The following is a 228349-nucleotide window of genomic DNA, read 5'->3' as shown; positions in this document are numbered from 1 at the left end:
CAGGGGGCTTGGCTTCCGGGGCTGCGATGGCGGGTGCGGGTGCGACGGTGATCGCGGGTATGACTGTGATCGCGGTGGCGGTGGCGGTGGTCATCTCGTGAACCTTTGTGAGGTTTCCCGTGGGGCGGGTGGGGCGGCGCCGACGCGCTCTGGGATGGGGTGTGGCTCCCGGGTGCCGGGGAGCCACACGTGTCACGTGCACTGATTGCCGGTATGCGGTGGTGAGATCAGGTGTCATGACTCTTATTCGGAGGCCTCCCTCACCCCGGATGGGTCAAAAGTGCCATGAGGCGCGCTTCGTTGGGCCCGCATGCCCGCACACGTCGTCACACGCGCCGTTCGCGGTGCCGCGGATGCGGGGCACTCATGGTCCGACGACAGTGTTGCCGAACGTCCCGGCGTCTTCGGCGCGGCCTCGCACACGCCCCTCCCCATCAGCCACCGGATCAGCCACCGGGCCAGTCACCGGATCAGTCACCGGATCTGTGGTCTGCGCCGCATCTCGTGGCGAATGTCCCTGCGCATGAGGGTGGGGGAGCAGGCGCGCGGACGAGGCCGTGGAGCGCTGACGCTGCAGTGCGAGGCTGTCGATGATCTGAGCCGTGAAGTCGTAGACGCCGAGCAATACTTCATCCTCGGAAATCACCAACCGAACGTAGCTGTGCAGGCCGCATCTCCCGCGACGCCTCGCCGAAGACGGCGATGAAGGCTGGTCCTCCCCCCGGTGCTCGGCACCATGCATCCCGGGTCATCGTTGATGTTTCACCCAATAATTTCGCGCAGGAGGGCAATCCGGGAGAAAGTCCGCAACGAATTACCCATGACGAACGACCGATAACGAACCACCTGTAACGAATGATCTATGGGGCATGGGGCGACCTCCCTCCCCTGTGGACGTCGGTCCAGTTTTCCCAGCGGCTGCGCCGACCGGCGTGGAGGGGAGCAGCCAGGCCAACGGAACGTCCTCCCGAAGGCGGCATTTCCTTCAGTCAGGGGTGAAGCACCGTGAAGGACTCGCGGCCTGTCCCCGTCTCGGGGCAACACCTTCCGCGGGGGGCTGCTTTACGGAGAGCCCGCGTGGACATGAAGCGGAGAGCCGATGACCGGTGCACGTGACGCGACCACTCTGATCGTCTTCGCCGAGGAGCCGGTGCCCGGTCGTGTCACGACCCGGCCGGCCCCGGCCCGCACCCACGGACCCGCGCTGCTGATCGGGGAGGACACGCCCCGGGTCACCGCCCCCTTGCCGGTCCCCGCGCTGCGCGCCGCCGCCTGGCGGGACTGCGACGCCTGGTTCTGCCCGGCCGTCGACGGGGCCTTCCGGGCGCCCGTCCTGGCCGATCCCGACCCCGAGCTACTGCGTGCCATGGATATGTCGATGAAGTCCACCGGCGCCCGGCAGCGGCCAAGGCTCATCGACGCGCACCTGACCGTGCGGGACCTGCCGACGCTGCGTGATGTCGACACCGCTGATGACGGGCCTGCCCTCGCAGCGGTGGCTCCCAACGGCCGCTGCGCGGCGGCTTTCCGGCGGATGACGAAGGCGGCGACCCGATGAGTACGGACGAGCAGGTGCCGGAAGAGCAGCCGGGTTTCCTCGCCGACCGGCACGAGGACCCGTACGGGCGGGCCTTGAGGGGCGGTAAGGGCCCGTTGTTCCTGCGCCGGGTGGACGGCGGCTACCTGTCGTCGGAGATGGACCGGTGGTGCGCCCGCGCCGACCACGCGGACATAAGCGTCCTGCGGCGTTGTCAGGGAGCGGTCCTCGACATCGGATGCGGACCAGGGCGCCTGGTCGCCGCACTGAATGCTCTCGGACACCTCGCGCTGGGCATCGACATCAGCCGCGCCGCGGTCCTGCGGGCCGAGGGCAACGGAGGTGCGGCCCTGTGCCGGTCCGTCTTCGAACGGCTCCCGGGTGAGGGTATGTGGCGGACCGCCCTGCTCATGGACGGCAATATCGGCATCGGCGGCGACCCTGCGGCCCTTCTCGCCCGGATCGGGGCCCTCGTCACTCCCCTGGGGAGCCTGCTGTTCGTGGAAGCGGCAGCGGACGACATCGACGAACGCCTGGAGGTGCGTTTCGAGGACGGCCAGGGCCACGCCGGAACCACGTTCCCCTGGGCACGGGTCGGGGTTCCCGCACTGCGCCGCAGCGCGGCCCTCGCCGGCTGGCTGCCGGGCGAACACTGGGCCGTCGGCGACCGCCACTTCGTCGAACTCCGGCGTTCCCGGCGACACCGGCCGGACCGCGGGGGAGATGCGGTGGTGAGCGAGGCGTAGGGCGCCGCCGCCGGCGCAGCCACGTGCGCCGAACGGTCGCCCCGCGTCAGCCGGTGAGGGGACGTCCGCTCGCGTGGCGGCGTTCACCAGCCCGTGAGCAGCAGGTGGTTGACGGCCAGAGCCAGCACCGCCTGGGCCGCCAGAGCGCAACGGTGTGCGCGGCGCGGCAGGAGCGCGCAGGCGGGCAGGAGCCAGACGGCGAAGGGCAGCCAGATCCGCTCGGTCTCCGCCTTGCTCATCCCGGACACATCGGCGAGGAGCATCATCAACAGCGCCGCCGCGACCAGGACGGACAGGGCGCCGCTCCCGCCAGGCGCCGTACTCCGGATCCGCTTCACCGCGGGCCCCACCTGCCAGGCCGCCCGCCGCAGGCCCGCGACACCGGCCAAGCCCACTGTCAGCACCTGGGCGGCCGGATTCGCCCAGAGGAAATAGCTGTACGGCCGCACCTTCGCCGCGCCCTGGTAGTACCGCTCGACGAGGGTGGTGTAGCCGTCCAGCCACCAGAAACCTGCCGCGGTGAAGGCCACCACCCACACCAGCACACCGAGGATCACGTAGGGCAGCGGCCGGACCGAGCGGGCGATCAGCAGCACCACGACGCCGAGCACCACGAACACGGTCAGGCCGTAGGAGAGGTACCAGGCCCAGCCGAGCAGCAGCCCGGCGCCCAGGGCCGCGATACGCGGCACTTTGGTGCTGCGGGTAGCGGCAAGGGCCAGCAGGGCGATGGCCCAGGACACGACGCCGGCGAAGTAGCCGTCGGCGCTCACGCCGATCCATACCGCCGCAGGGGCCAGGACCAGGAACGGGGCCGCGTGGCGCGCGAGTTGGTCACCGCACAGGGCCCGCAGCGCCACCATGACCGCCGCCGCGAACGATGTGCCGATGGTCAGGCACCAGACCGCCGCCCAGGCGCCGCCGTCCAGCCCGATGTGGTCCAGACCGACGAACGTCAGGAGGGCGCCCGGAGGATGGCCGGCCACGTGCGCCGGCCAGATCTGGGGGGAGCCGACAAGGATGTGGTGGGTGAAGTCCCGCAGGAAGGCAGGGACGTGCTGCACCCGGTCCACCGACTGCAGATACTCCAAGCTCGTCGTCAGCCGCTCGGCGACGCCGCGGCCCCAGCCGTCAACGAGGGCGAGTGACCAGGTCCACGCCATCGCGGCGCCCCACACCGCGGGTACCAGCGCCTGCCACGGCAGGCGGCGCGCGGTCGGCGGGCCGTAGACCACCACCAGGACGGCAACGCTCACTGCCGCCGGAGTGCCGGGACCGATGTGCGGCATCCACCAGGCGAACAAGGGTGGCCACCCCAGCCGCAGGATGCCTTCCGAGCCGTAGACGGTCTTGTTGAGGGTTCTCCCGACCACCACCGCGAGAACGAACAGCGCCACCGCGCCCGCCACCGCCCACAGATCACGACGGTATGCCCGCTTACGTGCACTCACAGTCACCGGGCCACCGTAGGTCACGGGCCGCCCCACAGGTGAACGTGCGCGTGGTGGTGGGCGGCTGCCACCGTCGGTTGCGGCTCTCGCGCGGGGTGTTGTGCAGCGGGCCGTCAGGGGAAACGGCCCGCCCTTCACCGGTTGTGTCAGAGGAGGCCGAGAATGCCGAGGCCCAGGAGACCGCCGCGACCGAACCCGTTGAGGTTCAAGCCGTATTCGCCGTCGCGGTGCTGTCCCTTGTGCTTGTGCTGGCAGGAGCAGTGACGGTCGCGGTGGTTGTCCCGCTGGGAGTGGTGCCGCTCGTTGCCCTTCTTGTCCCGGTGGTCGGACGCGGAGGCCGGCGCCTTGGGGGCAGCCTGGGCAACCCCGGCGAGCGGAACGACGGCGACGGCGGTGAGCGCTGTGACGGCCAGGCAGCGGCCGATGAGCATACGCATGCGGTTCTCCTGATCAGCAGGAATCGGAATCCGCATTGTGGCCGCGCGCCGCCACTTGACGTGCGTCGGCGGCATGCGCCCACCCCTTCGGGTCGGATGTTGCGCCGATCGCCGGAACGGAACCGCACCGGGGGCGGATCGATGGACTGCACCGGCGCCCGATGCCGGACACCACTTCGGCGAGGCACGCCTCTTGGGCATCCAACATGCGGAGCAGCGCGCCGATATGGGAGACGGGACCCGTGGCGGCCCATCCGTGAGCGCGCGGGCATCGCATACATGTCAGGAAGGCTGGTGTGGCGCGAGAGCGCCCACGGGCTGAGGGCGGTGCGCCGGAGCGTGAAGACGCTGGTCGGATCCCCACCAGGGCCTGTACGCCGACGAGGTCCTCGACCCGGCATACCGGCCCGGTCCTGACGTTGCGCCGGCCGCCCTGCCTCAAGCGGGGAATGCCTGGCACCAGTTGCTCGGGCTTGAGGCGATGGCGCGGCGGATGTTCGGGTTGTCCTGCCGCAGAGGCGGCGGCGGGACCGTCGCTGAACTCCGGCAGGGCGGGGCGGCCCGCTGCCACGGGACGATCACCGCTGCCCGAACGGCCAAAGAGAGCCGGGCCGACACACGATCGGGCGGACAAGCTCTACGGCGAAAGGGCTGATGCACGGGCGAGTCAGGTGGATCCGCCGCATTCCGTGCATACGGTTGTGCCGCGGTACTCACGCCGCTCGGACCACCTCGAAGGGACCGATGTGCAGGGCAGTGACCGCGGTGAGGATCCTCGCAACCCGACGCCCGCGCAGCGTCCGGAGGAGAAACCCACCGAGAGCACGGCGGCTCCCCGGACCGGCGCGGCGGGCGGGTCCGGCAGTCACGCAACCCGCCCGCCCACAAAGGCCGCCCCACCCCCCACGGACCACCGGCAGCGTCTCGCCGCCCTGCTGGGCAGCCCGCCACCGGGCCCTGCGCGCCCCGGATTCTGGCGCAGTCCGCTGCGGGGGCCGTGGCTGACCTCGGTGTTCGGGTCGATTCTTCTGGTCGGCGTCACGGTGCTGTTCGTGACCGGGCTGCTGTCCTACGCCGCCTACAACCCGGATCTGGCACCGGGCAACGACCAGACGCCGAACAAGGGGCTGCTGGGCTTCTACTTGTTCTCCTGGCCGACCAGCCCGTATTGGCTCTACCGCCTCACCCAAGGCGTCCATGTCACGCTCGGTGTGGTGCTGATCCCGGTCCTGCTGGCGAAGCTCTGGTCGGTCATCCCGAAGCTGTTCTCCTGGCCGCCGCTGCGCTCGCCGAGCCATGCGCTGGAACGGCTCTCCCTGCTGCTGCTCGTCGGCGGGGCGCTGTTCGAGTTCGTCACCGGCGTGCTGAACATCCAGCTGCACTACATCTTCCCCGGGTCGTTCTACACCCTCCACTTCTACGGTGCGTGGGTGTTCATCGGCGCCTTCGTCGTCCACGTGGCATTCCGGATCCCCACGATGGCAAGGGCCCTGCGCAGCCGCAGTTGGCGCACCGAGCTCCGCGTGCCGACCGCGCGGACGGAGCCGGAACCGCCAGACGCGACCGGGCTGGTGACGCCGGATCCGGCACCGCCCACCATGTCGCGGCGCGGCGCACTCGGCATGGTCGGCGCGGGTTCGCTGGCTCTGCTCGTCGTCACGGCCGGGCAGAGCATCGGTGGATCCCTCCGGAAGACAGCCCTGCTGGCCCCGCACGGACAACAGCCGCACACCGGCCCCAACGGATTCCAGATCAACAAGACCGCCGCGGACGTCGGCATCCGTGCGCAGGACATCGGGCCGCAATGGAGGCTCGTCGTACGAGGCGCAGGCCAGGAGAAGACCTTCACCCGCGAACAGGTCCTGGCACTGCCCCAACACACGGCCGCACTGCCCATTGCCTGCGTGGAAGGCTGGTCCACTGACGACCAACTCTGGACCGGCGTACGGCTGAGCGACCTTGCCGCGCTGGTCGGCCTGCGGCACAGCCCGCCGGGCGTCTTCGTCGAGTCCGCGCAACGCGGCGGCGCCTTCAGCTCGACGCACCTGCGGGACAACCAGGTCCGTGACCTCCGCTCGCTGCTTGCCGTGCGGGTCAACGGCGCCGTGCTCTCCATGGACCACGGCTACCCGGCGCGCGTCATCGTTCCGGCCAACCCCGGTGTGCACAACACGAAATGGGTCACCCGCCTCACCTTCGGAGGGCCACAGTGAACGCCAAGGGCAAGGGCGAGGGAAAGGCCAAAAGCGAGGGAAAGGCCAAGGCCAAGGGCATCCGATCCCGCTACGGGGCGTCCCCCCTCCACCTCTTCCTGGTGCTGTGCTCCTTCGCCCTGGCCGGATACGCCGGCGTGCGACTGCTCAAGGGCGACACGCTCGGCGTCGTCATCTGGTTCGTCGGCGCCGCCCTTCTGCACGACCTGGTTTTCCTCCCCCTCTACACCGCCACCGACCACGTACTCCCACGCGTCTTCGGCATCGCGGAACGACGCGCCCACCCGGTGACAGGCTGGATCAACTACCTCCGGGTCCCCGCCTTCGTGGCCCTCCTGCTGCTCCTCGTCTGGTACCCGCTCGTGCTGAACCGGGTCCCCGGCTTCACGTCGTACACCGCGCTGCCCGCAGGCGTGTTCTGGGCCCGCTGGCTGCTGATCACTGCGGGCCTCTTCGCAGCCTCCGCGCTGTGCCTGCTCGTCTCCATGTGGCGCACACGCTCCTCCACGCCACCCTCTTCTTGACCGCAACCCACCCTCACGTGCCTCTCGGGCGGCACCGAGGCGCCGAGGCACCGGGGCACAGGGGCACCGATCCCGCGGGAACACCTGCGCCTATGCCGACGCCTACGCCTACGCCTGCGCTGCCGTCACCGTGCGAACTTCTCCTTGGCCGCCGCGGTGACAGGGGTGAAGAAGTTGACGAGGTTGCCGTCGGGGTCGCGGAGGAGCAGTGACCGGTTGCCCCAGGGCATCGTGGTGGGCTCGGTGACGAAGTCGGTGACGAAACCGGTCAGGTCCTGGTGAACGCGGTCCACGTCATCGACGAGGAACTCGGTGATCACGCTGTGGTTGGCCGCCGGGCGGGCAGAGCCCGGGGCGAACAGCGGGACGGTGCGGGTGCCGGCGATCGCGAGGGTGGCGTGGCGGGTCGTGAGTTCGGCGAAGTCCTCAGTGGCCCACATCGCCTGCACCCCCGTGGCGCGCTCGTAGAACTCGACGAGGCGCGCGACGTCGCCGGTGATGATGCGGATCGAGACGAAGTCCATGCTGATCTCCTTGGTCGGTGCAGCCGCTGCACGCCGCAGCCGCCGCACGTCGCAGGTTAGGAGAAATAGGGGACAGAATCGGTCCTGTATTCGCCGTAGGCTGTGCACATGACCCGACCCACCGGCCGCGTGCTGACACTTCTGGAGCTGCTGCAGTCGGGCGGCACCCGTACGGTGGCCGAACTCGCCGACCGGCTCGGCGTTGAGGGGCGCACCGTGCGGCGGTATGTGGCCCACTTGATCGACCTTGACGTGCCCGTGGAGTCGGTGCGCGGCCGCTACGGCGGGTACCGGCTCGCTCCTGGGTACCGCCTGCCGCCGCTCATGCTCAGCGACGACGAGGCGTTGGCCGTGCTGCTCGGGTTGGTCGCCGGCCGCCGGTCCGGGTTGATGACGACCGGGCACGCGGCGAGCGAGACGGCCTCGGCCAAGATCCGGCGGGTGCTGCCCCGGCACGTCGCCCGCCGGCTCGACACCCTCCTGGAATCTCTCGCCTTCACGGATCAGCCCGGTGAGTTCGCGACCCCGGATGCCGGGGTTCTGCTCGCCATCGCCGATGCGGTACGCCACCGCCGACCGGTCTCGATCAGATACACCGACCGCAACGCCCGGCGCAGCGAACGCACACTGCACGCGTACGGGATCGTCGCGCACTCGGGCCGGTGGTACGTCACGGGCACGGACCCCGGGATCGGCGAGGACCGAACCTTCCGGCTCGATCGCATCGCGGACGCGAGGACCCTGCCCGGCTCCTTCGAAGCGCCCGTGGATCCCGATCCGGCACAGCGCGTGGTGGCAGGGTTCGCCACGGCTGAATACCGGCATCAGGTGACCTTGCGGATCCACGGGACCGTGGAGCAGATCCGCGCCCAACTCCCCGCCGCCGTCGCGCACGTGGAGGAATATCCACCCGCGGCGGGCCAGGACCGGGCGACGGAGCGCTGGCTGCGCGTCGAAGTACGCGCGGAGCGGCTCGACTGGTTGCCTCCGGTACTCGCCTCACTGGACCGGCCGTTCGTCATCGAGCGCCCCGATGAACTGCGCGCCCTCGTCATGGCGCATGCCGATCGCCTCGCGTCCTACGCCCGGCAAGCCTGACGGTGAGGAACCCTGTCGACCCGCAGGGTTGTGCACGCGGCCGGCTTGACCTTGACCCTACGTAAGGGTTGGAGCCTGGCCGCATGACGAACCACAGCACTTCCCCGGCTCGGCTCGCACCGCCGGTCGGAGAGTTCCAGGAGATCGACGGCCACCGTATTTTCGTGCATCGGTCGGGCAGCGGCGGGCCGGCCGTCGTGTTCCTGCCGGGCGCCGGCGCGGTCGGCCTGGACTATTTCGGTGTCCAGCAAGGGGTTTCGCAGTTCACCACCGCGGTGGTGTACGACCGCGGCGGCACGGGCCACAGCGACCCCCTCCCGTTGCCGCGCAGCGCCGCCGCGGTCGCCACGGAACTCCACGAGCTGCTGCGCTCCCAGAACATCGCCGCTCCGTACGTTCTGGTGCCGCACTCCCTCGGCGGCTTCTACGCGCACCGGTTCGCGCAGCTGTACCCGCAGGAGGTGGCCGGACTGGTCTGGTTGGACGCCTTCCACCGCGACTGGGACGACTTCATGCCTCCCGCGGCAGACCTGGCCGCGGTCGAGCAGATGGCACCGGATCGGGAGCAGCTGGAACGCATGCGTCCGGCCCTGCGGGAGTTGCACACCGAGTTGCTCGCGGACTATCCGGAACACCTGCGGCAGACGCTGATCGACGCCAAGGTGAGTGACGCATGGACCCGCGTGGGCATCGCCGAGCGCACCAAGTTGGCCGACCTCGCCACCGAACTGCGCGCCGGGCCGGGCATTCCCGACGTCCCGGTGGTTGCGCTCTCCGTGGTGGGCGTCGAACCGGGCCGGCAGGCGCTCACATCGGAGCGGACGGTGCGGGAGATGCATGACGGCAGGACGAGACTGGACGCGGCCCTGGTGAGCGCGGTCTCGCACGGCGAACAACGCATCCTGTCCGACACCGTGCACCACCGGCTCTGCTTCGACCGCCCCGATGCCGTGGTCCAGGCGATCCGCGACGTGGTCGACCGGGCAGCTCGCCCTTAGACTCGGCACCTTGACCTTGAACGAAGACCAGAGGCGAACGGTGCTCACGATCGGCCAACTCGCGGCGACCGCCGGCGTGACCGTGCGCACCGTCCGCCACTACCACCACGTCGGCCTGTTGTCCGAGCCCGAGCGCGATGCCTCCGGCTACCGCCGCTACGGCGCGCAAGCGGCGCTGGATCTGATCCGGATCAGGACCCTCGCCGATGCGGGGGTGCCGCTGGCCCGTATCGACGCCCTGCTGCACGCACAGCCGGCCGAGTTCGCCTCGGCCGTCACCGAGATCGACGCCGCATTGCAGCGCAAGATCGACCAACTCACCGAATACCGCCGCCGGATCACCGAATTGGCCGGCGGCGAACGGCTCGTCCTGCCCGCCGAGGTGGTCGCCATCCTTGACCGCATGCGCGGACTCGGGGTCAGCGAACGGCGGGTACGACTGGAGCGCGACGCGTGGATCCTGATGCAGGCACTGGATCCGGTCGCCATGCCGCGGCGGATCCGGGACAAGAACGCCGGATTCGACGACCCCGAGACGACGCGCCTGTATCTCGCCTGTGACCAGTCATGCGACTGGGATCCGCACGATCCACGCCTGGACCGGCTCATCGACGACCTGGACGCAAGGGAGATCCAAAACGAACGAGACGGCACCGGGCCCGTACACCTGGATCTCGTCGTCTCCCGGATCTCCGAGGCGTCACCGGCATGGCAACGCATCCTCGATGCCCTCGCCCACCGCGCCAAGAAGCGCCGAACAGCCGCGCCCGGCAGCTGAATCCGACACCCTGGTCACGTCCGGCACCCTGGTCTCGTGCGGCTTCCTGGTTACGTCCGGCAGCCGACACATCGGCCCGCCGTTCAAGAACTCTCACGCAGCACGCAGCACGCAGCACGCAGCACGCAGCACGCAGGCAAGGTTTCAGGAACTCTTCCGGAGGTTGGCATGCAGTGGTCGGCGGTCCTCGGGTACGGCACAGGCTACGGGCTGGCGCTCAGCGTGCTGTTCACCGTGGCGGTATTCGGTGGAGCAGCCATGAGCCGGGACTTCCTGCTGAACGACTATCCGCCCGCGATCCAGCACCGGTACGGCAAGCCCAAGAGTGCCCGTGGCCGCCGGGTGGCGGTGCTCTTCGGGGTGTTCGTCTGGGCCGTCTGCGGCCTTCCCCTGATGATCGCCGCGATGATCGGCCTCGACGGTGCGCTGGACGGCGGCCTGGCATTCCTGCCCGCGGCCGTCTGCGCGGCCCTCATCTTCGCCACGCTGACCGTCTGGGACCTGATCGTCTTCGACTGGATCATCTTCGCCGGGCTACGCCCCCGCCTGCTGGTCCTTCCCGGCACCGAGGGCATGGCGGAATACCGCGACCTGAGATTCCACCTCAGTGCCGCCCTCAAGGGCAGCCCACTGATCATCGTCGTGGGTCTGATCGCCGGAGGCATCGCTGCCCTGATCGCGTAGACGAGGTTCGCTGTCATTCAACCGAGGCGCCTGACAGCGAACCCGGTCGTTCAGGCTTCCGTGTCGGCGGCCTGGTCGCTCTTCGGCCCGATGTTTTTGATCCTGGCCGGAGTTCCCTCCGGGTCGAACGAGTGGTGGAAGGTGAAGGCGTGCGGTGTGGAGTCGTGCGCCTGGAGGTGTTCCAGCCTGGAAACCCCGTCCTGCCAGGTGGGTATCACGCCATCGGAGACCCACCAGAACACGTAATTCGGGTGCTCTGTCCTCTCGAACCAGTCGTAACGCCTGTTCAGCGCCTCTCGGTGCACACCGGTGTAGATGGCGTCGAAGGCGGGGCGCAGATCGGTCCAGAGTGAGAGGGTCGCGGCCAGGGCGGTGGTTTCCGCCGTTTGGCCCTTGCCGTACCAGGTCGGTACGACGAACTCTCCCCATGCACCCCAGTCCAAGTCGAAGTGTGTGCCCCGGCCGCCGTCTTCCGGTTCAGCATGAGCGAGGTACCCGGGGTGCTGGCTGATCTTCCGGTAGACGGTCTCTCCGATGTCGTAGAACTCGCGCGTCAGAGGTGTGGGATCGGCCAGAGGTGACTTCAGGACGCCGAATGTGTACAGAGCAAGATGGGGCATGCGTCTCTCCCTGGTTGGGGGGCCTGGTGCGGACCCGGTTCGGTGGCTTACGCATGGGGCGAGGCTTCGTGGGGCGTGACCAACTCATCCCGTCGAGGGTGGCTGCGCCTGAAGGACCCCCTGTGCGACCGTCCGCGATCGCCGAGGACCAGGTGAAGGTAACTGCCTCTGCGAGCCATGTCGAAGTTGCGCTTTCCCTGTCCAAGTGGCCTCGTGTACAGGCCCCTTGCGGGGGCTGGGGCGGTGGTTCTGCCTGCCGTCGTGGAACTCCGCATCGGCCGGGCAACTGCGGAGGAGCAGCATCGACAGCGCCGCTCAAGCGGGTGTGCCGGGGCGGGCGCCGGCGGCTTCGACTGGGTTGGATGACGCAGCGACCGGGTTCGCCGTCAAAGGACAACTGGCCCCTTGGCATGGATCACCCCAGCCGCCGTGTCGGTCACCTGCCGGGGCTGTCGGTCCGATGTCGGTGGACTGTCCGCGGGGTCTGGCACGTTTCCAGAGATCCTGCTGAGCCCATCCGGCAGGCGTGCGACACGCAAGGAGTCACCATGACCACTGACGTCACCATCATCGGCGCCGGACTCGGCGGCCTCACCCTGGCCCGCGTCCTGCACCTCCACGGCATCCCGGCCACCGTCCACGAGGCCGAGACCTCACCGACGGCTCGCGCACAGGGCGGCATGCTCGACATCCACGACTACAACGGCCAACTGGCTCTGCAGGCGGCGGGCCTGATCGACGAGTTCCGCAGCCTCGTCCTGGAGGGCCGCCAGGCGATGCGGATCCTCGACCGGGACGGGACCGTCCTGTTCGACCAACCTGACGACGGCACGGGTGGCCGCCCCGAGGTGCAGCGCGGCGAGCTGCGCCAGATCCTGCTCGACTCGCTCCCGGCCGGCACCGTCCGGTGGGGGCACAAGGTCAGCAGTACCCGTGCCCTCGGCGAGAGCCGCCACGAGGTGACGTTCACCGACGGCAGCACCGTCGGCACCAGCCTGCTGGTCGGTGCGGACGGCGCGTGGTCACGGGTCCGGCCACTGCTCTCCGCCGCCACCCCCGAGTACGCCGGCCGCTCCTACGTCGAGACCTACCTGTTCGACGGCGACGCCCGCCACCCTGCCGCCGCGAAGGCGGTCGGCGGCGGGTCGCTGCTCGCGCTCGCGCCGGGCAAGGGGATCCAGGCTCACCGGGAGAGGGGCGGCACCCTGCACACCTACGTGGCGCTCACCGAGCCGCAGGACTGGTTCGCCGCCATCGACTTCACCGATGCCGTCGCGGCCACCGCACGGATCGCGCGGGAATTCGACGGCTGGGCGCCGGAGCTCACCGCGCTGATCACCGATGGCGACACCCCTCCGGCCCTGCGCCCGCTCCACGCTCTTCCGGTCGGCCACCGCTGGGATCGGGTGCCGGGGGTGACCCTGCTCGGCGACGCCGCCCACCTCTCGGTCCCGAACGGCGAAGGCGCCAACCTGGCCATGTACGACGGCGCCGAACTCGGCAAGGCCATCGCCGAGCAGCCCGACGACATCGAGGCCGCGCTCACCGCGTACGAACAGGCCATGTTCCCCCGCGGCGCCGAGGCCGCCGCCGAAGGCATCCAGCTCAACGAGCTCCTCTTCAGCGACCACACACCCCACAGCCTGATCACCGCGTTCACCGAGGCCGAGCAGGCTTCATGAGCCGCGGGCGTTGAGAGACGGGAACTGAGCTCAGGCGCTTTCGGTCATGACATCGTCCAGCCAGTCGTACACGCGGGCGAAGGCCAGGCGTTGGGCGCCCGCCTGGCAGTGCGCGTCCGCGCCCAGTGCGCCGGTGAACTCCAGCAGCGTCTTGGGGCAGGTCAGGTGCTCGTGGAGCAGTTCGGGCTGGCCCTCGAAGAACACGTCGTCCGGGGCCGAGCAGACCAGGGTGGGGCAGGTGATCTTCTGGGCGATGCCGTCGCGCAGGTGGTAGTCGAGGAAGGTGGCGAAGAGCGCGCGCGGGGTGTCGGCCCCCATGACGTACATGCCCTGGTCGACGAGCCAGCGGATCTTGGGGCTGGCGGCCATGGCCGCCTCCACGGCGGCGTCGAGCTCGGGGTCGCGGTCGGCGCGCAGCCGCCGCTCGGCCTCGGCGCGGTCGAGGGACAGGAAGCCGGTGGCCATGTCGCCCAGGTCGTAGACGCCGTCGAGGGCGATGACGGCGGCGAGGCGGTGCTCGAAGGCCGCGGCGCGTGGCGCGAGCAGGCCGCCCATGCTGTTGCCCAGCAGGGCGATCCGGGCGGGGTCGACTTCGGGGCGGGTGAGGGCGTGGTCGAGGACGGGGCCGACTGCGTTCTCCCAGTCGGGACGGAACATCAGGCCGTGGTGGTGGCGGGTGCCCGGCTGGCCGGGGCCGTCGAAGGACAGGACGTGGTAGCCGCGCTCGACTGCCGCGGCGGCGCCGCCGAAGTGCATTTCCTCGGCCGTCCCGTCGAATCCGTTGAACATGACCACGGTCGGCCGGGCGGCGCCCGAGTCGTCGGCGCGGTACAGGTACCCCGGCAGCACGGTGTCCTCGTAGGGGATCTCCACCGGCTCGATGACCGGGGTGAACAGCGCGGCGGCCTGGCGGAAACACCTCACCGACGCGTCGTATGCGTGCAGGATGCGCGGGTCCGTGGCGTCGCCGTGCAGGAAGAACTCGGCGCTTCGGTAGTAGTTCGACGCCCGCAGGAAGGCGTCCCGGGCGCTGACGCGGTGCCCGCCGGCCAGGGCCGTACGTCCCTCGTCGGCCACCCGGTCGGCGGTGGCGAGCCACTCGTCGTGCCAGCTGTCGTAGTCGCCGGCGGTGATCCGCTGAGTGGTCACCACGACCTCTCCGAAGTCGGCGCCGCCGTAGGCGATGTGTCCGAAGGACCGCAGTGTCTCGAACCAGAACGAAGGGTTGTGCGGGAAGAACAGGGGCTCCATCGAAACTCCTAAAGCAGTTGGTGGCTGCGTTTAGTGGGACTGTAGGGCTGCGCAAACGGCAAACGCAAGTCGCGACTGCGTTAAAGTGGGGATCATGGAGAGGCAACGAGAGCCGGCCCGTCGGCCCGGTGGCCGGGCGGCACGCGTCCGCGCGGCAGTGCATCAGGCGGTCGCCGACCTGGCCGGCGATCGCGGATACGGGAACTTCACCGTCGGCGACGTCGCCGCCCGCGCGGGCGTGGCCGACACGAGCATCTACCGCCGTTGGGGAAACCTGGAAGCCCTCCTCTCGGACGTGGCCATCACCCGGCTCACCACGACCTCCCCCACCCCCGACACCGGCAGCCTGGAGGGTGATCTGCGTACCTACGCGGCCACCGCCGCCCGCGATGTCGCCGGGCCGGACGGGATGGCGATACTGCGCCTGGCCATCTCCCTGTCCAACTCCGGGCAGCCGGGCCTGGAGGCCCGCGACGCGTTTCTCGCCGAACGCACCCGCCAGCTACAGGCCATGCTCGACCGGGCCCGGGATCGAGGCGAACAGCCCCCGGACGTGCTCCAGGTGCTCGATCTCATCCTGTCCCCGATGTACATCCGCATCCTGTTCGGAACGGGCCCGCTCACTCCCGCCTACACCGACGAACTGGTCGACCGCCTGCTGTGCCTGCACACCGCCGCCGGAGGGGTGTGAGTTCTGCTCTTCGCGCGGACCGCCCCGGAACCCTCACAGGAGAACCCTCACAGCGCACCCGTCCTCCCGAATCACTCCTACGAACCGCTCCTACGGACCACGATTACGGACCCTGACTCCGTACGAACCGTTCCCACGGAACCCGACTACGGCTCGGTGACGTGTGCGGGGGCTCATGGCCGCGCGGGGTGCACCCTGGCCGTCCGCATCGACGCCCCCACGCCGGCGGGTAGGAGAAGGGCTCAGCCCGCGCGGATCGACGTGACCTCGTAGACGACGGCCGAGCTCATGGACGGTCCGCGGCAGGTCAGCCGGCACGGTGGCGTGCGGTGGGCCCGCACCTCGACGTCGATGGCCGTGGGACGCGGCGGGCGGCCGCTCAGGCGAATCCGCCAGCGGTCGCTGTCGCGGAAGGTGTCGACGACCGCGTAGTCATGCCGGCCGGCCGGGCCGAAGCGTCTGAGCACGCCTGCGACAGCGGCCTGCTGCGGCGGGAAGAGATCCGTGTATCCGCGCAGGCGGTCTGCGTGAATGCGGCCGGCCAGGTGCTCTTCGACCGCTGTGAGGGAGGATCCCGCGTCGAGGCCGCCGTAGTAGACGCCGTCGGGTGCGACGACGACGTTGGCGGCGAACCTGTCACCCCCCACGTGCGTGCACTCCCACACCAGGTCCGGCCAGCGCCCACTCAGGACACGTCCCACGGGCCGTCCGCGCACGGCGCAGCAGGTGTCGTGCTGGCCGTGAGTGCAGACGAGAACGACGGGCGGACGGCCGAGTTCCCCGGGGGCACCGAGGGCCCCGACGATCTGCGCCAGGTCCTCGTCACGGCTCCACGTGCCCCATTGCTGACGGTAGGCGCCGGAGCTCTCATAGCGCAGTACGGCCCAGCGTCCGGGGCCTTCGGGCCTGCTGCGTCCGTGCCGCCTGACCAGGAGCACTCGTGCCCGCACCGCCTGGGCGGCGGAGAACACGAGCGCTTTGGTGCCGGGCTCAAGATTGAGGCCGTCGAAGCCGTTGGGCGGCCAGCCGCCCCGGTACTCGATGAGGATCCAGACGGAGCCGTGCGGTGCTGTGCCCACGATCGAGTCGCCGCGTATCCGGGCGGCATCGGAGCAGAAGAAGCGTTCCGTCGACGTCACCGTGGCGCAGTCACTGTTCGGCGGGCACCAGTACGCCCGCGCGCAGCAGTCTCCCGACGAGTGCGACACCGAGCTCGCCGGCGGTGCGGGTCTCACTATCGAGCAGGCGGGCCACCGACGGCAGGTCGGTCTCGGGGAAGTCCAGCCAGCCCACGCGTGTGGTCAGTCGGGTGCCCTCCAGCCGCGCTTCCAGCGCCTCTCGGAGCCGCACCGGGGACTCAGGGCCGAGGCCGTCGACGGCCCTGAGCTGGGACAGCGGTCCCAGCGGCGCCGGGCGTCCCTGGCCGCGCCGGGTGCGGTGGAACAGCGGGGCGGAATCCGCTTCTGTGACGGCGGCGACGAGGCGTTCGCGGACGATGTCGATCTCGCCGGCCGGTCCGTCCACGCCCAAGGGCAGCGTGCGGCGCATCCGCGGATCGTCGCGCAGCGCCGCGAGTGCGGAGTGGGCGAGCTGTTCGGCCAGCGCGTAGCGCGTCCAGCTGTGGATTCCGAGCGTCAGGTGGATCGAGACGTCGCCCTGCGCCTGGGCGGCGTGCAGCCAGCCCCGCGGGAGGTAGAGGACATCGCCCGGTGCGAGCACGGCGTCGATGGAGGCCTTGCCCTTCGCCGCCTCGGCCACGGCGGAGCTGCGGTCGGTCCAGGGCTGATCGGGCAGCGGGTCCGGGTGGACGGGCTCGTGGACGCGCCAGTGCTTGGTGCCTTCGATCTGGACGACGAAGACATCGTGGACGTCGTAGTGGTCGTCGAAGCCGCGGTTCTGCGGCGGCGTGACGTAGGCGTTGGCCTGCACCGGATGGCCCAGCTCCGTGCTCAGCCTGGCGCTGAAGTCCGCGACCGGGGCCCACGTGCGCTGCAGAGCCTGCAGGACGAGCGTGGCGCCGTCGGCGAACGCTCGCGACAGAGCGGTGTCGTCGAGCTGGTCGGAGATGGTGGCGCCGACCCCGGCGGACGAGGTGAAGGACGTCTCGGGAAGTGTGGCGCCGTCCTTGGCCACGCGGAGAAACGGTGTACGCAGTCCGCGACGCGAGATCAGTTCGTCCACGGCGTCGGCGGAGAACAGGTCGGAGAAATCGCTCGCGCGGTGGGTGAGCAAAGCTGTCCGCGCCCAGACCGTGCGGGCGAACTCCTCCCGGCTCAGGCCGGTCAGGCGGGTCTCCAGAACCCCGGCGCTCGCTGCGGCGCCGGCGTCCTGAAGCTCGGTTCGGAGGGTACTCAATGGCGGTTGCCGGAACCGTCCGCGCCGCCGTCCGCCCCTCCGTCGTGGACGCCGGGTGTGCCGGCCGCGCCGCCGTCCGCGGGGCCTTCGGCGCCGCCGTCCGCGCCGCCGTCCGCCCCTCCGTCGTGGACGCCGGGTGTGCCGGCCGCGCCGCCGTCCGCGGGACCCTCGGCGCCGCCGTCCGCGCCGCCGTCGGCACCTCCGTCATGCGCGCCGGGCGTACCGGCCGCGCCGCCGTCCGCCGGGCCCTCGGCGCCGCCGTCCGCGCCGCCGTCGGCACCCCCGTCGTGGACGCCGGGTGTGCCGGCCGCGCCGCCGTCCGCGGGACCCTCTTGCGGGTTCGGATTCTGCTCGGGACGGGTCATCTTTCCTCCTGAGAATCGAACGGCTGGGACCGGGCTTCCGTAATGGCGCCTGATCGTCGAAGAGGGCGATCCCTTATGGGCACCGCCCACATCACCGTATCGCTGCGGGGCGAAAGCATCGATTCGAGAGGGATATCCGGCCGGGCTCCGGACCGCAGATACGCGGCTGTGGAGTACGGCTCGGAATTCGGAACCTGGCGTTGCCGAATAACGCATGCGGACCGCTAATCGCTGCGATTTCAGAGCCCCGTGGCATTCCCCGACAGGCTGTACAGCGAGGTGCGGACAGGCTGCACAGAGAGGTAGGGACAGGCTGTACACGCGCGGATACAGGTGAGGCGCGCGCCGCCCCCGCATTCCGGTGAAGCCGATGTGCCAAACGGTGAATCCCGTCCGGGGGAGGGAGCCATCGCCGGAGCCGTGCCCCGGCCGGCCCCGCAGTCCCTGCCCCAGGCCCCCCGCACCTGGCGATCACCGGCGCGATCGTCGCCGGCGCGCCCCGGCAGCAGAAGCCGCTGCGCGTGCCCGGTGCATGGTCCGATCAGGTGCGGGCCCGGCGGATGCTGGAGGAGGATGGAGAGGCGACGTCGGGCGGCAGCGGGGAGACCTCAGGGAGCCCTGGCCCCTCGGGCGGTGACGGCGGGCGGAAGGAGGCTTGGGATGTGCGCAGCCGAGCCTTCCCCGGCTGAGCCCGGCCCGCCGGATGGCGTGACGTCGGAGCCGGGGGGCCTGCTGGATGTGCTGAGGGTTGCCGCGGCCGTGCTGGACGGGGACGGCCGGATCGTGCTCTGGAGCCCCCAGGCCGAGGAACTGCTCGGCTATTCGGCGGAGGAGGCGTTGGGCCGGTACGCAGGCAGGCTCCTGGTGCACGAGGAGAACATGGAGCTGGTCATGCAGCTGTTTGCCCAGGTCATGTGGGGCGACGGAAGCTGGGCAGGCGTGTTTCCCGTACGGCACAAGGACGGCAGCACCCTCCAGGTGGAGTTCCGCAACATGCGGTTGCTGGACGAGCACGGGAACGTCTACGCCCTGGGGCTGGCGACCGCACAGACCACGCTCCGCAGAGTGGAACGTGATCTGGCGCTGACCACCCGGTTGGTCTCGCAGTCCCCGATCGGGCTGGCGCTCGTGGACACCGACCTGCGGTACGTGAGCGTCAATCCGGCGCTGGAGCGCATCAATGGGCTTCCCGCTGCCGAGCACCTCGGCCGGCATGTCCGTGAGGCGCTCCCCTATCTGGATGTCGAGGCCGTCGAGTCCGCGATGGAGCAGGTGCTGGCCACCGGCGTCCCCCTGGTGGACCAGGAGTCCGTCGGACGTACCCCCGCCGATCCGGACAGCGACCATGTCTGGTCGGTTTCCTATTACCGGCTGGAGGCGGGCAACGGAAAAGTATTGGGGGTGGCCGTATCCGTCGTGGACGTGACCGAGAGGCATCGCGCCACGGTGGAGGCCGCGCACGCCCGGCGGAGCCTGGCGCTGATCGCGGAAGCCTCCCTGCGGATCGGGACGACACTGGACCTCGATCAGACCGCGCGGGAGCTCACCGACATGACCGTGCCGGAGCTGGCCGACGTCGCGGCGGTGGTCGTGCTCGACGCCATATTGACCAGCTCCGCACCGGCTACCTCTCCCAGCGGTCCGACAATTTTCCGTGCGCTGGCCGTGTCCGCGGCGTCATCATCCCAAGCGGTCGCCGCTGCCGACCCACCGGGCGAACTCGCGCGTTACGACGCCGACCGTCTGCTCGCCCGGTGCGTGCAGACCGGTCGCTCCGTCGTCGTTCCCCACGTCCAGAGCAGCGACCTGCCGTATATCGCGGGCTGCGCTGAGGATGCCGACCTCCTGGCCCGCGCCGGACTTCACTCCTACCTGGCGGTGCCGCTGATCGTGGGCGGCAAGGTCCTTGGCGCCCTCGACCTCAAACGCACCGACAACCCGAATCCGTTCACCCACGACGACGAGGCGCTGGCCGTGGAGCTCGCGGCGCGGGCCGCCATCTGTATCGACAACGCCCGCTGGTACGAGAGCCAACGCCACACCGCTCTCACCCTCCAGCGCAGCCTCCTCCCCGAGAGTCCCGAGCCGCGGCCCGGACTGGAGCTCGCCTATCGCTACCAGCCCGCTTCCATCGCCGGGGAAATCGGGGGCGACTGGTTCGACGTCATCCCGCTCACCGACGACAAGACCGCCCTGGTCGTCGGCGACGTCATGGGCAGCGGTATCAACGCGGCGGCCACGATGGGTCAACTACGCACCGCAACGCGGGCGTTCGCCGAACTCGACCTGGACCCCGCCCAGGTGCTGCACCACCTCGACCGCCTCGCCGACCGCATGGGACAGCTCATCACCACCTGCATCTACGCCGTCTACGACCCCCGCGACGGCGTGTGCCGCATCTCCAACGCCGGGCACCTGCCGCCTGCCCTCCACCGCCCGGACCAGGACCCGGAACTGCTCGATCTGCCCGCGGGTTCCCCGCTCGGCGTCGGCGCCGGCCCCTTCCAGACCACCACGCTCGTCCTGCGCCCCGGCGACGAGCTGCTTCTCTACACCGACGGACTGGTCGAAACCCGCGAGCAATCCATCGACGAACGGCTGAACGCCCTTCTCGCCTTCCTCACCGGGCCTCAACGGTCCCTGGAGGAGACCTGCGACGTACTCCTGTACACGTTGCGCCATCCCTGGGAGCACGACGACGTGGCCCTTCTCATCCTCCGGGCCGGGGCAGCGGCCGGCGAGGCACCGGCGGACTGACTGTCCGGTCGCGCGGACCGTGCGGTCAGGGAGGAGGGCGTCGCCCCGCCTCACTCGGCGCGCGGGACGTAGTAGGGGCGGTTGTGGGCCGCGACCGGTGGCGACTGGTAGGTCCATGCCCCGGCTGCGGGGGTGTCGCCGATGAGGGTGGCCAGGTCGGTGCCGACCGCTGAGGTCCCGTCATGGATGCTCAGCCGCACCCGCTCGGCGGCGCCGTCGGCCAGGGAGAGGTACTGGTAGGGCTGGTACACGTTCAGCGGGCCGGCCAGTGGCCGGCCGGTCGGGTCGGTGCCGTAGCCGGTGATGGGGGTGTTGTTCACCGGAGTGCGGGGGAGCCCGGTCAGTGCGGCCTCGAACGAGAACAGGGCCGTCTCGCCGCGCTCGATTCCGTTCCCGGACCGGGCGGGCCCGGCCTGCTTGCAGGTGACCGACCAGAGGTCGCCGGGCGGCCCGTTGGGGGAGGGCAGGGTGGTCTCGAACCAGGCCGGGTACTTGGGCTCGCCGTACAGCGCGGTCCCGGCCTCGATGGCCAGGGGGTTGTCGCACAGCACATGGAGCCGGGCGATGCCGAGCAGTTTGGTCTGGTCGTAGCCGTGCGCGAACTCCTCGTACGACAGGCGTGCCAGACGGTCGGCGCTCGCGGTCGGGTGGGCGATGATGCTGAATTCGATCTCCTGGGTGATGCCGCCGCCGTTGGGGTACTGCGCGAAGTACAGCTGGTAGTTGAGGGTGACGCAGGCCCGGCCGCCGAAGTCGGCCGCGCTCAGGTCGGGGTGGCGCTTGGCCAGCATGCCGCGCACCGGGCCCGGGTCGACGAGGTAGTCGAGGCCGATGTTGTGCAGGGCCCCGTAGAGGAAGGGCAACTGGTACGGCGCGGCGACGGGCGGCAGCGAGAGAGGGCGGGTCATGAGGTGGAAGCCTCCTCGGGTGTGGCGGGCACGGCGGTAGGTCCGGGAACCGGCAGTGCGACCGCTCCGCGCCGTCCGGTCAGATCCCGGTGGATCTGCTCGGCGCTGCGCAGGGTGATCGCGGCCATGGTGAGGGTCGGGTTCGACGTGCCGAGGGAGGGCATGCTGCCGCAGCCCACGGCGTACAGGTTGGGGTGGTCCCAGCAGCGTTGCCAGGAGTCGACGACGGAGTCGGCGGAGTGTGCGCCCATCAGGTGAGTGCCCGCCCCGTGGCCGGCGCCGCGGTAGGCGTAGGACTGTCCTCCGTACGCGAACCATCCGGGCTGGGCGGGCCCCTGCTCATACCGGCTGTGGTCCTGCGCCCCCAGGAGGGCGAAGATCTGGTCGGATACGGCCTTGGCGGCGGCGATGCCCCGTTTCACGTGGTCGGACAGGTCGTAGGTGAGAACCGGACGCGGGTTGCCGAGCAGGTCGCGGTGGCGGGTGTCGAGAGTGACACGGTTGGCGGGATCGGCGCTCTGCTCCATCTCGAACTGCAGGGCGAACTGCCGTCCGATCCGGTCCCCGACGGCCTGCCGCAGAGCCTTTCCGAACAGTCCCCGGCCTGCGCCCGCGGCACCGGGCATGTCGCGATTCCCGTGGCGCAGCAGGGCGGCGACCTCGTCGTCGGGCGGACCGGCGGCCCAGCCCCAGCCCCAGTTTCCGATCTCGATCCGGAAGGGAGCACGGGCGGCGCGGGCCGGGCCGAAGCGAAATCCCTCCAGGCCGGAGGTCGATCCGGGCCCTCGGTAGGGCCCCGTCCGCTCGGGCATCAGGCCCCAGGTGAGCAGAACCGGGTGGTCCATCAGATTCCGGCCCACCTGACCGCTGGAGTTGCCCAAACCGGAGGCGAGCAGGAGCCGGGCATTCTCGATCGCGTGGGCGGCCAGCACCACGATGTCCGCATGTACCGTCCGCCGGGTGAGGGTGGCGGGACGGGCGGGATCGTCGTACTGCTGGTACTCGACGCCGGTGATCCGGCCGGTGGCGTCCGTGTGGAGCCGTCCGGCCACGGCGCGGGTGAGCAGGGTGACGGTCGGGCCCCAGCGTTCCTGGGTACGTCGCGGTGTGTATTTCGCCCCGGTGGGACAGAGCGGAATGCAGCTGGCGCTGCCTTCGCAGGCGGGCCCGTGTGCGTCGGTGGCCGTGCTGTTGCGCGCCTGAGGCGTCCCGACGACGCGCAGTTCGATCGGGTGCGGATGCGCGGGGTCCAGGACGTGGCGTCCGTCGAGTCTTTCGGCGAGCATCCTGTCCAGGTGGCTCGCGGGGGCGGGACGGTGCGGGAAGTCATAGCCGTCGGGAAAGGGGAGGCCGGCGTGGTCCCGTTGCTCGGCCAGGTCGCCGGCCACACCGAGCTCGTGTTCCGCGGCGCGGTAGTACGGTTCCAACTCGTCATAAGAGATAGGCCAGTTGCGGCCATAGCCGAGGTCTTCGGTGCGGAAGTCCTCCGGGTGCATGCGCGGGGTGAGGCCCGTCCAGGCGGTGCCCGTACCGCCGTTGACGCGTAGATAGCCGCTGGCGTAGGGCAGGGGGCCGTCCTGGGTCAGATACCCGTCGGCTCGGTACCCGCCGCCGGGAACGCCGCCGATATCCAGGACATCGGGTGAGGGGACCAAGGGGTTGGCGGCGATCGCCGAGCTGGGGACTTTCGCCGGCGCCGCCCGGAAGCGTTCCCCGTCCGAGGCCTGCCCGCCGTCCTGGTCGCCGTCACCCACGCCGGCCTCCAGGACAAGCACATGCCAGCCCCGTGCGCCCAGCTGCTGGGCCATCAGCGACCCCGCGATGCCCGCGCCGACCACGATCGCATCGACGTGCTCGCCGCTGGTCAACGCCGCCCTCCCGCCACAGCGGCGGGCGGCTGCGCCCAGGAGCCGTGACCGGGGCGTCCCACCCCGGGGGCATGGCCGCCGAAACTGCGCCACACCAGCCCCTGGGCATACGCGCGCGCCGCGATGCCGGGGGCAGGCCGGTCCGCTTGCCCCGGCGGGCCCGGCCACACGCCCAGGTACCACAGGTGGCATACCGGCCGCGCGAGGTCACGGAGCCCTGCGTCCTCGTCCAGCACGGCCTGAAGGTCGGCCGATACATCGGCCAGAGCGTCGACGAGCTTGCGATAAGACGGCGATCCGAGGCGCTGGAGCACGATCGCCCGGTAGGTTTCCGCCATTCCCGTGGCGGCGAGTTCCGTGGCGTCGAACCCCGTCAGCGCGACCGAGAGAGCGAGGAACCGCTCGGCTTCCCGCGCACGGCCGGGCGCGGCACCGCTGCCATCCGGGGCGTTCACTCGGCGTCCCGCTCTAAGAGCCTGTCCTTTTTTGTCCCTGGCACCAGCTGTATCCCCTTCTATGTAACGCTTGTTGACCGCATCGGGCTTATGCGCCGAGATCTCTACCTCCGCACCTTCCCGTTCATGCCTCGGTGTCCGGGCCGAGTGCGGGAACAGCCGTGCCCTGCGGGGACGGAGGGGAGGTGCGCCGGCGGTGCGCTCCGGCGGGCAGGCGCGTGCCGGAGCGCATGCCGAGGCCATTTCTGCGCCGCCGCGGCGGCGACGAGCCCGACGGGTGGCCTTCAGCAGACGCCCGCGTCCGGGAGCGGATGACGCTGTACCGGGCCACCGCCCTGTCCACGGTGGGTGACCGCCTCGACTCCATGCCCCGCGTGCCCACTGCGGCCTGGGCGCGCGGGTGTCGTCCCGGGTACGGGCGGGAAGCGCCGCTGAGGTGCTGCCCCCTGCGCCAACGATGGTGGGCCCCGGGGCGGCCTTCAGGACGCCGTGGTCTGGTGGGCGTCGTTTCCGGGAGCGGCGTAGGGGGAGTCGGGGGAGGGCCAGTCCAGGCACAGAACGGTGGCGTCGTCGCGCGGGTCGTGGTTCGAGAGCTCCAGGACGGTTTCGGTGAAGAGGCGTACGGCGTCGCGCGGGTGCCAGTCGCCGGTCTGCCGGATCAGGTCGCTCAGATCGGCTTCGGGACCGTGGGGCTCCAGCATGCCGTCGGTGAGCAGGATCAACCGGTCGCCCTGCCGCAGGTCGAGGCTCTGCAGCCGGTAGCCCGGGTTCGGGGTGACCCCGAACGGCAGGTCGACCTGGGGAGCGATCTCTTCGACCTGCCCCTCGCGCAGGCGCAGCGGCCAGACGTGGCCGGCGTTGACGAACGTGGTCCGGCCGGTGTCGAGACTGACGCGCAGCAGCTGACCGGTGGCCATGACCTGGCCACCGTGCCTGATGAGGGCCTCGCGTACCTGCTCCGATTGGTCCGTGAACGCTTGATGCGCGCGGTCCGCGTAGTCCGCGACGGCCTGGTGGGCGTCGTGGGCCTGGTCGAGAAGGCTGCCGCCGGCCCGGCGGGCATTGCGCAGGGCTCCCACCACCATGGTCGCCACCAGCGCGGCCTGTACGTCGTGCCCCATCGCGTCGGTGAGAGACAGGTGCAGGGCATGGCGGTCGAGGGTGTAGTCGAAGGTGTCCCCGCCGATGTCGGCAGCCGGCTCCATCGCTCCCGCGACGATGAACCGGCCGCTCTCGCAGGTGAAGGAGTCGGGGAGCAGACGGTGTTGGATCTCGGCGGCCAGTGACAGCCGTGTGGTGCGCCGGCCCCATTCGTACAGATCGGTGAAGCGCCGGTTGGTGATGACCACGTAGGCGAGCGCGTGTGCGGCCTCGACCATGCGTTGCATCGTCTGTCGGTCGGGGCGGGTGGGCAGTTTCAGCTCCAGCAGGCCGATCGCATCCCCGCGATCGGACACCGGCGCGATGACCTGGACCAGGCCCGGTCCGGCCGCTCCTGCCCGCTCTCCATCCGCCACGTGTACTTGCTGGGTGCGGACCACATGCTCGTACACCGTGCCGCGCAACCGGATCCGCCGCGGCTGCTCCGGCCCGCCCTCCGCAGGTGCCCCCGTGAGCCGTACGACGGCCTTGCCGCCGAGGTCCGTGACCAGAAAGGACACCTCGGTCGCGGCGAGCCTCTCCGCGAGCAGCCGGGCCAGCACGGAGACGGCCATCTCCGGGGGCGCCGACTCCACCGAGGTCAGCAACTCGCCCAACCAGGCCAGCTTGTCTGCCACGCGGCGCTCCTCCTCGGCGGCCTCGGCCGACCCGTCGACCGTCCCCGGCCGGGAACGCTCGGGACGGCACATCCCTCAGCGATCGGCGATATATGGTGCTGTGCGATATGTGGTGCTGTTTGCGAAGAATATCCTCTTAATGGCGATATTGGTCGCAGCGTGGCGGCCCCGAGTCGGCCGGGGCGGCGGACGAGTCGTCACGCCCTGCGCCCGGCCCCCGGCGACCGGGTGCGCGGGGCCGCCCGCCCTCGCGGTGCGCACCGTCTCGGCGCCGGCCGGTCAGGGCATCAGCCTCCCAGGAGCACCACCGCGAGGGTGCGCGGCCCGTGGACACCCTCCACCCGGTCGAGTTCGATATCGCTCGTTGCGGACGGGCCGGAGATCCAGGTCTGCGGGCTGGTCGGGTCGAGCCGCTCCAGGCCCTCGCCCACCGATCCGACGACCTGGTCCGCCGTCCGTACCACGCAGATGTGGTGGTCGGGGATGAGCGTGATCCGGCGCCGTCCCTGGCCGGGCCCGGCGTCGAGCACGATCGTGCCGCTTTCGGCGACGGCCACCGCACACCCCGTCACCACGCTGTCCACGGTGTCCAGCTCCTGTGTGGGGGACGCCGGGTCGTCCCGGACGATCTCCGCGGCGATGTCCGCCGTCCACGCGGTGGGCAGTCCGCCGGGTATCAGGACGCGCGCGGCGGCACGCGCCGTGAGCAGGTCGCCGATCAGCGCGGGCAGCGCCCGCTCGTCCGGGCAGCGGTGGACGAGCGCGCGGTAATCAGCCAGGTTCTCCGCGAGAAGATCCACGGTCTGCGCGGGGGTGCGGCGCCCGTGCACCCGCAGATAGTCGCGGGGCACGGCGACATCCTGCGGCTGCTCCTCCCTCGGCACATCGGACAGGGCGCGGCGCACCCGCCCCAGCACCGTTTCCCGGCTGCTCACTTCGTGTCTCCTTCCGGGCGGGTGCGGTGCCACCAGTCGCGGAAGGACTCGGCGGGCACCGCAGGGATGTCGCGGGTGTCCGTCCAGGCACGGCCGGGACCGGGGAGCCGCTTGGGGTGGAGGCGCCGGGTGCGGGCCGCGAGGCGCTGCCCGGCACCGAGAGCCGCGGGCCGGTCCAGGGCCCAGCGGGCGGCACGCATGGCCGCGCGTTCGGCGGCGTGGCCCTTGGCGGGCTTGAGGGTCCGCCGCTCACCGCGGATCGTCACCGCGCCGCCCTGTACGACGCGCTCGCGGAGGTGCACGAGGACCTCGGGGATGTCGATGGCCACCGGGCACACCTCGTAGCAGGCGCCGCACAGCGACGACGCGTAGGGCAAGGACGCGTCGAGCTCGGTGGCCGTACCCCGCAGCTGCGGGGTGAGGATGGCGCCGATCGGGCCGGGATAGGCGGAGCCGTACGCGTGGCCGCCCGCCCGCTCGTACACCGGGCAGACGTTGAGGCAGGCCGAGCAGCGGATGCAGCGCAGCGCCTGGCGGCCGACCTCGTCGGCGAGGGTGTCGGTGCGGCCGTTGTCGAGGAGGACGAGATGGAAGGTCTGCGGGCCGTCGTCGTCCGTCGTACCGGTCCAGGTGGAGGTGTACGGGTTCATCCGCTCCGCGGTGGACGACCGCGGCAGCGTCTGCAGGAAGACCTCCAGGTCCTGCCAGGTCGGGACCAGCTTCTCGATGCCGACGACGGATATCAGGGTCTCCGGCAGCGTCAGGCACATCCGGCCGTTGCCCTCGGACTCCACGACGACGAGGGTGCCGGTCTCGGCGACCACGAAGTTCGCGCCCGAGATACCCACCTTGGCCCGCAGGAACTTCTCCCGCAGGTGCAACCTGGCGGCCTCGGCCAGGGCGCGGGGGTCGTCCGTGAGGTCGGCCGGGGCCGTCCGCCCCCAATGCTTCATCTCGCGTCGGAAGATGTCCCGGATCTCGGTGCGATTGCGGTGGATGGCCGGGACGAGGATGTGCGAAGGGAGGTCGTTGCCGAGCTGCACGATGAGTTCGGCCAGGTCCGTTTCGTACGCGCGGATGCCGGCGCCTTCCAGTGCCTGGTTGAGACCGATCTCCTGCGTGGCCATCGACTTGACCTTGACGACCTCGCTCTCACCCGTCATCCGCACCAGCTCGGTGACGATGTGGTTGGCCTCGTCCGCGTCGGCCGCCCAGTGGACATGACCGCCGGCCGCCGTCACGGCCGCCTCGACCTGTTCGAGGTAGTGGTCGAGATGGCGCAGGGTGCGGTTCTTGATCGCGGCGCCCGCGTCCCGCAGCTGCGCCCAGTCGTCCAGCTCCGCGACCGCCTTGGCCCGCTTGTCGCGGATGGTGTGGGTCGCATGCCGCAGAGTGCCGCGGAGCGACGCGTCCTGCGTCGATTCCGCCGCCGCCTTCGGGAAGGCGGGCATGCCGAGATAGGTGCCGCTCATCGGTTGCCCATCAGGTAGGGGGAGTCTTCGGTGGCGGCCAGGATCTCCGCGATGTGGACCGGCCTGACGGGGGAGCCGCGCCGCGCGAGCGTGCCGCCGATGTGCAGAAGACAGGAATTGTCGACCGTGCAGACGGCCGAGGCCCCGGTCTCCTCGATGTGGCCGGCCTTGTCGGCGCCCATGGCGGCGGAGACGGCCGCGTTCTTCACCGCGAAGGTGCCGCCGAAGCCACAGCACTCCTCGGCTCCCGTCAGCTCTCGCAGTTCCAGGCCCGTGACCTGCGACAGCAGCGCCAGCGGACGCCTGCCGAGGCCGAGCATGCGCAGCCCGTGGCAGGTGGGGTGATAGGTGACGGTGTGCGGGAAGTACGCGCCGACGTCCGTCACACCGAGGACGTCCACCAGGAACTCGGTCAGTTCGTACGTCTTGGGGACGGCGCTCGCCGCCGCGGCCGCGAGCTCCGCTCCCCGTCCCTCGGCCCGTGCCTTCGCCCCGATGCGCGGATAGTTGTCACGGACCATGGCGGCACACGAACCGGACGGGGTGATGACGTAGTCGTGCTTCTCGAATGCCGCCGCGTACCGCCGCACCAGCGGCTCGGTCTCGTGCCGGTAGCCCGTGTTGAACTGGGGCTGACCGCAGCAGGTCTGGGCGGCAGGGAAGTCGACCTGCACGCCGAGCCGTTCCAGCAGCGTGACGACGGCCCGCCCGGTCCCGGGATACAGCGTGTCGTTCACACACGTCACGAAGAGCGCTACGCGCATGCCGCCTCCTGTGCCGTCCCGTTGGGCTGCGGGGCGGGCGAGAGCCGCGTGACGGCCCGGTCCCAGGCGGCGCGACCGCCGGCAGGCGCGAACCGCCGCAGCGGCACGGTACGGCCCAACAGGGCGCGCAGGTCGGCGAGTTCGCCGTGGACGGCGCCCGTGGCGCGGGCCTGGACGAGGACGTTGCCGAAGGCGGCCGCCTCGGTGGGGCCTGCGACGACCGGCAGACCGCAGGCATCCGCGGTGAGTTGGCACAGCAGCGCGTTGTGCGCGCCACCCCCCACGATGTGCACGGCGTCCACGTCCCGGCCCGACAGACGCTGCGCGTCCTCGACGGCTCGGCGGTGCGCGAGTGCCAGCGAGTCGAGGACGCAGCGGGTGACCTCGGCGGGGGAGTCCGGGACGGGCTGCCCCGTACGGCGGCAGGCGTCGGCGATGCGCTGCGGCATCCGTCCGGGCGCAAGGAACTCCGGATCTCCGGCGTCGACGACGCTGCGGAGCAGCGGCACGCGGGCCGCCCGGTCGATGAGGGAGCCGAGTTCCTGAGGGCGGCCCTCGGCCTGCCAGTCGCGCAGGCACTCCTGGAGCAGCCACAGGCCCATGACGTTGCGCAGATAGCGGACGGTGCCGTCGACCCCCAGCTCGTTGGTGAAGTTCGCCTGCCGGCTCTCCTCCGTCAGCACGGGGACGTCCAGTTCGAGACCCGCCAGGGACCAGGTGCCGGTGGCGATGTAGGCGAACCGCTCGTTCCGGGCGGGGACCGCCACCACTGCGGAGGCGGTGTCGTGGGAGCCGACCGTGGTCACGGGCACCGGCCCCGCGAGGCCGGTCCGTGCGAGGGCGTCGGGTAGCAGGCGGCCGGCCGGATCGCCCGGCCGGCGCAGCGGCGCGAACAGGTCGAGATCGATGCCGAGCGGCCCGGCGACGGACCGTGCCCAGTTGCCGGTCCGGGGATCGATCAGCTGCGTGGTGGAGGCGTTGGTGAGCTCTGTCCCGGCTTCGCCCGTCAGCCAGTACGCGATGAGGTCGGGGATCATCAGCAGCCGGTGCGCGGCGGCGAGCGCGGAGGTGCCCTGTGCCGCGGTGAGCTGGTAGATCGTGTTGAACGGCAGCTGCTGGAGGCCGGTGGCCGCATACAGCTCCTGGGGCGACAGCACCGCCGCGACCTTCTCCGCCATGCCCTCGGTGCGGGCGTCGCGGTAGTGAACCGGGGCTTCGAGCAGCGTGCCCGCCGCGTCGAGGAGCCCGTAGTCCACCGCCCAGGTGTCGATTCCGATGCTCGCCGGCGCGCGGCCCGCGCTGCGGCCGGCCGCGCGCAGGCCCTCCAGCACACCCCGGTGAAGCGCCTGAATGTCCCAGCGCAGGGTGCCGGCCGTGCGCATCGGCTGGTTGGGGAAGCGGTGGACCTCCTGCAGACGGAGCGTGCCGCCGTCCCGGTCGGATGCATGCCCGACCATCACACGGCCGCTGGACGCGCCGAGGTCGACGGCGGCGAAGGGGAGGGGTTCGGTGGGTGGCACGTCGGACCTCATGGATCGGAGGAGGGGGAGCGGAGCGGTACGGCCAGGGACCGTCGGGCTCCGCACCCTGCTGCTGGGTGATGCGGGCCGGTGGTGCGGGGAGGCGGGCCGGTCCTGCGCGGCCCGCCTCCCCGCTGTCTCAGCGCAGGAAAGCCGCCGCGACGCCCGCGTCCACGGGGATGTGCAGACCTGTGGTGTGGCTGAGGTCCCCGCCGGTGAGGGCGAACACCGCATTGGCCACATGCTCGGGCAGCACTTCCCGCTTGAGCAGCGTCCGCTGGGCGTAGAACTCGCCGAGCTTCTCCTCCTCCACCCCGTAGACGGCGGCCCGCTCCGCGCCCCAGCCCCCGGCGAAGATGCCGGAACCACGGACGACACCGTCGGGGTTGACGCCGTTGACCCGGACTCCGGACGGGCCCAACTCTGCTGCCAGCAGCCGCACTTGGTGCGCCTGGTCGGCCTTCGTGGCGGAGTACGCGATGTTGTTCGGCCCCGCGAACACGGCGTTCTTGGACGCGATGTAGACGATGTCGCCGCCGAAGCCCTGCTCCGCCATCACACGGGCGGCCTCACGGGACACGAGGAAGGAACCGCGGGCCATGATGTCGTGCTGGAGGTCCCAGTCCTTGGCCGTCGTCTCCAGCAGCGGCTTGGAGACCGAGATGCCGGCGTTGTTCACCACCAGGTCGACTCCGCCGAACGCCAGGACGGCCGCCGAGAACGCCGCGGCGATCTGCTCCTCCGACGTCACATCCACCGTGACCGCGACCGCCTTGTCCGGGCCTCCCAACTCCTCTGCCACAGCAGCGGCGTTGTCGCCGTTCAGGTCCGCCACCACCACACACGCACCCTCCGCCACAAGGCGGTGAGCGATCGCCTTGCCGATGCCGCTGCCCGCACCCGTGACCAGGGCGACGCGGCTCGCCAGCGCCCGTGGCTTCGGCATGCGCCGGAGCTTGGCCTCCTCCAGCGCCCAGTACTCGATGCGGAACTTCTCCGACTCCTCGATCGGCGCGTACGAGGACACGGCCTCGGCGCCGCGCATCACATTGATCGCGTTGAGGTAGAACTCGCCAGCGACCCGCGCCGTCTGCTTGTCCTTGCCGAAGCTGAACATGCCGACACCCGGGATGAGCACGATCGCCGGGTCGGCGCCGCGCATCTGCGGCGAGTCCGCGTCGGCGTGCCGCGCGTAGTAGGCGGCGTACTCCGCGCGGTACTCGGCGTGCAGCTCCTTGAGGCGGGCGGCCGCGGCGTCCAGTGGTGCGGAGGGCGGCAGGTCCAGCACCAGCGGACGGACCTTCGTCCGGAGAAAGTGGTCGGGGCAGGAGGTGCCGAGCGCGGCCAGTCGCGGGTGCTCGACCGACGCGAGGAAGTCGAGAACGGCCCCGGAGTCGTCGAAGTGCCCGACCTGGGGGCGGTCCTGCGAGGCGATACCCCTGATCAGCGGGGCCAGGGCGGCGGCGCGCTCCCTGCGCTCGGCCGCGCCGAGCCCCGCGTATCCCTCGATCACGGGACCGAAGGGCTCCGCCTTCCCGTGCTCGGCGAGGAACTCCTCCGCGGTGCGGATGATGTGCAGTGAGCGCCGCTCGCACTCCTCGGCGGTGGCACCCCACGCCGTGATGCCATGACCGCCCAGGATGCAGCCGATCGCCTGTGGGTTGGCCTCCTTCACGGCCGCGATGTCCAGGCCGAGCTGGAAGCCCGGACGCCGCCACGGCACCCACACCACGCTGTCGCCGAAGCACGCGGCGGTCAGCTTCTCGCCGTCCGCGGCGCAGGCCAGCGCGATCCCCGAGTCGGGGTGCAGATGGTCCACATGCGCGGCGTCCACGAGGCCGTGCATCGCCGTGTCGATGGACGGCGCCGCGCCTCCCCTGCCGTGCAGACAGAAGTCGAACGCGGCGACCATCTCGTCCTCGCGCTCCACCCCCGGGTACACGTCCTTGAGCGCGTGCAGCCGGTCGAGGCGCAGGGCGGCGAGCCCGTCGGCGGTGAGGGTCCCCAGGTCGCCGCCCGAGCCCTTGACCCACATCAGCTCGACATCGCCGCCGGTCACCGGGTCGGCCGCGGTGCCCTTCGCCGAGGTGTTGCCGCCCGCGTAGTTGGTGTTGCGCGGATCGGCGCCGAGACGGTGCGAGCGGGCCAGCAGGGCGGCGGCTTCGGGATGGGGTGCCATGGTGTTCTCAGTCCTTCTCAAAGTGGGTACGACAAGTGCCCCGGAGGGCGCGGGAACTGTGCGACCGGCCCGGTACGGGCCGCGGCCCGCTACCGGCCTTGCCCGGCCGTTCCGAACGGCAGGCCCTAAGCCCCCCAGCCGGCCTGCTGTCCGCCGATGCGCTCGGCGGCGATGCGCTCCGCCCAGCCGGAGGCGTGGTAGGCGGCGACGGGATCGGCGTTCAGGCCCAGTTCCTCACGCACCTCGCCCAGCATCGGCCGTACATCCGTGTTGTAGGCGTCCATCAGCACCGCGTTCGCGGCGAGGACGTCACCGGAACGCTGCGCGGCCGACAGGGCCTCGTCGTCGACGAGGAGCACCTTGGCCGTGGCCTCCTGGACATTCATCACCGAGCGGATGATCGCCGGGATCTTGGCCTCGATGTTGTGGCACTGGTCGAGCATGAACGCGATACCGGAGTCCGCGTCCAGGCCGCCGCCGCGCCGCACTTCGTCCATGATGCGGAACAGCTGGAACGGATCGGCTGCGCCGGCCATCAGGTCGTCGTCCGCGTAGAAGCGCGAGTTGAAGTCGAACGCGCCGAGCTTCCCCTCCCGCAGCAGGAGAGCGACGATGAACTCGATGTTGGTGCCCGGAGCGTGATGCCCGGTGTCCACGCACACCTGCGCCTTCTCGCCGAGCTTGAGGCAGTGTGCGTACGACGTGCCCCAGTCCGGCACATCGGTCGCGTAGAAGGCGGGCTCGAAGAACTTGTACTCCAGCACCATCCGCTGGTCGTCGCCGAGCCGCTCGTACACCGTCTGCAGCGCCTCGGCGAGTCGGTCCTGGCGGGCGCGGATGTCGTCCTGGCCGGGGTAGTTGGTGCCGTCGGAGAACCACAGCTTCAGGTCGCGGGACCCGGTGGCGTCCATGATGTCGACGCACTCCAGGAGGTGACCGGTGGCCTTGCGGCGCACGGCCGGATCCGGGTGGGTGACGCTGCCGAGCTTGTAGTCGTCGTCCTGGAAGACATTGGAGTTGATCGTCCCCAGCGTGAGGCCGCGGTCATCGGCGTACTTGGCGAGCGACTCGTATCCGGCGGCGCCCCCCTCGACCCGGTCCCACGGAATGTGCAGCGCCACGGTCGGCGCGGCGCCGGTGAACTCGTGGACCTTCGCCGCGTCGTCGAGCTTCTCCTGCGGGGTGCGGGGGACGCCGGCCTGGGCGAACACCTTGAAGCGCGTTCCCGAGTTTCCGTACGCCCAGGACGGCGTCTCGATCGCCTGGCGCTTCAGGACCGCCTTCGCGGTCGCTGTCCGCTCCTCGTGTGCTGTGGACCCGGTCATGTCTCTCCTGTGAACGATCGCTGTTCTGCGCGCGATGAAACGATTCAATACCCGACGCTAAACGGCTCGTGAGGCGTGTGTCAACGGAGCCGGCAGGCCTTGTTCAGGCCGCGGCCCGCTCGGCTTCGAGCTGGTCGAGGGGCTTTCCGGTGGTGTTCGGCATGAACAGACCGATCACGCCGCAGACCAGCAGGCAGCCGGTGAGGAACGCGGCGACCGTGGTGATGCCCGTACTGGCGAGGGTCGGCACGAAGAAGGACCAGATGCCGAGGAAGACCCGGGCGACGCCGAACGAGATGCCCTGGGCCGTGCCGCGCAGCATCGTGGGGAAGAGCTCCTGGCTGACGGTCTTGTAGAAGCCCTCACCCGCCATGGTCTGGCCGATGCCCCACAGGATGACGTTGAAGATGATCGTCGAGAGGGTGAAGGGCAGCACCAGGAAGAGCCCGTAAGCGGTGATCTGCATGACGGAACCGGTGATCCACATGGCCCTGCGGTACCGGTGGCCCCGGTCCGACAGCCGCATGAAGAGGGCGATCGTGCCCACGATGGCGAGCGCGAAGCCGGCGCAGGACAGCAGCACGCTGGTGGCCTGGGTGCCCGCGCCGAGGGTCTTGACCATGTACGGGGTGAAGATGCCGTTCGTGCCGGCGGCGAGGTTCCAGAACAGATAGATGCCGCCCGTGTAGAGCAGGGCCCGCAGGTTCGGGCCGCTGAGCAGGTCGCGGACCCTCGCCTTGGCCGCGTGGCCGGACCGCGCCGCCGACTTCCATACGGCGGACTCCGTCATGCCCCGGCGCAGCGCGTAGGTGACCAGCGCGACCACGAACAGATGGAGGAAGACGAGGCGGATGCCGAGCAGGCCGAGCCCGGACACCGCCCAGGCCAGCAGCAGCACGACGACCGGGCCGAGATTCCAGGTGACCTGGGTCAGGCCCATCAGCTTGCCGCGCGCCCGCGCCGGTGAGAACTCGCCGACCAGGGCGAGCGAGGTGGGGACGTCGGCGCCGACCGCGAGACCGACGAAGAAGGTGCCGATGAACAGCATGGTCGGGTTGACCGCGAGGGCTATGAGGAGGATGGCGGCGGCATAGATGAGCAGGTCGTACTGGTAGATCCGCTTCCGCCCCAGCTTGTCGCCGAGCCTGCCGCCGATGAAGGCGCCGATCGCGGCCCCCAGGGCGTTGGGCCCGATGGCGGTGAGGGTGCCGACGGCGTTGCTGGACAGGCCCATCTCGTCCTGGAACAGGGAGAGGCCGGAGCCGAGCGCGACGATCGAGCCGGCGTCGAGATAGGAGGCCATTCCGGCCAGCGCGGTCCACTTCCACTGCTGCTTGGTCACGGCGCCGCTGTCGGGGGCGTCCGCAGTGGCCTTCACGGTCTGCACGGGCGTCACGCGGGACTCCTTCGTGTGTGATTGAAACGACTCAAAGCTGACCCACGGATCGAGGGTCAGTCAAGACATCTGGCGGTAATTCTTTGATCGCCACGCTGCGCCCCCGGTGTCGGCGGGCGCAGCTGCCGGTGCGCGGTGAGCGGGTTCCGGTGGGGTTGACGGGCGATATGGGCGGGCGCGAAACTCCACGGGATCACGAATTGAATCCATTCAATCCACGGATCGATCCGCGGACAATCCACCACGGAGGAGAACCTCTTGCCACGCGTCTGTTTCCTGCTGAGGGTCCGCCGGGACCGCATCGAGGAGTACCGCACCCGGCATGCGCACGTCTGGCCGGAGATGCTCGATGCGCTCTCCGCGGCCAGGTGGCACAACTACTCGCTCTTTTTGCGCGAAGACGGACTCCTGGTCGGCTACTTGGAGACCGACGACTTCGCCGCCGCACAGGCGGCCATGGCGGCCACCGACGTCAACGCGCGCTGGCAGGCCGAGATGGCGGGCTTCTTCGAAGTGCTCGACGGACGCGGTCCCGATGAGGGGATGAGGCCGCTCACCGAGGTGTTCCACCTGGCCGGGCCCCCGCCCGCGCGGTGACCCGGAGGCCGTCGCGCACGCGGTGATCCGGCCCTGGCCCACGCGATGACGGCGAAGGGGGGAGCCGGTGACCGGCCTGCCGGGCCACCGGCCGAGCGCGGGCCTCGGCCTCAGCTCTCGCGCACCAGCGTGAACCTGTGGGTGCCGTGGGCGAGACCGGCGAGGGTCAGATAGCCGGCGTCGAGACGCACCCCGGAGGCCCTCGCCCTGCCGTCGCTCCAGAGCGTGCGGTCGCCGGCCCGCAATGCGACGCGGTGGCCGTCCGTGGGCAACGCAACGGACCCGCGCGTGCTCCGAGGAACCCGCACGGTCAGCGTGAACCTCCCGTCCTCACGGGCCCACTCGACGCCCAACCTGCCGTGCGGCGTGGGGAGTTCACCTTGCGCCCACTTCACCGAACCGGGATGCGGACGCACGGCCCAGGTGGCGTACCCGGGCGATGTCGGCTTCGCGCCGAGCAATTGGTGGGTGAGCGCGGGCAGGACGCCGGTGGACCAGCCGTGCGCCATGCTCGTGTAGCCGTCCTCGTGCAACGAGTCGTTCGGGCCGATGCCTTCCCACTGGGTGATGCCGGGGTCATGGCTGGCCATCCACCCGTAGGTGCGTTTGATCTGATCGATCGCCGAGTCGGCCAGACCGGTCTCGAAGCGCGCCACGAGCTCCGGGTAGGAGGTGAAGGCGTACACGCGCTGGGAGGCGCCTCCGAAGAGCGTGTCGTTGTCCATGAAGGCGTTGCCGTACCGGCGTTTGGTGGTCCTGTCGAGATGGGCCAGTGCCGACGCCGCGCGTTCCGCGTCGGCGATGCCCGAGGTGATGGCGAGGGCGTTGCCGTCCTGGGCGTGCCGGACCGCGCCGGTCGCCGAGTCGAGGAAGGCGCCCGCGGATTCGTCCCACAGGTGGGTGTTGACGGCCTGGGCGACCCTCTTGGCCCGGTCCTGCCAACGCCGGGCGTCCGCGCCATGCCCCAGGTGGTCCGCGATGCCGCCGCGTCGCCCAGGGCCTGCACGTAGGTGGCGTTGTCATAGGTGACCCGGCCCGTGCGGCCGAGGAACGCGTAATCGCCGTAGTCGGCAGTGCCGTTGAGGCCCTTGCTGAGCAGTCCCGCCTCGTCCGTCACGCTCGGGTACCAGGTGTCGAGCACCTTGACGAGCTGCGGGTGGTAGCGCGCGGCGTAGTCGCGGTCCCCCGTGTACAGCAGGTAGTCCCAGCTGCACGTCACCCACCACAGGGGGTAGTCGAACAGCGGAAGGGTGCAGTTGTTGATGGAGGCCGGCGGGATCCATCCGTTGTCTTGCTGGTGTTCGGCGAGATCGGCCAGGACGTTGCGTGCCGCCTCGGCCACCTCGTCATGGGTGAGGTACAGAGTGCGCCCCGACACCGCGACGTCGCCGACGTAGGGGTCGCGGTCCCGCTTGGGCCCGTCGTGCAGCACCAGCTTGCCGTCCAGCGAGGCGCTGAACGCGTCGCGGGGGTCCACGTCGTCCTTGCGGAAGGTGTCGACGACCAGTTCGTTCGTGTAGGACGCGCCGTACCAGTAGCGGTTCAACTCCTCGTCGGAGCAGAGGAACCAGCCCCGGTAGGAGTCCGGGGGGCCGACGTACGCCGTGAAGTCGAGCGCCACGGCGTCGATGGCGACGGTGCCGCACGGCTGTGCGGCCGGCGCGTCGGACGGCAGGGCGTCCAGAGTGATCTTGAGGTAGCGAAAGCCGTGCAGCCCGTCGGCGTAGACCTTGTCGCCGCCCGAGCCGTAGCCCTTCTGGTCCGTCCACGAGGCGCCGCCCGCCGGGACGGCGTACTGGTCGGTGCCCTGCCCGGCGCCGCCCGCCTGGTCGGCGCGGGTGAAGTCGGAGCGTTCGGTGAGGTGTTGCAGGGTTTCGGAGAAGGCGAGACGCACCCCGGGGCGGTTGTCGGACGCCCAGGCGAAGTCCACCTTCGGGTAGCCGACGACCACCTTGCCGAAGTCGAGCGTCACGCTGGGGGCCGCCACCGGGTCCACGGCCTCCGGCCAGACCTCGTTGATGCGGGTGAACACCCCTCGGCCGAGGTCCTGGACGGCGGTCACCGAGATGCGGACCCGGTTCGTGGAGACCGGCGCGTCGAAGCGGACGGCTCGCTGCACCGCGTGATTGCCCGTGACGGTGGCGACCGTCCGCCACGCCGCCCCGGCCCGGACGGCCACGGTGAACGCGGTGGGCACCCCGTCCGTGCTGGACACCACGGTTACGCCCGACAGTTCCCGCTCGTCGGGAGTGGTGAGGGTCAGCGTGTCGGGGAAGTCGTGTTCGGTGTCGTCGTTCCAGAGCGTGCCGAGGTCGCCGTCGACGGCATGCTTCGCCTCGTACGTGCGCGGCGAGCCGTCGTTCCCGGTGTTGCCCGGGTGCGTGGAGGACGCCTCGGCGGTGGACCCCTCCGGCCAGCGGGGCGCGGCGGGGGGCTGGTCCCGGCGCAGCACGGTGACCTTGCCGCCGGGCTTCAGGAGGGCGTCGGGCCGCTGCACGTCGCCGGCCGACCGGACGATACGCACCGGCCGCACCGTTCGTCCCGAGGGTCCTTGCACGTAGCGGTGCCAGGCCCCGGCAGCCGGCAGATCACCGCGCCCCGGCCGCTGCCGCCGGCCCGCCCGCCGCGAGCGGCAATCCGGCGGCCGCGGCCAACACCCCACCACTGACGCCCACGTGAAGCACCGTGCGCCTGTTGGGCCCCGGTGCTGCCTTCGCTTCATCCGTCACGTTCGCGTGCCTTCCTCTGTGCGCACCGTCCGGGCGCGCGGGTGAATCGATGGGGTCCGGGGCGTCAACCGGGGTGTTCAGACGGTCAGTTGGAGAACCGGTGGGTGCCGGAGCCCGCGGCGAAGACGGCGCATCCGTCCTCCATCCGGAGGAACTCCGACGTTCCGTGGTCGACCTGGTCGGCCTTGGCCGCGGGGATCCAGACCTCGGCGGTGGTGTTGGCGGGCACCGTGAGCGTGAGGCGGAACCCGTCCTCGTCCGCCTTCCAGCGGGTGGCGATCGGGCCGTGGACGGAGTCGTAGCGCCCTTGTGCCTCGGTGACCCCGCCGCCGGGGCGCGGCCGGACGAGGATCTTGCGGAAGCCCGGTGCGGCCGGCGCGATGCCCGCGATGTTCGCGTACATCCACGCGCCCACGGAGCCGTACGCGTAGTGGTTGAAGGAGTTCATCCCGGCGTCCTGGAAGCTGCCGTCGGGCTTGATGGAGTCCCAGCGTTCCCACATCGTCGTCGCGCCCTTGTCGATCTGGTAGCCCCAGCTGGGGAACGACCGCTGGACGAGCAGCCGGTACGCGACGTCGTTGTGGCCGGTCAGGGTGAGCACGGGCAGCAGGCGCGGGGTGCCGAGGAAGCCGGTCGACAGATGCCAGTCCTTGGCCTTGATGAGGGCGACGAGGCGGTCCGCCGCGGGGCCCCGGTCCGCGTCCGTGAGCAGGTCCATGGACAGGGCCAGCACATACGCGGTCTGCGTGTCGCCCTTCACCTTGCCGCCGCTGGAGGTGTACGCCGCGCGGAAGGCGTCACGCACGCTGTGGAAGAGCGAGGTGTACGGGGCCGGGTTCTTGCCGAGCGCCTCGGCGGCCCGCGCGACCAGGTCGGCGGCATGGGCGAAGTACGCCGTGGCGATGACGTCCTTGGGGGTCTCGTCCTGGATGTTGAGCCAGTCGCCGTAGCCGTCGGCCGGCCGCAGGAAGCCGCTGCTGTGCTTCTCCAGGTAGTCGAGCCACTTCACCATTGAGGGCCAGGACTGCTCCAGGACCCGGGTGTCGCCGTACGCCTGGTAGAGCGCCCAGGGCACGGTGACGCCGGCGTCGCCCCAGCCCGCCACGCCCTTGCCGACGGTGCCGACGAACGGCGCCACATCGGTGAACGCGCCGTCCTCGGCCTGACCGTCACGCAGGTCGTCGAGCCACTTGGTGAGGAAGCGCCCCGACTCCATGTTGTATGTGGCAGTCGGCGCGAAGACATTGATGTCGCCGGTCCAGCCCAGCCGCTCGTCGCGTGCGGGCGTGTCGGTGGGGATGGAGACGAAGTTGCCGCGCTGACCCCAGGTGATGTTGCGGTGCAGCTGGTCGATCATCGGCACGTTCGTCGAGAAGTCCATCGTGAAGGGGGCGTCGGTGTGGATGACCCGCCCCACGACGGCGTTCAGCGGCGGCTTCCCGGGGTAGCCCGTCACCTCGACATAGCGGAAGCCGTGGAAGGTGAACCGAGGCTCGTACGTCTCCTTGCCGCCGCCCTTGAGGGTGTAGGTGTCGGTGGCGCGGGCGGTGCGGAGGTTGGTCGTGTAGATCGTGCCGTCCGGGTTGAGGACCTCCGCGTGGCGCAGCCGCACGGCCGTCCCCGCCTTGCCCGTGACGGTGAGACGGACCGCGCCGACCATGTTCTGGCCGAGGTCGTAGACGAAGACCCCGGGTTTCGGCTCGGTCATCTTCCGGGCGGTCAGCTCACGTTCCACGCGAGTGGGGCCGCCGGCCTCGGCCACGAGAGCGGCGGCCACCTTGTCGACCCCTTCGGCCTTCGCCCAGGCGCCGTCGTCGAATCCCGGGCGCGTCCAGCCGTCGGTCTCCAGCCGGGCGTCATAGTCCTCGCCCCACATGATGTCGGCGCTCGTGACGGGGCCGTGCGCGGCCCGCCAATCGGTGCCGGACACGACGCGCTCGGTCGAGCCGTCGGTGTAGGTGACCTCCAACTGGGCGAGGAAAGCCGGTCGTTCGCCGTACTGATGGGGTCCGAACATGCCGACATTCCCCGCGTACCAGCCCGGGGCGAGGGTCACGCCGAGCGCGTTGGCCCCGGACCTGACCAGTTCCGTGACGTCGTACGTCTGGTACTGCACCCGCTTGCGGTAGTCCGTCCAGCCGGGCGCGAGCCGGTCCTCACCGACCCGCTCGCCGTTGAGCTGGGCCTCGTACAGGCCCAGGGCGGTGGAGTAGAGCCGCGCCCGTGCGACCGCCGTGCGCCGCAGACGGAATTCCTGACGCAGCTGCGCGCCGGGGCAGGAAAACGTTGTCACCTTGCCCCACGGTCCCGTGCCCCACTTCGCGACATCTTTCGCCTGCTTCCAGGAACTGTCGTCGAAACCGGCGGAACGCCAGTCCCCGCCGGGCTCCTTGTCGGCGGCCTTCCAGGTGGTGCCGGTGGCGAAGGAATGCACGCCGTCCGCGGTCGTCAGCTCCAGGACCCCGAGGAGGCCGGCCGGGCTGACCGTGGCATTCGTGGCGGATACGGCGATCACCGAGGCACCGGGGCGCAGCTGGGCGGTGACGTCGACCAGGATGGGGCGGCGCCAGTTCTCCGCCGGGCCGTCGGCATCGGCATGCGCGACCTGGGTGCCGTTCACGTAGGTGGTGCAGCCGTCGTCGGCCGTCACGACCAGGCGTGCCCGGGTCACCCCTTCGGGGATGTCGACGCGGCCGCGGAAGTAGCGGGTCCCCACCGGAGCCTCGGCGGCCGGGTCGCCCTCCGGGAACCAGATCCAGGAGGCGTCGTCCAGCGCCGGTGCGCCGACCAGGGCGGCGGGCGCGGCGATCCACTTGGCGGACCAGTCGGACGCGGCCGTCAGACCGGTCTCCCACCAGGAGGGCTCACTCCACGCGCCGGCCTTGCTCCGGGCGTCCCAGACGCGCACCGACCAGTAGTAGCGGGTACGGGACTTGAGCGCCGGCCCCGCGTACGGCACCAGAACGGAATCCGCGGACGCGACCTTGCCGCTGTCCCATACGTCGGGCTTCGCCAGGCGGCCCGCGGAGCTGGCGACGCGTATCTGATAGGCGCTCTGCGCCTGACCCGGCTCGTCGGATGTCAGAGGCCAACTCAGCCTGGGGCGCGGCACGTCGAGCCCCAGCGGGTGGCTCGTGTACTCCACGGTCGGTCCGGTCACGCGGACAGCTCTCGCGGCTGCCGCTCCTCCGGCGCCGGTTCCGGATGCCGGTGCGGCGTGTGCGGTGCCCGAGGTGGCGGAGGCGAGGGCCGTCCCCAGGGCGGCCGTGGCGGTCGTGCTGAGTATTCGTCGTCTGCTGATCACAGTCGGCTCCATACGACTCGACGATGAATCGATTCAGAAGTGGAAGTTAGGGTGACGAATGTGACCTGTCAAGGCTTCGTTGCAAGTCCGCGAACACTTCAAAAACCGCCAAGTCCGCGCCATTGACGCGACTATCGGTGCGGCACTAGTTTCCGTGGCGTCAACTTGAATCCTTTCATGGCCGGTTTGCTCCGCAGCGCGCGTTCGCGTTCCCCCTTCCTGGGTGGTGTCCGTGCGACGGCGCCCATGGGGAGAAGCGGGGGAGCCGCCCGGTGCAGCAGAGGGCTGCGCTCCGAGGCGCAGAAATTCCAGGTGGATGCCAGGTGGATGCCTGGTGGTACGGGGGCGTTCGGCTCGGAGCGGAGATGGCGTGGGTGCTCTTTTCGCACCATGCCGGGACGTGAAGTGGCGGCCATGACGACGACCCGCCTCGTGGGGCGCCTGACGGCCATGGCCATTGCGGGAGCTAGGGAGCTCGGGGCTTCGCTGTCGTGGACGTCGCACACGGCCCGCGGACCTCGCGGGAACCGCGCGGGCCCGGGGACCGTCCGTCAGCGCCCGGCCCCACGCGTCACCAGCGCTTTCGCGGGTAATCTGAACCGTTCCCGTCACTCCTCGCCCTCATGGAGGTCCCGCCCGATGGCCCAGTCGGTGGGTATCAAGGACGTAGCCCGCGCCGCAGGGGTGTCCGTCGGCACGGTCTCGAACGTCATCAACCGGCCGGACTCCGTCGCGTCCGACACGCGGGCCCGCGTGCTGTCCGCCATCGACCGCCTCGGCTACATACGCAGCGAATCGGCACGCCAGCTGCGCGCCGGACGCAGCCGCATCATGGGCCTGCTCGTCCTGGACATGGGCAACCCGTTCTTCGTGGACGTCGCGCGGGGCGCCGAGCGCGCCGCCCGCGACGCCGGGCTCGGCGTGATGGTCTGCAACAGCGCCCAGAGCCCTTCAGAGGAAGCCGAGTACCTCTCCCTCTTCGCCGAGCAGCGCGTGCGCGGCGTGCTCCTCACCCCGGCCGACGCCAGCGGCCGCAACATCCAGAGCTTGCGGCGGCACGGCATTCCGTTCGTCCTCGTCGACCGGGTGGCCGAGGGCACATCGGAGTGCTCCGTCTCTGTCGACGACGTCGCCGGCGGCGCCCTCGCGGTGCGCCATCTCGTCGACGCCGGTCACCGCAGCATCGCGTACCTGAGCGGCCCGCCCGGACTCAACCAGGTCAAGGACCGCCGCACGGGCGCCCTCCAGGCCCTGGCCGAGGCAGGACTGCCGCCCCAGGCGCTGCACGAGCTGCCCACCGAACGTCTCGACGTCGCCGCGGGCCGCGACGCGGGCGCCCGTCTCCTCGGCCTCGCCGAGCGCCCCACCGCCGCGTTCTGCGCCAACGACCTGCTCGCCCTCGGCGTCCTCCAGGCGATGTACGCGGCCGGGGTACGCGTCCCCGAGGACATCGCCCTCGTCGGCTACGACGACATCGAGTTCGCGGCGGCCGCCGCCGTGCCCCTGACCTCCGTACGCCAGCCCGCCGTCACCTTGGGCGCGATGGCCGCCGAACTCCTCCTTGAAGAGACCGAGCCGGGCGACGAGCCCCACGAGCACCGCAGGGTGGTGCTCCAGCCCGAACTCGTCGTACGGGGGTCAAGCCTCGGCCCGCGCTGACGTGCGCGGATCCCGGCGGGCGCCCAGCTCCCCATTGCGGGCGCATCGAACGGGTGGGTCACCAGCAAGCCGATGGCTGCTTGAGCGGCGGGCGGTGTGGCGTGGTGAGGAAGCAGGGCAGTAGACCACCCATGAGCGACGAATGGCCTGACGACGACAAGCTTGTGGCGCTGTGTGATCTGTGCGGTGCGACCGTTGCCGAGGAGGCGCAGGTGCATGCCGTGGTGGCGGATTCCTCGGCGGTGCACCCCCGCCATCCGGAGCGTGACGGCCGGCGTCCGCTGACGGCCTGCACGCCCGGCCACCTGGCAGATCTCCAGCAGGAGTACCGTCGGCGTCCGTTCGAGAAGGCGGAGTTGTGGGCCGGGCAGATCGACCGGGTCCTCGATTCCCATCCTGACGGCATCGAGGCCGAGTATTTGGTGGAGCTGACCGGGCTGAGCCTGCCTCAGATCGAGGCGGCCGTCGCCTGGCACACCCAGCGCCTGGACCACGACGACGAGCCCGGCTGAGGTCGCCTGCCCCGGTGTCCGCGAGGCCCCGGAGTCACCCGGGGCCGAGGGCTCAGGAGGGCGCGCCGAAGAGAACCTCCACCTTGCCGGTATCGAGCGAGTAGTAGGCCCCGACCACCGCAAGGGCGTTCTTCGCCACGAGCGGGGCGAGGGCCTCATTGGCGCGCAGGTTGGCCGCGGTCAACCTGACCTGCGCGCGGGCCATGGTGTCGACCGGGTCGGAGCCGCCGTCCCGGACCGCTTGCTCGTAGGCCGGCTGCAGCGCCCTGACGATCGCCTGGAGGTTCCCGGGCAGCGGTTTGCCCTCGCGGAGGGACTCGTACGCCGCCTTGACGGCTCCGCAGCGCTGATGCCCGAGGACCACGATGAGCGGGGTGCCGCTCGTCACGGGCCCGTACTCGACAGAACCTGCGACCACCGGGCCGACTGCCTCCCCACCCGTGCGCATCACATAGAGGTCGCCCAGGCCGGTGTCGAAGAGGAGTTCAGGCGGCACCCGGGAGTCGATACACGAGAGGATCGCCCCGAAAGGCACCTGCTCCTGGGCCACCAGCTGACGCCTGGTCGGGTCCCGGTCGGGGTGGTGAAGGTCTCCGCTCACCCAGCGCTTGTTGCCTTCCACCAGCCTCGCGAAGGCCGCTGCGGGCGTCATGTGCCGCGCTGTCGGCGAAGCACTGGCCTTCGACGCGGCGGCCTTCGTCGATCCGCACCCCGCAAGTGCCACCGTGGCGCCCGCAAGCCCGCCGGCCGGCAACGCCCTACGGTCCGTGAGCCCGGCTCTGTCCATCGGTCGATCCCCTCCATGCTGCGCAGCGTCCCTGTCTCCTGATCAGGCCGATGGTTCAGCGTGATGTGGGTGACCTGGCTGCTGGCGCACGCGGGCGAGAGGCATGTTGCCGCAGATGGCGCACAGCGGAGGCTCGGACGGCGGCGTGAGTGACCCCTATCGATATCTGGTCCGCCGCCCGGCGTACCCGGATTCGCACGCTGACACGCCCCGCCTCGCTACCCGGGGTGGCCGCCCCTTCAGCCGCGGGTGACTTCCGGGTCTGACGGGGATGGCAGATGGTGTGGCGGCTCGGTGGTGCGAGAGGGTGGGCGCATGATGAAGACAGGGCCGGAGCTGCGGCAGCCGTCGACGACCTGGGATCACGCCGTTTCCGTAGCGGATCAGCTGGTGCTGTGGCACGGGGAGGCCGAGCCCAGGGTGGTCGGGGAGCCGCTCCGCCTGCGGCTGGCCGTCTTGCTCGGCGCGGTGATCCGAGACTGTGCACGCGAAGCCGGACTGGACGGCCCGGGAGTCCTCGCGGTGCCGCTGGCCCGGGTGAGTGACGCGTTGCGGATTCACGCGGCGTCGGTGCGGGAGGCGGCGCCGGCACCGGCGGGGACGGGTGACGAGTTCCGGGAGCAGCTGCTTGCCGAGTTCGGGAGTGACGCGTTCGAGGAGGTGTGGCAGGCGGCGCTGGAGGTGGTGGACCATCACCTCTCCGACACGGATGCCGCCGTGGAGGAGGCGTCGATCGGCGACCGTCGGCCGGCCCTGCGGGAGCAACACGGGCGGCGTCAATGCGAAAGGCTCGCCGCCCTTGAAGGAGATCACTGATGAGCGCGCTGACCACCGATGACATCCTCGCCGCCTCGGCCTACCTGGAGGCGGTCTGGACCGAGAACGCCGAGGCGAAGGCCGCGCTGCTGGATCGCGGCCCGGACGAGACGACGATGCCAGTCCTGGTCACCGACCTGGGCAACCACATCATCCAGGGCCTCATGCTGCAGGCCGTCGGCATCCACGACGGCATGGGCGAGGACGAACTGGAGGCCGCCACCGAGCGGTTGAACACCGACCCGACCGTACGGGTCTCCAAGCTTCTCGCGGAGACCATGTCGGAGATCGCCCCGTCCGCCAACGAGCAGCAGTGTGAAACGCTCGCCCGCAGCGTCATCAGCTACGTCATGAGTGTCAGCGCGGACGTGGACCAAGAGGACGTCCTGCCGCTGATCGCGATGCTCCGTGACAACGCCCTGCGCTCCGCCGCCGAAGGCTGACGGGCACCGTCGTGCGTGCGGGGCACCGCCGCCGCAGGACGCACCAGGCCTGTCCGTGGAGGAGTGCCTCTCCTCTGGCCTGCGGGCGCTCGATGACAAGGGTCGTCGTGGTGAACGCCCGTGCGAGGATCGCGAGATGAACGGTCTACGCTTCCGTCTCGCCGACGACTCCGACCTCGCCGCTGTCGTGCGGCTGCGCGACGACGCCGCCCGCTGGATGCTCGATCGGGGCGTCACCGGTCAGTGGCGGCCCGGTGAGCTGGGCGCGGATCACTTCCGCCGGACCATGCTGAGCGGGGAAGTATGGCTCGCGGAGGCCGACGGCCGTGCGGTCGGAGGCTGGGAGCTTTGGTGGGAGGACGAAGGCGCCTGGGGGCCGCAGCCACCGACGGCCGGCTACGTGCACCGCCTGATGGTGGACCACAGCCGCGTTCCGCCAGGGACAGGGCACCGGCTTCTGCGAGCCGCGGAGCGCCGCGTGGCCGAGGCGGGCCGACCGTTGGTACGTCTGGACTGCCTGGCCGGCAACACCCGCCTGAATGCGTACTACCTCAAGGCCGGCTACCAGGTCGTCGGACACAAGGAGGGCAAGCCGCAGCCGGGCGGTGCGTCCAAGGCGTACACACTCCTCGAAAAGTCGGTACGGGACGGCGAGGAGTAGGAAGCGCGTCGGCGGACGAGGCGTGGCAGGTTCACGGGCGTGGCAGCCACGCGGTGTACCAGCTCCGGAAATCGGGGCTCGCGACGACGAAACCGCCCCAGTCCGGGTCCAGCCGCCAGACCTCGCCCGCTCGGGGGCCGTTCAGGACCAGCCGCAGGAAGATGCCACAGCCTTCCTCCGCCAGGACGAGGGTGCCCTGCGTCAACTCGCCGGTCCGTGCGCCGATCCGGCCGGGAAGGGGATCGGCGAGAGGGAACGGCGCGGCGAGGTGGCCCGGCTGCCGGTCTGCCTGCCACTCGTCGTCCACAGCCCACTCCTCGTCGGCCTGCGGGCGGGGGGAGTCAAGAGGCATCAACCCGTGACCGGGACTGGCCGGACCATTGCCCACCTCCGCGAGGAAGGTCCGGTATGGCGAGGGCAGATCGATTCCGTGGGCTTCCTCGAACGCCTCGATCGCAGTCTCCGGCAGCGACGGGGCCAACTCGTAGCGATGGGTGTCCGCCCCGAATCGCTCCCGCCCGGGATCCCGCGCCGCCATGTCCCCTATGCGAGCGCGCACACCGCGCGCGTCCCAGCCGCCCATCCAGCGACCTTAACAACGACATCGGCGCCCGTGGGCCGCTTGATCGCAACGGCCACCTCCGCCCGGCCCTCACCGTGCCGCAGCCAACCGGATCCCGAATCATCGATTTCAATCCGGCGCCGCGCGAGCAAAGAATCGAAAACGACGTCAAGTTGATGAGTGGCTTTTCATGCGAATGGGGTCACCGTGACGGGTCGATTCACTCGATCGATCGCCGGTAGTCTCGCAACCGATTCGGGTGAACCGGCAGCACTGGAGGACCACATGGGCGCACTGCTGAATCAGAAGTACGAAAAACTCTTCTCCTTGTTGGACATCAACGGCGACGGTGTTATCGCCGAGGACGACTTCGAGTTGATGGCCAATCGAGTGTTGACCGCCGCCAATGAGGAACGCACGGCGAAGGGCCAGAAGTACGCCGACGCGATGATGAACTACTGGCGGGCGCTGCGCGAGACCGCCGACGCCGACGGCGACGGCCGGATCGACCAGGAGGAGTTCCGCGAGGCCCTGGGACGGGTGAGCGTCAATTTCGACACTCTGGTCGGACCGCTCTACCAGGCCGGCTTCCAGCTCGCGGACCGTGATGACGACGGCCTGGTCGGCAAGCAGGAGTTCGTCACGGTCCTCGCCGCCATCGGAGTACCGGCGGCCGAGGCCGGGGCGACGTTCGATGGACTGACCGAGCAGAGCGGACAGCTGTCGAAGGAGCAATTCATGACCGCATCCGCGCAGTACTACCGCAACGAAGACCCGGCCGACAACGCAAGCCACCTACTCTTCGGCGCCCTGTGAGGTAAGCCCACTTTGGACGTGATCGCGGCGGCGGGGACGGGTGCTTGCGCCACGGCCGGCAATACCGCCGCCCCGGCGGACCGAGTGCAGGGACCGCTGCTGACCGACGTGCTCTTCGACGGGCGCTTCGACGCACTCCATCAACCCTGGACGGAACTCTTCCGGCGCGACATCTTCCGGTATCGCGACGGGCTGACACCGGCAGAGCGTTCCGAACTCGCCTATGAACGCTTACGGGTCGTCAACGACACCATCGAGTCCGTCGAGGACATGGTCTCATCGACCGAACAACTCGTCTCACTGCACGAGTGGTTGGGGGTGGTCGACGGCTCGCTGACCACACTGGCGACCATTCACTACAACCTGTTCCTCGGCAGCCTCCTCCGCCTTGATCCCGGACGCACGGTGGACCTCGCACCGTTCACCCGGCTGCGGCAGTACGGCACCGCCCTGATCACCGAACTCGGCTACGGAAACAACGCCGCCGAATTGGAGACCACGGCGACCTACCGGACGGAAACCGACACCTTCGTCCTGCACACCCCGTCGCCCGGCGCCCAGAAGTTCATGCCCAACACCGGCGCTGCCGGCGGCCCCAAGAGTGGTCTGGTCGCGGCCCGACTGATCGTCCGTGACCAGGACTGCGGCATCTTCCTGTTCCTCGTTCCGCTGCGCGACGAGCGGGGGCCGCTCCCCGGAATCCGGGTGCGTCCCCTCTCGGAGACACCCGGGTCGGCCGTCGATCACGCCATCACCTCGTTCGACCAGGTGGGACTGCCCCGTACGGCGCTGCTGGCCGGCAACCACGCCGACCTGACCACCGAAGGCGCCTTTCACAGCGCATTCGGCAGCCGGCGCCGCCGGTTCCTGGCATCCATCCAGCGCGTCACCACAGGCAAGCTGTGCCTGAGCGCGGCGGCGCTGGCCGGCGCCCGCGGGTGCCTCACCATCGCCGTGCGGTATGCCCATCGGCGGCACACCTTCGCCCCGGCAAGCAGGTCCGGCGTACCGGTCTTCGCCTACCGCTGCCACCAGACCAGGCTGCTCGGAGCCACCGCCCGGGGCTATGCGGCGACGTTCCTGCTGCGCGAGGCCACCCGCCACTGTGCCGGTCCGGACGCTATCGAGTCGGCCGAGGCGGAGGTTCTCGTCGCCGCGGCGAAGGGCTGGATCACCTGGCAGGCCAGGGACATCGTGGTCGAGTGCCGGGAACGCTGCGGTGCCCAGGGGCTGTTGTCCGCCAACCGCATCGTCGACCTGCTCACGCCGATCGAGAGCACCATCACCGCCGAAGGGGACAACCTGGTCATCTGGACGAAGGCCGGCGCCGACATGCTGATCGGGCGCGGCTACCGACCGCCCCCACCGCCCACCGCACGCAGCGGCCCGCTGACCGACTGCCCGCTCCTGCTCGACCTGCTCGTCCGGCACGAGCTGCACTGCCTCCAGTACGCGCGCAGCCGCCTGAGCCGCACCGGCACCAGCCCGATGGACCGCTGGAACCACGCGGTGAACCCGGCCCTGGACCTGGTCGACGCGTACGCCACCCGGCGCGCCGCCCAGGCATTCCTCGCCGCCGCCCAGCGCGTCGGCGACAAGGCCACGCGGAGCGTTCTCGAGCAACTCTTCCAGTTGTTCGCACTCCAACGCCTCGCGCCCCACGCGGCTCTGCTGCTGGCGGACGGACACCTGACCGCCGAAGCGGTCCGGGATCTGTCCGCTGCCATCGACCGGGTCGGTGCCGCGCTGGCACCCCACGCACTCACCCTGGTCGAGGCGTTCGCGATTCCGGACGCGATCCTCCAGGCGCCCATCGCCACCGACGGCTACGACGCCGCCTACGACGACCCCGGGGGCCCGTGGCAGCAGGTTCCGGTCAGCTGAACCGGCCACATGAGTCGACCAAGCCGGCCTCCTGGCCCCCCGTTGCCCGTTCCGCGCCCCCGTCGCGAGGAGTACCACCCGCCATGAGCGATGCGTTCACCCGCGAACCGTCGTGGGACCCGCGGCGCTTCCCACCGGCCACGCGTGAGCCGCGGGCCGTGCAGACGGCACGTATGCTCCGGGACCCGCAGAGCTACGCACGCTGCTTGCACCGGCGGTTCGGGCCGGTCTTCTCGGTCCGCACGTTTCCCTACCGCGGTGCCCTCGTCTGCGCGGCCGACGCCACGCCCAACCGGGCGGTGCTGACCGATCACGAACGTTTCACCGGTGGTGACGCCGCCGCCCTACTGGCACCCGCAGTCGGGTCCGGTTCGCTGATCTGCACGCCACCGCCCCTGCATCTGAGGCATCGCAAGCTCCTGCTGCCCCCTTTCCACGGGGCGCGGATCAATCGTTGGGCCGGCCGGGTACGGGAGCTCGTGCACACCGGCCTGCCCGACCTGCTGTCGGGCGACGGCGTGGCCCTGCGGCCCTGGGCACAGCGCCTGACGCTCGACGTCATCTTGGGCGTCGTCTTCGGCCTGACGGACCCGGCCCGGACCGCGGTGTTCCGGCACGCCCTGAGCCCGTTCGTCGCCACGGGCAACCTCGCCACCCTGTTCCTGCCCAAGCCCCTGCAGCGCGATCTCGGACCGCTCTCCCCGGGCCGCCGCTTCCACCGACTCCGCGCGACCGTTAGGGACCTGACCCGCGAGGAGATCACCGCGCGCCGGACCGTACCCGACCACACCCACCGCGACGACGTACTGTCCATGCTGCTCGACGCACGCGACGAGCACGGGTCCGGACTGGACGACGCGCAGCTCCTGGACGAGCTGATGGGCCTCGTCCTGGCCGGTTACGAGACCACGGCGACCACGATCGCCTGGACACTGCACCTGCTCGCGCACCACCCCGCGGCCCGCGACGACCTGATCGCCGACCTCGATGCGGGCTCGGACCGGCTGCTCAAGGCGACCGCCAAAGAGTCCGGCCGACTGCGCCCTGCCGTCCACTACGCCATCCGCACCGCGGCGCACGACACGGAGCTCGGCGGCCATCCTGTGCCGCAACACGCGTTCGTCGCGGCGCTGTTCTCGCTCACCCACCTCGACCCCGAACTGTGGCCGGAGCCGGACGCCTTCCGACCCGAACGCCACCTGGGCACGGACCCGGTGCCCTACGCCCTGACGCCGTTCGGCGGCGGCCTGCGGCGATGTATCGGGGCGTCGCTGGCCCAGCTGGAGACCGAGACCGTCCTGAGGGAGATCCTTGCGGTGGCCGTCCCCGAGCCGGCCGGGCCGCTGGAGCCGGCTCGGCTCGTGTCGGTGACGCTCGTCCCGGCCCAGGGCGGACGGATCCGACTGCGCGTACGCGGGTAGCACCGGACCGATGGATGGTGCGCTGTCCGCGTCGTCCGAGGCAGGGCCGGTATGCGGCGCGGGAAGTCTGCGCAGGGGCAGAAGTCTGCGCAGGTGCAGTCTGCGTAGGTACTGACGAAGGCTGACCTGCAGAGGATCCGACCCTTGCTCAACGCGAGGCGGTGAGTAGAGGGACGGCCCGACTGACGGAACCGAACGTCCCCCTGCGATGTCCGGGCCGGCATGGCAACCCTTCTGTTCCTGGCCCTGACCTATGCGCCGATCCTGGCGCCCTGTGTCTTCCCGGTGGCCGCCGTGGCGCTCGCCCGACGGGCCTACAAGCGGGTACCGGGCAGCGGGTGGCACCTGCCGAGGGTCACGACGAGCGCGCTTGTCGCGGTCACGGCCGGGGCGGCGGCGTTCGGCGCGTACGCGTGGGGCGTGATGTCGGGGTTCTACGTCCTGGACCCGGACCACATGTGTGCCGCGCGCGGCGTACAGGGCGATCACCTCGTGACGCGGGAGGCGCTTCCGGTCAGTGCGCAGTGCGTCACGGCGGACGGGGTGGGAACCGAGCTGGTGGCGGACTGGGTGAACCCCCGTGATCTTCATGGGGTTCACGCTGCTTGTGCTCGCCCTCGCGACAGGAACCCTCGCCGGCGTGCGCCGACGTTCCTCCCTGCGGCCGTGAGCGCGCCCCGTTCGAGACTGCGGATGACCACATCCTGCGCTTCACCGAGCTGCGCAACGAGATCGAGGGCGTCAGCCACAGGATGCTGAAGCCACGATGCTCAGTGAAGGCATGACGCCACCGAGTCCGCAGCCGCCCTGGGGACACATCCGCGCAGCGTCAGCTGAGGCACAGGAACACGCCCATGGCCGCGGCGGTCAGCCCGATGAACCAGCCGGCCAGGGAATTGAGCAGCGCGACCCCATGCCGGCCACCCACCACCAAGCGGCGGGTCTCGTGGCCGCAGACACTGAACGCGGTGACCACCCCGCCCAGCAGAATCATGCCGCTGGTCATCCCGTGCAGGTACGCCCATCCGGCCAGCGTGCCGAAAAGGAAGCACCCCGCGAAATTGAGGGCGAAGGGACCCCAGTGCGTGGGGTTCCGGCTACGCGACCGAAGACGTTTCTCCATCCCGTAGCGCAGTGCCGCGCCACTCAGCCCGCCCAGCAATGTCAGTAGCAGAGACATGGGAAGGTTCCCTCTCACGAAAAAGGTGCGGAGACGGAGTCATGTGCCGCGCCTCCGCCGGTACTACGCGACGGATGTCGCGGAGAGCGGGCGGACCACCATCCGAACACGGGGGACCGTCTCTCCTACCTGTTGTCGAGCTGCCCCGGAGGGCTCACCTGGGATAGCGGCCGTCGGTATGTGCAGGGTCGGTGCCCTGCGATCTCGGTGACCTCTTCCGCCGTAATTCCGCACGCTAACCCATGCCCCTGGTGGCGGATTCCCCCGCGCTTGCCGATTCCCTCACGGCAACTCACACGGAGCAACCGCGTCACCCGGTCAGGGGTGATTAGGCCTTGTCGGACCGATTCCGAGTGGCGTGGACGCCCAGGGCCCGATAATGATCACGTGTGAAGCCCGGACGCCAGCACACCGAGCCTGAATCACCAAGGAGACGCCGACAGTCATGAGCGAACAGGTTCGCAAGCCACAGCTGATTCGCGAACTCTCCGCGGAATTCTTGGGCACGATGGTGCTCATTCTCTTCGGGTGCGGCGTGGTGGCTCAGGTGGTGGCCGGAGGTGCCCTCACCGATCCGAAGGGCGGGCTGGGCGACCACGACAGCATCGCTTGGGCCTGGGGCCTGGGCGTGACCCTCGGCGTCTATGTCGCCGCCCGTCTCAGCGGTGCCCACCTCAACCCGGCCGTGACGCTGTCCCTGGCGACCTTCAAGGACTTTCCCTGGCCCAAGGTCGTGCCCTATGCCCTCGCCCAGACAGCCGGCGCCTTTGTCGCCGCGCTGCTGGTGCGCTGGAACTACACCGAAGTATTGGCCAGGGCCGATCCGACGCACACCATCAAGACCCAGTTCGTCTTTTCCACGCTGCCGGGGAACGGTTCGACCACGGCCGGAATCCACGAATGGGGCGCATTCCGCGATCAAGTGATCGGCACCGCCCTGCTGCTGCTCCTCATCTTCGCGATCACCGATCTGCTGAACACGCCGCCCGGCGCGAATCTTGCTCCCTTCGTCATCGGCCTGGTCGTGGTCGCCATCGGCATGGCCTTCGGTACCGACGCCGGTTACGCGATCAACCCGGCCCGCGACTTCGGCCCCAGGCTCGCCAGCTTCATCACTGGATATGGCGGTGCCTGGCGAGACCAATGGGGCAATTTCTACTTCTGGGTGCCCATCGTCGGACCGCTGGTCGGCGGCCTTCTCGGGGCCGGCATCTACAAGTACCTCATCGGCAATTACCTGCCCACAGCCGAGGCCGAGCCCACCGGCCGCATCCCCGCACCGGAGAGATAGCCGTGAACCGTCTCACTGCTTCTGCCCCGCCGCGGTAGCGTCGAATTCCGGCCCGACGCGGCCCATGGGAGACGTGATTTCTCTCCCCTCAGCGCCCAGAGCCTCCTGCCTGGTCCCGCTGTGGGGAGAGAGCGCGTTTCGTGGGCACGACGGGCGGCGGGTCGGGCCCCCCGCTGTGCGATCGACCCGTCGGCCCATTGAGTTGGCCGCGTGAGGTGTTCGTGGAGGGCTCCGCGCAGTTTGGCCAAGAGCTCCAGGCCTTGAGGGTCGCGCGGACTCGGTTGGCGCGGGTGCGAATGTCAGCGGGGGCTTGTTCACGGCTTCTGCCGGATGGACGGCTCCGGCCGGTACCCGTGCTGCGTGAACGGCGTACGAGCCGTGCTGCCGGCACCCGGGAGGCCTTGTCCACGAAGGTCAGCACCGCGCCGGAGGACGCTGTCCGGCGGCGAGCGGCAGCGCGCGCGCATCGCAGACGCGCCGTCACGCTGCACGACCTGAACCGGGCCGCGCCGTTCGGCGACTGCCTCGTGGTGTTGTCGTGGAGCGTGGCCGTGGCGGCCGGGCCTCCGGTTGAGGCGCGCACCGCCGGCCGTGATCGAGCGGGTGTGGAGCGTGCGGGCCGACGTGGACCTCGTGGCCGCGGGGCGCCTTGATCCGCTTCCCGCGCCGGTACCTGGCGGTGACCCGGCTCCTGGTGGAGGGGCCGGGGTGCCATAGGAATCCCTTATGGCCTCTGCTGCCTTTTCGTCTTTGCCTCTCGTTCTTTGCCGGACGTACCGTCAAACAGCTCGATGAGGTGCGCACCCCGAATTCTTCGAAGATTCGTGCTCCGCGCACGTTTTGATTCCTTCCGTCGAGCGGACGAACACGAAAATCGAGAGGACCGGTGGCATGACCACGATCGGAAACGGATCGGGAACGCAAGAACTCGCGGGAAAGCGGGCCCTGGTCACGGGTGGCTCTCGCGGAATCGGAGCGGCCGTCGTGCGCCAACTCCTGGACGCGGGAGCAGAGGTGCTCACGACCGCCAGGTCGGCGACGAACACGGTGCCGGAGGGGGCCGCCTTCGTGGAGGCCGACGTGCGGACGCGGGCTGGAGCGGAGGCGCTCGCCGCGGCCGCCCAGGAGGTGCTGGGCGGGGTGGATGTCCTGGTCCACAACGCGGGTGGGGCGCAGCCGTACAAGGACGCTTCGGCCATTCCCGACGAGGAGTGGCAGGAGGCGCTGGACCTGAACTACCTGGCGTCGGTGCGGCTGGACGCGCTGTTGGCGCCGGGGATGCGGGAACGGCGTTCGGGGGTGATCATGCATATCTCGTCGGCCGCGGTCCTCACCCCCGTAGGACCGTTCCTGCACTACACGGCGGCGAAGGCGGCGCTGGAGAACTACAGCAAAGGACTGGCCCTGGAACTGGCGCCGTTCGGAGTCCGGGTCAACACCGTGACGCCCGGCCGGGTCGCCACCCCTGGCGGCGAGGCGACGCGGGAGCAGTGGGCGCGCCTGGACGTGGCGCCGGGTCGGACCAGCGCCGACGCCACCGTGCCGCTGGGACGCGACGGCCGGCCCGACGACATCGCCCACGCGGTGCTGTTCCTCGCGTCCGACCGGGCGAGCTGGTTGACCGCGAGCAATCTCGTTGTGGACGGCGGCGAATTCCCCAGGGGCTGATGAGGACGGAATTCCGGAACGCCGGTTTCGGCACAAGGAATTCAGCGGTGCCCGCTTCTTTCCCGGCGGTCAGGACACCTGTGAGACGGAAGCGGGCCCGGACCAGGTCTCCTTGCGCAGGAGTTCGAGCAGGGCCGTCTCCGCCGGGCCCGCGCCCTGCCGGACCACGGCGATGACGGGCTGGGACACGGCCGGGAACACCGGGCGCGCGAGGTGCTCGTGATCGTGGGGCACCGCGGAGGCGGGGACGAGCGTGACCCCGAGGCCGTGCGCGGCCCAGCGCACGGCCGTCGCCGTCTGGGACACGCGGGCGGCGGTGGTCGGGGGCAGCTCGTTGTCCCGCAGCACGTTCAGCAGCACGCCGTCCAGGGCACTGTCGCGGTCGAACCGTACCCACGGCTCCCCTCGCAGGTCGCGCAGCTCGACCCGGTCCGCGGCGAGCCGCGGGTGCCCGGTGGCAAGGACCGCGACGAACTCCTCGTCGCCAAGGTGATGGGCATCGGCGGGACTCCGCTCGCACGCCGCCATCAGGGCGAGGTCCAGCACGCCCCCGCGGCACAGCCGCTCCAGCTCGGCGGAGCTCGGCTCCTCGAAGACGGTGACCTCCAGCCGCGGGAAGCGGCGACGCAGCGCGCCCAGCGCACCCGGCAGCTGTCGCGTGCCGAAACCCATCTGCACGGAGACCACCAGCTCGCCCACCAGCTCGTCGGCACCGGCCCGCGCCGTCGCCCTCGCCCGCCGCGACGCGTTCACGGCGACCTCCGCCTCCCGCAGGAACGCGCGGCCGACCATGGTGGGCACCAGTCCGGTCGGCGTGCGGGCGAACAGCTGCACGCCGAGTTCCCGCTCCAGTCCGCGGATCTGCTGGGACACCGACGGTTGAGCGACGCGCAGCAGCTCCGCCGCCGCCGTCACCGAGCCCTCCTCGGCAACGGCCAGGGCGTACTCGTACTGACGAAGACTCATCTTCTCCGGTCCCCTCCCTGCGGCGGACCGTGGCCCCTCGCGTGGTCATCGTTGCAAGAGTAGGTGAGCGTTTGCCCATCTCGATCTGTCGACAACGCACTTGCTCGGCTACGGGATGCTGGCGGCGCACCTGCCGGCCCGGAGTTTGTGGCACGGTTCGGGGTAACCGACTTGCAACGGTATGCACGAGCCCGCCGAACGAGAGGGAAGCATATGGCCGTTGCCAAGACGAGTGTCCTGGTGCTGGACTGCGCGGAGCCGCAGGAGCTGGCAGACTTCTACGCCCACGTCCTCGGCGGCGAAACGCGGGTAGGCAGCAATCCGGACTACATTGAAGTGGTCGAGCCGACCGGAGTCCGTATCGCCATCCGCCGGGACCATGGGGCGGCGCCGCCGAGTTGGCCCCGCCCTGACACCTCGCAACAGGCGCACCTGCACTTTCTCGTTTCTCAGGACGATATGGATGAGGCCGAGCGCGAAGTGATGGGCTTGGGTGCCCGCCCCCTGGAGACCAAGGAGAACGGTGGCCCCTACGACATCCGGCGCTACGCCGATCCCGCCGGCCACCCCTTCGTTCTGGCGGCGAGTGAGGGGCACGGAGTCACCTGAGGGTGGCGGCCGGCGGCCAGGCAGATACGCACTTCGTAAGGTGCAGGGCTGACCAGCGTAGAACTGCTGACGGATGGAGTATTTTTCGCCGCCGAAAATGCTCCATCCGCATGCACCACAGGGAGAAACCCGAGGCGCCGGTGCATGGGCAGTTTCCGTGGAGCTCTCTCTTAGTGCTCCAGCTTCCAGTTGGAGATCGTGATCCGAGAGAGGCCGCCGTCGAGGAACGGCCGTTATTCCAGCCACATTCCGTCGCGCATGACGACCCTCCCGCGTAGCTCCGGCTCGCCGCGCCAAGCGCGCACAGTCCTCGGGACCACGCGGACATACAGAAAGGAACCCTCGTCCACGCGTGGATCCCACCCGAACTTGTCGGCGAACGCCTCCGCTGCGCTTCCCGGCACCTCCTGGTCCGGGAAGCACTCCGCCTCACCCTGGAGGAGCACCACGTCGAAGGTGTCCGGAAGTGCCAGACGCACGCGCGGCTCTTTGCGGACGTTCCGCGCCGTCGGGGAAGTGGCGCTGGTGCACATCCACACCGCTTGCCCATCCCACAGGAACCACAGCGGCACCTGGTGCGGCCCGTGATCAGGGTGAGCCGTCGACACCCATACATCCCGCTCGGTATCGAGCCGCTCCAGGGCGTCGCGCATTCGCTCCGCCGTCGGGCGGCCAACATTTCCCGTGGTCTCCATGACGACTGACCCTAGCCAGCAGGCGCGAAGGGCGCCTGAGGCGAAGGACCTACTCCCAGCGACCGACGCCCGCCCACCCTTTCGCTGCAACTCACGATGTCAACGGTGGCCGTATCCGTATCCGTATCCGTATCCGTCTTCGCGCCGGCCAAGACCAGCAAGATCACGCTCTGCGGCTGGAGTATCAGGCGCGCTGTCTGGCTTCCATGGTGACCGCTAGAGCGAACAACAGGTGCCGGTCGACACCGTCCTCGTGCACGGTCAGCTTGTACCAGACATCGAGCACCTTGGGCTTTTCGATGCTGAAGGCCGCCTTACCGTCCCGCTCGAAGTCGAAGTGGTATTTCACCAAAGCGCCGGCGATCTCTCCGACAGCGCCACCGAACCCCAACAGCCGACGCGCCCGCGCCGTCTTGACACTGCGTTCGGTCCCGATGAAGCGGCCGAGACCGGGTTGGTCGAACTGCCAGGTCGTCGTGCGCTCCAGTGGCTTTTTCGTCAGCACGCCGAATGAGCCGACGGGCCGCTCCTCGCGATCGAATGCCTCGTACCCGGTCCTTGCGGCAAGCCAACCCTTGCTGCTTTCGCGTACGCTCACCAACTTCTCGGTGCGCTGCTCATCGCGGTAGATCGTCAACTCGTCCGAGACTTTGAGCTTCATTCGCGGGGCTATTCATGGGTGCGGGCATCTTCGCCCTCGGCTGGTGCGGCTGAGGTCGGAATTCAGTCAGGGCCTGCCACACGTGGTCCAAGGGGGAAGCCGGATACGCCTACTGTTCCGGCCTCGGGACGGTCGCCGCGCACAGGGTCAAGATCGTGTGCACGGATATTCGCGGCGTTGAGCCACCGCCTACGGGAAGTGGGTCGGTAACGCGAAGACGTCGAGCAGGAATTGCCCTGGAGCGTCCCATCTTGTTCGTGTCGGCTCGGTGATCCAGGACTGAACGAGACATCACGGTTGCGTGGTGACGCTTCTCCGTGGATGTGGTGCCGAGAAGGGTCGGCACCACACCCACGGGCGTTTCCCTGCGGAGCCTCCATGTTGCGGCCTCCGTGGGCCCCGCGGGCACCCCGGCCGAGCCGAGCTCGGGACTGACTCGCGTCCAAGTCGAGTCCGAGGTAGGCGAGTTGCCGGCGCTTGGGACCCGGCCCGGCGCCGGCGCACTTCAGCCTCGGTCATAGCCCAGGCGTGACCCGTCAGTTCATGACGACTCACCGCGAACAGACGTACAACCAAACGGCGTTGCGGACGCGGCGTCGGCGCCTTTTGGATCACCGGATCGGTCCACAAATTCGGTTTGCTGGAGCAGCGCGATCGGCCATGCTGGGGGCATGCCTCGGAGAATCATGTTCGTGCAGCTCAAAACGGGCTACGACACCGATCGCGGACCAGCGTGGATCGGGTGGGTGGACTTTTCCAAGACCTGGAAAACGGCCTACTTCCAAGGGCGGACCCTGCGGCGCGGTACGGGGCTCGGCTTGATCAGCGCTAACTTCTACGACGTCGAAACCCGGGAGGAATTCTGGATCTCCGGGCCGAAGCGGGACCGGAGCGACACACGGTACGGACCGGAAGGGCCGGTCGTGGAGGATGACGCCGCGGACGCCTACCGAGCGTTCCTGCAGGGAGCGCCACACCCCGACATGCAGGACAAGTAGGCGGCTTCGTTCAGCTCCCACACCGGTGCCCGGGTTGATCTGTGGGGCGTGCGGGGGCTTCTGGCCGGCGAGCTTCGCGGTCACCAGCCGGTCGAGCGCCTGCCGCCGGTGGTCGCGCCGGTCATCGAGCCGGAATTCCTACGCTCGTGGTCTTGATCTCCTTCATGGTCAGGTGGGATTCGAGGCGGCGGACTCCCGGCAAGCAGCTGAGCTTGCCGGTGAGGAAGGTTTCGTAGGCGGCGTGGTCGGCCACGGCGACGCGGATGAAGTAGTCGGGGCGGCCGTACATGCGGCGGAATTCGACGACCTCGTCGTAGGAGGCCACGGTCTCCTCGAACTCCTCGAAGCTCTTGCGGTCCTGGGCGTAGATCTCGACGTCGACGAGGACCTCCAGCCCGTGGCCCATGGCCTCGGGGTTGATCACTGCCCGATACCCGGAGATGACGCCGGTCTCCTCCAGCCGCTTGACCCGGCGCAGGCAGGGCGGCGGGGTCAGGCCGACCCGCTTTGCCAGCTCGACGTTGGTCAGCCGCCCGTCCTGGCGAAGGTGAAAGATAATGTCTCGGTCCACCGCATCGAGGCTTGGTTCATTGCTCACAGCGGCATCATAGGGCGATAAGTGGCAACCATATGAGGCGGGATTCTTCCTAAAATTGCTCCATGGAAATACGTCCTGCCGTTGCTGAGGCCCGCCCTGGGCCTGCCCCCGTCACGTCCTCCGCGAGCCCTTCCGAGGCGCGTGCGGCGTTCAAGGACTCGGCCGGCGCTGTTCTGGGATTCGTCCCGCTCGGCCTCGCCTTCGGGGCGCTCGCCACCCGGTCGGGCCTGGACTGGTGGTGGGCCGGACTGTCCGCGGCGCTCGCCTTCGGCGGGTCGTACGAGTTCCTGCTCATCGGCTTGGTCACCGCCGCGGCCCCGTTGGCGGCCATCGCGTTGTCCGCGTTCATGGTGAACGTCCGGCACGTCTTCTACGCGATGTCCTTCCCCTTGCACCGCGTGTCCGGCCGCCTCGGCAAGACGTACGCCACCTTCGCCCTGTGCGACGAGGCGTACGCACTGACCACGGGGAAGGCGGCCCGCTCCTGGTCCAGCCGGCGCATCCTGTGGCTGCAGGGCTACCTGCATCTGTGCTGGGCGGGCAGCGCGTTGGCCGGAGCCCTGCTCGGCTCGCTCATCCCCGACGGCGTCACCGGCCTGGACTTCGCCCTCACCGCCATGTTCACCGTCCTCGCCCTCGACGCCGTCCGGGACCTGCGCGGCGACCTGCCCACCCCCGTGCTCGCCCTGCTCAGCGCCCTGGCGGCCCGGCTCCTCTTTCCGGGGCAGATGCTGCCGGCCGCCTTCACCCTGTTCACCGCGGCCCTCTTGGCCCGTCACCTCACCGGCAGGAAGCCGACCCATGCCTGACACGCGCTACGCCATCGCCGCCGTCCTCGTCGCCGCCGTCGTGACCTGGGGCCTGCGCGCTCTTCCCTTTGCCGCCCTCACACCGCTGCGTGCCAGCAGCACGGTCCAGTACCTCAGCACCCGGATGCCCGCCGGGGTCATGCTGATTCTCCTCGCCTACTGCCTGCGCGACCTGCCCCTCACCCCTGCGCGCAGCCTGGCCACGCCGACCGCCCTGGCCGTCACTGTCGGCCTGCACCTGTGGCGCCGCAACGCGCTGCTGAGCATCCTCGGAGGTACGACCGTCCATGTGATCCTGGCCAGCACCGTCTTCGCCCCCTGAGTCCTGATCCACCGTGGTGGATTCAGGGTCGGTGAGTGCCAGGGGTCGGCAGGGGGCGCCGGGTGCACGCCGAGGAAGCCCGGATTCAGCCGCAGGACGCCTCGGCGCCGAGCCGTGCCCGCTCCTCCGCGTCCGCGTCGAAACCGACAGGTTCCCAGCGCTTCACGAGCAGCGCGGTCAGGCCGAGGACGGGCGCAATGAGGATGACCCAGTACAGATCCGTGCCGAGGCCGCTGCTGAGAACGGGGAAGAAGAAGAGCGTCAGCGTCGAACCGAGTCGCAGCACGGCCTGGTTGAAGCCGATGCTGACGCCGCGCATCGACGTCGGGAAGCCCAGTGAGGCGTAGCTCATGATGTGCGCGCCGGGGCCGAAGCCCTGGGCGAACATGAAGGCGCCGAGCATCAGGATCCCGGCCGTCACGACGGCCGTTCCCGACGGTGCGCCGATGAGGCCGAGCACCGCGATGGCGACGAGCTGGATGGCGAATCCCAGCGTCATCATGGGCCAGGCGCCCCGGGTCGCCGCCCAGCGGATGCCGAGCAGCCCGCCGGTCAGGGCGAAGACGAGATTCAGGGTGAAGGAGGACGCGATCGTGGTCAGCGGACCCTGGGTCATCAGTGTGGCGATGATGATCGGCAGCCCGAACGCGACGGCGTTGTAGCCGAAGGTCTCGGCCACGCCGACCGTCACCGACTGGAGGGTGCGCGCACGGTACGGCGGGCTGAAGAGCCGCGCGTACGAGGCCAGGCCGGGCCGGGGAGGGCGGGGTGCTTTCGCGGGCACATCGTCGGCGACGCGCGCGTCCACGCCGTACGACTCGCGCAGGATCCTCGCGGCGCTTTCCAGGTCACCCTGGTCGGCGGCCCAGGTCGGGGACTCGTTCATGTGGCGCCGGCGCAACACCAGCACGATCAGTGCGGGCACCGCGCCGAAGCCGACGGTGAAGCGCCACAGCCAGCCCAACTGTGCGTCCGGCAGGACGAAGTACAACAGCATGATCACCAGGTAGCAGCCGCTGGTCGCCGCGTACCAGGCGGGCGACCACGCGGCCGTCCGCGAGCCCTTGCTTCCCTTGCCCCGCAGACGGGAGAACTCGGCGAGGAACGCGATGGCGACCGGAATGTCCATGCCGACGCCGATGCCCATCACGAAGCGGGCGACGGTCAGCGTCCACGCGTCCTGTGCCACCGCGCACACCAGCGCGGTGACGACGAAGAAGACCATGTTGGCCATGAAGACCCGGTAGCGGCCGATGCGGTCCACCAGCCAGCCGCCGAGGAGGGCACCCACCAGCGAACCGACGCTGATCGAGGCGGTGACCAGGCCCGCCGCGGCAGAGCTGAGGCCGAACTGCTTCGTGATGTCGGGCAGTCCGTACGCGAGGGAGCTCAGGTCGTACGCGTCGAGGAAGATGCCGCCGAGCGCGATGATCACGATCATCTTCGCGTTGCGGCCGCGTGCCGTGCCCGAGTTGACCAGATCGGAGACATCGGCCGCCGTACGGATCAGCACCGTGCCGGACGCCGTCTCCTGCGGCGTGCTGACGGGCAGGGGAGAGGTGGAGCTCACGGGTGCCTTCCGGTGTGGTGCAGGTGGTGCGGGGACGTACCGCGGAATCGTATGCACCGTCCGGGTCCCGTCCGCGCGGGTGTCCGCATTACGGGCAGCTGTGCGCAGGCTGCGCTCGGCGGTCCGCTGCTGCCTACCCGTGGTCCGGGCTTGGTCGGGCGGCGTCGTCCACGGCGTTCGGTGGGCGAGGTCGTCGGCCGGCCCCAGCGCGATCTGCCCGGCGCTCCTGCTGGGTGAGTCCGCCTCCCGGCATCGCGATCTCCTTGGCGGTGCTTCGTGGCGGTCCTGGCCACGCCCCATAGCGTTCACTTCTCATCCATTGCAATGAAGGGGTAGCGTTCGTTGCGTTAAGCGTAAGCTCGTTGCAACAGTTTACCGTCATCTAACTGCATGTTTGTTGGTTGAGTGCAATGAGTCTGTTGCCGCTCGATGGAAAGCAACGTAGCGTTTCGCATATCAGAAACAACCAGCAAGCACGGGAGAGCATGATGCAGAAGTTCGATACCCCCGCCCCGATCTCCGTCGTCCTGGACATCCCCGCCGGACGCATCCAGGTCATCGCAGCGGACCGCGCCGACACCACCGTCGAGGTCCTGCCCGCCAGCCCTTCCAAGGCCCGCGACACCACGACCGCTGAGCAGACCACCGTCGCGTACGCCGACGGTGTCCTGCGGATCCACACCCCCGAGCCCAAGAGCCGGCTCTCCGGCCCCTCCGGATCTCTGGAGGTCACCGTTCAGCTGCCCGCCGGTTCCCGCATCGAGGCCAAGGCCGCCGCCTCCGAGCTGCGCGGCGTCGGCCGCCTCGGCGACATCGTCTTCGAAGGTGCCTATCGCCAGATCAAGATCGACGAGGCCGCGAGCGTCCGCCTCACCGCGGTCGACGGCGATGTCGAGGTCGGCAGGCTCAACGGCCCCGCGGAGATCAGCACCGCACGGGGCGAAATCCGGATCGCCGAGGCCGTGAGCGGAACGGTCGTGCTCCGCACCCAGTCCGGCGACATCTCGGTCGGCGCCGCCGCCGGGGTCTCGGCCGCCCTGGACGCCGGCACCGACCACGGCCGCATCAGCAACACGCTCAAGAACGACGGCACCGCCGAACTAGACATCCGCGCCACCACCTCGCACGGCGACATCACCGCCCGCAGCCTCTGAACGCGCGGAGCCGGGACATCCGGCCGGGCCCACCGCGATCGAGACCCTTCCGGTCGTCGCCGAGGGCCCGGCCCGGTAGTCCCCAGAGGCCTGGGATTCACCTGCACAGCACGCAGAAGTCGTACCGCAACGCCCAACGTGACCAGGGAGAACGCATGACGAAGAACAGCATGTCCCCGACCGGTTCGCCGTGGACCGGCATGGTGCCGGTGGACGATACCGCCTTGGCCGTCACCGACACCGGCGGTCTCGGCATCCCCGTGCTCTACCTCAACGGCCAGTTCGCCACCCAGGGGTACTGGCGACGGGTCACCGCCGAACTGGGCACGGGATGGCGGCACATCACGTACGACGAGCGGGCCCGCGGCAGGAAATCGAAGCGCTCGGCGGACTACTCCTTCGAGGCGGCCGTCCGGGACGTCGACGCCGTTCTCGCCGCCAGGGGCGTGGAACGGGCGCTGCTGGTGGGGTGGTCGTACGGAGCGTTCGTCGGAGCGCACTGGGCCGCCCGGAATCCGGACCGCACCCTGGGCGCGGTCCTGGTCGACGGCGCGTTCCCGTACGACTGGCTGGACGAGGCCATGGAGCAGCGGATCCGGAAGATGTTCCGGCGGATGAGCTGGTTCCTGCCGCTGCTGCGCCCGACGGGCCTGGCCCCGCGGATGACCGCAGAGCAGCAGGCGGACAGCAACATCGAGATCGGCGTGATCTCCCGCGAGCGCGAGCTGGGCCCCGTGCTGGACGGCATCACCGTCCCGGTGCGCTACGTGGTCGCTTCGGGGACGTCCCTCGGGAGCCGCGGTGATGAGCAGGAACGGATACGCGCCGGCCTCGACGCGGTGACCGCCCGCAATGCGCACATCGAGATCGGCGCGAAGGTCGCCAGCAACCACGGCGCGATTCTCAAGAAGGACTACCCGGCCATCGCCGAGGCCGTACGCGAGGTCGCGGCCCTCGACCACGGGGAACGCTGAGGCGCGACCGGCGTGCCGATGGACGCGTCGGCGGATGACCGCGATGAGCCTCGCCGGCGCCCTCAGGTCCCGTGGACGGGGGAGTGTTCCGGCGCGTGACGCCGGCCCCGTACCCGCACGACCCGGATGGGGCGGCCGGGCTGCCGCGTCGGCCGTAGGCGCGGGCGAGAGAGCTGTGGCGGCCGACTCCCGGCATCCCGATGCACAAAGATGATTGGAAGGGCCTTGACCCCGTCAACTTTGAGCAAATACCGTCCGGGTGTCTCGGCAGTGGGGCGGCGTCCCCCAGGGCGGCCCGCTGCCGACTTCACGGCCTCTCCCGCGCGGTGGGGCCGACGGCACCATCCCCAGGAAGGCTCCGCGTGCGTAGACGTTCCCTCCTCACGGCGGCCGCCGCCTCGACGCTTGCGGCGGCCCCGCTCGCGACGGGCTGCGGCCCCACCTCGTCATCGGCCTCCGGTGGCGGCTCCCGGCGCGGCCATCTCACCTACGGCGTCTGGGACGTCTACCAAGTACCGGCCATGAAGCGGGTGGCGCGGGAGTTCGAGCGCTCCCGGCCGGGGGTGACCGTCGACGTTCAGCTCACCCCCAACGGGACGTACTGGACCAAACTCCAGACCGCGTGCACGGGCGGCGTCGCTCCGGACGTCTTCTGGATGAACGGGCCCAAGTTCGGTCTCTACGCGGACGCCGGGCAGCTGCTCCCGCTGGAGACCGACGGACCGGACCCGGTGCTGCGGCCCGCCGACTTCCCGTCCGACCTGGTCTCCCTCTACCGCTGGAAGGGCACCCAATACGGCGCCCCGAAGGACTTCGACACCGTCGCGCTGTGGTTCAACAAGGAGATCTTCGACCGCGCCAAGGTCGACTACCCGGACGCCGGCTGGACCTGGCAGGACCTGATATCCACCGCGCAGCGGCTCACCGACCGCAAGCGGGGGATCTACGGCGTCGGTGCCCCGGTCCGCCAGCAGGAGAACTACTACAACTCGATCCCGCAGGCCGGCGGCTGGGTCATCTCCCCGGACAAGAAGCACTCCGGCTACTCCGACGAGCGCACCCGGGAGGGGCTGCGGCTGTGGATCGACCTGATCCACCGCTACCGCGCCGCGCCGTCCCTGCAGCAGATGACCGACACCGATCCCACCCAGATGTTCCAGTCCGGGACGCTGGCCATGACGTATGAGGCGTCCTACAACGCGGCGACGTTCTACGCCGATCGCGAGCTGCGGGCCAAGGTGGACGTCGCGCCGATGCCCAAGGGCCGGCGGCGCGCCACCGTCCTGCACGGCCTGGCCAACTGCATCTACGCCCGCACAGCGCAGCCCGAACTGGCCCGGGACTTCGTCCGGTTCCTCGGCTCTGAGCGCGCCTCGCTGCTCCAGGGCAAGTACGGCACGGCCATCCCGGCACGCAACGGCACCGCGCAACCGTGGGCCGCCGGTATGCCGCACTTCGACCTCCAGGTGCACCTGGACGCGCTCGACTACGCGGTGCCGTTCCCCAGCTCCGCCAACAGCCCCGCATGGCAGCACAAGGAGCAGATGTGGCTGGCCCAGGCGTGGAGCGGCGACGAGAAGCTCAAGGACGTCACCGGCTCTCTGACCACCGCGATGAATCTCCTGCTCGCGCAGGAGAGAAAGGGCCGGTCCTGATGAGCCTCGATGTGCGTACGGAATCCGCCGTGCCAGGACGACGCAGCCACCCGGCCGCCGTGGACCAGCGGGAACTGCGCCGCCGGGCGCGCCGCTTCCAGCACCGGGACAAGTGGTGGGGTTACGCGCTGATCGCCCCGGCCGGGCTGGGCCTCGCGGTCTTCTACCTGTGGCCCGTGGTGCAGACGGTGTACTACAGCTTCACGCAGTGGGGCGCCTTCGGCGGGACGACCTGGATCGGCCTGTCCAACTACCGCACGCTCGTGGACGATCCCGAGTTCTGGAAATCGCTGGGCAACACCGGCATCTACACCGGGCTCGTACTCCTGGGGATCCCGCTGTCGATGCTGCTGGCGGTGCTGCTCAACCTCAAGGGTCTGCGCGGCACCGGTATCTACCGCACGTTCTACTTCCTGCCGGTGGTCACGATGCCCGCCGCGGTCGCGGTGGTCTGGCGCTGGCTCTACAACGGCGACGTCGGCATCCTCAACCAGGCACTGTCCTCGATCGGCATCGACGGCACCTACTGGGTCTCGGACCCGGACACCATCCAGTTCGCGGTCGCCGTCGTCGGCGTCTGGATGACCGTCGGCTACAACATGATCCTGCTGCTGGCCGGTCTCCAGAGCATCCCCGCCGACTACTACGAGGCCGCGTCGCTCGACGGCGCCGGGCGTATCCGGCAGTTCTTCTCGGTCACCCTGCCGCTGCTCAGTCCCACGCTGTTCTTCACCACCGTGCTGTCGATCATCCAGTCCCTGCAGGTCTTCGACCTGGTGTATCTGATCATCGGCGCCAACACGCAGAACTCGCTGCAGAACCCGGCCTTCGCCGATGGCCAGACCGTCGTGATGCTCTTCTTCCAGAAGGCGTTCTTCGACAACCAGCGCGGCTACGGCGCGGCGATCGTCTGTGTGCTGTTCGTCCTGATCATGGCGCTGACCGCCGTCCAGTTCCGGTTGCAGAAGAGGTGGGTCCACTATGCCTGAGGCGACGCGGGGCACCCGGGAGCCCCTGAACTCCCGCCGTACACGCCGGGCGGGCGCACTGTGGCCCGCCCACGTCCTGCTCGCACTCGGCGCGGTGATCACCGTCTTCCCGTTGGTGTGGGAGGTGCTGACCTCCTTCAAGAGCTTCGGCGAGTCCGTACGGGTGCCACCGACGATCCTGCCCGCGCAATGGGACTGGTCGAACTACGCGAAGGTCTTCGAGTCGATTCCGTTCGGGCAGCAATTCGTGAACACCCTCGTGATGTCGCTGCTGCGCACCGCCGCCCAGCTGCTGCTGTGCGCGATGGCGGCCTACGCCTTCGCACGCATCCGCTTCCCCGCACGCGGCGCGATCTTCCTCGGGTTCCTCGCCGTGCTGATGGTGCCCGGACAGCTCTTCCTGCTGCCGCAGTACCAGATCATGCAGAGCCTCGGCTGGCTGGACTCCATGCAGGCGCTGGTGGTCCCCGGAATGTTCTCCGCCTTCGGCACCTTCCTGCTGCGCCAGTTCTTCATGGGGCTGCCCGAGGAGTTGGAGGAGGCGGCCCGGCTGGACGGCGCCAATCCCTTCACCGTCTTCTGGCGGATCGCGCTGCCGCTGGCCCGTCCGGGGCTGCTGGCGCTGGGCATCCTCACGTTCCTGTGGTCCTGGAACGACCTGATGTGGCCGCTGATCGTCAACAGCGACCCGGCCAGGATGCCGCTGTCGGCCGGACTGGCCTCCCTCCAGGGCGCCCATCTGACCGAGTACCCGGTGCTGATGGCCGGGTCCCTCCTTGCCACGCTCCCGGTGATCGTGGTGTTCGTCGCGATGCAACGCCAGTTCATCCAGGGCATCGCGTTCTCCGGAATGAAGGGCTGAGCACACATGACCGACACCTCCGTCGCCCCGGCGGACCACCGCCCGCACACCCGCGACCTGCGGCTGGGCGTCATCGGGCTCGGCCTGCGCGCCACCCTCGCCAAGGAGGCCCACCACCCCGGCGAGGGCTCCGTGGTGGTGGCCGCCGCCGACACCGCGCCCGGTATGTTCGGCCGGGCCCGCGAGTGGTTCGGCGACGACGTCCACGTCTACCCGGACCACCGCCAGATGCTGGCCGCCGAAGACCTGGACGCGGTCTTCGTCATCACCCCCGACCACACTCACGAGGCCCTCGCCGTCGACCTGTTGGAGGCCGGGGTCGCCGTCTTCGTGGAGAAGCCGCTCGCCATCACCACCGAGGGCTGCGACCGTGTCCTCACGGCCGCGCGGACCTGCGGCACCCGGCTGTACGTGGGCCACAACATGCGGCACATGCCGGTGGTGCGGGTCATGCGCGACCTCATCCAGCGCGGTGAGATCGGCGAGGTCAAGGCCGTGTGGTGCCGGCACTTCGTCGGCCACGGCGGCGACTTCTACTTCAAGGACTGGCACGCCGACCGCCGCAACACCACAAGTCTGCTCCTCCAGAAGGGCGCCCACGACCTGGACGTCATCCACTGGCTGGCCGGCGCGTACACCGAGCGCGTCACCGCGCTCGGCGGCCTCACCGTCTACGGCGACATCACCGACCGCTCGGGACAGGCCCCCGGCGCCGTCATGCCCGACTGGTACGACCCCGAGCACAACTGGCCGCCGCTCTCCCTCACCGGTCTCCACCCCGTCGTCGACGTCGAGGACCTGTCGATGATGGTCATGCGACTGGAGGGCGGCATCCACGCCAGCTACCAGCAGTGCCACTACACGCCCGACTACTGGCGCAACTACACCGTCATCGGCACCGAAGGCCGGCTGGAGAACTTCGGCGACCACGGGGAGAGCGCCGAGGTCCGCGTGTGGAAGCACCGCAGCGGCTACCGCGCCGACGCCGACCTCGTGGTCCCGATGACCTCGCCCGGCGAGGGCGGACACGGCGGTTCCGACCCGAAGCTGGTGGCCGAGTTCCTGCGCTTCGTCCGCTCCGGCGGCGCGACGGACACCAGCCCGGTCGCTGCCCGCGAGGCGGTCGCCGCCGGGGTCGCGGCCACGGAGTCGCTGCGCGCCGACGGCCGCCCGGTCACGGTGGATCGTGTCGCCCCCGACCTGGCCGACTGGTTCGCGGGCGGCCAGAGCTGAGAAGGTCGAGCAGCGGCGCGCCCCTGCGCGCCGCACGGCTGCCCCCGGCCGGACGGGAGCACAACTCGCCGACGCATGCGGGAACCGGCTTCCGGATCGTCAACGGTGCGAAAACCAGGCCTCCTTCATCCGGTACGTGGAGCTGCTGGTGTGGCGGACGCGGAAGACGGACATCGGGAGGTCCGCCCGGCCCCACGGGTCGCCCGGTCCGAGCGCCAGCCGACCCAGGGTCCGCCAGTCGATTTCGTCGGACTCCTCGTCCAGGTCGATCGATTCCTTGGCGAGAGTCTCCGGGCTGATGCCGAGGGCACGGACCACGGTCTGAGGGTCGCCGGTGACTTCCAACGGTTCCACGCCAGGCCAGCCTTCGGTGTGCAGCGTCAGGCCGTCGGGGAGCTGGATGAGGTCTTCGGTGTGGTCTTCGCCGCGGTCGACGTTGGCGGATCCGACGATCCTGGTGTCGGGGTTGCGCTCGCGGAGAGTGGTGGCTGTCCCGAGCAGCGGAAGATCTCCGATGGTGTCGGCCAGGGCCGGGTCGGTCAGGGAGATGACGTTGCCCCAGCAGCCCACTTTGATGAGGTCCAGGTCAGCCCGGTTCTCCAGAGCCAAGAAGTCGCCTGCGGAGACGGGGGTCAGCTCTTCGAGAATCTCGTCGACGGTGTCGAAGTTTTCGGCGAAGTGGCGGGCTTTTTCCGGGTCGTGGGGAGAGAAGTTCACGGTGCCCGCGGGGAAGGGGGGAAGGGGGGAAGGAGGAGGGTGAGGGTGTAGTCATCCCCATGTCCCCGAACTTCTCGATCGGGTGGGTAGGTCCAAAAAGTGGTGTCGGTCATGTGGGGCACCGTAGCGATGGGCACTGACAGGCGAAGTTAGCGGCATGCTGACGTGCGGCAATCCAGAGCCAAAGACCTAAATGAAGCTGCCCAGGCGCATTTGATCACGAGCGTGGTTCACGGCCGGTGGGTCTTGATCAGTCCACCTGCTCCTCGTCGCATGCGGCTTCCGGCCCCTGCCCCCGCGCGGCGATCAGCGGGCCCAAGAGTCGCGTGCCCGGTCCTACCCGCCCGCCGGGGCCGGGTAGTTGGGTCGTGTCGGCCACCGTGAGCGGTTCCTGGCAGGCATCGCAGGCCACGACCGGCGTGGTGACGTGACCGCAGGCGTCGTGGCGGATCCGGGCGGGCGGCCCCGCGGGCGCGGCGTACCACTTGTCGCCCCAGGTCATCAGCGCCAGCAGGACGGGGTAGAGCTCCCGGCCCTTCTCCGTGGCCACGTACTCCTCGCGCGGGGGGCTGGCCTGGTACCGCTCGCGCGTCAGCACCCCTTCCTCGACCAGCCGGGCCAGCCGCGCGGCGAGGACCTTGCGGGACAGGCCGAGGTCCTGTGCGAGCTCGTCGAAGCGGCGGATGCCGACGAGGATGTCGCGCATGATCAGGGCCGTCCAGGCGTCGCCGAACAGGTCGGTTGCGCGGGCGATCGAGCACGCGACGTCGGAGAGGGGGGTACGGGTCACGAGCGCATCGTATCGCCCCTGAGTTCCCTCAGGGAACTCACTGATGCTACGTTTCCGCAAGGAAATTGACGGAACGTCGAGGGAGTCTGCCATGACCAGCGCCCCGCACATCGCTCTCGACTCGGCCGGGCCCGATATCGTCGACGGCCGCCACATCCGGGCCCTGACCTTCCAGGCCGTACGGATGGAGTACCTGCGCCGCGCGTTCGGGGAGCTGCACATCGAGGCGGCCGGCAGCCGGGCGCTCGTCGTCGGCAGCGGGCGCGGCCTTCTGGCCCGCGGCCTCGCCCGCCTCGGTTTCGAGGTCGTCGCCGCCGATCCGGCCCCCGCCGCGACGGCCCTCGCCCTGGAGGCGGACGACGGGCAGGGCGTCACGTACCTGACGGCACCCGCGGAGGAACTCGCCCTGCCGGACGGCTCCTTCGGCCTCGTGTACTGCGCCGACACCCTCGAAATCACCGAACGGCCGGACGCGGTCCTCGCGGAGGCGGCGCGTGTGCTGCGCCCCGGCGGCGCCTTCGTCTACGACACGGTGAACCGCACGCTCGCGTCCCGCCTCACTTACCTCGGCGCGTTCCAGGCCTTCCCGGGCACCCGGATCATGCCCCGCGGCCGCTACGCCGCACAGCGACTGCGCCGCCCGGCGGAGCTCGCCGAGGCCCTGGACCGGGCGGGCCTGTCCGCGAAGGACGTCTCCGCGTTCAAGCCGAGCGCCGTCCGCAGCCTGGTGCGCGCGACACGCGGGCGCAGGCGCGGCACCCTCACCGATGACCAACTGCCGGAGCTGGTCGACATGGTGCTCCAGCCGGAGGGCAGCCCGGTGGTGACGTATCTCGGGTACGCGGTCCGCCGGGCATGAGCCACACGCCCCGCCCCGGACCGGCCACCCCGGGCGCACTCCGAGAGTGGCATCGGGAGTTCTAGCGGCATGGCCTTGGGCCCTGAGGCCCCAGCGCGGGTCGGCTCACCGGGAGACGGGGAAGGAGCGTGCCATCTCCGGAAGGGACCGCTGGAAGGCGGCGTAATGGCTGACGCCGCCCTGGTCGACGACCCGGGCCCTGCCACCATGCGCCGCCACCCGCTGCGCGCAGTGGTGGCTGTTGGCCATGGGCACGTCGTGATCGCCGGTGGCACTGTAAAGCGTGACGGGCGCCTTTGGCCTCCAGTCGCAGGTGAAGTCATTGCTGCGCAACACCGCCAGCAGCCCCCCGCTGGGGTTCCGCAGCTTCGCGTACCAGTGGTCGGAGAGCAGCTGCGGCAGGGTCTCCGGCAGCTTTCCCGCGATCTGCTCCGCGGGGTGGTCGCTGTCGAAGAGCTCTTCGACGTGCTCGGCGTACGGGGCGCGGAAGACCTCGCGCGGGTCGGAGTAGAGGTGGTGCAGGCGGTTCTGTGCGACGAGGAAGTAGGCGGTGTAGAAGACGGCCGATTCCGGGCCGACCCGTCCGTCATAGATGCCGGGCAGCTGGCTGCCCTCTAGGTCGTACGCGCCACCGACCGCCGCCACACTCCGGAGGCGGAAGCGCGGGTCGGCCCCGGAGGTCAGAGTCCGGCCGAGCGCCATGGCTACCTGCCCACCCTGCGAGAAGCCCGTGGTGGAGACCCGCCCGTCGAGCGGCCGGCCGAGTCTCGGAGCTGCCGTGTTCGCGGCACGGAGCATGTCGAGGGAGGCGGCGGCCGCGGAACGGTTGTCGAGGTAGGGGTGCGTGCCGGGGCCCGTACCGAGGCCGAGGTAGTCGGGAGAGACGGCCGCGCGCCCGGCCGAGGCGTAGAGGAGGGAGACCGTGCGGTCCGGGCCGTCCGCGACGGATGCCGCGTAGCCCCGGTAGGCCAAGGTGCCGTGATGGTGGACGACGGTGGGCAGCGGATGTCCTCCGCCGCGTGGCAGCGCGAGGAGCCCCGACGCGGTGGTCGGTCTGCCGTCGGGGGCGACCGTGCGGTAGGTGAGGCGGTACGCGGCGACGCCGTACCGGGCGGTGTCGGTGGGATAGCCCGCCTGCTGCGCTTCCTTGACGATGCGTGGGTAATCGCGTTCACCGAGCGGCACCACCGACAGCAGCTCACCGCGCGGGTGTTCCCGCCCGGATCCCTCCCCGGCGGCGGGTACGGGGGGAAACGTCACGAGCGTCGCGAACGCGGCGGACGCCACCACGGCCGCTCTGCGCCGACCGACGCCCCATGGCCAACGGGCCCTGCCTGTACGTGTTCCGGCTCGCCCACTGCGGGTTTTCCTGCGAGTGATGTCATGGCCGAAAAGCTAGCGATCGGCGCCCGAGCGGAGTATGCGGACTTCCGCACATTCCACCTGCGGAAAACCCCACTGCGCTCGACGGTAATCCGCATACCGCAGCCGAACCGTGCTTCCTGGCGTTGCTCGTGCATCGCGGCGCCAGTATCTCGGCAGCCGACTCCCCGCAGCTTGGAGCAACGGGCACGGACTTCCTGACTTTCGCACTTACCCAGGAGCCCGCGAGCGGCATCGCGGGCTGGGCGGCCGGCCTCGTGGACGCGAGGGGCGCCCCGGGCGCCGGGCGCGCCATCGCTCTGGAGAACCTCTTCCCGCCCTTGCCCAGTGAGGTGATCCTGCCCCTGACCGGCTTCGCTGCCGGACAGGGCGTGATCAGCCTGGCGTCCGCGCTGTTCTGGACGACATGCGGTTCGGTGGTAGGCGCCGTCGCCCTGTACTGGATCGGGGCGCTTCTCGGCCGTAGCCGTGTGCAGGAAATCTCGGCAAAGCTGCCGCTCGTCAAGGACTCCGATCTGGAGCGCACCGAGCAGTGGCTCGCCAAGCACGGCACGAAGGCGGTGTTCGCGGGCCGTATGGTGCCGATCTTCCGCAGCCTCATCTCGGTCCCGGCCGGCGTGGAACGGATGCCACTGCCGACCTTCCTGGCCCTGACGACCCTCGGCAGCCTGATCTGGAACTCGGTCCTGGTGATGGCGCCTACTGGCTGGGCGACCAGTGGGAGGTGGCGGAGGCCTGCGTCGGCTTCCTTTCCCGGGCCGTTCTCGTCCTGGTGGTCGTCGTCATCGCCGTCTACGTACTCGTGCGTGTCCGGTCCAGGAACCAGCCCCAGGCCCAGCACCGTCGCTCTTCCTGAACCTCGTCGACGGCCAGAACCCCGTTGATGAACGGCAACGCGCACCCCCCCGCCTACCCGCGTCTCACCCGTCCGAACGAACGTGCCCAGAGAGGCCGCCCCCTGATGTCACCAGGCGTGCAAGGAAACAGGACAGGTGCAGAGATCCACCGTCTGCCGTCGAGGTCCGAACCACGGCCGGAGAGCGGTGGCGCCCCCGTATCCGCGACCGCGTCGGCGCCCCGCCTCCTCAAGGCGGCCGGCGTCCTGCTCGGGTGCTTCACCGCTCTGCTCGGCCTGCTGTACTTCATCCTGGCCGGGGCTGCGCTCGGCGCCTTCCTGCTGTGGCCGCACACCCAGGGCCGGGCCTGCACCGCGCTCTGCGCGGGAGCCCGCAGGCTCACCGAGCTGGATCGCGCCCGCCGCTCGGCCTTTTTCCACGACACGTTCCCCGACCACCACAGCTCCGACCGAGCGGTCCTGAGCTACCTTGCCGCCCGCACGTACAGCGGCCTGCTGTGCAGCATCGTGGTGGGACTGCTCGTCTTCGGCATCGTCCTGGCCGGGCTGCTCACCGCGGGCCTCGCCCGGTCCACGCTGACCTGGCAGGAACTGCTGACCCAACTGCTCCTCGGCGGCGTCCTGCTCTACCTCGACATACAGGGCCTCTCCTCCCTGGCAGCTCTCGACACCCGGCTCGCACGGAAGTGCTTCGGGCCCTCCGAGCACGAGGTCCTCGTCCGGCGCATCAATGAACTGGCCGCCAGCCGGGCGGCGGTGGTGCAGGCCGTCGACGTCGAGCGGCGCCGCGTCGAGCGCGATCTGCACGACGGAGTCCAGCAGCGGCTCGTGGCGCTCGCCATGCTGCTCGGCCGGGCCCGCCGCAGCAAGGTGGCGGAACAGGCGGATGCCCTCCTGGAGCAGGCGCACGAGGAGTCGCAGGAAGTCCTCACCGAACTGCGCGAAGTGGCCTGGCGGGTCTACCCCTCGGCGCTCGACAACCTCGGTCTGCAAGAGGCGCTCGGCGGAGTCTCCGAGCGGTGCGCCGTCCCTACCCGGATCGAGTACGACGCACCTGGGGCACTGCCGACGCCCATCGAGACAGCCGCCTATTTCGTGGTGTCGGAGGCCGTGACCAACGCGGCCAAGCATGCGAGGGCCGAGGACGTCTTCATCAGAGTGAAGCGGTACGACACGTTCCTCGCGGTAGTGGTCCGCGACAGCGGAATCGGCGGCGCCGACCCTGCGGGCAGCGGTCTGACGGGACTGCGCAGCCGGGTGGCCGCGTTGGACGGCAGACTGGACATCGACAGCCCCCCGGGGGGACCCACCACCATCACCGCGGAGCTGCCGTGCGCGTAATTCTCGCCGAGGACTCGACCCTGCTGCGAGAGGGGCTGGTGCGGCTCCTCGTCGAGGAGGGGCACGAGGTCCTCGCGGCGGTGGGCGAAGCGGTCTCGCTGCTACGGGAGGTGGAGACGCAGACACCGGACATCGTGGTCACCGACATCCGGATGCCGCCGACGCACAGCGACGAGGGGCTGCGCGCCGCGGTGGAGATCCGCGAGCGCCGGCCGGGAGTCGGCGTCCTCGTGCTCTCCCAGCACGTGGAGCGCGACTACGCGGCGCAGCTCCTCACATCGAATGCCGAACGGGTCGGCTACCTCCTCAAGGACCGGGTCGCGCAGGTCGAGGAGTTCCTCCACTCTATGGAGCGCATCCACGCAGGCGGCGCCGCCATCGACCCGGAAATCGTGCGGCAGTTGGTCGTTCGCAGCACCCACGGCGACCCCCTCGCACGGCTCACCCCACGCGAGCGGAGCGTCCTGGAGACACTGGCGCAGGGCCACACCAACGCAGCCATCGCGCAGAAACTGCACATCTCGCTGAGTGCGGTGGAAAAGAACCTCAACATGATCTTCGAGAAACTGGAGCTGTCGCACACCACCGGCTACAGCCGCCGGATTCTCGCGGTGCTGCGCTACCTGGAGTCCTGAGAGGTGCGAGGGCCCGGGTCCCGTCCGGTGCGAGGGGATCAGCCAATGTCCGCCGCGGAGGACTGGTTGCCACCGGGCCCAGCAACAGCGTTGCGCCGGGGTCGCATTGGGTTGCCCGAGCGCCAAGGCAGGCCGAGAGTACGGGAGTTGGCAGCCGGTGTCGGCAAACGGGGCATCAGCGCCGGCAGTGAGGCGGGAACTCAGGGAAGCGGCAGCAACTCAGGGAAGTCGATCGGGCGCTGCGAGCGAGCGACCTCACAGGGCCCACCAGTCACCTGCACAACACATTCACACAGGTCAACCCGTTACACGGCTATGACATACCCCGCTTGACAGTCACTGTCATCGCCCAAGTAGGTTCACCATGAACCGAGTTTCTCCTACGTACCGGCGTCCCGCCGGGAGAAGGGACGCCCCATGGGTGCCCATGCCCGCCCCAACCGAATACACCGCACCGGAGTCCGGATCGCGATGGTCGCGCTTGTCGGTGCCGCCCTGCCGATCACCGCCGGCGGCCTCGCCGAGGCGGCCACCCCCGGCGCCACGCACTCCGCGGACGAGAACGACCAGCAGGGTGGCGAGGCCACCGCAACGACCGACCGGAACCAGGGCGCGCAGCAGCAGTTCCAGTCAGACCAGACGGCCCAGCACGCTGTCAAGAGCAAGGCCGCCGGTGCGCAGGACCAGGCCGCGCCCCAGATCAATGCCGACCACGCCTTCCTGCTGGACGCCCGCGACGGCACCCAGGAGCGGGAGATGTGGGGCGGGGCCAAGGCGGACGAGAGCGTGCCGATGGCCAGCACCACCAAGATCATGACCGCCCTGGTGGTGCTCAAGCACCCGGAGTGGCTGGACCGGCAGATCACGGTGAAGCAGGAGTACCGGGACTACGTCCAGAAGGTCGGCGGCAGCACCGCCGACCTCCAGACCGGCGACAAGCTGACCGTCGCGCAAATGCTGCACGCCATGCTGATCCCGTCCGGCGACGACGCCGCGATGGCCCTGGCCGACAACTTCGGCGCCGGGGACACCGCGGACGCGCGGATCGCCGACTTCGTGAACCAGATGAACGCCGAGGCGCAGCAACTGGGCCTGACCGGCACGCACTTCGACACCTTCGACGGCGTCTCGCACGGCAACAACCACAGCACCGCCCGCGACCTGGCCAAGCTCGGCCAGCGCGCCATGCTGCAGCCGGTGTTCGCCGACGTCGTGAAGAACAAGCAGTTCAAGGCCGAGGCCCCGGCGGCCAACGGCCACATCCGGTACTACACCTGGAACACCACCAACGAGCTGCTGAGCACCTACGACGGTGCCCTGGGCGTCAAGACCGGCAGCGGCCCGGAGGACGGCTACTGCGTCGTCTTCGCCGCCAAGCGGGACAACCGCACCCTGGTGGGCGCGATCCTCAAGGACGACAAGGGCCGCTTCGACGACGCCACCAAGATGCTCGACTGGGGCTTCGCCCACTGAGCAGGCAGCCCCGACGCTGAGCCGGCACGGCGCGCACCGTGTACGGCACAGCCGGCCCCTGGCCCAGCCTCACGGCGTACGGGCCAGGGGCCTTCCGCGTTGCGGCGGTCCCTGGCCCTGCAGCCTGCCGTGCCGGCAGCTGGTGCGGGCCGGCGGTAGCCGGGCCTGTAGCGCGGCCATGTCGCCGGTGTTCGGAGGAAGCCCTGCACACCGTCGCGCACGCTCTTCACCTGGACGAGGCCGAACCCGCACACCACGACGACCTGGCCGGCGCACGGCCAAGCCAATCCTCGGCCGAGGCTCAAGCCGCCCTCTGCCCCTGCTCGGTGATCATCTTGAACAGGGCCTGGGTCGTGTCCTTCTCGGAGTCGATCCCGTGGACCTCAGCGCCTTCAAAAGTGACGGGCTCGGCGCTCCGGGCGAACATGCCCTGCTCGTACGCGGTGAGCACGGCCTCGATGTCGTCGGGATACGCGGCGTGGGTGTTGCCGAGTCCGGCGCCGATGACCGTGACGGCGGTGTGCATGGTGGCTCCTCGGGGTCGGGACCGCCCAGCGACCTCCGGCGGCTGTTTTGTGAAGGTGTCAGCCCCCGCTGACAAGCAGTCGACATCGGTCCGACAGCACTCCTTGGATGACCTCCATGGATGACCTACGCCCGCCCGGAAGGACATTCAGCTGTGCGGAGAGGCGGCCCCTGCTCAGGTCTTACGGGCGAGCAGCTGAATCTCCTGGAACTGCCGGCGGTCGGTGGGCTGCGGCTCGCGAACCATCCGGGCCACCTCGGCCAACCCGGACGTGCGCAGCATCGCGGAGAGGTGATCAGGCGACCACCGATAGGCCGGCGCGACCGCGTGGTCGAAGACCTGGGTCGGGTGAGACGGGCCATCGGTTGCCGAAAAGCCGAGCAGAAGGTGGCCGCCAGGTGCCAGCACGCGGTGGAACTCCGTCAGGATGACGGGGACGTCCTGCGGCGGCGTGTGGATGATGGACCAACGTGAGAGTACGCCGCCCAGTTCGCCGTCACCGATGTTCAAGGCGGCCATCGCGCCCTCGTCGAACCGCAGGCCCGGATAGGCCTGCCGAGCCAACTTGACCATCGCAGGAGAAGCATCGACACCAAACGCCGCCAGCCCCAACTCGCCCAGATGGGCGGTGATATGGCCAGGACCGCACCCCAGATCCGCGACCTGTCCGCCCTCACTCGCCCTTACGGACTCAGCGAAGGCGCCCAACATCGCACGGTCCAGGGGACTGTCGCGCAGCGTGTCGCGGAACAGCTGCGCATAGGTGTGGGCAGCGGCGTCGTAAGCATCAACGGTGGTGCTGAGGGCATCATGTTCGACCATGCTCGCGACACTAGTTCCTGGCCGTGAGGCGAGCCGAGGGAATCCCGATCTCCCGCCGGACGGTTCGCATGGGCCATCGCTGGTCCAGAGAAGCCTGCACCCGACGTCGCCTGGCGCCCGATGCCCTGGGCTGTCGTCCGGCGTGCGCCGTCATGGCCCGAGTTCTGGCGAGCAGATCGGTCAAAGCCGCCCCGTCGCACGTGTCGGCCACAGCGCAAAGGCTTCGCTCCACCGCTTCCACGTCCTTTCGGGACGGTTCCATGCCCATGTGGTCGAGCGCGAAGGTCAACAGCTTGAGATGTCGAACACCGTCCTCCACGGCGCGGGCACGGAACAGCTCGGCTCGGAGTCTCTCGGCGTCCATGGCCTCGCACTCCGCGGCGAGGGCGTGGAAGTCGTTCCGCGGCCAACCCACGATGGTCGGGAAGTCGTGTTCACACAACGTGTCGTCGAAACAGGCCACCAGGAGAGCCGACCGGGCGGTGGCCCACGAACTCTCCCGCACCAGAACGCGGTTCACCCGGCCGCGCCGCAGTTGGACTCCCTCAGGAACTGTCCGCGGAGATTCTGAGGCCGGAGACCCTTCCACCGCTCTGACGCGACGAAGCTCGTGGAAGAGGATTCTGCACGCGTCCGTGGAAGGGGATGTGTCCGCGGGTGGGCGTCGATGGTGCATGGCGATGAAGAGCGCCCGCTCGATGATGTCCGTCTCCTCCCAGCTGAGAAGGACGCCGCCTGGTGTCACAGCTCTAGTCATTTCTCCCGGATTCTCTGTCGCCACCACGCTTCGGCATGCCATGAACTGACAGAAGCGGCCCATGGATCGGGCAGGGTACGACGAAGGAATTCCGCATCCAGCTGAGCCACGATCTTGCGGAGCCCGGTCCGGGCTGCAGGCGGCAGTCGGCGGAGCGCCTCTTCGAGGATGTCCCGAGCCTCAGTGGGATCGCAGCAGGGGCAGTCATCCCACGGCAGAGAGAGATACCGGCCGGATGGGCGGAGGAACCCTTCGTATTGGTGCAGGGCCTCGGCGACAGCACCACGCCCGAAATGCTGGGCTTCGATCTGACCGATGGCTGCCCGGGTTCGCCGAGGCACGCCCGAAATCTGGCAGGCAGGGGGAGTGCCACGGGGGTTTGGCCGGCGCTGAGCGCGGATGGCGCCGGGAGGCCTACGCGCCATCAGCCTTTCGGGTCCGAGTCATGGTGCAGATCATGCCAGGCCCCGGAAACAGTGGGTCAGTAGCTCAGAGTGGGTCCCACCGGTTGCCGGGCGGAACCGCGGGGGCCGGCGCCGCCGGCATCCCGATCGAGGGTGGGCGCCGGGGAGCGGGGCCGGCGTGGGCAGTGGGATTCCGGGCCCATCCCACCCGGTGGTGGATCCGCAGGTTCGGCTGCCTGGCGGGGCGGGTGGGGTGCATGGGGAGGAGGGCTCAGGCATGCAGGGTGGGCCGGTAGATCAGCTCTTGGGTGCGGCCGTCGAGCGTCCGCTGCTCGATCAGCTCGAGGTCGAAGTCGGCGGCGCCCTGGAAGATCGGGTCCAGCCCGGTCTGGCCGGTGATCACAGGGAAGAGCGTCACCTGGACGCGGTCGACCAGACCGGCGGCCATCAGGGCCCGGTTCATCGACAGGCTGCCGTGCGAGCGCAACGGCACCTCGGACTCCTCCTTGAGCCGAGCGACGACATCGACGGCGTCGCCGCTCACGACGTTCGCATCCGGCCAGTCGAGGGACCCTTCCAGCGTGGTCGAGACCACCGTTGCCGGCAGGTTCCTCATCCGCGTGACCCATGGGTCACGCACCTCGGACTCCTCGGTGCTCGATGCCAGCATCCGCGCGAACAGCCGATAGGTGTTGGCCCCGAGGACCATCCGCTGTTCTTCGCCGTACAGGGCGAGGCGGTGTTCGAGGAGCTCGGGGCCTTGCTTGCCCCAGTAGCCGCTCCAGTTGTCGCTGGCGCCGCCGAAGCCGTCGAGGCTGGAGAAGACGTCGAATGTGTAGGTGACCGACATGGTGCGCTCCTCGAGTGCGATTGCTGTTGGTGGCGTGTGTGGGTGCAGACCGGAAACCGCGGTGAAACTCATCGGCCCGGAAGCCGCATCCGGGTCCGGCCACTCCGGATGGGGCTTCACGGGCTGGACCCCGGCCCAGAGGGTGAAGGGCACCGCGGTGGCGCCATCGTCATGCCGCCCTTCCACGTCCTGCTGCCCTTACTCGGGGCTTCAGCGTATGGCGGGGCCAGGGACCGGCATACGCAGCCGGGCCGTCGCCATATGGGTGTGTGACGGAGTGTTTCGTTGGCCGGTGAGGGTGAGGACGGCTGTGTCTCTTGTGGCGATACCGGTCGGCGGGCACGAGCGGATGACGATTCCCCGCGCTCCGTGTGATGAAGCCGAACATGACAAAAGTGGTCGTGCCGGGCCCTCTCACCAGCGCAAAGGAACAAGCCTGTAACAGGCACGCGTCCTGCAGAACGCTGCCGGCGGGGCCCGCGTCCTCATGATTGTTCCCCGCAGCTCATCAGCAGGGTGAGTGGAGCCGCCGTAGAGGGTGGAGCGATGAGGAACGTGCAGCGGGTTGGCCGGGCCGACCCGAAAGGATCGTGAGGAGTTGAGCATGAAGCGCATCATCATCGCCCTGAGCGTGGTGGCTGTCCTGGCAGCAGGCGTGGTGACGGTCGTGGTGAACACGGCGGGCGACGGTTCCGTTGCCACTGCCAGCGGGAAAGGGCCGGCGGTGCCGCGGACGGACGTGGAAAAGCGTGCGGCGGAGGACTTTTCCTACCCCGGGGACGACCCCGATTCGGTGAGCTGCCCGAGCGGGCTGCCTGCCAAGAAGGGCGCGACCGTGCGGTGCACCGCCGCGTTCGGGAAGAAGCACCAGACCATGGAGGTCTATGCCGCCAAGGTCGAGGGCGACCAGGTGTCGCTGGGCTTCGGCTTGCTGAAGTAGCACAGCGGCACCTGAGGAACGTGAGGACCGCAGCTGATCTCGGGCGTGGCACATGGCACGCCCGGGATCAGCGGGCCGGACGGCTCGGACTGAACGGTTTGGAGCCACCCGTTCTCCCAGATGAGGGCGCGCGGCTTGGGTCGTGTTCCGGGCGTCACGGCGGAGCCTTGTTGGGGGCGCGGACGGTGACCCATACCGCTGGCGCGCTCGCCCCGATGAGGGCCCGTCACGAGATGCCGCATTCTTCATCAAGGCGCTGTTGCCAACCCTCGTGGGCCAGTTCGATCCACACCCGAGGATCCCGCCCATCCCGTTGCGCCGAGTCCGCAGATTCCGTGAATCGATCGGCATCGCCTTGGCTGTGGAGCGCCACTGCCGGTACCTCGCCGCGGCATCAGCCGACCAGCAGCACGAGCTTCCCGCGCAGCTGACCCTTCTCGCCGACGCGGTGCGCCTCGGCGATCTCGGCGAGCGGGAATGTCCGCGCGACCGGAAGTGAGAAGCGTCCGGCCTCGATCAACTCGCCGATCCCGGCGAGGGCGTGGAGCGCGCGGCCCGTGTCACAGCGGCTGAACTTCACCCCGTGCTGCTGCGCGCCGTCGAAGTCGGCGGCCGTCACGACGTGTTCCGGTCCGCCCGCGAGAGCGATGAGTTCGGGCAGCACGCCGCTTCCGGCGACGTCGAGCGCGAGGTCCACACCGTCAGGCGCCAGCTCTCGCACCCGCTCGACGAGGCCCGCTCCGTAAGTGACGGGCTTGGCCAGCAGTGAGCGCAGATAGCCGTGGTTGGCGGGACCGGCGGTGCCGATCACGCGTGCGCCACGTGCCACGGCGAGCTGGACGGCGGCGCTGCCGACGGTGCCGGAGGCGCCGTTGATGAGCAGCGTGCTGCCGCGCTCGACGCCGAGTTGGTCAAGCGTGCGCGTGGCCGTCTCGATGGCGGCCGGCAGCGCAGCGGCGCCGGGGAAGTCGAGTGACAACGGGACCGGCGCGTAGTGGGACAGCACCGCCAACTCGGCCTGGGCCGTGCCGTCGACGCAGAAGCCGAATACCTCATCGCCGAGGGCCACGTCCGCGACGCCCTCGCCGAGCTCGTCGACGATGCCCGCTGCCTCGTGGCCCATGGTCTGCGGGAGTTCCTCATCCATCAGACCCTTGCGCTTCTTCCAGTCGCTCGGGTTGATGCCGGCCGCGCGCACCGCGATCCGGACCTGGCCGGGCCCCGGATGCGGATCGGGGAGATCCACGATCCTGAGGACCTCGGGGCCCCCGAACCGGTGGAAACGGACTGCCTTCATCATGCGCTCCGATCTCGCCTCAGGGCGTCGCGCCAGCCGCGGTTCGACAGGGCATCCGTCCGCCGCGCCTACCGCAGTGATCATCTCATTGGGCGGGTCGGGGGCCCGCCCAGACCTGATGGCCTCTCACTTCATGACAGGGCTGTGGGGATGCCCTGGTGACGCCCCGGTCGGGTGCGACGTGGTCGGGATGTCAGTGACCGGTACCGCATCAAGAAAACAGATCGCTCGCAACGGAAACATCTGTTGGACAGTTCCATGGGCGCGCTCAAGGATGTTTCGAGCGGTAGCACAGTCAACGCGACACCCGGATGGACTACCGCCTGAGTGGAGGCATAAATGCCGAGTGAAGAGACTGAAGTGGTCGTCGTCGGGGCGGGCCAGGCAGGCGTGGCCATGAGCGAGCACTTGGGCGCCCACGGAGTTCCGCACGTCGTCCTGGAGCGCGAGCGGATCGCCGAGCGGTGGCGCTCCGAGCGGTGGGATTCCCTGGTCGCGAACGGGCCCGCGTGGCACGACCGCTTCCCGGGCCTGGAGTTCTCCGACGTCGCCCCCGACGCCTTCGCGTCGAAGGAGCAGGTCGCGGACTACTTCGCCGCGTATGCCGAGAAGATGGGCGCCCCGATCCGGTGCGGTGTCGAGGTGACGTCGGTGCGCAAGCGCGCCGGGCGGCCCGGCTTCCGAGTCGAGACGTCGGAGGGCTCCATCGACGCGCGCTTCGTCGTGGCCGCGACCGGGCCGTTCCAGCGGCCCGTGATCCCGCCCATCGTTCCGGACGGCGCCGTCCCCGCGCAGATCCACTCCAGTGGGTACCGCAACCCGGAGCAGCTGCCCGAGGGCGCGGTCCTCGTCGTCGGGGCCGGTTCCTCGGGGGTCCAGATCGCCGACGAGCTGTGCCGGTCCGGTCGTCGTGTCCTGCTCTCCGTCGGCCCGCACGACCGGCCGCCCCGCGAGTACCGCGGACGCGACTTCTGCTGGTGGCTCGGTGTGCTCGGGATCTGGGACGCGGAGACGCCTCCCCAAGGTGCGGAGCACGTCACCATCGCGGTCAGCGGTGCCCGCGGCGGTCACACCGTGGACTTCCGCGCCCTGGCCGGCGCCGGCATCGAACTCGTCGGCCTCACCGCGTCCTGTGACGAGGGCGTGCTGCGCTTCGCACCGGATCTCGCCACGAACATCGCCTTCGGCGACGCCAAATACCTGGAGTTCCTCCGGGCCGCCGACGCGTACATCGAGCGCAACGGGCTCGACTTCCCCGAGGAGCCGGAGGCCCACGTCCTCGGGCCCGACCCGGACTGCGTGACCAGCCCCCTCCTGGAACTCGACCTGGCCGAGGCGGGTGTCACCTCCATCGTCTGGGCAACGGGCTTCGCCACCGACTACAGCTGGCTCGACGTCGACGCCTTCGACGAGGACGGCCGCCCGGACCAGCGACGAGGGGTGTCCTCCGAACCCGGCGTCTACTTCCTGGGCCTGCCCTGGCTGTCCCGCCGCGGGTCGAGCTTCATCTGGGGCGTATGGCACGACGCCAGGTACGTCGCCGACCACATCACGATCCAACGGGGCTACGCCGCCTACGACCCCACAGACCGGACCGACGCCGAGTCGGCGCCCCGGAAGAACTGAGGAGCAGACGATGACCTCCACGACCTCCACCGGCGAGGGCCGCCGGCCGCATCCTCCGATCGTCGCCGGCGGGCACACCCGGATCCGTCCGTTCAACACCCGCGACACCTATCCCGAGCAGAACCTCGACAACGACCTCTGCCAGGCCGTCGTCGCCGGCAACACGGTGTACGTACGGGGCCAGATCGGCCAGGACCTCGACACCAGCGAGTCCGTGGGCATCGGCGACGCCGGGGCCCAGGCCGAGCAGGCCATGGCCAACATCAAGACGCTGCTCGAAGAAGCGGGCAGCCGCATGGAGCACCTGGTCAAGCTGACCATCTACCTGATCGACCCGCGCTACCGCGAGGCGGTGTACCGCACCGTGGGCCGCTGGACCAAGGGCGTGCACCCCATCTCCACCGGCCTGGTGATCTCCGCCCTCGCCCGCCCGGAGTGGCTGTGCGAGATCGACGCGATCGCCGTGATCCCCGAGGAGGACCTGGCATGACCTTCTCTCTTGTCGTACGCGACGGTGAGCGGTTCGGCGTCGTGGCCAGCTCGTCGAGTCCGGCCGTGTTCGCCCGGGTCGCCCATCTGCGGCCCGGGGTCGGCGCGGCGGCCTCGCAGAACATCACCGACCCCACGCTCGGCACGAGCCTCCTGGAGGGGCTGACGGAGCACGGTGACGCGAAGCGCGCCCTGGCCGACGTCACCGGCGCGGCCCGCAACGCGAAGAGCGTCGCATACCGGCAGTTGAGCGTCCTCGGCCGTTCCGGTGCCGGGTACGCCTACAGCGGCTCGCGGACGCTCGGCACCCATGCATCAGCCACCGCGGACGGCGCGGTGGCGGCCGGCAACATGCTGTCCGGCGAGCACATCCCCGGCGTTCTCCTCGACGCCTACGCCGAGGCAACGGGGGAGCTCGAAGAGCGTCTGCTCACCGCGCTGAAGGCCGCCGTCGCGGCCGGCGGCGAGGAGGGGCCGGTGTACTCCGCGGGCCTGGCGGTCGTCGCGGAGGTGGCCTGGCGCGTGACCGATCTGCGGGTCGACTGGGCCGACGATCCCGTGGACCGGCTCGACGCACTCCTCGACGTCTGGCTGCCGCAGCGGGACGACTACGTGCGACGCGGCCTCGACCCCGCCGGCTCCCCTTCGTACGGCGTACCGGGCGACCGGTGATGGGCGCGCTGACAGGGAGGGGCGTGCTGAAGGAGGCGGCCCGGCAGGCGGTCGACCACCGTGCCGAGGAGCTGATCGGCCTGTCCGAGCGGCTGCACGCCGACCCGGAGACCGCCTGGGAGGAACACCGGGCCGCGGCCGCCGTGCCGGAACTGCTCGGCCGCGCCGGATTCGACGTCACCTCCTCCTACTTGGGCCTGGAGACGGCGTTCCATGCCCGGATCGGCAGCGGGCCCGTCCGGATCGCGCTGTGCGCCGAGTACGACGCGCTGCCCGGCCTCGGCCACGCCTGCGGGCACAACCTCATCGCGGCGAGTTCGGTGGGGGCCGCGCTCGGCCTGGCCGCCGTCGCCGACGACGCGGGCCTCACCGTCGAGGTCTACGGCACCCCGGCCGAGGAAGGCGGCGGCGGCAAGATCGAGATGCTCGACCGCGGCGCCTTCGCCGGGGTGGACCTCGCGATGATGGCGCACCCGGCGCCGGTCGACGTCGCCGATGCCCGCCCGTTCGCGGTCAGCCACTCCCGGGTCTCCTACACCGGGAAGTCCGCGCACGCCGCGGCCTATCCGGAGGCCGGGATCAACGCGGCCGATGCCTTCACCGTGGCCCAGGTGGCGATCGGTCTGCTCCGCCAGCAACTGCCGGCCTCGGCCCGGGTCCACGGTGTGGTGACCCATGCCGGGGACGCGCCGAACGCCATCCCGGAGCGGTCCACCGGACGGTGGTACGTGCGGGCGGAGACGCTCGCCGAACTGGCCGAGCTGGAGCCGCGCGTCATGCGGGCCTTCGAGGCCGGTGCCCTCGCGACGGGCTGCGAGCTGGAGATCGAGCCGGAGAGCAAGCCGTACGCGGAGTTCCGCACCGACGAGACGGCCCTCGGCCACTACCGTGCCAACGCCCTTGATCTGGGAAGGGAGTTCGCGCCGCCCGGCCAGGCCGCACGGATGAACCGCGCCTCCACCGACATGGGCAACGTCTCGCAGGTGGTACCGGCCATCCATCCCTACATCGGCATCGGCTCGCTGCCCGCCACCAACCACCAGCACGAGTTCGCCGCGTACTGCGTGGGCGGGACCGCGCAACGCGCCCTGCTCGACGCGGCGATCGCGCTGGCCTGGACCGGCGTGGACCGAGCCGCGCCGACCGGGGGAGCGGCGGCGTGAGAGGGACGGCCGCCGCCGTGACCGGCTGCGATCCCCGGGAGCGCAGCCGGGGCGCTCCCGCCGCTGCCACCACCCCTCCCGGCGTGTCGTTCACCGGCCCCTGCGGCCGGCCCCAGACCCCCCGACGACTCGGAGGATCCCGATGTCCCTGACCTCAGGCTCCCGGCACACCGCCCCACCGGACCACGGGTACCGGACGGAGCACGACATGCTCGGTGACGTCGACGTACCGGCCGATGCCTACTACGGCGCGCACACCGCCCGAGCCGTCGTCAACTTCCCTCTCACCGGGGAGACCCTCGCCGCCCGGCCGCACCTGATCGGCGCCCTCGCGGTGGTCAAGTGCGCCGCGGCCCGCGCCAACGCCGAGGTCGGCGCCCTGGACGACGCGCGGGCCTCGGCGATCGCGGACGCCTGCGCCGAGATCCGGGACGGTGCGCTGAGGGACCAGTTCGTGGTCGACCTCATCCAGGGCGGCGCGGGCACGTCGACCCACATGAACGCCAACGAGGTGATCGCCAACCGCGCCCTGGAACTGCTCGGACGCCCCCGTGGGGAGTACGCGGCCCTGCACCCCCTCGACCACGTCAATCTCGGACAGAGCACCAACGACATCTACCCGACGGCCGTGAAACTGGCCCTGGACGCGCACCTCGCCGACCTTTTCGTGGCCCTGGCCGGCCTGCGCGGGGCCTTCGATTGCAAGGCCGCCGAGTTCGCCGACGTGCTGAAGATGGGCCGCACCCAGCTGCAGGACGCCGTACCCATGACGCTGGGCCAGGAGTTCGGGGCGTTCGCCGCGACCCTCGCCGAGGACGAACAGCGGCTCGCCGAGGTCAGACCGCTGCTGCACGAACTCAACCTCGGCGGCACGGCGATCGGCACCGGACTCAACGCCCGCCCGGGATACCGGGAGCGCGCGATGGAGCAGTTGCGTCGGCTGACGGGCATCCCGACGCTGGTGTCCTCACCCGACCTCATCGAGGCCACCCAGGACGTCGGCGTGTTCGTCCAGCTGTCCGGCGTGCTCAAGCGCGTCGCCGTGAAACTGTCCAAGATCTGCAACGACCTGCGTCTGCTGTCCTCGGGACCGCAGGCCGGGCTCGGCGAGATCAACCTCCCCGCACGCCAAGCCGGTTCATCCATCATGCCGGGCAAGGTCAATCCGGTGATCCCGGAGGCGGTCAACCAGATCGCCTTCGAGGTCATCGGCAACGACGTGACCGTCACCCTCGCCGCCGAGGGCGGCCAGCTCCAGCTCAACGCCTTCGAGCCGGTCATTCACCGGAGCCTGAGCGCCGGCCTCGACCATCTCACCGCGGGCATCGAGGTCCTCACCGAGCACTGCGTGCGAGGCATCACCGCCAACCGGGACCGGCTCGCCGCGACCGTCGCCGCCTCCACCGGGCTGGTCACCGCGCTCGGCCCCGCACTCGGCTACGAGACCGCCTGCGCCATCGCGCTGGAGGCGCACCACACGGGCAGGCCCGCGCTCGACCTCATCCGCGAGCGCGAGCTGCTGACCGGGGCGGAACTCCACCAGCTCACCAGCCCCGCCGCCCTCACCGGCCTGCCCGCGCTCTGAACACAGCGCGCCGGCGGCAACCCCACAGCTCCGGACCCCTTCACCCGTCCCCACAAGGAGGCGCGCATGCGCACCTGTAACAGCGGCACCGCGGAGACCGAAGTCGCGGCGCCCACCGACGTGGTCACCCTGCGCAGGAGCGTCGCCGCGGGAGCCGTCGGCGTGTTCGTGCACTGGTTCGACTGGGCCGCCTACGCCTATCTCGCCGGTACCGTCGCCACCGTGTTCTTCCCGGCCGAGGACAGCACGACCGGACTGCTCGCCGTGTTCGGTGTGTTCGCGGTGTCGTTCGGCATCCGGCCGATCGGCGCCCTGGTGTTCGGGCCGCTCGGCGACCGGATCGGCCGCAAGCGCACCCTGTCGCTGGTCATCTTCATGATGTCCGGCGCGACCCTGGGGATCGGTCTGCTGCCCGGCTACGCGTCGATCGGGATCGCCGCCCCCGTACTCCTGGTGGTCCTGCGCCTGATCCAGGGCTTCGCCGCGGGCGGGGAGTTCGGCAGTGCGGCGAGCTTCCTCGCCGAGAGCGCGCCCCGGCGCCGCCGCGGGTTCGGCGTGAGCTGGCTGGAGGTCGGCTCCCTGCTGGGCTTCCTCGCCGGCTCGTTCACCTTCCTGCTGCTGTCCACGGGGCTCGACGACGACCAGCTGACCGCCTGGGGCTGGCGCATCCCCTTCCTCGTCGCCGCGCCGCTGGGCGTCATCGGCTTCATCATCCGCAACAAGATCGAGGACACCCCGGAGTACCGGACGCTCGAAGCCAACGACTCCGTCCCGCGCAGCCCCGCGCGCGAGCTCCTGCGCCACCACAAGAGGCAGTTGCTCCAGGCGGCGGGGCTGATGGCGGCCATGCACGTGCCCTTCTACGCGGTGCTGACCTACCTCGTCACCTACGAGACCGACCACCTGGGGCACTCGGCCGACAACGCCGCCCTGCTGTCCACGGCGATCTCGCTGCTCGGCCTCGGTCTCGTGCCGTTGTTCGGGCTGCTGTCCGACCGGGTGGGGCGCAAGCCGGTGTTCGTCGGGGCGACGGCCGCGCTGCTGGTGCTCTCCACCCCGGCCTTCCTGCTGATGCGCACGGGGCTCGTCGGGACGTGGATCGCCGGTCTGCTGCTCGGCGTGATTCTGGCGGCGATCCTCGGCACGTACGCGGTGTGGTCGGCGGAGGTCTTCCCCACCCGCACGCGTCAGAGCGGTCTGTCCATCGCCTACAACCTCACCGCCGCCCTGTTCGCCGGGACCGTGCCGTACCTGATGACCGTGCTCATCTCCGCGACCGGCAGCGCCCTGGTGCCCGGCCCGTACCTGATGGTGTTCGCCGGCGGCGGCCTCGTCGCCGCCCTGTCCCTGCGGGAGACCGCCGGCTCCGCGCTGCTGCACCCCGAGGACGTGTCCGAGGCGGCGCCCGTCTAGGTCCGCCAGGGCGGCATAGGCTCGGCACCGACCGGATCACCAGGCGCAGGGGCCACGTATGACGTCACCAGTGGGTTTCACGCTCGTTCAGCTCCGCTATTTCCTGGTCGCCGCCGAACGCGGTTCGATGACGGAGGCGTCGGCGGAGCTGCACATCGCGCAGTCCGCCGTGTCCACGGCCGTCTTCAACCTGGAGCGGGACCTGCGGGTGCAGCTGTTCATCCGCCGACGGGGCCGGGGGCTGACGCTCACCCCCGCAGGGGAGAGGCTCCGGCAGCAGGCGCGGGACCTGCTGGGCCGCGCCCGCGAGGTCGAGCGGGAGGCCCGGGGAGGCGGTGAGTCCCTCTCCGGGCCGGTGTCCGTCGGCTGCTTCGTGACCCTGGCCCCTTACTACCTGCCCTCGTTGTTCAGCGAGTGCACCCGACGTCATCCGGGCATCGAGATCGACGTCATGGAGGCGGAGACGGACCAGCTCGTCCACGCGCTGGCGGCGGGACGGATCGACTTCGCCCTCACCTACGATCTCGGTCTGTCGGCCGAGCCGGACCTGTGTGGCGAGACGATCGCGCGCGCTCCGGCGTATGTCATCGTGTCCGCCGATCACCCGCTGGCCGGTCAGGGCAGTGTGGAGCTGGCCGAACTCTCCGCGGAACCGCTCGTCCTCCTCGACCTCGCCCACAGCCGCGACTACTTCCGTTCGCTGGTGGCCGCGACCGGCACCGCGCCCGATGTCCGCTACCGCACGCAGAGCTACGAGACCGTGCGCTCCCTGGTGGCCCGTGGGCTCGGCTACTCCGTGCTCAACCAGCGGCCGGCGACCAGCCAGACCTACGGCGGCGGGGAGATCGCGGAACTCCAGCTCCGGGACAGCGGACCGCCGCTCGAAGTCAAGATCGCCTCTGTGGGGAGCGTGACCCAGACCGCGCGCGCCCGCGCGGTCATGGACGTACTGCGGGAGATCGCCACGCGGCCCGCCGAGGCCTGAGCGGGCGGCCGTCCGGCGCGGAAGGACCCGCGCGCTGCCCGGCGGGCGCTACAGGTCGGCGCGGCCCGTCACCGCTCGGGCATGGGCGAGAATCAGCTCACGGGCCCTGTCGGGGCGCAGAGCCGCGTTGCGGCTGACGATGTGCAGACCGTAGCCGTCCTCCAGGGCCACCAGCCCGTGCGCCAGGTCGTGCGCGGACGCGGCGAGGGAGAGGCCGCCGGTCGCGGCGCCCACCTCCAGGGCGGTGGTGTAGAGGGCGACCTCCCGGGCGAAGAGCGAGGCCATCAGCTCGGCGTGGCCCGGACTGCGGCCGGCGCGCCGGTGCAGTTCGTACAGCAGGCCGTGGACCGGATCGTCCGTCATGGTCGGCAGACCACTGCGCAGCAGGGCCCGCAGCCGCTCGGCGGGATCGTCGGCGGGTGCCTCGTCGTAGGCCTGCTGCCGCGAGGCCAGATAGCCCTCCACGGCGCCCCGGTGCACCTCCAGGACGAGGTCGTCGAGCTCGGGGTAGTAGTACAGGACCGAGCCCTGGGAGACGCCCGCGGCATCCGCGATGTCCTTGATGCGCAGGGCTTCGAGCCCGCGCTCCGCGATGGCCCGCCCCGCGGCGGAGACGAGGGCCTGCCTGCGCGCGGTCTGGTTGCGTGGTCTTCCCGCTTTCCCCATGCGGCTCATTCTCTGATGCCGGTCTCAGGTTATGCAAGAAGTTCCTGACGCAAGCATTGACGGCAGATTCTCCTATTGTTTGAATCTCGACTCAAAGAAACCGGTGCGGACGCTCACTGCCGAGCCCTTCCCCCTGCCGCACCCACCGTCTCCGAGCGGATCTTCCGGACACAGCCGAGCCACACCTGACCCGCACGGGCACCGGCTCGCCCTCCCACGACGCGATCGAAGGCCACCGCATGAAGACCTACGCCGACTGGCGGCGGCACGCCGCCGAACTCACCCCCCGCACACGCCTGTTCATCGACGGGGCGTGGACCGACCCCGCCGACGACCGGTGGATCCCGACCGTGAACCCCGCGACCGGCAAGACCACCGCCCACGTGGCGGCCGGCGCCGCCGCCGACATCGACCGCGCCGTTTCCGCGGCCCGCACCTCCTTCGAGGACGGCCGTTGGTCCCGTACCGCACCCGCGGAGCGCAAGCGGGTCCTGCTCGCCCTCGCCGGGCTCATCGAGGAGAACAGCGAGGAACTCGCCCTCTGCGACACCCTCGACATGGGCAAGCCCATCGCGGAGTCCCACGGCACCGACGTCCCCGGCGCGGCCGGCGTCTTCGCCTGGTACGCCGAGGCCGTCGACAAGCTCTACGACGAAGTCGCTCCGGCCCCGCCGGGCAACCTCGCGCTCGTGCGCCGCGCCCCGCTGGGCGTCGTGGGCGCGGTGGTGCCCTGGAACTTTCCCCTCGACATCGCGACGTGGAAGCTGGCACCCGCCCTGGCCGCGGGCAACAGCGTCGTGCTGAAACCGGCCGAACAGTCTCCGCTCTCGGCGCTGCTGCTCGCCGAACTCGCCGCGGAGGCCGGGCTGCCCGACGGGGTGCTGAACGTCGTTCCCGGCCAGGGGGAGACGACCGGGCGGGCTCTCGGTCTCCACCCGGACGTGGACACCCTGGTCTTCACCGGGTCGACGGCCGTGGCCAAGCGGTTCCTCGCCTACTCCGCCGAGTCGAACATGAAGCAGGTATGGCCCGAAGCCGGCGGCAAGAGCCCCAACGTGGTCTTCGCCGACGCCGACCTGGAAGCGGCCGCCGAACGCGCCGCATGGGGCTTCGCCTACAACGCGGGGCAGGTGTGCTCCGCCAACACCCGCCTGCTCGTCGAGGCCTCCGTCGCCGAGGAGTTCACGGCCCGCGTCTCCGAACACGCCCGCACCTGGCTGCCGGGCGACCCTCTTGACCCCGCGACCCGCCTCGGACCGCTCGTCGACGAGACCCAGGTGGAACGCGTCCTCGAAGCCGTGCGGTCATCGGGCGGCACCCTCGCGTGCGGCGGCACACGACCCGACCGGGACGGCGCCTACCTCGATGCCACCGTCGTCACCGGCCTCGGACCCGACGCCCCGCTCGTCCGGGAGGAACTGTTCGGGCCCGTGCTGACGGTGCTGCCCTTCCGGAACGAGGCCGAGGCGATCCGCCTCGCCAACCACTCCGCCTACGGACTGGCCGCGTCCCTGTGGACCCGGGACCTCGGCCGGGCCCACCGCGTCGCCGACGCCCTGCGCGCGGGCACCGTGTCCGTCAACACCGTTGACGCGCTGAGCCCGTTCACACCGTTCGGCGGGTTCAAGCAGTCCGGCCACGGCCGGGACCTCTCCCTGCACTCCTTCGACAAGTACACCGGCCTGAAGACGACATGGATCGCCCACGGCTGACCGCGCCGGTGACCGGCACGCTCCGCCACCACCACACCTGATACCTGACCTGACACCGTCACCGAACAAGGGACGCCCCACGATGACCCTCGACACCGCCGACCTCACCCGCCTCGACCGGGCGCACCTCATCCACCCCTACCTGCCGGGCAGCGCCACCGAGCGCGTCGTCATGGCCTCCGGTTCCGGCTGCCGCCTCACCGACACCGAGGGCCGCGGCTACCTCGACGCCACCGGCGGCCTCTGGCTCGCCCAAATCGGCCACGGCCGCCCGGAACTGGCCGACGTCGCGCACGCGCAGATGACGAAGCTGGAGTACTTCACCAGCTTCTGGGAGTTCTCCAACGAGCGGGCCATCGAACTCGCCGCACGCCTGGCCTCGCTCGCCCCCGAGACCCTCAACCACGTCTACTTCACCTCCGGCGGCTCGGAGGGCAACGAGGCGGCCATCAAGATGGCCCGCTACTACCACCACCGGCGCGGCGAAGGCAGCCGGACATGGATCCTGGCACGCAACAAGGCCTACCACGGCATCGGCTACGGCGGCGGCTCAGCCACCGGCTTCCCCCTCTACCACGAGGGCTTCGCCCCGATGATGCCGCACGTCTCCCACCTCACGCCCCCGTGGCCCTACCGCAGCGACCTCTACGGCAACCAGCCGATCAGCCCCGAGAAGGTCACCGACTTCCTCATCCGCGAACTGGAGGAACGCATCGCCGAGATCGGCCCGCGGAACATCGCCGCGATGATCGGCGAGCCCATCATGGGCGTCGGCGGCATGCTCGCCCCGCCGGCCGACTACTGGCCCCGGGTGCGAGAGGTCCTCGACCGGCACGGCATCCTGCTGATCTTCGACGAGGTCGTCACCGCGTACGGCCGCGTCGGAGAGTGGTTCGCCGCCCAGTACTTCGACGTCACCCCGGACATCATCGTCACCGCCAAGGGCATCACCTCCGGTTACATACCGCTCGGAGCCCTCCTGGTGGGCGATCACGTCGCCGAAGTGCTCCTGCGCGACTACGGATTCCCCATGGGCTTCACCTACAACGGCCACCCCGTCGCCACCGCCGTCGCCGGCGCCAACCTCGACATCATCGAAACGGAAGGACTGCTCGCCCGTGCCACGACAATGGGCTCCTTCCTCCACGCCGAACTGGCCGCGCAGTTGGGCGACTTGCCGATCGTCGGCGAGATCCGCTCCGTCGGCATGATGCTCGCCGTCGAACTGGTCCAGGACCGTGCCACCCGCGCACCCCTGCCCCTGCACCCCGACCGCATGCCCCACGACGTCATCCGCCGCGAAACCGGCGTGATCGTGCGCGACTCCGCACACAGCCTGGTCCTGTCCCCGCCGCTCGTCATGACCGAGACCGAGGCCAAGGAAGTGGCCACCGCCCTGCGCGGCGTCCTGGAACGCACCGCGCCCACCGGTGAGATCCGCGCCGTCTGACATCCCCCGGGAGGCCCGGTACCCCCGCCGGGCCTCCTCGACACGGACCCCACACCGTCACCGCACCCGCGTGCGCCTGCTCGCAGTCCCCCTCTCCCCGCTAGGAACTGCCCGTGTCCTCCCAGCTCTCCTCCACCGACTCGCGCGCTCCCCACACCACCACCGGCCTGCGGCGCAGCCTGAAGCGCCTCGACATCACCGCCATGGCCATCGCCGCGGTCATCTCCTTCGACACCATCGGGCAGATCGCCACAGGCGGCGGCGAGGCCGCCACCTGGACGGCAGCCATCGCCCTGCTCTTCCTCGTCCCCTACGCCCTGCTGTTCGCCGAGACCGGCGCCGCGTTCCCGCAGGAGGGCGGCCCGTACGTGTGGGTCAAGCTCGCCCTCGGCCGTACGCCCGCCGCGCTCACCACCCTGTTCTACTGGGTGACCAACCCGATCTGGCTGGGCGGCTCCTTGGTCTTCCTCGCCGCCGAGACCTGGGACGGCTTCGTCTTCCCGCTCGGCTCCGGCACCTTCGCCGACTACGCGTTCAAGCTGCTGTTCGTCTGGACCGCCATCCTCACGGCCGTCGTCTCCCTGCGCCGCGGCAAATGGATCACCACCACAGGCGCCGCGGTGAAAGTCCTCACCATCGCCCTGTTCACCCTGACCGCCGTCCTGTACGGGATGGAACACGGCTTCCAGGGCCTCGCCGACGCCCGCTTCACCCCGACGACGGCCGGATTCCTCTCCCTGGTACCGATCCTGCTGTTCGCCTACGTCGGATTCGAGGCGCCCAACGCCGCCGGCGAGGAGATGCACGACCCGCAGCGCGACGTGCCCGCCGCACTCGGACGCTCCGCGACCGTCGCGGTCTGCTGCTACCTGCTGCCGGTCCTCGCGCTCCTCGCCGTCGTCCCCACCCATCAGGTCACCGGCATCGGCGGCTTCATGGAAGGCGCCCGTCTCGTCTTCGGCATCTACGGCGCCGCGTCCGGCCCGCTCCTGACGCTCACCGCCGTCATGTTCGTCTTCGCCCTCCTCACCCAGGGCAGCGCATGGATGATCGTCAGCGACCGCATGCAGGCGATGGCCGCCGCCGACGGCGGCTCCTTCACCCGCGCGCTCGGTGCCTTCCACCCCCGCCTCGGCACACCCGTCCGCACCAACCTGCTCTCCGGAGCGGTGGCCACGGTGTTCATGCTCGCGGCCATGCAACTCGCGGGCGGCGACGCGGGCGCCGTGTTCGCGGTGGTCCTCACCGTGGCGGTCACCACGCTGCTCCTGTCCTATCTGGTCATCGTCCCCGCGCTCGTCCTGCTCCGGCTGCGGCGCCCCGACGTCGTACGGCCCTACCGGGTCCCGTTCGGCCACCGCGGCTTCATGACCTGCGCGGTGCTGGTCTACGCCTGGATCCTGGTCGGATCCTGGTGCGCGCTCTTCCCCGGAACCCTGGAAGCACTCTTCGGCATCGACTACGCCTTCGGCGGCATCTGGGGCGTATCCCGAACGGCGTTCGAGGCGTTCACCCTCGGCACGGTCGCCGTACTGCTGACGGTCGGGGCCGTCGGCCTGCGGATCGCCCGCCGAGAGAGCGCGGCGCCGGGCCGCACGGGCGCAGGCGACGCCTAGAGGTCTCGGCCTGGAGCGTCGGTGCGTCAGGCGCTGTCTGCCACGGCGTGTTGCGGCGCCCGCACACCACCGGTGCGCGGACGCCGCCCGGCGGCTCGTCGACGGAATGCAGCCTGCATCCACCTGCGCAGGAATTCCTCAGACGACGATGACCCGGCGCCCGCGCGTGTGACCGGCATGGCTGTCGATGTGCGCCGCCGCGGCCTCGGCGAGCGTGTACGACTTCTCGACCGGGATGTGGAGCTTTCCCCGCGAGATGAGGTCGGCGGCCTCGGCGAGCGCGTCCGGCACGCTCCCGGCCACGCCGGAGAATCGGACACCGAGCTCCGGCGCACCGAGATCGGCGATGGAGATCACCTTCTGCGGATCCCCGGTCAGTGCGACGAGTTCGCGGATCACGCCCGAGCCGGCCAGATCGAGAGCGGCGTCGACATGGCCGAGCTGCCGCACTCGCTCCACCCAGCCCTCGCCGTACGTCGTGGCGACGGCACCCAGGCCACGCAGATAGTCCTGGTTCGCGGCACCGGCCGTGCCGATCACCGTGATGCCGCGGTCGCGGGCGATCTGCAGCACCGCCGACCCGACGCCCCCGGACGCACCGCTGACCAGCAGCGTCTGCCCGGACCGCACACCGACCTCGCGAAGGAGGCGCAGTGCGGTCTCCACCACGGAGGGGTACCCGGCCGCCTCTTCGAAGGTCAGCCCCTCGGGCATGCGGGCCCAGGCCGACAGCACGGCGAACTCGGCATATGTGCTCGACCCTTCACCGAACACATGGTCGCCGATCTCGACCCCTTCGACGCCCTCGCCCACCTCGTCCACCACCCCGGAGGCGTCCAGCCCGACCCCGGCGGGCAACTCGATCGGATGGGCTCCCAGGACCTGGCCTTCACGAACCCTCCAGTCGACGGGGTTCACGCCCGCCGCCCGCACCGCGATGCGTACCTGACCGGGGCCCGCGTGGGGCTCCTCGGCGTCCATGAGGCGCAGAACATCCGGACCGCCGAACTCGGCGAAGCTCACTCTCTTCATGCCGTGGACGATAACACTAACGGTTAGTGTTTTGAATCTGTTGCGGCTTTGTACCTGATAGCGTTACGCCATGATCGAGCCATCCGGACGCCGTGAGCGCAAGAAGGCAGCGACCCGCCAGAAGATCGCTGACACCGCCCTGCGGCTCTTCCTGGAACGCGGGTACGACGCGGTGGGCATCCGCGACGTCGCCGCCGAGGCCGACGTGGCCGTCACCACGCTCTTCTCCCACTTCGCCTCGAAAGAGGCCCTGGTGTTCGAGCAGGACGAAGACTTCGAACACCGCCTCGCGCAGGCGGTCACCGACCGGGCGCCGCACGAGCCGCTCATCCCCGCGCTGCGTCACGAGATGCAGGCCCTGGTACGGCATTGCGCGGCGGACAGCGCCGCCCCGATCTGGCGCATGATCGACGCATCACCCGCCCTGCGGCAGTACGAGGAGTCGATGAGGCTGCGCCATGCGGAGTCGCTGGCCACGGCCATCGCCGCCGATCTCGACCTGCCGCGGACCACAACGGCCTGCCGGACCATCGCGAGGTTCGTGATCGACGCCCATTCGCTGGCCCGTGAGGCAGCCGACCCGGAGGCCGCGGTCGACGAGATCTTCCGGATGATCGAGGCCGCCTGGGAGGTCACCGGCCTTTAAGCCTCAACCGTCGGAACCGTTGGCCGACCTCTTCGGGGCGAGCCTCCTGGTGCGGGACCACATCCCTTCCGACGGACCGCGCCGGCCGACACCCCCTCGTGAATGCCCCCAAGAGGGCGATCCCGGCCCCTGTGACCAGCCATTCCTTCGGTGGGGTAGACCGCACTTCGACCCTCGATCGGGCGCTCTCTGTCGTCCTTTCCGCTGTGCCCCGTGGTCAGACGACCGCGGATGGGCTAACTTCCTGTCAGTAGTCGTGGTTCGACGTCTCAGCGTCCGCGGTTCGCACCGCGGGCGCTGTGCTGTGCAGCAGTGCCTGAGGACCAGGGCGATCACCTAACCCAGGGGCACTGACAAGCCAGTGCCCCCCGACCCTGGACAAGGGGACAACATGGCCACCGGTACCGTGAAGTGGTTCAACGCCGAAAAGGGCTTCGGATTCATCGCCCAGGACGGCGGCGGCCCGGACGTTTTCGTCCACTACTCCGCCATCAACTCCACCGGCTTCCGTGAGCTGCAGGAGAACCAGCAGGTCACCTTCGACGTCACCCAGGGCCCGAAGGGCCCGCAGGCGGAGAACGTCACACCGGCCTGACGGAACGCTCGGCGCCCCGCAGCTCAATGCTGCGGGGCGCCTTGCTGTACCGGTGCCCCGAAGGCTGACCGCGGGGACCGTCCCCGCGTGTGCGGGCCCGGTCAGGCAGCGTCCTTCGGGAGCGCCCCGACCGCCTCGTCCACGGTCTTCTTCCACCACGTGGTGATCGGGTCGTACACCGCGATGCCGGGCGCGGGGGCGCCGATCTGGGCCGCGGTGAACCGGCTGCCGGGGTAGCCGGGGTTGGCGCTGACGGTCAGGCTCGGAACGTAACGGGCCGAGCCGCTCCGGTCGTCGGTGCGCAGCGCCGCGTACAGGTGGCCATCGGCGCCGAGCCGGCGGGGGCCGCTCTGGGTGGGCGGCACCGGCTGCGCAGAGCCGTCCAGGCCGGCGAAGGTCACGGTCGGGAACCGGTCGATCGTGCAGGCGGTGTGGCTCTTGTTGGTCACGGTGATGAGGACGACGCCGCTCGCGATCGGCGGCAGTGCGTGCGCTTCGTAGCCGAGTGCCGCCTTGGCGCAGGCGCTCGCGGCGACTGCGGGGCGGGCCTCGGCGTGGGCAGTCGCAGCCGTCACGGCGACCAGGAGCGACGGGGCGAGGACGAGGGTGGCGGCGTGCGTGAGTGTGCTCATCCGCTCAGCTTGCCCGCTCGCGCCTGAGGGAGGGGGGTGTTCGGCCCAGTTGGTGTCGGGTTGGTCAGGCTCCGGTGGCTCCGGTGTGCGGATTTCCGGGTCGGTTGGGCAGCGATCCGCGACCTGCTCACCCGCCAGGATCCCTGGCGATGGCTCCAGCGAAGGGGCCTGACGCAGGCATAGATGTCGATGCCTCGCGAGCACCTGATGTTGAGCTCGCTTGGGGCCCGTGTGGCCGTACCACACCGAGGAGGCCCAGTCTGGCGATCAGCGCATGGGCAACGTCCTCATCGTTTGTCGACGACCCCCACCATTCCTCCTGGTCAGTGGCGCGCATTGGGCTTTCTGCTGAGGGACTTCAGCATCCATGGTTCGGAAAGCACATTGCGTCAGCGGGGTGTTGACGGATGGGATCGCCAAGGTCAAGACGGCGAGGTTCCTTTGGGGCGCCGTCGTGCTGGACCGGGCCCGTGACACACCATGAGCCGCCGACGTCTGGAGCGCCGCGCGGGGTCGGACTGCTCGCCTGCGCCGAAAGACGCTCCGGGCGGAATCCGGCGCCGAAGGACTGGTGCAGAAAGACTGGTACAGAAGGAAGCGCATGACAGAAATGCTCGACGGCTGCACGCCCTGGCCCGAGGTGTTCGTCGACCGCTACTGGGCGGCCGGGCACTGGCGTGGCAATACGCTGGACAATCTGCTGCGCGGCTGGGCCCTGCAGTACGGACCGCGGACCGCGCTCGTGCACGGCGGCACCCGCATCACGTACGCGGCCCTGAACCGGCGCGTGGACCGCATGGCGGCCGGATTCCGGCTGCGCGGCCTCCGGCCCGGCCAGCGGGTCGTCGTCCAGCTGCCGAACGTTCCTGAGTTCGTCATCACCGCGTTCGCGCTGATGCGCCTCGGCGCGGTCCCGGTGTTCTGCCGGCTCTCGCACCGCGGGCCCGAGGTGTCCCACCTCGTGCAGGTCACTCACGCCGTCGGCTACGTAGGCCCGTCGACGTACGAGGGCTTCGACCATACGGCGATGGTCGCGGACATCGCGGCCCGAGGGCCCTTCCTGCGGCGGGTGTTCACCTTTGAGGCGCCGGGCACAGCGTCCCCGTACGGCGGCCTGACGACCGACCCGTCGGGCTGCCACTACTTCCCGCTGGGCTCCATCGACGCCCCGACCGAGCGGGCGGTTGCGCACAGTGCCGACCAGGTGGCGTTCTTCCTGCTCTCCGGCGATAACGCCACGGCGCCCCACCTCATCCCGCGCACGCACAACGACTACGCCTACCAGGCGCGGGCCGCCGCCGAGCTGGTGTCGCTCACCGAGAACGACGTGTATCTCGTCGCGCTGCCCGCCGAGTCCCCCCTTGCCTTGGGCTGCCCCGGCATCGTCGGCACGCTCTCCGTCGGCGGCACCGTCGTCCTGGTCGAGAACCCGGAACCCGACGCATGCTTTGAGGCCATCGGACGAGAGCGGGTCACCATCACGTCGGTCACGCCCGCTGTCGCCCAGCGCTGGCTCGACCTACTTCCCACGGTCCAGGCCGACTTGAGCAGCCTGCGTCTCGTGCAGGTCGGCGGCGCGCCCTTGCACCGGACCGTCGCCGAACGCATAGGCCCTGAACTGGGGGGCCGTCTGCAGCAGGTCTTCGGCATGGCGGAGGGGCTGCTCACGCTCACCCGGCCCGCAGATCCGGACGAGGCCGTGCTCACCACGCAGGGCCGCCCGCTCTCGCCCGACGATGAGATCCGCATCGTCGACGCCGACGGCAAGGACGTGCCCGACGAGGAGCCCGGCGAGCTCCACGCCCGCGGTCCGTACACCCTGCGAGGCTACTACCGGGCACCCGGCCACAACGCGCGCTCCTTCACCCCCGACGGCTACTTCCGCACCGGCGGCCTCGCGCGGCGTACCTCGGACGGCAACCTGGTGGTGACCGGCCGCCTCAGTGATTGCCCGCGGCGGGCCGACCACGAAGACCCGCCCGGCCGGTGACGGGCCCGGTTGGGAGGGAGCCGAGCCCCACCCCGTCGTCCAGCTGGGCAGCGGGGTCGGGCTCGCAGCAGCGGGAGGAACGCGAGCATGGGCGGGCGCGGGCGCGGGCGCGAGGCCGGGCCATGCCGCCCGTTCAGTCGGCGCTTTTGACCGCGGAGAAGTACGCGCGGGAGGCGGGCAGGAGCAGGACGACCGCGATCGCTGCGGTGAAGAGGTCCGGGACATACGAGGAGAGGAGGCTCCAGTCGAGCGAGGTGAGCCCGCTCATGCTCATGTCGTTCAGCACGAACAGCAGACAGACCACGCCCACCACGATCATCACCAGCCGGGCCCCGTTGCCTCCCCGACGCATCCCCACGGCACACAGCAGCCAGGCGGCGGCGAGCATCGCGAGCACCGCGGCGGACAGGGAAAGCTGGAGGATCGCGCCCGACGTCCCCTCGTGGTCCCGTAGCTGACGGAGGCCGGTGGGAGGAATGACGAAGGTGTTCAGCACCCAGTCACCGATGCCGAGGAACACGGTTCCGAAGGCCGCCCTGAAGGCGAACTCCACCTCGTTCGGGGGTTGGATGCGACCTGCCGTGGCGCGGATCATGCTCTCCCTCTCTTGGAGGCGTCGGGGGCGGAGGCGCCGCCCGGAGGCCGATCGGCGGGTGCGGGTTCCGGGCGTATGCGTCTCACGGGTGCCGCGGCCCTGACGGACGGGGACGGGGCTTCGGGCCTTCCGGCCGGCAATCAAGACGGTGGGTATTGCCCCCGGGTTCCACCGCGAGGCAGTGCCTCCGGGTTCCACCGCGCATCGCCCCGCAGCCCCTACGGAGATCCCTAAGGGGGAGCGGAAGGGGAGAAGAGAGGGCCGACGCTCTGGGGGAGGGCCTCGTGCGCGTGTCTACGGCGCGGAGTCCGGCTGACGGAACACGGCCTCCAGAGCTGAGCCGGCCTGGGTGCGCAGCCATGCGTGGGCGCGATCGTTGTCGTGGCGCTGATGCCAGATCAGGTGCAAGGGGATCGGCGGCATTGCGAGGGGGAGGGGCAGCGTCCGCAGGTCGAGGCCTCGCACGGCGGAGTCCGTGACGGCTGCGGGGACGGTGACGACCAGGTCGGTGTCGCGGACGAGTTGAAGGGCTGTTGCTGCGCTGGGGGCCGCGGCGATGACCTGGCGTTCGAGTCCGAGGGAGGCGAGGGCGTCGTCGACGGGGTCACGCAGCCGTCCGCGCCGGGACACGGTGACGTGCTCGGCTGCGGCATAGCGCTCGGGGGTGAGGGGGCCGTCGGTCAGCGGGTGGCCGGGTCGGACCGCCGCGATGAGGCGGTCCTCGCCGATGAGCCGGTGGCGGAGCTCGGGCATCGTGGGCTGGGCGGAGCTGGATTCCAGGTCGATCTCGCCGCGTCGCAACTCCGGGGTGTCGGTGCCGGATTCGGCCAGCAGGCGCAACCGTACGCCGGGGGCTTGGCGGTGGACTGCGGCGAGCAGGGCCGGGCCGCACGCCGAGGCCAACGCGTCGTGCCAGCGGAGGGTGAAGGTGCGGCTCAGGGTGGCCAGGTCCAGTTCCCTTTCCCTGCTCAGGAGTTGGTGGGCCTGGTGGACGAGGTCGTGAACCTGTGCGCGGAGCTCCAGGGCATGCGGGGTGGGGACCATCGTCCGGCCGGTGCGGACCAGGATGTCGTCGCCCGTGGTCTGGCGGATGCGCCCCAGGGTCCGGCTCATCGCCGGGGCTGTGACGTGGAGACGGGTGGCGGCGCCGGCCACACTGCCCTCTTCCAGGAGCGCGTCCAGTGCGGTGAGCAGATTCAAATCCAGTTGCATACGAGTAAGGCTACGGCTTACAAGCATGCACTTGTTGTTATTCCGCGTGGTCCCTACCGTCGAGGTGCGGACGGAGAAGCGCGCCACCCCGCACTCCCTTCCGCTCTCACCCCTGTGTCCAGCCACGCCCCTTGGGAGCACCTCATGTCCACTGCCGCCAGTACGGAACTCGACAAGGCCTTGCTCGACCAGGTCACCGCCGCCGTCCACGCCGCCGGCGACCGGCTGCGCGAGCGCTACGTCCCGCATGCCCGCGGCGCGAGTGCCGACGAGATCGTCACGGCGATCCACGCCAACGACGACGCGGTGCTCGACGTCCTGAAAGCGCCCCTGCTGGCGTCCCGGCCCACCGCGAACTGGGCCGACGACGAACTCGCCGGCGGCGCGCTGCCGCCGGGCGAGTGGTGGGTCGTCGACCCGGCCGAGGGCAACATCAACCACGTCCACGGCATGTCGGACTGGGCCGTCACCGCCACTCTCGTACGCGACAACGAGCCGGTCCTCACGGTCGTGCATCTCCCGCTGACCGGCGACGACTACACCGCGGTGGCCGGACGCGGCGCCCACCTGAACGGCACGCCGCTGCGCGTGTCGGCCAAGACCGACCTGGGCGCGGCCCTGACCGGCACGGGCCAGGCCCGGCCCGGGGAAGACGCGCACACGTTCCACCGGATCGGCTCGTCCGTCACTCAGATGCTGCTCAACGGCCTCGTTGTCCGCGTCTCCGTGCCCGCCACCCTGCAGCTGATCCACGTCGCCGCCGGCCGGATGGATGCCTTCTGGCAGTTCTCCGATGTGCGGTCGGGTCTGGTGGCCGGCGCCCTGCTGGTCGCGGAAGCCGGAGGGACCGTCACCGACACCCACGGCAATCCGTGGAACCTGGCCGCTCCCGACTTCCTGGCCGCCACGCCCGGCATCCATGCCACGGCTGTCACGGTCCTGTCCTCACTCACCTGATCACCCGCCACCTGGCAAGGAGCACCTCAGCATGACCAGCATCGGCATCCTCGGCGCCGGCCGCGTCGGCAGCAGCCTCGCCCGCAAACTCGCCACCGCCGGCCACGAAGTCACCCTCGGCCACCGGCAGCCCCCCGAAGAGACCGCGGCGCACGAGACCGGCCCCGGCCAGGCGATCCGCCTCGCCGACCAGCGCACCACGGCCGCCACCACCGACATCGTGATCAACGCCAGCCCGGGTGACAGCACCCTGGCACGCATGTCCGCACTGAACACCGAGCTGGCGGGCAAGATCCTCATCGACGTCTCCAACGCCACCCGCCACAGCCCCGACGGACTTCCCTCGGACCTCTGCTACCCCGGCAGCAGCCTCGCCGAGCAGCTGCAACAGGCCCTGCCCGCCACCCGAGTCGTCAAGACACTCAACACCATGCTCTTCCCGGTCATGACCGCCCCCGCTTCCCTGTCCACCCCGCCCACCGCCTACCTGTCCGGCAACGACGCACCGGCCAAGACCAGCACCGCCGGCATTCTCGCCGACCTGGGCTGGCAACCCGAGTGGATCGAAGATCTCGGCGACATCACCACAGCCCGCGCCACCGAAGCACTCGTCCTGCTCGTACCCCACGTCGTGCGCCGTCGCGGATTTCAGCCGTTCGCCGTCTCCCTCGCACGCTGATTCCCCCCCCGCACTCGCCCAAGGGCAAAGCACCCTCCACGAGTCGGGTCAGGCATCCAGCGACGAGGTCACGGTCACCGCGAACCTCGACCCTTTCGTGCACCACGGGGCGGGTCTCCCTCAACGGACCGAGCCACCGGCTGAACGACTGTCAAACCGTCATCGCCCCGGGAACAACGACCACCGACGGCTCCTACACACCCGTCGGCCCTGGAGGACGCGCGGGCCGGAGAACGGGAGCTGCGGCCCTGTAGCCACTACGGGTGGTTTCCTCCGGCCGTCTGGCTCGCCCGCTCTGCGGCCGTTCGCGCGTTGTGAGGATGTTGCTTCATCCCGCGCCGTACGGCGTGTGGTCGGCCTTTCCGGACTCGTGGTTCCGGCGTTCACCTGGGAGATGCCTTGCAACCGACCGTTCCGCTCCGGCGCGCCGCCACCCTGGCGGCCACGGCACTCGCCGTGCTCGCCGCCGTAGCCCTCACTCCGCACAGCGCCGACGCCTCGGAGGCACAACCCGCCAAGCGGCTGCCCGCGGCCCCGGCCGGGCAGCTCGGGAAGACCGCCCCCTTCGACGACCGGCAGTTGGCCGACACCTTGGCGGCCCTGAACAAGAGCAAGGAGATCCCCGGCACCGCGTGGGTGTCGGACCTCAAAGCCAACCGTGTGGTCGTCACCGCCGACCGCACGGTGACCGGCGCGAAGCTGGAGCAGCTCAACGCGGTCCTCAAGCCGTTGGGGAAGACGGTCCAGCTGAAGCGGATCGACTCCGCGCTCACGCCGTTCATCAGCGGTGGGGACGCGATCTACGGCTCCGAGACCTCCCAGACCAAGGCCCGGTGCTCGCTCGGCTTCAACGTCAAGCGGGCCGGCCTGCCGGACGCCTTCCTCACGGCCGGGCACTGCGGCAACCTGATCAAGAGCTGGGCCGAGTCCGACGGTGGCAAGGAGATCGCGGTCGTCCCCCAGAACGGGTCGAGCTTCCCTGACAACGACTACGCCATCGCGGCGTACCCCGCCGCCGGTGCTGTCCCGCACCCGAGCGAGGTGGACCTCTACAACGGCACCACCCAGGCCATCACCAGTGCCCGTGACGCGGTACTCAACGAGCCCGTCAAGCGCAGCGGCTCCACGACGAGCGTGCATTCCGGAACGGTCACCGGCCTGAACGCCTCGGTGACCTACCCGGAGGGCCGGGTCAACGGCCTGATCCAGACCAACGTCTGCGCACAGCCCGGCGACAGCGGCGGCTCTCTGTTCTCAGGCTCCGCGGCGCTGGGCCTCACCTCGGGCGGCAGCGGCGACTGCACGAGCGGCGGAACCACCTACTTCCAGCCGGTGGTGGAGGCCCTGAACGCGTTCGACGCCACCATCGGGTGACCTGCCCTCCGCGGGAAAAGCGCGGACCAGCACCCCCTCCCCGGACCGTGTCCGTGCGGAGGCCGAGCCGAGGACGGGGAGGGCGTGCTGGGTCCCGTCCGCGGTCAGGGGATCTGACGAACAGCCAGGGGCGCGGCTTGAGGGCTTGCCGGCACCACCGGTCCCACCAGCAGGTCCGCGCCCGCATCGAGCACGAGTTCGCCCGAATGAAGGACTCGAAGATCCCTCGTGACTGCCGTCGGAAAGGCGACGGCGTTCACACCGCAATGCCCGGCATCGCCGCCCGGCTGCGCAACCTCCGCCCTCACGGGGTCTCTCCCGCCCCATACGGAGCCGGAGAGACCCAAGGAAGGTGGCTCCCTGCCACCCTGCCTCTGAGAATGCTCAGTCGATACAGAAGTCGTTGCCCTCGATGTCCAGCATCGGGATGCACGCATCGTTGCCGTCATACAGCGTTTGCACGTGTACCGCACCGAGAGGGACCAGTCGCGCGCATTCGGCCTCAAGTGCGGCAAGGCGCTCCTTACCCACGAGTCCGGTGCCGACCCGCACATCAAGATGCACCCGGTTCTTGACGACTTTCCCCTCGGGAACGCGCTGGAAGAACAGGCGCGGGCCCACACCTGAGGGATCAATGCAGGCGAACCATGAATCCCGCTGCTCAGGTGGCTGCGAACGCTTGAAGTCGTCCCAAGTGGCAAACCCCTCTGGTGGCGGTGGAATGACGTACCCCAACACCTCGCACCAGAATCGAGCAAGACGCTCAGGTTCTGCGCAGTCAAAGGTGACTTGGAACTTCCTGATCGCTGACATCGGCGCACCGTAGCAGGCGGACTCGGTCGCTCATCTCCCCAAGTAGATCCGCCCGCCACCCATCGCGCCCTGGGCCGCCTTTGACGCCAAGTGGTCAGACCGGGGAGCCAATCACGCCCTAGCGGAAGTCTCCTGAGAACCAACTCCGGAGGCGCGGCCTGGTGTCACAGTCCGGGAGCGTGTCGACCGCCAGGTGATCGCTGTACCGCACGGGGGCCGCCGGCACCTCGCACCGTGAGGGCAGGACGGGCTGTCCCAGGTACCAGCCGGCCGCGAAGACGGCGGCCAGGACGGTGGCGGTCACCAGGCGGCGCGGGGTCAGCCATACGGGTCTCGGTATGCACATGGTCAGCGAGCGTACGACCCCGGTGAGGAGCGGCGGCACGCGGAGGGTCGCTCGCGGATGTCCGCATTCAAGCTGCCGAGTTGGCCGAGGCCGCAGAGGGGGATGAGGGGGGCGAGGGGGCGAAGCTGCCGGGGAACGAACGCGGGCCCCTGGTTGCTGTTCTCGGACGGTGGCCGCGTGTTCGTCCGCTGCCTGTTCCGGTGTGACACACCCGGGCAGGCAGCGGACGTTCATGGCGGACATCGGCGGGACGGGACCTCGCCAAGTGGGGGCCGGTCGTCAGCGGTTGTAGATCGGCATGATGGCCTTGCTGTCGTCGCACCACACCTCGTGGTACCCGTTCGCCTGGGCCATCGGGAGTTCCGTCGCTTCGCACTCCGCCTTCGAGGGGTACCTCTCGGCCCCGATCGGGACCCAGCCGTCGCCGGGGGGAGGGGCGGCGGAAGCGGCGGTTGCGGTCAGTGGGATGGCGAGTGCCGCAGCACTGACAGCGAGACCGACACCGATACGAGTACGCCACTGCTTCATGGTTGTCTCCCTGGTTTGTCTTTCACGTCTCCGAGGTGGTCGCGCTCAGAGACGTGGGTGGTTGATGTTCGGGGGCGGTCCCGGGGTGGTCAGCCGATGGGGTTGACGAAGGTGGCCGGACGGGTGGCGCCCCGCTGGTCGACGAGGGCGCCCCAGGGCCAGTCCAGGGTGAGCGAGGTGGTCTCGTTCGGCGGGGTGACGACCGCGAAGGCGGGCTGCCAGAAGCCCTCCTCCTCCTTGGTCAGGGCGAGGTTGATCGTGAAGTCGGTGCTGTCCCCGGGCTTCAGGGTGATCGCACCGTGCGACTTGGCCGACGAGCGCTGCAGCGACCAGACGCCACCGCCGTTCTCGGTCTTGAGGTCCACGCCCGGGAAGCCGCCGATCTTGCAGGTGCTGCCGCCCTTGTTGGTCAGCACGATGCTGGTGCTCGTCGCGCCGTCCGCGTCCGGGTCCGGGACCGCGTCGCCGCCCGTGGCGAACGCCGCCTTGAGACCGGAGGTGTGGCAACGCTCCACACTCGAGCCCGCTCCGCCACCGGCGGCGGCCTGCGCGCCGCCCGACTGCTTGCCCGATGCGCCCGCCTTGGCACCGTCCTTGGCGCCGGGGCCCGGCTGGGCATCGGCACCCTGCTCCCCGGTGGCGGAGCCGGCGCCACTGGACTCTGCGGCGGCCTTGCCCGTGTCCGCGTGGGCGGCGGGCTTCGTCTCGGTGATGTCCGAGCCGGAGCAGGCGGTCAGGCTGAGGCCGGCGGCTGCGGTCAGGGCCGCGGCGGCGATGCGCAGGGTGCGGCGGCGGGCGGTGCGGGCGGTGGTGTTGGAGCGCATTTGGGGTCCCCCGGGGCAGTCGGTGTCGTTGTTTCCTCGGTACGTCACCCACTCTGGTCGGAGCCGCTATCGCCAGGCTGCCGCTCGGCTAACGACCGGCTAACACGGGCGTGAGCAGGGGAGGGACATCAAAGAGAGCGCGAAAAGCCGGGCTGTGGGCCTCGGTTGGGACACGCACAGCAGCCTGCCGCGCTCGTTCTCAGTGTGCACCGGTGGCGGCGAAGCGCCTTCTTGCGCTCTGCCGTTCTCCGGAGGGGTGTCGGAAGTCTGTCGGCGCCATATCGGTGGAGGTTGCGATCTTGGAAGGGTCGGTGCTCCCCATGAGCACGCGGCCCCAGAGTGCAAGGAGCCTGTCATCGTGTCATCCGCATCCCCGAGCCGATCGTGGGACGTTCACCGGCTGCCGTCCGCCGAGGGCAGGACCTTCCTGGTCACCGGAGGCAACGCCGGGATCGGCTACTTCGTCGCCGAGCAGCTCGCCGCCACCGGCGCCGTCGTCGTACTCGGCAGCCGGGACGCCGCGAAGGCCGACGCCGCCATGGCCTCGATCCGCTCGCGCGTCTCCGGCGCGCAGGTGCGGCACCTTCCGCTGGACGTTGCCGACCTGTCGTCCCTGAAGACCGCCGTGGACAGGCTGGATCTCGATCATCTCGATGCGGTGGTCCACAACGCAGGGGTCGCGCTCGACGATCCGTCGCGTCGGGAGACGAAGGACGGCCACGAGCTGATGTTCGGCACCAACCACCTCGGCCATTTCGCCCTCACCCAGTGGCTGGCACCCCTGTTGTCCGCGGCGCCGGCGGGCCGCATCGTGACGGTGGGAAGCTTCGCGGCGCGGTCCGAGCGACTGGATCTGGACGATCTGCAGTCGACCCGGGACTACCTGCCCAAGCGCACCTACGGCCGCTCGAAGCTGGCGCAGATGTACTTCGGCTTTGAACTGGATCGCCGCCTGCGTGCCGTCGGCAGCACGGTGCTCAGTGCGGTGGCCCACCCCGGCGGCGCGCTGGATTCCCTCACCCCGTCCCGCCCGCCGGTACGCATGACGACCCCCGGCGAGCGGCTGGGAGCCTTGCCCGCCGGGCTCGTGGTGCAGGGCAAGGACGCCGGAGCATGGCCCGTCGTCCGTGCCGTCCTCGACCCGGAAGTGCAGGGAGGGGAGCTGTGGGGGCCGAGGGTCTTCGGCCTGCGTGGCCGACCACGGCGTGAGCCTGTCCCCCCTCATATGGCCGACCCGGCGGTCGCTGCTCGCCTGTGGGACGCCAGCGGTGAGCTGGTCGGCGCCGATCCGCACCTCGGCTTCGGCATGCGGTAGGCCGGGTCGCGCGCCCGCCGAGGAGTCCCGCGCGAAGGCCGTCGGGGGCGGTGTCCTGGTCGAGGATCGGAACGTTGCGGGGCGGGCCCTGCGGGCCCCTATTCGTGCCGTTTCTGCCAGGCGCGCCCGCCGCTCCGGCGCGGCAGGTGGTCGCCCCCCATCCCCAGGCCCGCCCCGGTCTGACGGAAGGGCACGGCGCCGCCCGGCTACGCGTCAGGCTTTTGTGCCGCCTCGCGCAGGCGCCGACCCCGCAGGCCCGTCATCACCTTGAGTGGGATCAGCACGAGCCACCACAGTTTCGCGCCTGTCGGGGAGACGAAGGCGAGGAATACGGCGACGACGAAGACCAGTACCGTCCACGCCATGTCGGCCACGTCGTTGCGCGCGACAGGGTCGGGCAGTGCCTCGCTGCCCAGCCATGGGCGCTTCCACACCGCGACCGTCAACGCGAGCTGTGCGGCTCCCATGGCCGCGACGGCGCCGGAGTAGACGGCCACCGACTGAGGCTGGTCTCCGTACTCGGCCAGCAGGGTGGTGGGAAACGGCATCAGAGCGACGAGGCCCAGGTTCAGCAGACCCCAGCGGATGATCACCCCGTCGACCTCCCGTACGTACCGGAAGATCTCGTGGTGGCCTCGCCAGAATGCCGCGATGACGAGAAAGCTGAGGCCGTACGCCCACAGGTTGGGCACCACATCCGCCAGCGCCTGCCCGAAGGCGGCATTGCTCAGGTCGGAGGGCAGCGTGATGTCCAGGGCCAGCAGCGTCATCGCGATGGCGAACACGCCGTCGGACAGTGCGAGGAGCCGGCTCGCACCGCCCTCGTCGTCCCGCACCCGCTGGTGACCTTTCACGGCGCCACCATAAAGCGTGGGGGAGAAGCGGGCCCCGTGGTCGGCGGCGGGTCGCGATCGCTTCGTGGGGACGGGGGACTTGTCAGAGCACGTCGTGGCGTCACGCACCTGGGTTCTGTCTCTCCCGTCATGACCCGAGAGACAGAACCCTGCTGGAACCGTGTGGCCGGCAGTCGTTCACGCAACCGCAGCCGATCACACAACGGCAGCCGTTCACACAACCTGCGAGACCTTGTAGGCGATTCCGCCTTCGACCAGGTATCCCGACCCCACACAGACGATGTCGTTCAGCCAGGCGTATTGCTGTGCCCCGGTTTCGAAGAGCGGATTCGTCCGGAAGTAGTAGCGAGCGGGGTCGACCTGGTGCTTCCTGACGGCATCCGCCATGTCGGCCCGCAGGTCGGGCGGGGTGACCCAGCGGCCGCCATAGGTCATGTGCAGCAGCGCGTCATCGTGCGTGCGCAGTGTCAGCCGGACGTCCAGCGACATCACTCCGTCAGGACGGAACAACGTCCAGTCGCCGCCACCCGCCAGCACTTGGCCCCGTAGCTCCGGCCCTTGGAACGTCCCTCCGGCGGAGCCGAAAAGAACCCGTTGGCCCAGCGGGCCGTCGCCGATGTTCAGCCGCGGATGCAAATCGACGACCATGTCGAAGAGATGCACTGTCTTGATCTCGCCGACGTCCTTCACCCGCGGATCCGAGGTCATGCTTCACCGCCTTGGGTCGCTTCGATCTGGCTGGTCGAAGACGGGGGATGCGGGTGGTGTGTTTCCGGGAAGGCTGGTGGGCGGTGCCCGTGCGGCAACGCCTCGGGATCGGCGGGAACGGGGGCATCGACGGTGTCGCCGAACATCGTTCGCCTGACCACATCGGTTGAGACGCCTGACTGGGCGCAGAGCGTCGACAGGTCGAAGAAGAACCGTTCGCGGGCGATCGAGCCGTCCTTGAAGGCGAATTGGATGACCACCGGCAGTTCGGCACGTCTCCCGGTGGGGATGACGCCGAACCGGTCGCCCGTCATGGTCATCGTCGCCGTTCCCCAGCAGACCAGTGTGCCGCCGTTGTCGGCGTGGCCCTGGAGGCCGATGCCGTAGTCCGGGAACGAGGCAAAGAATCTTCTCAGCGCCTTCTCGTTCTCCTCCGGGCCGCGGGCGGTCGTCCCGAATGCCGGAACCTCCAGCAGCATGTCCCGGTGGAAGAGCTTCATGGCCGCGGGTACGTCCTGCCGCCCCTTGGCGACAGCCAGTTCCTGCGCCAGTTCGAACCTTTGACGGCCGTCCATTGTACGTGCACCCCCGGTTGCCGTGCGGACTCCAAGCGCCACGCCCCTGAATGCGCCAGAGGCTGGTGCCCGCGTTGAGGGGCGCTCGGATGGTCGCCCCAAAGAAAACGTACGACCGGTCGTACGTATAGGCAAGAGGTCTGGCAAGATGACGGCGATGAGCGAACGGAAGCAGCGGGTGGAAGAGGACGCGTTCGTCGACGCAGGCGGCGAGGGGGGCGACGCGGTGATTTCGGACCGGCGCCTGCTGCGTGGCGCGCGGTCCAGGCAGGCGATCGTCCGCCGTGCCGTGGACGTGGCCTCACTGGAAGGGCTCGGTGGGCTCAGCCTCGGCCGCCTGGCCACCGACCTCGGGATCAGCAAGAGCGGAGTCCAGACCCTCTTCGGAACGAAGGAGAACTTGCAGACCGCCGCGGTCGAGTTGGCCCAGGAGGTGTTCCACGCCGCCGTCGTCCACCCCGCTCGGACCGCGCCTCGTGGCGCGGCGCGGATGCGGGCACTGATCGAGCGGTGGATCGAGTACGCAGAGGTGCCGTTGTTCCCGGGCGGCTGCTTCTGGGCGGCGAATCTGGCGGACTTCGACAGCCGTCCCGGGCGCGTCCACGACGCACTGTTCCGTTGCCGACGGGACTGGCGTGACCTCCTTGCCGCCGAGCTGCGATACGCCGCCGACGCCGGGGAGATCGCTGAACTCGACGTTGACCTCGCGGCTTTCCAGATCGACGCGGTCCTCATCGCCGCGAACACCGCGTTGCGGATGGGCGAGGAGGAAGCCGAGGACGTCGTGGACAAGATCCGCCGCGTGGTCGAAGGGTTCCTCGCACCCCCACGCTGATGGGTCGTCGCGGGCACCCGCCCCGGGACTGGTCCCGGGCGCGTGAACGGCAAGGGGCAGCCTGGCCCGCCCTTGACCCATGTGTCAGGTGCAGCGGTCGCCGCGCTAGCCATCGCCGGCAGAGCGCAGCGTCTGCCTCACTTGAGGTCAAGGAGGCGGGCAGGTCCGTACGAGCATGAAGCCGAATGGGTGAAATGCCCCTCCGTGAGCCAACCGGGCCGCCACGGGCTCCGAATACGACCTGACGGGAAGCAGCAACAAGGCCGCTTCTCCTTCGTCTCGGAAGGCATTTCGCCATGTCACGGATCGCACGGTTCACCGCCCTCGCCGCCCTCGCGGCCACGACCACCCTCGGCGGGGCCTCGGTCGCCTCCGCTGACAGTGGGGCGCAGGGCGCCGCTGTCGGGTCGCCGGGGGTGCTTTCGGGCAACGTCGTCCAGGTCCCGGTACACATCCCGGTCAACGTCTGCGGCAGCAGTGTCGACGTCGTCGGCTTCTTGAATCCGGCCTTCGGAAACACCTGCGCCAATGGCTCCGGCGACCGTTGGAGGGACGGCCACAAGGCGGGTGCCGACCACAAGAACGGACACTGGGGCAAGAAGCACCATGACAAGCGCGCCATGATGCACCACGACAAGGGCGCCATGATGCAGCACGGTTGGGGCCACCGCTGAGCCCCTCGCGCGGATGAGGGCTGAGCGACGCAGGTCTTGACGACCTTCCTGGAGCGTCCAGCAGATCCAGGTCAGGCGGGTAGTGCCGGGTCGGAGTCTCGTGGCTGGGGGAGTCTGCCCGGTCGGTGAGACCTGTGTGAGAGCGCGTGAGATGAAGCCCCGCCGGAGTGGATGCTCCGGCGGGGCTTCCGTGGCGTGGCGAGTGAGTATGGAGCTTCCGTCATGCAAAGGGCGCATGCGCTGCTGATGGTTCCTGACCTGCAACGACCGTGCACCAAGGGCCAGTTGCTCGATTGGCGGATCGGCGCCCTGGGGGCTGCCGGATGCGCGCGGGCCTTCGCCGACGGGAAGTCCGGCAAGACCGGCAAGGCCGACACCCAGGGCTCCGGCACCCAAGTGGCGAATCCCAGCCCTGTGTTCCGTACCGTCAGTCGTCGGCCCGGCGGGCTTCGTAGTACGCCTGGCGCGCTTCTGCTTCTGCCTCCGCCTCCGCTTGAGCGATTGTGGCACTTCGTTCGTAGGTTTCGTAGTCGCAGACCAGGAACTGGCCCATGCCGATTCGCATGCCCGGCCCCTCGCCGCCTCCAGAGTGGGAGGCCGCGGAGCCGGACACCGGACGGTGCAGCAGGTCCTGGACTGCGACGAAGCGGACCCTACGACCGGCTTACCGGTTGTCTGTCCCGTCCTTCCAAGGGCGCCAGTGGCCGGTGTCGTCGACGGTGCCGAGTTGTTGGTCGGCAAAGTGCACGCCGAAGCCGAAGACATCGCTCTGGGCCAGGAATTCCACGAGGCGGCGACGTGAGTGCTCGGCCTGGGCACGGTCGTGGTCGAGGACGACTTCCCAGTCGGGATGCCGGATCTGGACGGGCGAGTGCATGGCGTCGCCGAAGACCACGACTCGGCGGCCGTCACCGGTGTCGAGGATCCAGGCCGTGTGCCCGGTGGTGTGCCCTGGCAGCGCCCAGGCCCGTACTCCCTCGGCGATCTCCGTTCCGTCGGCGACGGCTGTGGTCCGTTCGCTCTGTCCGGCGAGGCGTGGGCCGGAGGCGGGGTCCAGGCCTCGCAGTTCTCCTTCCCCGACGGCCCAGCGCGCGTGGGGAAACAGACTGCGCGGATCGTCGACGGCGTCCGGCCGGGCCCATCCCGTGTGGTCGTCGTGCAGGTGGGTGAAGGCGACCGTCTCCAGCGTGGCCGGGTCGACGCTCAGGCGTCGCAGGTGATCGGGGAGGGTCTGTACGTGGTCGAAGCGGTGTTGGAAGTGTTCGGGGTCCTCGCCCGAGATGCGGCCGTGGCCGGCGTCAAGGAGCAGGCGCTTCCCTTGACGCTCGACGAGCAGTGCGCCGCATCCCATGGCCAGGTGGCCCGCGTCCGTCATGTGGGGGCCGTGGTCCGTCCAGTCCTCGTCGGCGGAGGCGGGGTAGACCCGGGTGGGGATCATGTGGACGCCGGCGTCGGGGACGTAGGTGAGGGTGAGGTCGCCCAGGGGCCGCGTCCACAGGCGGGGCAGGCGGCCCCCCGAATCAGCGGGAGCGGGAGCGGGCTGCGGGTGGGCGGTGGTGGTCTGCTCGCAGTTGGGCTGCTCGGTGGTGGTCATGGTGGGTTCCCTTCCGCGTTGGTATGGGGGCGTGGTCCGCTCATGGCGTGAGGAGGCGGACCGGTTCGTCGGCGGCGAAGGCGAGGGTGTCGCCGAGTGCGTCGCGGTAGAAGATTTCGTAGGCGTCTGCGGTGACGTAGCCCAGGTGTGGGGTGAGGACGGTTCGTGGAGCGCTACGCCATGGCGAATCGGTGGGCAGCGGCTCGGTGAAGTGGACGTCCAGGGCGGCGCCGCCCAACGTTCCGGCGTGCAGCGCGGCCAGGCAGTGCCTCCTGGTCGACGACCGGGGCCCGGGAGGTGTTGACCAGCAGTGCGTCCGGCCGCATGAGGGCGAGTTCGTCCGTACCGATGAGGCCGACGGTGCGTGGGGAGAGCCGGACGTGAAGCGTCACCACGTCGGAGGTGGTCAGCAGTTCCCGTTTGCTGACGGGTGTGACGCCCAGTGCTTTCGCGTGTCCGGGATCGAGGTGGGCGCTCCAGGCAACGACGTCCATGCCGAAGGCGACCCCGACCTGGGCCACGCGACCGCCCACGCCGCCCAGGCCGACAACGCCCAGGCGTGCGCCGTACAGGTCACGACCCACGGTCTGCTGCCAGGCGCCCTCGCGCAGATTGCGGTCCTCAGCGGGGAGCGAGCGGGTCAGGGCGTGCAGGAGTCCCCATGTCAGCTCGGCTGTCGAGGTCAGTCCTGCGGCGCGGGTGCCGGACACCACGATTCCGCGCCGCGCGGCCGCGGCCGTGTCGATGGCCGCGTTGGCGGGGCCCGTGGTCACAGCAGGCGCAGGTTCGGCAGCTTGTCGAGCACCTCGGCGGGGAAGGGGGTGCGCTCGCGCATGGCTACGACCACATCGAACGGCTCCGACGCGGCGATCACCTCCTCGGCACTGCCCAAGTGCTCGAAGAAGTAGGTCAGGTGGGCACCTTCGCGCAGAGAGTCCCACGCGGCGTACCGGTGTGCCGTGTGCTGGTAGTCGTCCGGGATCGCGACTCGGCGGATCTCAGGCACGAGCAGACTCCTTGTCGCCCTCGTGGGCGTGGGCGTGGGTGTAGGCGTGGGTGTGGTCCGCGCCAGCGGGAGAGGTGCGGGCCGCGTGGGCGTTTTCGTCCGCCGACGGGTCGGCGAGCGGTTCCGAGGGGCTCGGGCGGAGCAGTTCCAGGGACCAGATCGCGAGGCCGATCAGCGCGATCACCGCTCCCAGCGCGGAGACCCCCGCCCAGCCCACGAGCGGATACAGCGCGGCCGTCAGTGCGGACGCGACCGTACTGCCGGCGAAGGCGGAGACCATGAGCGCCGTGGTGACCCGGCTGCGTGCGTGCGGGATGCGGCGGTACAGGACGCTCTGGTGGCTGATCAGCAGTGCCTGCTGTGCGAGGTTGAGTGCGACGATGCCGACCATCAGCGCGCTCAGACCGAGCGGGCCTCCCCGGCCGGCGAAGACGAGCACGCCCCAACTGCCCGTCAGCACGATCAGCCCGCCGGTCGTCACCTGGCGGGCGCGACCGCGGTCCGCCAGCCGGCCGGCCACCGATGCGGCGACGGCCCCGACGGCCCCGACCAGACCGAACAGACCGATGACCCCCGGACCGTACCCGTAGGCGGGGCCGGCCAGCAGGAACGACGAGGCGGTCCACAGGACCGTGAAGGCGCCCATGCCGACCGCGGCCAGAGCCATGCGCCTGCGCAGCAGCGACTCGGTGCGCACCAGAGTCACCACCGAGTGCAGCAGCCGGGGATAGGGGGTCTTCGCGGTCGGCGGTACGAGAGGCAGAACCAGCCGCAGGGTGATCGCCAGCACCACCATGACGCCCGCCGCGAAGACGAACACCAGCCGCCAGTCCCCGAATTCGGCCAGCACCCCGGCAACCGTCCGCGCGAGCATGATGCCGATGAGCAGCCCGCTCATGACCGTGCCCACCACCGCGCCGCGTTCATGGTCGGCGGCCAGTGAGGCGGCCATCGGCACCACGATCTGCGCCACGGCGGAGGTCACCCCGACCAGCGCGACCGAGCCGTACAGCGCACCCAACGAGGGGGAGGCCGCCGCACCGAGGAGAGCGACAGCGCTCAGGGCGAGCAGCCCGCTCACCAGCCGGCGCCGCTCCAGTACGTCACCCCGGGGAACCAGCAGTGCCAGGGAGAGCGCGTAGCCGATCTGCGAGCAGGTGACGATGAGGCCTCCGGCCCCCTCCGAGACCCCCAGCGCCTTGGAGATCACGGGCAGCAGCGGCTGCGCGTAGTAGATGTTCGCGACCGCGGCGCCGCACGTCACCGCCAGCAACAGCACCATCGCGCGGCTCAGCGGGGCGCGGACACCGGAGCCGTCCCTTTTGAATTCTGGATCGTTCATGCCGGAATGCTCGCCCTGGCGTGACGCGTCGGTCAAGCGATTGTGGATTGATCGATCCAAAAGTGATCAGGGTCACTGCGAGCCGTCTGTGCTCGGGCACTTCGGCACTTGGTACTTTGTGGAGCGGTTGGTCCAATATGGGAGGTGGGGAAGCGCTCCCCATGCCGGAACGCTCGTCTTGTGATGCAGGAGGTCCCCATGCCGCCAGCGGGCCGTCCCCGCGCCTTCGATGTGGAGGCCGTACTGGAGGCTGCGATGCTGCTGTTCTGGGAGCAGGGGTACGAAGCGACCTCGCTGGCGCAGCTGCGAGCCGCCACGGGGCTGTCCTCCGCGAGCCTGTACGGCGCCTTCGGCTCGAAGGAAGGGCTTTTCAAGCAGGTCGTCGAGCACTACATGAAGGGGCCGGGCGGCGCTGTCGACGTCATCGAGGACGAGACGGTCAGCCCGCGCGAGGCCGTGGCCGGGCTGCTGCACCGCTCGATCGACATGCAGGCCGACTCGTCCCACCCCACCGGCTGTCTCGTCGCCCTGTCCGGCACGATGCGGGCACCGGGGGAGGAGCACGCCGGAGTGCGCGCGGCCGTCGCGGCACGGCGTGAGGCCGACCGGGTGCGCATCAGGGCCTGCGTGGAGCGAGGCATCGCCGCAGGTGAACTCGATGCCGACGCCGACGTCGACGGCGTGACCACCATGATTCACAGCTTTCTCCTCGGCCTCTCCACGCAGCTGCGCGACGGGGCGGCCGCAGCGACTCTGCACACGGCGGTCGAGGTACTGCTGCTCAACTGGCGCCGCGCGTAGGGAAGGTGCCCGGCTTGTTGCTTGTTGCTTGCTGCTTGTGGTCGCCTCGAAGGTCGTCTCGATCGCCGAGGGCCGGTTCGTCGACCTCGCGGACGTGAGGCCCGGCCCGGCCGCCCTCGGCCTGTCCGCGCGCACCGGAAAACCAGCCGAGATCGTGGAACTGATCCTCGGCGAGTCCAGCGAGTCCAGCGAGCACTTCGGCGCAGGGGAACGCGGGCCGATCATCGCCCGACATCACCTTGGTCACCAGCTGACGTCCGCCGGCATCGACCGAGCCGGCGCCAACGGGGCATGGCTGTTGCCCAGAGATCCCGATGCCTCCGCCCGCGCGCTTCGCGACGCGATCACGGCGTGGACGCGGCGTCCCCGTCGCCGCACTGCGCGGTATCGCCTACGAGCGCAGCGACGACGGAGTGGCCGCGATGCTCCACAAGGCGCCTTGACACGGCCGGCTCTGCGGTGCCCCGGACGGTCGCAGCTGAGGGCAAGGCCGCGCAGGGCAGGGCTTCGGTGCACGCCACCGAAGCGGTGATCGGCGGTGTCACCGGCACTCTCGCCGGTCCTACGGGCGGGCTCCTGGGGCGGTTCGATGAGTGCGGCCGCCTGCGCCACGTCGGCCGCAGCGCATGGAGGCGCCGGGGGCGTCGGTGTACTGCCGGTCCACTTCCATGTCGGTGGGTGCCACAGCACGCCCTCGATCGGCTGAGCCCTTCGCCACTGCTGAGGCCTTCTCCAGTGGCGGCTTTGCGGGCGTGGTGGGGCACGGTCCGGCTCGGGCGTGTCTGACGAAGACGGTGCTCCGGTCAGGATGCTTCCGGGCAATCCAGGGGCAAGATACGGCCACTTCCTCCAGCAACATCACGACTGGGCGTCATCGTCTGCTTACATTTCCGACCATGTCTGATCCGCAGCGCGTGCCGCAGTTGCCGCAGGAGGAAACCGTCTTGATTCGTGTGTGGCACGAGCGTGGGTACGTAGTTGCCCGTCAGGAGGCGGCGAGCGGTGAGGGGCTGGGGCCGGACCTCGTCGTGCCGCCGCAAGTGCCGGCCCGCAGCGGGCTGCGGCGCACGGTGGTGGGCCGGCTGGAGCGCGAGCGGGACGGCCGGCTGGCGGAGGACATCGCCCTCCGGCTGAGCCGGTGAGGCCCGTGTCATCTCAGCGGGCGACGGTGCTCATCGCCGGGGCCTACTCGGTCGACCTCGTCCTGACGGATCTGCGCGGCCCGGTGAGCGCCGGGACCGAGGTATGGGCCAGTGGACTGGACATGGTGCCCGGCGGAGCGTTCACCTTGGCGATGGGGCTGCGCCGGCTGGAGCGCCAAGCGGTGTGGGCGGCCGATTTCGGTACGGATGTCTTCAGCCGTGAGGTCCTGGCGACGGCGCGCCGCGAAGACATGGATGAGGCGGGTTTCCGGCATCACCAACGCCCGGTGCGCAATGTGACGGTGGCCCTGTCCGATCGCCAGGACCGGGCCATGATCGCCTACGAGGACCCTGTCACGGCGCGTCCCCTCGCAGAGTTGATCGATGTTTTCCGGCCGGCCGTGGTGATGCTCCCCTTTCTCCAGTTCGGCCCGGACATCACAGACGCCCTGGAAGTGGCCGCCCAGCACGGAGCCAGGGTGTTCATGGACTGCCAGGACTATCCCGGGCACATCGGCATGCCCGAAGTACGCAAGGCGCTGGGTCAGGTGGACGTGTTCGCGCCCAACGAGTCGGAAGCGCTGCGGGTGACCGGGACCGGCACGGTCGAGGAGGCGCTTGTCCTGCTTTCCGGCCTGGTGCCCACGGTGGTGATCAAGCAGGGAGCAGCGGGCGCGATCGCCTCCACGAACGGCCGTCGAGCAGCTCAAGCCTCTCTCACGGTGCCGATAGTGGACACGACCGGGGCCGGCGACTGCTTCAACGTCGGCTTCGTGCACCGGTGGATGGACGGCGGTCCGCTGCACGACTGCCTGGCAGCGGGAGTGGCCTGCGGAGCAGCAGCCGTTACCGGACCGGGCTCCAGCAACGCCCTCAACGCCGCCGAGCTCGCCACATGGCTCACGCGGCTGCCGCACTGAACGTGAACCAGAAGGACAGGGGGGTTGCCGTGAACGACCGCGCGCGCCGGGCTCAGGGCCGCAGCCGGCAAGTATCTGCGGGCGAAAGAGTCCTGGTCGCCGACCTCGACGGCACGCTGCTGGGCGGCGACAAGGAGAGCCGCCTGCGGCTGCGCCGCGCACTGGAGCGCCACCCGGAGATCACCGTCGTCTTCGCAACGGGGCGCAGCCTGAGCTCCGTGCAGATGCTACTGGGGCAGGATCCGCTGCTCCCAGGACCACGGTGGATTGTCGCGGACGTCGGCGCCAGCGTCATTGACGCGGCCGACATGAGCCATATCGACGCACTGGAACGACCACTGCGGAGGGGATGGCCCGGACACGAACACATCCGGGAGACCCTGCGCGGCTTCTCTCAACTCGAATATCAGAAGGTCGCCCAGGAAGGGCGCTGCTCGTTCTACCTGGCTCCCGAAGGGCTGACTGGCGCCCTCACCTCGGCAGTGGCGGGCATGGGATGCTCCTGGTCCTACAGCGAAGAACGCTATTTCGACGTCCTGCCTCCGCGCGCGGGCAAGGGCCCGGCCGTCCTCCAGCTCGTCCACAAGCACCAGTGGCCCTTGTCCAGCCTGCTGGTTGCCGGTGACTCGCTCAATGACCTGTCGCTCTTCCAGCTCCGCTCACACGGGGTCATCGTGGGCAACGCCGAGGCGGCCCTCACTGAACGAGCCCCCAAGGACCCCCTGATCCACCGCTCCCGTCTCGCCGGTGCCGCCGGCATCCTCTCGGCGCTGCAACACCTCAACTGGGTCAAGCCTCCCGCACCGGTAGTCATCGGCTACCACCGCGCGCCCGCTCGCTGGACCAAGGGACGATGGGAACAGCCCTCCAGCCCCAACGGCATCCTGCCCACCCTGACATCCATCCTCGGCAGCAAGAACAAGGACGGCGAACTGCATGCCGTGTGGGCTGCCGCGGTCACCGCCGAAGGACACGACAGCTGGCCCGCCGCGTTCCCTGATCGCCTGCCCATGGCCCTTTTGCCCGTGCCGTCGTCCCGCTGGAGCGGCTACTTCCACCGGGCCTGCAAAGAAACGCTGTGGCCGGCGCTGATGTCCCAGCCCCACCTCATCCACCACGCCCAGGCCCACTGGACCGACTACGAGCAGGTCAACGCCGCCTTCGCACACCACATCGGCGCCCACGCAGCCGATGGCGGAACGGTGTGGCTGCACGATTACAACCTCTGGCTCGTCCCCGGCCTCCTCAAGCGCAGCCGACCGGACCTGACCATCGGCCTGTTCCACCACACCCCCTTCCCCCCGCCCGACGTCTTCGAGGCTTTGCCCGTCGCCGAGCAACTGCGCGCCTCCCTCAGCCAACTGGACTGGGCCGGCTTTCACACGGCCGCCTACGCCGACCACTTCCACCAGCTGCTGCAAGACACAACCACCGTGCCACGCACCGGCGTCCACCCCCTGGGCATCGACCAGGCGGCCGTCGCCGCCCTTGCACGCTCCCGCGTCCCCCACGCCACCACAACGGACAGCCCGCTGGTGCTGTCCGTGGAACGCCTGGACTACGCCAAAGGCCCCGTCCACAAGATCCGCGCGCTGGCCACCCTTCTCGACCGACAGCCGGAACTGCGCGGACGACTGCGCTTCCGGCTCGTGTGCCCGCCACCCGAGCCCGGGATCCGCGCCTACGAGGCAACCCGCATCGAACTCGAACAGGCCATCACCACCCTCAACACCCGCTGGGCCACCGGTGAATGGCAACCGGTGGAATACCTCCCCCGATCGCTCCCCTTCACGGAGGTCATGGACCACTACCTGGCAGCCGACGTCTTCTGGGTGACCTCCCTGGCCGACGGGATGAACCTCACCGTCCAGGAATACCTCACGGCCCAAGCCTCCTCCGGACGCTCAGGCATCCTCGTCCTCTCCCGACACACCGGTATCGCCCAGCAACTCGGGGACGCGGCGCTGCTCACCGACCCCCACCACCCGCAGGACCTGGTAGACGCCCTGCACACCGCGCTGACCACGCCCCCGTCCCGTCGCAGGGCAAATACCGCCCACCTGATCGACCTGCTCGACGCGGCCACACCCCTCGACTGGGCCCGCGCAGTCATCGCGGCCATCGGCGAGCAGCCCGGGCAGCTGTAGGTTCTCGCCGGCCGCGTCGTCCGGCGCTTGGGGGTCTGTCCCCGTGAACCGTATAACTGGATGGGTTTCTGAACGCAGATTCGGTCGCTGGCGAGGCGGCCGTCGAAGGGATGAAGGGCCAGCGCGGTCTTGGCCCTCGGGCTTCGGAAGAAGCCCCTGGGCGACCTGGGCTCCCTGGGCCGCGTCGCTGAGCAACTGCGACTGCCCCCACATCCTGGGCGCCACCGATCCGGCTGACACCGACCACCGGCAATGGTGCAGTGCGGACAGTCCACCGTCCGCCTCGTCAAGATCCCCTTCGACGGCGAGCTCGTGAAGCCGGTGGACGCCTACCACTGGATGGACGGAGCGCGGGCCGCGGCCGCACTCCTGGACGCCGGCTCGCGCCCGGACGCCCTGCTCTGCCTCAACGACCACCTCGCCCTCGGCGCGCTGCGCGCCCTGCACGAGCGGGGCCGGAGCGTCCCCGGCGACCTGGAGGTGGTGGGCTTCGACGACATCGAGGCCTCCCGCTTCAGCGTGCCGAGCCTGACCACGGTGTCCCCGGACAGGAAGGAGATCGCCCGCGCCGCCGTGGCGCTCCCGCTCGACCGGATCGAGGAGCCGGCGGCCGGTCCGCTGCAGGACCATGTCGTGGCCCACGAGCTGAAGGTGCGGGAGAGGACCGGGGGCTGAGCGCCGCCGAGGCCAGTCCGACTCGTCCCCCACCGGCGCGCTCCTCCCGCCGGGGCCGCAGCCCCGCACTAGGCTGCGCACACCGGGAAAGGCGCCGAGCCGGAAAGCGCGGGAATGCCATGCTTGCCTTCACCGTCATCGCGGGCATTCTGTTCACCTGGACAGTCCTCTCGCACCGCCTGGCCCGATGGAGCATCACCGCCCCGATCGCCATGATGGTCGCGGGCATCGCCCTGACCGCCGGTTCGGACCCACCGCTGCAGTTCGACTTCGACACGTCCGGCTTCGAGCACGCGGTGGAAGTCGTGCTGGCGCTGCTTCTCTTCGTCGACGCCACCGAGGTCCCCGGCGGCGTCATCCGCAGGGAGAAAGGGGTCGTCGCCCGGCTGCTCGGTGGTGCTCTGCCGCTGGCCCTGGGCATCGCCTTCCTGACCGCGTACGCCTTCTTCCCCGAGCGGCCCGGGTGGATCCTGGCGGTCCTGGCGACCGTCGTCGTCCCCCTGGACCTGGCCCCCACCGCGGCCGTCGTACGCGACAAGAGGATTCCGTCGCGGCTGCGCGATGTCCTCAATGCCGAAGGCGGCCTGAACGACGGGATCATCTCGCCGGTGTTCCTGCTGTGCATGGCCGCCGCCGTCGAATCCCGCACCAAGAGCGCGGACTACGCGGATGCGCTGCTGGAAGCGGTCGAATCGGCGGCCTGGGCCGTCGGTGCGGGCTCGGTCATCGGCTACCTGGCCGGGTGGCTGCTGCGCAGGTCCTGGGCGAGCGGCTGGGCGCAGCACGCGGCGACGAGGCTCGGCGTGCTGACTGTTCCCGTGGCCGCCTACACGCTGTCGTCGGCACTCGGGGGCAACGGCTTCGTCGCGGCCTTCGTCGCCGGTGTCTGCTTCGCCCCCGCGATGCGCCACCTCCCTGCGGACGCGGTGCACTTGACCGACGACCTGGTCACCCTGATGTGCCTCGCGTTGTGGTTCGTGTTCGGGCAGCTGGTGAACAATCAATTCTGGGACGGGTTCCACCTCTCCGTGATCCTTTACGCGCTCATCGCCGTATCCCTGGTGCGCACGGTCCCCGTGGTGCTCATGCTCACGGGTACGGGGATGCGGATGTCCGACAAGCTGTTCCTCGGGTGGCTGGGCCCCAGAGGCGTGACCTCCATCGTCTTCGGGCTCCTCGCAGCTGTCCGGCTGCCCGCGCACAGTGCCGATTTCATCGTCCGCGTGATGGTGATGACGGTCATGCTCAGCATCGTGCTGCACGGTCTGAGCACCGAACCCCTCGGCCGCGCCTACGCCCGCAGGGTCCCCTCCTGGACGAATCCCCCGGCCCCGTCCGGGACCTGACGGGCCGCAGTACATGGCCCGGTCCTGCCGCTGCAGCGGCGGATCGGGCATCGGTTCCTGCTCCGCGCCACGCGCCTCGAAAGGCGGTCGGGTTCCCGGCCGGCCGAGGGCAGCCTCTTGACCCATGTGGCCCCGGCCATTACTTTGCGGGAGTCGTATGATCCACCAGTACCCAAGGAGGTGACCAGCAGATGTACACCAGCTCTGATCTTGGTCGCCTCGCCCAGTGCACAGCCTGGGTTCCGGGTCGGATCGCGCACGGCTGCTGAGTACGCCGTTCTGATGTGCCCTTCCGCGGCACATTCCGGGTTTCCCGTCTCCCCTTCCCGGCACGCCACCTTTGCGTGCCGTCTTGCGCCCGCTCCTCTCACCCGGCGCCTCTGAACACAGAAAGCTGCCTGAAATTGGCGAACATCATGAATCGACCGATCACGCACCGAAACGAAGGCCTGGCATGGTAGCGGCGCGCATCACGGTCAATGGGAAAGAATCACCCCTCTCACCGGCTGCGCCGCACGCCACAGCGCTGGAATTCCTGCGCGAGCGCGGCCTCACCGGGACCAAGGAGGGGTGCGCCGAGGGTGAATGCGGGGCCTGTTCGGTCCTGGTGGCCCGCCCCGGGGTGAACAAGCCCACCGACTGGGTGGCGGTCAACGCCTGCCTGGTCCCGGCCGCGGCGCTCGACGGTCAGGAGATCATCACCTCCGAGGGCCTCGCCACGGCCGGCGACCCCGGCAAGCCGCCCACGCTGCACCCGGTGCAGGAGGAGATGGCGGTCCGCGGCGGCTCCCAGTGCGGCTACTGCACGCCGGGATTCATCTGCAGCATGGCTGCCGAGTACTACCGGCCCAACCGCTGCGCGCACGCGGACCCGGCGGGCAGCACCGACGCCGAGCACGGTCCGAACGGTTTCGATCTGCACGCGCTGAGCGGGAACCTGTGCCGCTGCACCGGATACCGCCCGATTCGCGACGCCGCGTTCGCCGTGGGAGCCCCCGCCGATGAGGACCCGCTGGCGCAGCGTCGCGAGCAGTCCCCGCCCGCACCGGTTGCCACTGAATACACCCAGGACGGCAGCGCGTTCCTGCGGAAGAGCACCCTCGCCGAAACCCTGCAGTTGCTGCGCGAGCGGCCCGACGCGGTGGTGGTCGCCGGCTCCACCGACTGGGGCGTCGAGGTGAACATCCGTGCCCGCAGGGCGGGTTGTGTGGTCGCCATCGACCGGCTGCCGGAGTTGCGGGAGCTGCGCGTCGCATCCGACCACATCGAGATCGGGGCGGCGCTGACGCTCACCGAGATCGAACGCCGCCTCGACGGCGACGTCCCGCTGCTGGCAGAGCTGTTCCCGCAGTTCGCCTCCCGGCTCATCCGCAACGGTGCGACGCTCGGGGGCAACCTGGGCACCGGCTCACCCATCGGCGACAGTCCTCCGGTGCTTCTCGCGCTGGAGGCGTCGGTGGTGCTCACCGACGCCGACGGTGAGCGCGAGGTCCCGCTGGCGGACTACTTCACCGGCTACCGGCAGAGCGTGCGCCGGCCCGGCGAGCTGATCCGCGCGGTGCGTATCCCGCTGCCGCTGTCGCCGGTCGCGGCCTTCCACAAGATCGCCAAGCGGCGCTTCGACGATATCTCCAGCGTCGCGGTCGCTTTCGCGCTCGACATCGAGGACGGCATCGTCCGCACGGCACGCATCGGCCTGGGCGGGGTGGCCGCCACCCCGATCCGCACCCTCGCCACCGAGGCGGCCCTGGAGGGCAAGCCGTGGGCGGCGGAGACCGTCGAGGCCGCGGCCCGGGTGCTGCAGGCCGAGGGCACACCCATGAATGATCATCGCGCCAGCGCCGACTACCGGTCCGCGATGCTGGGTCAGAGCCTGCTGAAGCTGTACGCGCAAACCACCGAGGCGGTGTCGTCATGAGTCATCTGTCCGAGCGCCCCGAAAAGCCTGTCGTCGGCGTCCCGATGCCGCACGAGAGTGCCACCCTGCACGTCACCGGCACCGCGCTCTACACCGACGACCTGGTCCATCGCACCAAGGACGTCCTGCACGCCTACCCGGTCCAGGTCATGAAGGCCCACGGCAGGATCACCGCCCTGCGCACCGAACCCGCGCTCGTCGTGCCCGGTGTGGTCCGCGTGCTGACGGGGGCCGACGTGCCCGGCGTCAACGACGCCGGGATGAAGCATGACGAACCGCTGTTCCCCGACGAGGTCATGTTCCACGGCCACGCGGTCGCCTGGGTCCTCGCCGAGACCTTGGAGGCGGCCAGGATCGGCGCGGCGGCCGTCGAGGTGGAACTCGACGAACAGCCCTCCCTGATCACCCTGCAGGAAGCGATCGCGGCCGGCAGTTTTCACGGCGCTCGGCCCGTGCTGCTCAGCGGCGACGTCGACGCCGGCTTCGCCGACTCCGCGCATGTGTTCACCGGCGAGTTCCAGTTCTCCGATCAGGAACACTTCTACCTGGAGACGCACGCGGCGCTGGCCTACGTCGACGAGGCCGAGCAGATCTTCGTCCAGAGCAGCACCCAGCATCCTTCGGAGACCCAGGAAATCGTCGCGCATGTGCTCGGTCTGCACAGCCACGAGGTGACCGTGCAGTGCCTGCGGATGGGCGGCGGCTTCGGCGGCAAGGAGATGCAGCCGCACGGGTTCGCGGCCGTCGCCGCGCTCGGCGCCAAGCTGACCGGTCGGCCGGTCCGGCTGCGTCTCAACCGCACCCAGGATCTGACCATGTCCGGCAAGCGGCACGGGTTCCACGCCGCATGGAAGATCGGCTTCGACGCCGACGGCCGCATCCAGGCCTTGGACGCCACCTTGACCGCGGACGGCGGCTGGAGCCTGGACCTCTCCGAGCCGGTGGTCGCCCGTGCGCTGTGCCATATCGACAACACCTACTGGCTGCCCCACGCGCGCATCGCCGGCCGCATCGCCAAGACCAACAAGGTCTCCAACACGGCCTTCCGCGGCTTCGGCGGACCGCAGGGCATGCTGGTGATCGAGGACATCATGGGCCGGTGCGCCCCGCTGCTCGGCCTGGATCCGATGGAGTTGCGGGAGCGCAACTTCTACCAGCAGGGTCAGTCGACGCCGTACGGACAGCCGGTCGTGCAGCACGAACGGATCTCCGCCGTATGGCAGGAGGTGCAGCACAACGGCGGCATCGCCGATCGCAAGCGCGAGATCGCCGCCTTCAACGCCGCACACCCGCACACCAAGCGGGCACTTGCGGTCACCGGCATCAAGTTCGGCATCTCGTTCAACCTCACCGCCTTCAACCAGGGCGGCGCGCTGGTGCTGATCTACAAGGACGGCTCGGTCCTGATCAACCACGGCGGCACCGAGATGGGCCAGGGCCTGCACACCAAGATGCTGCAGGTGGCCGCGACCACCCTGGGCATCCCGCTGCACAAGGTCCGGCTGGCCCCCACACGAACCGACAAGGTGCCCAACACCTCGGCCACCGCCGCGAGTGCCGGAGCGGATCTCAACGGCGCGGCGGTGAAGAACGCCTGCGAGCAGTTGCGGGAGCGGCTGCTGCAGGTGGCTGCCACCCAACTGAGCGCGAATGCCTCGGACGTACGCATCGTCGAGGGCGTCGCGCGCAGCCTGGGCAGTGACAAGGAGCTGGCCTGGGACGACCTGGTGCGCACCGCGTATTTCCAGCGGGTTCAGCTGTCGGCGGCCGGTTTCTACCGGACCGAGGGACTGCACTGGGACGCGAAGACGTTCAAGGGCTCGCCGTTCAAGTACTTCTCCCATGGGGCCGCCGCGGCCGAGGTGGAGGTGGACGGCTTCACCGGCGCATACCGCATCCGGCGGGTGGACATCGTGCACGATGTCGGCGACAGCCTGTCCCCGATGATCGACATCGGTCAGGTGGAAGGCGGGTTCGTGCAGGGGGCGGGCTGGCTGACGCTTGAGGACATGCGCTGGGACTCCAGTGACGGGCCGCACCGCGGCCGGCTGCTGACCCAGGCCGCGAGCACCTACAAGCTGCCGAGCTTTTCGGAGATGCCCGAGGAATTCCACGTCACCCTTCTGGAGAACGCCACCGAGGAGGGCTCGGTATACGGGTCCAAGGCGGTGGGTGAGCCTCCGCTGATGCTGGCGTTCTCGGTGCGAGAGGCGTTGCGGCAGGCCGCCGGCGCGTTCGGGCCTAAGGGGGCCGGCATCGAGTTGGCCTCACCCGCGACACCGGAGGCGGTGTACTGGGCGATCCAGCAGGCCCGCCGGAACGGTGCCTCCCCGAACGGTCACGCCCGTAACGGGGCTGCCGCCAACGGCCACGGCGGCGACGGCCACGCCGGAAACGGGAACGCTGCCAACGGCACGATCCGGAGCAACGCCACAGCATTGAACGGTGCCTGACATGACGTGGGTCGACGCGGTCACACGGTTGCGGGCACGCCGGGAGGCCGGCGTGCTGGTGACCGTCGCGACCGTGCGCGGCCACGCCCCACGCGACGCAGGAGCGAAACTGGTGGTGGGGCAGACCGAGACGTGGGGTTCGATCGGTGGCGGCAATATCGAGGCCGTCGCGATCGATCGGGCCCGGGGAATGATCGGCGCGTCCAAGCCGGAACCGGAACTGATCGATTTCGCCCTGAACGACAAGGTGACCAACGAGCACGGCGTGCAGTGCTGCGGCGGCGCGGTCTCGGTGCTGCTCGAACCGCTGCCGGTGGTGAGGGCGGTGGCGATCTTCGGCGTCGGGCACGTAGGGCTGGAACTGGCACGCATCCTGGCACGTCAGGACCTCGACCTCCATCTGGTCGACACCCGCGCCGACATCCTCACCGAGGAGCGGCTCGACGTGCTGGCGGACGCGGTGGCGCAGGTGCATGTGCATCACACGCCGCTGCTGCCCGAGGAGGTGCTGGAGGAGTTGCCGCACGGCACCCACATCCTGATCATGACCCATGATCATGCCGAGGACGCCGCGCTGTGCGACGCCGCCTTGCGGACCACCCATCTCGGCTCCCTCGGGCTGATCGGGTCGGAGGCCAAGTGGGTGCGGTTCCGCAAACGCCTCGCCACCGAGGGCGGCCACGGCGAGGCCACCATCGACCGGATCAAGACCCCGATCGGGCTGGCCACCCTGACGGGCAAGGAACCCGCGACCATTGCCGTGAGCGTCGCCGCCGATTTGCTGCGCACCTTCGAAACCGAGGGGGACTGACACTCCCACCGGATCGACAGGGCGCCCCGCACGCGTGCGAACGCACCGTGCGGGGCGCCCTGTCGGCGTGACCGAGCCCCTGGACCCGGCGCCCGCCGCCTCGTGCGCCACAATGAGTGCACGAGGCGACGGGGACCAGGAAGCCGGTGCGATTCCGGCGCGGTCCCGCCACTGTGACCGGGGAGCTGTCCTCCTGCATGCCACTGTCCGCAGCCGCGGGTGGGAAGGCGGAGGCCGGCAACGATCCGGGAGCCAGGAGACTGACCCGTCGCCGGTCCGATGGCAGGGGCGAGGAAACCCCGGAGAGGATCGATGGTGACGACGCATGCCCGGACGGAGCCGGTGCACCGGCCCGAACCCGGCAACCGGCCGGAACCCGGAAGACGGATGGTGCTGGCCGCCGGAGGCGCCCTGGCGCTGACCTCGCCCGGCCTGCTCGCCGGCTGCGGCGGGGACGCGAGGGACGGGGGCGGCGGCGACCGGTTCCGCGCCGCGTTCACGGCCGGCGGCTCCCAGGAGACCCTCGACCCCCACGTCGCGCCGAACTTCGTCGACCAGGCCCGCGCCAAGGCCCTCTACGACACGCTCGGCACGTACGCGGACGACATGTCCGTCCGCGAGCGGCTCGCGGAATCCTGGGAGGGCGACGCCTCCGGCACCCGGTGGCACATACGTCTGCGCACGGCGGAGTTCCACGACGGCAGACCGGTGACCGCACGGGACGTCCTCTACAGCTACCGCCGCGCTGCCGACCCCGACACCGGTTCCCCCTCGCAGCAACTGCTCTCCGCGATCGACTTCGAGGCGAGCAAGGCCGACGGCCAACGGTCCGTCGTCTTCGTGCTGAAGGCGCCGAACTTCGAGTTCCCCACCGTCTTCGCCGGCCCCGGCACGGAGATCATCCCCGACGGTACGAAGGACTTCCGCAAGCCCGTCGGCTCCGGCCCCTTCAGCTACGTGTCGTTCACACCCGGCGGGACCGCCCGCTACCGGCGCTGGGCGGACCACTGGGACGGTGCCCCGCACATCGCCGAGCTGGAGATCGTCCCGGCGAACGAGGAGTCGGCGCGACTCAACGCGCTGCTCTCCGGACAGGTCCACTACGCCGCCGACATGGCCGGCGCCTCGGTGGACCGGCTGCAGCAGAAGGGCTCGACGCGGCTGCTGACCGCCAAACGGGCCACCGCCCAGCAGCTGTTGCTGCGCGCCGGCCGCAAGCCCTTCGACGACCCGCGGCTGGTGCGGGCCGTGCAGCTCGGGCTCGACCGGAAGGCGCTGGTGCGCGTCGCCCTCGCCGGGCACGGCGAGCCGGGGAACGACCTGTTCGGCATGGGCCTGCGCGGCTACCCCGACGGCCTGAAGCCCCGCGTGCGCGATGTCGAAAGGGCCCGGAAGCTCGTGAAGGAGGCCGGCGCGGACGGGTGGGAGATCACCGTGGAGACCAGTGCGGTCGACGCCGCCTGGGAGCCGGCCGCGGACCTGATGGCGCGGCAACTACGCGAGGTGGGGCTGAAGTTGACCGCCAACACCCGGGCCGCCAGCACGTATTTCAGTGAGATCAAGACGCACGGGGTCGCCGCCTTCAACACCAGCTCCACGCTGCCCGTCTCCGACTTCCTCCAGCAGCGGGTCCGCGGCGGAGCCGCCCGCAACCAGACGCAGTACGCCTCGAAGGAGTTCGACACGCTGCTGGAGCGCGCCCGCACCACCCGCGACGAGCGGGACCGGCTGGCCTTGCTCACCCGCGCCCAGAAGATCGCCCGGGACGGGTCCGGGCTCCTGGTGTGGGCGTTCTCCGATGCCAACGACGCCATCGGCCCTTCGGTCCGCGGCCTGCGCGCCGCACCGCCGAACTCGCACGACTGGGCCCGGTTCGACCGGGTCCGCATCGGCTGAAGTGCGCGCCTACGTCCTGCGGCGCTCACTGCTGGCGGTCCTTCAGTGCCTGGTGGTGCTGGTCGCCGTGTTCGCCGTCGGCTCGCTGCTGCCCGGGGACACGGCCGACGTGCTCCGCGGCGAACTCGGAACGCCCGCACAAGTCCAGGCACTGCGAAGCCAGTTGGGGCTGGACGAGCCGGCCTGGACCCGCTTCGGGCACTGGCCGGGCAACCTGCTCACCGGCGACCTCGGGAATTCCCTGACGACCGGCCTGCCGGTGGGCGACGACATCGGCCGCCGCATCGGGGTGACCCTGCTGCTGGGTGTCCCGGCGCTGGCGCTGGTCACGGTGCTGGCGCCGCTGCTGGGCACGGTGTCGGGACTGCGGGAGGGCAGTCGCGTCGACCGGACGCTGAATACGGCGGCCCTTCTGCTGCACGCCGTCCCGGAGTTCGTGCTCGGGCTGCTGCTGGTCGCCTCGGTGTCGCTGGCGGCCGGGCTGCTGCCGGCCACCGCCGTCGGCATGGACACGGCGGCCCTGCTGGCGCAGCCGGCCGTACTGGCACTGCCCGTCACCGTCCTGACGGCCCGGCACCTCTGCGATCTGGCCCGCCAGATACGCGTCGACGTGGCGGCCGAGCGGCACGGTGCCGTCGCCCCGAGCACCTGCGGCTGCTGGGGATGCGGGAGCGGACGGTGGTGCTGCGCCATGTGCTGCCGGGCGCCCTGGGGCCCGCCGCGCAGCAGTACGCCCGGTGCGTGGAGGGCCTGCTGGGCGGCGCCGTGCTGGTGGAGGTGGTGTTCGGATTCCGCGGGCTGGGCAGCGGTTTCGTCGAGGCGGTGCAGAACCGGGACCTTCCCCAGGTACAGACGTACGCGCTGTTGTTCGCCGGCACCGCCGTCGCCGTGAACCTCGTCGGCGACCTGGCCGCCCACCGGCTGGCGCCGCGTCGGGAGGTGACGGCGTGACCGCGCGGAAGAAGGCCGACGCCGCCGGCACCGGCCGTCCCCGCCGTCCCTGGATCGCGCTGGTGCTGCTCGGCGTGCCGGTGCTCGCCGCCGCCCTGGGGCCGTGGGTGGCCGGTAACGCGCCGTCGGCGGAGGGCGCGTTACCGTCGCAGCCGCCAGGCGCCGGGCACCCGCTCGGAACCGACGTGCTGGGCCGCGACGTGCTGTGGCTCGTGCTGCACGGCGGCGCCTCGGTCGTGGGCAGCGCCCTTGGCGCGCTGCTGGTCGGCATGGCCGCAGGGGTGCCGTTGGGGCTGCTGGCCGCGGGCCCGCGGCGTGGCCTCGACGAGACGGTGATGCGGGGCCTGGACCTGCTGCTCGCTTTCCCCGGACTGCTGGTGCTGATGACCCTGGCCGCGACGGGGCACCGGGACTGGTACTGGCTGGTGGCGGTGGCCGGGGTGCTGCAGGTCCCGGCCGTGACGCGGCTGGTACGAGGAGCCGCGCTCGCGCCCAGCACCCGGACCGTCGTCGAGGCGCTGCGGATGCAGGGACGCGGCTGGGCCTACATCCACCTGCGCCACCTCGCACGCGAACTGGCCGCTCCCCTCGCCACCGACGCGGGCGGCCGCTTCACCGTGGTGCTGTACCTGCTGGCGTCCGCCAATTTCCTCGGCCTCGGGCTGCCGGCATCCTCGCCGGACTGGGCGGTGCTCATCGAGCGCAACAGCGACGCCCTGTTCACCCAGCCCGCCGCGGTGCTGGTCCCCGCCGGTCTGCTGACGGCGCTGTGCGTCGGCGGCAACCTGCTCGTGGACCGCGCCCTCGAACAGAAGAGGAGGGGCCGGTGACCGGCTCCGTCCACATACCGCTGCTGGACGTCCCGGAGATCTCCGCGCATGCCGGCGGAGCGCAGCGGCCGCTGCTGGACGGGGTAGGACTGACCGTTCCGGCGGGCGCCGTCACCGCCGTCGTCGGCCCGTCCGGCAGCGGCAAGACGACGCTCGGCCTGGCGGTGCTCGGTACCTCCCGAAGTGGTGTGCGACGCCTGGCACCACTGGAACACCATCGGCCGACCGAAGCGGGACCGCGCGCGGCTCACCGTGACCGCTGCCGGCCAGGAGGTGCACTGGGCAGCGCCCGCCTCGTCGTCCATCCCATCGAGCTAGGCCCCCTGCCGCCTCCGGGGGCTCCTCGTCCTCTTCGGGAAGTCTGTGGCCACAGGCCGCCGAAGTGCTCCGCGGCACCCTGCGCGGCTGTTCCTGGTGGCCAGAATGAAGACGTGCACTGGTGTGTCGACCCGGCCGGCGGCAGCTCAAGCGGATTGCGGCATGGCGGGCCGCGCCTGGGTAGGGGTGGGTTGGACCTGTTTGAACTGGGAGGCGTCATGCGCAGTTGGTGCGCAGGCAGCAGTTGCGGGTTCGTGTGGCCTATCACGGCTTCGCGTTGCAGGAGTCGGATGACGCGTCGCTCGCTGTTCCCTACCCGGATGAGACCGAGTTCGGAAGGTACGTGAATGTCTTCCCGGGCCGGCTCGACTTCTACAGCGCCGGGCACACGCACACCGCTGCCGTCGTGGTGGAGGTGTGGGACGGCCTGCCTGAAGCCCGAGCCAAGGAAGAGTGGGAGGAGCGGGAAGAGGTGGTCCTGGAGACGTCCAGTGGCGAACTGGCGGTGTGGGGGATGGAACGCACGGACGACATCGTCCTTCTCGGAGATGCCGGCGGACGCCGGCGGGTGTGGGTGGGCTCTGCCGGGAGGGCTGAGGTCCGGCGGATGACCGAGGATGTCGGTGTGGTGCATGGCGTCGAGCGGTGGCTTGTGCAGTTCTGGCCCGACCACGATCGAGGCGGTGCGGGCCTCCCAGTGCTCGCACCGCCTCAGTAGTCAGTCGATCTGCACAACGAAGCCGTCCTCCAGGCCTTCGAGGAGCTTCCTGACGTCGCCGGTAGAGCCGCCGGTTGATTCGCACTCGGCAGCGCCGTTGAAGGCAGAGGCGAAGGGGAATTCGTCGCGGTCCTTGGCGTTGTGCCGTGCTCAGATGCTCTTCGGCCCGTAGTACGGAGAGTCGGTCGATCGGGGGCGACCCGGCACTCGCGACCAGAGGAATCTCGCTCGCTACCTGGCCACGTCGCCCTTGGCGGCACCCTCACGTGGCCGGCCGCATCTTGCATGGGGTGTCGCTAGGGGAGCGTCTTGCCGGTCGGCCCGGTGTGCGCACCCCGTATCCGGGGTGCGGGCACGGACCAAGGGGATCGGTACGTGCGCGGGGGAGTGCCCCTCGCCCGGGTGGGTGCGGTCAGGCGAGCCAGCTGGTGGTGAGGCCGAGGGTCGCGGAGCCGTCCACGTCGGTGAGCTTGGTGCCCACGAAGCCCCGGGCCCAGTCGGAGGTCTGGAGGCGGAAGGCGGGTTCGTCCGCGGTGAGCGCCTCGAGTACCGACTCCGCGGCGCCCTCGGAGGTCTGCGCGCCGTCGAGGAACTGTGTGGCCATGCGGGTCAGGTAGGCGTTGAGCTGGGGTGCGTAGACCCCGGCATCGGCGACGGCCGCGTCCAGGTCGACGCCGGCGTTGGCGACGAACTCGGTCGCCACGGCGCCGGGTTCGATCACGGAGACGGACACGCCGTGAGCCGCGGCCAGGGGGGCCAGGCTCTCCATGTATCCCTCGACGGCGAACTTGGCCGCGCAGTAGGCCTCGTTGAAGGGCTGTCCGATGACGCCGCCGACGCTGGTGACGGTGATCAGACGGCCGCGGGCGGTGCGCAGGTGGGGCATGGCCGCCTTGGAGACGTTGAGCACGCCGAAGAAGTTGACCTCCATGACGTTGCGGACGTCCGCCACGGACTCGTTCTCCAGGGTGCCGATGTGTCCGGCGCCCGCGTTGTTGACGACGGCGTCCAGGTGTCCGTAGTCGGCGAGCACGCCGTCGATCGCGGACGTGATCGACGCCTCGTCGGTGACATCGAGCCGGCGGATGTCGAGGTCCACGCCGGCCTCGGCGGCGGCCTCGCGCAGGGCGTCGGAGCGGCTGGGGTCACGCAGCGTGGCGACTGTCGTCCAGCCGGCGCGGGCGGCGGAGACGGCGGCGGCGAGGCCGATGCCGGAGGAGGTGCCGGTGATGAGGACGACCTTGGGGGACGGGGAAGACATGGGGGAGGCCTTTCGTGGCGCAGGGATGTCGATCGATGTCGATCTCGATGCACTTAAGTGCGTGTACACACACCATAGAGTTATGTGTGCGTACACGCAACCGCTAAGCTGACGACATGCCGAAGAAGAAGCTCACGCAGGCGGAGATGCCGGTGGCCGACCACGCCTTCTATGGGGTGGTCTGGGCCGGGACCGTCCTGACGGACCGCGTGGACCGCGCCCTGATCAAGGCGCACGATCTTCCGGTCTCCTGGTTCGAGGTCCTGCTCTGGCTGGCCGCGAGCCCCGACCCCGTTCCGGCCTCGGTCCTGGGCAACAGCACCATGCTCAGCCGCAGCCAGGTCTCGCGCGTCGTCGACGCCCTCCAGAGCCGCGGGCTGGTCACCCGTACCCCCTCGTCCAGCGACGCCCGCTCCGTCGAGGTCTCTCTCACCGCCGAGGGGCACGAGCTCTTCGAGGCGGCCGACGCCACCCGCCGCGAGTGCCTGGCCCCCGTCTTCACCGACCTCCTCGACGAGGATGACCTGCAGGCGCTCAGCACGGTGTGGAAGAAGCTCAAGGCCAACAAGGACGCGTAGGGCGTTTCGTCCGGATCTGGACCACGCGGGCCGGCCCTTGGCCGTTGCGGAGCAGGGCGCGGGGAACCTACGGGTCGGCTCCGCTGCGTGAGCGTCCACCGATCGGGCCGCAGTGCAGCCGGGCGCCTGCTGCGTGGTGAGGGAGACGGCGTGGTGAGGGCTACCCGCGGTTCGCCGAGGCGCGGCTACCCATGGTTCGGCGAGGCGCGACGCGGTCTCGGCACCTTTCGCGGCCGGGGTCCAGGGCTCGGTGTCGCCTGATCGGGCCGGCCCAGTGGTTCGGCCGGGGGCAGGTCGTGGGGAGGGCCCGGTCGGCTGAGTGATCTCCTCGCGTCGACGGGCCGTGTCGACGGGCGATGGGTGTTCCCGGTTCCGGCACCGTTCAGCTTCAGGTCACGCTCGTACGCCAGCTTTCGGAGTGAGCTGTTCCGTTTACTGACATCACTCCGGTCGGGCACTCCGGCCACAGCGCGGAGGGCCTCATGGCCGGTACGGAAACCACCCGTCGTCGATTCCTCCTCACCTCCGGTGCCGCCGTCGCCGGAACCAGCGCCGCATGGGCACTCCCGGGGCAGCGCCACAGCGGTACGCCGTCCAGCGCCGGGCCCCCGCAGGATGCGGCCGCCTCCTCACCGACACCTCCCGGCCTCCGGCGCGCGGCACCGTACGGGACCACCACGCTGGAGACATCGGCGCGGCTGACCGGCAGCGGGGGCTACCGACGCATCACCTCGGGCCCCGGATGGCCCCTGGTCGTCCGGCCCGAGCTCGCCGCGGCCGGGTCCGGACGCCAGGACAGACGGACGGCTCTGGCGTGCTTCGTCCAGTTCACCGACCTTCATGTGGCGGACGTCCAGAGCCCCTTGCGCAGCGAGTTCCTGCGCGCCGGCTCGCCGGGATCGTGGCGAGGGCAGGAGGCGCTGTCGGTGGCCGGCGCGGTCTCACTGGTGGAGCAGGTGAACGCGCTCCGCGGCGGTCCCCACACCGAACGCCCGCCGGCGTTCGTCATGTCCACGGGTGACAACATCGACAACCACTCCATGGTGGAGCTGCAGTGGTTCCTCACGCTCATGAGCGGAGGCCGGATCACCCCCAACACCGGTGACCCGGCCTCGTACGAGGGCGTGCAGAACTCCGGCCTCCCGCTGTACTGGCATCCGGACGCCGGCCTGCGCGACCAGGACAAGGCACGCGGCCTGCCGCGGATACCCGGTTACCTCGAAGCCGCGATACGCCCGGTCACCAGCCCCGGTCTGCGCATCCCCTGGTACTCGACGCCCGGCAACCACGATGACCTGCCGGGCGGTTGCCTGGCCCCGCAGGACCCCGTACTGGCGGATTACATCACCGGGGCACGCAAGCTGTTCTCCGTACCGGACGCCGACGTGGCCGCTTTCGCCAAGGTGCTGCGAACCGGCGACGACCCCAAGAGCGCGGTGCTCAAAGAGATCCTGGCCCGCAACGCCGCCCGAGCCCGGACCGTGAGCGCCGACGAGCGTCGTCGCATGTTCACGCCGCACGAGTACGTAGGTGCGCATCTCGACCCGGCCTTCGCCGGAGCGGGACCGATCGGGCACGGATACACCGAGAACCATCTGGACGGGGAGCAGATGTACTACACATTCGCCGTCGCGGAGGGCGTGATCGGCATCAGCATCGACACCACCTACCGCAGCGGCCACTTCGAAGGCTCACTCGGTACCGAGCAACTCCGCTGGCTGGAGCGGACGTTGGCCGCACACAGCGCTGTCCACTACGACGCGGACGGCCGACCGGTGCGCCATGCCGGGGCCGACGACGCGCATATTCTCGTGTTCAGCCACCATCACAGCCCGAGCATGACGCGGCGCCCCGACTCGGCGCGTACGGAGGAGACGCGGCACGACGGCGAGGAGCTCATCGCCCTGCTGAGCCGGTTCCCGAACGTGGTGGCATGGATCAACGGTCACAGTCACGTGAACCACATCAGACCGCACGTCCATCCGACGGCCGCCCGGTCCTTCTGGGAGGTCAACACCGCCTCCCACGTGGACTATCCGCAGCATGCGCGGATCATCGAGCTTGCCGACAACCACGACGGGACGTTGTCCCTGTTCACCACGCTCATTGAGTCCGCCGCACCGCACCGCGCGGACTTCGGCGACTTGTCGGCCGTCGGTCTGGCATCCCTCTACCGCGAGCTGTCCTACAACGCTCCCGGCCTCGCCGCCGCCGGCATGTCCGGCGGTGTCCACGAGGTGATGGCAGGCACCCCCACGGACCGCAACACGGAACTCCTCGTCCATCGAGCATGACGCGGCCGGCCACACCGGCAGCCGGTGCGGGGATGTGGCGATCGGGCGGGCGCCCTGCCCGCGCACGGATCCCGAGCCGTCGTCATCCGCATCAGTCGACGGCGTTCAATTCACCCAGTGCGTCACCGAGGTCGAGTTCGGTTCGGCCACGGGTCTGGAAGCCCCGCTTGAACAGCGCTGCCGTGCGTTGCTGCGTTGCCTCGCTGCGCACGAGCTGCTGGAAGAGGGCGGCATCCGCGCGTACGTCGGCGCGAGCGGGCAGGCTGATGGCGTTGATGGCTGCTTTGGCTGCGATCAGCGCATCGCGGGGGAAGCCCCCGATGCGCGCGGCCAGGCCGGCCACGAACGCGTCCAGCTCGGCGTCGGGCACCGCGCGGTTGATCCATCCGTAGCGTTCGGCGAGTTCGGCATCGAAGTCGGCTGACGTCAGTACGGCTTCGAGTGCGCGGCCCCGGCCCAGCAGGCGGGTGAGGTGCTGGATCGCGCCCGCGCCGGGCGGGGCGCCGATGCCGACTTCGGGCTGGCCCAGGACGGCGGTTTCCCGGGAGGCGAAGCGCATGTCGCAGGCGAGGAGGAACTCGCTGCCCGCCCCGCGTGCCCGGCCGCGGAGCTTGGCGAGGGTGACGGCCGGGATCTGGCTCAGCTTGCGGAACAGCATCCCCAGGGAGGCGTCGCCCGGACCCCCGCCCTTCGCGGCTTCGGCGGTGTATTCGGCGACGTGCGTCATGTCGACGTGCGGGAAGAAGAAGTCGCCATCCGCGCTGTCGAAGACCACCACGCGGGCAGCGTCCGGACGGGAGAGCTCATCGAGCAGCCCGACCAGGTCACGCACGACCTCGGGACCGATGAGGTTGATCGGCGGCGCATGGAAAGTGGCGGACAGGACGGTGCCGTCCAGCCTGGTGGTGAGGGTTTCGTACGAGGCGGTCATGTCTCTTCCTCTCGGTGCGCATCACGGTGCGCATCACGGGGCGCGTCACGACGCGGGTGGCACTCCCGGCGGCTGTGCGCCCGCTGGAGCAGCAGGGAGGTGACGTGGCCCGGAGGCGCCAGTCGTGCGGCACCGGGGCCTCCGCGCCCCGCGCCTGATCCCCTTAGCGATCGATCCGACAAGTTCGCCCAGCGCAGCGCAGCCCAGCGAAGCGCAGTGCAGAGTCCGAGGCAGCGCAGAGCCCGAGAAGGGCCTGCCGGCCCCGGCCCGGAGAGGCGGAAGCCGATACGCGCCCCGGCGCCCCTGGCGCGAGACTCCGTGGCCGTGGGGGCGTGCCCATGCGCGGGAGGGAATGCCGGGCCTTCAGAACGGGGGTGCGCCCACTCCTGAGATGGGGAGGAAGCCATTTCCCAGGTCGGCCGAAGGCAGGAGATCGAACTTGCCCTCGTTTCCGTTGGCCAGTCGGATGACGAGCTCGCCCGCCTCATGGATGGGGAGCAGATCGTCGTCCGGATCGGCGTGCAGAACACCACCCCAGTGCTGCTCTGCCGCGGTTCCCTGGACGCTCAGCACGGCGTCCGCGGTCGTGACCACGACCCCGTCGACGTGCACCTCAGCCTTGGCTGTGTAGAACCCTGCCATGTGGCCAGTGTCCCCCCGAGCTGCCCTTCGGCGCCTGTTGAGGCCGTCCGCCAGATGGTCCACGCGCTCCTTCCCGGCCGTGACCGGGTGCCTGAGGCGGCCACCGCAAGCGTCTCAGCCGGCGTGATCGGGTGACGTGGTGTGGACCACTTTCTTGAGCTGGTGGCCGGGGTCGAGTGTGGGAGAGCGTTGAATCGCCACCGCGGCAGCGTCATCGTTCAGCTGCCCTCCGACATGGGCCATGAGGTCGGTGCGGATGTGGTGCAGCAGTGCTTCGGGGCCGCTGTCGGCCCATTGGGCGATGCGCTCGGCGAGCGGGTAGAAGGAACCATCCGACGAGCGGGCCTCGATGATGCCGTCGGTGTAGAGCAGGAGCGTGTCATCGTCCTCGAAGGGGAACGGGTCGACGGTCAGGCCGGTCCTCGGTAGATCGCACATGCCCAGCGGGGGCTCGGCGTGGCGCGGGTACAGGGCGGTCACGTGGTGCTTGTGCAGCAGGAGGGGCGGCGGGTGCCCACAATTGATCATCCGCGCCATGGGCTCCTCGTCGGAGATGTCGAGCACCAGGGCAGTGACGAACTGCTCGTACAGCTCGTCCGCCTCCGCATGCGGGGCGTGCTCGGCCAGATGCCGCCGGATGCTCTCCTCAAGAGTGACGACCAGTTCCGCGAGGGAGGCCGACCGGTGGGCGGCGTCCCGGAAGGACCCCATGATCACGGAGGCGTCACTGATCGCGGTCATGCCCTTGCCGCGGACGTCACCGATGAGCAGACGCGCGCCGTTCCCGGTCCGCGTCGCCGCGTACAGGTCGCCGCCGATCTGCGCCTCGTCATCGGCGGCCCGGTAGGCCGAGGCCAGCCGCAGCGGGCCCATGCGATGCGGCAGCGGTGGCAGCACCACCCTTTGGGTGGCCTCGGACACCGACCGCACTTGTGCCAGCTGACGAATGCGGCGCTGACGCTGGCGACTGAAGACCACGATGACGAGCGAGAGCAGCGCGAGGGCAGCAATCTGCACCTGGTGGTTGGTCGAGAACAGTTCGTCCTGGTCACGCAGGACTCCTATGACCGCCTGGGCCGCCACGGCGAGCGCGCCGACCAGGCCGGTCAGCCAGGGGCCGGCGAACCAGGGAGTGATGGCGGGGGCGACAATCAGCAGGGGCCCCAGATGAATGTCACCCGGGGCCAGAATGTCGACGACCGTGATGGCGAGAATCAGCCCCAGGGGTATCGCCAACAGAGCGTGACCGGATCGCCATGGCTGCCACAGATCCGCAACACGCCGCCGGAAGCTCATACCCCCACCCTGCACCGCCTCCGGCCCGGCCGCAGGGCGTACCTCGCCCCCCGGTCGCACCGGAGGCAGGCCCCTGGCTCTGCCCTAAGAGGGCGGGCCTCAGCCAGCCAGTGCCAGGCTCTCTCGGGCCTCGTGAGCAGGTCGTCCCCGCCGAGCTCCAGGGGCTCTCTCGGACTCCAGGACCTGGCAATCGGCGTGACGCCTTCCCATCGGCGTGACGCCTTCCGTGCGGGGTGGCTGAGGTACGGACGGCCCGGAGCCGGCGGTGCGCGAACTCTGCGCGGGCCACCGGCTCCGGACCTCGGTCGTGTGCGACATCAAGCCCCGGTCAGAGCCTTGAGGGCGATGTTGAGGTCGAGGACATTGACACGGGGTTCGCCCATGAACCCGAGGGACCGGCCCTCGGTGTGGTCCTTCACCAGCTTCTCGACCTGCCGCACGGTGAGGCCGTTCTTCTCGGCCACCCGGTGGACCTGGAGCTGTGCGTACTCGGGGGAGATGTGCGGGTCGAGTCCGGAGCCGGAGGAGGTGACGGCTTCGGCGGGCACGTCCGAGGGCTTCACCGCGTAGTCCTTCGTCTTGTTGTCCGCGATGACGGCCTTCTTGGCGTCGGTGACCCACTGGATCAGTTCGGTGTTGTCCCCGGAGCGGTTGGTCGCGCCGGAGAGGAGGAGCTTGTACTGGGTGTTGACGCTGTTGCTGCCGAGGCCGTTGGAGGGGCGGGGCTGGAACCACTTCAGATCCGGTCGGGCTGCCTCCTCGGAGTCGTCCGGGTTCTTCAGGGGCAGGTGGTACGTCTGGCCGATGAGTTCGGAACCCACCACCTTGCCCTGGGACGTGATCTCGGAGCCGTTGGCCTGGTCGTGGAACAGGGCCTGGGCCACCCCTGTCACGGCGAGCGGGTAGATGATCCCGCAGATCACGGTGAGGACGAGCAGGGCCCGCAGGCCGGCGCCGATCAGGCGGGCTGTGTTGCCTACAGAGTTGTTCATGACGTCACCCGATGCCAGGGATGGTGGAGATGAGCAGGTCGATGAGCTTGATGCCGACGAAGGGCGCGATCAGGCCCCCGAGCCCGTACAGGCCCAGGTTGCGGCGGAGCATCTTGTCCGCGCTGGTCGGCCGGTACTGCACGCCCTTGAGGGCGAGCGGCACCAGGGCGATGATGATCAGCGCGTTGAAGATGACGGCCGAGAGGATCGCCGACTCGGGCGAGGCCAGCCCCATGATGTTGAGCTTGTCCAGCCCCGGGTAGACCACCGCGAACATGGCGGGGATGATCGCGAAGTACTTCGCGACGTCGTTGGCGATCGAGAAGGTTGTCAACGCGCCCCGGGTGATGAGGAGTTGCTTGCCGATCTCGACGATCTCGATGAGCTTGGTCGGGTTGGAGTCCAGGTCGACCATGTTCCCGGCTTCCTTGGCGGCCGAGGTGCCGGTGTTCATGGCCACGCCAACGTCCGCCTGGGCGAGGGCCGGCGCGTCGTTCGTGCCGTCGCCGGTCATGGCGACCAGCTTGCCGCCCGCCTGCTCGCGCTTGATGAGCGCCATCTTGTCCTCGGGCGTCGCCTCGGCCAGGAAGTCGTCGACTCCGGCCTCCTCGGCGATGGCCTTGGCGGTCAGCGGGTTGTCACCGGTGATCATGACCGTCTTGATGCCCATCCGGCGCAGTTCGTCGAACCGCTCCCGCATGCCTTCCTTGACGACGTCCTTGAGGTGAATGACACCCAGGACCCGGGCGCCTTCCGCGTCTTCCAGAGCCACCAGCAGCGGCGTGCCACCAGCCTGGGAAATCCGGTCGGTGAGCGCCTGGGCGTCCTCCGCAACACTGCCGCCCCGCTCCTTGACCCAGGCGACGACCGAACCGGTCGCACCCTTGCGCACCTTGCGCCCGTCCACGTCCACACCCGACATCCGGGTCTGGGCGGTGAAGGCCACCCACTCGGCATCCCGCAGTTCGCCCTGGTGGCGCTCGCGCAGCCCGTACTTTTCCTTCGCCAGGACGACGATGGACCGGCCTTCGGGGGTCTCGTCCGCCAACGAGGACAGCTGGGCGGCGTCGGCCAGCACTGCCTCGGTGACGCCCTTGACCGGGACGAACTCGGCGGCCTGCCGGTTGCCGAGGGTGATGGTGCCGGTCTTGTCCAGCAGGAGCGTCGACACATCGCCCGCTGCCTCGACCGCGCGGCCGGACATCGCGAGCACATTGCGCTGCACCAGCCGGTCCATGCCGGCGATACCGATGGCGGAGAGCAGGGCGCCGATGGTGGTGGGGATCAGGCAGACCAGCAGCGCCGTCAGCACGATCATCGACTGTTCGGCGCCCGCGTAGATCGCGAACGGCTGGAGCGTGACGACGGCCAGCAGGAAGACGATGGTCAGCGAGGCGAGCAGGATGTTCAGCGCGATCTCGTTGGGCGTCTTCTGCCGGGCTGCGCCCTCGACCAGGTTGATCATCCGGTCGATGAAGGTCTCACCGGGCTTCGTCGTGATCTTGATGACGATGCGGTCGGAGAGCACCTTGGTACCGCCGGTGACCGCGGACCGGTCACCGCCGGACTCGCGGATCACCGGCGCCGACTCACCGGTGATGGCGGATTCGTCGACCGAGGCGACTCCTTCGACGACGTCACCGTCGCCGGGGATGATGTCGCCGGCCTCGCAGACCACCAGGTCGCCGATGCGCAGGTCAGTGCCCGGTACGTGTTCCTCGGTGGTGCCGGCACCGGTGCCCGTGATGCGGCGGGCGACGGTGTCGGTCTTGGCCTTGCGCAGGGTGTCGGCCTGCGCCTTGCCCCGGCCCTCCGCCACGGCCTCCGCGAGGTTCGCGAAGATCGTGGTCAGCCACAGCCAGGCGGTGATCGCCCAGCCGAACCAGTCGCTCGGGTCCTTGAGGGCCAGCACGGTGGTGACCACCGAGCCGATCAGGACCACGAACATCACCGGCGACTTGATCATCACCCGCGGGTCGAGCTTCTTGACGGCGTCCGGGAAGGACCTGATCAGCTGCTTGGGGTCGAAGAGACCCCCGCCCACGCGCCCTGCATCCGGCTTGTGGCCGGTGGGCACGTCCTGGTGGGGCGCAGGGGTCGCAGGGGGCGAGGTGGCGGTGGACATGGAGCCGAGGTCCTCATGCTTCTTGATGTCGTGGGTCATGACGCCAGCCCTTCAGCGAGCGGCCCCAGTGCCAGCGCCGGGAAGTAGGTCAGCCCGGTGATGATCAGGATGGTGCCGACCAGCAGCCCGGTGAACAGCGGCTTCTCGGTACGCAGCGTGCCCGTGGTCTCGGGGACCGGTTTCTGCTCGGCGAGCGAACCGGCAAGGGCCAGGACGAACACCATGGGCAGGAACCGGCCGAGCAGCATGGCGATACCGATGGTGCTGTTGAACCACTGGGTGTCGGCATTGAGGCCGGCGAAGGCGCTGCCGTTGTTGTTGGCGCCCGAGGTGTAGGCGTAGAGGATCTCGGAGAAGCCGTGCGCGCCGGAGTTGGTCATCGAGTTCGCCGGGGTGGGCAGGGCCATCGCCGCGGCGGTGAAGGCGAGCACCAGCGCCGGGGTGATGAGGATGTAGCAGGCGGCGAACTTGATCTGGCGGGTGCCGATCTTCTTGCCCAGATACTCGGGCGTACGGCCGACCATCAGGCCGGCGATGAACACCGCGATGATCGCCATGATCAGCATGCCGTAGAGGCCGGATCCGACACCGCCGGGTGCGATCTCGCCGAGCTGCATGCCGAGCATCGTGATGCCGCCGCCGAAGCCGGTGAACGAGGAGTGGAAGGAGTTGACCGCCCCGGTGGAGGTGAGGGTGGTGGCCACCGCGAAGATCGACGAGCCGCCGATCCCGAAGCGGGTCTCCTTGCCCTCCATCGCACCACCGGCGAGGTCGAACGCCGGGCCGCCGTGGTGGAATTCGGTCCACATCATCAGCGCGGTGAACCCGAGCCAGATCGTCACCATCGTGCCGAGGATCGCGTAGCCCTGCTTGATCGAGCCGACCATCCTGCCGAAGGTGCGGGTGAGCGCGAACGGAATGACGAGGATCAGGAAGATCTCGAAGAGGTTCGAGAAGGGGGTGGGGTTCTCGAAGGGGTGGGCGGAGTTGGCGTTGAAAACGCCGCCACCGTTGGTGCCCAGCTCCTTGATGACCTCCTGGGAGGCGACCGCGCCGCCGTTCCACTGCTGCGAGCCGCCCATGAACTGGCCGACCTCGTGGATGCCGGAGAAGTTCTGGAGGGCGCCACAGGCGACCAGGATGATCGCGCCGATCACCGAAAGGGGGATCAGGATGCGAACGGTGCCGCGCACCAGGTCCGCCCAGAAGTTGCCCAGCTCACCGGTACGCGAGCGAGCGAAGCCCCGGACCAGCGCCACCGCGACGGCCATGCCGACGGCAGCGGAGACGAAGTTCTGTACCGCCAGGCCGCCGGTCTGCACGACGTGGCCCATGGCCTGCTCGCCGTAGTACGACTGCCAGTTCGTGTTCGCCACGAACGACGCGGCGGTGTTGAACGCCTGGTCCGGGTCGATCGACGAGAAGCCGAGCGAACCGGGGAGGCTGCCCTGCAGGCGCTGCAAGAGGTAGAGGAAGAGGACGCTCACGGCGGAGAAGGCGAGGACGCCGCGCAGATAGGCGGGCCAGCGCATCTCGGCCGACGGGTTGGCGCCGATGGCCTTGTAGATCCACTTCTCCGGTCGGTAGTGCCTCTCGGAGGAGTAGACGCGGGCCATGTAGTCGCCCAGGGGACGGTATGCCAGCGCGAGGGCGCCGATCAGCGCGAGCAGCTGGAGCACACCAGCGGTTTGGGGGCTCATATCGGTGCTCAGAACCTCTCCGGGTACACGAGGGCGAGGATGAGGTAGCCGAGCAGGGCGACGGCGACGATGAGGCCGACCACGTTCTCGATGGTCACAGCTTGGTCACCCCTTTGGCGATGAGCGCCACCAGCGCGAAGACCGCGATCGTGGTGACGACGAAGGCCAGGTCGGCCATCGTGAGCTCCTGTATGAAGTGAAGAGAGGGAAATCGGCCGTGTGGCCGAGAAGGAGCAAACCGCGTTTTCAGCCAGGCGTCGGCACTCCTTGACGGGCCCCTTACGGGCATGCGGAAAGCTTTGACGCGGCCCATACGCGAAGCGCTGCAGGCGGTGTCAGCCCTGGTGGGACGGCCTCTCTGAGTCCAGGACGAAACCTGCCCGCGCAGCGGGGACGGCTGCCGGGCGGCGGACCTGCGCCGACGGCGCGGGCCGCCCCGGGGCCGCGTCGAGCACGAGCCGCGGAGAACACCGCCCCTCACCACGCTGCCCCTCGGCTACGTGCGGGCCACGCACCATGGCGAGATCTTGCCGTGCCTGATGCGATGTGCCGGCTCGGCGTCATGAACGCATGAAGACTGCGGCGGCGGCCGTATGGATGGCGACAAGAGGGCTGGTCAGCAGGCCGTGCCGTTCCGACGCTGTCCTTACTCTGCCCAACTGAGGACCGGTGAAAATGTCGATACACACGGGGAAGCCGAGCGCGGCAGGAGACGTCCCGAGCACAGAGGCGCCTCCTGATGCCGAGGGGCGCGCACCCGAAGCCGAGGACCGGCATCGGCTGACCGCCCTCCAGGGGCTCTCGGCGCTGTCGCTCGACGCGATGGCGTCCGTGGCCTACGGGCCCGAGTCGATCGTGCTCGTGCTTGCCGCGGCCGGCGCCTACGGGATGGGCTTCACCCTCCCGGTCACGCTCGCGATCGCCGTGCTGCTCGCGGTCCTGGTGGCCTCGTACCGCCAGGTCATCGCGGCTTTCCCGGACGGTGGCGGATCGTATGCGGTGGCCAAACGGCATCTGGGCCGGCGCGCCGGCCTGGTCGCCGCCGCCTCGCTGATCCTGGACTACGTCCTGAACGTCGCCGTCTCCGTGACGGCCGGCGTCGCTGCCCTGACCTCAGCCTTCCCCGCCCTCCACGGCGAGCGGGTCTGGCTGTGTCTGGGCGTCCTGGCGCTGGTGACCGCAGTGAACCTGCGTGGCGTCGTCAACTCCGCCAAGGCGTTCCTCGTACCCACCGCCGTGTTCGTCGGCTCGATACTCGTCATGATCGCTGTCGGTCTGTTCCGTGACGCCCCGGTGAGCACCGCGTCCGCTGCCGGTCACGCATCCGCGCTCGGCGAGGGCGCCACCACGGTCGGTGCGCTGCTGCTGCTCAAGGCGTTCGCCGCGGGCTGCTCGGCGCTGACCGGTGTGGAGGCCGTGGCCAACGCCGTACCGTCGTTCCGTGCCCCCGCGGCCCGCCGCGCCCAGCGCACGGAGGTGGCCCTGGGCTCGCTCCTGGGCGTCATGCTGATCGGCCTGTCCCTCCTGATCGGCCGCTTCCACCTCCAGCCGGTGGAAGGTGTGACCGTCCTCGCCCAGCTCGCGGACGCCTCCTTCGGCCACAACCTCGCTTTCTACGTCGTCCAGTTCGCCACCATGGTGCTGCTGGCCCTCGCCGCGAACACCTCCTTCGGGGGTCTGCCGGTCCTGATGAGCCTGCTCGCCCGCGACAACCACCTGCCCCACCTCTTCATGCTGAAGGCCGACCGACAGGTCCACCGCCACGGCGTACTCGCCCTGGCCGCCGTAGCCGCGGTCCTGCTGGTCTTCTCGGGCGGCGACACCAACAGCCTCGTTCCGCTCTTCGCGATCGGTGTCTTCGTCGGCTTCACCATCTGCCAGGCCGGCATGGTCCGTCACTGGTATGCGGGGCGTCCCGCGGGCTGGCAGACAAAAGCCGTGCTCAACGGCCTCGGCGCCCTGCTGACGGGAGTCTCGGCAATCGTCGTCACGGCCACCAAGTTCACCGAGGGCGCCTGGCTGATCGTCCTTGCCCTGCCGCTGATCGTCCTCGCCTTCGAACGTGTCCACGCGGCATACGCCTCGATCGGCGAACGCCTGGAGCTGGGCCGGATCCCGCAGGCCCCGCAGCGTACGCACTCGCTGGTCGTGGTCCCGGTCTCGGGGCTGTCCCGCCTGACGTGTCAGGCCCTGACCGCGGCCCGCTCCCTGGGCGACGAGGTGGTGGCCGTCACCGTCACACACCCCGCTCCGGAGGACCGCAGAGCGGCCGAATCGCTGCGCCGGGACTGGGAGTTGTGGAGCCCCGGGGTCGAACTCGTCGAGCTCGCCTCGCCGACCCGCTCGCTGGGCCGCCCGGTTTCCCGCTACGTCACGGAACGTGCCCGGTCCCACCGGGGTGCCCAGGTGACGGTGCTCATCCCGGAGACGGAACCCGCCCACATCTGGCAGCGGCTGCTGCAGAACCAGCGCGGATCAGTCGTCGCGCACGCAGTCCGCCGCGACACCGACGCCGTGATCTGCCGGCTGCGGTTCCGCATCACCGCCGACGGCCGTTGACGCACCGTTGACGGCGGCTTGGCGACGGGCTGACGTGGTCCGTTGCATCGCGGTGCACGCGTGCAGCCAGCACCGCCAAGTCGCTGGCCGATCATTGCTCTCGCCGTGCGCTCCGTGCGGCCATGTTCCGCGGCCACTGCTCCGTGACCTTGCGGAGGGATTCGCTCACGAGAAGCAGGAATTCGGCGGACGTATCGAAGCGGGCGCCCGCCGGAGTCGCGACCCCGAGAATCTCGGCTGCGCGCTGCGATGCGGCCGCCAGGGCATCGTTCATCTGCAGAGAGGCAAGGGTGGTCCGGAGCCAGACCTCATCGTCGATGACATAGCGCTCGTGGCGCACGCCGGGAGCGCGTTCCCGCTGGAGCAGTCCCTGCTGTTCGAGGAAGGTGACGGCGTGTGAGACGGACGCCGGGCTGATGCGAAGCCGCTTGACCAGGTCAGCGGAGGTGAGAGTGCCGGAGTCGGTGATGTAGAGGCAGGTCAGCACCCTGGCCACCATCCGGGGTAGCCCCTGCTGTTCGAGGAGAGCGGTGAAGGACTCCGTGAGGTCCTGGACCGCTTGGGGGTCACGCCCGTGGCCGCTGTCGGGGACGTGCGGTGTCGGAGGCTGAGCCTGCCGGCGTCGGCGCGCACGATGCTGAGTGGCCTCGTGTGCCCGGTCCGACCCGTAGGTGTCGGGGCCGCCGTTCCGGGTGACCTCCCGCATGATGGTTGACGCGGGCCGCCCCAGACGCTGGCCGATCTCTGTGTATCCGAGCCCCTCGGCCAGCCCCGCGGCGATGTGCTGACGGTCCTCGATGGTGAGCCTGCCTCCGGGCATCGGTGCGTATTTCCCCTCTGTCGACGTGCGCGGTGCTCGGCGCCCGCACCCGGTTGCGCAGTATGCATTCACGCCGAGCTCATTGCAATGCTCATCATGATCGGCCCTTGCGTTCAGCGTCACGGTCATTGCAATTCCAGGCCCATCTACCGCATGGAATAGGCGACTTGAGTGCACATTGTGCTTTGACGGATGAGTGAACGCAATGTAGTGTCGTGGGCGTTCGGTGCTTCCCGAACGTTGGCGACTGTGCCCAAGGAGACAGCAGCCCTTCAACCTGGTGTTCCGCGCCGGCCGGTCCGGTTCTCCCACGGTGCCCAGCCGGCATGTCTCCGGCATGACCGGGGTCCGTTCCCTGCCAAGCCCGTCGCGACGACAGCCGCAACAACGAAAAGGAAAGCCGATGAGTCACACGGTTCCCATCCCGCGCGGCCTCCCCATGGACCGCGATGCGGGCCCCTTCGACCCGCCCCGCGACATCACCCGGCTGCGCGAGGCCCGCCCCGTCAGCCCCATGATCTTCCCCGACGGTCACGAGGGCTGGCTCGTCACCGGCTACGACGCGCTCCGCCGACTCATGGCCGACAGCCGGTTCAGCTCCCGCCAGGACCTCGGCATTCTCCACATGCCGTACGAGACCCCCGGCATGCCCGCCCCTACCGAACCCTCCCCGCAGATACCGGGCTTGTTCATCGCCATGGACTCACCGGACCACACCCGGCTGCGGCGCAAGCTCACCGGCGCCTTCACCGTCAAACGCATGAAGCAGCTCGAAGAGCACATCGTCGACATCGTCGAGCGGCAACTGGACGAGACGGCGCGCCTGACCCCGCCGATCGACCTGGTCAAGGAATTCGCCCTTCCGGTGCCGTCGCTGGTGATCTGCGAAATGCTCGGCGTCCCCTACGAGGACCGGAGCACCTTCCAGACCAACTCCGCCAAGTTCATGGTCAAGGACCAGCCGCTCGACGAGAAGATCGCCGCGTACGGCGCCATGACCACGTACCTGGCCGAACTGGTCACACGCAAACGCGCCGACCCCGGTGAAGACATCCTGTCCGACCTGGCCCGCCAGGACGACCTCACCATCGAGGAACTGACCGGCATCGCCTTCCTGTTGCTTCTCGCAGGGCACGAGACCACCGCCAACATGCTGGCACTGGGTACCTTCGCGCTCCTCGAGCACCCCGAGCAGCTGGCCGCACTGCACGCCGACCAGGACCTGATGCCCGGCGCGGTCGAGGAACTCCTGCGCTACCTGTCCGTTGCCGACATCTTCTATCGCTACGCCACGGAGGACATCGAGCTCGGCGGCGAAACCATCGGCAAGGGGTCGACCGTCGTGGTCTCGCTGCTGGCCGCCAACCGCGACCCCCAGCGCTTCGAGAACCCCGACGCCCTGGACGTCCGCCGCAAGGCCCGCGGTCATCTGTCCTTCGGCCACGGCATCCACCAATGCCTCGGCCAGCAACTGGCCCGCATCGAGATGCGCGCAGGCTTCGAGGGACTGCTGCGCCGCTTCCCGACCCTGAAGCTCGCCCTCCCCGCCGAAGAGGTGAAACTCAGGACCGACATGAACATCTACGGCGTGCATGAACTGCCGGTCACCTGGACCGAGACGACCCGGTAGGACCGTCGGCCGAGCGGCGGCACGGGCTACAGCGATCACCTCCCGCTGTCGTACAGGGCCGCCGCGCGTTCGCCACGCAACTCCACGAGCCGCTGATCGCCCAGACCATGGACACCAGGCTGCAGGACCCGCGGTCACCCCGTGCTTGGCGCCCCGGGCGCAGGGGGAGCGGAGGGCAGGCGGGTATGCGCCTCCAAGGCATCGATGATCTCCGGCCAGAGTTGGCGGGGGCGGTCGTGACCCATGCCGGGGATCAGCAAGAGCTTCGCTCCCGGCACCAGGTCTGCCGTGCGCTGCCCGCCACTTGGGTCGATCAGCGTGTCGTCCAGGCCGTGGATCACCAGTGTCGGCACCCGAAGCGTCCGAAGTGCCTCCGCACGCGAGCCACCGAGGATCATCGCCCCGAGTTGGCGGCCGACTCCGGCCGGGTAGTAGGCGCGGTCGTAGCTGTTGGCAGCCATTTCGCGAAGGGCTGCGGGGTCGCCGTAGCGCTGGGAAGCCCAGACCATTTCCTTCTCCGCCGCTGCGATGTATCCTCCGCGGTCCGATGGCTTGGGGCTGAAGAGCACCGCCCGGGCCTCGGGGCCGGCCCGGCCGAATTCGGGTTCGCCGGTCGAGGACATCATCGAGGTCAGGGTCAGCACCCGTGCCGGCTGGGTGAGAGCCATCGTCTGAGCGATCATGCCGCCCATCGACGAGCCGATCACATGGGCTCGTGCGATTCCCAGCGCGGTGAGCAGGCCGAGGCCGTCGTCGGCCATGTCCCGGAGGGTGTAGGGAAGCATCGCGAGTGGGGACGCGATATCTCCCGCGGTCACCGAGGCGATGAACTGCCGCAGGTCGACGGGGTGGTCGTCGAACTTGGTGGACAGACCGCAGTCCCGGTTGTCGTAGCGGATCACGTAGCGGCCACGATCTGCCAGCGCACGGCAGAAGTCCTCGTGCCAGGCGATCATCTGCGTTCCGAACCCCATCACGAGCAGTACAGGCGCGGCAGAGGGGTCACCGAAGGTCTCGTACGCGAGGAACACTCCGGGCGAGGCTTCGACAACTGGCATGTGCGGAGTCTCCAGCATCAGCTGGCAGAGGGCACTCGGATATCGGTGTGCTCGATACCCGTGGCCGACCTCTGGCGGCCCGACGCGAAGCCCCGCCCCCCGTGGGTGACCTGAGGAGACACGACCCCCTCCTGGGACATGTCCGCTACCGGCGGTTCCGTACGAGCAGGTGGAGGAAGTACGGCGTTCCGATCACCGCGGTCATCAGTCCGGCGCCGAGCTGGGTCGGCGCGATCACGGTACGGCCCAGCAGATCCGCCGCGCAGACGAGGACGGCACCGAGGAGGACCGCGACCGGCACCACCCGCACGTGCTGCCGGCCCACGAGGGCCCGCGCGGCGTGCGGTGCCACGAGTCCCACGAAGCCGATAGTGCCCGCGGCGGCGACGGCGGTGGCGCTGAGCAGGACGCTCAGCACGAGAAAGCCCAGACGCTCCCGGGACAGGCCGACCCCCAGGAGCCGGGGGGTGTCCTCGTCGAGCGAGACGAGGTCGAGCTCCGTGCGCCGTGCGACCGCCACGGCCACTCCCACGGCGACCACGGCCGCGAGAGGCACCACGTCGGGCAGGGTCCGCCCGTAGGTGGATCCGGACAGCCAGGTGAGCGCCTTCGTGGCGTTGAACGGGTCGGTGAGCACGATGAGCAGGCTGATCAGGGCGGCGGTTCCGGTGGCGACGCCGATGCCGACGAGGACGAGCCGGTTCTGCTGGAAGCCGCCCCGTGCGGCACACCCGAAGACGACGGCGGAGGCGACCGCGGCGCCGGCGAACGCCGCGCCGGCAATGCTCCACGATCCGGCCAGGGGCACCGTCGTCACGAGCGTCACGGCGCCCAGTGCGGCCCCGCCCGAGACGCCGAGGACCCCGGGCTCCGCCAACGGATTGCGGGTCACGGCCTGGACGAGCGTTCCGGCCAGGGCCAGCGCCGCGCCCGCGAGGAGCGCCGCGAGGACCCGCGGCATCCGGGTGTCCAGGACGAACGTGACGGTCCGGCCGGCCGTGCCCTGGACCCAGTTCGCGACGTCGCCCAGCAACAGCTTGCTGTCGCCCAGCAGAACGGCGGCGATCGTCACGCCGACCACCCCCGCCACCAGCGCGGCTGTGGTGGTGAGGAAGACCGTCCGGCTCCTGAGGCGCAGCCGATCGGGGGTGACGGCCCCTGCGGTGTCCCGGACCCGCGTTGCCATCACGATCAGGAACACTGCGCCGACGAGGCTGGTGACGACGCCGGTCGGCACGGCGACCGCCGCGTCCGCCGTCACCACGGCGCGCAGCAGCACGTCCGAGCCGAGGACCAGCGCCGTACCCAGCAGACCGGCGAGCGGAATGCTCATGCGCGACCGGGAGAGCGCGCGGAACCGGCGGGCGAGCGGGCGGACGAGGGCGGGTGCGCACAGGCCGACGAAGCCGATCGGCCCGGCGAGCGTGACGGCCGCTGTGGAGAGCAGCACCGTGAGCAGGACCACGGTGACGCGGGTGGCGCGAACGGGTACGCCGATCCCGCGGGCCGCGTCGTCGCCGAGAGCCAGCGCGTCGACCCGGCGGGCGACCAGCAGCAGCCCGACGAGTCCGACGAGAGCGATCGGCGCCATCTGCAGCACACCGCCGAACCCGCTCTGGGAGATGCTGCCTTGGTGCCACTGATAGAGGCCGTGCGTCTGCTCCGGAAACAGCAGGAGCAGCCCTTCGGTGACCGCGGTCAGGCCGAGGGTGAGAGCACTGCCCGCGAGAACCAGCCGGACGGTGCCCGCGCCCAGACCGGACAGTCCGAGCACGACGGCCGCCGCCACGAGACCGCCGGCGAACGCGACGGCGGAGGAGGCGAGCAGCGGGAGCGAGGTGCCGGTGAGGGCGGCCAGCCCGAGCGCCAGGTAGGAGCCGGCGTTCACCGCGAGGGTGTCGGGCGCCGCGAGCACATTGCGGCTGACCGCCTGCAGGGCGGCGCCCGCCATCCCGAGCGTGGCCCCGACGAGCAGCCCCGCGGTCAGTCTCGGCAGCCGCGAGGCGATGACGACGGATGCGTCGGCCGGATCGGCCTGACCGGTGAGCGCCTTCCGGACCTCGGTCGCGCCGACCGCGGCCGTGCCCTGTGTGAGGTCGGCGATCGCGAGGGCCGCGACCAGCAGGATCAGTGCGGCCAGGACTGCGGCCGTGCCCGTCCGGGAGGCGCCGCTCCGGTGCGTGGCCGTCGGCGTATGCGCGGGGGGAGTGGTGGTGGTGACGGCCATGGCGTTACGTCGTCAGTGCGTTGACGACGGCGTCGATGTACGCCTCCATCGACTTGGGGCCGCCGAACATCCAGATGCCGTCGGACAGCCGGTGCACATCGCCGGCCTTCACGAACGGCAGCGACGTCCACACGGAGTCCTTGGCCAGGGCGCCGGTGAACGGAGTGCTGTCCTTGTCCCCGTCGCTGCCGATGTAGGCGAACTGCACATCGCCGAGCTTGGTCAGCCCCTCGACATCGGTGGAGCCGAGACCGTAGCCCTTGTCGCCCTTGACCGTCCAGGCGTTCTTCAGCCCGAGCTTCTCGTTGACCGCCCCGATGAGCGAGCCGCTGGTGTAGGGCCTGATCGTGGTCTGATTGGCGGTGACATAGCCGTCGGCGAAGGCGTACCGGGTGCCGGCGCGACCGGCTTTCTTGAGGGCCTTCCTGCCTTCGTCGGCCTTGGCCTCGAACTGGTCCTTGAGTATCTCGGCCCGCTGCGTGGTGCCGGTGGCCTTCGCGATGAGGTCGAGGTTGTTCGTCATCCGCCCCAGCTGGTCGGAGGCGTCGGCGGACCGTATGTCCAGGACCGGGGCGATCTTGCGCAGTTGCTTGAGGGCGCCCGCGGACAGGTCGGTGGTGGCGACGATGAGGTCCGGCGACAGGGAGGCGATGGTGTCCATGCTCGGCTCGCCGCGCGTGCCGATGTCCTTGGGGCTGTTCTTCAGCGGGGCCGCGGTGTCCCAGGTCTTGTAGCCCTTGACGTCGGCGACGCCGACGGGGTCGACGCCCAGCGAGACCAGGTCCTCGACGACGTCCCACTCCGTCCCGACGACCTTCTTGGCGGGCCCGTCGAGGCGCACCTTCGCACCGGACGCGCCGGAGAGGGTGATGCGTTCGCCGGACTTCTTCGCGTCGTCGGCGGGAGGCTCGGTCGTCCCGCAGGCGGCCAGCGTGAGCGCCGCCGCTGTGGCGGTCGCGACGGTGAGCAGGAGGCGTCTCATGAGGTGGTACTGAGCCTTTCGCTTCGTGTGTGGTGCCGGCCGATCGCGCGGGTGCGCAGCCGGCCCGTGAGGGGATCGGTATCGACCTCGATGCGGATGCCGTACGTCTCGGTCAGCCGCTGCGGCGTCAGTACGTCCCCGGGGGCGCCGTCGGCGAGGACCCGGCCCGCGTCGAGCAGCACGATCCGGTTGGCGACGGCCGCGGCCTGGTCGAGGTCGTGCAGGACGACACCCACGGCGATGCGGTGGTCGTCCGCCAGATCGCGGACCAGGTCGAGAAGCTCGACCTGGTAGCGCAGGTCGAGGTAGGTCGTCGGCTCGTCGAGGAGCAGCACGCCGGTCTCCTGGGCGAGGCAGCCGGCGAGCCATACGCGCTGCAGCTGCCCTCCGGAGAGGTGCTCGGCGCCGCGGTCGGCGAGTTCCGCGACCCCTGTCATGGCGAGCGCGCGGTCCACCGCGGCTCGGCCGTCCGGATCCGACCTGCCCCAGCGGCCCCGGTACGGGTAACGGCCGAACTCGACGACGTCCCGTACGGTCAGCCCGCTGGGCGTGGGGCGCCCCTGCGTCAGGAGGGCCACGCGCCGCGAGAACTCACCGGGGGTCAGGGCGAGGCCGTCCGTGTCCGCGTCGAGGGTCAGCGTGGCGGTCCTGGGACGCTGCAAACGGGCCAGCGTGCGGAGCAGCGTCGATTTCCCGCTGCCGTTGGGACCCACCAGAACGGTCACTTCGCCCGGCCGCAGCGTCAACGACGCGTCGTGCACGACATCGACGCCCTCATACGCCACGGTGACACCCGCGGCCGACAGCTCATGACCACGGGGGCGTCGGGCCGCGGTGGTCTCTTCATCGGCTTTCACGTTGGGAAGGTTAGCCTAACCTAACCAACGAGGGAGGGGTGGGGGAGGGCACGCGCAAGGCGACAATGCGCCAGGTGGACGGCCGCATCCCCCGAAGTCCGTGCTGTCGACCGCCACGCCCGCATGGAGCGACGCGACGATGGGGTGATGCCACCTGCCGCACGGTCCGGCCTGATGCGACTGGTGCTGGATCGTCCACGGGTCAGTGCTCAGGGCCTGGCGCCAGGAAGGGAGATGGAGCGGCACATGGCGTCGCCCAGCTGATCCCGGATCAGGGCATCGATCTCGTTGTCTTGCGGAACGTGGACAAACGGCCGCCAGGGATAGATGCGGTCATTGATCCATGGAGTCCTCCAGTCGGTCAGTCGTGGAGGTGAAGAAGCTCTGGGCGCACTTCGCTGTGCGCGATGCCGGAAATGCATCCTCCCTCTCCAGACATCCACCGACGCATACATCTACATACGACTGAACATCATGCTTCCGCCCTGGCACCGAGGTGTCGAGAACGACGCGCAGAGCCTCCGGGTTGTCCACGCGGCCGGGCCGGTGGAGGGTCATTGACGCCTACGTGAGCGGCGGTGGCCATCGCCCTGTCCCGCGTCGCTAACTCCCTTGAACTTCCTCGAACTCCCTTGAACTTCCTTGATGGAGTTCGGAGTTATGGCGATCTGAGGGCGCAGTGGCCGGCTCGTCCAAGCGTCGGCGGTGCCGGTTTCCCGGCCCATGACCTCAGCCCACGCGATCACGCACGCAAGGCTCCGGTTTGCGGTCGAGCAACGTTATTGGTCCCCACGGGAGTGATAGAGCGCGTGGGCGCGGGGAACGTCGAGGGGCTCGCCTTCCGGTAGCTGGAGGAAGTGCTTCACCTGCCAGTTCTGTGTGCTGCCGGCTTGGCGGTTGGTGGTGGTCACCCACGGCGGGTAGACGCGGAATGCCCGCTTCCCGCCGGAACCGTCCGTTGACACGATGTCCCGTTCGCGGAGCACGTCTCGCGAGAACACGAACTGCCCGAATCGCTCGCCCTCGCGTGTGCTGACGACGAAGAGATCAACGGGGTCCTCGGCATCGAAGGGCTGGATCGGCCCGCCTGCCGATCTCTTCCAGACCGTGACGAACTGGCCGACCTTCGTCGGTGTCGTCCTCGCCACCCGGAATCTGACCGAGAGGCCTTCCAGCGTGAACGCGCATGCCCCGTACTCGGCGCTCTCCGCTTCGGGCGCCGGCTGTGAGCACGTGAATCCACACGGGTCATACACCAGCGCTTTCGCCCGCAGCAGGTCATCGGGGATTCCCGGCTCGCGTGGCCACGGCGCAGGATCGCGGGGGCCGCATTCCGAAGAGACTTCACGTTCCATCGCCATTCCCCCACCCTGCCATATATCGAACGCGTGAACGAATTCAGTTGGCGCGGAGCCAACCTCTCCCTCGGCCACGCCCGTGTCCGTGTACCTGGTACGTGTGCGTGCACCTGTCGCAGTCCCCGCACTCCTCGGGACGCCTCGCGCTGACGGGCCGGGCGCCGGACTTGCCACCGGTATCCCGGTACGGGCTGCCCTCGGAGGTGTCCCCACCCCTGCGGGTAACCGCGGCCGCGATGCCTTCCGAGACGCCCTATTGATCGACTGGTGAGGCCCAACACCCAGGCATAACGTGGGTGAAATGACCGGTCCGGTTCCCCGGAGCGGAAAGGCAGCTCCTATGACGAGTCATACGCCGACCCCCGAACCGACAGCTGGCTCCGGGCAACGGCGGGGCGGAGGCAGGGGGATTGCTCTCCTCGTCATTTGCTCGTGCCAGCTGATGGTGGTCCTCGACATCACCATCGTGAATATCGCACTCCCGCATATCCAAGGGGCGCTCGGTTTCTCGACGGAGAGCCTCTCCTGGGTGATCAACGCGTACACCCTCACCTTCGGTGGGCTGCTGTTGCTCGGCGGCAGACTGGGCGACATCCTCGGCCGCCGCAAGGTGTTCATCGGGGGCATCCTGCTGTTCGTTGTCGCCTCGCTGCTCGGCGGCCTGGCGCAGGAATCCTGGCAGTTGCTCGCCGCACGGTCACTGCAAGGCGTCGGCGGTGCCGTCGCCTCACCGACCGCACTCGCCCTCATCACCACCACTTTCCGCGAAGGCCCGGAACGCAACCGGGCCTTCGGGGTTTTTGCCGCTGTCTCGGCCGGCGGTGGCGCGATCGGCCTGCTCGTCGGCGGCATGCTCGTCGAGTGGCTGGACTGGCGGTGGGTGCTGTTCGTCAATGTGCCGATCGGCCTCGCCATCGCCATCGCCACGCCGCGCTTCATCCGTGAGTCCGAGCGCCACGCCGGTCATTTCGACATCCTCGGCGCCCTCACCTCCACGGCAGGCATGGTCGCGCTCGTCTACGGCTTCATCCGGGCCTCCGAGGACGGCTGGACCGATCCGCTGACCATCGGAGCCTTCTGTGCGGCGGTCGCGCTGCTCGCTGTGTTCCTCGCCATCGAGAGCCGTTCGCGGCAGCCCATCACCCCACTGCGGATGTTCCGGGACCGCAACCGCGCGGGCACCTACGGGATGATGCTCAGCCTGGCCGCCGCACTCTTCGGCATGTTCTTCTTCCTGACCCTGTTCGTCCAGAACGTGCTCCGCTTCAGCCCGTTGCAGGCCGGTCTGGCCTTCCTGCCGATCAGCGCCGTGATCGCGGTGGGGGCGGGCATCGCCTCCCAACTGCTGCCGAAGTACGGTCCCAAGCCGTTCATGGTGACCGGCGCGCTGCTCGCGGCGGGCGGACTGTCGTGGCTGACCCAGACCGACGTGCACAGTACGTATCTTGGGAGCCTGATCGGGCCGATGCTGGTGTTCGGCTTCGGTATGGGCTTCCAGTTCGTGTCCCTGACGCTGATGGCCGTCTCGGGAGTGGCAGCGCACGAGTCGGGGGCGGCTTCCGGGATTCTGAACGCCACCCAACAGGTGGGAGGCTCGCTGGGGTTGTCCATCCTGGTCACGACCTTCGGCACGGCGAGCCGCGATGAGGCCACCAGCCAGATTCCGGCGTTCCTGGCGCAGGCGTCGCCCGCCGAACAACTGCAGTTCCGGCGAACCGGCCAGCTGCCGCCTCCTTGGGGTGACGCGGTCCTGTCGTCCGGGGTCTCCAGCGCCTTCCTCGCCGCTGCCGCTTTCGCGGTCGTCGCGGCGCTGATCGCCGTGTTCGTCATCCAGGTACGCGCGTCCGATCTGGAACGTTTCCAAGGCGGCGGGTACGACCCGGCGCCCTCGGCCGCCGCGTCGGGCGAGGACACGTCCTGACCTCGCCGGCCGACACAGGGTTCTGTTCGGGCGCGGCGTGGTGACTCAGGCGGTGGTGGGAGGTGCCTTCATCGACGCGTCGGCGGGTCTCGCGACCGTGACAGCATCGCTGAGACCCTCGGCCAAGGGCTCGCCCGTCGTTCAGACGGCGCCGACGCGTCGAAGCCGCGCCGAAAGGTGGTGCTGCAGTGGTTGGCCGACCGCCGCGAGGTCGTGGACGAAGGTGAGCGTGTCCTCGTCGGTCAGGGTGTAGCGGCGGCGGGTGGCGGTGACCTCCTTGGCAGTGGGAGTGCAGGCCACCTCGTGAGTGGCGAGATCGGCGGTGCCCTCGTCGGCGTGTCCGACCGAGATCTCCGCGATGCCGGTGGGCTGGGTGATCAGGGCCTCCACGCGCCCCTCGGGCTGCATTCGCCACCAGCCGCTTTCCCGGGCCGACGGCCGCAGCGGGGCGCCCTCCGCGTCGAGCAGCCAGGCGCGCGACTCGTAGTGGAGGAACGGCCGCCCGTCGTGGCTGAAGGTGACCTCCTGCGCGTACGTGAACTCCTCGGCGAGCGTCGGATACTCGCCGCGGCCCTGGCCGGCCCAGGTGCCCAGGAACCCGGTCAGCGGCGCGAGCAGCGCGTGCGGCGCGGGGGCTTCGTCCGGTCGGAGGGCGTCGGGATACGGGTACTTCCGGGCGGGGTCGAACACGATGTGAGCTCCTGGGTCGAGGCCGTTGCCGGGTGGCAGCCTAGGCCCTGTCGTCAAACGCCCGCCTGCCTTGCGACGCCTGGCACGGGTGCTCGCCGCGTTGCCGGATCGCCCCTGTCCGCCCAGTACCGGGACGGCCTCCGGCTTGCGCTCACACACACCGGACGCGGCAAGGCCTGCCCTTCGGGCAAACGACGGGTGTGTGACGACAGGACCTGGCGCCGGCCGCCCGGTATGACGCGGCGGACGGATGCGCCCGCCGGTGCCGGCCCGGCTCCCCGCTCACTTGCCGATCGCGGGAGTACGGCGCTCCGCCCGCACCGCTCCCGATGAAGTCCCGCCCCTGCGGCCTCAGTTGGACCTGTCCGGTCAGCCATGGCGGATCCGCTGGTCCATACGCTCCCTGCCCGCTGGGCGGGACGCTCGTCAGCCGTTGGGGCGACCGGGCCGGCCGCAAGAAGACCCTGCTGTTGGGACGATCGTGTTCATGGGCGCGGCGACCGCCCTGATCGGCGTCCTGCCGACCTACCGCCAGATAGGGATCCTGGCGCCCCTGCTCCTCCTGATCCTGCGCGGCACCTTCGGCACGATCTACACCGTGTGGGTCTACCTCGCGACGGCCGCCGTGGTGGCCCTCGTCGTCGTGAGCGCCTTCATGACGGAGACGTACCGGAGCCATCTGGGTGCCGACAAGGTCCGGCTGCGTACGGACCGGACTGAGCGGAAGGAGGGGTACCGGGACACCCGGTACCCCTCCTCCTGGAAATGTCGTGTGGCTGCCGAACGCGGCATCGGCGGCGTCCGCTCCCGCCCGCGTCCTTCCTTCTACCGCCGGGTGACCGAGTGGATCCAGGCGAGTTGCTGGGAGATCTCCCCGGCTTCGGCGATCTCCTGCCGGTCGGAGCCGTCGAACACGCCGAGAAGGGTTTCGGCGCCGTTGGGGGCGATGCTCATCACCGGGCCTCCGGAGTCGCCGCCGGCGGGAATCCCGGACACCCTTTCCATGCAGAAGTCCGAACCGCCCGGTGCGGTGTAGCCCTCGCAACGCGGGTCGTCAGGCCGTACGACCCGCAGGTCCGACTGCTTGAGCACGGGGGACTGGCAGGTGTTTTCGTCCCCGGTGCAGGTGGCGCCCCACCCGTACTGCCGTACGGTCTGGCCCGGTTGGACACCGGCCGTGGCCAAACGCGCCGTGCGGACCTTCATCGGCGGGACCTTGACGAGCATCATGTCGGCCTGCGCGCTTCCCACGCGCCTGCCGGGCACCGGATGGACCGTGGTGCCCTTCCGCATGTCCAGGCTGCCGACCCGGAACGTGACCCGCTTGTCCGCGATCGGCTGCCCCTGCTCGAAGAAGCAGTGCGAGGCGCTGATGATCCACTCAGGGGTGACCGCCGTCCCGGTGCATGCCGGTTTGCCGTCGACGAGCATGCGCACGGCCCACGGGCCGTAGGCGCTCTTCGACCCGCCGATGACCGCAAAGGCCGGTGTGGACGACATCACCGCGCCCGTCGCCAGCAGTAAGGCGGCCAGTAGCAGCACACGAACTTGACGCACCATCCGGAACAGCTCCTTTTGTCGGGCATGGGCCGTGCAGGTGGTGAGATACCTCATCGGGCGAAATGGTTCCGAATGGGCAAAACGAAACGGGTCCAGGCGAGCCTCCGGTTGCGGGATCCGGACGCGGCCGACCGGTGGACCGGACCGGCCACCGTCGCAGACACCCAGCTCGGACTCGCGCGCCGACTGGGCCTCGGCCTGTGGCACCTGTGGGGAAAGCCGATCGCACACCGGATCGCCGGGGCTCAGTCGCAGGCAGGAGGGGCCGACGGGGGACGGCGGAGGCCGGCGGAGGTCGGCGGAGGCCGGTAGGAATGCCGCGGGTGGCCGCCTCGCCCCGACCCGGGTGCCGCTGCACCCGTTTGCCTGCGCCGTGTGGCCGCCGTACGGTCCGGTGGCTATGTTGGCGATGCGAGGTGACCGGCTGTTGCCGGCTGCAGTGCACTGTCCCGGAAGGCGGTGCACCGCAGCCACCTCGCCTCCTGACATCCCGTCACGGCAGCCTCCACTGGCCCGTGACAGCCGAGCCCCGAGCCCCATGGTCCTTAGGGGCGTCTCCTGTGGGTTGGGTAGCCTGCCGACGTGAGCAGGGGAACGAACGCTGAAGGCCGGTTGGCGGACACGCGGACGTCCTACGACACGGTCGCCGCCAGTTATGCGGACCAGGTTCGCGACCTCCTGGCAGAGACGCCCGAAGAGCGCGCGGCGTGTTGCGGGTGATCGCGAGGCCCGGTCACGCGACCAGACGCATCCAGGCCGCCGCGAGTGCGGCGTGACCGGCGGGCGTCGGGTGTACGCCGTCCGCGGCCCAGTACTCCGGCCCGGTCGTCGCGGCGAGCTCGGCGAACATGCCGTCGGCGGCGAGTAGGTGCGCGCCGTACTTGCGGGCGAGTTTGCGCACGACCTGAATCTTCGGGTCCAGGTCGGTGCGCCATTCCTTGCGCACGTCCTCTCCGATGAGCGCGGTGCCGGCACCGGCCTCGACGACACCGTGGATCGGCAGCAGGAACGGCTCGATGAGGATCAGTTGCGTGCCCGCCTCGGCGAGGGGTACGAGCAGGCGGTCATAACCCGCTTCGAATTCCTCCACAGGGATCACGTACCCCTTCGGATCCAGTGTGTGCCAGCCCATGTCGTTGACCCCGACGAGGATCGACACCACGTCCGGGCGCCTGTCGAGTACGTCCGTCTGCCAGCGGGTTTCCAGGTCCCTCACCTTGTGGCCGCCAATCCCGGTGTTCAGCCAGGTCACGGGCCGGTCCGGGTGCCGGTGCCCCCACTCGCCGGCGACGCGCAGCGGGTAGCCGAACCCGAGGCCGTCTTCACTCTCCTGCCGTTGGCAGTCGGTGATCGAATCGCCGGTGAACATCACGGTGCTTCCCGGTCGGACAGCGATCGTCATGTGTGCTCCTTGAACTCGGTGAGGAGGGCGCAGGCAGGACCTCTCGAAGGCTGCCGGGCCCCACCGACATCGGACCGACAGTCCCCGATACGCCACGACACCGGGCTGACAGCCCCCGATACTCCGCCGACACCACGGTCCTGCCGCCTTGATCACCTGGGGGCGGGGCCGCTCAAGTGCGCTTCCAGAGGCCTCAGTTCACCGAACCACGCCATCCATCGGACGTTCCGGCACCGCTCCCGGCTTGTGCGGATCGAGATGGCCCAGGCCGCCGCGCTCACCTCATACTGCGATCTGCGCGGGGTTGGGGCTCGATTCCCGGCCGGTACGTTTGATGGGCCCGACCCGGGTCGCCGCATCGCCTGTACACCTCAGCGAGACGAAAACCATGGAGCTGTACGGCCGGTTCGCCGGGCTGCAGCACCCTGGTGGCGGCAGGCCGTACCCGCGTGTGGTGCTGCCGACGGTCGTCCCGGGCGATCCGACGAGCCTGAGGGCGGACGTCGCTGGTGCATGTCCGGGAGCCGAGCCATAGCTGTGGCCGAGCACAGTCATATGGGAGGGCTCGCACTCGTGTGACTCGCGCAAGCCGTGCGTAGGGTTTCTGACGGATCGTTTCAGAATGAGTGAGGTGTCTGGACGATTGGTGTCTTGCGTCGTAGGTGTTCGACGAGAGGCTTCGCGCAGTCCTCACCAAGAGCAGTCGGCTTGCAGGTCGTGGATGCTGTCGGCAAGTTCGGCCGACTGGGTCGGCCAGTTTGTCGCGTGCCAATGAGCGATGCGCCAGGCCAGTCGCTTGGGCCAGACCGGGGTGGTGGACAACTGGTCCACCGGAACCCACTTTGGCGTACCGCCATGGTTGTCGAGCTCTTCCAGGGCACCAGTCTCCCCTTCGGCACACAGAAGGAAGTAGTGCTCACGGCGATCGCCCTTCCAGACGCGGGCAATCTCCCTGACCACGTTTCCAGTGAGGCCGGTCTCCTCTCGAAGCTCGCGAACTGCCGCTGCATGCAACGTCTCTCCGTCCTCGACTCCGCCTCCGGGGATCTCGTAGAACGGCACTCCGTCCTCCTCGAAGCCGATGAGCAGCATCTGCTCATCACGAATCACGACCGCGCCAGCCCGGATCCGCACGGGATCAGCGGCCGCCGGGTCATCCCGGAGCGCTGTCTCACGCGCCGGGCCACCTCTTACCCAGTCCCGCAAGACGGTCTCAGCGGTTCCGACGGGCCGATTGCGCTATAGGGCGAATCATCCGTATTTACTGCTCTTGGCGACCGTATCTCCTCTTGTTTGAGCAAGTGAGCGAGCTGTCATTCGATTGAGCGATACGGATGGAGTCGTGATTACTCTCCGAGTGCGTCTTCGGCGATGGAATGGTCATTCCCACAAGAACGGTGAGTCGGAGAGCGGCTCCCCGGCGGACCACTCCACTCGAAGGGGCGACCATGAATGAATTGGCTCATGTTCTGGGCGCTGGTCCTTTCTACGTCCCGGCCGGAACGGTGTCCGGGGACGACGTCCCTTATCTTCCGCAGGGCCTGCCGAGCGAGTGGCGAAACACCCTCTCCGGAATGTGGCGGCAATGGCATCCGGGCGGCGGCCCGCACGTCGAGGCGCAGGGGTGGAAGGTGCACATCAGCGCCCGTGCCGAGCGGGCGCAGCAGGTGCTCGACGTGGTGGCGCCGCTCTGCGCGGAGCACGGCGTGGTGTTCAAACACCTGGCCGCGCCGCTCGACTTCGTGGTGATGCACCACAAGCACGCCGGGCGGTCGCAGGCGGGCAAATTCATCGCCGCGTATCCAGGTGACCCGCGGACCGCCCTGGGGCTGATGCGGGATCTCAAGGAGGCGCTGGCCGGCGAAGAGGGCCCGTACGTCCTGACCGACCGTGCCTTCGAGGGGTCGGCCTGTGTGTACTACCGCTACGGTGCTTTCACTTCGCAGGGCCGCGTGCGACCGGACGGTTCCTTCGAGGGAACGGTCATCGATGCGAACGGACACGCCGTCGAGGACGGACGGGGCATCGGATTCGGACTTCCACCCGGCATCACCGACCCTTTCCAGGAGCCGATGGCGGCCTGGACCCCCCGGGCCGGCGAGGTGTCGGTGGGGGGCTGCACGATCGAGCGCGTCGTGCGGTTCAGCAACAGCGGCGGAACGTACCAGGGCATCCAGCAGTCCACCGGGCGGCGGGTGTTCCTGAAAGAGGCGCGGCCGCACGTCGGCCTTGTCAGCATGGAAAGTGACGCGCGCCGACGGCTGCAATCGGAATTCCGGACCTTGACGACGCTGCACGCCCTGCATCCGGGACTGTGTCCGGAGCCCGTCGACTACTTCACCGAGGGCGGACACGAATTCCTGGTGACGGAGTTCGTCGAGGGGGAGACCCTCAACGGATGGACGGTTCGGAACAATCCCGTTGTCAACAGCACCGTCACCGCAGCGGAGTTCGCGCAGTATTTCGCTGACTGCGAGAAATTGATCGACGCACTGCGCGAAGACCTGCGGCGCCTTCACGCTGAGGGTCACGCCTTCATCGACCTCGGTCCGGACAACATCCTGGTCCAGGACGGCGGCGTGCCACGGCTGGTGGACTTCGAGACCGTCGCTCCTGTCGACCGGTTGCCGGCGCTGATCGGCGCGGTCGGATTCTTCGATCCGGATCTCGCCAGAACCGACCCTTTCGCCCAGGATCAGCACGCCCTGTCCTCTGTGGCGCTGTACCTGCTGGCCCCGGTCCAGGCGACCGCGGACCGCAACCCCGCCGTGCTCGGTCATCTGCGGGCTCTGCTGGAGCGGGTGAACCCGCCTCCGCACGCGCTGTGGGACCTGGTCCTGCGGCGCCGGGCACCCCTGCGGCTGTCCGCACCCACGCCGTTCGTGTCGCCGGAGCGGCTGGCGGCCGCTCCGGCGAGGCAGTTGAGCGTCCTCAGGGACGATCTGGTGCGGGGCATCCTGAGCGCGGCGGATACCGGGAACGGAGTCACGCTCTTCCCCACCGTTCCCGATGGCTTCGCGACCAACACGCTGGGGGTCCGGCACGGTTCGGCAGGCGTGCTGCACGCGCTGCAGCGGTCCGGGACGGAGGTGCCGGACGCGATCCTCGCCCGTTTCACCCGGGACGCCCTCGCCTCCCGGACCGTCCTGCCCCCGGGGCTCTTCAGCGGTTCGGCGGGGCTGAGTTGGGTACTCGCCGAAGCCGGCCGTCTCGACGAGGCGGCGGCGCTGCTCGGGAGCGCCGTGGACCACCCGGTGCTGCGCGACTGCTCCGACTTCGCCCATGGGCGTGCCGGCGTGGCGATGGCGTGTCTGCGGCTGCACGCGGCGACGGACGATAGCGGATACCTGGAACGGGCCGACGAGTTGCTCGCACCCACGCGCGGCGGGAACCCCGGCGACCTGGCGACCACAGGGCTGGCCACCGGACCGGCGGGCGTCGCCATGGCCCTCTTCTACCTGCACCGGCTCACCGGTGACGAACCGGCTCGTGCGCGGGGGAGAGGTCTGCTGGACCGCGACCTCGCGCGGGGAACGTACGACCATGGCGGTCTGCTGTTCCCGGTATCGGCGAAGGACCGCAGGCTCATGCCGTATCTCTGGAGCGGGAGCGCCGGGATCGGCATGGTGGCCGAACGCTACCTTTCGCTCGGGGACGACGAGGACCTGTCCCGTGCCGCAGCCGGGATCCGAACGGCCGCGAGCTGTCTGTTCACCCGTGCCGGCGGTCTGTTCCAGGGACTTGCCGGACTGGGGGCCTACTGGTCCGACACCGCCCGTCGCACCGGCGACGAGTCGGCCCGCGCGATGGCCGAGGACGTGGCGACGCGCCTGTTCGTGCACCTCGTCCCCACCGAAGACGGCATGTACCTGCACGGGGACCCGGGGATACGGCTGAGCTGCGACCTCGGCAGCGGCTCCGCGGGCGTGCTGCTCTTCCTCGACCACCTTCTACGAGGCACCGCCGACCCGCTGTTCACCCTCGACGCACACGTCGAGCGGGACCCGGTGCCGGCGTGTTCCCTCCCCTCAGACTTCCCGGGGTGACCTCTCCGGGAGAGGCGGTCCATCCGACCGTCGTTCGTTCAAGAAAAAGGGATAACGATCATGATCAACGTCATTGAGCTGCAGCAGCTGGCCACCGAGACCGACGACGCTCCGATGCCGCCGGAGAAGAGCACGCTCTCCGTCGCCTGCTGACACCCGGCCGTGGGCCGGGCACCCCAGCCCGCCCGGCCCACGGCCACGCAGAACCAAGGACGGAGACCGCCCCGATGAGCAGCACGGACTTCCGCAGATACTGGTGGGCCGAGGTGGCCTCGCAGTTCGGGACGGTCCTCACCTTCGTCGCCACCACCACGATCGCGGTGGAGTACCTCAACGCCTCGACCACGCAGACCGGGCTGCTCACCGCGGCGGGATATCTTCCCGCGGCGCTCCTCGGCCCCTGGGTGGGCAGAGCCGCGGACCGGGCCCGGCGACCTCGCCGGCAGCTCGTCCGCTGCGACGTCGCCGCGGGAAGTCTGCTGGCAGCCACCGCAGTTGCCGCCGCAACAGGCCACCTCTCGGTCCTCTGGCTGACCGGGCTCACCCTGCTGCTGGGCTGCATCGCCGCATCCGCGGAGACCTTGTACTTCCTGCACCTCCAGAGCCTCGTGCCGGCCGGGGACGTTCCCCGGGCACGGGCCACGCTGCAGGGCGGGGAGTACGGAGCCGGGCTCGCGGGTAATGCGCTGGCGGGCCTCACCGTCGCCGCACTGGGCGCCGCCGCCGCATACGGCATCGACTGCCTCACCTACGCGCTCAGCGCCGTGCTGCTGCTGAGCATCCGCCGGCCCGACGCCCCTGTCGTCGAAGACCGCCCGACAGCGGAAGGCCCGCCCTCTCGCAGCAGAGTGCGGCTCCGCGGCCTGCTCCGACGGGGTTCGTTCCTGAAGGCGGTCTTCGGCCTGCTCCTGCTGCAGTCGGCCGCGACCGCCGCCGGCGCCGCGCTGCTGGCCCCCTTCCTGCTGCGCGATCTGCACGTCCCGGCCTCCCTGTTCGGCCTCGCCTTCGTGGCGACCGGCCTGGCGGGCATGCTCGGCTCATGGGCCGGGCCACGCCTGACCCGCCGGGGCGGCACCCCGCGGTGGTTCCTCCTGGCGAACGCCGCACAGATGCTGGCGTCCGCCGTGCTCGCCACCGCCGGCGGGCCGCTTCCGCTGGCCCTCGCCACGGCCGGATGCGGCCTCGCCACGGCGAAGTTCTCCGGGGCCATCGCCAACATCTGCCTCTCCACCGTGGTCCTGGCCGACAGCGCTCCCGGCAGCCTGGGCCGCACCGTTGCCCTCCTGCGCAGCGCCTCGACCGCGTGCCAAGTGGCGGGCGCAGTCGGCGCCGGACTGCTGGCCTCCGTCATCGGCACCCGGACGACCCTCTGGTGTGCCGCGGCCCTTCCGCTGCTCACCCTCCCCTGGCTGATCAGGGTCGTACGGACCCCCCTCGGCAAGGCCCCGGAAACTGCCCCCACCACACTCACGGAGAAGGCGGTGTCATGACCCCCACGCCTCGGCCCGGTCCGGCGCGCCCGGAGCGCGGCCCGGACGCGCCCGGCCACCCGGACGACTCCCACCGACGCGCACCCCTGCACGGCACCGACCGGACGGAGCGCCGGGGCGGCCCCGACGGCGACGCGTACCCCGTCGGCCCGTGCGTACCGTTCCGTGAGATCGTCCACGGTCATACCGTGGACGACCCGTTCCGATGGTTGGAAGACGGCACCTCGCACGCCACCCGCGACTGGCTGGATCGCCAACAGCGGTTCTCCCACTCCGTGTTGACCGCCCTTCCCGGCAGGGATGCCGTGGCGCGGACCCTGACGCGTCTCATGGCCCACGGGGCGCGGAGACCGGAACGCCGCGTCGGCACCCGGGTCTTCCGCGAAGTGATCGACGCCGAGGCGGAACACCCGGTCCTGGGCGTGTCCGAGGCGGTGCGCGACGACGATGCCGTCGTCCTGTGGCGGCAGTCCGCACTGGCATCCTGGGAGCCCTCCCCGGACGGCCGTACCGTCGCCTGCCAGATCCTTGAGGGCGGTCGGGAGGACCGCACCCCGCTGCTGCTCCTGGACGCGACGACCGGGCACGTACGCGGCCGGATCCCGCGTACGCGTCGCAGCCCGGTCGCCTGGCTGCCGGACGGGAGCGGCTTCTTCTACGCGAGCACCGACGAAGACGGCGGCAGCCAGGACCTCTGGCTGCACCGACACGGCCGGGACCGGCGGGTGTTGCGCGGTACCGACGATCTGGACCGCTTCCGGGCCCGCGTGTGGCACGGGCGGTGGCTGACGGTGGAGATCCGCCGCGGCAGCGAGACCCGCAACCAGCTGTGGCTCGCCGAGCTGGGCGAGGATCCGGCCCGTCCCCTCTGGACGCCGTTGCAGGAATCGGCCGACGCCGTCTCCACGGCCCATGTCGCACGCAGCGGAGTCGTCTTCCTCGCCACCACGCACGGGGCGCCGGACGGGCAGGTCGTCGTGGTGGACCCGAACCGGCCGGGCCCCGAGCACCGCACGACCGTGGTCCCGGAGGAAATCGGTGCCCCGCTGACACACCTGTGCCTGCTGGACGGCGCCCAGGAGCCCCGCCCGCCCCGGCTGCTGGTCGCCCGCACAAGGGCCGGGAGCCCTGTGCTCTCCGTCCACCCACTCGGCGGGAGTGTCCCGCCGCGCACGCTGCCCCTCCCTTCCTCCGGCACCGTGCTCTCCCTGGAGCCCGCACCGCACGGCGGGGCACGACTGGGCTGGACCAGCTGGACGACACCCCCGATCGCCGTCCCCCTCGACCCGGACACCTCGCCGGCCGTGACGTTCCCCGATGCCGGGCCGGAGCCCCTGGAGGAGTGGCGGGAGTTCGCGCCCTCCGCCGACGGGACCGGCGTTCCGCTCACCCTGCTCGCCCGACGCGGCCGGCCCTCCGGGCCGTTGCCCACCCTCATGCTGGGCTACGGCGGCTTCGGCCACGCCCTGACCTCGTCGTACGAGTCGCTGGTCCTGGCCTGGGTGCGGGCCGGCGGACTCGTCGCGGTCCCCGATCTGCGGGGACCCACCGCGAGCGCGGGCAAACACAGCACCTTCGAGGACCTGGAGGGGGCGGCCGACCACCTCCACCGGCGAAGGCTCAGCGCCCCCGACCGGCTGGCACTCCTCGGGATGAGCAACGGCGGTCTGACGATGGCCGCCGCCATGGTGCGCGATCCCGGCCGGTACGCCGCGGTGGTCTGCATCGCTCCGCTCACCGACATGGTGCGCTACGAGCAGAGCGGACTGGGGCGCTCCTGGCGGCACGAATTCGGATCCGCCGCCGATCCCGACCAGTTCCGGCATCTGCTCTCCTACTCGCCGTACCACCGCATCGAGCACGGGTGGCCGTACCCGCCGACGCTGCTCATCACCCTGCACGGGGACACCCGCGTCGACCCGCTGCACGCCCGGAAGTTCTGTGCCCGGCTGCAGAGCGCGTCGAGCGGCCACGGCCCGTACCTCCTGCGCTCCTACGGCGACTCCGGGCACACCTCGATGGCCCGCAGCGCACGCCACCGGATGAGCTGCGACGTGCTGTCCTTCGCCGGGCACCACACCGGACTCGACCTCACCCGTGCGGTCACCGCATGAGGGCGGACACCTCGCCGAGCAGTGCCGCCCCGCGTGTCGTCGTCATCGGCGCGGGCCCGCGAGGCATCGGCATCATCGAACGCCTGGCGGCACGCCGCCCGAAGGGACCGGGAATCCTGCACCTGGTGGACCCGCACCCCGACGGCGGCCGGGTCTGGCGGCAGGACCAGTCCTCGCTGCTGTGGATGAACTCGCGCTGCGGCGACGTCACCGTCCTCCCCGACGAGAGCGTCCGGACCACCGGCCCCCTGACAGCGGGGCCGACGCTGTACGCCTGGGCATCGCGCATCGCACCCCGGTGGTGCACCGATCCCGCGCTGCTCGCCGAGGCGGGTCTCCTGACGCCTCACAGCTACGCGAGCCGCCGCCTGTGCGGCGCATATCTGTCCTGGTGCCTGCGGACGTCACTGGACGCACTGTCCTCCGGATGGACGGTCCTGACACACGCCGTGCGCGCACGGCACGTTCGCGAACGATCCGACGGCGCGCTCGACGTCCACCTGGAGGGCGGCCGCCGACTGGTGGCCGACCGTGTGGTCCTCGCCCTGGGCAATCTCGACGGAGCCCCCTCGCCCGAGCAGCGGGTGCTGCGGACCTTCGCCGACCACAGCGGAGGCCGGTACGTCCCGCCCTCCTACACCGCGGACCTCGACCTGTCCGGAATACCGGCCCGGGACCCGCTCCTCGTACGAGGACTCGGCCTGGCATTCCTGGACCTGCTGATCCTGTTGACGGAGGGGCGAGGAGGCGTCTTCCGCCGGGACGCGTCCGGAACACTGGCCTATGAACCCTCCGGCCGCGAACCGACGTTCGTCGTCGCCTCGCGCCGTGGGCTGCCACCCCGCGCCCGCCCCGCCGTGCCACCGCTCACGCCGGCGCGGACCGCGCCCGTCCTGCTGACCGACGAAGAGATCCGAGGAGCTGCGGAGCGCTTGACGAGCGGCGGCGAGGCCGGGCGGCGGGCCGCCCAGGGGGAACTGTGGCAGGCCGTGGTGCGGGAGATGGCCTGGGCCCACTACGAGGAACTCTTCACCAGGGATCCGCGGGCCGGACACATGGGGTGGGAGGCATTCGCGGCCGTACTGCGGGCCACCCCCGTCGGGGGACCCGCCTGGTCCGTCCTCGCCCGGCACATCACCGACCCCGCCGACCGGTTCGTCGAACCCGGCCTCGCCCCGCCCGTGTTGCCGGTCATGCCCTCCGCCGACCGGCTCACGACCTGGATGCGGCAGCACCTGCACGCCGCGGCACGACGCGCCGACGACCCCCGGCGCACCACCGACGGCGCAGCGCAACAGGCCATGGTGCGAGCGGTCGAGACCATCATCGGCGTGCTGCTGCGGGAGGGGTCCGCCGCGGACACGGAAGCGCGCCGGCTCGTCGCGACGCTGGCCGGACTCGCGCGGCGCGCCGCCGCGGGCGCGCCCGCACTGCGGATCGAACAGCTCGCCGCGCTGGCCGGATGCGGCCTGGTCCGCTTCGCCGGAGGAGACCCGGCCGTGGCGACCGACCCGACCACCGGGACCTTCGTCCTGCGCACCCGCACACTGCCGGGTGAGGAGTTCCGGGCGGCACGCCTCGTGGACGCCTGGCTGCCTGATTCCGACGCCGTCGCAGATGCCTCGGGGCTGCTGCGCCGGATGGCAGGAGACGGACTCGTCCGGATGACCACACCGGCCACGCCCGCCCACGGGGCGAAGCTCGCCACCTGCCAGAAGACGTTCCACGTCCTCGACCGCCACGGAACCCGGGACGACCGGCTCGTCGCCCTCGGCGACCATGCGGCCTCGGGCGCACTGGGGTCGCTGTCGCGACCGCACACGAACGCCGCGTTCTTCCGGCAGAACGACGAGGTCGTCGACTGGCTGTGCGCACCGGTCGAGGCAAGGACGGGGGCCCCGACAACGAACGTCCCCTGGGGTGCCGATCAGGGGTGACAGGAGGAACCGGAGGGCTGTTACCCCTCCCGAGCTTCCGGGCGAGCTCGCGTCAGTTGGTCCCCCTGAGTTCGGCGTAGATGTTCTACAGATGATTGCCGACCGTGCGGACCGAGAGGGGCAGGACCTCGGCGACCTCGCGGCTGCGCACAGTGGCTGCCGCGAGGCGGGCGATCTCGGCCCGCCAGCGCTGTGGCGCGACGCGCACGAACCGGTGCCATGCAACCGTCGCACAACCGTCGCACAAGTCCGCGACAGGGATCGGCGAGGATGATGTGGCGCATGTCGAGGTCTTTGGGATGGGCAGCGTAGGAGAACGTCCATCCTGGAAGACCTCCACACCTACCGCCAACACCCCCGATTCCGAAGAGCCGACGCATGTCGCCCATCAGTAAACGTAGATGTACTTACTGATGGAGGACGTAGGTCGAAGGCGACCGATGGCTCTCAGTGGTGCCGTCGGGGTGCACCCCACGCGACAGATGTGTCGCAGACGTGGGGCCCGCTTGGATATTCCGAGGTAACGATCACTCCGCTGATCTGGGATTTTTGCGCTGATTGGCATGGAAGCGCGCCTTCTTCTGACGATTTCCGCACGTGTTCATGTCGCACCATTTGCGGGTGCGGCTTTGGCTGGTGTCGAAGAAGGCAGCTTGGCAGGTGGGTGATGCGCACAAGGCCAATTTTCCGTCTCGTTCGCCTGCGATGATGCTGATCGCGTCGGCGGCGATCACGCTGAGGGCATCTTCCACACAGGAAGCCGAGCTGAGCTGCCATCGCCGTTTACCCTCGGGCGTCAGGACAGCCGCGGCCCGACCCTGAGCACTGCAGTCATTGATGACGTGGACAGCAGACGCAGGGAGGACTTCCTGGATCGCGGCCGCTGTCGCGGCGGCGTGAATCGACTCCCTCAGTTCCTGCGCGAGTTCGAGCTGGGCGGCGGTGCAGGAGTCCACGGTGAGGCCGTTCACCGCCAGCCAGTCGATGAGTCGTTGCGGCGTGGGAATGCGCTCCACGGCGTCGCCATGACGCTCCGACAGAGTCCCCGTGAAGCTGGTCGCCAGCACGCTACCGAGGCGGAAGTCAGGGAATCGAGTACGCATGGAACCACCTTAGCCGGTTGCACGCCGGCATGACGACATGCTAGAACCGAACCGTCTTAGCCGGTTCCGCAATGGCCAGGAGGTCTCATGCCCCGTCCAAGCAGCGACGTGCAAGCATTTGAAGCCCACGCAACTGACGCTGACCTCGACGATCTGCGCGCACGATTGGCCGCGGCGCGACTACCGGAGGCCGAGACGGTTTATCGCGCCGCGCCCGACCCTCGCCGATGGGAGCAGGGCGTTCCTCTCGCCGACCTCGTCGATGTCGTGAACTACTGGCGCACGGGGTACAACTGGCGGACGTTCGAAGAGCGCCTTCATCAGATCGGCCAGTTCCGCACGACCATTGATGACCTGGGAATCCACTTCCTGCACCGCCGATCCACGCGCGCAGATGCCACTCCTCTGATCCTGACGCACGGCTGGCCGGACAGCATTGCTCGGTTCGTCGATGTGGTGGACGAGCTGGCGAATCCGCAAGATGCAGACGCACCGGCGTTCCACGTCGTGGTCCCGTCGCTACCGGGCTTTGGTTACAGCGACAAGCCGGCCACCACCGGGTGGGGAACGGAAAAGATCGCGGCCGCATGGGTGGAATTGATGGGAAGGCTCGGCTACAGCAAGTTCGCAGCCCACGGCGGCGACTGGGGAGGCAATATCACCACGGTCCTCGGCGGCAGGTTCCCGGCGCACGTTCTCGGCATTCACACCACGTTCGCGGAGGGACCGCCCGGGCTGACAACGGACGGGCTGACGGCGGTCGAGCGAAAGTGGACCGAGGAAACCCGAGATTTCTGGCGCCACCGCGCGGCGTACGCGAAGCAGCAGGCGACCCGACCGCAGACCATCGGCTACTCGCTCGTCGACTCACCGGTCGGGCTTCTTGCCTGGGTCCTTGACAAGTTCGCAGAGTGGTCAGATACCAGAGACAGCCCCTTCGAGACGATTTCCAGAGACCGCCTTCTTGACGACGTGACCCTGTATTGGCTGACGCGGACCGGCGCATCGGCGGCCCGCATCTACTACGAAAGCCACGACTCGCTGGACCCCGAACTTCGGGTCGACGTCCCGTCAGCGCTCACTATGTATCCCCGCGACGTCGAGAAGTGTCCGCGCCCCTGGGCACAGGAGCGGTACCGACGGATCGTCCGATGGAGGTTGCCCGAAAGTGGGGGACATTTCCCGTCGCTGGAGGTTCCCGAGTTTTTCGTCAAAGATCTGCAAGAGGGCCTCGCGGCGGTGCTGGCCGCTCATCGGTGAGCGCGACTGGGTGCGCGGTGCCCCGACCCTCGATCACCGCCTGATCCAGCCCAAGGCGTTGCCCGACGGCTTCCAGGCCGAGTTCATCGAGACGGCGGAACGTGGTCAGACAGGGCGCGGCAAAGATATCGAGGGGGATGTCGAGGTCTTTCGGATGGGCGGTGTAGGAAGAACTTCCACCCCGGAAGACCTCGACGCCTCCCCGCCAACACCCCCGACCGCACCCTCAACGGCGAAGAGCCTCCCAGACACACCTGGGTTCGACGCGCGAACCACATCAACGGGCGCAAGAGACACCTGCCGTCGACACACCCTCGACTCCCCGTGATGATCACCGTCAAGCCCGCCGACACCACCGACCGCGACCTGGCCCCCGAACTCCTGTGGCGCCTGCGCCTCTTGCCACAGCCGATCACACAGGTCCGGGCAGGCCCCGCCGACGCCGGCCAACTCATCAACGGGTCCAACGACTTCCTCAACATGATCTTGAAAAGTGGTGTCCCGGCTCCGCGGAGTGAGCTTCGTCATCCTGCCCCGTCGCTGGAAAGCCGAGCGCACACTGAGCTAGGGCCTGTCGTTTGGATCAGCCTGCAGACACGGGGTCTGGCGCGCACATCTGCGGCGATGTCGTCGGTTGCCGACACTCCGCGTTGCCGCCCTCCTCCGCCTTGCAACTGCACGCACCGGACCCCGCTCACGGAGCGATCAGGCACCGTCGTTCCCCCGCAGCCTGATCCAAACGGCAGACCCTAGCTGCGCGAAGTAGTGGGGCAAGAGCGTTGATGCCCGGTCCCGCAGGTTAGGTTCTTTCCTTTGTGTGCTGATGGCGCTATGGGAAGTCGCGCGCCTGTCCTGTGTTCGCTGCTCGGGGATCTTGGCTCTTTCGCAGGGGGTACCAAGGTAATTCTGGGTTGCGTGGTGCTGCTGGGAATATTGAGAATACGCGGGGGGCGCGTAGTGCATCTTGGAGCGCATTCAGCGAGGCGGGGATTCTCAGGGTCATCGGCCAGACGGGTGAACTGTCATATTCGCGTTCCTGAGCTGTCGTGATGGGCACACTCCATTGAGTAAATAAATCGAGATGGGGGATCTCCTGAAACTGACCAAGACAATGATGGCTCTCGCCGTGACGTCTCTCTTGACCACGGGCATCACTTCGGGGGCAGCCTGGGCCACTACGACCCCCGCAACACACGGGGCCAAGCAGGCCGCGTCCATCATCCCGACAAAGTTCACGGAGCTCGACGCCTCTGACATCTTGAATGGCCAACTGGCCATCAGTGGTCGTCTCACGGAAGACGTGACGAACCTCGTCCCGGTACCTGGCCAGCCGGTCAAGGTCGTGGTTCCTGGTGGTTACGAGTGCCAGCCCACGACAGATCTCCTGGGCAGGTTCGTCTGCGAAATCAACACCAATGGCAACACCGGCGGAGAGACAGCCACGTTCACCTATAAGGGGAACACAGTGTTCGCTGGAACCACCGGAACTACAAAGGTCGAAAACGACGACTAATGCGAGCGGCCGGAACGGGCCAACTTCGCCTGGCGAATTGCGTCGGGGCGAGTTGGTGGGATACTTCCGGGCGATGGCCTCAAGGTTGTGGCGGTGATCGGCCCACCGTCGTCGTGGGACCGGATCGGCCGGCATTAAGGGCTCGATCCGGTCCCACGGCGCATCGGTGATCACTAGTCCGACAGGTACGTCCGATCAACTGGTCAACCTGTCGAAGGGGCGCGCTCTAGGTGTGTTGTCCCGGCACGTTGGTGGTACGCGTGCTGGCGCGACGCAGTCTCCGAGACCACGGCCGACCTGCCCAACTGACGGCTGCATACCTGACGGTCGCATATCTGCGCCGGCGCACTGCGGGCCTTGGCCCGCATTCAACCCAGCGCACCCCCCCTCTTGAGGGCCCGCGAAAAGCCGGACGTACCGCGCCGCCTTGCCGAAGAGTCGCCCGCAAACGCCCGCCATACGGCAGACGGTGGGGGAGAGGCGCCACGGGGGATGCTTTACCAGTGAACACCCGGTGGACCTTGACGGTGACTCAGCCCGAGGAGAAGCCACTCCTGCCGTCCGTGTAGCTGTGGCCACCCGCGACAGCGGGCTTGCCGGAGGCAAGGCCGCAAGGCTGGCGGAGCGCTCCTCGACGTATGGGCCTGACGGCCCGAAAGGTGCCGCCCCACCGTCGGCCGCCGAGGGTACGGAACCCCGGGTGCTGCCTGGTTCGCTCCTAGATGATCAAGTCCAAGGAGTGCCTTGTGACTGAGCGTCACAGCTGAGTGCACGGTCGCTGTCGAGGTGTTCAGGGGCGCCGGGTGATCCCGGCTGTGGCGCGCTCAGCTGAGGGCAGGGAGCTGGCGGGCGAAGCGGCGGACGGCATCAGTGAAGGCATCTGGGTCGTCGAAGTTCGCCAGGTGCCGTGCCCGTGGGATCAATTCGATGCGAGCGTGCGGATGCGCACGGGCGAAGTCCGCTTCTTTGGCGCGGAAGATGGTGTCCTTCTCTCCGTTCAGGATGAGGACCGGAGCCTTCACATGACGCATCGCACCCGCGTCAAAGCGTCCGAGTACTTCGCCCCAGGCGGCCGGCAGGGTGTGGAAGGCGTAGCCGGCGCGGATGGTCGCCTCCACCACTTCCCGCGGGTAGAGCCGCCGCAGCAACCGGTCGTTCCACCGGGCCAGGCGATCCGTCGGCATACGAGGGACCAGCCCGGCGACCCACCGATAAGGCGCTGCCCGCAAGCCGCGGGTGGAGGCGCTGGCTCCCGCGAGGGTCAGCCCGCACAGTTTTTCCGGATACCGTCGCGCGAATTCCAGCGAGGCGTATCCGCCGAGCGAGTGCCCGACGACCAGAGCAGGCCCGCGGTCGAGCGAGTCCACCGCGGAAGCGATGATCTCCGTCGCAGTGCGCAGGCTCCATGGCTGGGCACTGCGCTCGCCGTGGCCGGGGAGGTCGACGGCGACTACCGGGAATGCGTCCCGGAGTGCGGCAAGCTGCATGCTCCACTGTCCCGCGCTGAAGCGCGTCCCGTGAACGAAGACTATGGGCACTGCATCTGCTGCTGTCATCAGTCCCCCCAGGTAACACCATTCTCAAGCTGACTCTACCGGCGGGATTCTCCTCGCAACCAAGGGAGTTGCCAGAAGGTAGCCAAACGGCCAACTGCGCGGCGCTCGGTCACACGTGTCTACGGAGACGAGAGCGAGGGCGTCCAAGATCGTTGTGTGACCACCGCAGCGAACACCGTGGCGGTCGGTCGCAGGGACGGCGCCGTAGCGCACCGACGCCAAGGCGGTCACCCTGGCGATGATGCAGGCCATGCGCGGTTTCACCTCCGAGGCCAGGTCGCTTCGCCCCGCTCGTTCCTACCTGCGGCATCTCTTCCCGTACCTGCCGAGGCAGCCTGGCTACAAAAAAGGCTGCGCAAGAGCGCCGACCTGCTTCGCCGAGTCACCCGCCTGCTGGCCACCGACACCTCCGCGTGGAGCGACGACGTATGGATCGTGGACTCCACACCAGTGGAATGCGGCCGCGCCCGCGAGACCGTCAAACGCTGCGACCTGGCCGGATGATCTGAGTACGGGTACTTCGCCAGCCACAGCCGCTTGTTCTGGGGCCTGCGGCTGCACCTGGGGTGCACTTTCCAGAGCCTGCCCGACGCCTCCCTGACCGGAGCCAACACCGACGGGCGCGAGACCCTGCTGGACTTGTTTGGCCGCCGAAATGGCCTGCCGCCACCCGGCCCGGACAGACACTGATCGGCGATATAGATACTTCCGAGAACCTAATCCACCTGAGATGTCTCTCCCGCGGACCGAGACCCGTGGATGTACTGGTCGGCCCAGGCGCTGATGATGCGGGCGGCTCGCTGTGCTTGGCCTCGGGCGGTCAGGAAATGGTCTGCTCCTTCGAGCGAGACGAAGCTTCGCGGGTGTCGTGCCTCGCGGAAGATCTCTCCGGCGTTGTCGATGTCGACGGTGTTGTCGGTCGGCGAATGCAGGACGAGCAGCGGCAGGTCCAACTCGCCGATTCGATCCCGCAGGTGAGCACGGCGGACGTCTTCGACGAAGGCGCGCTTGAGGATCAGGGTCCGCCCGCCGACGAACCACTCGTGCGACCCGTCACTGAGCACGCGATCCACGACCGTGTCGTACTGTCGCTCGACGTGGCTGGGATCGACCGGCGCTCCGATCGTGACGACCGCGCGGACGCCGGTTGCCTCAGCCGCCGCCGCGAGGACGGCGGCGCCTCCCCATGAGTGCCCTACCAGCAGGTCTGCCGGAGTCCCTCGCTCCGCCATCATGGCTGCGGCACGGATCGTGTCCTGCACCTTGACGGTGAAGGAGCCGTCCCCCCAGTCGCCGTCGGAGTCCCCGATCCCGAGGTTGTCGAAGCGCAGCATTCCGATCCCCTCGCGTGCCAGCTGCTTGCTGACACGCGACGCGGCCGGTGAGCCCTTGCCGAGTGTGAATCCGTGCACGAAGATCCCCCAGCCGCGGATCTCGCCGTCGGGCAGGTCGATCGCTCCGGCCAGTTCGGGGCCGACGACGCTCGGGAATCTGACTTTTTCGCTCATGTTGTGATCACCTAGGCAGGGCTGTTCGTGGAGCAGGGAAGACAAGGGTGCCATCAGCCGGCGCCATGCGCGCGCTCCGGGCAGGGGAGCAGCGAGCGCGGCGCCTGCGGTGATGGTGCGTCAGGCGGGCGGCTTCTGGTCGGAGGGCTGCTCGGTGGTGAGCAGTGCGGTGATCTCCTCGGCGAGGTGCGGGCCGAGTTCGCCCCAGCCGTCCTTGTAGCCGTAGACGCCGGCCAGGGTGCGGGCCTCGTAGTCGCCGTTCATGATCTCGATGTCCGTGGCCGTGATGAGCGCCGGGTGGGCGACACCGACGGCCGCCGAGACCTTGATCAGCTCCTTGCGGAGGGTGCGCAGGTAGACAGCGGCACGGGTGGCCTTCGAGGTCGGGTCGAGGCCGCGGGCCAGCCACGGACTCTGGGTGGCGATTCCGGTGGGGCACTTGTCGGTGTGGCACTTCTGCGCCTGAATGCAGCCGATCGACAGCATCGCCTCACGGGCCACGTTGATCATGTCGGCACCCAGAGCGAAGGCGACCGCGGCGTTCTCGGGCAGGCCGAGTTTGCCGGAGGCGATGAACGTCAGGTCGTCGGTCAGCCCCCGCTCGGCGAAGGCGCCATAGACCCGGGAGAAGCCCATCCGGAAGGGCAGCGACACCGAGTCGGAGAAGGTGAGCGGGGCAGCCCCCGTGCCGCCCTCGCCGCCGTCGACGGTCACGAAGTCGACACCGCGGTCGCCACGCGCCATCTGCGTGGCCAACTCCTGCCAGAACTCCATCTCTCCCACCGCGCTCTTGATGCCGACCGGCAGGCCGGTCTCGGTGGCGAGCAGTTCGACGAAGTCGAGCATCGAGTCGACGTCGTCGAACGCGGTGTGCCGGGAGGGGGAAGCGCAGTCCTCGCCGAGCGGGATGCCGCGGATCTCGGCGATTTCCGGGGTCACCTTCGCGCCCGGCAGCATTCCGCCCAGACCGGGCTTGGCACCCTGGGACAGCTTGATCTCTATCGCCTTGACCGGGGCGCCTGCGACCACATCCTTGAGCTTGTCGATGTTGAAGCTGCCGTCGTCGTTGCGGCAGCCGAAGTAGGACGTACCGATTTGAAGGACGAGGTCGCCGCCGTTGCGGTGGTACGGCGAAAGACCGCCCTCGCCCGTGTTGTGCAGGGTGCCCGCCAGCGCCGCCCCCTTGTTGAGCGCCGTGATCGCCGCGCCGGAGAGCGATCCGAAGCTCATCGCCGAGATGTTCACCACGCTCGCCGGCCGGAACGCCTTGGCGCGCCCGCGCGGTCCGCCCAGCACCTTGGCTGACGGCAGGGGGGCCTGCGGGTCGTGCATGTCGGGCAGCGTGCCGGCGAATGTGCGCTGCTTCAGGTATGCGTGCCCCTGCGTGTGTTCCACGTCGTTGTCGGTGCCGAATCCGAAGTAGTTGTTCTCGCCCTTCGCCGACGCGTAGATCCAGGTGCGCTGGTCACGGCTGAACGGACGCTCCTCGTCGTTGGACGTCACTATGTACTGCCGCAGCTCGGGCCCGATCGTCTCCAACAGATACCGGGCGTGCCCGAGCACAGGGAAGTTCCGGAGCAATGCGTGCTTCTTCTGGACAAGGTCACGAGCTGCCACCACTGCCAATGCTGTTGCGGTGGCCGTGGCGATGGTCCGGGCGCGCATGAACGTTCCTCTCCTCGGTGCTCGACTCCATTGCCATGCAGTGGAGTCGTCGTGCCGTCCGTTGGGCGGCGGGCACGCCCCAGCGGGCGTCAGCGTCCGTCGGAGGACGCCAAGTGATACTAGGGGCTCGCCCGGACAGTGGGTCGCGCGCGGGGTGGTCTTCCCAGTGCGGGTGGTCCAGGCGCGTCGGAACAGGCTATGCATGATGACGCTCGTGCAACACGCGCAACGTCTCGGCGCCGACCGGGCCTGGGCGGGACAAGGACGGCCGGACGGTCTCGTCGCCGAGACTGCGACGACCGAAGGTGCTGCGACCCGCGAGCCCCGCAGGATGCAGCTTCACCGGAGGCATCACCAGTTTCGGTCGCCCAGCCCCATGCCGTACAGCGCGAGAACCGTGAACAGCCCTCCAGCCGCAGCCGCAGCCGCAGCCGCTACGACCGCGGCGCGCAGGAGCTCCCGGCCTCGTGGTGAGCGGCTGCGGCGGTGAGCAGGGCGCCAGCCTTGCTCAACCCCGTCCTGACGTGGGTCTTGGACGATTCGCGAATACGGGGCCGAGCGGCCCGCGCCCGGATGGTGGCACTCGACCGCGCCACGGGGCGCGGCGTCGGTGCACAGCGCATTCCTACCGAGAGGGGCCGGACGACCCCGACTGACCATCAGATGCCCGCACAGACCACTCTGGTGCGCCCGCTGCCCGCTGCCCGCTGCTCGCTGCCCGACCCGCTACCAGCCCCGTGTGTGCCGCCATGAGAGGGCAGACGTCAGAGTTACCGAACTCTTCATTAATGCGGTCTTTCCAGCCTTCGTGGGCCAGCCCACTCCACACCAATAGATCCCGCCAGTCCTGTTGCGCGACCTCCGCAGCTTCCGCGAATCGATCGGCGTCACCTTGACTCTGGAGCACAACAGCAGCAGCGATCCGCTCCTCGTCGACTGACCATCCCTCAACAACAGATTCGACGAGTTCTTCAAGAAGCTGCGAAACGACCGTGGTCTCACCCGGTGGGAAGTCCTGTTCGACGCGGCGAATGATCCTTGGAGAAAGTGCCACCATTCTCCTCAGGGAGTACAAATGCGCCAATTCAGTAGTGTCGTGCTGGTGGTGTCCCTGCCGCACCGTGGCCTCGGTCGGCCACGCTGCCCGTGACCGCGGGAGCGGGCGCCGTCGTTGACTCGCTGGCCAGACGGCTGGAAATCGAGCTGCTCCAGGCGGGAGCACCGGTTGCCCGTCAGCTTCGCCCGGACCGCTGACTGACGCCGGCGCCCCGGCCGGCAGCCGACGTCCATGCCGTGCACGGCACCCAGGCTCGATGCGGACGAGCGCACTCTCCAGCACCCACCTCTGTGGGCAATATGCCTAGTCCTTTGCGAAGGACGTCGCACCGAGCCCCCACAACGTGACGTCGCTCAGGGGGCATGTGGGGAAGTCCGCCCGCAGCAGCCCGGTGAGGAACGCCGCCATGCCGCAGTCGTAGCGGTCGAACTGGATCTCACCCCGGTTGAAGACCAGGACGGGCCACTCGGCAGGGTTGTCGCCGGTGGCATCCCAGCACAGGACGTCGGCACTGGCGGCCACGCCCCAGGTGATCAGCTGAGGGGACGTCCCCTCCAGGTCGGGGGCCTTGTAGACCCCCGGCCACATGTCCTGGGCGTTCCCTGTCTCCACCACCATGCCCTCCAGCTGGGTGGGGGAGGCGGTCTTCGGCTCCGGCTCCAGGATCACCAGGAAGTCCCCCAGTTCGCCGGCGCCGTACACCTCCATGAACCGCTGATAGTCGAGCGGGAACGGCCGTCCCCAGCTCTCCGCCATCCGGGTCCAGTCGACTGCCGTGCCGCCGTCCTCAGACGGCGGCATCAGCCGCAGCAGGGAGTCCACATCAGCTGCCGTACTCATCGCTCTTTCCCTTCTGTGGTCAGGGCGTTGACCCGGTCGGGGTGGGCGCGTCGTCCTTGGTCTGCGTCCCGATGTTCTCCCCGGTGATGAGGGTGTTCGGGATGCGGGGTAGTGAGAGGACGAGACCCGCCCTGCCATCAGGATAGGAGCCGTACACCGACAGGATGAATCCGCTGGGCACGGTCCTCGGTCCGTCGTAGACGGCTGTCACGGCGTACCGGACGTCCTGGCCCGACATGACCGCGTCGTACACCTGCTTCTCGACGCTATACATGTGGTCGTCGCCTTGGCCGGAGCCCCGCTGCTTGGCGTTGGCGCCGCGGGAGCACGTGGCCAGGTTCCTGCGGTCCGTTCCCGATCCGCTCAGCTTGTTGCCGAGCAGATGACAGTTGTTGATGTTGGTCTTCGCACGCAGGCCCTTACCCTTGGCGAAGTCCTGCGCCCACCGGTATCCGGCGGGCAGAACGCTGCCGGTCGGCGTACCCCTGTGGGAGTTCAGGTACTCCTTGGTCAGGCACGCGGCCACGCCCTGGGCGCGGTTGCCGTGGGCGCCGTCCGTGTCCTGGTATGCGACATAGCCCGCCCCGCAGCCCTGCCTCGGGGAGGACGACGGTGTGCCTGTGTCTGGCCCCGACGGTGTCGAGACCGCCTCGACGGACGTCACCTCGTCGATGACGATCCGGGTGTGGGTGCGGCCGACGTCGGCCTGGGCCTGGCCACTGCGCGCGATGGCCTTGTCGAAGGCCGTCTGCCGCGGAGAGACGGAAGTCCCGGGCGTCTTGACCCTTAGGGCCTTGTAGTGTCCATTGGGTTTGCGGGCCAGGCCGTCGTAGGTGCCGACCGGGCTGCCGAGCTGCGCCGCCTGTGAGGCGGGCAGCCCCCTGACAGCGGCGGGGGACAGATATGCCGTGCCCGGGATCATGTCGACAGTGGTGCCCGTCTGCTTCTCATAGGCCTTCAGGGCTGCGACCTGCGGTTGCCTGGAGGGGCTGTCAGCCAGGCCGGCTTCCTGGCTCTGCGTCTGGTCGAGGTACTCCGGCGGGGCGGCAGCGTCACCGCCCTGGTCCATCGTCGCCGCAGGGTCCGGCGGATTGTCGGCGAGGCGCTGAATGGCCTGAGCCATCTGCTGGAGCAACTGCTGTCCCAGGGACTGTAGTTGCTGTTCCTTGCTCCGGAGCGCATCGGCCTTCGTGTCGTGTGTCGAGGAGGCGGCGGAGAGCTGGGACTTCTTCGAGCGGAGATTGCCCTCCTGTTCCCGGAGCTGATTCTGCTCGCTCTGCAGGCTGCTCTTCGCGCCCTGGAGCTGGGACTGCTCGGCCCTCAGAGCGCTGGCCTCGGCATCGTATGCGCTGGCTGCGGCGGCCTGCTGGGGCATCCGGAAGGTGTGCGGCTTGCTGTTGTGGGCGCTGGTCTTCGCATTCAGGGCGGCCACGCGCGAGTTGAGGTTGCTGGTCTTCTGGTTCACGGCAGTGGTCTTGGAGTTCAATGCCGTGGTGGCGGTGCGCAGGGCGGCGGCGTCCTTGGTGATCCGCTCCGCCTCGGCCACCAGCTCCTTCGCCTGCCGCGCTATCTCCGCTTCCTGGCGGTTGAAATCGTCGACCTTCCGCGCGAGGGCGGCGGAGACGGCCGTGAGGTCTCCGGGCGGCGCCAGGGGCGAGACGGTGCCCGGCTGCGCCGGCGCCCCCGCAGTGCTGGTGGCCGCGCTTGCCGGTGCTCCCGTGCCGGCTATCGGCACCAAGAGCGCGACCAGCACCAAGAGGATGACGCGCCGCACCATGCGCCGGCGGGAAGCGGCCGCCTGGAGCGGGTTCGAGGTCATCGGCTCACCTTCCTGGCGAGCTTGCCGGCGAGCTTCGAGGCGGCCGGCAGGCCGTCACCGGCCTGGCAGACCGCGACCTGGACGAGGCTCGTGCCGCTCACCCGTGCCTGGTGGGAGCAGGCCCAGTTCGCGCTGCCGCCCTGCGCCGCCGTCCACGTCAGGGCGGCCTGGCCGGCGGGCTGTGCCCGGTACGTCCACTTCGCGGTGCGGCCGGCCTGATCGGTGCGCGTGGAGGACGAGCACGCGTTCAGACCTTCGGTGAGGGTCGAGAAGGCCGCCTCGGCCCTCTTGCTGTCCGGGAACACGCCGATCACCTGGTTCACGGTGTACGCACCCGTGGCCCCCGCGTCCTTGTAGGCCGCCGACACGAACGCGGTCCATGCCTGCCCGTAGACCGACTGGGTCGTCGGACCCGCCGCGACGGCGCAGGCCGACGGCGACACGGTCAACGGGGCGTGAGGCCGGTTCGACTGGGCGCCGGCGACCACCGTCGTCCCGGCCACCCGGCTGACACTGTCAGGACTGAGAAGGTCCGCTTCGACCGTCCCCGCGGCGATGTGCGGCGGTCCGCTTGCCGGCTGCTGCGGCCAGAGCCACCACCCGATGCCGGCCAGGACGAGGCAGGGCACCACCGCGGCCACGAGCAGCTGCCAGTGGCGCGGCAGCCGCGCGATGCCGCGCCCACTCGCCGTTTGCGAAGGAACAGGCTGCGGAGCAGGTTGCCACGGCGACGCGACCAGACCGGTTGCCGGACGCGGCCGCTTCAACCGCAGTGAGCGGAGCAGTCCGCCCCGCCGTTGCGTCTCGGAGCCAGCCGCGGCTCTGCCCGGCCCCGGTGGTGTCGAACTCCCTTCACCCAGCGGCCCGGCAGGGGGAGGGACGGCGCCAGGGGGGCCGCCCCCGTCCAGGTCCGCAGTCGACGGGTTGACGTATTCGGCGTCTTTGCCCACCCTGATCTCCCCCATGGCTCAGGTAGCGTTCTGCACGAAAGTTGCTCCATACAGTCACGCATTCAATGCGGCAGAGCAAGGCCCTCCCATTCGATTTGAGGACTTTCTGAGCCTCCCACTGAAACCGCCAACTCCCAGCCATTCATTGGCAGTTCGCAATCCACTTGCATCGTGCTGATCAAGTCGAGGCATCGAAGCAAGGACCAGACACCGGGCACATGTGACCGAACGTCACGCCGGGACGGTCCGCACCGTCAGGCGCTCACGGCGATGCGATCGAACGACGCGTATCCGGCCCTGCGCCGCAGGCCCGAGTGCGGGGCGGGTCCGGGCATTCTCCGCTCCTCGCCGATGTGGATCGGGCATAATCGGCCCGCCTCATCGTGCCGAATGCGTGCACCGGCTCGTCGGCGGCCAGGACGCGCAGGCCGGCACGCGCCGGGCCTGCGGGGTGCCACCCCACTTACCGGGGGGCGGTCGGCGTCGGCAGTGGGCATTTCCTCCCGGCGGCATCTGTCGTCCGGGCTTCAGCGGCGGTTGCGGAGGAAGGTCTGGAGGGGTCGGGGCGTCGTCCGTTTTCGTTGGAACGTTGACGGCGGGATCGTAGCGCTGGGCTGGTGGGCGACGGTTGCCATCGCCGACTTCAGCAGATTGCGACCGCCACCGAGAGGGGCTTCACCCCCACGCCACCCGCCGCAGCTTCTGGAGTCCGGCCGCGCGCGGGGGTCAGAAGCTGCGGCCCGTGACCTGGGGCTTCGCGACGCCACAGAATGATCATGCAGCAGACACCGCCCAGCGTCGGCGTTACCGGGTGGGGCGGCGTCCGGAGCGCCGCGACCATCGCACGACGATGAGGGCCAGAGAGGCCACAAGGACCACTATGCCGATGATCAGCAGGTAGCCCAGCCCCTCCACTACCACGCCGACGAGACCCAGCACGACGGCGGCCAGAACGAGAAACAGGAAGAGAGCCATGGGACGCGCACCCCTCCTTCGGGCTGAGCGCGGACGGTCAGCGGCGCGCGAGCTGTCTCTCACCGCCTGCGCCGGGCCGGTAGGTCATGTCGTAGTGCTGGAAGATGGCTTCCTCAGCCTCGGCGGGCAGGATGTCGTCCATGCCGACTGAGGGCGCCTTCTTCACCAGCGCCTTGGCGTAGGAGACCTTGACGTAGTCCGGCCCGAGGATCGCCTCATCGAGCGGCACGAAGGCCAGCTGGTGGCGGGTGGGCAGCCCGGTGCGGACCGTGGCCATGGCCGGCTCGTCGGTGGTGGTGTCCACGTAGATCGCTTCGAGCACGCCGATCTTGTGGCCCTTTGGATCGACGACGCTGTAGTTGCGCCACTCACGGATATCGGCTGCATGGATCATCGCTGCCCTCCTGAGCCGTCGCCCCGGCGGTGCGAGCCGTCGCGCGGAGAGCCGCACCCGGCCGGACTCCGGTAGTCCCTGCCCATCCAGAGTATCCGGGAACCTCCGCCTCGCGCCCTCCCGCGGTGCCGGGTCCGGCTGTGGTACTCGACAGTCATGCCGAACAAGCCCTCCTCCGCTGCTGCGAGCCGTACCTCCCTGCTCGGCAGGCTGCGCCACGTAGTCAGCCGCTCGCCGGTCGGGCGGGGATGGCGGCGGAGCCTTGATGTCGAACTGGGGCAGCGTGCTCTGGGCTTCGCCGCGGTCGGATTCCTCACGCTGGTGCCTTTGTTGATCATTGTCTCCTCGGGCGATCCCGAGCACGGGCGGGGGTTCGCGCAGTGGCTGGGGGAGGGGCTCGGGGTGTCGACCACTGCCAGGGAACGGGTGGAGCAGTTGTTCACCGGCCCCGGCCAGGCCCTTCGGACCACCACTGCGTTCGGTATTGCTGCGCTCGCCGTGTTCGGCCTGGCCTTCGGGGCGGCGGTGCAGACCGGCTACGAGAGGGTCTGGGATCTGCCGCCTGCTCGTTGGTGGGCCAGGTGGCGGCATGCGGTGTGGCTGGGTGTCCTGACCGGATATCTCTTCGTCTCCGCCACCACCACACTGCGGCGCGAACCGCTCGCGGGCGGATTCGTCGCGTCGCTGAGCGCCGTGCTGTTCCTCTGGTGGTCCCAGCGTCTGCTGCTCGGGGGGCGGATCCGCTGGCGGGCCCTGCTTCCCGGCGCCGTGGCCACCGTGCTCGGGCTGCTCGGCCTGCGGATTTTCTCCCGCCTCGTCTTCTCGCCGTTGATCGCGTCCAGTGCAGTCACCTATGGTGCCGTCGGCACCGTCCTGGTCATCCAGTCCTGGTTGGTCGGAGTGGGGGTCGTGGTCTTCGGTGGTGCGCTGGCGGGCCGGCTCCTGCACGAGGAGCTCCCCCGCATCGCCCACGCATGGAAACGGCGCAGGTGAACTGCGGCCCCGTACCTGACAGACGCCGCGCCCTCGCTCGCTTGGGCGCATGGGGCGGATTTCGGCAGGGGATTTCCCCGTTGGCCGGGCGGGCTTCTTCGCCCCCATCCTTGCCGTACTCGTTCAGGTCAAGACGTGAACGAGCACGGCTGCGCGCCCCGGGCCAGACGTCCGGGTACCAGGTCGACGCCGATGACGGTGCCCGTACACAGTGGTGCCGGCCCGCGCGACGGTCCCACGGCACGGTGCCTTGACGAGCGCCGCGGGCCCGCCGCCCCACCAGGTGAGTTCGGCCGTCGTCAGGGCCAGGTCGTGCAGCTGTCGGCTCTACGGAACACCTCGTGAGGTATCGGCTTATGGCGGTCAAGCCACCGGGCCGGGCCGGCGGACTCTGCACGCACCGCAGCCGACGGACCGGCGCCGTTGGAAAGGGCCATGGTGGCTTTGAAGCTCCGTTGGTGAGGAGGTGTTGAGCTTGCTCCGGAGAATTCTCGGGTTCACTGCGTCACTTCTTCCTCGGCTGCCAATTGGGCCAGGTGCTCGCCGAAGCCGCCGACGGCCCGGGGGCGCAACCGGCTTGAGGTCTCTACCGGGCATTCCGGAGTGCGCAGCACCCGGTGGCCATTCCGTTCGAGTGCGCTGACAAGAGCATGGTCCTCGCCTACGGGAAGGTGAGCGAACCCACCGACTTCCCTGTAGGCCGTGGCTGCTACTCCGAGGTTGGCGCCGTGGACGTGAGGGTGGCGCCACAGCACACCACTCGTGGGCCGCGAGGCGTTGTAGAGCTGGTGATGACGGTCTGCGAGCTGGGGGATCGGCGGCCACCGGGTCACGGTAACCGTGCCGATCACCGCCTCCCAGCCGGCGCGTGCCTGGTCGAGTTGGAAGGCCAGCCAGTTGGGCGGGACGACACTGTCGGCGTCGGTGGAGGCAATCCAGGTTGCGGTGGTGGACGTTTCCAACGCTGCCAAGGCGTGCTGCGCGGCGGCGGCGCGGGCCTTACCGGGGTTCTGGGCCCCCAGGTGGAGCACCCTCGCCCCCGCCTCACTGGCCACCTTCGCCGTATCGTCGACGCAGGCATCGGCCGCCACGACCGTCAGTACGTGCAGTTCCGCCAGCGCCGGATGCCGCGCGGCCGCTTCCACCGCGGCGAGCGCCCGCGGAAGGAGATCCTCTTCGTTGTGCGCGGGGATGAGCACCGCTATCGCTTCCGGATTCATACCAGCCCCTCTCTCTCCGCCGCCGATTCAGGCCGGCGCCCGTCCGGGCCGAGGCGGCCAAAGGTCTGTAGGACGAAGTCACTCTCGCGGTGGTCGGCTGTCAGCATGAGACCGGGGACTTCCGCGAGGATCTCGGCGAGTTCGGTCCCGGTGGCCAGGTGTTCGGTCACCGGGTGGTTCCAGTGAACGGTGACGAGGGTGCCGCCGGGTTCCAGGGCGTTGACCGCGCTGCGCATCAGAACGTCCAGTGCGGCGGCGTCGAAGTAGTAGAGCAGCTCGGACAGGACGACGAGATCGAAGGTTCCCTGCGGCCACTCTTCAGGAAGGGTGCGCTGCTCGACCCTCACGTGGGAGTGGCCGGCGGTACGGTGCGCCGCTGTGGCGGCGGCGGATGCGACGCGGTCGCACGCGAGGAGCATGTCGCACCGTTGGGCGAGCCGCGAGGTCAGTTCTCCTACGGAGCAGGCCGGTTCGAAAGCGCGGCGGTAACGCGGCTGGGGGAGGGCGGCGAGGGTGAGGTCGTATTTGCGGCGCTCGTACCAGCGGTCGGCCAGGTGCCATGGGTCGGGGGAGCGCTGGTACATCGTCTCGAAATAGGAGGCGGGGGTGCTCAACGGAAGACCACCTCCGCGGCCCGCAGGTGGTGTGCGATTTCTTCCGGTGGCAGGATCGCGGCGTCGCCCGGTGCGGGGCCCAGCGGGCTGATCTGGCTGGTGAAGCGGCTGATTGCGGAGGCCTTTCGGGCCAGAGTGGTGGGTGGCAGGACGATGCGGGCGGCCTCGGCCCAGGGCACCCGGGCATCGTCCGGACGCGCCCAGTGCCACATCCAGACGGGGTAGTGCAGGCAGGGAACCCCGACCGCGGTCGAGGCGGTGAGCGCAGCGCGGCCGGCGGCCTCGTGGTCGGCGTGGATGTCGCCCGTCCAGGGTGCGGCGCAGAGGGCCGCCCCCGCCATCACATCGGCGAGTGCGGTGACGACGTGGTCTTCGTATGCGGCGACTTCGGTATCCGGCAGGTGGACCCGGATGATCTGCGCTTCGCCCGCACCCAACTCGTCCAGCGCGGCGCGTGTTTCCTTGGCGCGTATGCGCGCGAGAGACTCCGGGGTCTCCACCCGGCTGTGGGGGTGGGAGCGCTCTCCATCGGTCACACTGACGACCGTGAGGTCCACCCCCGCGGCTGCCAGCAGGCTGATGGACCCGCCGAACCCCAGCACTTCGTCATCCGGGTGGGCCGCGACCACGACGGCACGTCCCGTGGTGGGCAGCGTGTACTCCGGCAGAGCGTCCCAGCCGGCCCAGGCCCGCCACTCGCTCTCGTCGGTTCCACGGGCCTGGATCGGGTCGGCGGCAGGCTCCGGGACTCCTGTCGTCATCGGACGCCCTCCGGGCGGGCGACGAGCCCACCGAGCTCTGCGAGGTTGTGCTCGGCGTGATGCTGGCGAAGGTAGACACCAAGGTCGGCGACGTTGCGCGCATGGCGCAGGTCGTGGCAAAGGGGCCCAGCGCCCGTGGCCCGGCCCACGTGGGACAGCGTCGCGCTGCACACCTCTTCGATGAAGGCGCGCACACGAAGACTGCGCAGCCTGGCCGCTCCGCTGCTGTCGAGCGGATCCTGGTCGATCTCGGCTGCCGCCTGATCCAGAAGCGCGCCCGCCGCGTGGAGCTGTATGTCGACAGCGCCGAGGTGGGCGTCGGTGTGCGGGTCCGGCCCGCGCCGTGCCGCGGTCCGCAGGGGCTCGGTGACCGCGAGTGCTCCGCCGTACCAGCAGGCTGCCACGCCGATACCGCCGTGCTGGAAGCCGGGGCGTTGTACGTATGCCTCCACCCCTCCTACGGGCGTGGCGGGCAGGTCCGTGATGCGCACGTCGGGGGTGTCGCTTCCAGCCATACCGATGGCTTGCCAGCTTCCTTGCACGGGGTGGCAGCCGGGGCCGTCCGTGCTGATCGCGAACAGCCGGCGGCCGTCTTCGGCGTTGGCGGTGACCAGGGCATGGGTGCAGCTGTGGGCGCCGGAGCAGTACTGCTTGACGCCCTCCAGACGCCAGCCGGCTTCGGTGCGGGTCGCGGTGACACTTTCGCCGGGCGGTTCCGCTGCCCATACCCCCCATCGCTCCGCAGGGCCGGGTGCGGGGCCTGCGAGCTCCGCGAGGATGGCGATGGCGTCGGTATGCCCTTCGACGAGTCGGGCCAGGCAGAGGTCTCTTTGGGCGACGGACCGAAGGGCGGCAAACCGTTGCGATGTACGCCCGGAGCCCGGCAACGGGAAGTCCAGCGCTCCGGAGGCGATCTCCGAGACCACTGCGGAGAACCGTTGAGCGGTCTCCCTCCGGGCGGCCCCGGGCCTGAGGCCGGAGTCCTCGTCCAGGTCAGAGCGCCATTCAAGATCGGCCGCCGGCGGGGAGCTGACGTCACGCATGACGACGACTCTTCCCGCTCAACGCAGGGTTCGCGTGCGACCCTCCTGTGACTTCCGGCGCGCTGAGGGCCCTCCACCAGAGCCGGCGGGGTGTTCGGTGCATTTCGGTCTCCTGTGCGCTGGAGGTGGCAGTTGCCGTGCCGCACCCGTCGTCACTTCACCGTGGCCGCGCGAGGTCGCGGGGAATGGCCGAGCCTGCTGTCAGGCACGGCCTGCTCTCGTACGGTGATGCGTGACATGGAGTTGGTCCGCTGCCTCCGGACGCCCTTCCCGCCCCGATACACGCGCCCCACCAGCGGCTCCGCAGCGCGCTGTCCCTACACGGGCCTCGGAGGGCTCGGCCGCCCCGACGAAGCCGCGCGCGACGGCAGCGGAGCTGAAGCCTTTCGTGTGCGGTGTGGCAGGAGAGGCGTCCTCGGCATCACCGCGCACCCGGCGGCCGCCCTTCGTGGACGGCGGATGAACGACGAAGCGGTCTCGGGGCTCGGGCATGCCCTCAGCCTGCCGAGTCCCGGCACCTGCCGCGCGCGGCGTAGGCCCAGTCAGGGGATATCGCCCCGCCCGTGCCATCGGGCGTACGGCGCCCTCGTCATCGAGGCCACCCGCCTCATGGAGGAATTCCAGTACACCTGCGACCTACTCCACCACGGCGACCGGTACGTCACTCGGCGCAGCACGAGAAACCGCGGAAGGGCCACTTTCGGCCCGTAGACGCAGGTCGGCGGTGCCCTTCAGGAAGGTGGCGGCCTACAGGAACCGGCGGATGGGCCGGACTGCTGCTTCTCTCGCACGTTGCGCGACAGAGCGGCCCTTCCAGCGGGTTCCGTCGATCGGTTCGCTCCTTGCCAGGTCTTCTTCGAAGTGCTGGTCCAACGTTGCGGTGAACCGTTCGTCCAGGACCGCGAGCATGACCTCTTCGTCATGGTCGAGGGAGCGGCGGTTGAAGTTCGTCGAGCCGATCAGGGCGGCGACCCGGTCGACCGTGATGATCTTGGCGTGCATCATGGTCGGCTGGTACTGGTGGATCGTGATGCCGCAGGCCGCCAGCTCTTCGTAGTGGTGCTGGCCGACGAGCTGGGAGACGCGCTTGTCCGTGTGAGGGCCCGGCAGCAGGATCTCCACTTCCACCCCGCGGCGTGCCGTCGCGCACAGCAGCTCGATGAAGTAGGGGTCCGGTGAGAAGTACGCCGTGGTCAGCCGCACACGTTCCTGGGCGGACGCCAGCATGACGCGGATCAGGGTCTGCATGTCCTGCCAGCCGAAGCTCGCTGACCCCCGCACCACCTGCACGACCGCGTCGCCCTGCGGGCGGTGCTCGATGAAGCGGTCCCGTTCATCGAACAGTTCGTCATGGCACTCCGCCCAGTTCTGCGCGAACGCCGCGGCGAGGCCGTCGACGGCCGGTCCGCGCACCTGGACGTGTGTGTCTCGCCACTCGTTCTCGTTGCGGGCGTTGCCACACCATTCCTCAGCGATGCCCACGCCACCGGTGAACGCTGTTCCCTCGTCCACGACGAGGACCTTTCGGTGACAGCGGTGGTTCTGTTTGAAAGGCGAGAGGTACAGAGGCTTACGGAACCAGGCAACCTGGACCCCCGCCCGTTCCATCGACTCCAGCTGATCCTTCTCGATCAGCCTGCTGCCGAAGCCGTCCAGCAGCAGCCGCACCCGTACGCCCGACCGCGCCCGCTCGGACAGGGCTGCGGCGAACCGGCGGGCTATGTCGCCCCGCCAGTACACGAACGTCATCATGTCCACGGTGTGTTCTGCGGCAGCGATTCCCCCCAGCATCGCCGCGAAGATCTCATCCCCGTTACGGAGCGGAACGAGCGAATTTCCTTCAGTGGCCGCAATGCCGATCAGCCGCTCAAGTCGGCGTCGTATTCGTTGAGTTCGCTCCGCGATGTTCGGCATCACCTGCTCATCCGGCAGAGGAGTCTGCTGCCGGTCCTGTGTGCTGCTCATTCCGCCACCGTCCGAATAGTGAAGTGGCAGAGTCGCGAAATTGCGGGAGGTGCCTGCCGAAAATGGTGACTGTACAGGCCGCCTGACCGAGAGAGCGGTCCGGGCTGCTGCAGCCATCCGATCACCCTGCTTGGCCGGCCGTCGCAGCCGGGTATCCGGAACATCTGCGATCAAGGGGCAGCGCCGTGTCTTCGGCCCCTACCACCTGCGCATGCCGATCGCTGGAGGACGGGCGATCCCGTCCTCCAGCGATCGGCATGTCGCAGCCCCCGATCCCGGAGAGCCGGCTCGGGGGCTGCGATGTCCCAGGGCGCCTCAATGGTCAGCCGTCACCGGTGCCGGGACGGCTGTCAGTGACGGCCGTGGGCGCTGTCGGCAGCGCCGCCGAAGAGGCGGGCGACGGCTTTGAAGGGAAGTGTGATGACGGTGGCGATGGCGCCGCCGATGGCCCTGAGGACGTCTGCTATTGCGGTGAGCACGGGTGGCCTCCTACGTGTGTGCCGGTGGCGGCTATGAGTTGCCGCTCAGCGGCCGTGCAGTGTGGGGTGCCCGATGACCGGCCGAGAAAACGGAAAGGCCCCCGAAAGTATTCTCCCAGGTTTCTCGGTAGTAGCACGCTGAGAATGGAAAATTATGCTCGTACCCCGTGCCTCGGGAAGAAAACCAGGCGGTTTTTCGAGTGCGAGCGTCCGACAGGGGCATGCGGTTGATCGGAGGTTGATACATATGGTTCCCCTGCTTCTCGTTCTGCTCCTCGCCCTGCTTCTCTTCGGTGCCGGCTTCGCGCTGAAGGCGCTGTGGATCGTGGCCGTAATCGTACTCGCCGTGTGGCTGCTGGGCTTCGTCCTGCGTTCCGCGGGCGCCGGCGGTAGGCGGGGACGGTGGTATCGCTGGTAGACGCGTCCCTGGTGACGCCCGGTAAGTGATCATTGGGCGCGGCAACAGAATCTGTTGCCGCGCCCAATTTTGCATTTCTTGAGCATCATCCGGCTGCTACGGGCGAGAAGCTAAGGGTGGACCGGGGAGTTCTCGCCACGAACGGGAACCGTTCAACCTCCTCCAGGCGAGCTCCCCGGCCTCACCCGGAGGTCTTCTCGACCTCGCGCCGATTCTCCCTGCGTCTGGCGCACGCCAGAGCTCATGGAGAGACCGCCAGGGCAACGAGTCACCGAAAGCCCGAGCCTTTTGCGATCCGTCGGTCGTCACGCCGGATCATATGCGTGCTGTTTCCCGATTTCCGGAGAAGGCCCGCACCGCCGCACATCTCCTTACCAGGGGAGCCGAGCAGCGAGGGGATCCGCGATGACGACCATCGACGTCGAGACGACCGAACCGTCGGACTTACCCGCGCAGTCGGGACCGCTGAATCAGGCGAGCACGGCGGATCAGACAGTCGGCCCCACCGCGCTGGCCGACTTCGTCCGGCAAGCGATGGCCGAACTCCCGGCGATCGCCGGCGCGGACCGCGCGACCGCACACCGCTATTACCCACATCGGCCGCTGGGACCTCGTCGAACGCACCCCCGCCTCCATCGAGGCCGACGTTCGTGCCGCCGTGCCGCCGCGCCGCCGCGCCGCCTGGAACCGTCGCCGGACCGGACATCACCGCCGATGCCACTGGCCTGACGCTGTTCGCGACGGTGCGGCGCGCTGACGAGCCGGGGTGACCCCCGCTGTCGGCTTCGTGTTCGTCGCCGACGCAGCCTCGATCGTCAGTCGAGGCCTTCGATGATGCGGAAGTCGCGCTCGACGCCGTCAGCAAGTGCGGCCAGTGCCTCCTGGTAGGCCGCACTCGCGCGTGCGGCGACCGCCTGTTCGAAGCTGTCGAACTCGATCAGGATGGTGCGTTCGGCGATTCCGGCGTCGTGTGCGACGACCCGGCTGCCGCGGGAGAGCAGCCGCCCGCCCGCGGCCTTGACGGCTGGACCAGCCAGTTTGTCGTAGGCAGCAAGCCTCTCAGGGTCTGCGATGGTGCGGTAGACGCTGACCCAGTAGCCCTTGGCCACGGTACCTCCTGTGTTCGGAATTGATGATCAGAAGCATGCTCGGATCCATGGCCGGCGCGCTGTGGGTCAGTGAGCCGACGGAGGGGGGATCATCGCCGTCCCCTCGCGGTCATTGACGTTCCGTCGCTGCTGGAGGCGCCGGCCGAACGCGCGGCTGCCCGCGCGCAGCGCCACCTCGATGCTCCTGGCCCGCTCGCTCCTGCCACATCTCCGTCCCTCCCAGGAGCGGAACGCCCGCCCCGGCGTCGACGCGGTTGCCGGGCAAGTCGCCCAGCTCGCCCCCGCCGCCCGACGGAAGCGCTGGTGCCTCAAGACCATCACATTGCCGGCGGGTCTGTGCCCGTCACAGCGTCATCCACCGGACGGGTGCAGGGCTCGACGCGCCGCGAGTCGCACTGACACAGATCGTCAACTGATTGATTCTCACGGGTCTGGTCGCTGTCCCGGTCCTGCGTAGGGTTTCAAGAAGACGGCAGTGCGGCATTTGCGCACTCGATCTGCCGCAGCGCCGAGTGTTCAGGCGCACCCACGAGAGAAGGAAACACACCCCTTATGCGCGCCCTTGTGGTCGATCACAGTGAGGCCGGACCCGTCCGGTTCGCCGATGTCGATGAGCCCGTACCGTCCGCCGGTGAGGCGTTGGTGGAGATACGGCACATCGGTCTCAACTTCGGAGAGCTGAATTACGTGGACCAGTGGCCGGTCGGCGCGGTGCACGGTCACGACGCGGCCGGCGTCGTGGTGCGCGCCGCATCCGACGGCTCGGGGCCGCCCGAAGGCACGCGCGTCGCAGTGGGAATGGCTCCCCACGCGTGGGCGGAGCGGGTGGCAGTCAGCCCCGCCTCGCTCGGCACCGTCCCCGAGGGCGTGGACCTGGCCGACGCCGCCGCGCTGGGGATCGCCGGAGTCACCCCATTCCGGGTGCTGCGCAAGCGTTCCCTGCTGGCGCGCAGCGTTCTGATCACCGGCGCCAGCGGGGGCGTGGGGCACTTCGCCGTCCAGCTGGCGGCGCTGGCGGGCGCCCGGGTGACGGCACTCGTCGGTTCGCCGGAGCGGGCCGCCGGACTCCGTGAACTCGGCGCCGACAAGGTCCTGACCGACCTGGCCGAGACCGGGGACCGGTTCGACCTCGTCCTGGACACGGTCGGCGGACCAGTGGTGGCCCAGGCATGGAGTTCCCTCGCCGAGGGCGGCACCATCCACCTGGTCGGTTACTCCTCGGGGCAGGAAACCACGTTCCCGTCAGGGACCTTGTTCGGCTTCGGCGAACCCCGCAGCATCACCACCTACGGCGACATGACGCCGACCGGCGGGGAGTTGACGGACCTGCTGGGCCTGATGGCCGCCGGGAGGCTCGCGGCACCGGTCGGACTGCGAGGCGACTGGCAGGACGTGGACGACGCCGTCCAGGCGCTGTTCGCGCGGAAGGTGCACGGAAAGGCCGTTCTTGACGTGGCCTGACGCTGTGGACGAGGACACATGCGCCTCGCCCGCCGGTGGGCGGTTCGCCGTGGTGGACGAGAATGGACCCATGGATGTGCTGGCGGAGGTCTTGCGTGTTTCGGGTGCGCGTGGGGCGCTCGGGGTCATGCTGAAGGCCGGAGGAACCTGGGGCCTGCGGCTGGACTCCTCTCCAGGAGCGGCACTGCACGTGGTGTCCCGCGGCACCATGTGGCTCCACGTCCCCGGCGAGAAACCCCTTCAGGTGCAGGCCGGAGACGCCGTCCTGGTGTCGCCGGGCACCGCACACGGGATAGCCGGCGGCGCGAGCGGGACGATGGGTTCCTGCGACCGTGAGGCGGCGGCCCGGTCCTTTGGCGATGGCCGGGCCCTGCGTCTGGGCTCGGCGCCGGTGCAGACGGAAGTGATCGTGCTGCACTACGAGCAGGACCCGGAGGTGCGCACACCGGTGCTTACCTCCCTCGCTCGGCCGATGCACGTCACAGCCCGGGAGAACGCGCAGCTCAGAAGGACCGTCGAGCTTCTCGCTGCGGAGCTCGCGCAGCCGCAGATCGGCACCACCGCCGTCATCAACAGCATCGTCGACCTCCTGCTCGTCCAGTTCGTACGCGCCTGGCTGGCCCGCCACCCGCAGGAACAGTCCGGCTCATGGCTGGGAGCAATGCGTGATCCGGTCGTGCGCGATGCTCTGGCATGTGTCCACGCCCAACCGGAACACCCCTGGACCACGGAGACCCTGGCCGCTGCGACGAGCGTCTCCCGGGCGACGCTGTCCAGGCACTTCCGGAACGCCCTCGGACAGACGCCGGGCGCGTACGTGACGCAGTGGCGCATCGACCTGGCGTCCGTCCGGCTCCGCGATACCGATGAGCCGGTCGAGTCCATCTCCGGCGCGGTCGGATACGGCTCTCCGCACGCTTTCAGCCGTGCCTTCAGACGTGCCCGAGGCACGGCCCCTGGCGAGTACCGTTCTCGACTTCGCAAGTGATCCGGCCTCGGGACTGGTGTGCCCGCATGGTGAGGTGTCGCGTATTCCTCGTTGAGGCCGTGCCCGGTGTCACCGTGTGTGGTAGCCGGAGGCGTATCGGCTCCAGGTTCAGCGGCACGACGTGCCACGTGGTGGTGCCCATCACCCGCGTCCGGTAGGGCGTGTTACAGAGCGCGGGCGCGCGACCTGTCACTGGGCTGAGAATGGCAGCGGAAGGCGTTGACGCCACCGATCGTGTGCCCCTTTGCCGGCGTCGTGGGCCATGTTCTTGGTTTTTGCGGGCGTACTGGAATGATCTCGGGTCTTTCCGCCGCGGCGGAAAGCAACCCATGATTTGCGCGGGCTACCAGCAGTGCTTGAGGACGCGCCGCTCAAAGTTCCGGAAGGAAGCTTCGAGTTCCCACTCCTGCTGGGCCTTCGGGCTGGAGTCCAGCAGCGCCTGGCAGCGGGCGCCCGGATCGCCGGCTCCGGGTTGCTGCCCGGAGCACCGCGCCACGGGAATGTACCTCCGTTTCGGGGTCTTGCCGTTCCACAGACTCTTGCCCGGCAGGAAGGCCTTCTCCAGCGACGTCCGGGCGATGCCCTTCAGCTCCGGGTACGACAGTCCGTAGGTCGTCGAGGCCCGCTCGTACTCGCGGGAGATGTCGGTGTGCGAGATGCCCGGGTCGTCGGTGGAGAGCGTCACCGGAACGCCTGCCGTGCGGTAAGCCTGGAAGGGGTGGTCTTTACCGGAGACCTGGAGGATCTGCTCGTTGCTGGTGAGGTTCGCCTCCAGGGCGACGCCGCGCTTCGCCATGGTGTGCAGCAGCTTCTTTGGCAGGTCCTCTTGCTTCAGGTCGACGCCGTGTCCGATGCGCTCCGCGTGGCCGAGGCGCACCGCCTCGTTGATGTGGAAGGCGAGGTCCTTGGGCTCGACGAGTTCGGGGGTCAATTCGCCCGCGTGCAGGGCGATATGGGCGTCCGGATACTTTCTGTGCAGGAAGCCCAGCATGCGCATGTGCAAGCGGTAGTTGCTCAGTGCGTTCTTGTCGTCCTCGGGCTGTACGAGATTGATGCCGACGAACCGCCTGTCCTTCTCCGCGAGCGCCATGCCGAGCTCCAGTTGCGTGAACACATCTGCGGGTGCCAACGCGCGCAACGCGTGAGAGATGAAACGGGTCTCGACCGTGCAACCGGGCTGTGCGGAGGTGGTGCCACACTGCGCGGCCCTGCGGAAGTCGCGATCGGTGTTGTCGGCCTCCGCGCGAGCCGCGTTCACCAAACGGTCGAGCTTGCCGCCCGCGGTGAGGCGCTCGTGCATGACTGCCAGGTCCTTGTCGTAGCCGACCTGCTTCGCCAGCTTCGCGGCCTGCGGGAACGCGGGGCTGATCATCGTCTCCAGGTACTGCTGGTGGTTCCTGGCAGCCGAGTTGGCCACGTCGGCTTGAAGCTTCCCGTTGAAGTCACTGGTGGTGACCGCCATGAATTTGTCGAAGGTCGCGAAGAAATGGTCGTGCCCCGCCCGGCTCGGCTTGTTCTGCGGGAAGTCCTTCATCGACCAGGCCCGCGTCAGCTTCTCCTGGAAGGCGGAATCAGTGCGCACGTCGGAGGCCGGGCGGCTGCCGTCCTTGCAAGGGCCGTGCACGGCAGTTGAGCTGCCCTCCTCGATGCACATGCCGTTCTGCACGGCGAGGTCGATGAGGAGCCGTGTGGAGGCGGCGCCGGAAAGGTGGTTGTGCAGGTCGGCGCCCTTGGGCATGGCGCGCATGAATTCCCGCAGCTGGTGCGGGTCGCTGCGTATGTGCTCCAGGTGCGCAGCGACCTGCTGTTCTCTGGCGATGGTGCTGCGCTCGGAGTCGGGCGCCGGCTTCGCGGCGTCGGCCGAGGCGAGCGGCAGGGTAACCGCAGAGGCGACGAGGACGACGCCCGCGCCCACTATCGATGCGCGTAGACCCTTGAGCGGCCTGCGCCGCACGTAATTTTGGCTCATGGAGACGATATTTTCGGTGCCCGGAAGATATTTTTCAATCCTGCCGTCCCGCCCGCTCTCCGCCGCGGGCGTCGTCGTGACGGCGGAACACCTCCAGCGGCCACCTGGTCCGATGGCGCTCTCCCCTTAGCCGAGGCACTGCACGCGCGCACGCACCGGCTTGGAAGGCGCCTGGCTGTCGTCACGAATTCGAACGGTGGATGCCGGCCACGTCACAGCCGAAGGCGCCGCCCTCGATGAGGATGAGCAGGCCGATCGTGACCAGGACCGGGGGCAGCAGGATGTGACCTCAGCGTCCCAGGGCCTTGGCGATGACCGGACAGCTGGCAAAGAACCCGTCCGCGAAGCGTCACACCGCCACGAGCACGAGGAACAAGCGCAAGGATCACGATCTCGTCGATGCTGGGGACGGCGAACAACCCGGCCCCTGCCCGATGATGTCCAGATTCACGAGTAGTCGCACTTCCGGTGTGGGTGGCCCAGAGATGCTGCCGGGGCCCCTACCGAACCCCTCGCGGGGCCGAGGCCCACCTGGCAATCCAAACGACAGACGCTACCTGCTGTAGGGCTCGCCGACGACCTGGGCCGTGATGCAGTGAACAGGCGGGAGCGCACCGGTGTTCTCACTCCCTCCCGCATCACCGACGAGAGCGAGTGGCGCGTCCTGCTCCAAGCCCTCTTGGACTCCAACGGGCTCAGTCACCGCCGACCCGCTCAGCAGGTACCCGGCTACTCCCATGTCCCATACGGGCGGTCCTGCGACAAGCACGCGAATTCGCGGATTCCCGGATGCGGTCACACCCCAACCCGCGCATCGATTGGAGCTTGAAGGAACCTGTGTGCGAGGTCACTGCTCCAGCACTCGGACGGATTCGACCGTATGAGTCAAGGGTGACAGCTCTTCGTTCGGCCTGGCAGGGCTCTTTCGCGCTGCCAGACTCCCGGGAGGGAACGCGCCGGCAGGGCGTGGGCGAGGCGGGAGCGGCGGGGCAGGGTGGGCGTGACCAAGCGCGGTTCGGCCGGTCGTGCCGCTCCGGACGGGGCGGCTCCAGGCATGACAGACCACGGCGTGCCGCGCGCACGCGCGGTGACGGAGGACCGGCCGGGCGGGCGACAGCGCGGTGGCGGCCCCGGCGGGCAGCGGCGGAACGAGGGGGCGGCGCGTGCGGGACCGCGGCACGTGGCCTGCGTGATGGACGGCAACGGCCGTTGGGCGCAGCAGCGTTCGCTTCCCCGTACGGCGGGTCACCGGGCCGCGGAGACCGCCGTCATCGACGTCATCGAGGCGGCCCGGGCCGCCGGCGTGGAGTGGCTCAGCCTGTACGCCTTCTCCACCGAGAACTGGAACCGCCCTGGCAGCGAGGTCGAATTCCTGATGCGTCTGGTGCGCCGGGTTGTGCGCAAGCATGCGCCGCTGCTGCTCGCGCGCGGCATCCGATGCCGTTTCCTCGGGGTCGCCGATCCGCGCATCCCCCGTGAACTGGCCCGGGACTTCGACGACTTGGCAACGCTGACCGCCGACAACCGGGGGATGACGCTGACCGTCGCTTTCGACCACGGCGGGCGCCGGGACATCGTCGAGGCCGCAAGATCGCTGATCCGCAGCGGGGCGCCCGCCGACGAGGTGACCGAGCGGCTCTTCGCGGACCACCTGCCTTTCCCTGACACCCCCGATGTGGATCTGGTCATCCGTACCTCCGGTGAGCAGCGCATCTCCAACTTCATGCTCTGGCAGGTCGCCTACGCCGAGTGGATCTTCCCCGAGGCGCTCTGGCCTGACTTCCGGGCCCCCGAATTCCTCGCCTGCCTGCACACCTACCGGCGCCGCGACCGCCGCTTCGGCGGCGTACCCGCATGGATGAACGGAGACCCATCATGACCACCGGAACCACGGGAACGGCCGACGAGGCCTCCCTGTTCGGCCCGAATTCGCAGTTCAGCTCCTTCTTCGACGACCCGCGCTGGGCGCTGGCCGTAATCCGCGCCACCGTGCTGGAGGCTGCTCACCCACAGATCGGCGCCGCCCTCGTCGACAACTCCACCTTCGTCGCCCACCCCTGGCGCCGACTGCGCAACACCTTCCTCAGCATGCGGCGCATGTTCGGCACCGACCCGGCGGTACGCGAACGGGAGGCCGCCCGGCTCAACCGGCTGCACGCCCGCATGAGCGGCTCCGACCCCCGCGGCCGCGCCTACGACGCGATGGACCGCGCGACCCGCGCCTGGGTGGTCGCCACCCTCTTCGAGAGCGCCGTCACCATGTGCCGGCTGAGCGGCCAGCCGCTCGACCAGGACACGATGGAGAGGATGTACGCCGAGTACCGCGCATTCCTCGCCGCGCTCGACGGCGACGCCGCAGAACTCCCCGAGGACCTGAACGACTTCTGGCGATACTTCGACCAGGTCGTCGAAAACGAGCTGGAGAACACCGAGGCGGCCCGCGTCATCCTCTACCGGCTCTTCGACCACCTGCCCGCCCCTGCCCTGCTCGACGGCGCACCGACACTCTGGGCGGCCGGCCGCGCTGTCGCCGGTCCGCTCCTCGGCGCGATCACCGTCGCCTCGCTCCCCGAGCCCTTCCGGCGCCGGGCCGGCCTGCCCGAGATGCCCGGCGCCCCAACCCTCATGCAAGGCGCCTACCTCGCCGCCGGGCTCGCCCGATTCCTGCCCGATGGCTGGATCAACGCCGAAAGCATCATCGAAGCCCTCTCACTCCCACCCGACAGCGACGACCCTCGCGCCCGCACCGTCACCGCCCTGCGCGCCCGCATGAAGCGGGCATCGGCCCTGCTCCGCCTCCTCACACCACTGAGCGGCGACACCCACCCCGACCCGGCCCCTTCGGCGGGCACAGAAGAGAACCGACGCTCGGCGGAGGAGTTCTTCCGCCGAGTGCTGGACCAGACCGGCGACGGCCACGTCGGCTGGCCTGACCTCGCCGCCATGGCCCGCGAACTCTCCACCCGCCTCGACCTGGACGAACCCGAGGAGACCCGGCTCTACGACGCCTTCGCCGCCTGGTGGCGCGAGCTCCAGGCCGCCCTCGACACGGACGGCGACGGCCGCGTCAGCGCCGAGGAGTACGCCACCGCCGTCCCCTCCCTCGCCGGACCCGCGCTCATCCGCGTCGCCGAGGTCCTCTTCGGCGCCACCGACAAGGACGGCAACGGGAGCATCGACGCAGACGAATACCGAACCCTTTTCCGCACCGCCTTCCACCGCGACCTCACCACCACCGACGGCGCCTACGGCCGCAGCGCCTTCGTGGGCGACTTCCTCTCCTTCATGGCGGGCCGCCGCACGGGCACCCCGTACGACCCCCTGCTCGCCGACGCCTGACGAGCTCGTGCATGGTTGGCGGCCACGGCTGCGCGCTCATGCAGCATCCGGACGCATCGCCGGCACGGCAGGCTGCCCGGGCAGGTCAGAGGTACACGACCGTCATCCTCGGCAGGAACCATGACGCCGAGTTCATCCTGCGGCGTCGTGCGGCAGGATCCTCTCGCCGATATCCGCGGTTGCTGCGGACGCGGCGGTGCGCCGCAGGCCCAGCCTGCGGCGCACCGTGATTCGGCGGCCGGTCAGTGGCGGCGCCGAGGTTGCGTTGTCGATGGGTTCGGGAGGCGCCCCGCCCAGAGCCACTCAAGAATCGAGTACGGCGGCGACGGCCTCGATCTCGACGAGTTGATCCTTGTAGCCGAGCACAGTGATTCCCATCAAGGTGCTGGGCACATCATGGTCGGCGAACGAGTCCCGGACTACCTCCCAGGCGGCCACCAGATCCTCCCGTCGGGCGGATGCGACGAGGACCCTTGTGCTGATGACGTCCTGGAGTCACGCACCCGAGGCGGTGAGAGCAGCCTGCATGTTCTCGATGGCTTTCAGTGCCTGGCCTGCGTAGTCACCGATCGCTGCCGTGGAGCCGTCATCGTTCAGGGGGCACGCCCTGGCGAGGAAGATCAAGCGTGACGGGGCGGGCGCCGTGGCCGCGTAGGCCGTGTGCTCCAGGTCGAAACGTTGCGGGAACGCCTGCCAGGCCCGGTCGACGTCCGCGTCGCTGGAGCCCGTCCTCGAGGACCACAGCCACACCACCGGTGCCTCACGGTCCTTCGACAGGTACGCGATCCGACCTCCATCCGGGTCAACGTCATCTCAACCAAGGGAAGTTCACCTTCGTGGTCCAGCCAGGCACCCGGTGGGTCAGTCGCGGGTGGGCCCGGTCCCACCCCTGTGTGACGGCCTTGCCGTATTTCGCGGTGCCCGTGCGGGTGGTAACCGCCGGGTCGGGCCAGGTCTCCGGTTGGGCAAAGCGGAACTCCGGACCGTGCTTCTGCGGTCGACCCTCCTTGGGGTCGAAGATTCGCAGCGGCTTCGGTAACCGCATGACGCGGTCACCGCGGATCCGCCCGATCAGCTCGACGGGCAGATCCCGCAGAATCCAGGCCGGCCGGGTCACGTCGGATCCGGCGTGCGTGACGATGACGATGTCCGGATCGCTGGGCTGCCAGTGCCCCGAGGCGATGAGCTGTTCGACGACGTCGCGGAGCTCAGCGGCAGTGACTGCCGTGGCGTCGTCGGACGGGCAGAGCCGGACAGTGTCCAGAGCCTGCGTCCAGGACGTGGCGCCCGTCTCCAGCACCGCGACGATCGAGTACGGCCAACCCGGGATGAACTGCGAGGTCGTCTTCGCCCGGCCATGGACGTGGGCAGAACCACCGGTCCGGTGAACACGGTGCGTCCGAACGAAGCCACGGCGAGACGTCCACCGCCAGTACCGGACGGCCGTCCGGGAACGGGACAGCGGCAGGCGGGCAGGCAGGCCATCCAGCAGCGACCGCAGCCGCCCGGTGTCGATCCGGCCGCGGTTCAGGCGTCGTACATCGCGCTGTGCCCGCGCCGGTTGCTCGGGCAGCAGCGTCCACTCCACCGCCGAGCGGACCGCACCCGGCGCACACAACACCGCATCCGCCAGCTCGAACAGCTTGTCGCTCCGCACGGTCAGACACGCGTGCAACTCGTCCCGAAAGCGCGACGCTTCCGTGAACGCCGCACCCACAGCGGCTTCAAGTAGCAGACTCACCCGCACGGCCTTCGTCGTGGGCAGTGCACCTTGGTCGGAGCTCATGATCAGACGAAGCCCGCTTCGGCGTCCGGCACATGACCATGTGGGCGAGGCAGTTCGAGACGCTGTTCGTGGTGTGAGGGCCGCTCAGTCGGGCAGCGCGACGGTGAGGTCCACCTCGACCAGCTGCCCTGCGAAGCCCAGCTGCGCAACCCCCAAGAGCGTACTGGCGGACGTGAAGGCCGGCCCGAGGGCGGAAGCGGTAAGCCGGTGCCAGGCGAGGCCCAGGTCCTCCCTGTCATCGCTCCGCACGTAGATCACCGAACGCACGACGTGCTGGGGCTGAGCGTTCACCGCCGTAAGGGCAACCAGTGCGTTCACCACAACCTGATCGACTTGCACCTCGAGGGAGTCCGGGCCGACCAGAGAGCCGCCCTGGTCGAGGGGGCACTGCCCCGCCAGATAGGCCGTTCGGCCGGTCTCCACCACGGTGATGTGGTGGTAGCCCGGCGTCTCATGCAACTGATCGGGGTTGATGCGGCTGATCTTCGCTGTCATGCCGAGAGTCTGACCCGTCTGCCCCCGCCGCGCACCAACATTTGCCCCACCGCGCGACGGTCCGACGCGCGCGGGCGTCGTGGCAGCAGCCTTAGCACCCATGCTCGGGCAGGAGCGGCGCAGCCGGTCGAGGATGGCGAACCCGTGGGTGTCCAGGTCGCCCCAGTACAGCAGACGCTTGTCCTGGAGCCGGCGGAGTTCGCTTGGTCGGGTGACTGCGTAGCCGCCGACGACGATCACCATGCTGCCAGGCACGGACGGGAACGCGAGATAGGCGGTCTCGTTCTCGACCATGAAGACGGCTCTGATGCCGGGTGGGAATTCGGTGAACTCATGGACGCGGACGGACAGTTCACTGAACCCGGCGACAGGGGGGCGCCGAGTAGGCGGAACCTGGCGTAGGAGGGTTTGGCCAGGAAGCGAAAGCGAGCGGTGAAGCTGGTCCGCAGCCCATCGGTGTCGATCCGTTCGGCGGGCAGGCAGTGTTCCAACAGGGTGGTCAAACGGCGCGGTGACCTTCGATGACCTTGGCACGGTGAGGAAGTCGCCGCGCATGCAGCGTCTGCGCAGGCGGTACGTGACGTCTATGGGTGTGGTCCATGTCCGGCGGACGGTTGGCGCTGCCACGTCAGTGCGGTCAGGCCATCACAGGGCCAACCGGGCCCTGTGCACTACGGCTTGGCTGCGCTGTCCTTCGATGTGGGGCGATCTCTGCACGATGGGGGCCGCCGTCGAATGCCGGGTGAGGTAACCGGTGGCGGCTCCGTTGGACCGCCCGTGGCATGGTCCGCTGCCTGTCGGGGGCGCCGGGTTGGCGACGAAGCCGGCCACGCGGCGTCGTCAATCGCGAGCCACGGAGCAACGGCCAATGCTGTGGGCGTCAGCCCGGCGAATTCCTTGACCTCGCGGTGGAGGTGGGACTGGTCGACGTAGCCGCTCTCGGTGGCGACGTGGGCGGCGGGGTGACCCGCCGCGAGAAGGTGGGCGGCGTGGTCGAACCGCACCAGCCGGGCGGCGCGTTTGGGTGTGATGCCGAGCTGGGACCGGAAGCGGGCGGACATGCGCTGACGGCTCCATTCGACCTCGCCCGCCAGGCCGTCGACGCGCACCCGCCCGCGGCTGTTGAGCATGCGTCGCCAGGTGTAGGCGATCTCCGGATCAACCGGCGGGCGGGTGCCCAGCCGTCGGCGCAGGATTTCCTCCGCGAGCGTGAACCGTTCGTCCCACGACCCGGCGGCACGCAGCCTGTCCGAGGCCCGCCCGGCATCGCGGCCCCACACATCGCCGAGAGATATCGCCGTCCCGCTGAGCTCGCTCGATGCGCCGAGCACCGTGGCCGCCACGCCAGGCTCCAGCCGGATCTGGAGGCACTCGCCCACCGGGCCACCCGCCCGAAGGCCGCCGGGGAGAAGCCCGATGACGACACTGCCGCGCCCGTGCCGGCCATGCATGTCGTAGATGAGGTCTTCTCCCTCGCTCAGGTCGATCAGCACGGTGACGGACGGGTGCGCGACCATGGCGATGTCCACGGGTGCGGGGGCATGCTGACGGAACCCGGCCATACTGACCCCCGGCAGCCGACCCGACGGGCGCGGGACTGCGACCTCCACGCTTGCCCAGTCGAACGATGTCCTGGTCGGCCCCATCTGTTCAGCCTAGGCGTCAGGCGCTGGCGGGCGGGTTGTCAGCACCCTCTGCCGTGAAGCCCAGCAGCAGATCGCTTGTCGTCTCGGGTGCTTCGAGCAGAGGTATGTGCCCGATGCCGGGCAGCAGCTCGAGCCGGGCGTTCGGCACCGCTTCGTACCGGTGCGCCGACGACGGCTCCCAGCGGGGGTCGGCAGCGCCGAATATGACCAGCGACCGGACCTCATCGAGGGCGGCAAGACGCTCGGGCACGCCCCGTTCGGCGACGTACGCGACATGCTGGTGCGCCATCTTTCGGAACGTCCGGTAGGTGATGCCCCGTACTCCGGTGACCAAGTCGTTTGGGACGTCCACCGGGCGAGTGGTCGTCGCCAGGATCCCCTTGCGGATCGTCTCGTCGGAACGCATCGACCAGAGGACCGGGCCGAGAGGCGGCCCCAACAGAACCCGAAGGATGAGCGGTTGCGGAAGGAGCGCATCGAGACTCGGACCGGTGCTGATCAGCGCGAGCGAGTCCACCAGGTTGGGCCGCTGTTCGGCAAGCGCGGTGGCGACGTAGCCGCCGCTGGAGTGCCCGACCACCACGACATGGCGAAGGCCGAGGTCGTCAAGCACCGCCGCCACCCTGCCTGCTTGGGCGGGCACGTCGTATGCGGGTGCGGGCGGGGACTGGCCGCAGCCAGGGAGGTCGACCCGGATGACGTGATGCCGGTCGGCGAGCGCCGGGACCACCGGGTTCCAGGAGGCCCCCGAGGCTCCTGATCCGTGGATGAGCAGCAGGGGCGGTGCCTGCCGCGGGCCGTCGTGGACGACGTGCATCCCATGCGAGAGCTCAAGGTCGTAGTCACTCATGACAGGGATGATGCGTGGCTGGATGCTGTCAGTCTTGTACAAATGTCGTCACAGGGTGGGCGGTTGGCGAGTCCACCGCAGCGAACGCTCGAATGCCAGCCCAGCCCCTTGCCATAGTCCCGTTTGTCGTAATCCTGATTCTCCCCGTCGATGAAACGGCTGGCCTGGTTCGTCAGATGGTCCTTGCCGGCGGTGCTCGCCAGGTCGGTGAGGTTTGCGATATTCGCGTTGCGGGGCGTCAGGCCCCGGGGGTGCGGAGGGGGCTGGCGCTCGGGCGCCGGCAGCCGTGCCGGTCGTTCGGCCGGAGAGGTGACCGTGGCGGGGGTGCACCCGACTCGGGCACCTGCGCGGCCAGACAGCGACGGACAGAAGTCGGCGGCCGCGCCCGCCCCGCCCCCACCGCCCATGAGGCAAGGACCGCATCAACCGCGGTCTCCTGGCCCGGGAGGTCTGCGGCGCGTTGCCCGGCCGCGGCGCTGCAGGAGAGAGAAGAGCTAGTGGAGAGAGGAAATACAGGGCCGGGTTTCTGCAGGTCAGAGCCGGAAGTCGGGTCGGATATCCGACCAGGTGGGTCGGATATCCGACCGTGCGCGTCGCCTTTCCGACCCAGCGGGGGCGCCCTCTTCGGAGGTCGGGGGAGGACCTGGCAGCCTGTGCCTCGGCGAGCTTGTCCGCGGCATGGCGCCACCCCGGATAGCCCTCGGGAACCTCCGCACGCTGGTGACGTGCTCCTTGACGGGGATCAAGGCATCGCCGTCTCTGTAGGTCAGATCCGGGCCCGTTACTCGGATTCGGCCGGGGTTGCTCTGCCGGGGCCCCGGGTGTTCAGAGCGCAGGGATGCGGTGGAGCCGGCGGAGAATCTTGGTGGCCCCAGGGTATCGGGTGGCGGTGAGGCCGAGGTGGCCGACCAGGTTGCCGTCAGCGATGGCGCGCAGGAGCACTGGTAGTGGCCCGTGACCGGCGTGGGGGAACGCTCTGGCGAGGTGGTTGTACCGGGCCACGACGGTGTCGACCGCCTGTGGCAGATCGCCGGTGGCCGCCGCGCGGAAGAGGACCTCGTTGGAGACCGCGTTGTCGTCGTTCCCCGGTCCACCGCAGGCCTCCGTTGCGTATGAGGCAAGGTCGTTGACGAGGTGGCCAACCTCGACTGTCCATTCCGTGAGCTGGTCCTCCGCGGACCCCTCTTCGGGCACGGGCATTTCATGGACCGCCATCCAACAGTGGAGGTATGGGAGCACACCGACCGTGCGCCGACGCAGCGCGCGGAACTCGGCGAAGGTCATGGTGCGGGAGTTTTGTGCCGGCTCCGAAGCGGTGGCCAGACAGAAGTCCGTGAGCGCGGAACGGAACGGCCCGGTACGCAGGCGCTGGGCGCGCATCTCATCGAGCAGCACGTCATGGAAGACGCCGAGTTCACCCTCGGCCGTCGGTCGGCCGCTGCGCAACCGTTCGGCCAGGGCGGCGAGTTCGGTGACAGGGCCGTCGTCGGCCTGTAAGAAGAACAGACAGAACCTCGCACTGGGCAGGCAATGGTGCAGGGTGGCGCCTGGCGGTGCACAGTGGGCGCCGAATACGGCGGCGTAGAAGGCGCTGCGGGCGTGCCAGGCGGGCCCTCTCTGGCAGCAGCACAACGGCAGTGCCCACGCGAGCAGGGATCGGGCGAGTTCGCGGTGCCGTTCGGTCGGCAAGTAGGCGTGGTACGGCTCCAGGAGGCCTGGAAGCGTTTCCTGCGTCATGGGCATCCTCGTTGTGGGCTCAGAGCGCTCAGGGCGAAGAGCGTGGTCAGGTGCGGCGAGCCGAAGTACAGGGTGAAGCGGCCCATGCGGAAGTAGGGGCAGGCGGGCCAGGACCCGTCGGGGCGCTGAGCGCCGGCCAGCAGGGTCCGGCGCTCCCGCTGTCCGGCCGCAATCCCCAAGTTCTCTGCGGCGAGGATGAGCAACGCGAGATCGAGCGCGTTTGTGGGCGGGCTCGGCTGGACGGCGAGGTGCTGGAGCACCGCGTCGTGCAAGGGAGCGCGCAGGACTGAGGCGACAGCCGTCTCGCCTGTGCACAGGCGAGACGCGGCGTGGAGGAAGGCTGCGGGTGCCGGGTAGTAGCGGGATCCGAGAAGGTAGCGCCCGGAGGTGAGGTGGTCGCCGACGTAGCGCAGGGTGGCCGCAGCGTGCAGGCCTTCGAGATGGGTGTCCTGCTGGGCCAGGCCCAGGAGGTGAAGGACGTTGGCGCAGGCGACGGCGTCGTGTCGGCGCTTGCGTGGCAGTGCCTGAGCCTCGGCATGGTCGTCCCAGTAGACCGTGACCACCCCGGGGTGCGGGCCGACTCCGTTGGCGCCGGCGTGGAGCACTTCCCGCGCCGCGGCAGTGAGTCGGGCACGGGGCAGGAGCCCGTGTCGGTGCAGGGCGACTGCGGCGACGGCGGTGCAGTCCGTGTCGCACGCGAAGGCCGTTGAGGAGGGGAAGAAGCGGTAGCGGTCCCCCCGGCGGCACCGCTCGACCTGGCGGGCCAGGATGGCGATGAGCTCGTGCGATTCCTGGTCGGCAGGTGGAAGCAGTGCCAGGGCCCACATCGCCGAGAAGCCCTCCGCACCGGGGTCGAACCCGATGTCCACTCCGTGGCGCCGGTACAGGCGCTCGCGTGTCCGGGGCGCGGTGAACGGGTCGTTGAAGCGTGGATCGAAGTCCAACCACGCCGACGGCAGCGCCTGGCCCTCCGCCTCCCGGTACAGGAACTCCACTCCCCGCCGGGCCACCTCACCCCCAGCCGCGTCGTCCGCCTTTGGCGGGCCGGCGGCAGCCCCCGCGTCGGGCACGATTCGGGGCGGCCCATCCAGCGCACCATCCGGGTCCGATGTTGGAGCAGGCATGTCCCGTCCCTCCGCGCACGGAGCACCTTCCACAGAGGTCCCGCACCCAGTACGCGAGGGCGCCTGGGGTGCGGGCACAGGCGATCCCGACAGGCCTTCTTGCCGACAAGCGACCGCCTTGTGCGACTGCTGCCTCATAGTCTGACCTGTGTTGACCGCGGCCGCGCGAGCGCGCGGGCCGCGAGTCGAGGCACGAACCAGTGGAATCACACGCCGTCATGCGCCGGTGCGTGACGCGCTTAAGCGCGCATCAACGCGACGGTCGGGGCGTGGAGGATGGCGTCGTCGGGCACCCGAACGTAGGAGACGAAGCCGGGCACCCGAACGTAGAAGACGAAGATGTCGCCGACGCTCGCCTCCCGTAGTTGGCGAGCGGACAACCTAATTTTGCGAATCAAGAGTGGGCCGCGGCTGAAGTCTGAGACGGGCCATGCGGGGGAGTTGTGCTGCTGAGGTCTGTGCGCTGGGATTTCGCGTGGCAGGTTGCCCTTGCGCATGCTCACAAGGCCGGCCGCTACCGCGAGTTCTTCCGCCACACCGCCAGGCCGCCCACCCTCTCAGCGAACCCCCACGCGCAGAACGGGGAGGCCGGTCGCGGTGCGGGAGACCCGGTGTACGGCCCGCTGGGACGGAGGGGTCTCCGCCGCTGGCGATTGTGTTCACCAAACAGGTCGGCGTGGCCGCGATGTGCAACCGGATCAACAGTGTGAGGCGCCTGACCGAAACGCATTGGCGGGCCAATACCGCGATTTCGCCACCAGCTACGGCTCGGACGAACGCGACGGCTCACCGATCACACCGATGCTGTGCCGATCCTGGTCACCACCTCGGACCGGCTGCGCGAGCACGGGCCTTTGGGCCCGGTCTGGTTCCGCTTCGGCCATTCCACCTGGCAGCCCCCCCCCGACGCCCTGGACAACCCCGACGACGAGCGTGCCGACAACCGCCGCCGACATGGGCGCGACAACTCCACAAGCAGCAGCGCGAGCAGGCGAAGCAACAGCGTGAGCGCGAGCGCCAGGAACAGCGGGAGCGGTGGGCGGCGCAGAAGGCCGCCGCCGAAGCTGCCAGGGAGCCCGCTCCCGTGTACCAGGAGTGCCACGGCCCGCTGGAGAGCAGCTCCTTCGAGTACGACCCGCGAGAAGAGGACGCACCGCCTGCCGACGGAGTGCACTGCGCGGCTGCCGTATCCAGCTGGGTGAGCCCACCGGCCGTCTCCGCCGCGTGATCCGCCGCCTGGTGACCGGAGACGACCGCTACCCCGCCAGTAGCGGAAACAGGGTCGAGCCGGCCGGTGCTTCGCCCATGAGGGCTTCACTTCGGGTTCTCCGGACGTGACGTGGGTTTATGGCTGGATTCGTCGATGCGCCCTTCCCCGCCCCTCGGGCAAGCGGTACTCCTTGCCGGGATGCAGGGCGGCCCAGCCAGGGAAGGGACACTGCGATGACTTTTGCGCGGCACGACGGCCAAGGAAACCTGGAAGGCGCCGCACCGGGCGATCCGGCCGCCTGCGACCAGACGGAGATGACCTCGTTCGACGAGGTGTACGACCAGCCAGACCCCCGGCACTTCTTCCGCCTGCTGGGCCGCTGGGACTACCAGACGCCCCACCATGCACAGAGGGTGTTCCGGCGCGTGGCCGCCGCCCGCGCCGCCGCCCGCGCGGCCGCCCCGCTCACTGTGCTGGACCTCTGCTGCTCGTACGGGATCAACGCGGCCCTCCTCAACCACGACCTCACCCTGGAGGACCTGTATGCCCACTACACGTCCCCGAAGGCCGCAGCGCTCACGACAGCGGAGCTGATCGAGTGGGACCGCGCCTACTACGCGGCTCATCGACGTCCCGACGCGCATCGGGTAATCGGGCTCGACATTGCTGCGAACGCCATCTCCTACGCTCTCGCCGTCGGTCTGCTGGACGAAGGCTTCGCCGAGAACCTCGAAGCGGCTCCGCCCACCCCCGCTCTCCTGCGCGCAGTGCAGCCGACCCTTCTGGTCACCGTCACGGGCGGAGCGAGCTTCCTGTCCCCACGCACCTTTCAACCGCTCCTTGCCGCCGTTCACGAACAGGTGTGGATCGCGGCGTTCGTTCTGCGCACCGGTTCCTACGGCCACATCGCTGACGGGCTGACACCGTACGGCCTCATCACCGAGAAAGCGGTTGCTCCGAGCTATCGGCAGCGCCGCTTCACGAGCGTGCATGAGCAGCGGTATGCCATCACCGCGGTGACTGCCGCCGGAGAGGATCCTCAAGGCAGGGAGACCGACGGTTACTTCCACACCGCACTGCACCTGTCACGACCCGCGAAAGACACCGCAGCCCTTCCGCTCACCACTTTAACGTCGGAGAGTGCGTAAGCACACGCCGACCCCCATGCGGGGTTGCCTGCCGGTTCAGTTCCGTTGAGACAGGTAGCCGGGACGTGCGCGCCCCAGCAGAAGAGGCCATGGACGAGGGCGGAGAATGCCTCGTCTATTCATGGGTAACAAGCGCTGCCGTCGCCTGACAGAAGCTCAACTATCGGGCTCCGCGTGCAATGCGCAGGGCCCTTCCTTGCTCTCGGCCGGTGGCACACAGCTGTGTCCCGGCAGGCGGTGGCCAGGGCGGGCGTGGTCCCGATCGAGCCGCTGCTCGGTGACGGGAGCCCGCTTGGCCGCCAGTCGTTGTTGTTATCGAGCTTTGAGTTTGGGACGCGGTTATGGGCACCGAGTTCTCTGACGCGTTGATCGGAATGTTCACAATTCACTTGGAGATCCCATGAGATCGGTAATGATCGCGAAGAATCTTCGGTCAATGGCTCGTTGCGAGGTGAATGCTGGATCGGAAGAGATATTTTTGTGTTCAGTCTGCGTCAGGGGGGTTAGACCATTGTGATCCCAGGTGAGAGTGACTTCCGGAGCGCCTGCGGCATGGGTGGTTTGCCCGGTGAGAGTGACACCGTCCCAGGTGAAGTCGGTTCGATGACCGTGGAGCTGTCGGCAGCCAGACGCTGTTTGGCTCTGCGGCGGGCGAAGGGGTCGTAGAGGTAGCACCAGGTGGTTCCGTCGGGGGGGACGGTGGTGAGGTGGTCCTCTGTGTTCCAGGTGTAGTGCCAGGTGTCTGGTTTTCGAGAGAATCGGGTTTTTTGGCGGAGCACCACCCGGCCGAGGGGGTCGTGTTCGTAGCGGATGCGGCCGGCGCGGGTTATTCGGGTGCCCGTGTATGTCCTTCCACCTCGTGCTGAGGGGTTGGGGTGGCAGTCGGGCCAGGTGGCGTGGGTTTGGTTGCCGGCTTCGTCGTAGGCGTAGGTCTCGGTCCAGTTGGTGGCGCGGACGGCCGTCACGCGGCCGGCGCGGTCGAGGTCGAAGGCGCGTCGACCTGAGTGGGAGTCGTCGATCGCTGTGAGGTTGCCGTCGGGGTGGTAGGCGTAGGCGCGGTGGAGGACGTCCTGAACTTCCCCTGTTGCGGTGTGTGGTGACGGCGCTGTGCCTGCGGCTGCTCTGGTGAGGGACTGGGTGGTGAGGCGGCCGGTGGGATCCCAGGTACGGGTGAGGGCGAGGCGGTCGCCGGGGGTGCGGGTGAGTTCTTGGCCGGCGGCGTCGTGGTCGAAGGTGAGGACGTGGCGGGCGATGTCCATGGCGGTGCGGTTGCCGGCGGCGTCGTAGGTGTAGGTAGTGGTGTGACCGGTGGGAGTGGTGCCCGAGGTGCGGCGGCCCAGGGCGTCGTAGGTGAACGTCATGGTGCGGTCGCTGACGGTTTCGGCGGTAACGCGGCCGAGGACGTCGCGGGTGTAGGTGACGATGGCGTCGGGGTTGGTGGCCTTGAGTAGCTGGCCGGAGGGGGAGTTGGGCGTTGGTGCTGGGGATGCCGGCGGCGTCCTTGGACGTGATGCGACCAGGGCATCTCGGGTGAGGGCGGTGACTTCGCCGAGCGCGTTGGTACGGGTGGTGAGTTGTCCGGCCGGGTTGTGGGTGTAGGTGAGCACCCGGTCGTCGAAGTCGCCTCGAAGCCGACGACCCGGCCTGTGGAGATGCGACCGCGCGGGATTGCGTGGACAGCGCTGTCGAAGAGGAGTCCGTCCGGGGCGATCCGTTCCAGCACGCGGATCGCGGTAGCCACCGGTGGAATGGCGACCCAGGGGACCTCCCGCACCTGCCCGGCGGAGTAGCGATTGCCGTCCTGGTCGTGGATCCTCTTGATCACTCGGCCGTAGATCAGGTGCCGTCCAGGCGATGACGGTTCGGGGCAACATCCGCTCTCCAGGCCCATTACCTCACCGGGCCACATTCCGGTCAGGTATGCCAGGACGATGAAGCAGGCGACGCTCAGGTGCCGCATGATCTGTGGGAGCTAGGTGAAGTCGATCGATTGGGTCCACGGCTGTCCGGCGACCCGCCCCGTGATCCGCGTGGAGAGTGGGCAGGGACCGGGGTGGCGCTGGGCGTAGTTGCGAAAGCCTTCCCGTAGATCGATCCGCAGATTGCTGTTGATCCGCTTCGGGGAGCAGCCGACCAGCGCGGCCATGTAGGTCATGCTGATCTGGTGCTCCCCTTGTGCCATCGGGTGGGGACGGAGGCACCACGCTCCACGAGCTGATCCAGGTAGGCCCTCAGCCGCGCCATGGACTCCCATGTACCGATGGCCTGTTCGGCCTGTTCGGTCAGGCGCTGCGTCTCCTTCTGGGCGGACAGGACGTCGTCGACCACACGCAGCGTCCAGATCAGCAGCGGCCCCATGGTGGCCGGAGCGATCGGCTCACGGCTGTTCTCCCCCGGGCCGGGGGCAGGTGCGGCCGGGAGGTAGTCGACGACGCTGTACCGGTGCCAGGGAGGCATCACCAGTCCGGCCGGGCGCTCACGGTTCGGTGGGTGGGGTCGTCTGTGCGGCTGTGTGGGCGTCTGGCGGGCCCGCTGGCGGCCTCGGGGTGGTGTCTCAGTGGGGTGCTGTTCGTTCGTCAGGGGGCCGTGTGTGGCTTTTGGTTGGGCGGGTGGCTATTCCGGTTTGTGGTGCGTACCCCGGTATGCGCCGCTGAGACTGAGCGTCTGAGTTGGCCCTTCAGCGCTTGAGTTGGCCCGTCTGAGCGCCAGCGTTGGCCCGCAGGGTAGAGGCTGCTCCGTTGACGCCAGCCGACCCTGTTTATGCTCACGCCCATGGCACTCGAATGGGAACAGATCATCGTCGACTCCTCCGACCCCATCGCCCTCGGGCGCTGGTGGGCCGAGGCTCTCGGCTGGGTAGTTGTCGACGAATCCGAGGAGATCATCGAGATCCGGCCTGAGCCGGACCAGATGCCGGGCCTGCTCTTCGTGCCTGTCCCCGAGGGCAAGACGTCGAAGAACCGGCTCCACCCCGACTTCCGCCCCGACGACCAGGAGGCCGAGGTCGCCCGGCTGCTCTCCCTCGGTGCCCGGCGCGCCGACACAGTGGAGGACGAGCAGCACTGGGTGACCCTCCTCGACCCGGAGGGCAACGAATTCTGTGTCCTGGGTGAGCGGAAGAGCTGAGCGGAGCCGGGCAGCCGTTCGGGCGGAGCGCCGGGCTTTCGCCCACCCGCAGCTGCCCCCGCCGCTACCTCCAGAAGGCAGCATGGACAAGATCTACCCCCAGGACATCGACCAACTCGACCCGGCTCCACCACTACACGGGACATGACCATTGATCATCGCCATGCCCAGATAGGGTGAGGCTCCGAAACGGCGCTTCCGACCTTCTCAGCGATTGAGCGTTCCACTTGGCGAAACGGGCCAACTGAGCCGCTCAGTCACAGCCGCGTCCGGGTCGGCCGCGCGGGGGCTGGTGTCCCCTCTGGGGGTGGCTGTTCCCCTGGAGGGGAGGGGAGTTCAGGGTTCGCGGGTGCGGCCGGTGGACGGTCTCGAAGGGTCCGGGCCGTGATGGCCTGCATGAGTGTGTCCGTTCTGATCGTCACCGGGATGTCAGTCGATAACCTTCCTTGAACAGGAGAAAGACGCTGACATCCCCTGCCGACCTTGTGACACGAGTGACGAATGCCCATGACATGTTCGTGCAGACCGGTATGGCATGCACCGGTGGGGAGTGGCCTGGACGGGCAGGGCCCCTGACTTCCCGAGGACCGCTTTCGAGGTGAGGCGGGAGACTGCCCTGCCCCGGCGACCGCGCATGCGACCGCCGGGGCGACTCGTCACAGCCCGAGATACGCGCGCATCAGCTCGGCGTAGGGCACGTCGAGCAACACGCTGAGAAGCGCCAGGACCACGCTGGTAGTGACGAACGTACCGAACGTGTACCTGGCGCCCTTCCCTGGAGTACGACAGCGGTGTCCTGCACTGCCATCTCGGCTACTCCGTTGCCGAGGCTGCCGAGGTCATGGGCGAAGACCCTAGCAAGATTCGGTACCTGCTGGTCCCCGCCCGGCGTCGTGGCGTCGGGCGGGAAAGGGCGGTGAGCTGGACCCGCAGCCCGAGCATGAACGAACACCCCTGGTCGGTTCGACTGGACCCGCTGGCACAGCAGCTGCCGGCATGGAGCTGGCGACATGCGTGAGGGCCTGGAACCGACGATTTCCAGGCCCTCACGCGCGTCACCGCGGGGGACGGGCACACACGCGCACTGCCAACGACGCTGCGCCAGACGGGTTTCGGCTCCACTTGAACAGCCGACCGGTTCGTTGAACCGCTCCATGCTGGCGACCGGCCCCAGTGATGAACGACGGGCTCTGTTCACTGATTCGTCCGCGCCGGCTTGGTCGTGGAAGATGCTGGTCGAGACCGCCGCTGGCCGCCGAGGCAGCCCGCCACATCGTGGCCGCAGGGAACGGCAAGCACCGACACACCGGCGGCTCTTCGCCGGAGACGCGGATATCGACGGCGGTCAGGCTTCGCTCGCGCAGATGTGATCCCGGCGAGTCGCCCGCCCGGACGGCCGCCGTGGCCGGCCCGGGGCCGGCCACGGCGGACACCGGGCTGCCGTTGACAGCGACACTCACCTCCTGTGTCAGTGGCTCGATCGGGTGAACCTCGTGGTCCATGAGCTGTGGGGATGTCCCGCCGGAAGCCCCGGGGTATCGGGGGCGGGGCGCATCGGGCGGGTTTCACGCCTGTTCTGGGGTATGCCGGTCACTTCTAGGGTTCGGATCATGAGCATTCCTACCGAGCCGATCGGCAGCCTTCCCCGTCCGCGCGAACTGGTGCAGGCGTACAACGACCACGCCCAAGGACAATTGAGCGACGAGAAGTTGGCGCGAGTCCAGGACGACGCCGTCGCGGACACCCTGTCCCGGCTAGCGCAGCTGGGCAGCCCGATTCTGGTCGACGGCGACCAGCGCAAACCGAGTTCGCTCACCTACCCCCTCACCGGCCTGGCAGGCCTCGGTACCGACGGCGCCGTCATCCCGTTCGCCGACGGGCACACCCGGCAGCTGCCCGTCCTGACCGGCGGACCGTTCCGCTACCAGGTGCGGGCCGAGACCTACCTCCGCGCTGCCCGCCCCCGCACCACCCTCCCCGTCAAGCAGGCCGTGGTCACACCCTCCGCCCTCAGCCTGCTCTACCCGGCGGGCGGCATCGCCGGATACTCCCGCGAGGCGTTCCTCGCCGACCTCGTCGACGAGTCCGAGGCCGAGATCCGCGGATGCCTCGACGCGGGCGCGCACTGCGTGCAGTTGGACTTCACCGAGGGCCGGCTGTCGTTGAAGCTCGACCCGTCCGGCACTCTCCTCGACGACTTCGTCGCCCTGAACAACAAGGTCCTGGGCCGGTTCACCGCGGACGAGCGGGCCCGCATCGGTGTGCACACCGACCCCGGAGCCGACCAGGATTCCACCCACAGCCTCGACGTCGACTACGCCGAACTGCTGCCCAGGCTGTTCCAGCTCACGGTGGGCAACTTCTATCTCGCGCTGGCCGGCGAGCCCGACCGCGAGCGCGCATTGAAGATCGCCGCCGACCAGCTGCCGTCCGGTGCGCGCGTGTTCGTCGGCGTCATCGACCCGATCGACCCCCGCGTCGAGACCCGCGAGGAGGTACGCGACCGCGTCCTGGAGGCCGCCCGCCACATCCCGGTCGACCAGCTGGGCACCTGCGACGACGCCGGCTTCGCGCCCTTCGCCGACGACACCTCCACCTCGCGCGACACGGCCTTCGCCAAGATCGAGGCCCGCCTGCGCGGCACCGAACTCGCCGCCCAGGACCTCGGCCTGTAAGCCGTCCGGAAACTGCGTGCGTCACCCGGCGGGCCGGACAGTGTGGGGCACGCGTCAGCAGCCTGTCCTGAAGACCACTCCGCAGTTCCCCGGAACGGGCCGGGGCCCTGCGCCGGGCCGGAAGGATGGTCGGCATGGCACGTAACAAGATCCGGCCCCTGGGGCACTGCTCCCGCTGCACCCGCGCCTGCTGGAAGGGAGCCGATGACGCAGCCCGCTGGAACACTGAGTTCGACAAGGGCGCCCTGGTCGGCCTGCTCTGCCCGGAGTGCCAGACGCCCGAGAAGAACGCCGAGGCGGAGGTGAAGGCCGCCACGCCCGACTACACGCACACCGCCGCGGACGCCAGAAGATCGCACCTGTCGGCGGCTGGCACACCGTCACGGCCAGGGGACACCCGATCGTACGGGAGGACAGAACGGTTCACCTGGCGCTGAACTGGAACACCGAGAAACCGTACGGCTTCTGACGATCCGACCGCTGCCGCCTCAGCATCTGAAGGTGGCTGCAGTTCGGGTGTGGGTTCAGCGGCGGATCTGGATGGTGACCTTGATGGCCGTTCCGCCGACGATCGCCGCGCCGAGGCCGGCCACAGGCCCGACGAGTTCGATGTGCCCGGTCAGGATCAGCAGAACGACCGCGAGCGCGGTGAGCAGCGCTGCCATCGCCAGCAGCCATCGGATGCTGCTGGCGAGGAAGCGGGTGGGGGTCGGGGGGCCGTCGGAGGAGGCGGCGGACATCTGATTCTCCTTGTGAGGTGCATCGTTGCCGGTTGGTATGTCTGACGATGCACCTGCGGGGGAGGGCTTGGAAGCGGTTGGATGTTGTGCAGGCGACAACGTGGGGTTGTCCCGGGACAACTGTGGTGGCGTCATGGGTGTGAAGAGGGCGGGCCGGCCGTGGGCTCCGGCACGCGGCAACTGCGCGGAGATGAACCGGCTCGTGGAGAGCGTCCGGTCCTGGCTGGATGAGGCCTCCGTGACAGTGTCGGGTTTTCACCGCCGGCTGACCGCTGACCATTTCCATGACCAGCGTGTGCCGCCGCTTCGGAAGCTGCGCGACCTGCTCTCGGGCGAGGACCTGCCGTGGGAGCTCGTCGAAGCGGCGGCCGATGTGTGTTTCCCCGGCGAGTCCGCGACGCGCGCTGAAGCCCGGCTCGCTCCGCTGCGGGAGTTATGGGAGACCGCTCAGTCCGCGCCCACGGTGGTGGGTGGTGATGCGCTGCCGTCGGTGGCCCGCGAGTTGCTGGAGGCCAAGGACCGGACGATCGCCGCCTACCAGGAAATCGACAGGGCCCGGCAGGCCTTCCAGGCCAGCGAGCGCGGACGTCTGCAGGCGCTGCAGATGGCCACCATGGTGTTCGTGCTGCTCGGCCAGGCCCAAGCCACGATCGCGGATCTGAAGCGGCAGGTCGACGGCTTGCAGATCGCCGTGCCTCCCGCCCCCGCGCAGCTCGCTGTGGTTGAGCAGCACCTGGAGCGGGCGGTCGTTCAGGAACATGATCTGCGCAGTGAGCTCGGGCGGGCTCAGCAGGAGCGTGACACCGCTCAGCAGGTCGCGGATCATGCCGCGCGGCGGATTCAGCAACTGGAGCGTGAGCTCGCCCAGTTCCGGGCGGAAGCCGGCCGGCCATACGAGGCCCCCGCGGCCGTTGATGCGCTCCCGGTCGTGCGGGAGTCGGACATGCCCGCTGGTAATGCGGCTGTCGATCAGATCGAGGAGGCGTTGGGCAAGGTTCGCTCCGTGCTCGATCGCGAGCACCAGGCGGTGCAGGAAGCCGCTGCCTCAGTGGGTTGGCGGCCCGCATCGGACGACGGCGTTGTGGTGGCGGGGGAGGTTCTCGACGCAGCGGAGGGGTTGTCCCGAACTACTGCGGACAATTCTTCAGGCGAGATGGCGGCGGCTGTGGAGCGCTCTCGACAGGCGGGCACAGATCGTGTTCGGTTTGTCGGGGCGGCGACGCGGCGGATCACCCGGGGCATGGATCTCGACGAGATCGTGCTCGGCCTGTGCCGGGCGGCGGTTCCCACGTTCGCGGACGCGATCCTGGTGTATCTGCGGGACCCGCTGCCGGTGGGTGACGAGCGCCCGACCGGCCCGGTGGTGTTTCGGCTGCGCCGTGCGGATCGGATCCCGGAGGAGCCGGACACCAGCGCGGCCCGGCTGCCGGTGCTGCCCGCGCAGGTGGGCCTGGGGTCGGTGATGGGCGCCAGTGCGGCGGAGGTGGCCGAGGTGCGGCCGGGCGGTCGGCTGGCGGAGGTGTTGCGGGGTGTGCGGCCGCTGTTCGGGGAGGCGCAGGCGGCGCGTACGGCGCTGTCCGAATTGCTGGGCTTGGGCACCCGGCTGCCGGATGGGCACCGGGTGATTCTGGCGCCGTTGCGCGGGCGGCGGCGGGTGATCGGTGCGGCGGTGTTCCTGCGGCGGCCGGACCGTCCGGCGTTCGAGCCGGACGATCTGCTGGTGGCGGCGCAGTTGGCGACACATACGGCGCTGGGTGTGGACAAGGCGGTGCTCTACGGCCGTGAGGCGTACATGGCGGATGCGTTGCAGCGGAGGATGCTGCCGGTCTCGCTGCCGCAGCTGCCCGGTGTCCGGCTGGCGAGCCGGTATCTGCCGGCTGCGGAGACGGCGCGGGTGGGCGGTGACTGGTACGACGCGTTCCCGCTGTCCGGCGGCCGGGTGGCGCTGGTCGTGGGTGATGTCATGGGGCATTCGATGACCTCGGCTGCGGTCATGGGGCAATTTCGCGTCATGACGCAAGCGTTGGCGGGCGAGGGCCTGCGGCCGCAGGAGGTGCTACGCAGACTCGATCGTTTGGCGCTGGACCTGGGTTTCGAGGTGATGGCGACGTGCCTGTACGCGGTCTATGACCCGGTCGCGCACCGGATCGTCATGGCCAACGCCGGTCATCCGCCGCCCGTGATGCTGCACAGGGGTGGCCGTGCGGAGGTGCTGCGGGTGCCGCCGGGCGCGCCGATCGGCGTGGGCGGGGTGGACTTCGAGGCGGTGGAGCTGGACGCCCCGGCGGGCGCCACCCTCGTCCTCTACACGGACGGGCTGGTCGAGTCGCGGATCCGCGATGTGTGGACCGGTATCGAGCAGCTGCGGGAGCGGCTGACGGAGACGGCCCGGCTGACGGGCCCCAATCCGCCGCCGCTGGAGCCGTTGTGCGACGGGGTAATGGACATGCTGGGGCCCGGTGACCGCGATGACGACATCGCGCTGCTGGCCGCCCGGCTCGACGGGGTAGAAGACCGGAAGCCGTAGGCAGGTTGACGGGAGCTTGGGGTCAAGGCGCTTCGGCTGGTCGATTCGCTCTGTCTACGCGGCAGGCGAAGCCTGAGGTGCCCCCGCAGCAGAGATCACTGCCCTCGCGGCTGAACATGCGCAGCAGGTCGTAGGCGCGTGACGCGGTTGCGGGCGAGGTCCTCCAGAGCGCCGTAGCTGCCGGTCTCGACGCCGACCGGCGTCGAGCGCCCCCGGGTGCCAGCAGGCTGGTGTCTCCCGTGATGGCCTCCGCCGAGGGCTTGAAGGCGGCGGAGGTTCTCGACCTTCTTGCTGCACCTGTGGCTGATCCAGCGGGCAACCTGGCTCGACCACGACGGTCAGGCGGAACTCAAGGACGACGGACTGCGGGGCATACCGCAGGGGTCGAACACGTACGGGCTACCGGCTGTGCGCACCGATCTGGCCCCCACGGACGTTCCCATGCTCGACACCGGCGCCTGACCCCGCTCCCCGAAGTACGGTCGATACGTAGGCGCCCCGCATGGCACCGGCCGCCGGAAGGAGGCCGGCACAATGGCACTGCTACTCGCCGAGCAACCTGACGAACTCGTCGTAATCGATCTTGCGGTTTTTGTCCCTGACTGCTTGAACTACATACGCGCGCCTTGAACCAACGGCTTATCGCAGTCGCCCAGTTCCAGGGTTACGCAGATCTGCCTGGAGATCTGGTTGGCAGTAGGTGTGCCGGATTTGGCCTGCTTGAACATGCTCCAGAGGAACATGCCGCCACCACCTTGGGCCTTGACCGCCTTGGACAGCGATTCGACCTCCGGCAGCGTGATTACGTGGGCGTTCGGATGCCCTTCCTGGGGCCATGCCTCGGGTGCGACTTCGACACCCAGCAGGATGGGTCCCTTGAAATAATTCTGGTAGGCGGCCAGGGCTTCCAGCGGGTCGTATGCGGTGCTGGCGTCATAGGCCATGATGTTGAGCCGGGTGATCTTTTCGGCCACCTCCGAGCGCAGCAGGGCGAGCGAGACCCCGGTGTAGGCACTCTTCGGCTGGGAGTTGGCCCACTGACCTTCGCCGTAGGCACCCACGTGGAGAACCGAAACCGAGAGAGTCGATCCCGCGGGCAGCCCCTTGGATAGCGCCCGCACTACCTCTACGTACTCCCCATCCGTTTTGCACGCGTACCCATTCCCAGATGGCACGCACCCCGGGTCTGTTGGCTCATAGTTGACATTGACACCGTCGAGGCCGAAGTCGCTGAAGAAATCGGAAATCGCGGTCACGTTCAGTCCCGACCAGTTGAAGTAGGTCGGGCCGCCGATCCCGACGAGCACCTCGATGTCGGGATTGCGTTGGCGCAGTAGGGACACCGCATCGCGGACGACAGTTGCATCGTAGGAGAACTGGATACCGGTCCCCTGAAACGAACGGCTGCCCTTGGTGTATTGCGCGTCGGGCTGCATGAAACTCAAAATGACCGTGCCGACGTAGGCCGGAAGGTTGGCTAACTTCGTGACTGCTGCATCGCTCACCCATGGGTCGGCCCAGGATTCGTATTAGACGGCGTAACGATACGGTGTCGACGACAAAATTTCCCCTTGAGAGATGGTTCCGCGAACTGCTCATCTGACGCCGATCATCGTCTCAGAATCTGTCCCGGGTCGGGCCATTCGCGCCTGGCTCTGGCTGGATTCGGGTCGGTGGTGTCTGTGCTTCGGTGCGGTCGTGACTGTCCTGGACCTCGGTCGACCCCGGCCGGCGCGATTCCAGGGTTGACTGGTAAGCCCGCATGTCGAGGTGTCAAGAACGGCTTTCGAGCACTCACCGGCGTCCCGGCTCCCGGGCCAGCCGTAGCCGTCCTACTCCAGCGGCATGGCGAGACCGCCCGGGGCCAGTGCCATGCACAGACACGCGCACCAGCAGGCCAGCCGATGCGGGCGTACGTCTGCGGCGCCTTCGGGCTGTGAACCGCGGCCCCCTGCCTGGTCTGCCGCCCCGGACACTGTCCTACGCCGCGTCAGTTGAGGGGATCGGAGGCTGTCGCTGGGTTGCTCGCTGCCGGCAAGCGGCGCGCTAGATTCCCGGCCAGGTGTCGCGCCGCGTAGGCCCCGTCTCCCTCATGCGCCGGCCAGCCGCCGGAGCAGCTCCACGGCCGCCTGGGCCTCCCGCAGGGTCAGGAGCGGCAGGCGCGTCTCGTCGACGTCGACTACACCGTCCACCAGAGCAAGTAGTCGATCGTCCATGTCATTCATGGTCGGCCCAACGTCCCACCCGCCACGTGGTCACGCTCGCGTACTGCCCGGCGTATTCGTCCGGCGCCCGGAAAGGGCCGTCCTCGGGCACGCACGTTCAGCACTGTCTCTGACACCGTCCCCGTGTTTCTCGTCAGTCCGGGCGGCGCATCAGGTCGGGGTTCCACCAGTACGTACGGATCGACGCTGATGAGGCGCCAGCCAGCCGCACGAACACGCTGTAGGCGACATGGCCGTCCTCACCCCTGCCCCTCAAGAAGACCTGGATCGGGCGTCCTGACGTTGGTCTTTCGCCCCCTATTAGGTCTTGCTCCGCGCCCGCCGGTCCGCCGGCCTGGCGGCCGTCCAGACCGGCGGACGGGGCGACGTCACGCAGGGATGCCGAGCGGCGGGTGCTCGAGCACGCGGGGCTTGTACTCGACCAGCTGGATGCGGCCGTCGAAGGTGCGGTGCTCGATCATCTCGAGGGCAACGTCCGGATAGCCGTCGTAGATGCGTTCTTCGCCCGTGGCCCCGGTGATCACCGGGAACATCACGACCCGGAAGCGGTCGACGAGTCCGGCTCGTAGCAGGGACCGGCACAGGCTGAGGCTGCCGATCGTGCTGAGGAGCCCAGAGCCACTCGACTTCATGGCGCGAACCGCCTCGACGGCGTCGTCGCGGACGAGCGTGGAGTTGGCCCACGTCAGTGGCTCCTCGAGTGAGGAGGAGAACACCACCTTGGACGCTTGCGTGAGCTCGTCGACGGACGCCTCTTCCTCGGGCCTGAACTCGTCTTGGCCATTCGGGACCTTGCCTGCGGCGAAGCCCGACATCTGGCGATAGGTGTTCGCTCCCATCAGGTGGGTGGCCTCGGGCTGCTCGCCGAGCCATGCGAGGTATTCCGGGCCCTCGAGGCCCCAGAACCCGGGCCATCCCTCTCCTGATGCGTGGCCGTCGAGGGAGGTGATGAAGTCGACGAGAAGCTCCGACATGGCGGTGTCCTTTCCTGGGGTGTCACGAGCTTGGACCGGCCGGGAGCCACAAACTCATCGGCCGCGCTGTGGAGGAGCGAGAAAACCATGACGCTGCAGTCGATCAGGTCGGCAGAGCGGCACGGCTTCGGAGAGCCCGGAGGCTATATGATTGCTCTATGCACGCAGTTGGGAATGATCTCCGCGCGATTTGGAACGGCGGTTTGAGTTATATCAAAGCCACAGCTCAGCCCCGCCCGCGAACGATCCAGAAGAGGCGTCCGTAGGGTTCCGCGTATGGCTGATGAGGCTGAGTAGGCCGTGCAAACCGCGATCGATGGAGAGATGCGGCTTCCCGATCCCGAGGTTCGTGCTTCTCGTCCCGTGTCCTGGAGCTGGATCCTGAGTTGACCGAGCTCGTGAACATCACCCAGCCAGGGCCCGGCTTCGGAGGAGAGGCCCTTACAGGATGAACAACACCCCTGACCGTCCAGCACTACGGCGACTGCGAGGTGCCGCTGCGGGAGACACGCGAATTGAGGCCGGCCCGTTGGACGTCGAGGACGTCTGCCGCCAATACGCCGAAGAAGGTGACGAAGTCACCTCTCGCCTGCGGGACTTCCTGGCAAACTACGGGGAACTCACCGTGACCTGGATGTGGCGGCAGCACGAGGTAGAGCTGACGACGTCGGTAGAGCGGACCCTGGAAGCTACACACGCCATCCCCAGGAACGTTCGCATCGACGCAAAGCGCATCGGCCAGCGACTCGTGCTGGTCGGTACGGCCTGGGACACCGAAGACGTCGTGCTGCTGGCCGAGAACGATGACATCTTCATCTCCGGCGACGCCGGGATCCAGCGGATTGCCAACGGTTTCGAGAACGCCATCCGCGCCATCGGAACGGACAGCTGGGATAAAACCTTCTTCTGAGTCAGATGCCCTCCCCGGCGCCGCAACGGGGCGGTGGCCGACGCCGAAGCCGCCCAGCAGTGGGCCGCGGGGCGGCTGCCCAAGGCGCTGACCCCACCGTCCAACCTCCCCACCGCCACACAAGGCCGGCCAGGCGCTGACGGGCGGGCCGGCCGACCCCTGTTGACCGGCCCACCCCGTCCTCAGCTGAGCCTCACCGACATCGCCGAACGTTGCTGTCTGTCCGCTGCAAACTTGTGCTGCCTAGGCCCCGCACCAGGGCGAGAATTCGTACGGCTATGTCACCAAGGTTTCTGTGAATGTAAGATGGGCAGGTTCTTGAACGGGCTTTGGTATCGTCTTAACCTGGAATGCAGATTTGAATTTTCGACCATAATTCATGCTTCTCTGAAGCCAGAGTATGTGAATGAAAAACACAGTCTCTACCCCAAGCACCCACTTGATGCATCTGAGAGGGCGGAGCGTCACCTCAAGGGCAAGGTCAAGCTTCACCGTCCTTGCGAGACGCAGCTCGACCGCATCAGAGGAAGATGACGCTGGATCAGGACCTCACGCCCAGTCAAGCAGGCCTCACGTGGGCGGCGTTCGAGAGGCTGACCGATCGAGGTCCGGAGCCTTCATCGGTACAGCGACGATGCGCAAACGGCCGGCATTCCAGGGAGAACCTGAGGTACCCCTCCATAGCCCGAATGTCCGTCAGCTCAACCCCCGCAAAGCGAAGGCCCGTTGATTACAGGTCATAGACATGCGTAGGAATTGGATTCCGGAGGAATTCAATTAGCAATTCCGGAGGAATTGCAGTAATCCGCGGAGCGGATTACAAACCCCGAAGGGGTTTAGCGTCTTTACGGTGCGGAGCACCGTGCGTCGTTCCTCCGGAGGAGGACGCGCG

Annotated in this window: 198 protein-coding genes, 11 pseudogenes and 1 riboswitch (1 of these 210 cut by a window edge); of the genes and pseudogenes, 99 read left to right on the top strand and 110 right to left on the bottom strand. The window is 69.5% G+C overall.

The genetic code is table 11. From position 1 onward, the window contains the following. Positions 1–94: the start of an ATP-binding protein gene (locus ACIRQ7_RS06705; protein WP_404260440.1), read on the bottom strand. The gene continues 392 nt to the left of window position 1, outside the view; the window shows 94 of its 486 coding nt (coding positions 1–94); the start codon lies at positions 92–94; its stop codon lies off the left edge, out of view. A gap of 270 nt (positions 95–364) precedes the next feature. Next, the gene (locus tag ACIRQ7_RS06700) at positions 365–646 is read right to left on the bottom strand and encodes a hypothetical protein (RefSeq protein ID WP_404260438.1); all 282 of its coding nucleotides are present in this window, start codon (positions 644–646) and stop codon (positions 365–367) included. 453 nt (positions 647–1099) lie between these two features. Between ACIRQ7_RS06700 and ACIRQ7_RS06695 the strand changes: the two genes are divergently transcribed. Beyond that, complete coding sequence (locus ACIRQ7_RS06695) at positions 1100–1558, top strand: hypothetical protein (protein WP_404260436.1); 459 nt, start codon at positions 1100–1102, stop codon at positions 1556–1558. Further along, positions 1555–2283 carry a class I SAM-dependent methyltransferase gene (locus tag ACIRQ7_RS06690; RefSeq protein ID WP_404260434.1) on the top strand — a complete coding sequence of 243 codons (729 nt, stop codon included), beginning with the start codon at positions 1555–1557 and terminating at the stop codon, positions 2281–2283. The genes ACIRQ7_RS06695 and ACIRQ7_RS06690 overlap by 4 nt, the downstream gene beginning before the upstream one ends. An 83-nt stretch (positions 2284–2366) precedes the next feature. Here the strand turns inward: ACIRQ7_RS06690 and ACIRQ7_RS06685 are convergent, their stop codons facing one another. Further along, positions 2367–3734 carry a hypothetical protein gene (locus ACIRQ7_RS06685; protein WP_404261324.1) on the bottom strand — a complete coding sequence of 456 codons (1368 nt, stop codon included), beginning with the start codon at positions 3732–3734 and terminating at the stop codon, positions 2367–2369. Between the two features lie 146 nt (positions 3735–3880). Continuing rightward, positions 3881–4171, bottom strand: coding sequence for a hypothetical protein (locus tag ACIRQ7_RS06680; RefSeq protein WP_404260433.1), 291 nt, complete (start codon positions 4169–4171; stop codon positions 3881–3883). Positions 4172–5103: 932 nt separating this feature from the next. Between ACIRQ7_RS06680 and ACIRQ7_RS06675 the strand changes: the two genes are divergently transcribed. Next, entirely contained in the window at positions 5104–6384 is a 1281-nt protein-coding gene (locus tag ACIRQ7_RS06675) for a molybdopterin-dependent oxidoreductase (protein WP_404261322.1), read from the top strand. Next, complete coding sequence (locus ACIRQ7_RS06670) at positions 6381–6908, top strand: hypothetical protein (protein ID WP_404260432.1); 528 nt, start codon at positions 6381–6383, stop codon at positions 6906–6908. Before ACIRQ7_RS06675 ends, ACIRQ7_RS06670 begins: the two co-directional genes overlap by 4 nt. A gap of 125 nt (positions 6909–7033) precedes the next feature. On the opposite strand, the gene ACIRQ7_RS06665 is transcribed toward ACIRQ7_RS06670, so the two are convergent. Continuing rightward, on the bottom strand, positions 7034–7432 hold the full coding sequence (locus ACIRQ7_RS06665) for a VOC family protein (protein WP_404260430.1): 399 nt from the start codon (positions 7430–7432) through the stop codon (positions 7034–7036). A 108-nt stretch (positions 7433–7540) separates the two neighbouring features. Between ACIRQ7_RS06665 and ACIRQ7_RS06660 the strand changes: the two genes are divergently transcribed. The 4 genes from ACIRQ7_RS06660 to ACIRQ7_RS06645 all read left to right on the top strand — a co-directional run bounded on the left by ACIRQ7_RS06660 (position 7541) and on the right by ACIRQ7_RS06645 (position 10990). After that, positions 7541–8530 carry a helix-turn-helix transcriptional regulator gene (locus ACIRQ7_RS06660; protein ID WP_404260429.1) on the top strand — a complete coding sequence of 330 codons (990 nt, stop codon included), beginning with the start codon at positions 7541–7543 and terminating at the stop codon, positions 8528–8530. A gap of 83 nt (positions 8531–8613) precedes the next feature. Further along, positions 8614–9528 carry an alpha/beta fold hydrolase gene (locus ACIRQ7_RS06655; RefSeq protein ID WP_404260427.1) on the top strand — a complete coding sequence of 305 codons (915 nt, stop codon included), beginning with the start codon at positions 8614–8616 and terminating at the stop codon, positions 9526–9528. Positions 9529–9538: 10 nt separating this feature from the next. Beyond that, positions 9539–10306 carry a MerR family transcriptional regulator gene (locus ACIRQ7_RS06650; protein ID WP_404260426.1) on the top strand — a complete coding sequence of 256 codons (768 nt, stop codon included), beginning with the start codon at positions 9539–9541 and terminating at the stop codon, positions 10304–10306. Positions 10307–10474: 168 nt separating this feature from the next. Next, on the top strand, positions 10475–10990 hold the full coding sequence (locus tag ACIRQ7_RS06645) for a hypothetical protein (protein WP_404260424.1): 516 nt from the start codon (positions 10475–10477) through the stop codon (positions 10988–10990). A 50-nt stretch (positions 10991–11040) separates the two neighbouring features. Here ACIRQ7_RS06645 and ACIRQ7_RS06640 read toward each other — a convergent pair whose 3' ends face one another. Then, a complete protein-coding gene (locus tag ACIRQ7_RS06640; RefSeq protein WP_404260422.1) occupies positions 11041–11610 on the bottom strand; it encodes a DUF3291 domain-containing protein in 570 nt (189 codons plus the stop codon). 548 nt (positions 11611–12158) lie between these two features. Between ACIRQ7_RS06640 and ACIRQ7_RS06635 the strand changes: the two genes are divergently transcribed. After that, complete coding sequence (locus tag ACIRQ7_RS06635; RefSeq protein ID WP_404260420.1) at positions 12159–13292, top strand: FAD-dependent oxidoreductase; 1134 nt, start codon at positions 12159–12161, stop codon at positions 13290–13292. Between the two features lie 30 nt (positions 13293–13322). Here ACIRQ7_RS06635 and ACIRQ7_RS06630 read toward each other — a convergent pair whose 3' ends face one another. After that, positions 13323–14543, bottom strand: coding sequence for an alpha/beta hydrolase family protein (locus ACIRQ7_RS06630; RefSeq protein WP_404260419.1), 1221 nt, complete (start codon positions 14541–14543; stop codon positions 13323–13325). A 94-nt stretch (positions 14544–14637) separates the two neighbouring features. On the opposite strand from ACIRQ7_RS06630, the gene ACIRQ7_RS06625 reads away from it, so the two are divergent. Further along, entirely contained in the window at positions 14638–15234 is a 597-nt protein-coding gene (locus ACIRQ7_RS06625; RefSeq protein ID WP_404260417.1) for a TetR/AcrR family transcriptional regulator, read from the top strand. A gap of 242 nt (positions 15235–15476) precedes the next feature. Here the strand turns inward: ACIRQ7_RS06625 and ACIRQ7_RS06620 are convergent, their stop codons facing one another. The 3 genes from ACIRQ7_RS06620 to ACIRQ7_RS06610 are packed head-to-tail and all read right to left on the bottom strand — an operon-like array spanning position 15477 to position 17954. After that, on the bottom strand, positions 15477–16373 hold the full coding sequence (locus ACIRQ7_RS06620; protein ID WP_404260415.1) for a sucrase ferredoxin: 897 nt from the start codon (positions 16371–16373) through the stop codon (positions 15477–15479). A gap of 10 nt (positions 16374–16383) precedes the next feature. Then, on the bottom strand, positions 16384–17589 hold the full coding sequence (locus ACIRQ7_RS06615; protein ID WP_404260413.1) for a cupin domain-containing protein: 1206 nt from the start codon (positions 17587–17589) through the stop codon (positions 16384–16386). Further along, on the bottom strand, positions 17586–17954 hold the full coding sequence (locus ACIRQ7_RS06610; protein WP_404260412.1) for a BatC protein: 369 nt from the start codon (positions 17952–17954) through the stop codon (positions 17586–17588). Before ACIRQ7_RS06610 ends, ACIRQ7_RS06615 begins: the two co-directional genes overlap by 4 nt. 660 nt (positions 17955–18614) lie before the next feature. On the opposite strand from ACIRQ7_RS06610, the gene ACIRQ7_RS06605 reads away from it, so the two are divergent. Beyond that, positions 18615–20711, top strand: a complete 2097-nt coding sequence (locus ACIRQ7_RS06605) for a SpoIIE family protein phosphatase (protein WP_404260410.1) — start codon at positions 18615–18617, stop codon at positions 20709–20711. A 50-nt stretch (positions 20712–20761) separates the two neighbouring features. Here the strand turns inward: ACIRQ7_RS06605 and ACIRQ7_RS06600 are convergent, their stop codons facing one another. The 11 genes from ACIRQ7_RS06600 to ACIRQ7_RS06550 all read right to left on the bottom strand — a co-directional run bounded on the left by ACIRQ7_RS06600 (position 20762) and on the right by ACIRQ7_RS06550 (position 35311). Beyond that, complete coding sequence (locus ACIRQ7_RS06600) at positions 20762–21619, bottom strand: hypothetical protein (RefSeq protein WP_404260408.1); 858 nt, start codon at positions 21617–21619, stop codon at positions 20762–20764. After that, positions 21616–23487 carry a GMC family oxidoreductase gene (locus tag ACIRQ7_RS06595; RefSeq protein ID WP_404260406.1) on the bottom strand — a complete coding sequence of 624 codons (1872 nt, stop codon included), beginning with the start codon at positions 23485–23487 and terminating at the stop codon, positions 21616–21618. The genes ACIRQ7_RS06600 and ACIRQ7_RS06595 overlap by 4 nt, the downstream gene beginning before the upstream one ends. Further along, positions 23484–23942: a hypothetical protein gene (locus ACIRQ7_RS06590; RefSeq protein WP_404260404.1), complete on the bottom strand. Its 459-nt coding sequence runs from the start codon at positions 23940–23942 to the stop codon at positions 23484–23486. Before ACIRQ7_RS06590 ends, ACIRQ7_RS06595 begins: the two co-directional genes overlap by 4 nt. A gap of 479 nt (positions 23943–24421) precedes the next feature. After that, a complete protein-coding gene (locus tag ACIRQ7_RS06585) occupies positions 24422–25720 on the bottom strand; it encodes a PP2C family protein-serine/threonine phosphatase (RefSeq protein WP_404260402.1) in 1299 nt (432 codons plus the stop codon). A 287-nt stretch (positions 25721–26007) separates the two neighbouring features. Further along, positions 26008–26655, bottom strand: a complete 648-nt coding sequence (locus ACIRQ7_RS06580; protein WP_404260401.1) for a lactate utilization protein C — start codon at positions 26653–26655, stop codon at positions 26008–26010. Further along, on the bottom strand, positions 26652–28127 hold the full coding sequence (locus tag ACIRQ7_RS06575; protein ID WP_404260399.1) for a lactate utilization protein B: 1476 nt from the start codon (positions 28125–28127) through the stop codon (positions 26652–26654). Before ACIRQ7_RS06575 ends, ACIRQ7_RS06580 begins: the two co-directional genes overlap by 4 nt. Further along, entirely contained in the window at positions 28124–28891 is a 768-nt protein-coding gene (locus ACIRQ7_RS06570) for a (Fe-S)-binding protein (RefSeq protein ID WP_404260397.1), read from the bottom strand. The genes ACIRQ7_RS06575 and ACIRQ7_RS06570 overlap by 4 nt, the downstream gene beginning before the upstream one ends. Next, complete coding sequence (locus tag ACIRQ7_RS06565; protein ID WP_404260395.1) at positions 28882–30423, bottom strand: rhamnulokinase family protein; 1542 nt, start codon at positions 30421–30423, stop codon at positions 28882–28884. Before ACIRQ7_RS06565 ends, ACIRQ7_RS06570 begins: the two co-directional genes overlap by 10 nt. A gap of 127 nt (positions 30424–30550) precedes the next feature. After that, positions 30551–32590 carry a bifunctional aldolase/short-chain dehydrogenase gene (locus tag ACIRQ7_RS06560; RefSeq protein WP_404260394.1) on the bottom strand — a complete coding sequence of 680 codons (2040 nt, stop codon included), beginning with the start codon at positions 32588–32590 and terminating at the stop codon, positions 30551–30553. 125 nt (positions 32591–32715) lie between these two features. Then, positions 32716–33915, bottom strand: a complete 1200-nt coding sequence (gene rhaI / locus ACIRQ7_RS06555; RefSeq protein WP_404260392.1) for an L-rhamnose isomerase — start codon at positions 33913–33915, stop codon at positions 32716–32718. Positions 33916–34018: 103 nt separating this feature from the next. Then, positions 34019–35311, bottom strand: a complete 1293-nt coding sequence (locus ACIRQ7_RS06550; RefSeq protein ID WP_404260391.1) for an MFS transporter — start codon at positions 35309–35311, stop codon at positions 34019–34021. Positions 35312–35569: 258 nt separating this feature from the next. Between ACIRQ7_RS06550 and ACIRQ7_RS06545 the strand changes: the two genes are divergently transcribed. Next, positions 35570–35908 (top strand): L-rhamnose mutarotase, encoded by a 339-nt coding sequence (locus tag ACIRQ7_RS06545; RefSeq protein WP_404260389.1) that lies wholly within the window; start codon positions 35570–35572, stop codon positions 35906–35908. 110 nt (positions 35909–36018) lie between these two features. Here the strand turns inward: ACIRQ7_RS06545 and ACIRQ7_RS06540 are convergent, their stop codons facing one another. The 4 genes and pseudogenes from ACIRQ7_RS06540 to ACIRQ7_RS06525 all read right to left on the bottom strand — a co-directional run bounded on the left by ACIRQ7_RS06540 (position 36019) and on the right by ACIRQ7_RS06525 (position 41941). After that, positions 36019–36180: a hypothetical protein gene (locus tag ACIRQ7_RS06540; RefSeq protein ID WP_404261374.1), complete on the bottom strand. Its 162-nt coding sequence runs from the start codon at positions 36178–36180 to the stop codon at positions 36019–36021. A gap of 42 nt (positions 36181–36222) precedes the next feature. After that, a pseudogene (locus ACIRQ7_RS06535) lies at positions 36223–36303 on the bottom strand (alpha-L-rhamnosidase C-terminal domain-containing protein); the annotation flags it as partial. Further along, positions 36300–38432, bottom strand: a complete 2133-nt coding sequence (locus ACIRQ7_RS06530; protein WP_404260387.1) for a discoidin domain-containing protein — start codon at positions 38430–38432, stop codon at positions 36300–36302. The pseudogene ACIRQ7_RS06535 and the gene ACIRQ7_RS06530, both read right to left, overlap by 4 nt. A gap of 290 nt (positions 38433–38722) precedes the next feature. Then, on the bottom strand, positions 38723–41941 hold the full coding sequence (locus ACIRQ7_RS06525; RefSeq protein ID WP_404260385.1) for an alpha-L-rhamnosidase: 3219 nt from the start codon (positions 41939–41941) through the stop codon (positions 38723–38725). A 639-nt stretch (positions 41942–42580) separates the two neighbouring features. Here ACIRQ7_RS06525 and ACIRQ7_RS06520 point away from each other — a divergent pair. Both ACIRQ7_RS06520 and ACIRQ7_RS06515 read left to right on the top strand, forming a co-directional pair. Then, a complete protein-coding gene (locus ACIRQ7_RS06520; RefSeq protein ID WP_401478782.1) occupies positions 42581–43600 on the top strand; it encodes a LacI family DNA-binding transcriptional regulator in 1020 nt (339 codons plus the stop codon). A 131-nt stretch (positions 43601–43731) separates the two neighbouring features. Further along, entirely contained in the window at positions 43732–44112 is a 381-nt protein-coding gene (locus ACIRQ7_RS06515; protein WP_404260383.1) for a hypothetical protein, read from the top strand. 52 nt (positions 44113–44164) lie between these two features. On the opposite strand, the gene ACIRQ7_RS06510 is transcribed toward ACIRQ7_RS06515, so the two are convergent. Next, complete coding sequence (locus ACIRQ7_RS06510) at positions 44165–44764, bottom strand: carbonic anhydrase (RefSeq protein ID WP_404260381.1); 600 nt, start codon at positions 44762–44764, stop codon at positions 44165–44167. Between the two features lie 450 nt (positions 44765–45214). Between ACIRQ7_RS06510 and ACIRQ7_RS06505 the strand changes: the two genes are divergently transcribed. The 3 genes from ACIRQ7_RS06505 to ACIRQ7_RS06495 all read left to right on the top strand — a co-directional run bounded on the left by ACIRQ7_RS06505 (position 45215) and on the right by ACIRQ7_RS06495 (position 46819). Continuing rightward, positions 45215–45715 (top strand): hypothetical protein, encoded by a 501-nt coding sequence (locus tag ACIRQ7_RS06505; protein ID WP_404260379.1) that lies wholly within the window; start codon positions 45215–45217, stop codon positions 45713–45715. Then, positions 45715–46158, top strand: a complete 444-nt coding sequence (locus tag ACIRQ7_RS06500) for a hypothetical protein (RefSeq protein WP_401478767.1) — start codon at positions 45715–45717, stop codon at positions 46156–46158. The genes ACIRQ7_RS06505 and ACIRQ7_RS06500 overlap by 1 nt, the downstream gene beginning before the upstream one ends. Before the next feature lie 136 nt (positions 46159–46294). Next, positions 46295–46819: a GNAT family N-acetyltransferase gene (locus tag ACIRQ7_RS06495; RefSeq protein WP_404260377.1), complete on the top strand. Its 525-nt coding sequence runs from the start codon at positions 46295–46297 to the stop codon at positions 46817–46819. Positions 46820–46850: 31 nt separating this feature from the next. Here ACIRQ7_RS06495 and ACIRQ7_RS06490 read toward each other — a convergent pair whose 3' ends face one another. Then, positions 46851–47357 carry an SMI1/KNR4 family protein gene (locus ACIRQ7_RS06490; RefSeq protein WP_404260375.1) on the bottom strand — a complete coding sequence of 169 codons (507 nt, stop codon included), beginning with the start codon at positions 47355–47357 and terminating at the stop codon, positions 46851–46853. 309 nt (positions 47358–47666) lie between these two features. Between ACIRQ7_RS06490 and ACIRQ7_RS06485 the strand changes: the two genes are divergently transcribed. From ACIRQ7_RS06485 to ACIRQ7_RS06475, 3 genes are all read left to right on the top strand, one after another. Continuing rightward, positions 47667–48197 (top strand): EF-hand domain-containing protein, encoded by a 531-nt coding sequence (locus ACIRQ7_RS06485; RefSeq protein ID WP_404260374.1) that lies wholly within the window; start codon positions 47667–47669, stop codon positions 48195–48197. A gap of 18 nt (positions 48198–48215) precedes the next feature. After that, entirely contained in the window at positions 48216–50081 is a 1866-nt protein-coding gene (locus tag ACIRQ7_RS06480) for an acyl-CoA dehydrogenase (protein WP_404261321.1), read from the top strand. Positions 50082–50164: 83 nt separating this feature from the next. Continuing rightward, positions 50165–51502 carry a cytochrome P450 gene (locus tag ACIRQ7_RS06475; protein WP_404260372.1) on the top strand — a complete coding sequence of 446 codons (1338 nt, stop codon included), beginning with the start codon at positions 50165–50167 and terminating at the stop codon, positions 51500–51502. A gap of 829 nt (positions 51503–52331) precedes the next feature. Here the strand turns inward: ACIRQ7_RS06475 and ACIRQ7_RS06470 are convergent. Continuing rightward, entirely contained in the window at positions 52332–52682 is a 351-nt protein-coding gene (locus ACIRQ7_RS06470; protein ID WP_404260370.1) for a CrcB family protein, read from the bottom strand. A 445-nt stretch (positions 52683–53127) separates the two neighbouring features. Here ACIRQ7_RS06470 and ACIRQ7_RS06465 point away from each other — a divergent pair, with 445 nt between their 5' ends. Both ACIRQ7_RS06465 and ACIRQ7_RS06460 read left to right on the top strand, forming a co-directional pair. Further along, positions 53128–53973 (top strand): MIP/aquaporin family protein, encoded by an 846-nt coding sequence (locus ACIRQ7_RS06465; protein ID WP_401478746.1) that lies wholly within the window; start codon positions 53128–53130, stop codon positions 53971–53973. Positions 53974–54864: 891 nt separating this feature from the next. After that, a complete protein-coding gene (locus tag ACIRQ7_RS06460; protein ID WP_404260368.1) occupies positions 54865–55641 on the top strand; it encodes an SDR family oxidoreductase in 777 nt (258 codons plus the stop codon). A gap of 69 nt (positions 55642–55710) precedes the next feature. On the opposite strand, the gene ACIRQ7_RS06455 is transcribed toward ACIRQ7_RS06460, so the two are convergent. After that, on the bottom strand, positions 55711–56607 hold the full coding sequence (locus ACIRQ7_RS06455; protein ID WP_404260367.1) for a LysR family transcriptional regulator: 897 nt from the start codon (positions 56605–56607) through the stop codon (positions 55711–55713). A 213-nt stretch (positions 56608–56820) separates the two neighbouring features. Between ACIRQ7_RS06455 and ACIRQ7_RS06450 the strand changes: the two genes are divergently transcribed. Then, the gene (locus tag ACIRQ7_RS06450) at positions 56821–57216 is read left to right on the top strand and encodes a VOC family protein (protein WP_404260365.1); all 396 of its coding nucleotides are present in this window, start codon (positions 56821–56823) and stop codon (positions 57214–57216) included. Positions 57217–57449: 233 nt separating this feature from the next. On the opposite strand, the gene ACIRQ7_RS06445 is transcribed toward ACIRQ7_RS06450, so the two are convergent. Both ACIRQ7_RS06445 and ACIRQ7_RS06440 read right to left on the bottom strand, forming a co-directional pair. Then, positions 57450–57911: a pyridoxamine 5'-phosphate oxidase family protein gene (locus ACIRQ7_RS06445; RefSeq protein WP_404260363.1), complete on the bottom strand. Its 462-nt coding sequence runs from the start codon at positions 57909–57911 to the stop codon at positions 57450–57452. Positions 57912–58095: 184 nt separating this feature from the next. Beyond that, positions 58096–58572 carry a hypothetical protein gene (locus ACIRQ7_RS06440; protein WP_404260362.1) on the bottom strand — a complete coding sequence of 159 codons (477 nt, stop codon included), beginning with the start codon at positions 58570–58572 and terminating at the stop codon, positions 58096–58098. A 686-nt stretch (positions 58573–59258) separates the two neighbouring features. Between ACIRQ7_RS06440 and ACIRQ7_RS06435 the strand changes: the two genes are divergently transcribed. Then, on the top strand, positions 59259–59570 hold the full coding sequence (locus tag ACIRQ7_RS06435; protein WP_404260360.1) for a hypothetical protein: 312 nt from the start codon (positions 59259–59261) through the stop codon (positions 59568–59570). Positions 59571–59691: 121 nt separating this feature from the next. On the opposite strand, the gene ACIRQ7_RS06430 is transcribed toward ACIRQ7_RS06435, so the two are convergent. Next, positions 59692–60141: an Lrp/AsnC family transcriptional regulator gene (locus ACIRQ7_RS06430; protein ID WP_404260358.1), complete on the bottom strand. Its 450-nt coding sequence runs from the start codon at positions 60139–60141 to the stop codon at positions 59692–59694. A gap of 89 nt (positions 60142–60230) precedes the next feature. Between ACIRQ7_RS06430 and ACIRQ7_RS06425 the strand changes: the two genes are divergently transcribed. Beyond that, positions 60231–60977, top strand: a complete 747-nt coding sequence (locus ACIRQ7_RS06425; RefSeq protein ID WP_404260356.1) for an AzlC family ABC transporter permease — start codon at positions 60231–60233, stop codon at positions 60975–60977. Then, positions 60970–61299 carry a branched-chain amino acid transporter permease gene (locus tag ACIRQ7_RS06420; protein WP_404260354.1) on the top strand — a complete coding sequence of 110 codons (330 nt, stop codon included), beginning with the start codon at positions 60970–60972 and terminating at the stop codon, positions 61297–61299. Before ACIRQ7_RS06425 ends, ACIRQ7_RS06420 begins: the two co-directional genes overlap by 8 nt. Before the next feature lie 85 nt (positions 61300–61384). Here ACIRQ7_RS06420 and ACIRQ7_RS06415 read toward each other — a convergent pair whose 3' ends face one another. Then, positions 61385–62869, bottom strand: a complete 1485-nt coding sequence (locus ACIRQ7_RS06415) for an MFS transporter (RefSeq protein ID WP_404260352.1) — start codon at positions 62867–62869, stop codon at positions 61385–61387. 488 nt (positions 62870–63357) lie between these two features. Here ACIRQ7_RS06415 and ACIRQ7_RS06410 point away from each other — a divergent pair, with 488 nt between their 5' ends. The 6 genes from ACIRQ7_RS06410 (at position 63358) to ACIRQ7_RS06385 (ending at position 69736) form a co-directional block, all read left to right on the top strand. Then, the gene (locus ACIRQ7_RS06410; RefSeq protein WP_404260350.1) at positions 63358–64023 is read left to right on the top strand and encodes a DUF4097 family beta strand repeat-containing protein; all 666 of its coding nucleotides are present in this window, start codon (positions 63358–63360) and stop codon (positions 64021–64023) included. 155 nt (positions 64024–64178) lie between these two features. Continuing rightward, a complete protein-coding gene (locus ACIRQ7_RS06405) occupies positions 64179–64997 on the top strand; it encodes an alpha/beta fold hydrolase (RefSeq protein ID WP_404260348.1) in 819 nt (272 codons plus the stop codon). 362 nt (positions 64998–65359) lie between these two features. After that, positions 65360–66652, top strand: coding sequence for an ABC transporter substrate-binding protein (locus ACIRQ7_RS06400; protein WP_404260346.1), 1293 nt, complete (start codon positions 65360–65362; stop codon positions 66650–66652). Beyond that, positions 66652–67641, top strand: a complete 990-nt coding sequence (locus tag ACIRQ7_RS06395) for a carbohydrate ABC transporter permease (protein WP_404260344.1) — start codon at positions 66652–66654, stop codon at positions 67639–67641. Before ACIRQ7_RS06400 ends, ACIRQ7_RS06395 begins: the two co-directional genes overlap by 1 nt. Beyond that, on the top strand, positions 67634–68503 hold the full coding sequence (locus ACIRQ7_RS06390; protein WP_404260343.1) for a carbohydrate ABC transporter permease: 870 nt from the start codon (positions 67634–67636) through the stop codon (positions 68501–68503). Before ACIRQ7_RS06395 ends, ACIRQ7_RS06390 begins: the two co-directional genes overlap by 8 nt. Before the next feature lie 6 nt (positions 68504–68509). After that, a complete protein-coding gene (locus tag ACIRQ7_RS06385; protein WP_404260342.1) occupies positions 68510–69736 on the top strand; it encodes a Gfo/Idh/MocA family protein in 1227 nt (408 codons plus the stop codon). A 99-nt stretch (positions 69737–69835) separates the two neighbouring features. Here ACIRQ7_RS06385 and ACIRQ7_RS06380 read toward each other — a convergent pair. Both ACIRQ7_RS06380 and ACIRQ7_RS06375 read right to left on the bottom strand, forming a co-directional pair. Then, positions 69836–70465, bottom strand: a pseudogene (locus tag ACIRQ7_RS06380) (DUF6333 family protein); the annotation flags it as partial. Positions 70466–70703: 238 nt separating this feature from the next. Continuing rightward, the gene (locus ACIRQ7_RS06375) at positions 70704–71243 is read right to left on the bottom strand and encodes a winged helix-turn-helix transcriptional regulator (RefSeq protein WP_404260340.1); all 540 of its coding nucleotides are present in this window, start codon (positions 71241–71243) and stop codon (positions 70704–70706) included. A gap of 91 nt (positions 71244–71334) precedes the next feature. Here ACIRQ7_RS06375 and ACIRQ7_RS06370 point away from each other — a divergent pair, with 91 nt between their 5' ends. After that, positions 71335–72102, top strand: coding sequence for a methyltransferase domain-containing protein (locus tag ACIRQ7_RS06370; protein WP_404260338.1), 768 nt, complete (start codon positions 71335–71337; stop codon positions 72100–72102). Between the two features lie 105 nt (positions 72103–72207). On the opposite strand, the gene ACIRQ7_RS06365 is transcribed toward ACIRQ7_RS06370, so the two are convergent. Further along, positions 72208–73389 (bottom strand): alpha/beta hydrolase, encoded by a 1182-nt coding sequence (locus ACIRQ7_RS06365; RefSeq protein WP_404260336.1) that lies wholly within the window; start codon positions 73387–73389, stop codon positions 72208–72210. Positions 73390–73682: 293 nt separating this feature from the next. On the opposite strand from ACIRQ7_RS06365, the pseudogene ACIRQ7_RS06360 reads away from it, so the two are divergent. The 4 genes and pseudogenes from ACIRQ7_RS06360 to ACIRQ7_RS06345 all read left to right on the top strand — a co-directional run bounded on the left by ACIRQ7_RS06360 (position 73683) and on the right by ACIRQ7_RS06345 (position 77790). Further along, positions 73683–74341 (top strand): annotated as a pseudogene (locus ACIRQ7_RS06360) (DedA family protein). Between the two features lie 117 nt (positions 74342–74458). After that, the gene (locus ACIRQ7_RS06355) at positions 74459–75682 is read left to right on the top strand and encodes a sensor histidine kinase (protein ID WP_404260334.1); all 1224 of its coding nucleotides are present in this window, start codon (positions 74459–74461) and stop codon (positions 75680–75682) included. Further along, on the top strand, positions 75673–76317 hold the full coding sequence (locus tag ACIRQ7_RS06350; protein ID WP_404260332.1) for a response regulator: 645 nt from the start codon (positions 75673–75675) through the stop codon (positions 76315–76317). The genes ACIRQ7_RS06355 and ACIRQ7_RS06350 overlap by 10 nt, the downstream gene beginning before the upstream one ends. A gap of 417 nt (positions 76318–76734) precedes the next feature. After that, positions 76735–77790, top strand: a complete 1056-nt coding sequence (locus ACIRQ7_RS06345; RefSeq protein WP_404260330.1) for a D-alanyl-D-alanine carboxypeptidase family protein — start codon at positions 76735–76737, stop codon at positions 77788–77790. Positions 77791–78091: 301 nt separating this feature from the next. Here the strand turns inward: ACIRQ7_RS06345 and ACIRQ7_RS06340 are convergent, their stop codons facing one another. From ACIRQ7_RS06340 to ACIRQ7_RS06330, 3 genes are all read right to left on the bottom strand, one after another. Next, positions 78092–78316 (bottom strand): hypothetical protein, encoded by a 225-nt coding sequence (locus ACIRQ7_RS06340; protein WP_404260329.1) that lies wholly within the window; start codon positions 78314–78316, stop codon positions 78092–78094. Positions 78317–78490: 174 nt separating this feature from the next. Continuing rightward, positions 78491–79138, bottom strand: a complete 648-nt coding sequence (locus ACIRQ7_RS06335) for a class I SAM-dependent methyltransferase (RefSeq protein ID WP_404260327.1) — start codon at positions 79136–79138, stop codon at positions 78491–78493. A 1432-nt stretch (positions 79139–80570) separates the two neighbouring features. Next, positions 80571–81149 (bottom strand): dihydrofolate reductase family protein, encoded by a 579-nt coding sequence (locus tag ACIRQ7_RS06330; RefSeq protein ID WP_404260325.1) that lies wholly within the window; start codon positions 81147–81149, stop codon positions 80571–80573. Positions 81150–81753: 604 nt separating this feature from the next. On the opposite strand from ACIRQ7_RS06330, the gene ACIRQ7_RS06325 reads away from it, so the two are divergent. Beyond that, positions 81754–82089, top strand: a complete 336-nt coding sequence (locus tag ACIRQ7_RS06325; RefSeq protein ID WP_404260323.1) for a DUF4333 domain-containing protein — start codon at positions 81754–81756, stop codon at positions 82087–82089. Positions 82090–82483: 394 nt separating this feature from the next. On the opposite strand, the gene ACIRQ7_RS06320 is transcribed toward ACIRQ7_RS06325, so the two are convergent. Continuing rightward, a complete protein-coding gene (locus ACIRQ7_RS06320; protein ID WP_404261319.1) occupies positions 82484–83386 on the bottom strand; it encodes an NADP-dependent oxidoreductase in 903 nt (300 codons plus the stop codon). 339 nt (positions 83387–83725) lie between these two features. Between ACIRQ7_RS06320 and ACIRQ7_RS06315 the strand changes: the two genes are divergently transcribed. The 7 genes from ACIRQ7_RS06315 (at position 83726) to ACIRQ7_RS06285 (ending at position 91319) form a co-directional block, all read left to right on the top strand. Then, on the top strand, positions 83726–85012 hold the full coding sequence (locus ACIRQ7_RS06315) for a flavin-containing monooxygenase (protein WP_404260322.1): 1287 nt from the start codon (positions 83726–83728) through the stop codon (positions 85010–85012). A gap of 10 nt (positions 85013–85022) precedes the next feature. Then, entirely contained in the window at positions 85023–85502 is a 480-nt protein-coding gene (locus tag ACIRQ7_RS06310; RefSeq protein WP_404260320.1) for a RidA family protein, read from the top strand. After that, a complete protein-coding gene (locus tag ACIRQ7_RS06305; protein ID WP_404260319.1) occupies positions 85499–86173 on the top strand; it encodes a DUF1028 domain-containing protein in 675 nt (224 codons plus the stop codon). Before ACIRQ7_RS06310 ends, ACIRQ7_RS06305 begins: the two co-directional genes overlap by 4 nt. Before the next feature lie 23 nt (positions 86174–86196). Beyond that, a complete protein-coding gene (locus tag ACIRQ7_RS06300; RefSeq protein ID WP_404260317.1) occupies positions 86197–87336 on the top strand; it encodes a M20 family metallopeptidase in 1140 nt (379 codons plus the stop codon). Positions 87337–87478: 142 nt separating this feature from the next. Next, positions 87479–88921, top strand: coding sequence for an aspartate ammonia-lyase (locus tag ACIRQ7_RS06295; RefSeq protein WP_404260316.1), 1443 nt, complete (start codon positions 87479–87481; stop codon positions 88919–88921). A 66-nt stretch (positions 88922–88987) separates the two neighbouring features. After that, positions 88988–90334, top strand: coding sequence for an MFS transporter (locus ACIRQ7_RS06290; protein WP_404260314.1), 1347 nt, complete (start codon positions 88988–88990; stop codon positions 90332–90334). A gap of 58 nt (positions 90335–90392) precedes the next feature. Further along, the gene (locus tag ACIRQ7_RS06285; protein ID WP_404260313.1) at positions 90393–91319 is read left to right on the top strand and encodes a LysR substrate-binding domain-containing protein; all 927 of its coding nucleotides are present in this window, start codon (positions 90393–90395) and stop codon (positions 91317–91319) included. A gap of 48 nt (positions 91320–91367) precedes the next feature. Here ACIRQ7_RS06285 and ACIRQ7_RS06280 read toward each other — a convergent pair whose 3' ends face one another. Continuing rightward, a complete protein-coding gene (locus tag ACIRQ7_RS06280) occupies positions 91368–91985 on the bottom strand; it encodes a TetR/AcrR family transcriptional regulator (protein WP_404260311.1) in 618 nt (205 codons plus the stop codon). A 239-nt stretch (positions 91986–92224) separates the two neighbouring features. On the opposite strand from ACIRQ7_RS06280, the gene ACIRQ7_RS06275 reads away from it, so the two are divergent. The 3 genes from ACIRQ7_RS06275 to ACIRQ7_RS06265 all read left to right on the top strand — a co-directional run bounded on the left by ACIRQ7_RS06275 (position 92225) and on the right by ACIRQ7_RS06265 (position 96763). Further along, positions 92225–93697, top strand: a complete 1473-nt coding sequence (locus ACIRQ7_RS06275) for an aldehyde dehydrogenase family protein (protein ID WP_404260309.1) — start codon at positions 92225–92227, stop codon at positions 93695–93697. An 82-nt stretch (positions 93698–93779) separates the two neighbouring features. After that, entirely contained in the window at positions 93780–95147 is a 1368-nt protein-coding gene (locus ACIRQ7_RS06270) for an aspartate aminotransferase family protein (protein WP_404260307.1), read from the top strand. Positions 95148–95260: 113 nt separating this feature from the next. Beyond that, complete coding sequence (locus ACIRQ7_RS06265; RefSeq protein WP_404260305.1) at positions 95261–96763, top strand: APC family permease; 1503 nt, start codon at positions 95261–95263, stop codon at positions 96761–96763. Positions 96764–96901: 138 nt separating this feature from the next. Here ACIRQ7_RS06265 and ACIRQ7_RS06260 read toward each other — a convergent pair whose 3' ends face one another. After that, entirely contained in the window at positions 96902–97795 is an 894-nt protein-coding gene (locus tag ACIRQ7_RS06260) for an NADP-dependent oxidoreductase (protein WP_404260303.1), read from the bottom strand. 70 nt (positions 97796–97865) lie between these two features. Between ACIRQ7_RS06260 and ACIRQ7_RS06255 the strand changes: the two genes are divergently transcribed. Both ACIRQ7_RS06255 and ACIRQ7_RS06250 read left to right on the top strand, forming a co-directional pair. Beyond that, complete coding sequence (locus ACIRQ7_RS06255; protein WP_404260301.1) at positions 97866–98441, top strand: TetR/AcrR family transcriptional regulator; 576 nt, start codon at positions 97866–97868, stop codon at positions 98439–98441. Positions 98442–98832: 391 nt separating this feature from the next. After that, positions 98833–99036 (top strand): cold-shock protein, encoded by a 204-nt coding sequence (locus tag ACIRQ7_RS06250; protein WP_403671827.1) that lies wholly within the window; start codon positions 98833–98835, stop codon positions 99034–99036. Positions 99037–99137: 101 nt separating this feature from the next. Here the strand turns inward: ACIRQ7_RS06250 and ACIRQ7_RS06245 are convergent, their stop codons facing one another. Continuing rightward, a complete protein-coding gene (locus ACIRQ7_RS06245) occupies positions 99138–99668 on the bottom strand; it encodes a DUF4232 domain-containing protein (protein WP_404260299.1) in 531 nt (176 codons plus the stop codon). Between the two features lie 601 nt (positions 99669–100269). On the opposite strand from ACIRQ7_RS06245, the gene ACIRQ7_RS06240 reads away from it, so the two are divergent. Continuing rightward, the gene (locus tag ACIRQ7_RS06240; RefSeq protein ID WP_404260298.1) at positions 100270–101658 is read left to right on the top strand and encodes a (2,3-dihydroxybenzoyl)adenylate synthase; all 1389 of its coding nucleotides are present in this window, start codon (positions 100270–100272) and stop codon (positions 101656–101658) included. A 133-nt stretch (positions 101659–101791) separates the two neighbouring features. Here ACIRQ7_RS06240 and ACIRQ7_RS06235 read toward each other — a convergent pair whose 3' ends face one another. Beyond that, a complete protein-coding gene (locus ACIRQ7_RS06235) occupies positions 101792–102253 on the bottom strand; it encodes a hypothetical protein (protein WP_404260297.1) in 462 nt (153 codons plus the stop codon). A gap of 294 nt (positions 102254–102547) precedes the next feature. Continuing rightward, positions 102548–103465: a LysR family transcriptional regulator gene (locus tag ACIRQ7_RS06230; RefSeq protein ID WP_404260295.1), complete on the bottom strand. Its 918-nt coding sequence runs from the start codon at positions 103463–103465 to the stop codon at positions 102548–102550. Between the two features lie 144 nt (positions 103466–103609). Between ACIRQ7_RS06230 and ACIRQ7_RS06225 the strand changes: the two genes are divergently transcribed. From ACIRQ7_RS06225 to ACIRQ7_RS06210, 4 genes and pseudogenes are all read left to right on the top strand, one after another. Beyond that, the gene (locus ACIRQ7_RS06225; RefSeq protein WP_404260293.1) at positions 103610–104422 is read left to right on the top strand and encodes an inositol monophosphatase family protein; all 813 of its coding nucleotides are present in this window, start codon (positions 103610–103612) and stop codon (positions 104420–104422) included. Positions 104423–104453: 31 nt separating this feature from the next. After that, positions 104454–105101 (top strand): NADPH-dependent F420 reductase, encoded by a 648-nt coding sequence (locus ACIRQ7_RS06220; protein ID WP_404260292.1) that lies wholly within the window; start codon positions 104454–104456, stop codon positions 105099–105101. A gap of 387 nt (positions 105102–105488) precedes the next feature. Next, positions 105489–106475, top strand: a complete 987-nt coding sequence (locus tag ACIRQ7_RS06215) for a S1 family peptidase (RefSeq protein ID WP_404261318.1) — start codon at positions 105489–105491, stop codon at positions 106473–106475. Positions 106476–106627: 152 nt separating this feature from the next. Then, positions 106628–106774 (top strand): annotated as a pseudogene (locus tag ACIRQ7_RS06210) (IS5/IS1182 family transposase); the annotation flags it as partial. 85 nt (positions 106775–106859) lie between these two features. On the opposite strand, the gene ACIRQ7_RS06205 reads toward ACIRQ7_RS06210, so the two are convergent. From ACIRQ7_RS06205 to ACIRQ7_RS06190, 4 genes are all read right to left on the bottom strand, one after another. Further along, complete coding sequence (locus tag ACIRQ7_RS06205; protein WP_404260290.1) at positions 106860–107288, bottom strand: VOC family protein; 429 nt, start codon at positions 107286–107288, stop codon at positions 106860–106862. A gap of 118 nt (positions 107289–107406) precedes the next feature. Beyond that, the gene (locus tag ACIRQ7_RS06200; RefSeq protein WP_404260288.1) at positions 107407–107634 is read right to left on the bottom strand and encodes a hypothetical protein; all 228 of its coding nucleotides are present in this window, start codon (positions 107632–107634) and stop codon (positions 107407–107409) included. Between the two features lie 279 nt (positions 107635–107913). Continuing rightward, positions 107914–108162: a hypothetical protein gene (locus ACIRQ7_RS06195; RefSeq protein WP_404260286.1), complete on the bottom strand. Its 249-nt coding sequence runs from the start codon at positions 108160–108162 to the stop codon at positions 107914–107916. Positions 108163–108251: 89 nt separating this feature from the next. Further along, positions 108252–108986: a DUF4232 domain-containing protein gene (locus ACIRQ7_RS06190; protein ID WP_404260284.1), complete on the bottom strand. Its 735-nt coding sequence runs from the start codon at positions 108984–108986 to the stop codon at positions 108252–108254. Between the two features lie 358 nt (positions 108987–109344). On the opposite strand from ACIRQ7_RS06190, the gene ACIRQ7_RS06185 reads away from it, so the two are divergent. After that, positions 109345–110301, top strand: coding sequence for an SDR family NAD(P)-dependent oxidoreductase (locus ACIRQ7_RS06185; protein WP_404260282.1), 957 nt, complete (start codon positions 109345–109347; stop codon positions 110299–110301). A gap of 206 nt (positions 110302–110507) precedes the next feature. On the opposite strand, the gene ACIRQ7_RS06180 is transcribed toward ACIRQ7_RS06185, so the two are convergent. The 3 genes from ACIRQ7_RS06180 to ACIRQ7_RS06170 all read right to left on the bottom strand — a co-directional run bounded on the left by ACIRQ7_RS06180 (position 110508) and on the right by ACIRQ7_RS06170 (position 112438). After that, complete coding sequence (locus ACIRQ7_RS06180; protein ID WP_403671854.1) at positions 110508–111155, bottom strand: TMEM175 family protein; 648 nt, start codon at positions 111153–111155, stop codon at positions 110508–110510. Between the two features lie 213 nt (positions 111156–111368). Beyond that, entirely contained in the window at positions 111369–111863 is a 495-nt protein-coding gene (locus tag ACIRQ7_RS06175; protein ID WP_404260280.1) for a DUF3237 domain-containing protein, read from the bottom strand. Then, positions 111860–112438, bottom strand: coding sequence for an ester cyclase (locus tag ACIRQ7_RS06170; protein ID WP_404260279.1), 579 nt, complete (start codon positions 112436–112438; stop codon positions 111860–111862). The genes ACIRQ7_RS06175 and ACIRQ7_RS06170 overlap by 4 nt, the downstream gene beginning before the upstream one ends. A gap of 157 nt (positions 112439–112595) precedes the next feature. Here ACIRQ7_RS06170 and ACIRQ7_RS06165 point away from each other — a divergent pair, with 157 nt between their 5' ends. Both ACIRQ7_RS06165 and ACIRQ7_RS06160 read left to right on the top strand, forming a co-directional pair. Further along, the gene (locus tag ACIRQ7_RS06165; protein ID WP_404260278.1) at positions 112596–113273 is read left to right on the top strand and encodes a TetR/AcrR family transcriptional regulator; all 678 of its coding nucleotides are present in this window, start codon (positions 112596–112598) and stop codon (positions 113271–113273) included. 296 nt (positions 113274–113569) lie between these two features. After that, positions 113570–113947, top strand: a complete 378-nt coding sequence (locus ACIRQ7_RS06160) for a chaplin (RefSeq protein ID WP_404260276.1) — start codon at positions 113570–113572, stop codon at positions 113945–113947. A 427-nt stretch (positions 113948–114374) separates the two neighbouring features. Here ACIRQ7_RS06160 and ACIRQ7_RS06155 read toward each other — a convergent pair whose 3' ends face one another. From ACIRQ7_RS06155 to ACIRQ7_RS06140, 4 genes and pseudogenes are all read right to left on the bottom strand, one after another. Continuing rightward, entirely contained in the window at positions 114375–114512 is a 138-nt protein-coding gene (locus tag ACIRQ7_RS06155; protein ID WP_404260274.1) for a hypothetical protein, read from the bottom strand. Between the two features lie 99 nt (positions 114513–114611). Then, positions 114612–115541, bottom strand: a complete 930-nt coding sequence (locus ACIRQ7_RS06150) for an MBL fold metallo-hydrolase (protein ID WP_404260273.1) — start codon at positions 115539–115541, stop codon at positions 114612–114614. Between the two features lie 40 nt (positions 115542–115581). Continuing rightward, positions 115582–116538 (bottom strand): annotated as a pseudogene (locus tag ACIRQ7_RS06145) (D-2-hydroxyacid dehydrogenase family protein). A gap of 1 nt (position 116539) precedes the next feature. Further along, a complete protein-coding gene (locus ACIRQ7_RS06140; RefSeq protein WP_404260271.1) occupies positions 116540–117889 on the bottom strand; it encodes an MFS transporter in 1350 nt (449 codons plus the stop codon). 198 nt (positions 117890–118087) lie between these two features. Here ACIRQ7_RS06140 and ACIRQ7_RS06135 point away from each other — a divergent pair, with 198 nt between their 5' ends. The 15 genes and pseudogenes from ACIRQ7_RS06135 to ACIRQ7_RS06065 all read left to right on the top strand — a co-directional run bounded on the left by ACIRQ7_RS06135 (position 118088) and on the right by ACIRQ7_RS06065 (position 134815). Further along, entirely contained in the window at positions 118088–118690 is a 603-nt protein-coding gene (locus tag ACIRQ7_RS06135) for a TetR/AcrR family transcriptional regulator (RefSeq protein WP_404260269.1), read from the top strand. 37 nt (positions 118691–118727) lie between these two features. After that, positions 118728–119222 (top strand): coenzyme F420-0:L-glutamate ligase, encoded by a 495-nt coding sequence (locus ACIRQ7_RS06130; protein ID WP_404261316.1) that lies wholly within the window; start codon positions 118728–118730, stop codon positions 119220–119222. 364 nt (positions 119223–119586) lie between these two features. Then, positions 119587–119832, top strand: a complete 246-nt coding sequence (locus tag ACIRQ7_RS06125; protein WP_404260268.1) for a hypothetical protein — start codon at positions 119587–119589, stop codon at positions 119830–119832. A 5-nt stretch (positions 119833–119837) separates the two neighbouring features. Next, positions 119838–120752 (top strand): carbohydrate kinase family protein, encoded by a 915-nt coding sequence (locus ACIRQ7_RS06120; protein WP_404260266.1) that lies wholly within the window; start codon positions 119838–119840, stop codon positions 120750–120752. A gap of 29 nt (positions 120753–120781) precedes the next feature. Next, a complete protein-coding gene (locus ACIRQ7_RS06115) occupies positions 120782–122899 on the top strand; it encodes a trehalose-6-phosphate synthase (protein WP_404260264.1) in 2118 nt (705 codons plus the stop codon). Between the two features lie 252 nt (positions 122900–123151). Then, a complete protein-coding gene (locus tag ACIRQ7_RS06110) occupies positions 123152–123574 on the top strand; it encodes a substrate-binding domain-containing protein (protein WP_404260262.1) in 423 nt (140 codons plus the stop codon). A gap of 119 nt (positions 123575–123693) precedes the next feature. Beyond that, complete coding sequence (locus ACIRQ7_RS06105; protein WP_404260261.1) at positions 123694–124920, top strand: cation:proton antiporter; 1227 nt, start codon at positions 123694–123696, stop codon at positions 124918–124920. A 454-nt stretch (positions 124921–125374) separates the two neighbouring features. After that, entirely contained in the window at positions 125375–126838 is a 1464-nt protein-coding gene (locus tag ACIRQ7_RS06100) for a xanthine dehydrogenase small subunit (protein ID WP_404260259.1), read from the top strand. After that, positions 126835–129291 carry a xanthine dehydrogenase molybdopterin binding subunit gene (xdhB, locus tag ACIRQ7_RS06095; RefSeq protein WP_404260258.1) on the top strand — a complete coding sequence of 819 codons (2457 nt, stop codon included), beginning with the start codon at positions 126835–126837 and terminating at the stop codon, positions 129289–129291. The genes ACIRQ7_RS06100 and xdhB overlap by 4 nt, the downstream gene beginning before the upstream one ends. A 1-nt stretch (position 129292) precedes the next feature. Continuing rightward, positions 129293–130102: a xanthine dehydrogenase accessory protein XdhC gene (xdhC, locus tag ACIRQ7_RS06090; RefSeq protein ID WP_404261315.1), complete on the top strand. Its 810-nt coding sequence runs from the start codon at positions 129293–129295 to the stop codon at positions 130100–130102. Positions 130103–130236: 134 nt separating this feature from the next. Further along, a riboswitch (cobalamin riboswitch) is annotated at positions 130237–130365 on the top strand. A 49-nt stretch (positions 130366–130414) separates the two neighbouring features. Then, complete coding sequence (locus ACIRQ7_RS06085; RefSeq protein ID WP_404260256.1) at positions 130415–131998, top strand: ABC transporter substrate-binding protein; 1584 nt, start codon at positions 130415–130417, stop codon at positions 131996–131998. Then, positions 131901–132167 (top strand): annotated as a pseudogene (locus ACIRQ7_RS06080) (hypothetical protein); the annotation flags it as partial. The gene ACIRQ7_RS06085 and the pseudogene ACIRQ7_RS06080, both read left to right, overlap by 98 nt. A gap of 494 nt (positions 132168–132661) precedes the next feature. Then, a complete protein-coding gene (locus ACIRQ7_RS06075; RefSeq protein WP_404260254.1) occupies positions 132662–132949 on the top strand; it encodes an ABC transporter permease subunit in 288 nt (95 codons plus the stop codon). Further along, positions 132946–133779 (top strand): ABC transporter permease, encoded by an 834-nt coding sequence (locus tag ACIRQ7_RS06070; protein ID WP_404260253.1) that lies wholly within the window; start codon positions 132946–132948, stop codon positions 133777–133779. Before ACIRQ7_RS06075 ends, ACIRQ7_RS06070 begins: the two co-directional genes overlap by 4 nt. 547 nt (positions 133780–134326) lie before the next feature. Next, positions 134327–134815, top strand: coding sequence for a hypothetical protein (locus ACIRQ7_RS06065; RefSeq protein WP_404260252.1), 489 nt, complete (start codon positions 134327–134329; stop codon positions 134813–134815). Positions 134816–135227: 412 nt separating this feature from the next. Here the strand turns inward: ACIRQ7_RS06065 and ACIRQ7_RS06060 are convergent, their stop codons facing one another. Next, positions 135228–136076 (bottom strand): SDR family oxidoreductase, encoded by an 849-nt coding sequence (locus ACIRQ7_RS06060; protein ID WP_404260250.1) that lies wholly within the window; start codon positions 136074–136076, stop codon positions 135228–135230. A 116-nt stretch (positions 136077–136192) separates the two neighbouring features. Between ACIRQ7_RS06060 and ACIRQ7_RS06055 the strand changes: the two genes are divergently transcribed. Continuing rightward, positions 136193–136654 carry a MarR family winged helix-turn-helix transcriptional regulator gene (locus ACIRQ7_RS06055; RefSeq protein ID WP_403671953.1) on the top strand — a complete coding sequence of 154 codons (462 nt, stop codon included), beginning with the start codon at positions 136193–136195 and terminating at the stop codon, positions 136652–136654. A 482-nt stretch (positions 136655–137136) separates the two neighbouring features. Next, positions 137137–138948, top strand: coding sequence for a TIGR03767 family metallophosphoesterase (locus tag ACIRQ7_RS06050; RefSeq protein WP_404260248.1), 1812 nt, complete (start codon positions 137137–137139; stop codon positions 138946–138948). A 91-nt stretch (positions 138949–139039) separates the two neighbouring features. Here the strand turns inward: ACIRQ7_RS06050 and ACIRQ7_RS06045 are convergent, their stop codons facing one another. From ACIRQ7_RS06045 to kdpF, 7 genes are all read right to left on the bottom strand, one after another. Next, entirely contained in the window at positions 139040–139879 is an 840-nt protein-coding gene (locus tag ACIRQ7_RS06045; RefSeq protein ID WP_404260246.1) for an enoyl-CoA hydratase/isomerase family protein, read from the bottom strand. A gap of 363 nt (positions 139880–140242) precedes the next feature. Next, positions 140243–140521, bottom strand: coding sequence for a hypothetical protein (locus ACIRQ7_RS06040; RefSeq protein WP_403671962.1), 279 nt, complete (start codon positions 140519–140521; stop codon positions 140243–140245). 114 nt (positions 140522–140635) lie between these two features. After that, on the bottom strand, positions 140636–141757 hold the full coding sequence (locus ACIRQ7_RS06035) for a PP2C family protein-serine/threonine phosphatase (protein ID WP_404260245.1): 1122 nt from the start codon (positions 141755–141757) through the stop codon (positions 140636–140638). 377 nt (positions 141758–142134) lie between these two features. Continuing rightward, the gene (locus tag ACIRQ7_RS06030) at positions 142135–142809 is read right to left on the bottom strand and encodes a potassium-transporting ATPase subunit C (RefSeq protein ID WP_404260244.1); all 675 of its coding nucleotides are present in this window, start codon (positions 142807–142809) and stop codon (positions 142135–142137) included. Between the two features lie 4 nt (positions 142810–142813). After that, entirely contained in the window at positions 142814–144973 is a 2160-nt protein-coding gene (gene kdpB, locus ACIRQ7_RS06025; protein ID WP_404260242.1) for a potassium-transporting ATPase subunit KdpB, read from the bottom strand. After that, the gene (kdpA, locus tag ACIRQ7_RS06020; protein WP_404260241.1) at positions 144970–146634 is read right to left on the bottom strand and encodes a potassium-transporting ATPase subunit KdpA; all 1665 of its coding nucleotides are present in this window, start codon (positions 146632–146634) and stop codon (positions 144970–144972) included. The genes kdpB and kdpA overlap by 4 nt, the downstream gene beginning before the upstream one ends. A gap of 8 nt (positions 146635–146642) precedes the next feature. After that, complete coding sequence (kdpF, locus tag ACIRQ7_RS06015; RefSeq protein WP_403671977.1) at positions 146643–146732, bottom strand: K(+)-transporting ATPase subunit F; 90 nt, start codon at positions 146730–146732, stop codon at positions 146643–146645. Between the two features lie 577 nt (positions 146733–147309). On the opposite strand from kdpF, the gene ACIRQ7_RS06010 reads away from it, so the two are divergent. After that, positions 147310–149193 (top strand): APC family permease, encoded by a 1884-nt coding sequence (locus ACIRQ7_RS06010; protein WP_404260239.1) that lies wholly within the window; start codon positions 147310–147312, stop codon positions 149191–149193. Positions 149194–149284: 91 nt separating this feature from the next. On the opposite strand, the gene ACIRQ7_RS06005 is transcribed toward ACIRQ7_RS06010, so the two are convergent. Next, entirely contained in the window at positions 149285–150013 is a 729-nt protein-coding gene (locus tag ACIRQ7_RS06005; RefSeq protein ID WP_404260237.1) for a helix-turn-helix domain-containing protein, read from the bottom strand. A 403-nt stretch (positions 150014–150416) separates the two neighbouring features. On the opposite strand from ACIRQ7_RS06005, the gene ACIRQ7_RS06000 reads away from it, so the two are divergent. Beyond that, complete coding sequence (locus ACIRQ7_RS06000) at positions 150417–151643, top strand: cytochrome P450 (protein WP_404260236.1); 1227 nt, start codon at positions 150417–150419, stop codon at positions 151641–151643. 134 nt (positions 151644–151777) lie between these two features. On the opposite strand, the gene ACIRQ7_RS05995 is transcribed toward ACIRQ7_RS06000, so the two are convergent. The 5 genes from ACIRQ7_RS05995 to ACIRQ7_RS05975 all read right to left on the bottom strand — a co-directional run bounded on the left by ACIRQ7_RS05995 (position 151778) and on the right by ACIRQ7_RS05975 (position 158128). Further along, positions 151778–152701, bottom strand: a complete 924-nt coding sequence (locus tag ACIRQ7_RS05995; protein WP_404260234.1) for an alpha/beta fold hydrolase — start codon at positions 152699–152701, stop codon at positions 151778–151780. A gap of 145 nt (positions 152702–152846) precedes the next feature. Further along, on the bottom strand, positions 152847–154928 hold the full coding sequence (locus ACIRQ7_RS05990; protein ID WP_404260233.1) for an iron ABC transporter permease: 2082 nt from the start codon (positions 154926–154928) through the stop codon (positions 152847–152849). A 4-nt stretch (positions 154929–154932) separates the two neighbouring features. Next, the gene (locus ACIRQ7_RS05985) at positions 154933–155910 is read right to left on the bottom strand and encodes an iron-siderophore ABC transporter substrate-binding protein (RefSeq protein ID WP_404260231.1); all 978 of its coding nucleotides are present in this window, start codon (positions 155908–155910) and stop codon (positions 154933–154935) included. After that, positions 155907–156767, bottom strand: coding sequence for an ABC transporter ATP-binding protein (locus ACIRQ7_RS05980; protein WP_404260229.1), 861 nt, complete (start codon positions 156765–156767; stop codon positions 155907–155909). The genes ACIRQ7_RS05985 and ACIRQ7_RS05980 overlap by 4 nt, the downstream gene beginning before the upstream one ends. Before the next feature lie 779 nt (positions 156768–157546). Next, positions 157547–158128 carry a MepB family protein gene (locus ACIRQ7_RS05975; protein WP_404260227.1) on the bottom strand — a complete coding sequence of 194 codons (582 nt, stop codon included), beginning with the start codon at positions 158126–158128 and terminating at the stop codon, positions 157547–157549. Positions 158129–158465: 337 nt separating this feature from the next. Between ACIRQ7_RS05975 and ACIRQ7_RS05970 the strand changes: the two genes are divergently transcribed. Next, positions 158466–160046, top strand: a complete 1581-nt coding sequence (locus ACIRQ7_RS05970; RefSeq protein ID WP_404260225.1) for an MFS transporter — start codon at positions 158466–158468, stop codon at positions 160044–160046. A gap of 141 nt (positions 160047–160187) precedes the next feature. Here the strand turns inward: ACIRQ7_RS05970 and ACIRQ7_RS05965 are convergent, their stop codons facing one another. Then, positions 160188–160736, bottom strand: a complete 549-nt coding sequence (locus tag ACIRQ7_RS05965) for an FABP family protein (RefSeq protein ID WP_404260223.1) — start codon at positions 160734–160736, stop codon at positions 160188–160190. A gap of 825 nt (positions 160737–161561) precedes the next feature. Next, on the bottom strand, positions 161562–162296 hold the full coding sequence (locus tag ACIRQ7_RS05960) for a S1 family peptidase (protein WP_404260221.1): 735 nt from the start codon (positions 162294–162296) through the stop codon (positions 161562–161564). 582 nt (positions 162297–162878) lie between these two features. Between ACIRQ7_RS05960 and ACIRQ7_RS05955 the strand changes: the two are divergent. Then, positions 162879–163004: pseudogene (locus ACIRQ7_RS05955) on the top strand (SAM-dependent methyltransferase); the annotation flags it as partial. Positions 163005–163029: 25 nt separating this feature from the next. On the opposite strand, the gene ACIRQ7_RS05950 reads toward ACIRQ7_RS05955, so the two are convergent. Both ACIRQ7_RS05950 and ACIRQ7_RS05945 read right to left on the bottom strand, forming a co-directional pair. Next, a complete protein-coding gene (locus tag ACIRQ7_RS05950; protein ID WP_404260219.1) occupies positions 163030–163698 on the bottom strand; it encodes an SGNH/GDSL hydrolase family protein in 669 nt (222 codons plus the stop codon). 690 nt (positions 163699–164388) lie between these two features. Then, positions 164389–164937: pseudogene (locus tag ACIRQ7_RS05945) on the bottom strand (NUDIX domain-containing protein); the annotation flags it as partial. 209 nt (positions 164938–165146) lie between these two features. On the opposite strand from ACIRQ7_RS05945, the gene lanKC reads away from it, so the two are divergent. The 4 genes from lanKC (at position 165147) to ACIRQ7_RS05925 (ending at position 173285) form a co-directional block, all read left to right on the top strand. Next, complete coding sequence (gene lanKC, locus ACIRQ7_RS05940; RefSeq protein WP_404260217.1) at positions 165147–167744, top strand: class III lanthionine synthetase LanKC; 2598 nt, start codon at positions 165147–165149, stop codon at positions 167742–167744. Positions 167745–167971: 227 nt separating this feature from the next. Continuing rightward, complete coding sequence (locus tag ACIRQ7_RS05935; RefSeq protein ID WP_404260216.1) at positions 167972–169234, top strand: MFS transporter; 1263 nt, start codon at positions 167972–167974, stop codon at positions 169232–169234. Then, positions 169231–171348, top strand: a complete 2118-nt coding sequence (locus ACIRQ7_RS05930; protein WP_404260214.1) for a prolyl oligopeptidase family serine peptidase — start codon at positions 169231–169233, stop codon at positions 171346–171348. The genes ACIRQ7_RS05935 and ACIRQ7_RS05930 overlap by 4 nt, the downstream gene beginning before the upstream one ends. Continuing rightward, a complete protein-coding gene (locus tag ACIRQ7_RS05925; protein ID WP_404260213.1) occupies positions 171345–173285 on the top strand; it encodes an FAD/NAD(P)-binding protein in 1941 nt (646 codons plus the stop codon). The genes ACIRQ7_RS05930 and ACIRQ7_RS05925 overlap by 4 nt, the downstream gene beginning before the upstream one ends. Before the next feature lie 85 nt (positions 173286–173370). Here the strand turns inward: ACIRQ7_RS05925 and ACIRQ7_RS05920 are convergent, their stop codons facing one another. Together ACIRQ7_RS05920 and ACIRQ7_RS05915 are read right to left on the bottom strand one after the other, a co-directional pair. Then, positions 173371–173493 carry a hypothetical protein gene (locus ACIRQ7_RS05920; RefSeq protein WP_404260211.1) on the bottom strand — a complete coding sequence of 41 codons (123 nt, stop codon included), beginning with the start codon at positions 173491–173493 and terminating at the stop codon, positions 173371–173373. A 319-nt stretch (positions 173494–173812) separates the two neighbouring features. Next, complete coding sequence (locus ACIRQ7_RS05915; RefSeq protein WP_404260210.1) at positions 173813–174388, bottom strand: CGNR zinc finger domain-containing protein; 576 nt, start codon at positions 174386–174388, stop codon at positions 173813–173815. A gap of 87 nt (positions 174389–174475) precedes the next feature. Between ACIRQ7_RS05915 and ACIRQ7_RS05910 the strand changes: the two genes are divergently transcribed. Together ACIRQ7_RS05910 and ACIRQ7_RS05905 are read left to right on the top strand one after the other, a co-directional pair. Beyond that, a complete protein-coding gene (locus ACIRQ7_RS05910) occupies positions 174476–175648 on the top strand; it encodes an epoxide hydrolase family protein (RefSeq protein WP_404260209.1) in 1173 nt (390 codons plus the stop codon). 1081 nt (positions 175649–176729) lie between these two features. Then, a complete protein-coding gene (locus ACIRQ7_RS05905) occupies positions 176730–177161 on the top strand; it encodes a hypothetical protein (RefSeq protein WP_404261372.1) in 432 nt (143 codons plus the stop codon). Between the two features lie 9 nt (positions 177162–177170). Here the strand turns inward: ACIRQ7_RS05905 and ACIRQ7_RS05900 are convergent. The 9 genes and pseudogenes from ACIRQ7_RS05900 to ACIRQ7_RS05860 form a co-directional block, all read right to left on the bottom strand. Beyond that, positions 177171–177296, bottom strand: a pseudogene (locus tag ACIRQ7_RS05900) (IS5/IS1182 family transposase); the annotation flags it as partial. A gap of 689 nt (positions 177297–177985) precedes the next feature. Next, on the bottom strand, positions 177986–178717 hold the full coding sequence (locus ACIRQ7_RS05895; RefSeq protein ID WP_404260208.1) for an alpha/beta fold hydrolase: 732 nt from the start codon (positions 178715–178717) through the stop codon (positions 177986–177988). A 716-nt stretch (positions 178718–179433) separates the two neighbouring features. Then, positions 179434–180270, bottom strand: coding sequence for an alpha/beta hydrolase family protein (locus tag ACIRQ7_RS05890; RefSeq protein ID WP_404260206.1), 837 nt, complete (start codon positions 180268–180270; stop codon positions 179434–179436). Positions 180271–180345: 75 nt separating this feature from the next. Then, positions 180346–181890, bottom strand: a complete 1545-nt coding sequence (locus ACIRQ7_RS05885) for an FMN-binding glutamate synthase family protein (RefSeq protein ID WP_404260204.1) — start codon at positions 181888–181890, stop codon at positions 180346–180348. Between the two features lie 1360 nt (positions 181891–183250). After that, positions 183251–183787 (bottom strand): hypothetical protein, encoded by a 537-nt coding sequence (locus tag ACIRQ7_RS05880; RefSeq protein ID WP_404260202.1) that lies wholly within the window; start codon positions 183785–183787, stop codon positions 183251–183253. Positions 183788–183806: 19 nt separating this feature from the next. Then, positions 183807–185606: a DNA/RNA non-specific endonuclease gene (locus ACIRQ7_RS05875; RefSeq protein ID WP_404260200.1), complete on the bottom strand. Its 1800-nt coding sequence runs from the start codon at positions 185604–185606 to the stop codon at positions 183807–183809. Next, complete coding sequence (locus ACIRQ7_RS05870) at positions 185603–186247, bottom strand: sensor domain-containing protein (protein ID WP_404260199.1); 645 nt, start codon at positions 186245–186247, stop codon at positions 185603–185605. Before ACIRQ7_RS05870 ends, ACIRQ7_RS05875 begins: the two co-directional genes overlap by 4 nt. A gap of 1113 nt (positions 186248–187360) precedes the next feature. After that, positions 187361–187531: a hypothetical protein gene (locus ACIRQ7_RS05865; RefSeq protein ID WP_404260197.1), complete on the bottom strand. Its 171-nt coding sequence runs from the start codon at positions 187529–187531 to the stop codon at positions 187361–187363. Between the two features lie 37 nt (positions 187532–187568). After that, a complete protein-coding gene (locus tag ACIRQ7_RS05860) occupies positions 187569–187925 on the bottom strand; it encodes a PRC-barrel domain-containing protein (RefSeq protein WP_404260196.1) in 357 nt (118 codons plus the stop codon). 156 nt (positions 187926–188081) lie between these two features. On the opposite strand from ACIRQ7_RS05860, the gene ACIRQ7_RS05855 reads away from it, so the two are divergent. Further along, a complete protein-coding gene (locus ACIRQ7_RS05855) occupies positions 188082–188918 on the top strand; it encodes a ribonuclease BN (RefSeq protein WP_404260195.1) in 837 nt (278 codons plus the stop codon). Between the two features lie 497 nt (positions 188919–189415). On the opposite strand, the gene ACIRQ7_RS05850 is transcribed toward ACIRQ7_RS05855, so the two are convergent. From ACIRQ7_RS05850 to ACIRQ7_RS05825, 6 genes are all read right to left on the bottom strand, one after another. Further along, on the bottom strand, positions 189416–190138 hold the full coding sequence (locus ACIRQ7_RS05850) for a glycosyltransferase (RefSeq protein WP_404260194.1): 723 nt from the start codon (positions 190136–190138) through the stop codon (positions 189416–189418). After that, positions 190135–190752, bottom strand: coding sequence for an SAM-dependent methyltransferase (locus ACIRQ7_RS05845; RefSeq protein ID WP_404260193.1), 618 nt, complete (start codon positions 190750–190752; stop codon positions 190135–190137). The genes ACIRQ7_RS05850 and ACIRQ7_RS05845 overlap by 4 nt, the downstream gene beginning before the upstream one ends. Next, complete coding sequence (locus ACIRQ7_RS05840; RefSeq protein WP_404260192.1) at positions 190749–191513, bottom strand: PIG-L deacetylase family protein; 765 nt, start codon at positions 191511–191513, stop codon at positions 190749–190751. The genes ACIRQ7_RS05845 and ACIRQ7_RS05840 overlap by 4 nt, the downstream gene beginning before the upstream one ends. Further along, positions 191510–192556: an acyl-CoA dehydrogenase gene (locus ACIRQ7_RS05835; RefSeq protein WP_404260191.1), complete on the bottom strand. Its 1047-nt coding sequence runs from the start codon at positions 192554–192556 to the stop codon at positions 191510–191512. Before ACIRQ7_RS05835 ends, ACIRQ7_RS05840 begins: the two co-directional genes overlap by 4 nt. Before the next feature lie 747 nt (positions 192557–193303). Then, positions 193304–194521: a phosphatidylserine/phosphatidylglycerophosphate/cardiolipin synthase family protein gene (locus ACIRQ7_RS05830; protein ID WP_404260189.1), complete on the bottom strand. Its 1218-nt coding sequence runs from the start codon at positions 194519–194521 to the stop codon at positions 193304–193306. A 350-nt stretch (positions 194522–194871) separates the two neighbouring features. Beyond that, on the bottom strand, positions 194872–195000 hold the full coding sequence (locus ACIRQ7_RS05825) for an LPFR motif small protein (RefSeq protein WP_404260187.1): 129 nt from the start codon (positions 194998–195000) through the stop codon (positions 194872–194874). A gap of 247 nt (positions 195001–195247) precedes the next feature. On the opposite strand from ACIRQ7_RS05825, the gene ACIRQ7_RS05820 reads away from it, so the two are divergent. Further along, entirely contained in the window at positions 195248–195418 is a 171-nt protein-coding gene (locus ACIRQ7_RS05820) for a hydrophobic protein (RefSeq protein ID WP_403677551.1), read from the top strand. A gap of 815 nt (positions 195419–196233) precedes the next feature. Here the strand turns inward: ACIRQ7_RS05820 and ACIRQ7_RS05815 are convergent. After that, positions 196234–196527, bottom strand: a complete 294-nt coding sequence (locus ACIRQ7_RS05815) for a DUF1330 domain-containing protein (protein ID WP_404260186.1) — start codon at positions 196525–196527, stop codon at positions 196234–196236. A gap of 552 nt (positions 196528–197079) precedes the next feature. On the opposite strand from ACIRQ7_RS05815, the gene ACIRQ7_RS05810 reads away from it, so the two are divergent. Both ACIRQ7_RS05810 and ACIRQ7_RS05805 read left to right on the top strand, forming a co-directional pair. Further along, positions 197080–197988, top strand: a complete 909-nt coding sequence (locus tag ACIRQ7_RS05810) for a zinc-binding dehydrogenase (protein WP_404260185.1) — start codon at positions 197080–197082, stop codon at positions 197986–197988. Positions 197989–198058: 70 nt separating this feature from the next. Beyond that, positions 198059–198976 carry a cupin domain-containing protein gene (locus ACIRQ7_RS05805; RefSeq protein ID WP_404260184.1) on the top strand — a complete coding sequence of 306 codons (918 nt, stop codon included), beginning with the start codon at positions 198059–198061 and terminating at the stop codon, positions 198974–198976. Positions 198977–199319: 343 nt separating this feature from the next. Here the strand turns inward: ACIRQ7_RS05805 and ACIRQ7_RS05800 are convergent, their stop codons facing one another. Beyond that, positions 199320–200945, bottom strand: coding sequence for an adenosine deaminase (locus ACIRQ7_RS05800; protein ID WP_404260183.1), 1626 nt, complete (start codon positions 200943–200945; stop codon positions 199320–199322). 1054 nt (positions 200946–201999) lie between these two features. On the opposite strand from ACIRQ7_RS05800, the gene uppS reads away from it, so the two are divergent. Both uppS and ACIRQ7_RS05790 read left to right on the top strand, forming a co-directional pair. Further along, entirely contained in the window at positions 202000–202824 is an 825-nt protein-coding gene (uppS, locus tag ACIRQ7_RS05795; protein WP_404260182.1) for a polyprenyl diphosphate synthase, read from the top strand. Further along, positions 202821–204284, top strand: coding sequence for an oxygenase MpaB family protein (locus ACIRQ7_RS05790; protein ID WP_404260180.1), 1464 nt, complete (start codon positions 202821–202823; stop codon positions 204282–204284). Before uppS ends, ACIRQ7_RS05790 begins: the two co-directional genes overlap by 4 nt. 303 nt (positions 204285–204587) lie before the next feature. On the opposite strand, the pseudogene ACIRQ7_RS05785 reads toward ACIRQ7_RS05790, so the two are convergent. The 9 genes and pseudogenes from ACIRQ7_RS05785 to ACIRQ7_RS05745 all read right to left on the bottom strand — a co-directional run bounded on the left by ACIRQ7_RS05785 (position 204588) and on the right by ACIRQ7_RS05745 (position 212302). Then, positions 204588–204953: pseudogene (locus tag ACIRQ7_RS05785) on the bottom strand (RidA family protein). A gap of 139 nt (positions 204954–205092) precedes the next feature. Continuing rightward, a complete protein-coding gene (locus ACIRQ7_RS05780; protein ID WP_404260178.1) occupies positions 205093–206070 on the bottom strand; it encodes a transposase in 978 nt (325 codons plus the stop codon). An 84-nt stretch (positions 206071–206154) separates the two neighbouring features. Then, positions 206155–206565, bottom strand: coding sequence for a RidA family protein (locus ACIRQ7_RS05775; protein ID WP_404261313.1), 411 nt, complete (start codon positions 206563–206565; stop codon positions 206155–206157). A gap of 111 nt (positions 206566–206676) precedes the next feature. Further along, positions 206677–207120 (bottom strand): annotated as a pseudogene (locus ACIRQ7_RS05770) (Wadjet anti-phage system protein JetD domain-containing protein); the annotation flags it as partial. Between the two features lie 116 nt (positions 207121–207236). Beyond that, positions 207237–208211 carry a helix-turn-helix domain-containing protein gene (locus ACIRQ7_RS05765; protein WP_404260177.1) on the bottom strand — a complete coding sequence of 325 codons (975 nt, stop codon included), beginning with the start codon at positions 208209–208211 and terminating at the stop codon, positions 207237–207239. A 16-nt stretch (positions 208212–208227) separates the two neighbouring features. Next, positions 208228–209061, bottom strand: a complete 834-nt coding sequence (locus ACIRQ7_RS05760; protein WP_404260175.1) for an alpha/beta fold hydrolase — start codon at positions 209059–209061, stop codon at positions 208228–208230. Between the two features lie 825 nt (positions 209062–209886). Further along, a complete protein-coding gene (locus tag ACIRQ7_RS05755) occupies positions 209887–210798 on the bottom strand; it encodes a terpene synthase family protein (RefSeq protein ID WP_404260173.1) in 912 nt (303 codons plus the stop codon). Next, positions 210795–211793, bottom strand: coding sequence for a hypothetical protein (locus ACIRQ7_RS05750; RefSeq protein ID WP_404260172.1), 999 nt, complete (start codon positions 211791–211793; stop codon positions 210795–210797). Before ACIRQ7_RS05750 ends, ACIRQ7_RS05755 begins: the two co-directional genes overlap by 4 nt. A gap of 368 nt (positions 211794–212161) precedes the next feature. Continuing rightward, on the bottom strand, positions 212162–212302 hold the full coding sequence (locus ACIRQ7_RS05745) for a hypothetical protein (RefSeq protein WP_404260170.1): 141 nt from the start codon (positions 212300–212302) through the stop codon (positions 212162–212164). 704 nt (positions 212303–213006) lie between these two features. On the opposite strand from ACIRQ7_RS05745, the gene ACIRQ7_RS05740 reads away from it, so the two are divergent. Together ACIRQ7_RS05740 and ACIRQ7_RS05735 are read left to right on the top strand one after the other, a co-directional pair. Continuing rightward, the gene (locus ACIRQ7_RS05740; protein WP_404260169.1) at positions 213007–213150 is read left to right on the top strand and encodes a hypothetical protein; all 144 of its coding nucleotides are present in this window, start codon (positions 213007–213009) and stop codon (positions 213148–213150) included. 215 nt (positions 213151–213365) lie between these two features. Continuing rightward, the gene (locus tag ACIRQ7_RS05735) at positions 213366–214280 is read left to right on the top strand and encodes a hypothetical protein (RefSeq protein ID WP_404260167.1); all 915 of its coding nucleotides are present in this window, start codon (positions 213366–213368) and stop codon (positions 214278–214280) included. A 503-nt stretch (positions 214281–214783) separates the two neighbouring features. Here ACIRQ7_RS05735 and ACIRQ7_RS05730 read toward each other — a convergent pair. The 3 genes from ACIRQ7_RS05730 to ACIRQ7_RS05720 all read right to left on the bottom strand — a co-directional run bounded on the left by ACIRQ7_RS05730 (position 214784) and on the right by ACIRQ7_RS05720 (position 216737). After that, positions 214784–215887: a hypothetical protein gene (locus tag ACIRQ7_RS05730; protein ID WP_404260165.1), complete on the bottom strand. Its 1104-nt coding sequence runs from the start codon at positions 215885–215887 to the stop codon at positions 214784–214786. 365 nt (positions 215888–216252) lie between these two features. After that, positions 216253–216435 carry a hypothetical protein gene (locus tag ACIRQ7_RS05725; protein ID WP_404260164.1) on the bottom strand — a complete coding sequence of 61 codons (183 nt, stop codon included), beginning with the start codon at positions 216433–216435 and terminating at the stop codon, positions 216253–216255. Then, positions 216432–216737 carry a hypothetical protein gene (locus ACIRQ7_RS05720; protein WP_404260163.1) on the bottom strand — a complete coding sequence of 102 codons (306 nt, stop codon included), beginning with the start codon at positions 216735–216737 and terminating at the stop codon, positions 216432–216434. The genes ACIRQ7_RS05725 and ACIRQ7_RS05720 overlap by 4 nt, the downstream gene beginning before the upstream one ends. A gap of 315 nt (positions 216738–217052) precedes the next feature. Between ACIRQ7_RS05720 and ACIRQ7_RS05715 the strand changes: the two genes are divergently transcribed. The 3 genes from ACIRQ7_RS05715 (at position 217053) to ACIRQ7_RS05705 (ending at position 220518) form a co-directional block, all read left to right on the top strand. Next, positions 217053–217406, top strand: coding sequence for a VOC family protein (locus tag ACIRQ7_RS05715; RefSeq protein WP_404260162.1), 354 nt, complete (start codon positions 217053–217055; stop codon positions 217404–217406). A 1610-nt stretch (positions 217407–219016) separates the two neighbouring features. Then, entirely contained in the window at positions 219017–220081 is a 1065-nt protein-coding gene (locus tag ACIRQ7_RS05710; protein WP_404260161.1) for a cobalamin-independent methionine synthase II family protein, read from the top strand. A 134-nt stretch (positions 220082–220215) separates the two neighbouring features. Next, a complete protein-coding gene (locus tag ACIRQ7_RS05705) occupies positions 220216–220518 on the top strand; it encodes a hypothetical protein (protein ID WP_404260160.1) in 303 nt (100 codons plus the stop codon). 87 nt (positions 220519–220605) lie between these two features. Here ACIRQ7_RS05705 and ACIRQ7_RS05700 read toward each other — a convergent pair whose 3' ends face one another. Next, positions 220606–220821 carry a hypothetical protein gene (locus tag ACIRQ7_RS05700; protein WP_404260159.1) on the bottom strand — a complete coding sequence of 72 codons (216 nt, stop codon included), beginning with the start codon at positions 220819–220821 and terminating at the stop codon, positions 220606–220608. A gap of 133 nt (positions 220822–220954) precedes the next feature. On the opposite strand from ACIRQ7_RS05700, the gene ACIRQ7_RS05695 reads away from it, so the two are divergent. Together ACIRQ7_RS05695 and ACIRQ7_RS05690 are read left to right on the top strand one after the other, a co-directional pair. Next, a complete protein-coding gene (locus tag ACIRQ7_RS05695; protein ID WP_404260158.1) occupies positions 220955–223348 on the top strand; it encodes a SpoIIE family protein phosphatase in 2394 nt (797 codons plus the stop codon). Positions 223349–223636: 288 nt separating this feature from the next. Continuing rightward, positions 223637–223810, top strand: a complete 174-nt coding sequence (locus ACIRQ7_RS05690) for a hypothetical protein (protein ID WP_404260157.1) — start codon at positions 223637–223639, stop codon at positions 223808–223810. Positions 223811–223959: 149 nt separating this feature from the next. On the opposite strand, the gene ACIRQ7_RS05685 is transcribed toward ACIRQ7_RS05690, so the two are convergent. From ACIRQ7_RS05685 to ACIRQ7_RS05670, 4 genes are all read right to left on the bottom strand, one after another. Further along, positions 223960–224853, bottom strand: a complete 894-nt coding sequence (locus tag ACIRQ7_RS05685; RefSeq protein WP_404260155.1) for a hypothetical protein — start codon at positions 224851–224853, stop codon at positions 223960–223962. A gap of 585 nt (positions 224854–225438) precedes the next feature. After that, a complete protein-coding gene (locus ACIRQ7_RS05680) occupies positions 225439–225564 on the bottom strand; it encodes a hypothetical protein (protein ID WP_404260154.1) in 126 nt (41 codons plus the stop codon). A gap of 142 nt (positions 225565–225706) precedes the next feature. After that, positions 225707–225829 (bottom strand): hypothetical protein, encoded by a 123-nt coding sequence (locus tag ACIRQ7_RS05675; RefSeq protein ID WP_404260152.1) that lies wholly within the window; start codon positions 225827–225829, stop codon positions 225707–225709. A 112-nt stretch (positions 225830–225941) separates the two neighbouring features. Then, entirely contained in the window at positions 225942–226547 is a 606-nt protein-coding gene (locus ACIRQ7_RS05670) for a dihydrofolate reductase family protein (RefSeq protein ID WP_404260151.1), read from the bottom strand. A gap of 529 nt (positions 226548–227076) precedes the next feature. Here ACIRQ7_RS05670 and ACIRQ7_RS05665 point away from each other — a divergent pair. Next, positions 227077–227457, top strand: a complete 381-nt coding sequence (locus ACIRQ7_RS05665) for an SUKH-3 domain-containing protein (protein ID WP_404260149.1) — start codon at positions 227077–227079, stop codon at positions 227455–227457. Positions 227458–228349 lie beyond the last annotated feature (892 nt).

It is taken from the genome of Streptomyces sp. NPDC101393 (assembly GCF_044767385.1).
Classification (GTDB): Bacteria; Actinomycetota; Actinomycetes; order Streptomycetales; family Streptomycetaceae; genus Streptomyces.
The sequence above is the reverse complement of the archived record's forward strand: the minus strand, read 5'-3'. Positions and strand labels throughout refer to the sequence as shown.

Coding starts and splice junctions, on each gene's coding strand:
- ACIRQ7_RS06050 (WP_404260248.1), top strand. CDS start 137,137: ATGGCCGGTACGGAAACCACCCGTCGTCGATTCCTCCTCACCTCCGGT.
- ACIRQ7_RS05705 (WP_404260160.1), top strand. CDS start 220,216: ATGGCACGTAACAAGATCCGGCCCCTGGGGCACTGCTCCCGCTGCACC.
- ACIRQ7_RS05835 (WP_404260191.1), bottom strand. CDS start 192,556: ATGCGTGACGTCAGCTCCCCGCCGGCGGCCGATCTTGAATGGCGCTCT.
- ACIRQ7_RS06275 (WP_404260309.1), top strand. CDS start 92,225: ATGAAGACCTACGCCGACTGGCGGCGGCACGCCGCCGAACTCACCCCC.
- ACIRQ7_RS06320 (WP_404261319.1), bottom strand. CDS start 83,386: ATGAAGGCAGTCCGTTTCCACCGGTTCGGGGGCCCCGAGGTCCTCAGG.
- ACIRQ7_RS06680 (WP_404260433.1), bottom strand. CDS start 4,171: ATGCGTATGCTCATCGGCCGCTGCCTGGCCGTCACAGCGCTCACCGCC.
- lanKC (WP_404260217.1), top strand. CDS start 165,147: ATGAATGAATTGGCTCATGTTCTGGGCGCTGGTCCTTTCTACGTCCCG.
- ACIRQ7_RS06230 (WP_404260295.1), bottom strand. CDS start 103,465: ATGCAACTGGATTTGAATCTGCTCACCGCACTGGACGCGCTCCTGGAA.
- ACIRQ7_RS06475 (WP_404260372.1), top strand. CDS start 50,165: ATGAGCGATGCGTTCACCCGCGAACCGTCGTGGGACCCGCGGCGCTTC.
- ACIRQ7_RS06485 (WP_404260374.1), top strand. CDS start 47,667: ATGGGCGCACTGCTGAATCAGAAGTACGAAAAACTCTTCTCCTTGTTG.
- ACIRQ7_RS05885 (WP_404260204.1), bottom strand. CDS start 181,890: ATGCGCGCCCGGACCATCGCCACGGCCACCGCAACAGCATTGGCAGTG.
- ACIRQ7_RS05810 (WP_404260185.1), top strand. CDS start 197,080: ATGCGCGCCCTTGTGGTCGATCACAGTGAGGCCGGACCCGTCCGGTTC.
- ACIRQ7_RS06005 (WP_404260237.1), bottom strand. CDS start 150,013: ATGCCCGGAGGCAGGCTCACCATCGAGGACCGTCAGCACATCGCCGCG.
- ACIRQ7_RS06280 (WP_404260311.1), bottom strand. CDS start 91,985: ATGGGGAAAGCGGGAAGACCACGCAACCAGACCGCGCGCAGGCAGGCC.
- ACIRQ7_RS06435 (WP_404260360.1), top strand. CDS start 59,259: ATGTTCGTGCAGCTCAAAACGGGCTACGACACCGATCGCGGACCAGCG.
- ACIRQ7_RS05680 (WP_404260154.1), bottom strand. CDS start 225,564: ATGGACGATCGACTACTTGCTCTGGTGGACGGTGTAGTCGACGTCGAC.
- ACIRQ7_RS05905 (WP_404261372.1), top strand. CDS start 176,730: ATGGGGGATCTCCTGAAACTGACCAAGACAATGATGGCTCTCGCCGTG.
- ACIRQ7_RS06075 (WP_404260254.1), top strand. CDS start 132,662: ATGCGGGAGCGGACGGTGGTGCTGCGCCATGTGCTGCCGGGCGCCCTG.
- ACIRQ7_RS06605 (WP_404260410.1), top strand. CDS start 18,615: ATGTGCGCAGCCGAGCCTTCCCCGGCTGAGCCCGGCCCGCCGGATGGC.
- ACIRQ7_RS06225 (WP_404260293.1), top strand. CDS start 103,610: ATGTCCACTGCCGCCAGTACGGAACTCGACAAGGCCTTGCTCGACCAG.
- ACIRQ7_RS06135 (WP_404260269.1), top strand. CDS start 118,088: ATGCCGCCAGCGGGCCGTCCCCGCGCCTTCGATGTGGAGGCCGTACTG.
- ACIRQ7_RS05715 (WP_404260162.1), top strand. CDS start 217,053: ATGGCACTCGAATGGGAACAGATCATCGTCGACTCCTCCGACCCCATC.
- ACIRQ7_RS05975 (WP_404260227.1), bottom strand. CDS start 158,128: ATGGCGATGGAACGTGAAGTCTCTTCGGAATGCGGCCCCCGCGATCCT.
- ACIRQ7_RS06235 (WP_404260297.1), bottom strand. CDS start 102,253: ATGATCCGCGCCACGGCAGGTCGCATCCAACCCCCGAACGAGGTGGAG.
- ACIRQ7_RS06305 (WP_404260319.1), top strand. CDS start 85,499: ATGACCTTCTCTCTTGTCGTACGCGACGGTGAGCGGTTCGGCGTCGTG.
- rhaI (WP_404260392.1), bottom strand. CDS start 33,915: ATGACCGGGTCCACAGCACACGAGGAGCGGACAGCGACCGCGAAGGCG.
- ACIRQ7_RS06110 (WP_404260262.1), top strand. CDS start 123,152: ATGGTGCAGTGCGGACAGTCCACCGTCCGCCTCGTCAAGATCCCCTTC.
- ACIRQ7_RS05910 (WP_404260209.1), top strand. CDS start 174,476: ATGCCCCGTCCAAGCAGCGACGTGCAAGCATTTGAAGCCCACGCAACT.
- ACIRQ7_RS06490 (WP_404260375.1), bottom strand. CDS start 47,357: ATGGCGGCGCGGGATCCCGGGCGGGAGCGATTCGGGGCGGACACCCAT.
- ACIRQ7_RS06450 (WP_404260365.1), top strand. CDS start 56,821: ATGGCCGTTGCCAAGACGAGTGTCCTGGTGCTGGACTGCGCGGAGCCG.
- ACIRQ7_RS05755 (WP_404260173.1), bottom strand. CDS start 210,798: ATGACGCAGGAAACGCTTCCAGGCCTCCTGGAGCCGTACCACGCCTAC.
- ACIRQ7_RS06665 (WP_404260430.1), bottom strand. CDS start 7,432: ATGGACTTCGTCTCGATCCGCATCATCACCGGCGACGTCGCGCGCCTC.
- ACIRQ7_RS06635 (WP_404260420.1), top strand. CDS start 12,159: ATGACCACTGACGTCACCATCATCGGCGCCGGACTCGGCGGCCTCACC.
- ACIRQ7_RS06255 (WP_404260301.1), top strand. CDS start 97,866: ATGATCGAGCCATCCGGACGCCGTGAGCGCAAGAAGGCAGCGACCCGC.
- ACIRQ7_RS06205 (WP_404260290.1), bottom strand. CDS start 107,288: ATGTCAGCGATCAGGAAGTTCCAAGTCACCTTTGACTGCGCAGAACCT.
- ACIRQ7_RS06220 (WP_404260292.1), top strand. CDS start 104,454: ATGACCAGCATCGGCATCCTCGGCGCCGGCCGCGTCGGCAGCAGCCTC.
- ACIRQ7_RS06200 (WP_404260288.1), bottom strand. CDS start 107,634: ATGTGCATACCGAGACCCGTATGGCTGACCCCGCGCCGCCTGGTGACC.
- ACIRQ7_RS05990 (WP_404260233.1), bottom strand. CDS start 154,928: ATGGCCGTCACCACCACCACTCCCCCCGCGCATACGCCGACGGCCACG.
- ACIRQ7_RS06625 (WP_404260417.1), top strand. CDS start 14,638: ATGGAGAGGCAACGAGAGCCGGCCCGTCGGCCCGGTGGCCGGGCGGCA.
- ACIRQ7_RS06610 (WP_404260412.1), bottom strand. CDS start 17,954: ATGACCCGTCCCGAGCAGAATCCGAACCCGCAAGAGGGTCCCGCGGAC.
- ACIRQ7_RS06505 (WP_404260379.1), top strand. CDS start 45,215: ATGATGAAGACAGGGCCGGAGCTGCGGCAGCCGTCGACGACCTGGGAT.
- ACIRQ7_RS06295 (WP_404260316.1), top strand. CDS start 87,479: ATGTCCCTGACCTCAGGCTCCCGGCACACCGCCCCACCGGACCACGGG.
- ACIRQ7_RS06155 (WP_404260274.1), bottom strand. CDS start 114,512: ATGCGAATCGGCATGGGCCAGTTCCTGGTCTGCGACTACGAAACCTAC.
- ACIRQ7_RS06160 (WP_404260276.1), top strand. CDS start 113,570: ATGTCACGGATCGCACGGTTCACCGCCCTCGCCGCCCTCGCGGCCACG.
- kdpA (WP_404260241.1), bottom strand. CDS start 146,634: ATGAGCCCCCAAACCGCTGGTGTGCTCCAGCTGCTCGCGCTGATCGGC.
- ACIRQ7_RS06330 (WP_404260325.1), bottom strand. CDS start 81,149: ATGTCGGTCACCTACACATTCGACGTCTTCTCCAGCCTCGACGGCTTC.
- ACIRQ7_RS05760 (WP_404260175.1), bottom strand. CDS start 209,061: ATGAGTGACTACGACCTTGAGCTCTCGCATGGGATGCACGTCGTCCAC.
- ACIRQ7_RS05855 (WP_404260195.1), top strand. CDS start 188,082: ATGCCGAACAAGCCCTCCTCCGCTGCTGCGAGCCGTACCTCCCTGCTC.
- ACIRQ7_RS06660 (WP_404260429.1), top strand. CDS start 7,541: ATGACCCGACCCACCGGCCGCGTGCTGACACTTCTGGAGCTGCTGCAG.
- ACIRQ7_RS05700 (WP_404260159.1), bottom strand. CDS start 220,821: ATGTCCGCCGCCTCCTCCGACGGCCCCCCGACCCCCACCCGCTTCCTC.
- ACIRQ7_RS06315 (WP_404260322.1), top strand. CDS start 83,726: ATGCCGAGTGAAGAGACTGAAGTGGTCGTCGTCGGGGCGGGCCAGGCA.
- ACIRQ7_RS06150 (WP_404260273.1), bottom strand. CDS start 115,541: ATGACCACCACCGAGCAGCCCAACTGCGAGCAGACCACCACCGCCCAC.
- ACIRQ7_RS06465 (WP_401478746.1), top strand. CDS start 53,128: ATGAGCGAACAGGTTCGCAAGCCACAGCTGATTCGCGAACTCTCCGCG.
- ACIRQ7_RS06340 (WP_404260329.1), bottom strand. CDS start 78,316: ATGCACACCGCCGTCACGGTCATCGGCGCCGGACTCGGCAACACCCAC.
- ACIRQ7_RS06410 (WP_404260350.1), top strand. CDS start 63,358: ATGCAGAAGTTCGATACCCCCGCCCCGATCTCCGTCGTCCTGGACATC.
- ACIRQ7_RS05670 (WP_404260151.1), bottom strand. CDS start 226,547: ATGTCGGAGCTTCTCGTCGACTTCATCACCTCCCTCGACGGCCACGCA.
- ACIRQ7_RS06105 (WP_404260261.1), top strand. CDS start 123,694: ATGCTTGCCTTCACCGTCATCGCGGGCATTCTGTTCACCTGGACAGTC.
- ACIRQ7_RS06425 (WP_404260356.1), top strand. CDS start 60,231: ATGGAAATACGTCCTGCCGTTGCTGAGGCCCGCCCTGGGCCTGCCCCC.
- ACIRQ7_RS06260 (WP_404260303.1), bottom strand. CDS start 97,795: ATGAAGAGAGTGAGCTTCGCCGAGTTCGGCGGTCCGGATGTTCTGCGC.
- ACIRQ7_RS05985 (WP_404260231.1), bottom strand. CDS start 155,910: ATGAGACGCCTCCTGCTCACCGTCGCGACCGCCACAGCGGCGGCGCTC.
- ACIRQ7_RS06370 (WP_404260338.1), top strand. CDS start 71,335: ATGACCAGCGCCCCGCACATCGCTCTCGACTCGGCCGGGCCCGATATC.
- ACIRQ7_RS05875 (WP_404260200.1), bottom strand. CDS start 185,606: ATGACCTCGAACCCGCTCCAGGCGGCCGCTTCCCGCCGGCGCATGGTG.
- ACIRQ7_RS06515 (WP_404260383.1), top strand. CDS start 43,732: ATGAGCGACGAATGGCCTGACGACGACAAGCTTGTGGCGCTGTGTGAT.
- ACIRQ7_RS06290 (WP_404260314.1), top strand. CDS start 88,988: ATGCGCACCTGTAACAGCGGCACCGCGGAGACCGAAGTCGCGGCGCCC.
- ACIRQ7_RS06385 (WP_404260342.1), top strand. CDS start 68,510: ATGACCGACACCTCCGTCGCCCCGGCGGACCACCGCCCGCACACCCGC.
- ACIRQ7_RS05925 (WP_404260213.1), top strand. CDS start 171,345: ATGAGGGCGGACACCTCGCCGAGCAGTGCCGCCCCGCGTGTCGTCGTC.
- ACIRQ7_RS06085 (WP_404260256.1), top strand. CDS start 130,415: ATGGTGACGACGCATGCCCGGACGGAGCCGGTGCACCGGCCCGAACCC.
- ACIRQ7_RS06345 (WP_404260330.1), top strand. CDS start 76,735: ATGGGTGCCCATGCCCGCCCCAACCGAATACACCGCACCGGAGTCCGG.
- ACIRQ7_RS05790 (WP_404260180.1), top strand. CDS start 202,821: ATGACCACCGGAACCACGGGAACGGCCGACGAGGCCTCCCTGTTCGGC.
- ACIRQ7_RS06640 (WP_404260422.1), bottom strand. CDS start 11,610: ATGCCCCATCTTGCTCTGTACACATTCGGCGTCCTGAAGTCACCTCTG.
- ACIRQ7_RS05725 (WP_404260164.1), bottom strand. CDS start 216,435: ATGACCTACATGGCCGCGCTGGTCGGCTGCTCCCCGAAGCGGATCAAC.
- ACIRQ7_RS06195 (WP_404260286.1), bottom strand. CDS start 108,162: ATGAAGCAGTGGCGTACTCGTATCGGTGTCGGTCTCGCTGTCAGTGCT.
- ACIRQ7_RS05935 (WP_404260216.1), top strand. CDS start 167,972: ATGAGCAGCACGGACTTCCGCAGATACTGGTGGGCCGAGGTGGCCTCG.
- ACIRQ7_RS06125 (WP_404260268.1), top strand. CDS start 119,587: ATGTCTGATCCGCAGCGCGTGCCGCAGTTGCCGCAGGAGGAAACCGTC.
- ACIRQ7_RS06560 (WP_404260394.1), bottom strand. CDS start 32,590: ATGGCACCCCATCCCGAAGCCGCCGCCCTGCTGGCCCGCTCGCACCGT.
- ACIRQ7_RS06250 (WP_403671827.1), top strand. CDS start 98,833: ATGGCCACCGGTACCGTGAAGTGGTTCAACGCCGAAAAGGGCTTCGGA.
- ACIRQ7_RS05915 (WP_404260210.1), bottom strand. CDS start 174,388: ATGCGTACTCGATTCCCTGACTTCCGCCTCGGTAGCGTGCTGGCGACC.
- uppS (WP_404260182.1), top strand. CDS start 202,000: ATGACAGACCACGGCGTGCCGCGCGCACGCGCGGTGACGGAGGACCGG.
- ACIRQ7_RS06165 (WP_404260278.1), top strand. CDS start 112,596: ATGAGCGAACGGAAGCAGCGGGTGGAAGAGGACGCGTTCGTCGACGCA.
- ACIRQ7_RS06440 (WP_404260362.1), bottom strand. CDS start 58,572: ATGAAGCTCAAAGTCTCGGACGAGTTGACGATCTACCGCGATGAGCAG.
- ACIRQ7_RS06420 (WP_404260354.1), top strand. CDS start 60,970: ATGCCTGACACGCGCTACGCCATCGCCGCCGTCCTCGTCGCCGCCGTC.
- ACIRQ7_RS06600 (WP_404260408.1), bottom strand. CDS start 21,619: ATGACCCGCCCTCTCTCGCTGCCGCCCGTCGCCGCGCCGTACCAGTTG.
- ACIRQ7_RS06100 (WP_404260259.1), top strand. CDS start 125,375: ATGGTAGCGGCGCGCATCACGGTCAATGGGAAAGAATCACCCCTCTCA.
- kdpB (WP_404260242.1), bottom strand. CDS start 144,973: ATGACCCACGACATCAAGAAGCATGAGGACCTCGGCTCCATGTCCACC.
- ACIRQ7_RS06630 (WP_404260419.1), bottom strand. CDS start 14,543: ATGGAGCCCCTGTTCTTCCCGCACAACCCTTCGTTCTGGTTCGAGACA.
- ACIRQ7_RS06645 (WP_404260424.1), top strand. CDS start 10,475: ATGCAGTGGTCGGCGGTCCTCGGGTACGGCACAGGCTACGGGCTGGCG.
- ACIRQ7_RS05720 (WP_404260163.1), bottom strand. CDS start 216,737: ATGCCTCCCTGGCACCGGTACAGCGTCGTCGACTACCTCCCGGCCGCA.
- ACIRQ7_RS05995 (WP_404260234.1), bottom strand. CDS start 152,701: ATGCCAGTTGTCGAAGCCTCGCCCGGAGTGTTCCTCGCGTACGAGACC.
- ACIRQ7_RS05930 (WP_404260214.1), top strand. CDS start 169,231: ATGACCCCCACGCCTCGGCCCGGTCCGGCGCGCCCGGAGCGCGGCCCG.
- ACIRQ7_RS06445 (WP_404260363.1), bottom strand. CDS start 57,911: ATGGAGACCACGGGAAATGTTGGCCGCCCGACGGCGGAGCGAATGCGC.
- ACIRQ7_RS06470 (WP_404260370.1), bottom strand. CDS start 52,682: ATGTCTCTGCTACTGACATTGCTGGGCGGGCTGAGTGGCGCGGCACTG.
- ACIRQ7_RS05830 (WP_404260189.1), bottom strand. CDS start 194,521: ATGAGCAGCACACAGGACCGGCAGCAGACTCCTCTGCCGGATGAGCAG.
- ACIRQ7_RS06500 (WP_401478767.1), top strand. CDS start 45,715: ATGAGCGCGCTGACCACCGATGACATCCTCGCCGCCTCGGCCTACCTG.
- ACIRQ7_RS05775 (WP_404261313.1), bottom strand. CDS start 206,565: ATGACAGCGAAGATCAGCCGCATCAACCCCGATCAGTTGCATGAGACG.
- ACIRQ7_RS06060 (WP_404260250.1), bottom strand. CDS start 136,076: ATGTCTTCCCCGTCCCCCAAGGTCGTCCTCATCACCGGCACCTCCTCC.
- ACIRQ7_RS06010 (WP_404260239.1), top strand. CDS start 147,310: ATGTCGATACACACGGGGAAGCCGAGCGCGGCAGGAGACGTCCCGAGC.
- ACIRQ7_RS06170 (WP_404260279.1), bottom strand. CDS start 112,438: ATGGACGGCCGTCAAAGGTTCGAACTGGCGCAGGAACTGGCTGTCGCC.
- ACIRQ7_RS05880 (WP_404260202.1), bottom strand. CDS start 183,787: ATGAGTACGGCAGCTGATGTGGACTCCCTGCTGCGGCTGATGCCGCCG.
- ACIRQ7_RS06055 (WP_403671953.1), top strand. CDS start 136,193: ATGCCGAAGAAGAAGCTCACGCAGGCGGAGATGCCGGTGGCCGACCAC.
- ACIRQ7_RS05820 (WP_403677551.1), top strand. CDS start 195,248: ATGGTTCCCCTGCTTCTCGTTCTGCTCCTCGCCCTGCTTCTCTTCGGT.
- ACIRQ7_RS06575 (WP_404260399.1), bottom strand. CDS start 28,127: ATGAGCGGCACCTATCTCGGCATGCCCGCCTTCCCGAAGGCGGCGGCG.
- ACIRQ7_RS06270 (WP_404260307.1), top strand. CDS start 93,780: ATGACCCTCGACACCGCCGACCTCACCCGCCTCGACCGGGCGCACCTC.
- ACIRQ7_RS06285 (WP_404260313.1), top strand. CDS start 90,393: ATGACGTCACCAGTGGGTTTCACGCTCGTTCAGCTCCGCTATTTCCTG.
- ACIRQ7_RS06455 (WP_404260367.1), bottom strand. CDS start 56,607: ATGAGTCTTCGTCAGTACGAGTACGCCCTGGCCGTTGCCGAGGAGGGC.
- ACIRQ7_RS06565 (WP_404260395.1), bottom strand. CDS start 30,423: ATGAGGTCCGACGTGCCACCCACCGAACCCCTCCCCTTCGCCGCCGTC.
- ACIRQ7_RS06240 (WP_404260298.1), top strand. CDS start 100,270: ATGACAGAAATGCTCGACGGCTGCACGCCCTGGCCCGAGGTGTTCGTC.
- ACIRQ7_RS06045 (WP_404260246.1), bottom strand. CDS start 139,879: ATGACCGCCTCGTACGAAACCCTCACCACCAGGCTGGACGGCACCGTC.
- ACIRQ7_RS05800 (WP_404260183.1), bottom strand. CDS start 200,945: ATGAGCCAAAATTACGTGCGGCGCAGGCCGCTCAAGGGTCTACGCGCA.
- ACIRQ7_RS05850 (WP_404260194.1), bottom strand. CDS start 190,138: ATGAATCCGGAAGCGATAGCGGTGCTCATCCCCGCGCACAACGAAGAG.
- ACIRQ7_RS05805 (WP_404260184.1), top strand. CDS start 198,059: ATGGATGTGCTGGCGGAGGTCTTGCGTGTTTCGGGTGCGCGTGGGGCG.
- ACIRQ7_RS05970 (WP_404260225.1), top strand. CDS start 158,466: ATGACGAGTCATACGCCGACCCCCGAACCGACAGCTGGCTCCGGGCAA.
- xdhC (WP_404261315.1), top strand. CDS start 129,293: ATGACGTGGGTCGACGCGGTCACACGGTTGCGGGCACGCCGGGAGGCC.
- ACIRQ7_RS05860 (WP_404260196.1), bottom strand. CDS start 187,925: ATGATCCATGCAGCCGATATCCGTGAGTGGCGCAACTACAGCGTCGTC.
- ACIRQ7_RS06040 (WP_403671962.1), bottom strand. CDS start 140,521: ATGGCAGGGTTCTACACAGCCAAGGCTGAGGTGCACGTCGACGGGGTC.
- ACIRQ7_RS05765 (WP_404260177.1), bottom strand. CDS start 208,211: ATGGGGCCGACCAGGACATCGTTCGACTGGGCAAGCGTGGAGGTCGCA.
- ACIRQ7_RS06395 (WP_404260344.1), top strand. CDS start 66,652: ATGAGCCTCGATGTGCGTACGGAATCCGCCGTGCCAGGACGACGCAGC.
- ACIRQ7_RS06460 (WP_404260368.1), top strand. CDS start 54,865: ATGACCACGATCGGAAACGGATCGGGAACGCAAGAACTCGCGGGAAAG.
- ACIRQ7_RS05865 (WP_404260197.1), bottom strand. CDS start 187,531: ATGGCTCTCTTCCTGTTTCTCGTTCTGGCCGCCGTCGTGCTGGGTCTC.
- ACIRQ7_RS06175 (WP_404260280.1), bottom strand. CDS start 111,863: ATGACCTCGGATCCGCGGGTGAAGGACGTCGGCGAGATCAAGACAGTG.
- ACIRQ7_RS06245 (WP_404260299.1), bottom strand. CDS start 99,668: ATGAGCACACTCACGCACGCCGCCACCCTCGTCCTCGCCCCGTCGCTC.
- ACIRQ7_RS06000 (WP_404260236.1), top strand. CDS start 150,417: ATGAGTCACACGGTTCCCATCCCGCGCGGCCTCCCCATGGACCGCGAT.
- ACIRQ7_RS06390 (WP_404260343.1), top strand. CDS start 67,634: ATGCCTGAGGCGACGCGGGGCACCCGGGAGCCCCTGAACTCCCGCCGT.
- ACIRQ7_RS06510 (WP_404260381.1), bottom strand. CDS start 44,764: ATGACGCCCGCAGCGGCCTTCGCGAGGCTGGTGGAAGGCAACAAGCGC.
- ACIRQ7_RS06695 (WP_404260436.1), top strand. CDS start 1,100: ATGACCGGTGCACGTGACGCGACCACTCTGATCGTCTTCGCCGAGGAG.
- ACIRQ7_RS05735 (WP_404260167.1), top strand. CDS start 213,366: ATGACTTTTGCGCGGCACGACGGCCAAGGAAACCTGGAAGGCGCCGCA.
- ACIRQ7_RS06690 (WP_404260434.1), top strand. CDS start 1,555: ATGAGTACGGACGAGCAGGTGCCGGAAGAGCAGCCGGGTTTCCTCGCC.
- ACIRQ7_RS05710 (WP_404260161.1), top strand. CDS start 219,017: ATGAGCATTCCTACCGAGCCGATCGGCAGCCTTCCCCGTCCGCGCGAA.
- ACIRQ7_RS05695 (WP_404260158.1), top strand. CDS start 220,955: ATGGGTGTGAAGAGGGCGGGCCGGCCGTGGGCTCCGGCACGCGGCAAC.
- ACIRQ7_RS06570 (WP_404260397.1), bottom strand. CDS start 28,891: ATGCGCGTAGCGCTCTTCGTGACGTGTGTGAACGACACGCTGTATCCC.
- ACIRQ7_RS06520 (WP_401478782.1), top strand. CDS start 42,581: ATGGCCCAGTCGGTGGGTATCAAGGACGTAGCCCGCGCCGCAGGGGTG.
- ACIRQ7_RS06655 (WP_404260427.1), top strand. CDS start 8,614: ATGACGAACCACAGCACTTCCCCGGCTCGGCTCGCACCGCCGGTCGGA.
- xdhB (WP_404260258.1), top strand. CDS start 126,835: ATGAGTCATCTGTCCGAGCGCCCCGAAAAGCCTGTCGTCGGCGTCCCG.
- ACIRQ7_RS06310 (WP_404260320.1), top strand. CDS start 85,023: ATGACCTCCACGACCTCCACCGGCGAGGGCCGCCGGCCGCATCCTCCG.
- ACIRQ7_RS05960 (WP_404260221.1), bottom strand. CDS start 162,296: ATGGTGCGTCAAGTTCGTGTGCTGCTACTGGCCGCCTTACTGCTGGCG.
- ACIRQ7_RS06190 (WP_404260284.1), bottom strand. CDS start 108,986: ATGCGCTCCAACACCACCGCCCGCACCGCCCGCCGCCGCACCCTGCGC.
- ACIRQ7_RS06405 (WP_404260348.1), top strand. CDS start 64,179: ATGACGAAGAACAGCATGTCCCCGACCGGTTCGCCGTGGACCGGCATG.
- ACIRQ7_RS06030 (WP_404260244.1), bottom strand. CDS start 142,809: ATGAACAACTCTGTAGGCAACACAGCCCGCCTGATCGGCGCCGGCCTG.
- ACIRQ7_RS06140 (WP_404260271.1), bottom strand. CDS start 117,889: ATGAACGATCCAGAATTCAAAAGGGACGGCTCCGGTGTCCGCGCCCCG.
- ACIRQ7_RS06495 (WP_404260377.1), top strand. CDS start 46,295: ATGAACGGTCTACGCTTCCGTCTCGCCGACGACTCCGACCTCGCCGCT.
- ACIRQ7_RS05895 (WP_404260208.1), bottom strand. CDS start 178,717: ATGACAGCAGCAGATGCAGTGCCCATAGTCTTCGTTCACGGGACGCGC.
- ACIRQ7_RS05840 (WP_404260192.1), bottom strand. CDS start 191,513: ATGACGACAGGAGTCCCGGAGCCTGCCGCCGACCCGATCCAGGCCCGT.
- ACIRQ7_RS05780 (WP_404260178.1), bottom strand. CDS start 206,070: ATGAGCTCCGACCAAGGTGCACTGCCCACGACGAAGGCCGTGCGGGTG.
- ACIRQ7_RS06325 (WP_404260323.1), top strand. CDS start 81,754: ATGAAGCGCATCATCATCGCCCTGAGCGTGGTGGCTGTCCTGGCAGCA.
- ACIRQ7_RS05950 (WP_404260219.1), bottom strand. CDS start 163,698: ATGACGATCGCTGTCCGACCGGGAAGCACCGTGATGTTCACCGGCGAT.
- ACIRQ7_RS06335 (WP_404260327.1), bottom strand. CDS start 79,138: ATGGTCGAACATGATGCCCTCAGCACCACCGTTGATGCTTACGACGCC.